At 35.9% G+C, this 230,686-nt stretch carries 194 protein-coding genes and 3 pseudogenes (2 of these 197 only partly in view); 105 read left to right on the top strand and 92 right to left on the bottom strand.

Annotated elements, in window-relative coordinates:
- Positions 1-122, top strand: the end of a protein-coding gene (locus QUE35_RS02530; RefSeq protein WP_031258619.1) for a uracil-DNA glycosylase family protein. The gene continues 469 nt to the left of window position 1, outside the view; only the last 122 of its 591 coding nucleotides appear in the window; its start codon lies off the left edge, out of view; the stop codon is at positions 120-122.
- Here QUE35_RS02530 and QUE35_RS02525 read toward each other — a convergent pair.
- The 5 genes from QUE35_RS02525 to omp85 form a co-directional block, all read right to left on the bottom strand.
- A complete protein-coding gene (locus tag QUE35_RS02525) occupies positions 114-755 on the bottom strand; it encodes an MBL fold metallo-hydrolase (RefSeq protein WP_031258620.1) in 642 nt (213 codons plus the stop codon). The two genes, QUE35_RS02530 and QUE35_RS02525, sit on opposite strands and share 9 nt — an antisense overlap.
- A gap of 14 nt (positions 756-769) precedes the next feature.
- Positions 770-1,396 carry a 16S rRNA (guanine(527)-N(7))-methyltransferase RsmG gene (rsmG, locus tag QUE35_RS02520; protein WP_009317117.1) on the bottom strand — a complete coding sequence of 209 codons (627 nt, stop codon included), beginning with the start codon at positions 1,394-1,396 and terminating at the stop codon, positions 770-772.
- A 258-nt stretch (positions 1,397-1,654) separates the two neighbouring features.
- A complete protein-coding gene (locus tag QUE35_RS02515; RefSeq protein ID WP_081705675.1) occupies positions 1,655-3,793 on the bottom strand; it encodes a S8 family serine peptidase in 2,139 nt (712 codons plus the stop codon).
- Positions 3,794-3,795: 2 nt separating this feature from the next.
- Complete coding sequence (locus QUE35_RS02510) at positions 3,796-4,266, bottom strand: hypothetical protein (RefSeq protein ID WP_022601253.1); 471 nt, start codon at positions 4,264-4,266, stop codon at positions 3,796-3,798.
- A gap of 183 nt (positions 4,267-4,449) precedes the next feature.
- On the bottom strand, positions 4,450-5,751 hold the full coding sequence (gene omp85, locus QUE35_RS02505; RefSeq protein ID WP_169721129.1) for an Omp85 family outer membrane protein: 1,302 nt from the start codon (positions 5,749-5,751) through the stop codon (positions 4,450-4,452).
- A 308-nt stretch (positions 5,752-6,059) separates the two neighbouring features.
- On the opposite strand from omp85, the gene QUE35_RS02500 reads away from it, so the two are divergent.
- From QUE35_RS02500 to QUE35_RS02475, 6 genes are all read left to right on the top strand, one after another.
- Positions 6,060-7,409 (top strand): ammonium transporter, encoded by a 1,350-nt coding sequence (locus tag QUE35_RS02500; protein ID WP_044261686.1) that lies wholly within the window; start codon positions 6,060-6,062, stop codon positions 7,407-7,409.
- A 290-nt stretch (positions 7,410-7,699) separates the two neighbouring features.
- Positions 7,700-8,215, top strand: a complete 516-nt coding sequence (locus QUE35_RS02495) for a GNAT family N-acetyltransferase (RefSeq protein ID WP_022601257.1) — start codon at positions 7,700-7,702, stop codon at positions 8,213-8,215.
- A 21-nt stretch (positions 8,216-8,236) separates the two neighbouring features.
- The gene (locus QUE35_RS02490; protein ID WP_286263075.1) at positions 8,237-9,448 is read left to right on the top strand and encodes an L-serine ammonia-lyase; all 1,212 of its coding nucleotides are present in this window, start codon (positions 8,237-8,239) and stop codon (positions 9,446-9,448) included.
- A gap of 54 nt (positions 9,449-9,502) precedes the next feature.
- Complete coding sequence (locus QUE35_RS02485) at positions 9,503-11,176, top strand: M23 family metallopeptidase (RefSeq protein ID WP_022601259.1); 1,674 nt, start codon at positions 9,503-9,505, stop codon at positions 11,174-11,176.
- A gap of 18 nt (positions 11,177-11,194) precedes the next feature.
- On the top strand, positions 11,195-12,832 hold the full coding sequence (locus QUE35_RS02480; RefSeq protein WP_022601260.1) for a C69 family dipeptidase: 1,638 nt from the start codon (positions 11,195-11,197) through the stop codon (positions 12,830-12,832).
- A gap of 120 nt (positions 12,833-12,952) precedes the next feature.
- Positions 12,953-14,701, top strand: a complete 1,749-nt coding sequence (locus tag QUE35_RS02475) for a phospho-sugar mutase (protein WP_022601262.1) — start codon at positions 12,953-12,955, stop codon at positions 14,699-14,701.
- Positions 14,702-14,765: 64 nt separating this feature from the next.
- Here the strand turns inward: QUE35_RS02475 and QUE35_RS02470 are convergent, their stop codons facing one another.
- Entirely contained in the window at positions 14,766-15,644 is an 879-nt protein-coding gene (locus QUE35_RS02470; RefSeq protein WP_022391150.1) for a helix-turn-helix domain-containing protein, read from the bottom strand.
- Between the two features lie 369 nt (positions 15,645-16,013).
- Between QUE35_RS02470 and QUE35_RS02465 the strand changes: the two genes are divergently transcribed.
- Complete coding sequence (locus tag QUE35_RS02465) at positions 16,014-17,333, top strand: hypothetical protein (RefSeq protein ID WP_022601264.1); 1,320 nt, start codon at positions 16,014-16,016, stop codon at positions 17,331-17,333.
- Between the two features lie 19 nt (positions 17,334-17,352).
- A complete protein-coding gene (locus QUE35_RS02460; RefSeq protein WP_009317100.1) occupies positions 17,353-17,772 on the top strand; it encodes a hypothetical protein in 420 nt (139 codons plus the stop codon).
- A 92-nt stretch (positions 17,773-17,864) separates the two neighbouring features.
- Here the strand turns inward: QUE35_RS02460 and QUE35_RS02455 are convergent, their stop codons facing one another.
- Positions 17,865-19,958: a M3 family metallopeptidase gene (locus tag QUE35_RS02455; protein WP_022602293.1), complete on the bottom strand. Its 2,094-nt coding sequence runs from the start codon at positions 19,956-19,958 to the stop codon at positions 17,865-17,867.
- A gap of 167 nt (positions 19,959-20,125) precedes the next feature.
- Here QUE35_RS02455 and QUE35_RS02450 point away from each other — a divergent pair, with 167 nt between their 5' ends.
- The gene (locus QUE35_RS02450; protein ID WP_022602291.1) at positions 20,126-21,961 is read left to right on the top strand and encodes an LTA synthase family protein; all 1,836 of its coding nucleotides are present in this window, start codon (positions 20,126-20,128) and stop codon (positions 21,959-21,961) included.
- A 16-nt stretch (positions 21,962-21,977) separates the two neighbouring features.
- Here the strand turns inward: QUE35_RS02450 and QUE35_RS02445 are convergent, their stop codons facing one another.
- Both QUE35_RS02445 and dinB read right to left on the bottom strand, forming a co-directional pair.
- On the bottom strand, positions 21,978-24,203 hold the full coding sequence (locus tag QUE35_RS02445) for a tetratricopeptide repeat protein (RefSeq protein ID WP_031258857.1): 2,226 nt from the start codon (positions 24,201-24,203) through the stop codon (positions 21,978-21,980).
- Positions 24,204-24,403: 200 nt separating this feature from the next.
- A complete protein-coding gene (gene dinB, locus QUE35_RS02440; RefSeq protein ID WP_022602288.1) occupies positions 24,404-25,465 on the bottom strand; it encodes a DNA polymerase IV in 1,062 nt (353 codons plus the stop codon).
- A gap of 134 nt (positions 25,466-25,599) precedes the next feature.
- On the opposite strand from dinB, the pseudogene QUE35_RS02435 reads away from it, so the two are divergent.
- The 21 genes and pseudogenes from QUE35_RS02435 to QUE35_RS02335 all read left to right on the top strand — a co-directional run.
- Positions 25,600-25,995: pseudogene (locus QUE35_RS02435) on the top strand (DMT family transporter); the annotation flags it as partial.
- Positions 25,984-26,484 carry a DMT family transporter gene (locus QUE35_RS02430; protein WP_349267065.1) on the top strand — a complete coding sequence of 167 codons (501 nt, stop codon included), beginning with the start codon at positions 25,984-25,986 and terminating at the stop codon, positions 26,482-26,484. The pseudogene QUE35_RS02435 and the gene QUE35_RS02430, both read left to right, overlap by 12 nt.
- A gap of 219 nt (positions 26,485-26,703) precedes the next feature.
- Positions 26,704-27,936, top strand: a complete 1,233-nt coding sequence (locus tag QUE35_RS02425) for a tyrosine-type recombinase/integrase (RefSeq protein WP_022602282.1) — start codon at positions 26,704-26,706, stop codon at positions 27,934-27,936.
- 847 nt (positions 27,937-28,783) lie between these two features.
- A complete protein-coding gene (locus QUE35_RS02420) occupies positions 28,784-29,344 on the top strand; it encodes a UpxY family transcription antiterminator (RefSeq protein WP_022602629.1) in 561 nt (186 codons plus the stop codon).
- Positions 29,345-29,388: 44 nt separating this feature from the next.
- Positions 29,389-30,186, top strand: coding sequence for a polysaccharide biosynthesis/export family protein (locus QUE35_RS02415; protein ID WP_031258893.1), 798 nt, complete (start codon positions 29,389-29,391; stop codon positions 30,184-30,186).
- A gap of 23 nt (positions 30,187-30,209) precedes the next feature.
- Complete coding sequence (locus QUE35_RS02410; RefSeq protein WP_022602631.1) at positions 30,210-32,618, top strand: GumC family protein; 2,409 nt, start codon at positions 30,210-30,212, stop codon at positions 32,616-32,618.
- A gap of 36 nt (positions 32,619-32,654) precedes the next feature.
- Complete coding sequence (gene rfbA / locus QUE35_RS02405; RefSeq protein WP_022602632.1) at positions 32,655-33,542, top strand: glucose-1-phosphate thymidylyltransferase RfbA; 888 nt, start codon at positions 32,655-32,657, stop codon at positions 33,540-33,542.
- The gene (gene rfbC / locus QUE35_RS02400; protein WP_022602634.1) at positions 33,542-34,111 is read left to right on the top strand and encodes a dTDP-4-dehydrorhamnose 3,5-epimerase; all 570 of its coding nucleotides are present in this window, start codon (positions 33,542-33,544) and stop codon (positions 34,109-34,111) included. Before rfbA ends, rfbC begins: the two co-directional genes overlap by 1 nt.
- Before the next feature lie 2 nt (positions 34,112-34,113).
- Positions 34,114-34,971, top strand: a complete 858-nt coding sequence (rfbD, locus tag QUE35_RS02395; RefSeq protein WP_031258894.1) for a dTDP-4-dehydrorhamnose reductase — start codon at positions 34,114-34,116, stop codon at positions 34,969-34,971.
- Positions 34,972-34,977: 6 nt separating this feature from the next.
- Positions 34,978-36,117 (top strand): dTDP-glucose 4,6-dehydratase, encoded by a 1,140-nt coding sequence (locus QUE35_RS02390; protein ID WP_022602636.1) that lies wholly within the window; start codon positions 34,978-34,980, stop codon positions 36,115-36,117.
- A 9-nt stretch (positions 36,118-36,126) separates the two neighbouring features.
- A complete protein-coding gene (locus tag QUE35_RS02385) occupies positions 36,127-37,656 on the top strand; it encodes an MATE family efflux transporter (protein WP_031258895.1) in 1,530 nt (509 codons plus the stop codon).
- A gap of 2 nt (positions 37,657-37,658) precedes the next feature.
- Positions 37,659-38,792: a glycosyltransferase gene (locus QUE35_RS02380; protein WP_022602640.1), complete on the top strand. Its 1,134-nt coding sequence runs from the start codon at positions 37,659-37,661 to the stop codon at positions 38,790-38,792.
- A 4-nt stretch (positions 38,793-38,796) separates the two neighbouring features.
- A complete protein-coding gene (locus QUE35_RS02375) occupies positions 38,797-39,906 on the top strand; it encodes a polysaccharide pyruvyl transferase family protein (protein WP_022602642.1) in 1,110 nt (369 codons plus the stop codon).
- A gap of 10 nt (positions 39,907-39,916) precedes the next feature.
- On the top strand, positions 39,917-41,074 hold the full coding sequence (locus QUE35_RS02370) for a Coenzyme F420 hydrogenase/dehydrogenase, beta subunit C-terminal domain (RefSeq protein WP_022602644.1): 1,158 nt from the start codon (positions 39,917-39,919) through the stop codon (positions 41,072-41,074).
- Positions 41,075-41,078: 4 nt separating this feature from the next.
- Entirely contained in the window at positions 41,079-41,975 is an 897-nt protein-coding gene (locus tag QUE35_RS02365) for a glycosyltransferase family 2 protein (RefSeq protein WP_022602646.1), read from the top strand.
- 203 nt (positions 41,976-42,178) lie between these two features.
- Complete coding sequence (locus tag QUE35_RS02360; protein ID WP_022602648.1) at positions 42,179-42,859, top strand: acyltransferase; 681 nt, start codon at positions 42,179-42,181, stop codon at positions 42,857-42,859.
- Between the two features lie 3 nt (positions 42,860-42,862).
- Positions 42,863-43,855 carry a glycosyltransferase family 4 protein gene (locus tag QUE35_RS02355; protein WP_022602649.1) on the top strand — a complete coding sequence of 331 codons (993 nt, stop codon included), beginning with the start codon at positions 42,863-42,865 and terminating at the stop codon, positions 43,853-43,855.
- A gap of 16 nt (positions 43,856-43,871) precedes the next feature.
- Positions 43,872-45,083: a hypothetical protein gene (locus tag QUE35_RS02350; RefSeq protein WP_022602650.1), complete on the top strand. Its 1,212-nt coding sequence runs from the start codon at positions 43,872-43,874 to the stop codon at positions 45,081-45,083.
- A gap of 11 nt (positions 45,084-45,094) precedes the next feature.
- Positions 45,095-46,363 carry a glycosyltransferase family 4 protein gene (locus QUE35_RS02345; RefSeq protein ID WP_022602651.1) on the top strand — a complete coding sequence of 423 codons (1,269 nt, stop codon included), beginning with the start codon at positions 45,095-45,097 and terminating at the stop codon, positions 46,361-46,363.
- Positions 46,360-47,442 (top strand): glycosyltransferase family 4 protein, encoded by a 1,083-nt coding sequence (locus QUE35_RS02340; RefSeq protein WP_122329705.1) that lies wholly within the window; start codon positions 46,360-46,362, stop codon positions 47,440-47,442. Before QUE35_RS02345 ends, QUE35_RS02340 begins: the two co-directional genes overlap by 4 nt.
- A 360-nt stretch (positions 47,443-47,802) precedes the next feature.
- A complete protein-coding gene (locus QUE35_RS02335) occupies positions 47,803-48,915 on the top strand; it encodes a DUF1972 domain-containing protein (protein WP_022602655.1) in 1,113 nt (370 codons plus the stop codon).
- A gap of 73 nt (positions 48,916-48,988) precedes the next feature.
- On the opposite strand, the gene QUE35_RS02330 is transcribed toward QUE35_RS02335, so the two are convergent.
- On the bottom strand, positions 48,989-50,485 hold the full coding sequence (locus QUE35_RS02330) for a glycoside hydrolase family 10-like protein (protein WP_031258898.1): 1,497 nt from the start codon (positions 50,483-50,485) through the stop codon (positions 48,989-48,991).
- Positions 50,486-50,650: 165 nt separating this feature from the next.
- Between QUE35_RS02330 and QUE35_RS02325 the strand changes: the two genes are divergently transcribed.
- Positions 50,651-53,272 (top strand): valine--tRNA ligase, encoded by a 2,622-nt coding sequence (locus tag QUE35_RS02325; protein WP_022602659.1) that lies wholly within the window; start codon positions 50,651-50,653, stop codon positions 53,270-53,272.
- Between the two features lie 107 nt (positions 53,273-53,379).
- On the opposite strand, the gene QUE35_RS02320 is transcribed toward QUE35_RS02325, so the two are convergent.
- From QUE35_RS02320 to QUE35_RS02310, 3 genes are all read right to left on the bottom strand, one after another.
- Positions 53,380-54,264 carry a DUF3298 and DUF4163 domain-containing protein gene (locus QUE35_RS02320; RefSeq protein WP_009317072.1) on the bottom strand — a complete coding sequence of 295 codons (885 nt, stop codon included), beginning with the start codon at positions 54,262-54,264 and terminating at the stop codon, positions 53,380-53,382.
- Between the two features lie 120 nt (positions 54,265-54,384).
- Positions 54,385-55,149 carry an EFR1 family ferrodoxin gene (locus QUE35_RS02315; protein WP_022602661.1) on the bottom strand — a complete coding sequence of 255 codons (765 nt, stop codon included), beginning with the start codon at positions 55,147-55,149 and terminating at the stop codon, positions 54,385-54,387.
- Between the two features lie 65 nt (positions 55,150-55,214).
- On the bottom strand, positions 55,215-56,810 hold the full coding sequence (locus tag QUE35_RS02310; RefSeq protein ID WP_122329704.1) for an alpha-galactosidase: 1,596 nt from the start codon (positions 56,808-56,810) through the stop codon (positions 55,215-55,217).
- 187 nt (positions 56,811-56,997) lie between these two features.
- Between QUE35_RS02310 and QUE35_RS02305 the strand changes: the two genes are divergently transcribed.
- The 3 genes from QUE35_RS02305 to QUE35_RS02295 all read left to right on the top strand — a co-directional run bounded on the left by QUE35_RS02305 (position 56,998) and on the right by QUE35_RS02295 (position 60,325).
- The gene (locus QUE35_RS02305) at positions 56,998-57,834 is read left to right on the top strand and encodes a CvfB family protein (RefSeq protein WP_031258900.1); all 837 of its coding nucleotides are present in this window, start codon (positions 56,998-57,000) and stop codon (positions 57,832-57,834) included.
- A 134-nt stretch (positions 57,835-57,968) separates the two neighbouring features.
- Entirely contained in the window at positions 57,969-59,027 is a 1,059-nt protein-coding gene (locus QUE35_RS02300) for a leucine-rich repeat domain-containing protein (RefSeq protein ID WP_009317068.1), read from the top strand.
- A gap of 284 nt (positions 59,028-59,311) precedes the next feature.
- Entirely contained in the window at positions 59,312-60,325 is a 1,014-nt protein-coding gene (locus QUE35_RS02295; protein WP_022391116.1) for a DUF6340 family protein, read from the top strand.
- Between the two features lie 215 nt (positions 60,326-60,540).
- Here QUE35_RS02295 and QUE35_RS02290 read toward each other — a convergent pair whose 3' ends face one another.
- From QUE35_RS02290 to lon, 4 genes are all read right to left on the bottom strand, one after another.
- On the bottom strand, positions 60,541-61,803 hold the full coding sequence (locus QUE35_RS02290; RefSeq protein ID WP_009317064.1) for a phosphoglycerate kinase: 1,263 nt from the start codon (positions 61,801-61,803) through the stop codon (positions 60,541-60,543).
- 134 nt (positions 61,804-61,937) lie between these two features.
- The gene (pyrF, locus tag QUE35_RS02285; RefSeq protein WP_022602670.1) at positions 61,938-62,768 is read right to left on the bottom strand and encodes an orotidine-5'-phosphate decarboxylase; all 831 of its coding nucleotides are present in this window, start codon (positions 62,766-62,768) and stop codon (positions 61,938-61,940) included.
- 21 nt (positions 62,769-62,789) lie between these two features.
- Positions 62,790-63,899: a peptide chain release factor 1 gene (gene prfA / locus QUE35_RS02280; RefSeq protein WP_009317062.1), complete on the bottom strand. Its 1,110-nt coding sequence runs from the start codon at positions 63,897-63,899 to the stop codon at positions 62,790-62,792.
- Positions 63,900-64,169: 270 nt separating this feature from the next.
- Positions 64,170-66,623: an endopeptidase La gene (gene lon, locus QUE35_RS02275; RefSeq protein WP_022391114.1), complete on the bottom strand. Its 2,454-nt coding sequence runs from the start codon at positions 66,621-66,623 to the stop codon at positions 64,170-64,172.
- Between the two features lie 167 nt (positions 66,624-66,790).
- Here lon and QUE35_RS02270 point away from each other — a divergent pair, with 167 nt between their 5' ends.
- Positions 66,791-67,510 (top strand): tRNA1(Val) (adenine(37)-N6)-methyltransferase, encoded by a 720-nt coding sequence (locus QUE35_RS02270; protein ID WP_022602672.1) that lies wholly within the window; start codon positions 66,791-66,793, stop codon positions 67,508-67,510.
- A 70-nt stretch (positions 67,511-67,580) separates the two neighbouring features.
- On the opposite strand, the gene QUE35_RS02265 is transcribed toward QUE35_RS02270, so the two are convergent.
- From QUE35_RS02265 to QUE35_RS02250, 4 genes are read right to left on the bottom strand one after another with little or no spacing between them, the layout of a single operon-like run.
- Positions 67,581-68,354: a prephenate dehydrogenase gene (locus tag QUE35_RS02265; RefSeq protein ID WP_022602674.1), complete on the bottom strand. Its 774-nt coding sequence runs from the start codon at positions 68,352-68,354 to the stop codon at positions 67,581-67,583.
- A gap of 4 nt (positions 68,355-68,358) precedes the next feature.
- Positions 68,359-69,432, bottom strand: a complete 1,074-nt coding sequence (locus tag QUE35_RS02260; protein WP_022602676.1) for a bifunctional 3-deoxy-7-phosphoheptulonate synthase/chorismate mutase type II — start codon at positions 69,430-69,432, stop codon at positions 68,359-68,361.
- Between the two features lie 21 nt (positions 69,433-69,453).
- Positions 69,454-70,641 (bottom strand): pyridoxal phosphate-dependent aminotransferase, encoded by a 1,188-nt coding sequence (locus QUE35_RS02255; RefSeq protein WP_022391110.1) that lies wholly within the window; start codon positions 70,639-70,641, stop codon positions 69,454-69,456.
- The gene (locus tag QUE35_RS02250; protein WP_022391109.1) at positions 70,616-71,458 is read right to left on the bottom strand and encodes a prephenate dehydratase; all 843 of its coding nucleotides are present in this window, start codon (positions 71,456-71,458) and stop codon (positions 70,616-70,618) included. The genes QUE35_RS02255 and QUE35_RS02250 overlap by 26 nt, the downstream gene beginning before the upstream one ends.
- Before the next feature lie 788 nt (positions 71,459-72,246).
- Between QUE35_RS02250 and QUE35_RS02245 the strand changes: the two genes are divergently transcribed.
- The 12 genes from QUE35_RS02245 (at position 72,247) to QUE35_RS02190 (ending at position 82,593) form a co-directional block, all read left to right on the top strand.
- Positions 72,247-73,536, top strand: a complete 1,290-nt coding sequence (locus tag QUE35_RS02245) for an inositol-3-phosphate synthase (protein ID WP_022391108.1) — start codon at positions 72,247-72,249, stop codon at positions 73,534-73,536.
- Between the two features lie 37 nt (positions 73,537-73,573).
- Positions 73,574-74,047, top strand: a complete 474-nt coding sequence (locus QUE35_RS02240; RefSeq protein WP_009317054.1) for a phosphatidylglycerophosphatase A family protein — start codon at positions 73,574-73,576, stop codon at positions 74,045-74,047.
- Positions 74,032-74,532, top strand: a complete 501-nt coding sequence (locus QUE35_RS02235; RefSeq protein ID WP_022602678.1) for a GtrA family protein — start codon at positions 74,032-74,034, stop codon at positions 74,530-74,532. Before QUE35_RS02240 ends, QUE35_RS02235 begins: the two co-directional genes overlap by 16 nt.
- A 17-nt stretch (positions 74,533-74,549) precedes the next feature.
- A complete protein-coding gene (locus QUE35_RS02230; RefSeq protein WP_009317052.1) occupies positions 74,550-75,212 on the top strand; it encodes a CDP-alcohol phosphatidyltransferase family protein in 663 nt (220 codons plus the stop codon).
- Positions 75,213-75,216: 4 nt separating this feature from the next.
- Positions 75,217-76,155 (top strand): phosphoinositol dihydroceramide synthase, encoded by a 939-nt coding sequence (locus QUE35_RS02225; RefSeq protein WP_022602680.1) that lies wholly within the window; start codon positions 75,217-75,219, stop codon positions 76,153-76,155.
- Positions 76,156-76,263: 108 nt separating this feature from the next.
- Positions 76,264-76,722, top strand: coding sequence for a hypothetical protein (locus QUE35_RS02220; RefSeq protein WP_009317050.1), 459 nt, complete (start codon positions 76,264-76,266; stop codon positions 76,720-76,722).
- 319 nt (positions 76,723-77,041) lie between these two features.
- Positions 77,042-77,470, top strand: coding sequence for a Fur family transcriptional regulator (locus QUE35_RS02215; protein WP_022602682.1), 429 nt, complete (start codon positions 77,042-77,044; stop codon positions 77,468-77,470).
- A gap of 26 nt (positions 77,471-77,496) precedes the next feature.
- Complete coding sequence (locus tag QUE35_RS02210) at positions 77,497-78,051, top strand: NADH peroxidase (RefSeq protein ID WP_031258901.1); 555 nt, start codon at positions 77,497-77,499, stop codon at positions 78,049-78,051.
- 290 nt (positions 78,052-78,341) lie between these two features.
- Positions 78,342-78,833, top strand: coding sequence for an RNA polymerase sigma factor (locus QUE35_RS02205; protein ID WP_009317047.1), 492 nt, complete (start codon positions 78,342-78,344; stop codon positions 78,831-78,833).
- 132 nt (positions 78,834-78,965) lie between these two features.
- The gene (gene aspS, locus QUE35_RS02200; protein WP_009317046.1) at positions 78,966-80,723 is read left to right on the top strand and encodes an aspartate--tRNA ligase; all 1,758 of its coding nucleotides are present in this window, start codon (positions 78,966-78,968) and stop codon (positions 80,721-80,723) included.
- An 8-nt stretch (positions 80,724-80,731) separates the two neighbouring features.
- A complete protein-coding gene (locus QUE35_RS02195; RefSeq protein ID WP_022602685.1) occupies positions 80,732-81,826 on the top strand; it encodes a Nif3-like dinuclear metal center hexameric protein in 1,095 nt (364 codons plus the stop codon).
- 2 nt (positions 81,827-81,828) lie between these two features.
- On the top strand, positions 81,829-82,593 hold the full coding sequence (locus QUE35_RS02190; RefSeq protein ID WP_009317044.1) for a zinc ribbon domain-containing protein: 765 nt from the start codon (positions 81,829-81,831) through the stop codon (positions 82,591-82,593).
- 296 nt (positions 82,594-82,889) lie between these two features.
- Here the strand turns inward: QUE35_RS02190 and QUE35_RS02185 are convergent, their stop codons facing one another.
- A complete protein-coding gene (locus QUE35_RS02185) occupies positions 82,890-83,366 on the bottom strand; it encodes a type I restriction enzyme HsdR N-terminal domain-containing protein (protein WP_009317041.1) in 477 nt (158 codons plus the stop codon).
- Between the two features lie 61 nt (positions 83,367-83,427).
- Between QUE35_RS02185 and QUE35_RS02180 the strand changes: the two genes are divergently transcribed.
- From QUE35_RS02180 to QUE35_RS02160, 5 genes are all read left to right on the top strand, one after another.
- The gene (locus tag QUE35_RS02180; protein ID WP_009317040.1) at positions 83,428-84,207 is read left to right on the top strand and encodes an AMP nucleosidase; all 780 of its coding nucleotides are present in this window, start codon (positions 83,428-83,430) and stop codon (positions 84,205-84,207) included.
- A gap of 14 nt (positions 84,208-84,221) precedes the next feature.
- Positions 84,222-85,241 (top strand): DNA polymerase III subunit delta, encoded by a 1,020-nt coding sequence (gene holA, locus QUE35_RS02175; protein WP_022602687.1) that lies wholly within the window; start codon positions 84,222-84,224, stop codon positions 85,239-85,241.
- 588 nt (positions 85,242-85,829) lie between these two features.
- Positions 85,830-86,306 (top strand): helix-turn-helix domain-containing protein, encoded by a 477-nt coding sequence (locus QUE35_RS02170; RefSeq protein ID WP_022389512.1) that lies wholly within the window; start codon positions 85,830-85,832, stop codon positions 86,304-86,306.
- Positions 86,307-86,371: 65 nt separating this feature from the next.
- On the top strand, positions 86,372-87,154 hold the full coding sequence (locus tag QUE35_RS02165; RefSeq protein ID WP_031258903.1) for a dihydroorotate dehydrogenase electron transfer subunit: 783 nt from the start codon (positions 86,372-86,374) through the stop codon (positions 87,152-87,154).
- The gene (locus tag QUE35_RS02160) at positions 87,142-88,047 is read left to right on the top strand and encodes a dihydroorotate dehydrogenase (RefSeq protein ID WP_009317036.1); all 906 of its coding nucleotides are present in this window, start codon (positions 87,142-87,144) and stop codon (positions 88,045-88,047) included. The genes QUE35_RS02165 and QUE35_RS02160 overlap by 13 nt, the downstream gene beginning before the upstream one ends.
- A 91-nt stretch (positions 88,048-88,138) precedes the next feature.
- Here QUE35_RS02160 and QUE35_RS02155 read toward each other — a convergent pair whose 3' ends face one another.
- From QUE35_RS02155 to dxs, 7 genes are all read right to left on the bottom strand, one after another.
- Positions 88,139-88,840, bottom strand: coding sequence for a Crp/Fnr family transcriptional regulator (locus QUE35_RS02155; protein ID WP_009317035.1), 702 nt, complete (start codon positions 88,838-88,840; stop codon positions 88,139-88,141).
- 192 nt (positions 88,841-89,032) lie between these two features.
- A complete protein-coding gene (gene trxB / locus QUE35_RS02150) occupies positions 89,033-89,980 on the bottom strand; it encodes a thioredoxin-disulfide reductase (protein ID WP_009317034.1) in 948 nt (315 codons plus the stop codon).
- A gap of 26 nt (positions 89,981-90,006) precedes the next feature.
- A complete protein-coding gene (lolA1, locus tag QUE35_RS02145) occupies positions 90,007-90,633 on the bottom strand; it encodes an outer membrane lipoprotein periplasmic chaperone LolA1 (protein WP_022602691.1) in 627 nt (208 codons plus the stop codon).
- Positions 90,634-90,644: 11 nt separating this feature from the next.
- A complete protein-coding gene (locus QUE35_RS02140; RefSeq protein ID WP_022602692.1) occupies positions 90,645-93,107 on the bottom strand; it encodes an FtsK/SpoIIIE family DNA translocase in 2,463 nt (820 codons plus the stop codon).
- A gap of 71 nt (positions 93,108-93,178) precedes the next feature.
- Positions 93,179-94,645 carry a TrkH family potassium uptake protein gene (locus QUE35_RS02135; protein ID WP_022602693.1) on the bottom strand — a complete coding sequence of 489 codons (1,467 nt, stop codon included), beginning with the start codon at positions 94,643-94,645 and terminating at the stop codon, positions 93,179-93,181.
- Between the two features lie 10 nt (positions 94,646-94,655).
- Entirely contained in the window at positions 94,656-95,990 is a 1,335-nt protein-coding gene (gene trkA / locus QUE35_RS02130; protein ID WP_022389951.1) for a Trk system potassium transporter TrkA, read from the bottom strand.
- A gap of 52 nt (positions 95,991-96,042) precedes the next feature.
- Entirely contained in the window at positions 96,043-97,938 is a 1,896-nt protein-coding gene (gene dxs, locus QUE35_RS02125) for a 1-deoxy-D-xylulose-5-phosphate synthase (protein ID WP_022602694.1), read from the bottom strand.
- Between the two features lie 503 nt (positions 97,939-98,441).
- Here dxs and QUE35_RS02120 point away from each other — a divergent pair.
- Positions 98,442-99,041: a recombinase family protein gene (locus QUE35_RS02120; RefSeq protein WP_009317027.1), complete on the top strand. Its 600-nt coding sequence runs from the start codon at positions 98,442-98,444 to the stop codon at positions 99,039-99,041.
- A gap of 30 nt (positions 99,042-99,071) precedes the next feature.
- On the opposite strand, the gene QUE35_RS02115 is transcribed toward QUE35_RS02120, so the two are convergent.
- Complete coding sequence (locus QUE35_RS02115) at positions 99,072-101,549, bottom strand: endonuclease MutS2 (protein WP_022389948.1); 2,478 nt, start codon at positions 101,547-101,549, stop codon at positions 99,072-99,074.
- A gap of 130 nt (positions 101,550-101,679) precedes the next feature.
- Between QUE35_RS02115 and QUE35_RS02110 the strand changes: the two genes are divergently transcribed.
- From QUE35_RS02110 to QUE35_RS02080, 7 genes are all read left to right on the top strand, one after another.
- Complete coding sequence (locus tag QUE35_RS02110; protein WP_022602696.1) at positions 101,680-102,042, top strand: hypothetical protein; 363 nt, start codon at positions 101,680-101,682, stop codon at positions 102,040-102,042.
- Positions 102,043-102,205: 163 nt separating this feature from the next.
- Positions 102,206-102,538 (top strand): 6-pyruvoyl trahydropterin synthase family protein, encoded by a 333-nt coding sequence (locus tag QUE35_RS02105; protein WP_009317024.1) that lies wholly within the window; start codon positions 102,206-102,208, stop codon positions 102,536-102,538.
- Positions 102,525-103,079: a 7-carboxy-7-deazaguanine synthase QueE gene (locus QUE35_RS02100; RefSeq protein WP_009317023.1), complete on the top strand. Its 555-nt coding sequence runs from the start codon at positions 102,525-102,527 to the stop codon at positions 103,077-103,079. Before QUE35_RS02105 ends, QUE35_RS02100 begins: the two co-directional genes overlap by 14 nt.
- A 131-nt stretch (positions 103,080-103,210) precedes the next feature.
- Positions 103,211-104,911: a glutamine--tRNA ligase/YqeY domain fusion protein gene (locus QUE35_RS02095; protein WP_022602698.1), complete on the top strand. Its 1,701-nt coding sequence runs from the start codon at positions 103,211-103,213 to the stop codon at positions 104,909-104,911.
- A 79-nt stretch (positions 104,912-104,990) separates the two neighbouring features.
- Positions 104,991-106,394: a tetratricopeptide repeat protein gene (locus QUE35_RS02090; RefSeq protein WP_022389944.1), complete on the top strand. Its 1,404-nt coding sequence runs from the start codon at positions 104,991-104,993 to the stop codon at positions 106,392-106,394.
- A gap of 12 nt (positions 106,395-106,406) precedes the next feature.
- A complete protein-coding gene (locus QUE35_RS02085; RefSeq protein WP_009317020.1) occupies positions 106,407-107,315 on the top strand; it encodes a DUF368 domain-containing protein in 909 nt (302 codons plus the stop codon).
- A gap of 186 nt (positions 107,316-107,501) precedes the next feature.
- Positions 107,502-108,707 (top strand): class I SAM-dependent methyltransferase, encoded by a 1,206-nt coding sequence (locus QUE35_RS02080; protein ID WP_022602699.1) that lies wholly within the window; start codon positions 107,502-107,504, stop codon positions 108,705-108,707.
- On the opposite strand, the gene smpB is transcribed toward QUE35_RS02080, so the two are convergent.
- Together smpB and QUE35_RS02070 are read right to left on the bottom strand one after the other, a co-directional pair.
- On the bottom strand, positions 108,697-109,149 hold the full coding sequence (gene smpB / locus QUE35_RS02075; protein WP_009317018.1) for an SsrA-binding protein: 453 nt from the start codon (positions 109,147-109,149) through the stop codon (positions 108,697-108,699). The two genes, QUE35_RS02080 and smpB, sit on opposite strands and share 11 nt — an antisense overlap.
- Positions 109,150-109,161: 12 nt before the next feature.
- Positions 109,162-109,725: a YIP1 family protein gene (locus QUE35_RS02070; protein WP_022602701.1), complete on the bottom strand. Its 564-nt coding sequence runs from the start codon at positions 109,723-109,725 to the stop codon at positions 109,162-109,164.
- Between the two features lie 201 nt (positions 109,726-109,926).
- Between QUE35_RS02070 and QUE35_RS02065 the strand changes: the two genes are divergently transcribed.
- Together QUE35_RS02065 and QUE35_RS02060 are read left to right on the top strand one after the other, a co-directional pair.
- Complete coding sequence (locus tag QUE35_RS02065) at positions 109,927-111,126, top strand: pyridoxal phosphate-dependent aminotransferase (RefSeq protein WP_009317016.1); 1,200 nt, start codon at positions 109,927-109,929, stop codon at positions 111,124-111,126.
- On the top strand, positions 111,123-112,367 hold the full coding sequence (locus QUE35_RS02060; protein WP_009317015.1) for an ABC transporter permease: 1,245 nt from the start codon (positions 111,123-111,125) through the stop codon (positions 112,365-112,367). The genes QUE35_RS02065 and QUE35_RS02060 overlap by 4 nt, the downstream gene beginning before the upstream one ends.
- A 46-nt stretch (positions 112,368-112,413) precedes the next feature.
- Here the strand turns inward: QUE35_RS02060 and QUE35_RS02055 are convergent, their stop codons facing one another.
- The 4 genes from QUE35_RS02055 to QUE35_RS02040 all read right to left on the bottom strand — a co-directional run bounded on the left by QUE35_RS02055 (position 112,414) and on the right by QUE35_RS02040 (position 117,223).
- A complete protein-coding gene (locus QUE35_RS02055) occupies positions 112,414-113,538 on the bottom strand; it encodes a TlpA disulfide reductase family protein (protein ID WP_022602703.1) in 1,125 nt (374 codons plus the stop codon).
- 102 nt (positions 113,539-113,640) lie between these two features.
- Entirely contained in the window at positions 113,641-115,524 is a 1,884-nt protein-coding gene (locus QUE35_RS02050) for a TonB-dependent receptor plug domain-containing protein (RefSeq protein ID WP_022602706.1), read from the bottom strand.
- A 73-nt stretch (positions 115,525-115,597) separates the two neighbouring features.
- A complete protein-coding gene (nikR, locus tag QUE35_RS02045; RefSeq protein ID WP_009317012.1) occupies positions 115,598-115,999 on the bottom strand; it encodes a nickel-responsive transcriptional regulator NikR in 402 nt (133 codons plus the stop codon).
- Between the two features lie 729 nt (positions 116,000-116,728).
- Positions 116,729-117,223 carry a metallophosphoesterase family protein gene (locus tag QUE35_RS02040; protein ID WP_122329703.1) on the bottom strand — a complete coding sequence of 165 codons (495 nt, stop codon included), beginning with the start codon at positions 117,221-117,223 and terminating at the stop codon, positions 116,729-116,731.
- Between the two features lie 191 nt (positions 117,224-117,414).
- On the opposite strand from QUE35_RS02040, the gene QUE35_RS02035 reads away from it, so the two are divergent.
- Entirely contained in the window at positions 117,415-118,737 is a 1,323-nt protein-coding gene (locus QUE35_RS02035; protein WP_022602712.1) for a PhoH family protein, read from the top strand.
- A 110-nt stretch (positions 118,738-118,847) separates the two neighbouring features.
- Here the strand turns inward: QUE35_RS02035 and groL are convergent, their stop codons facing one another.
- Positions 118,848-120,482, bottom strand: a complete 1,635-nt coding sequence (groL, locus tag QUE35_RS02030; protein ID WP_022602714.1) for a chaperonin GroEL — start codon at positions 120,480-120,482, stop codon at positions 118,848-118,850.
- A 31-nt stretch (positions 120,483-120,513) separates the two neighbouring features.
- Positions 120,514-120,783, bottom strand: coding sequence for a co-chaperone GroES (locus QUE35_RS02025; protein WP_022602715.1), 270 nt, complete (start codon positions 120,781-120,783; stop codon positions 120,514-120,516).
- A gap of 336 nt (positions 120,784-121,119) precedes the next feature.
- Here QUE35_RS02025 and QUE35_RS02020 point away from each other — a divergent pair, with 336 nt between their 5' ends.
- From QUE35_RS02020 to QUE35_RS02005, 4 genes are all read left to right on the top strand, one after another.
- Positions 121,120-124,590, top strand: a complete 3,471-nt coding sequence (locus tag QUE35_RS02020; RefSeq protein WP_022602718.1) for a PA14 domain-containing protein — start codon at positions 121,120-121,122, stop codon at positions 124,588-124,590.
- Positions 124,591-124,726: 136 nt separating this feature from the next.
- Positions 124,727-126,625, top strand: coding sequence for a RecQ family ATP-dependent DNA helicase (locus tag QUE35_RS02015; RefSeq protein ID WP_031258904.1), 1,899 nt, complete (start codon positions 124,727-124,729; stop codon positions 126,623-126,625).
- 5 nt (positions 126,626-126,630) lie between these two features.
- Positions 126,631-126,969, top strand: a complete 339-nt coding sequence (locus QUE35_RS02010; protein ID WP_022602722.1) for a CidA/LrgA family protein — start codon at positions 126,631-126,633, stop codon at positions 126,967-126,969.
- An 11-nt stretch (positions 126,970-126,980) separates the two neighbouring features.
- On the top strand, positions 126,981-127,676 hold the full coding sequence (locus QUE35_RS02005; RefSeq protein ID WP_009317003.1) for an LrgB family protein: 696 nt from the start codon (positions 126,981-126,983) through the stop codon (positions 127,674-127,676).
- 299 nt (positions 127,677-127,975) lie between these two features.
- Here QUE35_RS02005 and QUE35_RS02000 read toward each other — a convergent pair whose 3' ends face one another.
- The 4 genes from QUE35_RS02000 to QUE35_RS01985 all read right to left on the bottom strand — a co-directional run bounded on the left by QUE35_RS02000 (position 127,976) and on the right by QUE35_RS01985 (position 131,539).
- A complete protein-coding gene (locus tag QUE35_RS02000; protein WP_022602726.1) occupies positions 127,976-128,737 on the bottom strand; it encodes a CDGSH iron-sulfur domain-containing protein in 762 nt (253 codons plus the stop codon).
- Between the two features lie 63 nt (positions 128,738-128,800).
- Positions 128,801-129,565, bottom strand: a complete 765-nt coding sequence (locus QUE35_RS01995) for an MBL fold metallo-hydrolase (protein WP_022602727.1) — start codon at positions 129,563-129,565, stop codon at positions 128,801-128,803.
- A 16-nt stretch (positions 129,566-129,581) separates the two neighbouring features.
- Positions 129,582-130,592: a UDP-N-acetylmuramate dehydrogenase gene (gene murB, locus QUE35_RS01990; RefSeq protein ID WP_022602728.1), complete on the bottom strand. Its 1,011-nt coding sequence runs from the start codon at positions 130,590-130,592 to the stop codon at positions 129,582-129,584.
- Positions 130,593-130,609: 17 nt separating this feature from the next.
- Positions 130,610-131,539, bottom strand: coding sequence for a hypothetical protein (locus QUE35_RS01985; protein ID WP_147404857.1), 930 nt, complete (start codon positions 131,537-131,539; stop codon positions 130,610-130,612).
- Between the two features lie 137 nt (positions 131,540-131,676).
- Here QUE35_RS01985 and QUE35_RS01980 point away from each other — a divergent pair, with 137 nt between their 5' ends.
- The 6 genes and pseudogenes from QUE35_RS01980 (at position 131,677) to bioD (ending at position 137,469) form a co-directional block, all read left to right on the top strand.
- Positions 131,677-132,057: a hypothetical protein gene (locus tag QUE35_RS01980; protein ID WP_022602730.1), complete on the top strand. Its 381-nt coding sequence runs from the start codon at positions 131,677-131,679 to the stop codon at positions 132,055-132,057.
- A pseudogene (bioA, locus tag QUE35_RS13730) lies at positions 132,054-134,292 on the top strand (adenosylmethionine--8-amino-7-oxononanoate transaminase). The gene QUE35_RS01980 and the pseudogene bioA overlap by 4 nt, the downstream one beginning before the upstream one ends.
- A gap of 4 nt (positions 134,293-134,296) precedes the next feature.
- Positions 134,297-135,463: an 8-amino-7-oxononanoate synthase gene (locus QUE35_RS01970; RefSeq protein ID WP_022602733.1), complete on the top strand. Its 1,167-nt coding sequence runs from the start codon at positions 134,297-134,299 to the stop codon at positions 135,461-135,463.
- The gene (locus tag QUE35_RS01965; protein ID WP_022602734.1) at positions 135,460-136,092 is read left to right on the top strand and encodes a pimeloyl-ACP methyl esterase BioG family protein; all 633 of its coding nucleotides are present in this window, start codon (positions 135,460-135,462) and stop codon (positions 136,090-136,092) included. Before QUE35_RS01970 ends, QUE35_RS01965 begins: the two co-directional genes overlap by 4 nt.
- Positions 136,082-136,831 (top strand): malonyl-ACP O-methyltransferase BioC, encoded by a 750-nt coding sequence (bioC, locus tag QUE35_RS01960; protein WP_022602735.1) that lies wholly within the window; start codon positions 136,082-136,084, stop codon positions 136,829-136,831. The genes QUE35_RS01965 and bioC overlap by 11 nt, the downstream gene beginning before the upstream one ends.
- Complete coding sequence (bioD, locus tag QUE35_RS01955) at positions 136,825-137,469, top strand: dethiobiotin synthase (RefSeq protein ID WP_087879953.1); 645 nt, start codon at positions 136,825-136,827, stop codon at positions 137,467-137,469. Before bioC ends, bioD begins: the two co-directional genes overlap by 7 nt.
- Positions 137,470-137,658: 189 nt before the next feature.
- Here the strand turns inward: bioD and QUE35_RS01950 are convergent, their stop codons facing one another.
- Both QUE35_RS01950 and gyrA read right to left on the bottom strand, forming a co-directional pair.
- Complete coding sequence (locus QUE35_RS01950) at positions 137,659-138,771, bottom strand: tetratricopeptide repeat protein (RefSeq protein ID WP_286261905.1); 1,113 nt, start codon at positions 138,769-138,771, stop codon at positions 137,659-137,661.
- A 36-nt stretch (positions 138,772-138,807) separates the two neighbouring features.
- Positions 138,808-141,339 carry a DNA gyrase subunit A gene (gyrA, locus tag QUE35_RS01945; RefSeq protein WP_009316987.1) on the bottom strand — a complete coding sequence of 844 codons (2,532 nt, stop codon included), beginning with the start codon at positions 141,337-141,339 and terminating at the stop codon, positions 138,808-138,810.
- Between the two features lie 308 nt (positions 141,340-141,647).
- Here gyrA and QUE35_RS01940 point away from each other — a divergent pair, with 308 nt between their 5' ends.
- The 3 genes from QUE35_RS01940 (at position 141,648) to mgrA (ending at position 147,441) form a co-directional block, all read left to right on the top strand.
- On the top strand, positions 141,648-144,173 hold the full coding sequence (locus QUE35_RS01940; RefSeq protein ID WP_022602738.1) for an ATP-dependent Clp protease ATP-binding subunit: 2,526 nt from the start codon (positions 141,648-141,650) through the stop codon (positions 144,171-144,173).
- Between the two features lie 107 nt (positions 144,174-144,280).
- A complete protein-coding gene (htpG, locus tag QUE35_RS01935; protein ID WP_022389634.1) occupies positions 144,281-146,332 on the top strand; it encodes a molecular chaperone HtpG in 2,052 nt (683 codons plus the stop codon).
- 116 nt (positions 146,333-146,448) lie between these two features.
- Positions 146,449-147,441: an L-glyceraldehyde 3-phosphate reductase gene (gene mgrA, locus QUE35_RS01930; RefSeq protein ID WP_022602739.1), complete on the top strand. Its 993-nt coding sequence runs from the start codon at positions 146,449-146,451 to the stop codon at positions 147,439-147,441.
- A gap of 123 nt (positions 147,442-147,564) precedes the next feature.
- On the opposite strand, the gene QUE35_RS01925 is transcribed toward mgrA, so the two are convergent.
- The 5 genes from QUE35_RS01925 to QUE35_RS01905 all read right to left on the bottom strand — a co-directional run bounded on the left by QUE35_RS01925 (position 147,565) and on the right by QUE35_RS01905 (position 153,951).
- On the bottom strand, positions 147,565-148,026 hold the full coding sequence (locus QUE35_RS01925; RefSeq protein WP_169721143.1) for a copper resistance protein NlpE: 462 nt from the start codon (positions 148,024-148,026) through the stop codon (positions 147,565-147,567).
- A 107-nt stretch (positions 148,027-148,133) separates the two neighbouring features.
- A complete protein-coding gene (locus QUE35_RS01920) occupies positions 148,134-149,117 on the bottom strand; it encodes a type I phosphomannose isomerase catalytic subunit (protein ID WP_031258908.1) in 984 nt (327 codons plus the stop codon).
- 8 nt (positions 149,118-149,125) lie between these two features.
- Positions 149,126-150,763, bottom strand: coding sequence for a family 10 glycosylhydrolase (locus tag QUE35_RS01915; RefSeq protein ID WP_169721144.1), 1,638 nt, complete (start codon positions 150,761-150,763; stop codon positions 149,126-149,128).
- Between the two features lie 323 nt (positions 150,764-151,086).
- Positions 151,087-153,702 carry a UvrD-helicase domain-containing protein gene (locus QUE35_RS01910; RefSeq protein WP_022602743.1) on the bottom strand — a complete coding sequence of 872 codons (2,616 nt, stop codon included), beginning with the start codon at positions 153,700-153,702 and terminating at the stop codon, positions 151,087-151,089.
- Positions 153,703-153,717: 15 nt separating this feature from the next.
- On the bottom strand, positions 153,718-153,951 hold the full coding sequence (locus QUE35_RS01905; protein WP_022602745.1) for a hypothetical protein: 234 nt from the start codon (positions 153,949-153,951) through the stop codon (positions 153,718-153,720).
- Positions 153,952-154,842: 891 nt separating this feature from the next.
- Between QUE35_RS01905 and QUE35_RS01900 the strand changes: the two genes are divergently transcribed.
- From QUE35_RS01900 to QUE35_RS01890, 4 genes are all read left to right on the top strand, one after another.
- Positions 154,843-155,469, top strand: coding sequence for a trimeric intracellular cation channel family protein (locus tag QUE35_RS01900; protein ID WP_022602747.1), 627 nt, complete (start codon positions 154,843-154,845; stop codon positions 155,467-155,469).
- A gap of 9 nt (positions 155,470-155,478) precedes the next feature.
- Positions 155,479-155,895 (top strand): GtrA family protein, encoded by a 417-nt coding sequence (locus QUE35_RS13655; protein WP_009316969.1) that lies wholly within the window; start codon positions 155,479-155,481, stop codon positions 155,893-155,895.
- A gap of 23 nt (positions 155,896-155,918) precedes the next feature.
- A complete protein-coding gene (locus tag QUE35_RS01895) occupies positions 155,919-157,631 on the top strand; it encodes an ArnT family glycosyltransferase (RefSeq protein WP_022391178.1) in 1,713 nt (570 codons plus the stop codon).
- A gap of 182 nt (positions 157,632-157,813) precedes the next feature.
- On the top strand, positions 157,814-159,499 hold the full coding sequence (locus QUE35_RS01890; RefSeq protein ID WP_022600587.1) for a hypothetical protein: 1,686 nt from the start codon (positions 157,814-157,816) through the stop codon (positions 159,497-159,499).
- On the opposite strand, the gene QUE35_RS01885 is transcribed toward QUE35_RS01890, so the two are convergent.
- Complete coding sequence (locus QUE35_RS01885) at positions 159,447-161,021, bottom strand: hypothetical protein (protein WP_022600589.1); 1,575 nt, start codon at positions 161,019-161,021, stop codon at positions 159,447-159,449. The genes QUE35_RS01890 and QUE35_RS01885 overlap by 53 nt on opposite strands.
- Before the next feature lie 113 nt (positions 161,022-161,134).
- On the opposite strand from QUE35_RS01885, the gene QUE35_RS01880 reads away from it, so the two are divergent.
- Both QUE35_RS01880 and QUE35_RS01875 read left to right on the top strand, forming a co-directional pair.
- Entirely contained in the window at positions 161,135-163,228 is a 2,094-nt protein-coding gene (locus QUE35_RS01880; RefSeq protein WP_022600591.1) for a DNA topoisomerase 3, read from the top strand.
- A complete protein-coding gene (locus tag QUE35_RS01875) occupies positions 163,218-163,736 on the top strand; it encodes an NUDIX hydrolase (RefSeq protein WP_009316960.1) in 519 nt (172 codons plus the stop codon). Before QUE35_RS01880 ends, QUE35_RS01875 begins: the two co-directional genes overlap by 11 nt.
- Before the next feature lie 5 nt (positions 163,737-163,741).
- On the opposite strand, the gene QUE35_RS01870 is transcribed toward QUE35_RS01875, so the two are convergent.
- Entirely contained in the window at positions 163,742-164,710 is a 969-nt protein-coding gene (locus QUE35_RS01870) for a diacylglycerol/lipid kinase family protein (protein WP_022391174.1), read from the bottom strand.
- Between the two features lie 177 nt (positions 164,711-164,887).
- Between QUE35_RS01870 and QUE35_RS01865 the strand changes: the two genes are divergently transcribed.
- Positions 164,888-165,403: an HdeD family acid-resistance protein gene (locus QUE35_RS01865; protein ID WP_022600593.1), complete on the top strand. Its 516-nt coding sequence runs from the start codon at positions 164,888-164,890 to the stop codon at positions 165,401-165,403.
- Between the two features lie 81 nt (positions 165,404-165,484).
- Here the strand turns inward: QUE35_RS01865 and QUE35_RS01860 are convergent, their stop codons facing one another.
- Complete coding sequence (locus QUE35_RS01860) at positions 165,485-165,952, bottom strand: C40 family peptidase (RefSeq protein ID WP_009316957.1); 468 nt, start codon at positions 165,950-165,952, stop codon at positions 165,485-165,487.
- A 313-nt stretch (positions 165,953-166,265) separates the two neighbouring features.
- The gene (locus QUE35_RS13725; protein ID WP_286261871.1) at positions 166,266-166,454 is read right to left on the bottom strand and encodes a hypothetical protein; all 189 of its coding nucleotides are present in this window, start codon (positions 166,452-166,454) and stop codon (positions 166,266-166,268) included.
- Positions 166,455-166,592: 138 nt separating this feature from the next.
- Here QUE35_RS13725 and QUE35_RS13720 point away from each other — a divergent pair, with 138 nt between their 5' ends.
- Positions 166,593-166,883 carry a site-specific integrase gene (locus QUE35_RS13720; RefSeq protein ID WP_022600600.1) on the top strand — a complete coding sequence of 97 codons (291 nt, stop codon included), beginning with the start codon at positions 166,593-166,595 and terminating at the stop codon, positions 166,881-166,883.
- 315 nt (positions 166,884-167,198) lie between these two features.
- On the top strand, positions 167,199-167,576 hold the full coding sequence (locus QUE35_RS01845; RefSeq protein WP_244925442.1) for an EamA family transporter: 378 nt from the start codon (positions 167,199-167,201) through the stop codon (positions 167,574-167,576).
- 28 nt (positions 167,577-167,604) lie between these two features.
- Here QUE35_RS01845 and QUE35_RS01840 read toward each other — a convergent pair whose 3' ends face one another.
- Complete coding sequence (locus QUE35_RS01840) at positions 167,605-168,501, bottom strand: helix-turn-helix domain-containing protein (protein ID WP_022600604.1); 897 nt, start codon at positions 168,499-168,501, stop codon at positions 167,605-167,607.
- 235 nt (positions 168,502-168,736) lie between these two features.
- On the opposite strand from QUE35_RS01840, the gene QUE35_RS01835 reads away from it, so the two are divergent.
- Genes QUE35_RS01835 through QUE35_RS13715 form a run of 5 tightly spaced genes read left to right on the top strand, consistent with a single transcriptional unit; the run spans position 168,737 to position 172,985 of the window.
- Complete coding sequence (locus QUE35_RS01835; RefSeq protein ID WP_022600606.1) at positions 168,737-170,344, top strand: carboxymuconolactone decarboxylase family protein; 1,608 nt, start codon at positions 168,737-168,739, stop codon at positions 170,342-170,344.
- 14 nt (positions 170,345-170,358) lie between these two features.
- Positions 170,359-171,540 carry an aldo/keto reductase gene (locus QUE35_RS01830; RefSeq protein WP_022600609.1) on the top strand — a complete coding sequence of 394 codons (1,182 nt, stop codon included), beginning with the start codon at positions 170,359-170,361 and terminating at the stop codon, positions 171,538-171,540.
- Between the two features lie 3 nt (positions 171,541-171,543).
- On the top strand, positions 171,544-172,572 hold the full coding sequence (locus tag QUE35_RS01825) for an alpha/beta hydrolase (protein WP_022600610.1): 1,029 nt from the start codon (positions 171,544-171,546) through the stop codon (positions 172,570-172,572).
- 11 nt (positions 172,573-172,583) lie between these two features.
- Positions 172,584-172,760 (top strand): hypothetical protein, encoded by a 177-nt coding sequence (locus tag QUE35_RS01820; RefSeq protein WP_009316951.1) that lies wholly within the window; start codon positions 172,584-172,586, stop codon positions 172,758-172,760.
- Positions 172,761-172,763: 3 nt separating this feature from the next.
- A complete protein-coding gene (locus tag QUE35_RS13715; RefSeq protein ID WP_390886913.1) occupies positions 172,764-172,985 on the top strand; it encodes a flavodoxin in 222 nt (73 codons plus the stop codon).
- Between the two features lie 302 nt (positions 172,986-173,287).
- Here QUE35_RS13715 and rho read toward each other — a convergent pair whose 3' ends face one another.
- On the bottom strand, positions 173,288-175,303 hold the full coding sequence (gene rho, locus QUE35_RS01810) for a transcription termination factor Rho (protein ID WP_009316950.1): 2,016 nt from the start codon (positions 175,301-175,303) through the stop codon (positions 173,288-173,290).
- A 212-nt stretch (positions 175,304-175,515) separates the two neighbouring features.
- Positions 175,516-176,856 (bottom strand): tRNA lysidine(34) synthetase TilS, encoded by a 1,341-nt coding sequence (gene tilS, locus QUE35_RS01805; protein WP_022600612.1) that lies wholly within the window; start codon positions 176,854-176,856, stop codon positions 175,516-175,518.
- Between the two features lie 134 nt (positions 176,857-176,990).
- On the opposite strand from tilS, the gene pheS reads away from it, so the two are divergent.
- Both pheS and nth read left to right on the top strand, forming a co-directional pair.
- Entirely contained in the window at positions 176,991-178,010 is a 1,020-nt protein-coding gene (pheS, locus tag QUE35_RS01800; RefSeq protein ID WP_009316947.1) for a phenylalanine--tRNA ligase subunit alpha, read from the top strand.
- Between the two features lie 68 nt (positions 178,011-178,078).
- Complete coding sequence (gene nth / locus QUE35_RS01795) at positions 178,079-178,720, top strand: endonuclease III (protein ID WP_022390140.1); 642 nt, start codon at positions 178,079-178,081, stop codon at positions 178,718-178,720.
- Positions 178,721-178,741: 21 nt separating this feature from the next.
- On the opposite strand, the gene ybaK is transcribed toward nth, so the two are convergent.
- The 6 genes from ybaK to QUE35_RS01765 form a co-directional block, all read right to left on the bottom strand.
- On the bottom strand, positions 178,742-179,218 hold the full coding sequence (ybaK, locus tag QUE35_RS01790; protein WP_009316945.1) for a Cys-tRNA(Pro) deacylase: 477 nt from the start codon (positions 179,216-179,218) through the stop codon (positions 178,742-178,744).
- A 43-nt stretch (positions 179,219-179,261) separates the two neighbouring features.
- Positions 179,262-179,951, bottom strand: a complete 690-nt coding sequence (gene gpmA, locus QUE35_RS01785; RefSeq protein WP_009316944.1) for a 2,3-diphosphoglycerate-dependent phosphoglycerate mutase — start codon at positions 179,949-179,951, stop codon at positions 179,262-179,264.
- A gap of 239 nt (positions 179,952-180,190) precedes the next feature.
- Positions 180,191-181,546 carry a phosphatase PAP2 family protein gene (locus tag QUE35_RS01780; protein ID WP_031258332.1) on the bottom strand — a complete coding sequence of 452 codons (1,356 nt, stop codon included), beginning with the start codon at positions 181,544-181,546 and terminating at the stop codon, positions 180,191-180,193.
- A gap of 204 nt (positions 181,547-181,750) precedes the next feature.
- A complete protein-coding gene (gene miaA, locus QUE35_RS01775; RefSeq protein WP_009316942.1) occupies positions 181,751-182,671 on the bottom strand; it encodes a tRNA (adenosine(37)-N6)-dimethylallyltransferase MiaA in 921 nt (306 codons plus the stop codon).
- Positions 182,668-183,798 carry a hypothetical protein gene (locus QUE35_RS01770; RefSeq protein WP_022600615.1) on the bottom strand — a complete coding sequence of 377 codons (1,131 nt, stop codon included), beginning with the start codon at positions 183,796-183,798 and terminating at the stop codon, positions 182,668-182,670. Before QUE35_RS01770 ends, miaA begins: the two co-directional genes overlap by 4 nt.
- A 439-nt stretch (positions 183,799-184,237) precedes the next feature.
- On the bottom strand, positions 184,238-186,409 hold the full coding sequence (locus QUE35_RS01765) for a S9 family peptidase (RefSeq protein ID WP_286261846.1): 2,172 nt from the start codon (positions 186,407-186,409) through the stop codon (positions 184,238-184,240).
- 138 nt (positions 186,410-186,547) lie between these two features.
- Between QUE35_RS01765 and QUE35_RS01760 the strand changes: the two genes are divergently transcribed.
- Entirely contained in the window at positions 186,548-188,479 is a 1,932-nt protein-coding gene (locus QUE35_RS01760) for an NAD(+) synthase (protein WP_022600618.1), read from the top strand.
- Positions 188,480-188,523: 44 nt separating this feature from the next.
- Here the strand turns inward: QUE35_RS01760 and QUE35_RS01755 are convergent, their stop codons facing one another.
- Genes QUE35_RS01755 through QUE35_RS01725 form a run of 7 tightly spaced genes read right to left on the bottom strand, consistent with a single transcriptional unit; the run spans position 188,524 to position 195,737 of the window.
- Complete coding sequence (locus tag QUE35_RS01755; RefSeq protein ID WP_147404856.1) at positions 188,524-188,847, bottom strand: STM3941 family protein; 324 nt, start codon at positions 188,845-188,847, stop codon at positions 188,524-188,526.
- On the bottom strand, positions 188,813-189,103 hold the full coding sequence (locus QUE35_RS01750; RefSeq protein ID WP_022600622.1) for a hypothetical protein: 291 nt from the start codon (positions 189,101-189,103) through the stop codon (positions 188,813-188,815). The genes QUE35_RS01755 and QUE35_RS01750 overlap by 35 nt, the downstream gene beginning before the upstream one ends.
- A 7-nt stretch (positions 189,104-189,110) precedes the next feature.
- Entirely contained in the window at positions 189,111-189,404 is a 294-nt protein-coding gene (locus QUE35_RS01745) for a PG0541 family transporter-associated protein (RefSeq protein WP_022600624.1), read from the bottom strand.
- Between the two features lie 60 nt (positions 189,405-189,464).
- Positions 189,465-192,593, bottom strand: a complete 3,129-nt coding sequence (locus QUE35_RS01740) for an efflux RND transporter permease subunit (protein WP_022600626.1) — start codon at positions 192,591-192,593, stop codon at positions 189,465-189,467.
- Between the two features lie 57 nt (positions 192,594-192,650).
- The gene (locus QUE35_RS01735) at positions 192,651-193,670 is read right to left on the bottom strand and encodes an efflux RND transporter periplasmic adaptor subunit (protein ID WP_031258336.1); all 1,020 of its coding nucleotides are present in this window, start codon (positions 193,668-193,670) and stop codon (positions 192,651-192,653) included.
- Positions 193,671-193,714: 44 nt separating this feature from the next.
- Positions 193,715-195,091, bottom strand: coding sequence for a TolC family protein (locus QUE35_RS01730; RefSeq protein ID WP_244925441.1), 1,377 nt, complete (start codon positions 195,089-195,091; stop codon positions 193,715-193,717).
- A 28-nt stretch (positions 195,092-195,119) separates the two neighbouring features.
- Entirely contained in the window at positions 195,120-195,737 is a 618-nt protein-coding gene (locus tag QUE35_RS01725) for a TetR/AcrR family transcriptional regulator (RefSeq protein WP_009316934.1), read from the bottom strand.
- 310 nt (positions 195,738-196,047) lie between these two features.
- Here QUE35_RS01725 and QUE35_RS01720 point away from each other — a divergent pair, with 310 nt between their 5' ends.
- Positions 196,048-198,339: an NADP-dependent malic enzyme gene (locus tag QUE35_RS01720; protein WP_009316933.1), complete on the top strand. Its 2,292-nt coding sequence runs from the start codon at positions 196,048-196,050 to the stop codon at positions 198,337-198,339.
- A 79-nt stretch (positions 198,340-198,418) separates the two neighbouring features.
- On the opposite strand, the gene lysA is transcribed toward QUE35_RS01720, so the two are convergent.
- From lysA to QUE35_RS01620, 20 genes are all read right to left on the bottom strand, one after another.
- On the bottom strand, positions 198,419-199,576 hold the full coding sequence (gene lysA / locus QUE35_RS01715; protein ID WP_022600634.1) for a diaminopimelate decarboxylase: 1,158 nt from the start codon (positions 199,574-199,576) through the stop codon (positions 198,419-198,421).
- A gap of 135 nt (positions 199,577-199,711) precedes the next feature.
- Positions 199,712-201,028: an aspartate kinase gene (locus QUE35_RS01710; protein ID WP_009316931.1), complete on the bottom strand. Its 1,317-nt coding sequence runs from the start codon at positions 201,026-201,028 to the stop codon at positions 199,712-199,714.
- 109 nt (positions 201,029-201,137) lie between these two features.
- A complete protein-coding gene (locus tag QUE35_RS01705; protein ID WP_009316930.1) occupies positions 201,138-201,815 on the bottom strand; it encodes a cell division ATP-binding protein FtsE in 678 nt (225 codons plus the stop codon).
- A gap of 6 nt (positions 201,816-201,821) precedes the next feature.
- Complete coding sequence (gene hisIE / locus QUE35_RS01700; RefSeq protein ID WP_022390778.1) at positions 201,822-202,418, bottom strand: bifunctional phosphoribosyl-AMP cyclohydrolase/phosphoribosyl-ATP diphosphatase HisIE; 597 nt, start codon at positions 202,416-202,418, stop codon at positions 201,822-201,824.
- A 9-nt stretch (positions 202,419-202,427) separates the two neighbouring features.
- A complete protein-coding gene (hisF, locus tag QUE35_RS01695) occupies positions 202,428-203,183 on the bottom strand; it encodes an imidazole glycerol phosphate synthase subunit HisF (RefSeq protein WP_022600637.1) in 756 nt (251 codons plus the stop codon).
- 8 nt (positions 203,184-203,191) lie between these two features.
- Positions 203,192-203,911 carry a 1-(5-phosphoribosyl)-5-[(5-phosphoribosylamino)methylideneamino]imidazole-4-carboxamide isomerase gene (gene hisA, locus QUE35_RS01690; protein ID WP_022600638.1) on the bottom strand — a complete coding sequence of 240 codons (720 nt, stop codon included), beginning with the start codon at positions 203,909-203,911 and terminating at the stop codon, positions 203,192-203,194.
- A 13-nt stretch (positions 203,912-203,924) separates the two neighbouring features.
- The gene (gene hisH, locus QUE35_RS01685) at positions 203,925-204,515 is read right to left on the bottom strand and encodes an imidazole glycerol phosphate synthase subunit HisH (RefSeq protein ID WP_022600639.1); all 591 of its coding nucleotides are present in this window, start codon (positions 204,513-204,515) and stop codon (positions 203,925-203,927) included.
- A 6-nt stretch (positions 204,516-204,521) separates the two neighbouring features.
- Positions 204,522-205,397 carry a formyltetrahydrofolate deformylase gene (purU, locus tag QUE35_RS01680; RefSeq protein WP_022600640.1) on the bottom strand — a complete coding sequence of 292 codons (876 nt, stop codon included), beginning with the start codon at positions 205,395-205,397 and terminating at the stop codon, positions 204,522-204,524.
- A gap of 118 nt (positions 205,398-205,515) precedes the next feature.
- Positions 205,516-206,193: a monofunctional biosynthetic peptidoglycan transglycosylase gene (gene mtgA, locus QUE35_RS01675; protein ID WP_022600641.1), complete on the bottom strand. Its 678-nt coding sequence runs from the start codon at positions 206,191-206,193 to the stop codon at positions 205,516-205,518.
- Between the two features lie 382 nt (positions 206,194-206,575).
- On the bottom strand, positions 206,576-207,817 hold the full coding sequence (locus tag QUE35_RS01670; protein ID WP_022600642.1) for a BT3233 family polysaccharide utilization protein: 1,242 nt from the start codon (positions 207,815-207,817) through the stop codon (positions 206,576-206,578).
- A gap of 84 nt (positions 207,818-207,901) precedes the next feature.
- A complete protein-coding gene (locus tag QUE35_RS01665) occupies positions 207,902-208,696 on the bottom strand; it encodes a gluconate 5-dehydrogenase (protein WP_009316922.1) in 795 nt (264 codons plus the stop codon).
- Positions 208,697-208,723: 27 nt separating this feature from the next.
- Positions 208,724-209,566, bottom strand: a complete 843-nt coding sequence (kduI, locus tag QUE35_RS01660) for a 5-dehydro-4-deoxy-D-glucuronate isomerase (protein ID WP_009316921.1) — start codon at positions 209,564-209,566, stop codon at positions 208,724-208,726.
- A gap of 130 nt (positions 209,567-209,696) precedes the next feature.
- Positions 209,697-210,746 (bottom strand): LacI family DNA-binding transcriptional regulator, encoded by a 1,050-nt coding sequence (locus QUE35_RS01655; protein ID WP_022600643.1) that lies wholly within the window; start codon positions 210,744-210,746, stop codon positions 209,697-209,699.
- On the bottom strand, positions 210,743-211,591 hold the full coding sequence (prmA, locus tag QUE35_RS01650; RefSeq protein ID WP_022600644.1) for a 50S ribosomal protein L11 methyltransferase: 849 nt from the start codon (positions 211,589-211,591) through the stop codon (positions 210,743-210,745). The genes QUE35_RS01655 and prmA overlap by 4 nt, the downstream gene beginning before the upstream one ends.
- Before the next feature lie 35 nt (positions 211,592-211,626).
- Positions 211,627-212,370, bottom strand: coding sequence for a tetratricopeptide repeat protein (locus QUE35_RS01645; RefSeq protein WP_022600645.1), 744 nt, complete (start codon positions 212,368-212,370; stop codon positions 211,627-211,629).
- 78 nt (positions 212,371-212,448) lie between these two features.
- The gene (locus QUE35_RS01640; RefSeq protein WP_031258339.1) at positions 212,449-213,552 is read right to left on the bottom strand and encodes a TlpA disulfide reductase family protein; all 1,104 of its coding nucleotides are present in this window, start codon (positions 213,550-213,552) and stop codon (positions 212,449-212,451) included.
- A gap of 151 nt (positions 213,553-213,703) precedes the next feature.
- Positions 213,704-214,186 (bottom strand): calycin-like domain-containing protein, encoded by a 483-nt coding sequence (locus QUE35_RS01635; RefSeq protein WP_081705607.1) that lies wholly within the window; start codon positions 214,184-214,186, stop codon positions 213,704-213,706.
- Between the two features lie 130 nt (positions 214,187-214,316).
- Positions 214,317-214,559 (bottom strand): hypothetical protein, encoded by a 243-nt coding sequence (locus tag QUE35_RS01630; RefSeq protein WP_022600648.1) that lies wholly within the window; start codon positions 214,557-214,559, stop codon positions 214,317-214,319.
- Positions 214,559-214,912, bottom strand: coding sequence for a phage holin family protein (locus QUE35_RS01625; protein ID WP_022600649.1), 354 nt, complete (start codon positions 214,910-214,912; stop codon positions 214,559-214,561). Before QUE35_RS01625 ends, QUE35_RS01630 begins: the two co-directional genes overlap by 1 nt.
- Positions 214,913-214,973: 61 nt before the next feature.
- Positions 214,974-215,180 (bottom strand): YtxH domain-containing protein, encoded by a 207-nt coding sequence (locus QUE35_RS01620; RefSeq protein ID WP_022390768.1) that lies wholly within the window; start codon positions 215,178-215,180, stop codon positions 214,974-214,976.
- 296 nt (positions 215,181-215,476) lie between these two features.
- Between QUE35_RS01620 and uvrA the strand changes: the two genes are divergently transcribed.
- Positions 215,477-218,257, top strand: a complete 2,781-nt coding sequence (gene uvrA, locus QUE35_RS01615; protein ID WP_022600650.1) for an excinuclease ABC subunit UvrA — start codon at positions 215,477-215,479, stop codon at positions 218,255-218,257.
- 57 nt (positions 218,258-218,314) lie between these two features.
- On the opposite strand, the gene QUE35_RS01610 is transcribed toward uvrA, so the two are convergent.
- Positions 218,315-219,214, bottom strand: coding sequence for a glycosyltransferase family protein (locus QUE35_RS01610; protein ID WP_009316909.1), 900 nt, complete (start codon positions 219,212-219,214; stop codon positions 218,315-218,317).
- 300 nt (positions 219,215-219,514) lie between these two features.
- Here QUE35_RS01610 and QUE35_RS01605 point away from each other — a divergent pair, with 300 nt between their 5' ends.
- From QUE35_RS01605 to QUE35_RS01590, 4 genes are all read left to right on the top strand, one after another.
- Entirely contained in the window at positions 219,515-220,105 is a 591-nt protein-coding gene (locus QUE35_RS01605; RefSeq protein ID WP_009316908.1) for an RNA polymerase sigma factor, read from the top strand.
- A gap of 74 nt (positions 220,106-220,179) precedes the next feature.
- On the top strand, positions 220,180-220,338 hold the full coding sequence (locus QUE35_RS01600) for a hypothetical protein (RefSeq protein ID WP_009316907.1): 159 nt from the start codon (positions 220,180-220,182) through the stop codon (positions 220,336-220,338).
- 430 nt (positions 220,339-220,768) lie between these two features.
- Positions 220,769-221,419, top strand: coding sequence for a ribulose-phosphate 3-epimerase (rpe, locus tag QUE35_RS01595; protein ID WP_022600651.1), 651 nt, complete (start codon positions 220,769-220,771; stop codon positions 221,417-221,419).
- A gap of 157 nt (positions 221,420-221,576) precedes the next feature.
- Complete coding sequence (locus QUE35_RS01590) at positions 221,577-223,703, top strand: ComEC/Rec2 family competence protein (protein WP_022600653.1); 2,127 nt, start codon at positions 221,577-221,579, stop codon at positions 223,701-223,703.
- On the opposite strand, the gene QUE35_RS01585 is transcribed toward QUE35_RS01590, so the two are convergent.
- A complete protein-coding gene (locus QUE35_RS01585; protein WP_122303547.1) occupies positions 223,675-226,086 on the bottom strand; it encodes a TonB-dependent receptor in 2,412 nt (803 codons plus the stop codon). The genes QUE35_RS01590 and QUE35_RS01585 overlap by 29 nt on opposite strands.
- A gap of 157 nt (positions 226,087-226,243) precedes the next feature.
- Between QUE35_RS01585 and QUE35_RS01580 the strand changes: the two genes are divergently transcribed.
- The 5 genes and pseudogenes from QUE35_RS01580 (at position 226,244) to fic (ending at position 229,337) form a co-directional block, all read left to right on the top strand.
- Positions 226,244-226,771 (top strand): nitroreductase family protein, encoded by a 528-nt coding sequence (locus QUE35_RS01580; protein WP_009316903.1) that lies wholly within the window; start codon positions 226,244-226,246, stop codon positions 226,769-226,771.
- A 15-nt stretch (positions 226,772-226,786) separates the two neighbouring features.
- The gene (locus QUE35_RS01575; protein ID WP_009316902.1) at positions 226,787-227,578 is read left to right on the top strand and encodes a Rossmann-like and DUF2520 domain-containing protein; all 792 of its coding nucleotides are present in this window, start codon (positions 226,787-226,789) and stop codon (positions 227,576-227,578) included.
- Positions 227,559-228,080 carry a KdsC family phosphatase gene (locus QUE35_RS01570; protein WP_009316901.1) on the top strand — a complete coding sequence of 174 codons (522 nt, stop codon included), beginning with the start codon at positions 227,559-227,561 and terminating at the stop codon, positions 228,078-228,080. Before QUE35_RS01575 ends, QUE35_RS01570 begins: the two co-directional genes overlap by 20 nt.
- Before the next feature lie 33 nt (positions 228,081-228,113).
- A complete protein-coding gene (locus tag QUE35_RS01565; RefSeq protein ID WP_009316900.1) occupies positions 228,114-228,695 on the top strand; it encodes a Maf-like protein in 582 nt (193 codons plus the stop codon).
- 73 nt (positions 228,696-228,768) lie between these two features.
- Positions 228,769-229,337 (top strand): annotated as a pseudogene (fic, locus tag QUE35_RS01560) (protein adenylyltransferase Fic).
- A 387-nt stretch (positions 229,338-229,724) separates the two neighbouring features.
- Here fic and QUE35_RS01555 read toward each other — a convergent pair.
- On the bottom strand, positions 229,725-230,686 hold the 3' portion of the coding sequence (locus tag QUE35_RS01555; RefSeq protein WP_009316896.1) for a hypothetical protein. Its footprint extends 223 nt past the window's final position; only the last 962 of its 1,185 coding nucleotides appear in the window; its start codon lies off the right edge, out of view; the stop codon is at positions 229,725-229,727.

The raw sequence follows: 230,686 nt of genomic DNA, 5'->3' as shown, positions 1-230,686 counted from the left end.
AATATCAAAGTAGAAAAATGCGTTTTTACAGAATGCCTTCTTCTTCCCGGGCCTATCCTAAACCTTTGTCAGAAAAGGCTGCGGTATATGCCCGGATGTTCGAAGAATTAGGTTTATTGTAAATATGGATTTTGTTTCTTTTCAAAGCCTATTGTTGTGCTAGGACCGTGTCCGGAATAAATAACCGTATCTTCCGGTAGTATAAATAGTTTTTCTCGAATACCGGTAATTAATTGATTATAGTTTCCTCCCGGTAAATCCGTCCGGCCGATACTGCCTCTGAAAAGTACGTCTCCGCCAAACGCTATTTTTTCTTCTTTGCAATAATATATGATACTTCCGGGAGAATGTCCCGGTACGTGTATAGCTCGTAAAGAATATTTCCCGATTTTGAAAATATCGTTTTCATGGACATTATGATCAATGGGAATGGGAGGGTCTTGTAATTGTATGCCGAACATAGAAGCTTGTTCTTTCATGTTATCTAATAGAAAAGCATCATCGGGATGGGCTGTTAATCCGACATTGAAAGTATTATACACATGTCTGTCTCCGAAATTATGATCGAGATGCAAATGTGTTGCCAAAAGATATTTGACTTTCAAATTATTGTCTATAATGTAACCCGATAGAATATCTTGTTCGTCTGCATAATAACACCCTGCGTCTATGATTGCGCATTCACCGGTTTCACTATCCGATATGACATACGTATTTTCTGAAAACGGATTGAAATGGAACTCCTTAATTACCAGCATATATATATTATTTATTTGTGGACAGGTACGTAAACGACCTTTTTGGTATCGAAATACTCTTCTTTGAAATATTCTTTCAAATTGTACACGATCGAAATCTTTTTAAATGGTGCTACTTCGTTTTGAAGTTCTCCTCCTTTTAAGCAAATCAGACCGTTAGGCATTGCATTTTGTTGCTTTTTTCGGATATTTTTGCGAATAAGTTTCATTAGATCATTTAATGGCATGACAGCGCGACTTACGACAAAGTCGAACTCGCTTTTTTCTTCTTCTACTCCACAATGTCTGCATGTCACGTTTTGCAGTCCGATGGATTGTGCTATTTCTGAAGCGACTTTAACCTTTTTTCCGATACGATCTAATAAATGAAATTTGCATTCGGGAAATAAAATAGCCAGAGGTATTCCGGGAAATCCTCCTCCAGTACCTACATCCATTATTGCACTTTCGGGAGTAAATTGTATAATTTTTGCTATTCCTAAAGAATGCAATATATGGTGGGTATATAGATTGTCTATATCTTTACGGGAAATAACGTTGATTTTACTATTCCAGTCTTTATATAGTTCGTCTAAGGTTGCGAATTGGGATTTTTGATTTTCGTTTAGATTCGGAAAATATTTTTCAATAATTTGCATCGGATATTTAGCGTAAATAATAGGTTATTAATAAGATTACTTATTTGGGTATATTGTCTCTCTTACAAAAATAGTGTAAAATGTGAATATCCCAATGATTTATTATTAAATTGTTTATAAAAACGAAGTATCTGTCAAATTAAACTGAAGTACTTTATAAAAGAGGGTGCACTTCACAATTGAGTGCACCCTCTTTTATAAATAATAATTTTATAGTCTTTCTGGATATATAATTTTATCTTTTGACAGGCTCTAATATTATCGGATTATCCTTTGGCTTTTTTGTATGTTATTGCCTTTTATGTGGATAATGTATATTCCCGGTACGAAACCTGATAAATTTAAAATTTCTTCTTGACCTATCGTTATGGAATTTAACCTTGTTGATTTCAGTAATTGCCCGTTTGTATTATATACGGATATGGTTGTTTGGTTATCGGTTTTCCCGAATAATAGATGACATATTCCATTTCCCGGAGTGTAGATTGTCACGTCTGGAATGTTGTTTTTTTCTTCGTATATTCCCGCTGTCATTTTTATACATTCTTTTATGCCATTCCATGCATCTATTTTCCCGAAACCCCAAGTATTATCTCCATTTTCGGAAATAGTTCCTGTATAGTTATCTTGTCGTGCTGTTTTTTTGAAAATGTTTCTGACATCATTCGGGCTAAGAGTCGGGTTTGCCTGAAGCCATGTTGCTAATACTCCTGTAATGAAAGGAGTTGCCATAGAAGTTCCGGACATATATCCGTAATAATATTTTTTCCCGTTTACGGTGGTATTATCACAGATACCGCTATCATAAAATTGTGCACTGGAATATGATGAGATAATTTGATTTCCGGGTGCTGTAATATCCGGTTTTACACGTCCGTCAGCTGTCGGACCTAAACTTGAAAATTCTGCAATCATACCTTCTTCTCGAGCATAACTTCCGGTACGAGTTGCATAAGCTCCTACACTGATTACATTTTTCCCTGTTCCTCCGATTTCACCGACGGTATATTTTGAATTACCATCTGTCCATCCTGATAAACCGTTACCGGTAAGTTGACTATAATAATCATCAGCCCAGATATGTACAGTTCCGCTTGTTGCAGTAATTGTTATTCCTATTGCGTAACCAGAATTCATGCTATTTACCTCAGATACTATAAAAGCGTTCGGTTTGTTGTTATTAGCATTTACTTCATAGTAAATTTCAACATATCCGCTAATCCCGTTTTTTAATGAAATAGTTTTAGAACCATTTCCTGAAATATTGACCGTTTCTGAGTATTCAGACTTGTTTTTTGAGATATTATATCGATCGATAGTAATCTGAAATGTTTCTCCGGGTTCACCCCAGATATCAAGCATCGAATAGCGGTCAGAATTATCCAAGAAATCGATAAATGTTTTTAATGTATTATCAGAAGATGTAAATGTTTTGCTGAGATGCATAGGATCACAACCTTCGTTGCCTGCTGCTCCGGCAAATAGTTTTCCCGGACCTTGCAGATTATCTGCAACTTGGTCAAAAGTGGAAGTTCCGTCGTGGGGGCCGATATGAGAACCCAAACTCATATTAATAACACAAGGTTTTCCCACCGATTCGGCATAATCATATATATATTTCATTGCATCCGAGAGGCTTACCTGATCAGTAGTATTGTCATTCAGATCATAGCTGACCAAAACTATATCTGCTTCTCCGGCTACTCCGTAATAAGATTTTGTGTGGTCTGCTCCTGCGGCTATACCGGTTACATGAGTAGCATGAGTTTCGTCTGTTACATCATATTTTGCTGCAAGAATTTCATCAGTAGTTTTATATTCTGTTCCGTAGGTAAAACCGCTTGGAGCTTTACCGTTTTTATTTTGATTCCACACTCGTTTTACCCGTAGTTGAGTTCCGTCTGTATTGTAAAAATTGATGTGTCCGTATTCAAAACCATTATCGACAATTCCTATAACAACATCTTTTCCTAAAAATGGTGTCGTTAAATCTTTCCCGCTTTGAACGTTATCTACTAGAGTCTCGGTTCTGGCTTTATTCATTTTTTGATATATCGGTGTACTGATTTGTACATATTTGATGTTATTTAGGGAGGATATGGTTTCAATTTTGCTTACAGGAATTTGCGCTGTGATTAAAGAATCTATGCAAGTATTGACTCTTACTCCATAACTTTCTAAAAAATAGGGATCTGTTTGAGCCTTTAAATAAATATAAGCTTTAACATAATCGATTTCGTCAATTTTCTTTACTTTAAATTTAGAAGAAAATGTTTTGTCCGTTTTTATCTGTTCCTTTTCATTTATAAAATGCCGTGTATATGGCGACAATTTTGATTGAGCCATAATGAGTGTGGCAAAGTAGAATAATAATAGAGAGATAATGGTTTTCTTCATAATCAATATTTTTTAGGCAATCTTAAATTAATAGACTTACTTAGTTCTATGGCAGAAATGTCAGGTAGGGTTATTAATTCCGGTAATTGTGAAATCAAGCATGAGAAACTTTTCAGTGTGTCGGTATACGAGACGATCGATATTCCTTGGCTTTCAGCTTTATTTTTATCGAAATCCGGTCGGGTATGTAGATACCCTTTAATATAATATTTTCCATCAAAATATTTCAAATTGTATTTTTCTCGCAGTTGTTCTGACGGAGTGTAATCTTTAGATGATAAATAGCCATTGGCTTCTTTTAGTAAATCGTCCCATAACATTCTGAAATTGTTTGAGAACCGAATTGTATCGGGTAAAACAGATATTTTCATGTACTCGATTTTGTTATTTTTTCCTCCGGGAGCAATTGGGGTATGCCGGAACGAACATGAAATGCTGTATAATAGAATCGATATTAAAATAATCTTTTTCATAAAATCAGCTATTGATTAAAAATGCGATTAAATCATTTTTTTTGTAAAAAAGATTTTATAGAATTTGTTGTTTAAAAACAATATGATACAAATATATGTTATTTAAAATTATCAGCTTGTTGCGAAGCCATTAAATATATCTAAATTCGGATATATTTTTTGTAGGGAATAAGAGATGAAATTCTAAAATAAATAGTTGATTCCGAGGTCTATGCCGTTTGTTCCGTCTTCACGGGAAAAAGCTGCTCCCCATTCTGCCGAAAGAACAAAATTATGGTTCATGACTAGTTTCAGCCCTATTCCTGCGCTTGTGTGGAGACATTCGTTTTTACCGCTGTAAATAATAGGGTCATTGCTTTCTTTTTGCAGTTTCAACCGGTATGGCTGCAGTACAGCCCCTGCGTCGAAAAAAGGGTTCATTCCGATATACCAGTTTTGTTTCAATAGTCTTATCACCCGTGAACGTAATCTTAACTCTATGTTGGTCCAACCGATACCGTTTCCCGTAATTCGGTTACGTAGTACCCCTCTTATATTATTTGTTCCTCCTAATCCTTCAGAATAAGTTTGTCTTATATAGTAAGTATTTATATCTGATAAAAAATAGAACGGAACTCTCCCGACAGGAGTAAGTTGCAATCCGATTCGTCCTGCCAAAGTCAAGTGTTCTTTCCAAAGCGATTGATAATAGCAGACGTTCAAGGTTGTTCTTATAAAGGAGTATCCGTTTTTACTTGTCCAGTCTGGAGAAAAAGCGAAGATAGCTTTTCCATATATACCTTGCGTCGGATCTGCTTCTCTATCACGGGTATCATAAACTATTCCTGCTTTCCATTGCAGAACATTTCCGCCTTTTGCCTCATTCTGATTTATCAGTCCTGCTTTTATATAGCGATTGTAAAGGTTATCTGCTCCGATATATTTTTTCAAGGAAACAGGTTGAATCATCATTTTTTGCCAACTGATGCCTGCCATCCAATTAAGTTGTCCTACAATTTTCCCTTGTAGGCCGAAAATCATACGAATTTGTTTTCGATCTATTTTATAGAAAGAATCGTTGTGTGTATCTGAGTAAGGTGCGCTACGACCGTTATATCCGTAAAAATCACACATATTGTCCGGTAAGTATGCAACATCAAATGAGAATCTGTGGTTTTTCCATAATTGGGGAGAATCATAGAAAAACCAGTAAACTCCAGATCCTTTTGTAAATCGGGCTGCTTCGATACAAAATTTATGTGTATAGTCCGGGTAATTTTCCCCATTTCCAAAATCATATAATTCGCAATATATACCGTATTGAAATCCGAGATCGCTATTGTAGGCAATCTCCGGAAACGGTGTCACATTCCATCCTTTCTTATTTTGAGAATTTATCAATGAATCTTGTGAAATAGCATAAGAAATTTTCGGATATAAAATCGTCACTAACCCGAAAAGAGATATGATAATTAATTTAAAGATACATACGGACGATTCATTCATGCCGCGAAAATACAAATATTTTTTTTCGATCGAATGTCTTTTTTTGAATAAATGAGAAAACATGACATGAAACTGACCGTTACTATTAAAAAGTCGTATTCTTTTTGAAATCAAATTCGTTATAAGTATTATTTTGAAATATATTCGGGTTAATTCGTTAAAAAAATACTGTTTATACGTGTTTTTAATATCAATATGTAGTAATATGTAGTAATATTAAATCATTTTGTTTGTATTTATTAAATATTTGTGTCTAAATGAAATATTTTTGCATAAAAATCTTTCATAATATTTAAAACGAAATGGATATGCAAAAACGTTGGATTATTTTATTTGTAGCTTTATTAAGCATTAGTTTTTTAGGATTATTTTATTCGGGTCATGAAGGGGTGTTTACAGATATAGATTCTAATTTGAATTTTGCTGATATCGCATGGATGATTACTGCAACTATTTTTGTTTTGATGATGACACCGGGGCTCTCTTTCTTTTATGGAGGAATGGTACGGTCTAAGAATGTCATATCTACGATGTTGCAGAGTTTTATTGCTATGGGAGTGATTAGTGTTATCTGGATAGTCGTGGGCTTTAGTTTAGCTTTTGGCGAAGATGTCGGGCACTTTATAGGAAATCCGGGAACATTTTTTATGTTTGTGAATGTTGGTGGAGCTACAGATAAGTTATTGGCGCCGACGATACCGTTAGCATTATATGCTTTGTTTCAAATGAAGTTTGCCATTATTACTCCGTCATTGATAACCGGCTCATTTGCCGAACGTGTCCGTTTTTCTGGCTATCTGGTATTTATGATCTTGTTCTGTATATTCGTGTATTGTCCTTTGGCTCATTGGACTTGGCATCCCGATGGTTTTCTTCGTCAAATGGGGGTTCTTGATTTTGCCGGTGGAATTGTTGTTCATGCCTCTTCTGGAGTTGCAGCTTTGGCCGGAGCTATATTTTTGGGAAGAAGAAAAGAATCGGGACAACCGGCCAATATTCCGTTTGTATTATTGGGTGCGGCTATGCTTTGGTTAGGATGGTTCGGGTTTAATGCCGGATCTTCTTTGGCTGCCAATTCTATAGCTGTAAAAGCTTTTTTAAATACAAATACGGCATCGGCTACCGCAATGATGACCTGGGTAGTATTTGATTGTTTGAGAGGACGTAAGCCTTCTGCAATGGGAGCTGCTATCGGTGCAGTCGTAGGATTGGTCGCCATAACACCTTCGGCTGGGTATGTGACTGTCGGGGAAAGTATATTTATTGCTTTAGTCGTAACGGTTATATGCAATATGGCTGTTTCTTGGAAAAATAAGAAAAATTCTTTTGATGATGCTTTGGATGTATTTCCTACACATGGTGTAGGAGGAATTGTCGGAACTATTATGACCGGAATCTTTGTATATAATGCGACTGAAAATATTACTTATTGGCAAAATCTTTTAAATCATATAATAGCAGTAGTGATAGTTTGCGGATATACATTTATTGTAACATATGCTTTATATTGGATTACGGATAAAATGATCCCTATGCGTGTATCTGAAAAAAGCGAAAAGATCGGATTGGATATGAGTCAACACGATGAGCGATACGGGATTGAAACAAATAGAGAGTTGGCTGAATATTTTGATCATGGTGTAGATACAAAGTCTTGATTGTTCATTAGAAGATTTAGACAGACTTTTAGTAGTTTTGGTTTAAAAAGCGGTTATTTATCAAGAAAACCGCTTTTTTGTTTTTTAGTGACACTTTTGGATAAGAATAGGATGAAAGATAAAATATAAAATTATCGATAATTATTTATGATAGGTCAGGTAACTATTTATAGTTTAATTACTATATCTTTGTTGAGGTAATTTATAATTTGTACCAGATATTAATTGAGTGTAAAATGGCTTTAATAATCATAGCCGGAATAGACAAATAATTCTAATGATTTGAAAATATGATAGTGAAAAAAGAGAATTACATTTTGCGGCCGTGGCGGGAGTCAGACTGTAATTCTTTGGCATATTATGCTAATAATACCAGTATATGGAATAATCTTCGTGATTCATTTCCTCACCCATACACCTCGGACGATGCAGATGCTTTTATCAAGATGGCTTCGGTTGAGCCTTATTCTCAATTTGCAATTGAGGTTTCCGGTCGGGCAGTAGGGGGTATCGGGTTTGTTCGGCAAAATGATATCGAACGACTTAATGCAGAGGTCGGATACTGGATTGGAGAACCTTTTCAAGGGTTGGGTATTGTATCAGATGCTTTATCTGAATTGATAAGTTATATATTTACCGAAACAGACTTGATTCGTTTATATGCGTTAACCTTTGACTTTAATGAAAAGTCGATGCGGGTATTGAGGCGAAATGGTTTTAAGCAGCTTGCTGTTATGCATCGTATGGGAATTAAAAACGGTAAGATTATAGATATGCATTATTATGAATTGTTGAAACCGTATTGAGTTATTGTTTATATGAAAACCATGAATTCGATTAAAGAGATATTCCGGATTGGGGCAGGGCCTTCGAGTAGCCAGACCATGGGGCCTCAAAGGGCTGCGAAAATTTTTTTAGAACGTAACCCCCGAAGTGCATCTTTCAAAGTTTCCCTATTCGGAAGTCTTGCTGCAACAGGCAAAGGCCATTTGACCGACAAGGCGATTTTAGAAGTTTTAGAACCTCATGCTCCTGTACAGATTGAATGGCTGCCGAAAATATTTCTTCCTTTTCATCCGAATGCCATGACTTTTTGTGCTATAAATTCGGAAAACGAAGTTTTGGACACTTGGACTGTATATAGTATCGGCGGAGGTGCATTATCAGAAGAAAATCGGCCGCCTATCGGAGAAATTTCTGATGTTTATGACATGTCTCATTTAAGTGATATTTTAAGATGGTGTGAGCATTCGGGAAGAAGTTATTGGGAATATGTTGAGGAAAGAGAAGGTGTGGATATATGGGAGTATTTATCTGAAGTATGGAAAAATATGAAAGAGTGTATACAGAGAGGATTAGACACGGAAGGTGTTTTGCCCGGGCCGTTAAATCTCCGACGGAAAGCCGCCGATTATTTTATTCAAGCTGGAGGATATAAAGAGGCTTTGAGAGATCGAGGATTGCTTTTTGCTTATGCTTTGGCTGTTAGTGAAGAAAACGCTTCGGGACATACGATCGTGACAGCACCGACTTGCGGAGCATGTGGGGTTTTGCCGGCTGTATTATATCATTTGCAGAAAAACCGAGGTTTTAGCGATATGCGTATTTTCCGGGCTTTAGCTACTGCCGGACTGATCGGAAATATCGTAAAGACAAATGCCTCTATTTCGGGTGCCGAAGTCGGGTGTCAGGGAGAAGTCGGGGTTGCTTGTGCGATGGCTTCGGGTGCTGCTACTCAGTTATTAGGAGGAAGTCCGGCTCAAATAGAATATGCGGCAGAGATGGGGTTGGAACATCATTTGGGGATGACCTGTGATCCGGTTTGCGGATTGGTACAAATTCCTTGTATCGAGAGGAACGCTTATGCTGCGGCGAGAGCTTTAGATTCTCATTTGTATGCATCTTTTTCCGATGGAATACATAGGGTCTCATTTGATAAAGTCGTAGAAGTAATGAAACAGACGGGACATGACCTCCCTTCGCTATATAAGGAGACCGGAGAAGGAGGTTTGGCCAAAGATTATACTCAGACCGATTAAAAAGTTGATGCACCATTATTTTTTGTACATTTGTTAGGTTTTAATTGCTGGGATATGTTGAGTTTGTTATTGATTTTATTGAATATATGCATGGGGATTTCCCCGAATTATAAGCCTGTATCTACTGATTTCAAAATCGATCCGCCTTTGCACCGAACTCTGTATTTAAGCGGAAACTTCGGAGAATTGAGGAATAATCATTTCCATTCGGGTTTAGATATAAAAGCTCAGTCTGGAACACCGGTGTATGCTGTCGAAGACGGTTTTGTTTCCCGGATAAGTGTTTCTCCATACGGATATGGTCTTGCAGTATATATCGATCATCCCCGAATAGGTGTAACCACTGTGTACGGACATTTAGATCGTTTTGCTCCATTTATAGATGATATAGTAAAGATGCGGCAATATGCCCAAGAAAGTTTTTCTGTCAATTTCTTTCTGAAAAAAGATGAAATTAAAGTCAGAAAGGGACAAGTAATCGCATATAGTGGAAATACCGGTAGTTCGGGAGGTCCGCATTTGCATTTTGAAATAAGAGAAACAGAATCGGAATATTTGTTAGATCCTATGCCTTTTCTCAAAACATATTTGAAAGATACTCGTCCGCCTCAAATTCGTTCAATCGCTGTTTATCCAATTGCAGGAATTGTAAATAACGGATATGTTCGCAAGGATTTTTCCGTTATTCGTCAGAAGAACGGAATTGTGACTCTTTCATCTCCGGTAACGGCATGGGGAAAAATCGTTCTTGGAGTGAAAGCCTATGATTATATGAACGAGACTTCCAATATTTACGGAGTTTATTCTATTCGACTATTTGTGGATGATAAAATAGTTTATTCTTCAGCTATTGAACGTTTCCCTTTTGATAAAAGCCGAGCTGTAAACTCATTTATCGATTATGAGGATTGGGTAAAACGTCGGTCTTTTATAATGCGTTCTTATGTGTCTGTGGGGAATTATCTGCCTGTTTATAAGGATGTTGTTGATCAAGGTGTGATTACGATCGATGAGGAACGTGTTTATAAAATCCGTTATGAACTGAGAGACCGACATGGTAATTTGACAATATGTACATTTTCAATAAACGGAAAAAAGAAAAATATTCTGATGGATAATCCCTCCGATAATGCTTGTGTATATAATCAGAATAATTTCATCGATAAACATGGAGTTTCACTATTTATTCCCAAAGGGGCTCTTTACGAAAATATTCAATTGAAGTGTTTCCAGAATAGCGATAATTCTTATGTTGTGGGGCAAGAATGCGTGCCTTTACATTTATATTGTAATTTAAAAATTAAAATACCCTCAGATACTCTTGATAATAAAAAACAATACTATTTAGCTCGAGTATTCGGGAATAAAGAGATTCCTTATACCGGTACATATATGAATGGGTATTTAGAAGTTAAAATAAGAGAATTAGGAACATTTGTTGTTAAATCAGATACCGTAAATCCAGTCATTACTCCTATATCTCCTGCCCAATGGGGAAATACAGGAAAGATTCGTATCAGAATAGGAGATAAGCATACTGGAGTCGAGTCTTACAGAGGTGAAATCGATGGCAAATTTGCACTTCTTGAGATGGATGGCAAGACTGCAATATTGAGCTGCAAGCTCGATCCGGTACGTGTAAAAAGGAATAAAAAGCACCATTTTAGACTTACGGTTACAGATCGTTGCGGAAACCGGGCGGTTTATGAGAATTCATTTTATTGGTAAATACCTAACACATATTTTATGAAAAAATTTATCTTATTATGCACATTTTGTTGGGGAATGCTTGTTCCCGGAGCACGAGCATGTACAAGTTTTTTGGCTGGTAGGAATGCCACAATAGATGGCTCTACATTTATAACATACGCGGCCGATTCCCATACATTGTATGGAGCTTTAAAATTTATTCCGGCAGCAAGACATCCTAAAAACAGCACTATGGAAATCAGAGAGTGGGATACGAATAAATTATTAGGACATATTCCTCAAGTCGAATATACATATAAAGTGGTCGGTAATATGAATGAACATCAATTGTCTATAACCGAATCTACATGGGGAGGGCGTCCTGAACTTGTAGATACTACGGGTATAATTGATTATGGCAGTTTGATGTATATTGCTTTGCAGCGAGCTAAGACAGCGAGAGAAGCGATTACGGTCATGACCGATCTGGTTAACGAATATGGCTATTATAGTTCAGGAGAATCTTTTTCTATTGCTGATCCTGAAGAAGTGTGGATTATGGAGATGATTGGAAAAGGACCTCAAAATCAGGGTGCTGTATGGGTTGCCGTACGCATTCCCGATGATTGCATTGCCGCACATGCCAATCAGTCTCGCATTCATAAGTTCCCGTTAGATGATAAAGAAAATTGTCTATATTCTCCTGATGTCATATCATTTGCTCGGGAACAAGGTTATTTCAATGGACTGAATAAAGATTTCAGTTTTGCCGACGCTTATGCTCCTGCAGATTTTGGAGCATTGAGAGGATGTGAAGCAAGAGTATGGAGTTTTTATAATCGGTTTAATAGTTCTATGGGTAAATATTTATCATATTTGAATGGTAAATCTAAAGAGTATTTGCCGCTTTATATAAAACCGGATAAGAAGTTATCGGTACAGGATATGAAAGATGCCATGCGTGATCATTTTGAAGGTACACCTTTTGACATGACCCAAGATGTAGGTGCAGGACCGTTTAAATGCCCTTATAGATTTCGGCCTATGACCTTTAAAGTGGATAGTGTAGAATATACTAATGAGCGAGCTGTGGCAACACAACAGACTGCTTTTACACTGGTCGCTCAGATGCGGTCGTGGTTGCCGAATGCAATCGGAGGAGTTCTATGGTTTGGGGTAGATGATACGAATACTTGTGTCTATGTGCCCTTATATGCTTGTTTAAATGAAGTTCCGGAGTGTTATAGTGAATTGAACGGGAGCATGTATGACTTATCTTGGACTTCTGCTTTTTGGATTCATAATTGGGTTGCCAATATGGCTTATTCTCGTTATGATCAGATGATAGAGGATATACGTCCCGTTCAGAAAGATATAGAAACGACATTTAATGTACAGCAGCCTGTAATAGAAAAGGTTGCTAATGATTTGTATCGTAACGATCCTGTAGCGGCAATTCGCTTTTTGAATGCTTATAGTGTAGCTCAGGCCCAACAAACGACTGTTCAGTGGAAAAAGTTAGGAGAGTTTTTATTGGTTAAATATTTAGATGGAAATAGGAAAAAAGAAAAAGGCGGGCATTTTTTAGAGAATGGGTACGGTTTGCCTGCTGATCCTGATTTTCCGGGATATTCTGAAGAGTATTATCGGGCAGTCGCTAAAGATGCTGGAGACCGGTTGAAAGTCGCTTTTTGAAAGATAAAAATTTAAACTGGCTTTAAAACTATTTTGCCTTATATCTCTGTATCGATAAAAACTTTTTTGTATATTTGTGTATTATAGATGTTGTGAAATTTTTCTAAAAAAGAGAATTGTATGGAAAATGAGACCTTATTGAAAGAAGTAACTGCAAAAGCACAGACTTGGCTGGGAGACGGTTATGATGAAGCCACTAAAGCCGAAGTGAGAAGGATGCTTGACAATGATGATAAGACAGAGCTGATAGAGTCGTTTTATAAAGATTTGGAATTCGGTACTGGTGGACTGCGTGGGATAATGGGAGCTGGAACAAACCGGATGAATATATATACGGTAGGTGCTGCGACACAGGGATTATCCAATTATTTAAAAAAAGAATTTGCCGATTTATCTGAAATAAAAGTCGTAATCGGACATGATTGTCGTAATAATAGTCGTTTGTTTGCAGAGATTTCTGCAGATATTTTTTCTGCCAACGGAATCAAGGTATACCTTTTTGAATCATTAAGACCTACTCCCGAGATGTCTTTTGCCATAAGAGCATTAGGATGCCAAAGCGGTATTATCCTGACAGCATCTCACAATCCCAAAGAATACAACGGATACAAGGCATACTGGAATGATGGCGCTCAAATGATCTCGCCGCACGATAAGAATACGATTGCTGAAGTAAATAAGATACGTTCTATTGCCGATATCAAGTTTAAAGGAAATCCCGCTTTGATCGAAATAATCGGAGAAGAGGTAGATAAGCTTTTCCTTGATAAAATTAAAACTTTGTCGTTGAGTCCTGATGCTATCGAACGGCATAAAGATATGAAAATTGTTTATACGCCTATACACGGTACAGGTGTAAAATTAGTTCCGGCATCATTGAAAAATTTTGGATTTACGAATATCATTCACGTTCCGGAACAAGATGTTGTCAGCGGGGATTTTCCGACAGTAGTTTCTCCAAATCCCGAAGAGCCGGCAGCTTTGGATATGGCTATACGTAAAGGTATCGAAGTGGATGCCGATATCGTTATGGCTTCAGATCCTGATGCCGATCGTATTGGTATAGCAGTAAAGAATGATAAAGGGGAATTTGTTCTTGTAAATGGAAATCAGATTGTTATGATTTTACTTAATTATTTGATGACCAAATATAAAGAGTTAGGCAGACTTACAGGAAACGAATATATCGTGAAAACTATCGTGACGACTGAGTTGATAAAAACAATTGCTGATCGTAATAATATCACTTGCTATGATTGTTATACCGGGTTTAAATGGATTGCATCTGTAATCCGTGAGTTGGAAGGAAAGAAGAAATATATCGGTGGAGGAGAGGAAAGCTACGGCTTTTTGGCTGAGGATTTTGCTCGGGATAAAGATGCTGTATCTGCAATTTCTTTGATGGCGGAGGTTGCAGCTTGGGCAAAAGATAATGGCAAGACTGTATATGAAATGTTACAAGATATTTATTTGACTTACGGTTTCTCTAAAGAAAAAGGTATTTCTGTAGTTCGTAAGGGAAAATCGGGGGCTGAAGAAATCGAAGCGATGATGAAGAATTTCAGGAATAATCCGATGACGGAGATTGCCGGTTCGAAAGTTATTCTTACAAAAGACTTTTCTCCTTTAGTTGCTAATGATTTGGTGGAGAATGAAAAGTATACTTTAGATATGCCGACTACATCGAATGTGTTACAGTATTTTACAGAAGATGGGACTAAAGTTTCTATACGTCCTTCAGGAACAGAGCCTAAAATAAAATTCTATATAGAAGTAAAAGGTGAATTGAAATCTCGTGAAGATTATGATAAAGTCAATGAATTAGCAAATCAGAAAATAGAAGCCGTAAAAGTTTCTCTTGGAATTTGATATAGGTAAAAAATGATAGTAAGGAGGATTATAGAAAAAACAAAATTTTCTATAATCCTTTTTATTATATCTTTCGATAAGCTTTGGGAGAAATACCAGTATGTTGTTTAAAATATTTCCCGAAAAAAGATTGATTGGCAAAATTTAGTTCTACTGAAATTTCCTGAATTGTCATGTTACTTGATTTAAGCAATGCTTTAGCGGCCAAAATAACTTGTTCATCGATCCACTCTCCAGCAGATTTTCCGCTTATCTCTTTAATTACACAAGAAAGGTATTTAGGAGTCAAATATAGTTTGTCGGCATAAAAGGTTACAGAGCGTTGTTGTTTATAATGCGTGGCGACTGTTTTTAAAAAAGATTCGAATACCTCCGTTTTTCTAGATTTTCGTATCGATTTCTCTGGAATTTTTTTCTTGGTAATATTGGCAATTTCATAAAATAAGGATTTCAATAATATGCGTATGATTTCTTTGCGATAAATATTCTCTGTTTCCTTTACCTTGTTTCGCAAAAAAGAATGATATTCTTTTAAACATTTTATTTCATTCGGGTTAAGTGTAGTTTTAGGGGATTCTTTTGCGTAAAAAAATACAGATAGCATATCTTCTGTGCTGGGAAGAATCTCGTTACTGAAATTTTTTGACACGACTATAAATAATCCCGAAACATCATCGCTTTTCTCGCATAACATGACGATCTGATTTGGCATAAGCAAGATCATATCGTTCGGGCATATATTATATTCATTCAGATTGATTGTTATTTTACAATTTCCTTTCAGGCAAAGTGCGAAAACTGTTGTTTCGATGATCGAAGGATAGTCAAACAGCGGAATATTATTGATGTTATCCAGTATGGCGAAGTCTGTATCTATCAGATCGATCGTGTTGTAGTTTTTTACGGATGATAAATCTATTTTAGGAACTGATATATGTTTCATAATATTTCATTTATGACATAAACGTATATATTTTTTTTAAATAATAGGCTGTTTATTCTTTATTAAATGACTTATAGAACAATTATAACGCGAAATAGAACTTTAGAGGGAAATATTGAACCGGATAAATGTGATAAAATAAAATTGGGAAAAGGGTCGGAAGTAACTTAATTGCTTCTTTTTTGAATAATAATAAAATAATTATGGGCAAAATATAAAGAAAATAATGTTTTTATTTGTATAAAATTTATATAGATAATGTCGTTGCTTAAAATCAAGTGATTATATTGAAAATTTAGTAATAAGATGTAATAGAAATGACGATTTGTTATGCTTGTTCTTTTGAAAAGGATTCGAAAAAGATAATATATGAGAGATTTTTTGTTAATAAGATTATTATTGATTGTGGTTTTCGGAATAGTTCTTATTCCCGAAGCCATAGCTCGAAAAAAGAAGAAAATAGATGCAGAAGCTGTTCCAGTAACGTTATATTTGAACAAAATCGTTTCACAATCGAAAAGTTCGATTGTGAAAGGTTATCTGCGATCGGCAATAGTGAATGATCCGACTTTTTTTGAGGTGAGTGAAACTCCTCAAGGAGAGAGAATCCGGTATATCAGCGAAGATATTGATTCGCTAATAGTTATGGATAAACTTAAATATGTAAAGCGAAAATGTAAAAATATCGGCTTTATGGCAGGAAAACCGAAAATCCGTTGGGTTAGGATTGAATATGATGGAAATGGTATTGATGTATATTCTGCATTTTTTGTTATTCAAAATAGAGTAAATAATATAACTACTGTTAGCAGAGAAATGTATTATTATTTCAGTATTGATAAAGATATTGCAATATTTACATCCCGTCAATATCTATCTGCGCCCTATGTAATTGGCACACCGGCAGTGAATAGAACACAAATGGCATATTATTTCTGCAAAATTTATGATTATCCTGAATTTGCATTGCGTATTAAGGCAAAAGAATTTGAAGATATGATGAGTGTCGTAAAAAGCTGGGAAACGGAATATGGTGACCGCCCGGTAAAAAGAGTAGCTGGAAAAATTGAAAATGATCAGCTTGGCGTTCAAAATTCTATTACAGTTGTTAGCGGAACTGAGTCGGCTTCATGGAAAAGAGTGAAGAATGAAGTCGTGTTTCCCCAATATATGAGAACTATGCAAATAGGAATTGCTCCGGATATCGCTCCTTGGTCGCGAAAAATCAAACATGGAGGAAATGGTTATAAAATAGACATTCCTCCCATCGGTATTTATTCAGATATTTGTTTCCTTGATTTCAGTAAGTTGGGGAGCATCGGGTATTTGTTCGGAGCTACTTATAGCAAATATAGTTATAATTGGGAATGGGATAATGGTTATGGTCCAAAGACAAAGGCAACATCTTGTAATAGATTTGATATTTGTGCCGGATTAAGTTGGCATTTAACTCTTTGTCACAACTTTGAGTTCTATGCACGTTTGATGATGGACTTGAATATGACCGGAAATCGAACAATTGATTGCGAAAGTGATGAAAAAATGATTGCTGAGAGTAATATGGACACGAGTGTCAGCGGCATTGCAATCGCAGGTTTACGTTATTACTTTTGTAAAAAAGTAGGCGTGTATGTAGAGAGTGGCTATGATATCGGCTATGTTTCCGGTGGATTTTCTTTTCGGTTTTAAATAGTAAAAATATCAAATTATGAAAAAGTTTTTTACAGTATTGAGTTGTGTTATAGCTCTTTCTTTTTTGTCAGTTGGTTGTTCGAAAGACGATGATGAAGATGGGGACGGGGATGTTGAGGTTACAACCGGAATGACATGGGAGAAGTTGGTCGAGAAGTATCCGTTTATGGGAAATTTCCCGAAGTATGAAGGTGATATAGAATTGCATCAGTATAATAAAACATTCGGTTTAGAAAGTGTTGCTTTCTTTGATTATAAATGTGATGCATCTATGGCTACGGAATATTATGCAAAACTTGCCTCTGAAAATTTTTTGGTGAATCCTAATGCGGAAGGAATTTATACGAAGACGGTTAATGATTATGAGCTGATTTTTACAGGTTCACATGCTGCCGGCAATTTCGGTATGGTCTTTTCTTGTCAACCGGTAGAGTAATGTTAGGATGATATTAATACAATCCAAAAAGAAATTCCCATCGAATAATATTCGATGGGAATTTCTTTTATTGATAATGCAAAAATGCTGGATTATTCGTTGAGAATACCATCGCGTTGCATCAATGCTTTTATAGAAGGTTCATGTCCGCGAAAACGTTTATACAATTCCATCGGATCTTCTGTACCTCCTTTTTCGAGAATATTTTTTCTAAAGGATTCGGCAATTTCTCGATTGAAGATACCTTTTTCTTTAAATAAAGAAAATGCATCTGCATCAAGAACTTCAGCCCATTTATATCCGTAATATCCGGCAGCATAGCCTCCTGAAAAAATATGTCCGAATTGATTGCTCATTCCGGTTCCGTCGACAATTGGTAATAATTGGGTCGGAGCCATTGCCTTTTGTTCAAATTCAATAACGTTTTCGATGGAATCGGTTTGTGTGTACCAAGCCATATCGAGAAATCCGAAAGATAATTGACGCAAACAGAGATAAGCCGCATTATATTGTCTTGATTTTTTTATCTTTTCGATTAGTTTTGCCGGCATTTTTTTCCCTGTTTCATAATGGGAGGCAAATGTATCGAGAAACTCTTTTTCGGAAAGCCAGTTTTCCATAATCTGAGAAGGCAGTTCTACAAAGTCACGAAATACATTTGTTCCGGAAAGAGATGCATAAGTTGAGTTTGCCAATAAACCGTGTAGAGAATGACCGAATTCATGCAAAAAGGTTTCGACCTCCCCATAAGTCAATAATGCCGGTTTGTCAGCTGTCGGACGAGTGAAATTCATAACGATAGTAATATGGGGGCGACTGTCTTTTCCATTCTCATCTTTCCATTGTCCTTTATATTCGGTCATCCATGCACCGCCTCTTTTGGTTGCTCGAGGATGAAAATCTGTGTATAATACGCCTACATATTTATTATTTGCATCAAAAACTTCAAAAGCTTCTACTTCTGGATGATATACGGGAATTTTATTGTTCTTCTTAAATTTGAGACCGTATAAACGTGTTGCTAAACCGAATACACCTTTTTTTACTCGATTCAATTCGAAATAAGGTTTCAGCATTTCATCGTTAAGATCGTATTTGGCATTTTTTAATTTATCTGAGTAATAAGACCAGTCCCATGGCATCAGATCGAAGTTTTTACCTTCCATACCGATTGCAAAACCTTTTACTTCTCTAACTTCTTGTAAAGCTTCAGGTTTGTATGCTTCTAATAACTGATTTAGCAAGTTATATACATTTCGGCTGTTTTTTGCCATACGGCGTTCCAATGTATACTCTGCATAATTCTCTTTTCCCATCAATTTGGAGATTTCCATCCTGACTTCAGCAATACGTTTTACGATTTGTGTATTGTCGAACTTTCCGGTCTGGCAGCGAGAGTTATATGCCCGATACATTTTTTCTCTCAAATCCCGACGTGCCGAATATTGCATAAACGGGCCATAGCTCGGATAAGAAAGGTCGAAAAGAAATCCTTTTTTCCCTTTGTTTTGAGCCATTAATGCCGCTGCATCTATCGCACTTTGAGGAAGCCCGTCCAATTCTTCAGGCTTAGTCAATAGCATTTCGAAACTGTTTGTCGCTTTAAGCAGATTTTGTCCGAATGTCAAAGTTAATTGATTTAGCTCGGTTGTAAGTTTACGGTATTTTTCCCGATTTTCGCCTTTCAGGTTAGCGCCTTTGCGTACCATGCTTTCATAAGTATCGTTCAATAGAGCCATTTGTTCGGGAGATAAATCCAATTCTCCTTTTTTGTCGTAAACGAATTTGACCCGTTCGAATAATTTTTCGTTCAGATTGATATTGTTGCCGTGTTCTGAAAGGATAGGCGAGATTCTTTGAGAAATAGCCATCATCTCATCGTTGCCTTCGGCTTCGGAAACAGCGAAGAATATGGTTGATACTTTGTTCAGTAAATTTCCTGATCGTTCTAATGCCTCTATTGTGTTCTCAAATGTAGGTGTAGAACGCTGATTGACAATTGCATCTACTTCTTTTTGATGTTGACGAATACCTTCTTGAAATGCCGGTTCGTAATCTGTTATTTTTATCTTGTCGAATGGTGCGGTTTCTCGGGGTGTTTTAAACTTCCCGAAAAAAGGATTTGCAGCTTGAGTCATATATAAAGTTATTGTTAGAAAAACTATAAATATAAATTTTCTTTTCATGAGAAAGGTTTTTATTAGAGTTGACAAAGTTCTCAAATAATTGATACTTTAACATAAAAGAGCTATTAATTTATATTAATTAAAAAGTAAAAACTCTCTTTACAAGTGCGTATTTTTCTCTTTTAGCATACATTTGTGTCGGGTATAATGTAAAAAATAAAAAAATCATGAAACAGCGATTGCTCTTTTTACTCAAAATATATTTGTGGTTTATCTTCATGTTTATGTTGCAAAAGCCACTATTTATGCTTTTCCATTATAATTTATTCGAAAAAGCCTCTCTTATAGACTGGATGCAAGTTATATACCACGGTCTTCCTCTCGATCTTTCGGTTGCAAGCTATATTTTGGCATTGCCGGTATTCGTGGCTTTAGTAACAGTATGGATACAAGGATTATGGGCAGAATGGTTTTATAAAGGATATTTTGCATTGATTATAGCGATTTTATCTCTCATTTTTATTTCCGATATAGAATTATATACTTATTGGGGATTTAGGATGGATGCAACTCCATTGTTTTATTTGAAGTCTCCTGCCGATGCTATGGCGAGTATTCCGTTTTGGGTTTTGGTTTTAGGAATTATAGGTGTCATTTTATATTTTGCGATTTTTTGGTATCCTTTGAATCGCTGGTTTGTGAAAGGTTCTGGGAAATGGAAATTCTGTAAACATCGTATCAAATCGACATGTTGGTTTTTATTGTTACTCGGTTTGCTGTTTATCCCGATCCGAGGAGGTATTTCGGTTTCTACAATTAATGTAGGAAGGGTATATTACAGTGATAATATGTTGTTTAATCATGCAGCAATAAACCCGGCTTTCAGTTTGTTGGCATCTTTGTCTAAAGGACAAGATTTTAAACAGCAGTATCGTTTTATGGATGCAGATAAAGCAGATCAAGAATTTTCAAAGATGACACATAGTCGAGTTTATTTCCCTGAAAATGACTCTGTTCGATGGATTAATCGTGAGCGTCCGGATATTTTACTAATCATATTGGAAAGTTTTTCCGGCACCGCAATGGAGAAATTGGGTGGAGTTCCGGGAGTAATGCCGAATCTTACCCGTTTGGCAGAAGAAGGAATATTTTTTACAAACTTTTATGCGAATAGCTTTAGAACTGATAGAGGACTTGTCTCGATTTTAAGCGGATATCCTGCGCAGCCGACAACATCTATTATGAAATATCCCGTCAAATCTCAATCTTTGCCTGCCATATCTAAATCATTGCGGAAAGAGGGATATGACATTCAATTCCTTTATGGAGGAGATGCGGATTTTACCAATATGCGTTCTTATTTTATTTCTTCAGGATTTCAAAGCATTGTCTCTGACAAAGATTTCCCGGTTAGTGATTTATTATCTAAATGGGGGGCAAATGACGGCACGACTTTTATTCGTTTCAGTGAATTGATACAAAATCAACAGAAGCATCCTTTTATGAAGGTATTTTTGACACTAAGCAGTCATGAACCTTTTGATGTCCCGTATCATCATTTTGATGATCCTTATCTTAATTCGGTGGCTTATACCGATAGTTGCTTGGGTGCATTTGTCGATCGATTCCGTCAAACTCCCCAATGGAATAATACTTTGATTATTTTAGTGCCTGATCACGCTATGCGATATCCTGCCGGAGTTCAAGAGCCTGATATTGTCCGTCATCACATTCCTATGGTTTGGTGTGGAGGAGTGGTAAATGGCTCTAAAGTGATAAATGATTATGGTTCTCAGATCGATATTGCCGCCACTCTTTTAGGACAAATGAATATAGATTATTCAGATTTTAAGTTCAGCAAAAATATTGCCGATACTACTCAATACAAATTTGCTTATTATACCTTCAAGGACGGATTCGGATATCTGGATTCTGATGCTAAAGTCATATATGATAATGAAGCGGGGAAGGCCGTTTTTTCAGAAGGAGATACTACCGGGAGTAAAGAGAACGCAGGTAAGGCATTTCTACAAAAGTTATATGATGATTTAGGTAGCCGATAATCTCCGGCGGGGGAGATTATCGGTTTAAGGAATACATGAGCTGGTCGATTAGCAACGGAATATCATTGGCAGATATGCCTGCTTGTATCAAATATTTGACATCTTGCCTGAAATTATTAAGGAACGATTCCGCATTTCCTTTATCGTTCTCTATGCTTTCTCTGTATAATTCTATCGTCTTATTCAGATTTTTAAGGGCAAATTCTACATGTCCAGCATTCATATAATCGATAGAGGTCGGTTTATTATTCAGTATTTTTTCGTAATAACGCCGGGCTTGTTCTTGTTTTTCCGCCAAAAAAGAACACCATGCTATAGCCCTCCATGCTTTGGTGCTTTTGGGGTCTAAATAATCGACTTTAAAATAATATTTCAAAGCTTCATCATAATTCTCTTGTTCGAAATAGCAATGTCCGATATTCATTTCTATCGATAAATTATCAGGTTTCATTTGTTCTATTCTCAAGTAGTATTCTAATGCAGCTTCCGGTTTTTTCAATGTTCTGTAACAAGACGCAATTCGCCTTAATGTCCACAGACTATCGGGATATATCATTTCTGCTTTCAGATATGCGTCTAAAGCTTTATCATATTCTCCTGACATTTGTAGGCAATATCCTATTTTTTGATATAGTTCACTGTCTGATCGATGGTTTTGTAGTAATTTATTGAACATTGTCAGGGCATCGGCATAATATTCTTTCCGGAAATAAAATTCTCCGATCAACCTTAATGTATTGTCATCCGAAAATATAGATTGCAGGAATGAAACCTGGAATAAGTCTATATGAGATGAAAATGGGTCTGAAAATTCGGATCGGAAAGATGAAAGTTTGAAAAATCTATATAAGTCTTGTAAATATTGGTTTGATATGTTTTTCCCAGCTTCATCTGCATTTAGAGAAAGTTTGTCTTTTTCTATATTTTGCATCTCTATACCTTCGGCATTGAATTGAGACGTCATCATACCTCTTTGGGTTTCCGGTACTTGTGTGAGACTGAGGCAGAAAGAATATTTGTCCGAATTGCACAAAAAGTGGGATAAACTAATGAGTTTCTTGAAATTATTATCTTTATCTCCTTGGGTAAAAACGTTGGTCAATGCTGTATATTCAGTATTAAACGGGCGAAACCAGTTAGCAGCTTCTTTAAAAAACGGGAAACTCTTGAGTCCTGAAAAAGTACTCATAAAAACATCAGCCCCTTCTAATTGTAAATCATTCAGTTCTTTAAGCTTATCGGCAATTCCTGATTGCTCTAAAATTTCCTGCCACTCCGGATTTTTATCCAAAGAGTTCATGTCGTTCATTAGCTCGTCTTGTTTCATCTTTTTATAAATAGACGGGCTTATTTTCATCATTTCAGGAAGCAGCTCTTCTGTAAATTTTCGAGAAATTCGTTCAGTTTCGCGGCTTTTTATTAATTGCAGAAAGATTGTCCGTGTTTCCTTACAAAATCGCTCGTTTTCTTTGCTAGCTTCGATTCTTGCCAGCAAATAGGGCGAAAGTTCTATTCTCGCTTTATATATGTACATAAGAATCAGAACTCCACATAAGGCTCTTTGACGTATTTCTTCATTAGTCGATTGCTCATAGACGTCTAATAGAATTGCCAATTTTTGTTCGTCATACCGATGCAGTAGATTTAAAGTAAGCGCCGAAACGATTAAACAAGTCGTTTCGACAGGGAAATGTTCTGGAGATAATCCTTCACGTAAAGCTGTGTAATCCCATTCGGTTGCCGGATAGTTGCACCAAATTCTGGTTACAAGTTCTTCTTCTGCTTTTTCTACTTGCTTTCTGAGTTCAATTTGCGTCTGGGTATTATTTTCTATATCACTCAATAAACTATTTAAAGACAGGTTGTTAATGGCAGAATCTAATGTGTCTGACTGTTGCTGAATACTCATCTCCGGATGTAGCTGAATATATCTTTTCTTAGAAAAATAAAAACCGGATGATTCTTTTTCGAGTAGTAATTCGGTAACTTTATCGGTTAAAGTGAATAAAGATGAAATTAAATTTCTATATACCTGTTCTCGTTCAGGATCTTCGATACCTTCGAACATATACCGGAGCATATATTTATAAGACGTTTCCAGTTCATTCAGTTTTTCGTTGACAGTCCAATCTTGCAATGCCAAAGACAATTCGGACAACAGTTCAAATACTGTTTTTATCTGTTTTTTTGCAAGCAATCGATAAATTTCTTGTTGGGTATTTATTATTTCTTTTACTGTCATATTTGTCATATTTTCTGAAACCAATAAAGGTAATATCTTATTTTGTAAGTTATCAAATTTTAAAAATAAATATGTTCAAAATGTATGCCAAATTTCTGTTGTAAAGTTTATATCCGTTCAAAATATTGTTCGGGATAATATGAGAGTGATTTTTCAGGGAATATCCATCCGGAATAAAAGATCATTAAGGTCAAGGTTCTTCAGAATTGGATACTGAGCTGTTGAGGATACAATTTTTCTGTCGGATGCGAAACTGACAAACCGAGTAAACGAATCGGATGTTGCGATATGTCTATCTCTTTCAATAGTTTTTTTGCTAAAGGCAGTATTTCATCAAGGTCTGTTAAAGGATGATGATTACTTATACATTTGGTTTTTTGTGAAAAGTCATTGAATTTTATTTTTAGAGTAAGCGTGTTTCCTTGAAATTTTTTGAGAGTGATGCGTTCTGTCAGTTCACAGGCTACATGATAAAGTTCTATGATAACAGCCATGGGACTAGTCAAATCTTTTTCAAAAGTTGTTTCACAGCCGATCGATTGCCTTATTTTTACAGCTTCTACCGCTCTGTTATCTATACCATGAGCAAAATCATAAAATAGATTTCCGTTTTTTCCGAAATGATTGATAAGAAACTCTAAAGAACATTTTTGTAAATCAGCTCCCGAATGAATTCCTAATAAGTGCATTTTCTTTCCGGTCTTTTTTCCTACACCCCAGAATAATTCAATGGGGAGAGAAGCGATGAATTTGATAGCTTTATCGGGATGGATGACGTAGAGTCCGTCGGGTTTTCTGTAATCGGAAGCGATCTTTGCAAGAAATTTATTATAGGAAACTCCTGCAGAGGCAGTAAGCCCCAATGTCTCTTTTATTTGTTGTTTTATGGCTTTTGCTATATCTGTCGCCAATTCGATATTTTTTTTGTTTTCTGTAACATCGAGAAAAGCTTCATCCAAAGATAACGGTTCTATAATATCGGTATATTCTCTGAATATAGCGTGTATTTGTTTAGATACCTCTTTATATACCTCCATTCGTCCCGGTATGAATATTACATCCGGGCAAAGTTTCCGAGCTTTGACAGACGACATGGCTGAACGTATTCCGTATTTCCGGGCTTCATAACTGGCCGCAGAGACAACACCCCTGCTTTCGGGACGGCCTACGACTAATGGCTTCCCGACATATTCCGGATGATCACGCAATTCTATGGAAGCATAAAAAGCATCCATATCTATATGTATTATTTTTTTGTTCAAGTGAAATAAACCCTCTTAAAATCTATCGCAAAAATACGCTTTCTTATCAGATTGTCGTATAATAGGATGTAAAAACAGTCTAATAAAAAAAGATATATAGATTATCTTTGCAGTTTAAAAAAATAAAGAATTACATGAAAACTAAGATATTGGCGATTTTTGCATGTTTACTATGGGGATCGGCCTTTGCAGGAGCTAAAATAGGATTTGAATATACAACTCCGTTACATTTGTCCGGTATGCGCTTTATGCTGGCCGGACTTTTGTTAATACCTTTTTTGATATATCAGAAGATCGATTGGATTTCTAATTTGAAAGAGTAGCGTTATATGCTGTTATTCGGTTTTTTACAGACGTTTATACAGTACGGTTTCTTTTTTATGGGATTAAATAAAGTCCCCGCTGCCATATCTGCAATTATCATCGGAGGCGGCCCGTTCTTCGTTGCAGTTATGGCTCATTTCACTATGGGAAATGATCGAATGTCGTTTCGTAAGATTTTGGCTATTGTTTTAGGTATGGCCGGAATCGTATTTATAAGTTTTGCAAAAGGAGGTTCTATTCATACTGATGCTTCGTTTTATTACGGAGTCATATTGTTGATTATCAGTAATATTGTAGGAGCATCTACTAATATTATAGTTGCCAAGAACAGAAACAAAGTTTCTCCGGTTATGCTCACTGCATTTGCTAATTTTTCTGGCGGATTAATTCTGTATATTGTATCGTTTTTTACAGAAGATTGGTATGTAAAGCCTTATTCATTAGAGTTTTATATTGCATGGATATGGTTGGCGTTGATTCCGGCAGTCGGATTTTCCATTTGGTATTCGCTGCTTAAGAGACCAGAAGTGAAAGTTTCTGAATTGAACATGTGGAAATTTGTCGTACCGGTTGCCGGTGTTGTTTTAAGTTGGTTGCTTGTTCCGGGTGAATATCCCGATTTGTATTCGATATTGGGTATTTTTATTATAACGGTAGCTTTGCTGATTTTACAGAGGCAACCGAATGAAAAATGATGATATTATGCGTCAGTAAATAATTATTCGTTTCTAATTTAAAGACTTGTTTTAGAGTCTATCTAAATTTTTCTTGGGTCGAATTTGAAAAACCCCCTCGAAACAATTTTCAAAAATATCTGTACAAGATTTAGACAGGCTTTGGGTAAAAAATGATTTTTTCTATGATATTTACGCAGCTATATGTTATATATTTTTGGTATATAATATTTAGAAGTTATGGTATCTATAAAAATCAAATTACGTCATTCATCTGTTTCCGGAGTTCCCGGAACAGTGGTTTATGTATTGCATGAAGGCATGAGGTCTGTCCGGATTGCAACAGAGTATAAATTATTTCCTGAAGAATGGGATGAAAAGTCCCAGTCTGTCGTTTTTAGAGAAAAATATCGGTTTTCGTACGTAACGGATATAGACCTCCGAATAAAGAAAGATGTATCTGCTTTACAAAATATAATTAAATCGTTTCCAAATTATTCGGCAAAGGATATCTTACAAGCATTTCATATACATAGACAAGATAAATCTTTTCTTGCTTTTATGGATAAACAGATAAGATCATTGATAAAGAACGGATGTTTGGGAACGGCCCGGAATTATATGTGCACGAGAAATAGCTTTGCTTCGTTTCTTCATAATCAAGACATTGAGTTTTATTTAATGACAGAAGATTTTATTCTTGAATATGATTCATGGTTGAGAAAGAAAGGTATAACCCGTAATTCTGTATCTTTTTATATGCGTATATTGCGATCTGTGTATAATAAAGCTGCTGCAAAAATGTTTTTTAATCCTGAAAATATATTCAGGAAAGTATATACCGGAGTAGATCGCACTCGAAAGAGAGCTGTCAATGAGGAAATCATTGTTCGTTTAAGCAATTTGGATTTATCCGAACATAAGGCTTTGGATTATGCCAGGGATATATTTATTTTTAGTTTTTATACGAGAGGAATGGCTTTTGTCGATATTGCTTATCTCAGAAAAAGCAATATAAGAAATGGGTTCATACAATATATTCGTCGTAAGACCGGACAGATTATCAATATTCGTATCGAATCATGTATGAAAAAGATAATGGACCATTACAAAACAAAAAGTGAATATATATTTCCTATTATTACATCTTCAGACGAAAAAATAGCATATCGGCAATATCAAAATTCACTGAGTTATTATAACAAACAGCTCAAAAAAATTTCCGATTTATTAGGACTGCCTTCTCCTCTTACCTCATACGTTGCACGCCATACATGGGCTACAGCCGCAAGAAATAAAAATATACCTCTTTCTGTTATAAGTGCCGGTATGGGACATACATCCGAAAAAACTACGCAAATTTATTTGGCATCCTTAGACAATTCTATTATAGATGAGGCTAATAAATTTATTATTAGTTCTTTATATTATGAAGGGGATAATTCTAGGAAAAAGAAAAAAAGAAAAGTATAGTCTATATAAAAATATCTGTTTCTATCACAGAAGTAGGACTTAAACGTGTCCAAATTTAGATAAATAAGTTTGTTTATCCAATTAAATAATAAACATTTTTTTGCTATTAAAATCACATATGCTGAAAATCAATATTTTGCAAGTAAGTAATTTAAATTCTAATCAGGTATAAATCATTATTCGAATAGTAAAAATAAAGGTTATTGTATAATGAGTTGTAGCATTTATTGCAAATATTATATTATATAGTCAAATAAAAATATATTAGGAACTATTTTTTTTGCGTTACAATAAATTAATATGCTATTAATCAATTAATTATATACACAAGATAATAAAGTCCTACTTCTGTGATAGAAACAGGATTCAGAGCTGAAGGTGTGTTTTATATTATACAGCCAAACGATTGTTAGTCAGGGATATATATATTTCTGGTGTCCCTAAAGAACATTCTTTTGTAAAAATTAATATTTGGGAAAAGTTGTTGTAGTTATTGATATTATATAGTTATGATTTCAAAGTCTATGAATTTAGAACTTGTTCAAAGTTTTACCGAAGTAGGATAGGAATTTTAAAAGCCGTCTAAATTTTGCCCGAGTCTGTTTTGAGAACTTCTTGATATAGTGATCGGCTTAGTTTTAGAAGGGTCAAAAGATTCAAAAACTATCTTGTCTTAGAAGTACAGGTTCTTGGTGTATTATTTATAAAAATATAATCTCTGGTATATAAATTACACATCTAAGATATTAAGTAAGAGAAGTCTCGATGTGAATCGCGATCATCTTTGGGATATGAGAATATCCTTAAATAATCCCTTTTTATACCGGAGATTATTTTATGAAAAATTTTGGAGCAGAAAGAAAACATAGAATTAAAGAAACAAGGTGATATAGCATGGTATGCTATACGTGTTACTTATAGCCGGGAAATGATATTCAAAGAATATCTCGACGGTCATAATGTTGAAAATTTTATACCGATGCACTATGAAAGCACGGATTTAGGAGCTAAAAAATCACGAAAATTAGTACCGATCATACATAATCTTGTTTTTGTCCATTCGACAAAAACAAGTATAGATACATTCAAGTCTGAACTTGAAGTCCGTTTGCCTATTCGATATATTATGGATAAGGCAACAGGCCGTCCGATTATAATTCCCGATAAGCAAATGCAAGATTTCATTGCAGTGTCGGGTACGTATGACGATCAGCTCGTTTATCTCGATCCTGTTTCGTTAATGTTGAAAAAGGGAGATAAGGTTAGAATTACCGGAGGAATTTTTTCCGGAGTAGAAGGTGTATTTGTACGAGTTAAGGGCGATAGGAGGGTAGTCGTTTCTATTCAAGGGATAATGGCCGTTGCAACCGCATTTATACATCCTTCGTTGATCGAAAAAATAGAATAGTAAGGAATTTAAATAGTATGAATAAAATAATAAAGATTAAGCTTATGCAGATCAAGTATATATTAGGAATTTTACTTGTTATTGTACTTTTCAGTTCATGTGATTCGTCTAAAAAGGTCGTATATTTTCAGGATCTTAAGCCGGGAATATCTGAGCAATTGATAGCATCGACTCAAATTACGTTCCGACCGGAAGATAAGCTTTCTATCGTTGTCAGCAGTAAAGATCCTCAATTAGCAAGTCTGTTCAATTTGCCTATAGCCTCTTTTCGTGCAGGATTAGCATCGGGGGCGCAAAATTCTAATCAAGAAATGTCGGTATATACTGTCGATGCTCAAGGAGATATTGAATTTCCCGTTTTAGGAAAAATTCGTGTGGCAGGAATGACCCGTTCCGAGCTTGCCGGATACATCAAGGACCGGCTTATTAAGGAAAATCTGATAAAAGACCCGGTCGTTACGGTAGAATTTATGAATCTCAGTGTTTTTGTATTAGGAGAGGTCAATAAACCGGGGCGCATTAATATCGATCGGGACAGAATTACCGTTCTTGATGCAATCAGTATGGCCGGGGATCTCTCGATATACGGGAAACGGAATCCCGTATATGTGCTGAGAAAGGAGGGGGATAAAGAGACCGCTTATCAACTCGACTTGTGTTCTGCAAAACAGATTTATTCTTCTCCGGCATATTATCTTCAGCAGAACGATGTAATATATGTCGAACCTAATTCAGTCCGGGCACGTCAATCTACGGTCAACGGTAATAATGTCCGTTCTACATCTTTCTGGATGTCATTGGCCTCATTGCTGACCACTATTACCGTGCTTATTGTTAAATAACTATTTTGATATTAAATAAAAATATGGCTGCTGTTCAAAATAATCCGAAATCGAAGCAATCTGAAGAGTTTATGCGAATACAAGATTTGCTATACCTTTGTGCATCCAATTGGTATTGGTTTGCCCTATCTCTGATGATTACATTAGGAGCTGCTTTCTTGTATATTAAAGTAACGCCTCCGGTGTATACCCGGTCGGCTTCAATACTCATTAAAGAAGACTCAAAAGGGAAGTCCCTCTCCGCAGATGCCGGATCATTTGCCGATTTGGGACTGATTCAAGCAAATACGAATGTAAATAATGAAATTATTTCATTGCAGTCTCCGGCAATCATGACCGATGTCGTAAAGCGTTTGCATCTGAATATGGATTATCATGTTGACGGAGGCTTTTACCGGGAAGTGTTATATGGTCGTACTTTACCGATAAATGTGTCTATAGATACTCCGAACGATAATGAGTCGTCAGCGCTGACCGTAAAAATTTTGGCAGATAGTACCGTAGAACTGTCTGATTTTATACGGAATGGTGAAGAACTGCCCGGGAAATTGGTAAAAGGACAATTGACAGACACGATTATGACTCCTGTTGGAAAAGTAACAGTATGCCCCACGCCTTATTATACTTCTCAATTTTCTCAACCTATATATGTTTCCTGTTCTAGTCTTTATAGTGCTGTCCGTCGTTATGCTCCGAATTTATCTGTCGTGCTAAATGATGAAAAATCTACGGTTGTCGATCTGTCATTCAAAGACGTTTCTATCCAGCGGGCCGAAGATATTCTGAATACGTTGATTGCCGTATATAATGAAAATTGGGTAAAAGATAAAAATCAGATAGCGATCAGCACTTCTATGTTTATCAACGAACGCTTAGGTGTTATTGAAAAAGAATTGGGAAGTGTAGATGAGGACATATCTTCGTATAAGAGCGAACATCTTTTGCCTGATGTGCAAGCGGCATCCAGTATGTATATGGCACAAGTCAACGAAACTGATGCTCAATTATTGGCATTGAACAATCAGCTTTATATGGCTCGCTATATTCGTAATTATTTAGGAGGAGAGTCGAACAAATACCAGCTTTTGCCGGCCAATTCGGGTATAGAAAACTCTAACCTCGGAGATCAGATTACAGAATACAATAACAAATTGCTTCAGCGCAACAGTTTGGTTGCAAACAGCAGTGACCAGAACCCTTTGGTTATCGATCTCGACCATGCATTGGCTGCTATGCGCAAAGCAATTGTCGCGTCTATAGATAATCAGGTTGTCACCTTAAATGCACAAATAAAAAATCTCGAACGCAGCGGACAGCAGACGACTACCCGTATTGCTGAAAGCCCTGCTCAGGCCAAATATCTGCTTTCGGTCGAACGCCAACAGAAAGTAAAAGAATCGCTTTATCTATACTTACTTCAAAAACGTGAAGAGAACGAACTTTCTCAAGCGTTTACGGCATATAATACCCGTATTATCACTCCGGCGGGAGGAAGCATGTTACCTACAGCCCCGCTGAAAAAGAATATCTTGCTGGTTGCCTTTGTAGCAGGTCTGTTGATGCCTGCAATAGTCATATTCATTGCAGAGAATATGAATACAAAAGTCAGGGGACGTAAAGATTTAGAAAATATGACAATTCCTTTTGTCGGAGAAATACCGTTGGCATATCATCAGGGCAAACAGGGCTCGATATTCCGGAAAAAGAAATTACCGGAAACACATACGATTGTAGTTAAAGAAAAAAGCCGAAATCTTGTCAACGAAGCATTTAGAGTTGTACGCACCAATCTTGAGTTCATGTTGGGTAAAGAAGGACAATCCCGGGTTATCATGGTTACGTCTGCAAATCCGGGTAGCGGAAAGACTTTTATTACCATGAATCTGGCAAAAAGTCTTGCAATTAAAGGTAAAAAGATATTGGTTATTGACCTCGATATGAGAAAAGCCTCTTTAAGCTCGTATGTCGATTCTCCCCGAATAGGAATTTCAAATTATTTGAGCGGGCAAGTAGAAAATTTTTCTGAAATTATAGTCAAAGGCAAGGTTTATCCGGGTTTAGATGTAATACCGGTAGGCACGATACCTCCAAATCCGACCGAGCTGTTATTTGATCTGCGCTTAGAACAAATGTTGAGTACATTAAAGACCGAATATGACTGCATCTTTATCGATTGTCCTCCGGTAGAGATAGTTGCAGATGCTTCTATTATCAATAAATTATCGGATATGACACTGTTTATTATCCGGTCAGGCTTATTAGATCGCAGCATGCTTTATGAAATAGAAGGATTTTATACAGATCAAAGATATAAAAACATGGCTGTTATCCTGAACGGCACATCCGAAGCATATGGTCATTATGGATATCGGTATGGGTACAGATACGGTTATAATTATGGATATGGCAAAGGTTATTCTGAAGAAAATTAGACTTCCGGACACCATATTATTGCAACTATATTAAAAATGAAAGGTATTGTATTAGCAGGCGGTTCGGGCACAAGGTTGTATCCGATCACTAAGGGAGTGAGTAAGCAGCTTCTCCCGATTTATGACAAACCGATGATCTATTATCCTATATCGGTGTTGATGTTGGCAGATATCCGGGATATTTTGGTAATATCTACTCCGGTCGATCTGCCCGGATTCAAGAGATTGTTAGGAGACGGTTCTGATTACGGAGTACATTTCGAATATGCCGAACAGCCCAGTCCGGACGGTCTGGCTCAGGCCTTTATTATCGGTGAAAAATTCATAGGAGACGATTCGGTTTGTCTGGTTCTCGGAGATAATATCTTTTATGGACAAAGTTTTACCCGAATGTTGCAAGACGCTGTACGTACGGCAGACGAAGACAAGAAAGCTACGGTTTTCGGCTATTGGGTCGCCGATCCTGAGCGGTATGGTGTTGCAGAGTTTGACAAAGACGGTAATTGTATGTCGATCGAAGAGAAACCGGAAAAGCCTAAATCCAACTACGCAGTTGTAGGACTCTATTTTTATCCTAATCGTGTAGTCGATATTGCCAAAAATATAAAGCCTTCGGCAAGAGGAGAACTGGAAATTACTACGGTAAATCAGGCCTTTTTGAATGATCGGGAATTAAAAGTGCAGACATTAGGACGTGGATTTGCCTGGTTAGACACAGGTACGCACGATTCATTAAGTGAAGCTTCAACCTTTGTCGAAGTCATTGAGAAGCGACAAGGGCTGAAAGTCGCCTGCCTCGAAGGCATAGCTCTTCGCAAAGGTTGGATCACTGCCGATAAAATGCGTGATTTGGCGCAACCGATGCTTAAAAATCAATACGGGCAATATTTGCTGAAAGTTATTAATGAGTTGGGATTGGAATAATGGAAGTAATAAAAACGGACATAGACGGAGTGGTTATCATAGAACCGCGAATTTTCAGCGATGAACGGGGATATTTTTTCGAATCATTCTCTCAGCGCGAATTTGAAGAAAAAGTGTGTAAAACCGTTTTCGTCCAAGATAATGAGTCGAAATCCTCTTACGGAGTTTTGCGCGGATTGCATTTCCAGAAACCGCCATATACCCAAAGCAAACTGGTGCGAGTGATCAAGGGCGCTGTTTTGGATGTCGCCGTCGATATTCGCAAAGGTTCTCCCACATTCGGCAAACATATAGCCGTAGAACTTTCCGGAGAAAACCATCGGCAATTCTTTATCCCGCGCGGATTTGCACACGGATTCAGCGTCCTGACCGATGAAGTCATATTCCAGTATAAATGCGACGCATTTTATGCACCGCAAAGTGAAGGAGCTTTGGCATGGGATGATCCTGATTTGGGGATAGATTGGAAAATACCGTCCGATAAAGTAATACTCTCGGAAAAAGACCGGCATCATTGTCGTTTGCAAGATGCGTCATGGTTGTTCGACTATAACGAAAAATTGTATTGATGATGAATATATTAGTAACAGGCGCAAACGGGCAACTCGGAAATGAAATGCGCCGTGTATCGAAAAGTTCGGGCAACCATTATGTTTTTACAGACGTAGCGGAATTGGATATTACCGATCTGAATGCTATTCGCCGGATAATCGATAAAGAGAATATACAAGTAATTGTAAACTGTGCTGCATATACCAATGTCGATAAAGCAGAAGACGATTATGCAACAGCCGATTTGCTGAACAATAAGGCTGTCGAGAACCTGTCGATGGCAGCCAAGGAGTCGGGTTCGACTCTGATACACATCTCTACCGATTACGTTTTTAAAGGAGACCGGAATATCCCTTGTCACGAAGATTGGACGACCGATCCGTTGGGAGTTTACGGAATCACAAAATTGGCAGGAGAAAAAGCCATATTGGAGTCGGGATGCCGTTATCTGATCTTTCGTACGGCATGGCTCTATTCCCCGTTCGGGAACAATTTTGTAAAGACCATGCAACGTCTTACATCAGAGAGAGAAACCCTGAATGTCGTGTTCGATCAAGTCGGTACACCGACCTATGCCGGTGATTTGGCGGCATTGATCTACAAAATCATAGAAAACAATTTTCTAAATCGGCAAGGTATCTATCATTACAGCAATGAAGGAGTCTGTTCTTGGTATGATTTTGCAAAAGAGATATGCGCACTTTCCGGAAACTGTTGTGATATACAACCTTGTCACAGCGACGAATTTCCAAGTAAAGTAAAACGTCCGCATTTTTCGGTATTGGATAAGACAAAAGTAAAAAAGACATTCGGCATAACAGTTCCGTATTGGAAAGACTCTTTAGTAAAATGCATAGAAGAACTTAAACAAAAATAATCGATCATGAAATTTAAACGCAATATCATCATTACCGGAGGCGCCGGATTTATAGGATCGCATGTCGTTCGCTTGTTTGTCAATAAATATCCCGATTACCACATTATCAATCTCGATAAACTGACCTATGCCGGCAATTTAGCCAATCTTAAAGATATAGAAGACAAGCCGAACTATACTTTTGTAAAAGCCGATATATGCGATTTTCCCGGAATGCAGGAGTTGGTGAAACAGTACGAAGCAGATGGCATTATCCATTTGGCAGCAGAAAGTCACGTAGATCGTAGCATTAAAGACCCTTTCACCTTTGCCCGCACCAATGTTATGGGTACATTGAGCCTGTTGCAGGCAGCAAAAGAATACTGGGAATCTTTACCCGAAAGCTATGCCGGAAAACGGTTTTATCATATCTCTACCGATGAAGTATATGGAGCTTTGGAACTCACACATCCCGAAGGGATAAAACCACCATTCACAACGACAGCATCCTCCATAGAACACCATCTTGCCTATGGCAAAGATTTCTTTTATGAAGATACGAAATACAATCCGCACAGTCCCTATTCAGCATCGAAAGCATCGAGCGACCATTTTGTGCGGGCATTTCACGATACCTACGGTATGCCGACCATCGTTACCAATTGCAGCAACAATTATGGGCCATACCAGTTCCCCGAAAAACTGATACCTCTGTTTATCAATAATATCCGTCACCGTAAACCGTTACCGGTATATGGCAAAGGCGAAAATGTGCGCGACTGGCTCTATGTGGTAGACCATGCTCGAGCCATCGATATGATTTTCCATAATGGCAAGATAGCCGATACTTACAATATCGGAGGATTTAACGAATGGAAAAATATTGACATTATCAAAGTCATCATCAAAACGGTCGATCGTCTGTTAGGCAATCCCGAAGGTTATTCTTTAGACCTGATTACCTACGTTACCGACCGCAAAGGACACGATTTGCGTTATGCCATAGATAGTACCAAACTGAAAAATGAACTCGATTGGGAACCAAGCTTGCAGTTCGAAGAAGGCATTGAGAAAACAGTCCGTTGGTATCTCGATAATCAGGAATGGATAGATAACATCACTTCCGGTGAGTATGAGAAGTATTACGAGGAGATGTATAAAGGGTGATAGTTAGAAATGAGTGATAAAGTAAATCGTCAACGTAATCTTGTTATAAAGAATACGTTGGTTTTATATGTTCGAATGTTTATCACGATGGGAGTTTCTTTGTATACCTCACGCCTTGTACTAAATGCTCTTGGTGTTGTTGATTTTGGTATATACAATGTTGTTGGAGGAGTCGTTGGTATGTTTGGTTTTTTAAATGTTGCGATGGCTTCAAGTACACAGCGATTTCTAAATTATGAGTTAGGCAAGGGAAATATTTCTCAATTAAATAAAGTTTTTAATGCTTCTGTAACCATTCATATAATAATTGCTATTTTTATATTATTACTGGCAGAAACAATTGGTTTATGGTTTTTAAATAATAGACTTGAAATTCCCGATGATAAAATAAATGCAGCAAACTGGGTATTTCAATTTTCTGTATTGTCTTCAATGATTTCTCTCATTCAAGTTCCTTTGTTAGCAACAATAATTGCGTATGAGCGTATGAAAGTCTATGCTTATATAAGTATTGTTGAGGCGATATTAAAACTGTTAATGGCTTTAATACTTACATGGGTCCTTTGGGAAAAGCTTAAGACCTATGCTATCTTAATGTGTTCTGTTGCTTTTATAATATTGTCTATATATTCTATATATTGTAATAGAAGAATTTCTATCTGTAAATTTTATTTAGTTAAAGACATGACTATTTATAAGGAACTTACAGGTTTTACTGGATGGAATATTTTTGGAGGTATAGTCAATATTCTCAATACACAAGGTCAAAATATATTGCTAAATATTTTTGGAGGACCTATCGTAAATGCGGCGAGAGGAATTGCTGTTCAAGTTACTCATGCGTTATATTCATTTATTTCTAGTTTTCAGACATCTGTAAATCCTCAGATTGTAAAATCATACGCTTCAAAAGATTTTATATATTTTCAAGACCTAATATTTGTATCATCTAAAATATCATTTTTTTTATTTTTACTTTTGGTAGTACCTGTTTTCACAGAGATGGAACAAATTCTTTATTTATGGCTGAATGTTGTTCCTGAGCATACTGTAGTTTTTTGTAGATATGTGTTATTGACCGGATTATTGACAACATTTTCATCTCCAATAATCACAGCAGCTTCCTCTTCTGGCAATATCCGTAAATTTCAATTGATAGTCAATAGTGTATTTTTATTAAATATTCCCATATCATATACTTTTTTAAAATTAGGGTATAATTCTGATTCTGTTTTTCAAGTTGCCCTTTTTATGGAAGCTATTGCATTGATATGCCGGCTGCTTGTTGTTAAAACTCTTGTTCCTTTTAATGTGCAAAAATATTTTAAACATGTATTGTTTAAGGCATTGGTTGTTTTTTGTATAGTTATGATTCCTGTATATATCATACATTCTTATTTCCTTCCGACTATACATAGATTGTTTTTTACAATTATTTTTTCCGGGTTGTATTGTGCTATAATAATATTTTTTATAGGATTATCTTCAAAAGAAAAAATATTGCTTCTTAATAAAATCAAGAGAGTTATAAAACGATAAATATGATGAAGATTCTCATAGATTGTTCATTTATGGACAGTACTCAGGTTTCCGGAGTATACAATTGTACGTATAGACTACTGAATGGATTTAAAGATTTGAATGATGTTGCGTTAGAAATACATATAATAATACAACCACAGGAAAAAGAATATTTCACAAAACTATTTCCCTCCTTTACGGTACTGTTATTACCTAAACGTTTATCTATGGTAATAAAGAAAATCCCACATTTAAAGGGGTATATTTACAGCTCTTTTATTGATAAATATATTGTCAAAAAAAATATAGATATATTTTTTTGCCCATATATGAGTATTGATTCATTATTTTGTTCAAAGGCTAAACAAGTAGGAATCCTTCATGATGCACAGACTTATATTTTAAAGAAAAATCAATTTGTGAAAGGAAAGATATATAAGTTCTTTATGGATCGGATTCTTGATAAGAATACATTTATTGTTACAATATCAGAAGAAGCTCGTAAAAATATTCAAAAACAATTACCTTATCTAAAAGCTCCATTATACTTAATACACAACAGTGTGATTGTATCACGGAAAATGATAGGATTAAAGGACATTGAAAATCAAAAGTATATTCTATTTGTAAATACTTTGATGGAATATAAAAATATAGAAACACTTATACGTGCATTCTTTTTGATTAAAGATAAAATACCACACATCCTATTAATAAAAGCTCGTTCAACAGAGTTTTGGCAGAAAAAGATGATTCCACTCATTAGTGATCTGAAATTAATGAATCGAGTAGTATTATATGAGAAAAATTTATCTGATGAGGAAATGGCATTCTTATACAACAAAGCTGAAATATTTGTTTCAACTTCATTGATGGAAGGATTTGGTTATACTCCTATTGAAGCAGCTATTTATAAAACATCTGTAATTACAACCAAAATACCTGTAATTCTTGAAACTTCAAAGGGATTATTCCATTATTATGAACCGGCGAAAGACTATAGGATTCTATCCTCTACCATATATAATCTTTTACAGAATCCAGACAGTCCGGAAACTCTTAGAGATATATCGAAAAAATTAGAATCTTTGTATTTACCGATAGAACAAGCTCGAAAATTCATTTCCTTATTTGCAGAAATTAGAAATATGTAATTATATGAAAAGAATAGGTTTAGTTACTTGGTTTGGAGGAAGTAATTATGGAACATCATTACAGGCATTTGCATTAAATTATGTAATTCTAAAGCTTGGGGCAGAATGCTTTTTGATGAAGAAATGTTTGACATGGCGTAATGTCGCAAGACTAATTTTGATTCGCATAAAAAGAAATAAATTACAAAATATACAGAATGGATTACATCCCCAAAAAGAACGGAAAATAAAACAATTTAAAAAACTTCATTTTAAAAGTTTTCCACAAAGAATAGGGATTATAGGAAGGGCACTTTTTAAAAGAGATGTTTCAACTCTTGATTGTGTCGTTGCCGGAAGTGATCAAATTTGGAATCCTTATTATACAGAGCCCTATTTTTTATTACAAGATATTAATATTTTAAAGTATTCTTATGCCTCAAGTATAGGTGTTGAGGAATTTCCTACAAATAAGATTAAATTATATCAGAATACTTTGTCAAAATACGAAAAAATATCTTCTCGAGAAGAGACAGCTATTAATATTCTTGAAAAATTGTCAGGTAAAAAAGTTTTTAAAGTTCTAGATCCTACATTTTTATTATCTGCTAATGAATGGAATTCTTTTGCTGAGGAAAAAACGTTAGAAAATTTTAATACAAATTCTCCATACATATTATGCTATTTCATAGCAGAAAATTCATCATATCTAAAGAATTTAAAACGAATACAAGAACGTGCAAAAATTCATCGTATTGTTATATTACCAATGAAACCTAGTCATTTTATAATAGATGGAGAGATTATTGAAGATGCAGGTTTACAGGATTTTATCTATCTTATAAATCATGCAAATTTAATTTGTACCGACTCTTTTCATGCTTCAGCCATTAGTATAAACCTAAATAAGAATTTTGTTACGTTTTTACGCTTTAAAAGCAATGATAAATCTTCTCAAAATTCAAGAATTGAGAATCTTCTTTTTCATTATTGTTTACATGATAGACTGTATATAGATGAGAAAGATCTAAATAAAGACTTTATAACGCCAATAGATTATAAAAGAACAAACTTAATATTGCAAAAAGATCGGGAAGATTCGTTTGCGTATTTAAGAGATATTGTAAATAATTGATGTTTTTGATATGGAAACTATTTGCGAGTATGAGAAATGTACAGGTTGTTTTGCATGTCAGAATGTTTGTCCACATAAATGTATAAAACTTGTTTCTGATAAGTTCGGTGAATTACACCCACAAATAAATCAAGATCTTTGTATAGATTGCGGACTGTGTATAAAAAAATGTCCTGTCAGGACAGAACCTCAATGGGAAGTTCCCATAGGTTGTTATGCTGTTTGGAATAAAAATGAAAAAGATCGACGATTAAGTGCTTCAGGTGGTGTTGCTACTTGTTTTTCACAATATATGATAAAAAATAAAAATGGAATCGTATATGGTGTTAAATGGGATAAACAATTACGCCCTGTTTTTGATAAAGTGACTTCAATCTCTGATGTAGAAGATCTGAAAGGGTCTAAATATGTACAAGCATACGTTAATTTCAAATATAAAGAAGTTGATGTTGATTTACAATCTGGGAAAAATGTTTTATTTATTGGAACTCCTTGTCAGATAGCCGGATTAAAAAGCTTTTTAGGAAAAGATTATGATAATTTACTTACTTGTGATCTATTATGTCATGGAGTACCTTCTCCCGATTATTTGTCTGGAGAAATAAAACGTATATTGGGAAGAAAAATAGGACTTGCAACAAATTGTCGTTTTAGAGGGAATGATAAATACAATTACAATTTTTCATTATGGAATAATGGAAAAGTTTTGTATAACAAAAGAGCTTTTTTATCGTATTATTTTACAGCTTTCTTGACATCCATAACTCTTAGAGAGAGCTGTTATTCCTGCAGATATGCTTCAGAACGACGTATATCAGATATAACTTTGGGTGATTTTATAGGATTAGGGAAGTTATACCCTTTTACCGGAAATGCCCATAACGCATCTGTTGTTGTGTTGAATACATCTAAGGGTGAATATTTTTTTTCAGAATTTAGAAATTCTATGCAAAATCTTTATATAGAAAAAAGAGAGTATGAAGAAGCTGTACAAGGTGGAGAAAGTTTTAGAAAGCCTGTAAAGAGAAATATAAAAAGAGATAAATTCCTTGTGTTATATGAAAAATATGGTTGGGAAAAGGCTATTACAAAAGTTTTATGGAAATATATTTTTCGGAATACGTTAATGGCGGAATTAAAAAAATTACTACATAAAAAATCATTTTAATTTTATGGATGTATCTATCATTTTAGTGAATTATAATACTACCCGATTATTGTTACAAGCTATTGATTCTATATATGAAAAAAGTGCGGGATTTACATTTGAGGTAATTGTCGTAGATAATAACTCTTCTGAAAATCCGGAGAAAGAAATTCGAGAAAAATATGGGGATCAAATTACGCTCATTTCGTTATCTGAAAATATAGGATTTGGGAAAGCAAATAATGAAGGTATAAAAATCGCAAAAGGACGATATATTTTTTTACTAAATACCGATACGTATTTAATAAATAATGCCATTTATATACTTATGCAGTATATGGATACTCATCTTGATGTTGGATCTTGTGGAGGAAATTTATATAATGCGCAATTACAGCATACATATTCTTATCATAAAATTCCTTACGGAATAAGATCATATGAAATTTCCGAATTGACATTGGGATTTAGCAGAAGATTTGTAAAATATCCGTTTTATAACACATCTGAAAATGCGATAGAAGTAGGGAATATTTCCGGTGCTGATATGATGCTTAGAAAATCGGTCTTAGATACAGTGGGTACTTTTGATCCTGATTTCTTTATGTATTGTGAAGAGAGTGAATTATCATGGAGAATTAGAAAAGCTGGTTATAAAAACATCAATGTACCTCAAGCTAAGATTGTTCATTTGGAAGGAAAGAGTTCCAAAATTGTAGAACATCGCAAATTGATGGAACTTGACGGACGGAAGAAATATTATATAAAGACCCGTGGTATATTATATTTTAAAATTGCCAACATATTATTATTATGTGGTGTAACACTCAGATGTATACTATATACATTGAATAATAACAGGAAATTAAAAAAAGAATATAAAAAATTTGGGGGATTAATATATAAGGCATATTATAAATGAAACGACCAATAGTAGACATCTGAATTTAGCTGTATATCTTTTTAATTTTATAGTTTTGATCGGAAAGCCTTTATTTGGCAATGAAAATTTGTTCAATAATTATTATGTGAATTTTGCAGTATTTATAATGGTTTCTATTTTGAGTTATTATGTAGGGAACTGGATACAGAAGCATATTTTCAATAAATGGAATATTTAGTAAAATGAAACTAAGAACATTATTGGCACTTGTGCCGTCTTTATTTTTTTGTCTGAAATATCTGCCTTTTAGGCAAGCAATAAAAATCCCCATCATTATATACGATCCCCATTATTATTGTATGAGAGGAAAAGTTATTATAGACTCTCCGGTTATAACATTCGGGATGATACGGTTGGGAATTTTCATAACCAATCAGTATCCCAACAGTGGAATTCGATGGCATAACCAAGGGACAATAGTTTTTAAGGGGAGAGCTGCCATAGGTGCTAACTCTGCAATTACGGTTTTGCGTGAGAACAGTTATCTTGAGTTTGGGGACAACTTTGGAAATGCTGCATCCTTACGTTTAAACTGTGATTATAGAATTATATTTTGTAAAAATGTCAGAATTGGGTGGGATGTTTCGGTTATGGACAGCGCAATGCATCGGATTAAGGATTTAGACGGGAATTTTTTAGGAAAAGGTTATGAAGAAGTGATTATAGAAGAAAATGTCTGGATTGCTTCACAGTGTTTAATTTTACAAGGGACGAGAGTACCTGCCTACTCGATTGTAGCGGCTCGTAGTTTATTAAACAAGTATTATGACATCCCGACTTATAGTTTGTTAGCGGGAATTCCTGCAAGGTTGATAAAGACCGGTGTATATAGAGATATAAATGATGACAAAATATTAATATAAAAAATGGAAATAGCATTTATCTTATCATATCCGAGAATTGTTCCGACAGATGGCGTTGTAAGCCAAGCTAATACATGGAAAAAAGGGCTTGAAAAATTAAGTCATGCAGTGACGCTTATAAATATGTGGGAAGAAAATAATTGGAAACAGTTCGATATAATATTATTTTTCGGATTTAATGAGTATATGCAAGATATAATCAAATGGCTGTATCCCATAAATCCTCATATTGTAGTAGCCCCCATACTTGATCCCAATTATAGCTTAATTGCTTTGAAGTGTTATTCCCGTTGGGGATGTAATAAATTACGACTAAATAATTCCTATCATGCATTGCGTAGTTGTAAAGAGAAAGTAAAACTGTTTCTTGTGCGTTCCCGATATGAAAAATTATATCTTTCACAGGGTTTTGGTATTTCTGCTTCTAAATGCCGGATAATACCATTATCTTATAATGTTAATCCTGAATCATTTGGGAATGAGCGAGAACCTTTTTGTTTACATATTAGTCTGTTATGTGATGCTCGAAAAAATGTAAAGAGGCTAATTGATGCATCTGTAAAGTATAATTTTAAGTTGGTATTAGGAGGAATTTTACGGAACGAACAAGAGAAAAAGCTGCTTGATAGCTGGATAAGAGATAAACCTAATGTCACTTACATGGGATATATTTCTTACGATACGATGTTAGATCTGTATAAGCGTGCTAAAGTATTTGCACTTCCCAGCATTTATGAAGGAGTAGGTATTGTTGCACTTGATGCTGCGGTAATGGGATGCGATATTGTCATTACTCGATTAGGAGGTCCCAAAGAGTATTATAATAATATGGCAGTAGAAGTAGATCCATATAGCATAGATGAAATTGGATTAGCAGTTTCCCAATTGATGCAAGGACAAACTTTTCAACCTGATTTAAGAAAATATATTTTAGAAAATTATTCTCTTAAAAATATTTCCGAACAATTGGAAATGGCCTTTTCTATTGTATTATAATAATTTGATACTAAAAATGGTATTATCATCTGTATCCCCTAATATATCACGGAAAATATTTATTATAGGCACTACATTACTGTTTATATCTCCAGCTTTCGCCTTAGGTGATGGAGCTCGGAATTTATTGCTTATTATTGCAATGGGCATATCTCCAATTCTATTTTTATTCTATCCGATTATTAAAATCAAGACAGATTTACCGCTCATTATATTTATATTGATGAGTATATTTTTCCCGCTTCTTAATCATCCGGAATCAATGAGATGGAGTACTGTTCTGTATGGATGTATGTTTGTTATTTACTTTATGACACTTACAAAGGTTTTATACATTTCGGATATAGATGCTGACGGTTATTTGAGATTTTTAAAAGTTCTAATTTTTGCTTACTTTATAGTATTGGTAATTCAGCAAATATGTGTATTGACAGGACTTCCGATATTGAATGTCAGCAATTATAATCCTGAGACTCCGTGGAAATTAAATTCATTAATGTCTGAACCGGAGCATAGCGGGAGAATGATGGCGATTTTGATGTATTCATATTTAACTATCAAAGAAAACGTAACAAGAAAGGTTTTAATACTTAAAGAGGAATGGAGAGATGATAAAGGGGTCTGGATTGCATTTTTGTGGTCTATGATTACAATGATGAGTGCGGGAGCTTATTTGTTTCTTTTAATAGTTTTGTTTAAGTTTTTTAATCGGAAAACTTTATTCTCGTTACTTATTCTTCTAAGTATTATTATAGTTATAGTCCGAATATTTGAAATAGATTCTTTTATGAGAACATACAGATTAGCGGTTGCCACATTTTCTTTTGATATGAGAGAAATGGTGAGAGCCGATCATAGTGGGGCTTTGAGAATTATCCCGGCGATGGTGTGTTTTGACCAAATAAACTTGGCTAGTTTTGATGGTTGGTTTGGGAAAGGAATAGATTTTATTTCGACAATAATGTCTAAATCTATTTGGGGGGTTCAGCAAGGTTATACAGGAGGAGGATTATTATTGTACGCAGTAGAATATGGTTTTTTACCTTTTATTCTAATTACACTATTCTCATTTAAGATTTGTTATGACACTTCTAATAAAATTGCAAGTATTGCATTCTGGTTTTTTTCTGTTTTCCTAACAGGTATAAATCTACAGATTACATGGGCTGTAATAATGTTATTTTATACAAATAAGGAAATTCTCAAACGCTGCCACTGTTTTAGTTAAAAAATTTATTTATGAAAGATATATTGATTTTGGCATATCAAATTTCACCTACTAAAGGTTCAGAATATTCTGTAGCTTGGAATTATGTAACACGTATGTCGAAGTATAATAGGTTGACAGTTATATATGGAGTGTCAGGCGAACATCTTGGGGATTGTGGTGAAATGAAAGAATATCTGAAAAGGAATTATTTCCCTAACGTAAAATTCATATGTGTAAGTCCGAATCAAAAAACCAATATACTGAATTGGTGTAATCGTCATAACTTCTTTAACTATACATTTTATTGGGCTTATCGATCTTGGCAAAAGCAAGTATATGATGAAGTTAAAAACTTAATGGAAAATAAGCATTTTGATTTGATACATTTTGTCGGACCGATTGGATATCGAGAACCCGGATATTTATGGAAACTTGGAATACCTTATTTGTGGGGGCCAATTGGAGGAAGTAATAAAACGAATGTCATTTTGCAGAAACATACCTCTTTATTGGCACAGTTTAAATTTAGATTAAGAAATGTAATGAATGAAATACAACTCAGGAAGAATAAAAGATTAAAGTTAGCTTTAGAAAATACAGACTTATTGTTGACAGCTACGACAGAAAACCAAAAAAAAATTGAGAGGATATTACATAAGAAAAGTTCTTATTTGCCAGAGAATGCAATTGCAGCAGATATTTCTTTAAATGTTGAGAAATTTAATACCGACAAATACCATTTTGTGATAATAGGGAGCTTAATTGAACGAAAAGCCGTACATATTCTATTAGAGTCTCTTATTTTTGTTAAACATAAAGATTTACTGATTATTGATATTATCGGGGATGGTCCTACGAGATCTTTATTAGAGGAATTTTCAAGAAAACAAAATATAGACTACATAATTAGATGGCATGGTCATTTATCAAGAATAGAGGCCATAAAAATATTCAATTCTGCTCATTTTCATGTAATAACTAGTTTAAGTGAAGGAAATCCGACTACTATTTGGGAAGCTATGAGTCATGGCGTCCCGACCATGAGTTTTGATCATTGTGGTATGCATGATACAATTTGTGAGCGTTGCGGTGTAAAAATACCAATTCGTTCTTATGAGCAGTGTGTTTCTGATTTAGCGAAAAATATCGATTATTTATTGGAACATCCGGAAAAATTCGAACAATTAGCGTATGGAGTTTTAGAATGTGCAAAAAAATATACTTGGGACGATAGAGAACTCTTTTTACAGAAATGTTATGATCAAGCGATAGAAAATTTTAAGAATAGAATCGTATGAAACACATTATCTGTTTCCACCTTTTCAATGATTATAGCGGCAGCCCTAAAGTGCTGAAGATGGTATTACAGGGAATACTGGATAAAGGGTATGAAGTAGATCTGATAACCTCAAAGGGGGGAGTTTTGGATGAACTTACCGGACATGCAAATTTGAAAAGAATGTCGTATGGTTATCATTTTTCTGCTAATCCGGTAGTAACTATGTTTCGGTATTTGGGTGTTCAGTTATATACTTTTCTTATAGCTTTTCGTTATTTATTTCAAAAACAGACCGTATTTTATATTAACACATTGCTTCCGGTAGGTCCTGCATTGGCAGGGCGCATGATGGGGAAAAAAGTGATATACCATTATCATGAAAACGCTTTCGTCAAGGGGGCTTTTTATAAGATTTTGGCAACTCTGATGCAAAAGCTGGCACATAAAATTATTTGTGTGTCGCAATATCAAAGATCATTTTTGGGTAGAAAAAGAGGGGTATGTGTTATTCCGAATGCTTTGCCTAAGGAGTTTACAAACCGATTGCATCCGGATACGGAAGCTGCATTCGGACGACAAACTGTCTTAATGCTTTCATCATTAAAAGAATATAAAGGTACACGGGAATTTATCGAATTGGCTAACAGGTTGCCACAATATAAATTTGTATTAGTTATTAATGATGTCCAAGAAAATATTGATTCTTTTTTGTATAAATATAATATTTTTTGTTCCCAAAATTTAATTATATATCCACGTCAAAATAATGTAGTTCCATTTTATAATGAGGCTTCGATAGTAATTAATTTGACTGATAAAAAATTGGCTGTCGAGACATTTGGTTTGACTGCATTAGAGGCCATGAGTGCCGGACTTCCCGTGATTGTACCGACAGAAGGCGGAATTGCCGAAATGGTAACGGATGGAGAGAATGGGTATAAAATAGATGTGCAGGATTTGAATAAAATTGTCGAATATATTCATCTGCTTTTATCCGATCAAGAGTTATATAATAAACTGTCGAATAATGCTTCTGCCTATTCTCGAAATTTCAATATCGATAAAATGACCGAATCTATTTTATCATTATTCGACTAATTTCTTTACAGATACTTTTTCTATATACGGGGTATGGCAAGGTCTTATTCTCGTGTTTCTGACGTCTTTTTGAGAGTGTTATCAAATGCTCCGAATCACCATATTACCCTACCACACTGACGTATGAAACAGTGAAGAGAAACTTGCCATTATTCCCCGAAAAATGGATACGCTTGAAAGCCTGTTTAAAATAAAATATTTAGAGCTATTTTTTTGAACTTGCTTTTCGTTTCTTGCGTGTCATTGTACTCTGTCATACTCCTTATCGGAACAAAAAATATTCTCGAAAGCTTCTTAAAAAGAGGCTGTTCAAAATTTAAACAGAATAGAATCTTATAGATTTTCAACACTTTACGTTTTATGAAAAATGTTGCAATCGTGGGCACTCAGGGTGTTCCCGCGAGATATGGCGGTTTTGAGACTTTGGTAGAGAACATCATTGGGAAAAATTGTCCTCTTGAAGTGCAATATACGGTATTTTGCAGTAGTAAAGACTTTAAAAAAGAAGAGCGTTTATTGTCTTATAAAGGTGCTTTTTTGAAATATGTCCCGTTACATGCGAATGGTTTCCAGAGTACTCCGTACGATATTTGGTCTTTGTTGAAAGTGATGCGGGGATATGACGTGATTGTCATATTAGGTGTATCGGGGTGTATATTTTTACCGGTATTTCGCTTGTTTTGCCGAAAACGCTTGGTTATAAATATTGACGGATTAGAGCACCGACGGGCGAAATGGGGAAGATTTGCCCGTTGGTTTTTGAGATTTTCCGAGGCTATGGCTGTTCGTTTTGCGGATGTGATCGTTGCGGATAATAAAGGTATTCAAGATTATGTTCTTGATGTCTACGGAAAAGATTCTGCATTGATCGCTTACGGAGGGGATCATGTGAAACGGTCGGTCGGAGAGGAGAGACAACGTGCGATATTGGACCTTTATGGGTTGAAAAGAAAAGAGTATTCGTTCACGGTGTGCCGTATCGAGCCGGAAAACAATTGCCATATTACTTTGGAAGCTTTTGCGAAAAGCGGTGATGTGTTGGTTTTTATCGGTAACTGGGATAAGAGTGCATACGGGCAAGAACTGAAACGAAAATATAGCGGGGTCGGGAATATTCAATTGATCGATCCGGTCTATGATCTTGATGTTTTGTATGTATTGAGGAATAATTGCCGCTTTTATATTCATGGACATAGTGCCGGAGGTACAAATCCTTCATTAGTGGAGGCTATGTTTTTTAATTGTCCGATTTTGGCTTATGATGTCATATATAATCGAGAAACGACCGAAAATAAAGCTTTTTATTTTCGGGATGCAGAGCAACTGATTGCTCTTTTAAGAAACGACAATGCTTCATTGTTAGAGAAGTCTGCAAAAGATATGTCTGAAATTGCAAATCGCCGTTATCTGTGGGAAGTGGTATCGAGGCAATATCTGGAACAGTTTGATCTTGTATCGGTTAAGGCCGACTGATAAATTAGGCAGGCTTGAAAAACAGGGGAGGGAAACATATAGTTTCTCTGCCCTGTTTTTCAAGCTTTGTTTTTTATAATTTTACGGTTACTTTTTTGCCCTTTTTACTTTCATTGTGCATTCTGTCTACTGCGGTTATAACGTAAGTATATTTTTCTGTTCCTTTTTGATAGGGTAGTAAATATCCGGTTTCTCGTGTTGTCGTAACAAGATTTTTTCCGTTCGACAAATCAATAGGTTCACCTTCAGCGAATCGGTAGATACAGAAATAAACCTGCTTCTGCATTTCATCTTTTGTGTTTTTACGTTTCCATTCCAAGACATAGCCTTGCGGTATCCAACGGGCTTTCAAGCTTTTCACTTCTGCCGGACATTTATCATCGATAAATGTGTATGCCGGTATTATTGCGGGAAAAGCGAAGTGGTCGTATTTCAGGGCGTTGCCTACATTTCCGTAATTTTCTAACAGAGGATGCGCCGGCCAGAAACAATTACCGGAGATGTTGTCCAGATAACGGCTCAATTGTATTTTATGATTTAGTTGCGAATATTTCGGATTTACGTCCGCTGCGTTCATCGTTCGTTTTACGTCTTGTCCGATATAGAGATGCCGTCCGTTACTATGACGATTCCACCAATAAATAAGGGTTTCGTAACAAGCTGCTTTATGTCCTATTTCCCAGTATAATTGAGGCATCATATAATCGACCCATCCGTTACGAGTCCACATCAGTACATCCGCATACAAGTCGTCATAATTTTGTAAACCGTTCGTATCGCTACCGTTCGTGTCATTTTTTTTATTTCGATATATTCCGAACGGACTGATTCCGAACCGGACCCAAGGTTTCCGTTGCGAAATGGTCTGATGAAGTTCTTGAATCAAAAAATTTACGTTATTCCGACGCCAATCAGATAGGCTCAGTCCGTTTCCGTATCGAGCGAAACTCTTTTGGTCGGGAAATTCTTTTCCTGCAATGGGATAGGGGTAGAAGTAATCATCCATGTGTATTGCATCTATATCATAACGAGATACGATATCATCTACTACTTGACAGATAAATTTACGGGATTCGGGCAATCCCGGATCGAAATAAAGCTGATTACCATAAGTTACGAACCATTCGGGGTGTTTATGATAAATGTGTCCGGGCGCTAATTGTTCGTTTAGATTACTTTTTACGCGATACGGATTGAGCCATGCGTGAAATTCCATATTCCGTTCATGACAAGCTTCGATGAGATATTGCATCGGATCCCATACCGGAGTCGGTGCTATGCCTTGTGTCCCGGTAAAAAAACGACTCCATGGCTCTAACGATGATTGATAAAACGCGTCTGCTTGAGGTCTTACTTGAAAAATGACGGCATTTATACCCATTTGTTGCAAGCCGTCAAGCATTGCTGTAAGATATGTCTGCATGGTAGCTTTATCCATGTTTTGGTATTGAGACTGATGAACAGTTTGTATCCATGCACCCCGGAATTCCCGTTTGGGAGACTGTTGGCTTTTTAATGGAAAAGCAAATAGTAAAATTGCTAATGTGATAAAGTAGAACCGAGATTTCATAGTGAGTATCTTATTAATGTTCGACAAAAATAGAAAAACTTCTTGTGAAATTTGCTCTTTTGTCTCTTTCTGTCTCGAATATTTTGTACTTTTGTGTCGCATTTTGGAGATTTTTGTCTCTTTTGTTCTGTATAAAAATAAAAAAACAAGAAATTACGAAATAGAATGGAAATTGCAACGAAGTACAATCCTGCCGAAGTTGAAGAAAAGTGGTATGAGTATTGGCTTAAAAACGGATATTTCAAGTCGAAACCCGATGGCCGTGAACCTTATACGATAGTCATACCTCCGCCAAATGTTACGGGTGTGTTGCACATGGGGCACATGCTGAATAATACGATTCAGGATATTTTGATTCGTCGTGCCCGTATGACCGGAAAGAATGCTTGTTGGGTTCCGGGTACCGATCATGCTTCTATCGCAACCGAAGCGAAGGTCGTGAACAAATTGGCAGCTCAGGGAATTAAGAAAACCGATCTTACACGAGAAGAATTTCTGAAACATGCATGGGAATGGACAGAAACTCACGGAGGAATTATCTTGCAGCAACTCCGCAAGTTAGGGGCTTCTTGTGATTGGGACAGAACGGCTTTTACTATGGATGAGCTTCGTAGCGAAAGTGTCTTGAAAGTTTTTGTCGATTTATATAATAAAGGACTTATCTATCGGGGTGTCCGTATGGTAAATTGGGATCCGAAAGCTTTGACTGCTCTATCCGATGAAGAAGTCGTTTATAAAGAAGAACACGGAAAGTTGTATTATTTGCGTTATAAGATTGAGGGTGAGGACGGATATGCCGTAGTCGCAACGACCCGCCCTGAGACGATTATGGGAGATACGGCTATGTGTATCAATCCGAATGATCCCAAAAATCAGCATTTAAAAGGGAAGAAAGTTATTGTTCCGTTGGTAAACCGGGTAATTCCGGTCATCGAAGATGATTATGTCGATATCGAATTCGGTACGGGTTGCCTGAAAGTCACTCCGGCACATGATGTTAACGACTATATGCTGGGCGAAAAGTATAATCTGCCGAGTATCGATATTTTTAACGATAACGGTACGATAAGCGATGCTGCCGGAATGTATGTCGGTATGGACAGATTCGATGTCCGTGTTCAAATAGAAAAAGATCTGGAAGCTGCGGGCCTGTTGGAAAAAACGGAGGCTTATACTAATAAAGTCGGGCATTCGGAACGTACGAATGTTGTGATAGAGCCTAAACTTTCTATGCAATGGTTTTTAAAAATGACCGATCTTGCTAAACCGGCGTTAGAGGCTGTAATGAATGACGATATAAAGTTTTATCCGGCAAAATACAAAAATACATACCGCTATTGGATGGAAAATGTTAAGGACTGGTGTATTTCCCGTCAGCTTTGGTGGGGACATCAAATCCCTGCATATTATCTTCCCGAAGGTGGGTATGTCGTAGCGGCAACTAAAGAGGAAGCTTTGGAACTGGCTCGTAATAAGACGGGTAATTCTACCTTACAAACGGAAGATTTACGACAAGATGAAGATTGTCTCGATACATGGTTTTCTTCTTGGTTGTGGCCTATATCGCTGTTCGACGGTATTAATCATCCTGGAAATGAAGAACTGAATTACTATTATCCAACCAGTGACTTGGTTACAGCTCCCGATATTATTTTCTTTTGGGTAGCCCGTATGATTATCGCCGGCTATGAATATCAGAAAGAGATGCCGTTTAAGAATGTCTATTTTACCGGAATTGTCCGTGATAAATTAGGCCGTAAAATGTCTAAGTCGTTAGGTAATTCCCCCGATCCGTTAGAATTGATCGATAGGTACGGGGCTGACGGGGTTCGTATGGGAATGATGCTTTCTGCTCCGGCCGGAAATGATATTTTATTTGATGATACATTGTGTGAACAAGGACGTAATTTCAATAATAAGATATGGAACGCATTTCGGTTGGTAAAAGGATGGTCGGTAGATTCGTCTATAGATCAGCCTGAATCAGCCAAGATTGCAGTAAGGTGGTTTGATGCTATGCTGAAAAAAGCAAGTATCGAGATTGCAGACTTGTTCTCTAAATATCGTCTTTCGGAAGCGTTGATGGTGGTATATAAATTGTTTTGGGATGAATTTTCTTCATGGTATTTGGAGATGATCAAACCCGGATATCAACAGCCGATAGATGCTACGACATACGAAAAGACTTTGTCGTTTTTTGATGATCTATTGAAACTTCTGCATCCGTTTATGCCTTTTATTACGGAAGAACTTTGGCAGCACATCTGTGACCGTAAAGAGGGGGAAAGTATCATGATCGCTCAATTACCGGGAGTAGAGACTTATGATGAAGCTCTATTGGCACAAATCGAGACGGCAAAAGAGATTATTTCAGGAGTGCGTTCGATTCGTCTTCAAAAGAATATCCCGAATAAGGATACGTTAGAATTACAAGTTATCGGACAGCACAATTCGGGGAATGATGCGGTAATTTCTAAACTTGCTAATTTGTCGGCTATTTTGTCGGTTAATGAAAAAGATGCTACAGCAGCTTCATTTTTGGTGGGCACAACCGAGTATGCCGTTCCGTTAGGAAATAATATCGATGTAGAAGCCGAATTGAAAAAGCAAGAAGAGGAACTGAAATATTTACGAGGTTTTCTAAAATCGGTCATTGCTAAATTAAGTAACGAGCGTTTTGTGAATAATGCTCCGGCACAGGTTGTTGAAATGGAGCGGAAAAAACAGTCCGATGCAGAAAGTAAAATAAAATCTTTAGAGGAAAGTATTGCCGCACTGAAGAAATAAAGAGGTCTAATACTTATATAATTGATTATATAAAAAACGCCAATAATTTTTTAATAAATCATTGGCGTTTTTTATTGCTTCATAAAATAATTATTGTGAAGACTGTGTTATTCAAAAATACGTTTCACGGGACATTCTGGTAAAAGGTAAGGACGCAATACGGAGTATGGTAGGGTAATTCGTGTTTGACCTAAATAATAAGGTGCGATATCATACGGATTATATAACCACGTGATTCCATTTTTTCCCGCATAGAAATTATCGGTAGCGACAATGTTTTCAGGACTATAATCTTTCTTGCTTAATTCATTGATATTTGTTAATTTAAGATCGATTGCCAATTGTTTTCGTAATAACTCATCTATTGTTGCTCTATTTTTTTCACTAATAAGATCATTCAAAAGAAGGCTCTTTCCTTTTTGTAAATCAAAGGTTTGATATGTAGTTGTATAAATGCCGTGTGCCCCACCGGTAAACATATAAGTCGATAATTCGTAGCTCCATATATCGTGATTATTATAAAGAGAGCGGCTACCTACAGATAATTCATAATTCATCCATACACCGATGTCTTTTTTAGAATGGCTATATTGAGACATATCTTTTTTATAAGTGTCTATATAATTCTGCATGTATTTTTCTGCAGCTAATTTAGGAGCGAAACTCTCATATTCTTCTCCGAAAATACTCTTCACAAAATATTTTTGTATCTGTTTTAATTTTATATTGTTAGGATAATTATCCGGATAAATCATGTCGATAGAAAACGTGCAGGCCGGCATTGCCGTGTCATTATTGATATGATATTTTTTCTCGTTTTCATAAAGAGCAAAAGACAACGTATCTATTTCCTCTATAGAAATAGCGGTATCGGTCAATTCTGTTTGCTGATCCGAATCTGTTTTGTCTGGATGATTTTTTTTCTGCTTACAAGAGTTTATACATAAAAGGAGAAGGCAGAATCCGGATAAAAGAATAAATCTATTTTTCATATTTGGATGATTTAGTTGACATATTTACAAATATATAAAAACTTCTGATTTATATTTTGTTTGAAATAAAAAGTTTTGTGCCTACGCTATAAAGAAAAACCGTTTAATTTCGTTATTAGTTCATTTTTTCCCTTTGTAATAGCGGCCTTTTTTCTGTGTTTTCTTCCCATATTGAATTGCCGTTTGCGGGCATCTGTGAATACATGCCAGACAAAGAATACAATGGTGCTGCCACTTCGGTTTTTTATCGACTTTTATATTTCCAACAGGGCATTTTTGTTCACACAACCTGCAACCGTTACATAAGTCTGTGGCATAAAAATCTTTATCCGATATTTGATATTTATTGAATAATGGCCATATAATTCGAGTTTTAAAGATAGGGAAATGCCCTTGTTTACAATCGAATAAGCCTGATCTGTTATTACTTATCCATGAATTTATCTGTTCCATTCTGGGTATAGCTTCTCTTAATTTTTTGTCTGTCAAAACTGGAGAATCTACATCAAACCCTTTCATTAATATATAATTATTTGGCATTATAACAGAGAATCCACTGTTACAAGTAATTCCTTTGGCCAATAATGCTTTCACAAAGATGTTTTTGCTTAGCCCGATATCATCACCACAAGTACAAACAAAAAAAACATAGTTATTATACTTTATTTCTAATTGTATGAGCTTAATGAAATCGAGAATGAGTTTAGGCGGCCCCCAAGAATATATGGGAAATACGAACCCTATTTTTTCTTTTTCCGAGACTCGATAATAAAATTCTTTTTTTTGCATAACTTCGGGAATAAAACATATTGTTTCATTTTGTGCTTTTGCTACTTCTTTTGCAACCCATTCAGAATTTCCCGTTCCCGAAAAATAAAATATCATATTGAAAATTTTTGTGATCACAAAGGTAAGTTATTCTTTCATTTGCTGAAATCAGAAACGGTGAATTATCGTCTTTTTAATGTAAAACAGTCTATATCTGGAGCCCAGCAATAGGGACTGCCTATGCGAATTGTATTTTCCCCACGATTTAATTGTACAGAAAGAGTAATAGTCATAATTCCCTTTGAGCTATCGGTTTCTAAATTTTTAAAGAAATAAGACTTTCCGTTTATATTGACTTCTAATTTGCGGTTCTTTTCAGGCAAATAAAAAATCTTCATTTCATATGCACCCCCTTTTTTACTGTAAACATTATCCCATTCAGCATAATTTTCAGAGCTCCCGCCAATAAAGCTAACGGTCATTTTTCCGGATGCCTTTTCACATGGAGCATAGCGGATACTTTTAGAACGAGTACCCAGATCATCATAACATGGAAGATAAGCCCATTCAGCTTCGTAAAGCGATGATTCCAGACGCTTTTCCGCCTCTATACGAAAAAATTTTGCACTATGAGGAGGTAACTCATATTCTAAATATTCTTTATTTGTATCAATAGTCTTATGTTCTATTAAATCTCGGACTTTTATTGTTCCACCTAACTCCAAACATGCAGTGGGTACAGAAAACGAACAAATCGAGTCTGATGGATTATATAAAGCCATAGCTCTGGCTTTACCTCGTTTTTGTTCAATATCTTTGACTAATACATATCCATTTTTTTCGTGTTGAACTACATAAGCTTGAAGACCTAACGAATCTTGATTGATAGCTATTAGTTCTTTGTTTTTCAGTAATTCTAAAGATTTATCCGGAATAGTAGTTAAATCGCAACCGATAAGTAAGGGCGAACTCATGATACACCACATACCGAAATGAACTTCTTCCTCTTCAGGTTTTAGACCTCTTCCTATTTCCAGCATATCCATATCATTATAATGACCATTTCGTGCATAGGCTGATAAATAAAGGTTCTTATTTATTATATGTTTGATAGATGCCCACTCTGGAGTAATATCGGCACTTATTCTCCATGAAGTTGCGATATCTTCAGCCCATGTGCCGGGGAAAGCCCAACGGCAAATATTCAATGATATTTTATGGTTACAAACATCATTGAAAGCTCGATAAATTTCAGTATATCTCTTTTGTTCATCTAATGCTAATTCCTGTCCGGCACCACAATAGTCTATTTTGATAAAATCAACCCCCCATTTGTTAAAAAAGAGGTCTGCATCTTGTTTCTCGTGCCCATATAGCCCGACTCCTATTCCATTTGGATCGTTGTCCCAAATCGAACCGCAAGTATTACTTCCTGCATCAGAATAAATGCCAGCTTTTAGACCTTTATCATGTATATATTTAACGATGTTTTCCAATCCGTTGGGAAAACGCTTGGGATGAGTATGAAGTATTCCCGATTCATCACGCCATCCGAAAAAACCGTCATCGATATTTATATATCGATATCCAACGGTTTTCAGACCTCTATCAATAATTGCATCAGCTTGTTTTTTTATAAGTTGTTCATTGATGTTTATACGATAAGTATTCCAAGAACTCCATCCCATAATAGGAGGTGTAAATCTATTATTTTGAGCTTTACCTGTCATTGCAACATAGCATAAAACTATGATGAATAAGTATTGTGCATTCTTCATCTTACTAAATATTTAAGGTTTATATACAAAAGTAAAAATAAATGCTGAAAGATCATATTGTACGGCGTGATTTTAGAAAAATTTGATGATTCTGAAAAACTTCATAAAAATATATTCTCCATATTCCTATGAAGGAGCTTTTATAATATCTGAAGTTTATTTACTTTTGTTCCAAAAGAAACAAATTATGGTAAAAGTAGGAAGGTATAATGCCTTAAAGGTTATAAAAACAGTAGATTTCGGTGTGTATTTAGATGGAGAAGATAAAGGCGAGATATTACTTCCTGCTCGATATATACCTGAAAATTGTCGTATAGGAGACATAATAGATGTTTTTATCTATTTTGATTCAGAAGATCGAATTATTGCTACTACAGAAAAACCTTATATTCAAGTTGGAGAGTTTGCATATTTAAAAGTGAAATCGACAAATAGGGTCGGTGCATTTTTGGATTGGGGGTTAATGAAAGATCTGTTAGTTCCTTTCCGTGAACAACGAGTCGATATGAAACAGGGATATTATTATACTGTTTATGCTTATCTTGATCATGAGAGTGGACGTATCGTTGCTTCAGCTAAACTGAATAAATTTTTGAATAATCTTCCGATCGATTATGAAATAAATCAGGAAGTTGATTTATTGGTAGTACAAGAAACCGAGATAGGATATAAGGTTATTATCAATAATACGCATTGGGGCATGGTTTATTACAATGAGATATTTTGCAATATAGAAAAGGGAGATCATATAAAAGGGTATATAAAACATATCCGTAAAGATGAAAAAATCGATGTTGTTTTACAACCGGTAGGATATGAAAAGATAGATACGTTATCTTCTGAAATTCTTCGATCTTTATACGAAAATGAAGGTTATATGCCTCTTTCTGATAAATCTTCTGCCGAGCAGATTGCCGAGCACTTTTCTTGTAGCAAGAAAAATTTCAAAAAAGCGATAGGTGCATTATACAAGCAAAGATTGATTCTGATTCTTGAGAATGGAATAAGACTGAATGAAAAGTAGTCTTTCCTCTTTTCATTTTTTTGTAAAATTCGTTCTTCAAAACTTTTTTTCGACTATATTGTTTTAATGAGTGTAAAGTTAATATCGGGAAGAGGATATTAACCGACAATAAGTCTAATAAAATAAAAGAAGTTATGAAGCGAGTTTTATTAATTGTGGCACTAGTCCTGGGAAGCACAGTGCTATTTGCTCAGAAGTATAACAAAAATGAAGTGAAACAACTGCAAAGTTTTTTGCAGCAGAAATCTGCTAAAGGAGATTCCAATGCCGATCGGTTGGAAATCGTAAGTATTAATACTCCGGCAGCATGGAAAGGTGTTACTTGGAATAACGGTAGAGTGGTTTCTATAGATTGGCAAGATAAAGATTTAGCGGGAGACATAAATTTGAATGGTTTTTCAGCTATGCAGAAAGTGAACCTTTCTCGAAATAAGATTACGGTAGTCGATGCTACGAACTGTTCAGCTCTTACAGATATGAATGTCAGCCGTAATAAATTGTCAGAACTTGATTTAACCGGTTGTATTGCGTTGGTCAAGCTTGATTGTTATAAAAATCGTCTCACAGAAATCGACCTTTCTACATCTCCGCAATTGAAAAATTTAAATTGTTCTAATAATCTTTTTGTTGAATTCAATATTCAGGGTTCATCTGCTTTAGAATCCCTTAATGTTCAAGGGTGTCACTTAGAATCTCTTAATGTTGATAGTTGTGCTAATTTGAAAAATCTCTATTGCGGATATAATCGCTTGACGAATTTAAATCTGTTCGGGACAGTTAATTTGCAAAACTTGAATATGGATGATAATAATATCCGTACAATGATTATGTCAAAACAACCGAATCTTTTTACTCTATTTTGTAGTGATAACAATATGGTAACACTTGATGTTCTGAATTGTGATGCTCTTACTGATTTGGTTTGTTCATATAATAACCTTACCCGGTTAAATCTTAACGGAACGGACAAACTTACTTTTGTCGATTGTTCTTATAATGATTTGACAACACTTGATTTAAGCAATCGCTATCTGTTACAACGGGTATTATGTAATCAAAATCAGTTGACCATGCTGGATGTTTCATTTTGCCCGAATTTGGTATATATTAATTGCCGATTTAACCAACTCATAGATTTGCGTACGATAGGGGATAACAATCTACGTATGATCGCTTGTCAATGGAATTACTAATAATTGTGGTTATATTTGTTTCGGAAACACCTATAAGTAAATCTACTTACAGGTGTTTCCGATTTTTTATTAATCGTATTTTTTCTTTAGCTTTTCTTTCGGTAAGCAAAGATGTATTAAATACTTTATTCACAATACAATAAAATAGGATAATCCGATGAGATATTTTTATAAAATTTAATCAGGCTCGAAAAGACTCTTAGTTTTTTTATAAGAAATGAATATTCCTCACATGAAATAAATTTGTATGTTTGTAGAAAAGCTATTCATAAACCTTGATATTTATGCATTATTGGTTAAATACTATAAGTTTACTTTTTATTTTATTGTTTACTTCATGTGCGACAGCTGTTTATGTCCCACTTGAAATATTACGTCCATCGGAAACGATATTGCCAGATTCTCTTCGGACATTAGCCATAGTAATCAATACCCCCGAACGTACACCGGTAGAAGATGAAGGTGAAATTATTGACGCTTATAATGAGCGTCAACGGTTGCAGATAAAAAGAGGAAATCTTATTCCGCATTTTGTAAAAAGCGTATCATCTTCTTTAAAGCAAGCTTCTGGTAAGACTCTATCTGTAGTTTCGATGCAGAATGATCCTATGACAGAATATATTTTGCCAGAAGACAAAGTACGACTTATCAAGGATAGTTTAAATGCAGATGCCATTTTGTCTTTAGATAGATTATCTGTTATTCCGTCTATTCACTTGACTCAGGTAGACGAAGCTCTATTTTTTGGAGATTTGGATATTGCTGTTTATGCTGATCTCAAACTTTATATGGGAGAAAAATATTTACCGAGCGTTTTTTCCTGTAAAGATACTATATCGTGGCAATCGTATGGAGAAACAGAAAATCGAACTTTAGACAGGTTTCCATCATTTCAAAATTGTTTGATCGATGCAACAAATCATTCCGGGTATCAGGTCAGTAAAAAGTTTTATCCGTATATTGATAATGCAGATCGTTTTTATTTTGTTACTCCGTACCCTTTGATGAAAGAAGCAAATTCTTACTGGAATAGAGGAAATTATGAAGAAGCTTCTTATTTATGGGAGTATGTTTACGAAAATGCGGAGAAAATGGGTCGGAAGGCTAAAGCCGCCGCTAATATGGCATTATATGAAGAACTTAACGATCGATATGATTCTGCATTGGACTGGGTAAAAAAATCTTTAAATATATTTTTGGAATCTCCTGAGAAATATTCTAATTATATAGAATATCTTTTGGAATACCAACAACAGTTGAATGTCCGTATTCAGGAAAATAGGCAAATGGCTTTCTGAAATATTTTATTCATTTTCATACTAGAATCTTTAATTTATTTTTTATCTTTAGTAGAATAGGAGGAGGGCGAGAAGATCAAATGGGGTCACAGTATTTTGCATATCCTTTTTTATCATTTGTGTAAATTACAATAAAGTAATCGATATTAATAAGAAAAGCCTGTTTAAATCTTTTCTTAAACAGGCTTTCTATAATAGAAGAATTTTATTATTGTTTATCCTTGGATCGCTTTAATACCCGGAAGAATTTTTCCTTCGATTGCTTCAAGTAACGCACCGCCACCTGTAGATACATACGATACTCCGTTTGCTAAACCAAATTTATTAACACAAGCAACAGAATCTCCTCCACCAACAAGAGAGAATGCTCCGTTTTTGGTAGCTTCCACAATAGCTTCCCCTACAGAGCGTGAACCATGGGTAAAGTTTTCAAATTCAAATACACCCGTAGGACCGTTCCAAAGAATTGTTTTAGATTTTTTGATAACATCTGCGAATATTTTCTCAGATTCCGGGCCAATATCCAAACCTTCCCAACCATCAGGAATTTGATTTACAGGAACTATTTTAGTATTTGCATCATTACTGAATGCATCTGCAATTTTAGCATCTACAGCTAATACTAAATTTACACCTTTTTCTTTTGCTTTTTTCATTAGATCAAGAGCTAAATCCAATTTGTCATCTTCACAAATAGAATTACCGATTTTACCGCCTTGAGCTTTTGTAAAAGTATAAGTCATACCTCCTGTAATGATCAGATTATCCACTTTGTTAAGCAGATTTTCAATAATTTCAATTTTTGAGGAAACTTTAGATCCGCCCATAATTGCTGTAAAAGGACGATTAATATCTTTCATTACCTTTTCTACAGCTTTTACCTCTTTTTCCATCAGGTAACCGAACATTTTATTCTCCGGGGTAAAATAGTCAGCAATTAAAGCGGTAGAAGCGTGTGCACGGTGAGCTGTACCAAATGCGTCATTTACATAAACATCAGCAAGACTTGCCAATTCCTTTGTGAATTCTTTTTGACTGGCTTTGACGGCCTTTTTTGCAGCAGCTTTTTCTTCATCGCTGGCATCTTCAGCAAGTCCTCTGGGTTTGCCTTCCTCTTCAGCATAAAAACGAAGATTTTCAAGAACAAGCACTTCTCCCGGTTTCAATTCTGCAACAGCAGCTTTTACTTTTTCACCTATTGAGTCATCAACAAATTTTACAGGTTGTCCTAATAATTCAGACAAATGTGCAACTACATGCTTCAATGAAAATTTGTCTTCCGGACCTTTTTTCGGACGACCCAGATGTGATCCGATAATCACGCTACCGCCATCAGCAATAATTTTTTTCAAAGTAGGCAACGCTGCGCGCATACGAGTGTCGTCTGTAATATTCAGATTTTCATCCAAAGGTACGTTAAAATCAACACGTACAAATGCCTTTTTACCGGCAAAATTGAAATTGTCAAGTGTTTGCATATTACAATAATTTTAAAACATGTATTTGTTTTCTGTCTGTCTGCAAATTTACAAAATAAATCGGTATATTTTTTATAAAATACGAGAGTTTACAGTAAATATTTATGCTTATATTATATGATTCTAAGAAAAATTCAAATTAGAGATCTTTCTTGCAAAAGGGCTTCCATTTGTTCTTGAATTTTCTTCGATTCAGCACGTGCTGCAATTCCAAAATTCTCACTCTTATCGGCATATATAATTCCTCGTGAGGAATTTACCAAAAGACCGCATTGCTTATTCATTCCATATTTAGCAACATCTTGCAAACTTCCGCCTTGAGCGCCTACTCCCGGAACTAATAAAAAGTGATCTGGTGCTATTTTGCGTACGTCCGTAAATAATTTCCCTTGGGTTGCCCCTACAACAAACATCATTTGATCATCGGTTGCCCAAGTTTGGGAAATACGCATTACTTTTTCAAAAAGTCGTTCTCCTGAAGCATCTGCCGTAAATTGAAAATCTTGAGATCCTTTATTAGACGTTAATCCCAAAACAATGACCCATTTACCTGGATATACGAGAAAAGGTTTTACGCTATCTTCTCCCATATAAGGAGCAACTGTTACCGAGTCGATATCGAGATGTTCAAAAAAACTGCGAGCGTACATTTCTGAAGTATTCCCTATATCTCCGCGTTTTGCATCGGCAATAATAAATTGATCCGGATAATTTTCTTTTATATATCGTACTGTTTTTTCAAAGGCACTCCAACCTTGAATGCCCAAACTCTCATAAAAAGCGAGATTGGGCTTATAAGCGACACAAAGATCTGCTGTCGAATCGACAATAATTTTATTAAATGCAAAAATAGGATCTTCTTCATTAAGCAAATGTGTCGGAATTTTTTTAATATCGATATCTAAACCTACGCAAAGAAATGATTTTTTACGTTTTATGTTCTCAAAGAGTTGTTGTTTGTTCATAAGATAGGTACAAAAAATTTTCTATAATTCGCTTTCTTTCATTCTTTCGGCATTTTCGGCAATAATTAGGTGATCTATGCAGTCTTGTATATCGCCATCCATGAATGCTGAAAGATTATATATAGTATAGTTGATTCTATGGTCGGTAATGCGCCCTTGAGGATAATTGTATGTACGTATCTTAGCGGAACGATCTCCTGTAGAGACCATTGTCTTTCTTTTGGCTGCAATATCGTCAAGGTATTTTTGATGCTCTTTATCATAAATAAAAGAACGTAAACGGGTAAGTGCACGTTCTTTATTTTTGGGTTGATCACGGGTTTCAGTACATTCGATAAGAATCTCTTCTGAAACTCCTGTATTGGGATTTTTCCATACGTACCTGAGACGGACACCAGATTCCACTTTATTAACGTTTTGTCCTCCAGCACCACCGGAGCGGAAAGTATCCCATTTGATTTCACCTTCATTAATCTCAACATCAAATTCTTCTGCCTCCGGAAGAACTGCCACAGATGCGGCCGAAGTATGTACTCTGCCTTGTGTCTCAGTTGCTGGGACACGCTGCACCCGATGTACACCGGATTCGTATTTTAATGTGCCATAAACATTTTCTCCGCTTACTGTAAAAATAATTTCTTTATATCCACCCGAAGAGCCTTCACTATAACTGGATATACTTAATTGCCACCCTTTGGTCTCACAATATTTAGAATACATACGAAACAGATCCCCTGCAAAAATAGCGGCTTCATCACCCCCTGTGCCTCCTCGAATTTCTACTATGGCATTTTTACTATCTTGGGGATCGGTGGGAACGAGTAGTAGTTTTATCTCTTCTTCCAATACCGGAAGTTTTTCTTGAGACTCATCCAATTCTTCTTTTGCCATTTCCCTTATTTCCAGGTCGTTTTCCGATTCTAATATTGATCTTGCTTCAGAGATATTGTTTAGTAATTTCTCATATTGATTTTTAGCTTTAACAATTTTCTCGAGATCACTATATTCCTTGGTAAGTTTAACAAAACGCTTCATATCAGATATAACAGCCGGATCGGTAATAAGAGTCCCGACCTCTTCGAAACGGATTGAAAGGCCTTCTAATTTATCCAATAAAGTATTTTCACTCATTATTTTACTATTTTCAGACTACAAAGATATAAAATGTGTGTCAATAAATCTAATGGATATTTATAATAAAATAGCCGGACATTTTCTTGAATAATGATGCCTTCAAGTATGTTGTCCGACTATTTATAGAGTAGTAGTAATAAGGAAACAATCCTTTTGAATATTTTGTTGTAAAAATCGAATTAAAATCTGTTAAGCAGATAACATATAAGATAAGGAGGAATTTTTTCAATAAATTTCCTCCTTATCTGTATTTACCTATTATTATTTCTATAATTGTATGGGGTGTTCTACCTTTTCATTCAATAATGCAAAATCGAGAACTTCTTTAATGTTCCGTACGTAGTGGAATGTAAGCCCCTTAATATAATTTTCTTTGATCTCATCTATGTCTTTTTTATTTTCTTCCGATAAGATAATATCTTTTATATTAGCGCGTTTTGCAGCCAATATTTTTTCTTTTATGCCTCCGACGGGAAGTACACGTCCTCTTAATGTAATTTCTCCGGTCATGGCCAGGTTCGGACGTACTTTGCGTTGGGTAAATGAGGATGCAATAGAAGTTACCATCGTGATACCTGCAGAAGGACCATCTTTAGGAATAGCGCCTTCTGGCACATGAATATGTACGTTCCATTTATCGAACACGTCATCACTGATATTTAACATTTCGGCATGGGCTTTTATGTATTGCATGGCTATTATTGCCGACTCTTTCATGACATCACCTAAATTTCCTGTTAATGTCAGTTTTTCGCCTTTGCTTTTACTCAGGCTTGATTCTACGAATAATATTTCTCCACCTACGGCAGTCCATGCCAAACCTGTAACGACACCGGCATATTCATTTCCTTCGTATTTATCTCGTGAATACTCTTTTATTCCTAAATATTCATGTAAGTCATTTACTGTAATCGTATGTGGGTATTCTTCTTCCAATGCTTTTTTTCGGGCAATTTTCCGCATAATTTTGGCAATTTTCTTATCCAATTCCCGAACACCCGATTCCCGAGTATAAGAGTCTACTATGACCTCCATCGTCTTTTTAGGAATGTCTACATCACCTTTTACGAGCCCATGATTCTCGAGCTGTTTCGGGACAAGGTGTCTTCGACCGATCTCTACTTTTTCTTCCAAAATATATCCGGTTATATCGATAAGCTCCATTCGATCTAATAAAGGTTGGGAGATCGTATTCAAATTATTGGCAGTCGCTATAAATAAAATATTTGACAGATCATAGTCGATATCCAAATAATTATCATGAAAAGCGTTGTTCTGTTCCGGATCGAGAACCTCTAACAAAGCTGATGCCGGATCTCCTTTAAAATCATTTCCGATTTTATCTATTTCATCTAAAACGAACACAGGATTAGACGAACCGGCTTTCAATAAACCCTGTATAATACGACCAGGCATAGCTCCGATGTAGGTGCGTCGGTGACCTCTGATTTCCGCTTCATCGTGCAATCCCCCTAAAGAAATACGCACATATTTTCTTTTCAGAGCTTCCGCTATTGACTTTCCCAAAGATGTTTTTCCGACACCCGGAGGTCCGTAAAGGCATATAATCGGAGATTTTAAATCCCCTCGCAGTTTTAATACCGCCAGATGTTCTAAAATACGGTCTTTCACTTTTTCAAGCCCGTAATGGTCTTTATCTAATTGCTTCTGTGCATGTTTCAGATTAAAATTATCCTTTGTAAATTCATTCCAAGGTAAATCGGTCAATGTTTCCAAGTAATTATATTGCACCGAAAAGTCTGGAGATTGAGGATAAAGACGTTCTAATTTACGTAGTTCTTTTTCAAATATGGCAGCTACTGAAGCATCCCATTTCTTTTTAGAAGCTTTTTCCTTCAGTTCCTGTATATCTTGTTCCTGAACGCTTCCACCCAATTCATCTTGTATAGTTTTTATCTGTTGTTGTAAAAAGTGCTCTCTTTGTTGTTGGTTCAAGTCTTCTCTCGTACGAGATTGAATACTTGCTTTTATTTCAATAAGTTGGGCTTCCTTACTCAGTGCGGTATATAAACTGAATGCTCGTTGCTTGACCGAGTCGATATTAAGCAGATCCTGTTTCTGTTGGGTATTTAAAGGAATATTGGAACATAAAAAATTAATCAGATAGTGAGAATTTTCAATATTCCTTAATGCAAACATTAGCTCTCGTGAAGGTTCACCCAAAGTTTTCAGAATATTGAATGTCATGTCCTTTATTGCAGATATGAGCGCTTCGAATTCTTTGTCATTCGATTTGGGCATTTTTTCTTCCAATAGAGAGATATTGCCTCTTAAATAAGGAGTGAATGTTGTCAGATTATCTAAATGAAAACGTCGTTTGCCTTGTAAAATAACAGTAGTGCTTCCGTCTGGCATTTCCAGTATTTTTACGATTTCCGCAATAGTACCTATTTCATACAAATCTTTGTATTCAGGTTCATCTACGTACATATCTTTTTGACATGTTACACCGATATATTGTTTTTGAGCGTATGCTTCTTTAATAAGTTGAAGAGATTTGGCCCTTCCAACTGATACAGGGAGAGCTACTCCCGGATACATCACCATATTGCGCAATGGCAGTATGGGCAGATCGACTTCTGCCACCCCCGGACATTCTATATCCGGATTACCCTCTACTTCAGCGAAAATCGGCATAATTGTAGTGGCATTGTCATTAGCATCATCAAGCAGATTATTATCAGAAAAAATTTTTTTCATATGTTAATTGTCATTTTGTCAGTAATTAGGATTAAATACATTGTCAGCACTCCTGAAAAATCAATGTTATATTATAGTACAATGAGTGTGCCAAAAAATAAACAATACTTAGATCCCCATAAAATTGTTATTATTTTTTGTTTATTTGTATTCTAAAATTTTTATTTATGGGAACTCATTATTTTCAGTTTAAACAATTTACCATATATCATGACCGCTGTGCAATGAAGGTAGGTACAGATGGAGTGCTGCTTGGAGCTTGGTGTAATATCCCGAAAAATGGGAATATATTGGATATAGGAACCGGAACAGGAATAATCGCATTAATGGCGGCGCAAAGATCTTCGTTTTCTCAAGTATCTATCGATGCAATCGAGATCGATAGAGATGCGTACTTACAAGCTAAAGAAAATATATCATCTTCTCCATGGAGCAATAAAATACAAGTAATTAATTGTTCTTTACAAGAGTATGCGGAAATGTCAGAAACTCTCTATGATCATATTGTGTCTAATCCTCCTTATTTTGATAATACTCTGCCTCCCAAAAGTCTCTCTCGGCAAATGGCACGACATACAGCTTCACTAACTTATGAAGAATTTGTATCCAATGCAGTAAAGTTATTGAAGCCTGAAGGTCACATTTCCGTTATATACCCTGCAGACCAAGACAGACAGTTGACCGGTATAGCTGTCTCCAACAAATTGTGGGTGTCTCGAAAAGTTTGGGTAAAAGGACGTCCGAATGTCTCCCCTAAAAGAGTTTTAGTAGAGTGGGGGAAGTCCCCCGTAAGCTATATAGAAGAAGAGCTTGTTATAGAGACAGCACCTTTGACATATACACCGGAATATATAGCTTTAACTAAAGACTTTTATTTAAAAATGTAAGAGCCTGCCCAAAACAGACCCGATAAAATTTAAATATCCGGTAAAAAACGCGGTGTAATACCGCGTTTTTTTATCGAATATTTTCTCGTAAGCGAGTCAAATATGCCTTCATTTTGTCAGTATCCTTACGTTTTATAATGTCGAGCAGTATATCCAGTTGTTCTTGAATTTGCGACACTTGTTCGGGCGTGTGCGGGTTAAATAGAATCTCCGTGAGGAGATAATCATCTTCGGAAAGAAGTCCGTGAGCAATATCCATGTGCTTTTTGAATGTTGTACCCGGAGCGTCCTGAGGTTTCATTACAGCAGCAAAAACAAGAGTAGATGCAAATGGAATCGATAACGAATAGGCGATTGTTTCATCATGCTCCTTAAATGAATATTCAAATATTCTTAACCTTAAATTACTGTATAGATCTTTAAAAAAAACTTTTCCTAAATGGTCGGACTCGGAAATGATAATCGTATTTTGAGTACTTAAGTCACTGAGATTTGCAAATGTAGGCCCGAACATCGGATGAGTCGAGACAAACGGATGTCCGGTCTTTTGGTAAAATTCCGGAAGTCCTGTTTTTACAGAGGCAATGTCAGATATAATGCAATTAGCAGGGATATGAGGTAATATCATTTCGAATGCAGCGATTGTATATTTTACGGTTGCTGCATTAATGACCAATTCCGGTTGAAACTCTTTTACCTCCTCTAACGCTGTCATTCGGTAAGTATTGAACACAAATCTCAACCGTTTGGGATCAGTATCAAAAAGTGCTACTTCGTGTTGAAAACTTAGTACATCCGCAAAAAAAGAGCCCATTTTCCCAGCTCCGAGAATAAGTATTTTCATCGTTTTATTTATTCAAAATATTCATTTGTTGCCTTACTGACTCTTCGTGAATTGCCTGTAAAACCGATTTCATAAATTCTCCGTCCATATCTAGATCTATTGCCTGGTTGATCCGTTTACTTAAAATCTCATCATAACGGGTCGGTTGTAAGACTGTCATATCGTGTTCTTTTTTATATTGCCCGATTTCTCGAGATATACGCATCCGTTTGGCCAATAATTCCAGCAATTGATTATCCAATTCGTCGATCTGCCTTCTAAGTTCCGATAAATTTTCTGTAGTTTGGGTCGTTTCCCGGATAACTAACATATTTAAAATAAAATTGAGAACATCCGGTGTTATTTGCTGATTTTTATCACTCCATGCACAATCGGGATTACAATGAGATTCTATAATTAACCCGTCAAATCCCATATCCATAGCTTGCTGGCATAAAGGCGCCACGAGATCGCGTTTTCCCCCTATATGACTCGGATCGCAAATTATCGGTAAATTCGGAAGACGTCGACGAAGTTCGATAGGAATATGCCACTGTGGCAAATTTCGGTAAAGTCTCTTATCATAAGAGCTGAATCCTCGATGTATTGCTCCGATTCGATGGAGTCCGGCATTATAGATTCTTTCTATTGCCCCAATCCAAAGTTCGAGATCTGGATTGACCGGATTTTTAATTAAAATGGGAATATCCACCCCCTTAAGAGCGTCGGCAATTTCTTGCACAGCAAAAGGATTTGCCGTAGTACGTGCCCCGACCCAAAGGATATCAATACCATGTTTTAAGGCTTCAAATACATGATGCTGATTAGCAACTTCGGTTGCTGTATACATTCCAGTAGTTTCTTTTACTTTCTTTAACCAAGCCAGTCCTTCTGTACCGACACCTTCAAAACCTCCCGGTTTTGTTCTAGGTTTCCATATTCCAGCTCGAAATATCTTGATTCCTTGAGTTGCCAGACCTTTTGCTGTTTCTAACACCTGTTCTTCCGTTTCAGCACTACAAGGTCCTGCCATTATAAGAGGACGTTTAGCTTCTATGCCGGGTAATAAAATTGATTCGAAGTTTAATGTTTCTGTCATGACTGTGTTTTTATTATTAATTTATTTATTAAGACGATTTTTGATTCTGTCGAGAGCTTCTAATAGGGCCGCTTCATTAGCACAAAGCGAGAGCCGTATGTATCGGTCTCCCAAACTTCCGAAAACTATTCCCGGTGTTATAAAAACTTGGGCTTCATATAATACTTTATCTGCAAGTTCTGCACTGCTGGTTATATGATCGGGAATTTTTGCCCAAAGGAACATTCCTGTTTGTTTCGAGTTGAAAGAACAGCCTAATTCTTCTGCAATTTTTTCTGCAATCTTTCTGCGTTTTCTATATACCGCATTCATACTCTCATACCATTCCGGACCAGAAGACAAAGCTATAACCGCAGCCTTTTGCATGGGTCGGAATGTTCCGGAATCGATATTGCTTTTTACACGGAGAATCCATTCGACAAATTGGGGATTCGATGCTAACATTCCGATACGCCATCCCGGCATATTATGAGCTTTACTCATCGAATTCATTTCTATGCAAATATCTTTAGCTCCGGGGACAGAAAGAATGCTTAAAGGCTTTTCATTAAGTATGAAGCTATAAGGATTATCATTTATAATAATGATATTATGCTTTTTCCCGAATGCAACTAACCTTTCAAACAAATTTATGGATGCAGGAGTTCCTGTCGGCATATGAGGATAGTTGACCCACATCAGTTTTACATTTGACAAATCATTCTTTTCGATCGCTTCAAAATCAGGTAACCATCCGTTTTTTTCAGTCAATTCGTAATTGATAATATGTGCCTCGGCCAATTTACTGACAGAGGTATATGTCGGATATCCGGGATTAGGAACTAAAACACCGTCTCCGGGATTTAAAAAGGCCAATGATATATGTAAAATTCCTTCTTTAGAACCGATAAGAGGCTGTATCTCGGTCTTAGGGTTCAATTCTACACCGTACCATCGTTTATACCAATCAGAAAATGCTTCTCGTAAAGCTGGAATACCGATGTAAGGCTGATATCCGTGGGCATCTTCTTTCCGGCTATCCTCGCACAATGCATCTATTGTTCGGATATGAGGTGGACGGTCTGGGCTACCAATTCCAAGACTAATAACATCCAACCCTTTTGCATTCATGTCGGCCACTTCTTTTAACTTCTTTGAGAAGTAGTATTCTTTGATTTGGCTTACTCTGTTAGCCGGGCATATATCAGAGTGTTTCTGTAAATTCAGCATATTCTCCTTGTATTTTAAAATCTTTAGTTAGTGGTTTGATTGCTTCTAACGATTGTTTATACCGAGTATAATCAGAAAATGTTATATCGACATAAAATCTGTATTCCCACTCTCTCCCGATTATTGGAAGAGACTGTATCTTTGTAAGATTTATATCATAGAACGATAATATTGTCAAGACTTTTGATAAACTTCCGTTGGTATGAGGGAGAGTAAAAATAAGAGATGCTTTGTTTATACTTTGACGATTAATAAGATCATCTCTTTGCCAACTGTCTGCTAATACCAAAAAACGGGTAAAATTCCGCTTATTTGTCTCTATACCGGACTCTAATATGTTAAGCCCGTACATTTCTGCTGCCAGACGGCTACAAATTGCAGCATGGCCTTTGAGACCTTTTTCTTGTATTTCACGGGCACTGGCTGCAGTATCGTCTTTTTCTACAATTTTAATATTAGGTAATTGATTCAGAAATTCTTCGCATTGCATTAAAGCGATCGGGTGAGAGTTTATCTCGGATATATTTTCGAGAGTTTCACCAGGAAGGGCAGCGAGCACATGTGAAATTCTCAACTTATATTCTCCGATGATACTCAAATCGCTTTTGCGTAATAGTTCGTGATTCTGTAATAAAGATCCGGCAATTGTATTTTCTATTGCCATTATTCCGAGAAGAGAATCATCTTTGCTCATTTTCTCGAATAAATTAGGAAATGTCAAACAGGGTTCAACCTCTACTTCTTCATTGGTAAAATAAGATCGGGCAGCCATTTCGTGATAACAACCCGGTATTCCTTGTATAGCAACTTTTTTCATTTATAAGAGTTTTCTAATTAAAAAAATCCCACACTTTCATTGAAAGGTGGGATACTTTATTTATTGTATATCGGATATGTAAAATCCCACCTTATGTGCTCATAAAGTAATAAAAATAATAAAAGTAAAATCGTTGAAAGGTTTTCATAATCAATTATTCTAAAACTTGAGAATCCCGCTCATTCGAACGGGATTCTCAATATATTATTTATTTTTGTTTTATAATAAAAATCCCGTTTTACTTTCTTTTAAAGTAAAAATAGAAATAAAAATATGTAAAACTAAAAGTGTTCATCATGCAACTATGTTATTTTTATGGCTACAAAAGTAATGATTTGTTTTTTCAATCAAAATATTTTTGTCTTTTTTTTGCATTATGGATAAAAATATTTTTATTTGCTATCCGAAAATACTCATTGATTTAATATGTCAGGTTGATATGCGGTAAAACCGATGTTCTTTTTAGAACATTTTTTCTACCAAATAGACCTTTTTTTATACATTGTAGAATCCGTACCTTCGTAGTCAATTTTGATTAGAAGAATTTAGGGTAGGGACAATAAAAAAGAGGTTTTTCCCTGATTTTGGTATAATCTTATTTATGGGTTTGAATTTCTCCTCGGAAATCGTAATTTATAATTAATGAGTGATTTTGTTAATTTATTGATTTCTAAGGAGATTTAAGAGTGTGTATAAATGGAATTTAATTAACTGATAATAATATCTAAACTGGCGGATATTCAGGGGAAATCTCGGAAAATTCGCATAATTTTATAAACTTGGAAGAAATGAAACAGGAAATTAAGCCGGCAAACGGTCGTTTGGGTGTCTTGGTTGTGGGAGTAGGTGGTGCTGTCTCAACCACAATGATTACAGGAACATTAGCTGCCCGTAAAGGATTGACAAAAGCTATCGGCTCAATCACACAGATGGCTACAATGCGTATGCAAGACGGTAACGAAAAACTTATCAAGGATATTGTTCCTTTGGTTGACCTGAACGATATCGTATTCGGAGGTTGGGATATTTTTCCGGATAATACATACGATGCAGCCTTATATGCAGAGGTTCTGAAAGAAAAAGATTTGAATCTTGTAAAAGACGAATTGCAGGCGATCAAACCGATGCCTGCCGCATTCGACCATAATTTTGCAAAACGGTTGAATGGTACTCATATTAAAAATGCTGCTACACGTTGGGATATGGTAAAGCAGTTACGGGAAGATATTCGTAATTTTAAAGCTGCAAATAACTGTGATCGTATTGTTGTATTATGGGCTGCAAGTACCGAAATTTATATTCCGATGAGTGAAGAACACAAGTCTCTTGCTTCTCTGGAAAAAGCGATGAAAGACAATAATACGGAAGTTATATCTCCAAGTATGTGCTATGCTTATGCTGCTATTGCAGAAGGTGCTCCATTTATTATGGGTGCTCCGAATCTGTGTGTAGATATTCCGGCTATGTGGGAATTCTCGAAAAAACAAAATATTCCTATTGCAGGTAAGGACTTCAAGAGTGGTCAGACATTGATGAAGACGGTTCTTGCTCCGATGTTCAAGACTCGAATGTTAGGTGTTAGTGGGTGGTTCTCTACAAATATTTTAGGAAATAGAGACGGAGAAGTCCTTGATCAGCCTGAAAATTTCAAAACAAAGGAAGTCAGCAAATTATCTGTTATTGATAATATTTTTGAGCCTGAAAAGTTCCCTGATTTGTATGGTGATGTATATCATAAAGTTCGTATCAATTATTATCCTCCACGTAAAGATAATAAAGAAGCTTGGGATAATATCGATATTTTCGGCTGGATGGGATATCCTATGGAAATCAAAGTCAACTTCCTTTGTCGGGACTCTATTCTTGCCGCACCTATAGCTCTTGATTTGGTTATTTTCAGTGATCTTGCGATGCGTGCAGGAATGTGTGGTATCCAAACATGGTTGTCATTCTTCTGTAAAAGCCCGATGCATGATTTCGAACATCAACCGGTGCATGACCTGTTCCAACAATGGCGAATGGTAAAAGAAACTCTTCGAAATATGGTAGGAGAGACTGCTCCAAGTTATTTGGATTAATTAGTGCAACTATCGCATAATTTTGTCGGATCGATTTATGAAGAGAGCTAAATTATTCCATATAATTATCGCATCCGGTTTCGGATCAGGATTTTCTCCATTTGCTCCTGGAACGGCAGGAGCTCTTGTTGCTGTTATTATTTGGACGGTATTATTCTATGTAATACCGTTCAATATCTTATTAGTCGTAACAAGTTTGCTTATAGTTCTTTTTACTGCAGCCGGAATTTGGTCGGCCGATAAGTTAGAATCAGAGTGGGGAAAAGATCCGTCAAAAGTGGTTGTTGATGAAATGGTGGGAGTTTGGATTGCTCTACTTGCTGTACCGGTAGGGAATGTCTGGTATATTTTGTTTGCTTTTTTATTGTTTCGCTTTTTTGATATCTTTAAGCCACTGGGTATTCGTAAAATGGAACAGTTGGAAGGGGGAATCGGTGTAATGGCAGATGATATTTTAGCCGGAATATACAGTTTTCTTTTGCTGATGGGAGTAAGATGGTTGATCGGATAAAAAAATATGCAAAAATAGTTTCGGAAAGAGACGGTTTCTTTATGTTTTTGAGAGCACAATTGTCCTCTCAATTAGCGACAATAATAGATTTCATTATTACTATAGGACTCGCAAAGTTGTTTAGCGTTTATTATGTCTATGCAACTTTTGCGGGTTCTTTTTTCGGAGGAATTGTTAATTGTATCGTTAATTATAAGTGGACATTCCGGCCAGAAAATTGTAAAAAGATAAATATAGTGATTAAATATATTTTGGTTTGGTGTGGAAGCCTTTTTCTCAATGTCGGGGGAACATTTCTTATAACAGAAGCTATTACTAAAGTGATATATATTCAGAATATTTTTGGTCATTATTTAGACAATCTGTTTATATTTTCTAAAATATTGGTTTCTTTAGCTGTCGCTTTTTTTTGGAATTATAATATGCAGCGTATTTTTGTTTATAGAAATCACGAACTGAAATTTTTTTTTAAACGTAGAAATTAAATTTAAAGTACATAAGAATGAAATTCAGAGATTGGGCTCAGCAGATAATCTATAGAATCATTGATCCAGTGGTACATAAGTTAGTAAAGGTTGGGATAACTCCTAATATTGTAACTACCACAGGGCTATTTTTTAATATTGTATCAGCCGTCATTTTAATTTATGGAGGAATATATGGAGAAAAAAATGATTTCTCTTATATAGGTTGGGCTGGCGGGGTTATTTTATTTGCCGGATTATTCGATATGTTGGACGGACAAGTTGCACGTATTGGAAAAATGAGTTCTTCTTTTGGCGCATTATATGATTCGGTACTTGACAGGTACAGTGAATTGATCGTGTTTTTAGGGATCTGTTCCTATATGATGGCACAAGGTTATGTTGTCGGGTTTATAATTGCATTTATTGCATTAGTCGGATCATTGATGGTCAGTTATGTTAGGGCTAGAGCAGAAGGTCTCGGCATAGAATGTAAAGTAGGGTTTATGCAGCGTCCAGAACGGGTTGTATTAACAGCTATTGGAGCATTAGGATGTGGGGTGTCTTCTTTTTTTATACATGAAGAATCTGTGTTAAATCCTATTTACATATTTGAGGCAGCACTGCTCATTATTGCTATTTTTTCTAACATTACGGCATTTACTCGCTTAGCTCATTGTCGTAAAGTAATGAATTTGTAGATTTATGAAAATATTAAACTCTCTACCTTCAAGAAACGAAATCTTAACCGTAGTTGTTATTGCAATTATATTTATTGCAATAACAACTGTTTTTGTTGGATTGCGTCCGGAACATTTATTAATAGTATCTATTTTCTTAATCTTGTTTTTTGCAGGAAAGTCAACAAGAAAGTTAGCTGTAGGATTATTGCCGTTTTTTATTTTTGGAATTTCATATGACTGGATGCGTGTATATCCTAACTATGAAGTCAACCCTATTGATGTGCGGAATTTATATGATCTTGAAAAGTTTTTATTTGGAATAGAAGAAAATGGAACTTTACTCATTCCTTGTGAATATTTTGCTTTGCATCATTCCGTAATATCGGATATTCTTGCAGGCTTTTTTTATTTATGTTGGGTTCCTGTTCCTATCGCTTTCGGTCTTTGGCTATATCTGAAAAAAGACAGGCGTTTGTATCTTCGGTTTTCAATAGTTTTTTTATTGGTAAATCTAATAGGATTCGCGGGCTATTATATTCACCCTGCAGCACCTCCTTGGTATGCAATAAATTACGGTTTTGAAGCAATACTTAATACACCGGGTAATACTGCTGCACTTGGTCGCTTTGACGAATTGGTCGGATTGCCGATTTTCGATTCGCTGTATAGTCGTAATTCGAATGTTTTTGCAGCAATACCATCTTTACATGCAGCATATATGGTTGTAGCCTTTTATTATGCATTAGTAAAAAAATGTCATCCGGCTATTATCACGATCTTTGCAGTTCTTATGTGTGGTATTTGGTTTACTGCGGTTTATTCTTCTCATCATTATATTATTGACGTACTACTCGGTATTACATGTGCATTGTTAGGAATCCTCTTTTTTGAAAAAGGATTGATGAAAATTCCTGGATTCATAAAATTTTTCAACCGATATCAGCATTATATAGAGGCTTAATATTATTTAGATTGTGAAATTTCAGAAATAAAGTAAGAAATAAGTGGGCTTTGATCTTTGATTCTTTATTTTTATGTATCTTTGGATTCAAATATGGGAGGATAAAAAATGGAAGCTACAAAAGAAAGGCTTTATAATGACATTTCATCGGTATTTACAAATGCTATAGAAACGGTAAGAACAAAAGATGATTGCACATTGACAGATATGTATGTATGTGTAAAATATGATGACTTGCTGGTTGTGATTTATGATGATTCCGAAAATATCCTTCTTCAGGAAACCATTGATGGTTGGGATGATTTGAAAGAGAATTCTGAAAATTTTGAAGAGGCCGTAATTGATTCTTTGAAATATGTTCTGAATACTGATAGTATTAAACAAAAATTTGAATCCCTTGATTTTGTCGGTCCGTTTTCTGTAATATTGGTTGATGATAATTTTGAGCAAATATGTGAATTAGTGACATACGACAAAGATATGATTTATCTAGAAGATGATTTTTTAGATAAGATAGATAAAGAATTGGATGAGTTTTTCGAAAAATTAATGTCGGATGTAGAATAGTAAAGCTTATAAATGCAATATTGATCATTCCCCAATATGGAGTTAGTTTCATGTTGGGGAATGTTTTATATAATAATGGAATTGCCATAATTTTCTTTATTTTTTGAAATCGAGATGATTGGTTACCAAGCGATTCTGAGTTATTAAAAATGAAAAGTTAATAAGCTGATTTTAGTTTAATTATAGTCAGAACAAATAGTAAAGAATTGAATGTCTCTTATATTTTCTTTTATGTTAATCTTTGTAAATGTAATTATGAAATTAAAAATCTATTTTATATTTGCATCAAATTAAAATTTGTAATTATTACAAATATAAAATGAGTCAAGAAAAAGGATATACAAGATTAGTTTCTCATGGGATAAAACCTTCTCTTCAAAGAATTGCTATTATGAATTATTTGATAGAGAATAGAATCCATCCGACTGTAGATATGATATTCAGCGATTTATATCCTGATATTCCGACATTATCCCGTACAACTGTATATAATACATTGAAAATACTTGTAGAGCAGGGTGCGGTACAAATGCTGACAATAGATGATAAAAACAGTAGATATGATGCAGACATAACTCCTCATGCTCATTTTAGATGTAGTAAATGCGGTTGTATAAAAGATTTACCGATAAAGGAAGACATTATCTTCAAAGAAGATTCGGAAAAAATAAAAATTACCGAAGTTCAACTATATTGTAAAGGTTATTGTGCTCAATGCCTAAAGGATATAGAAACAAAAAACACATAAATTATTTAAATTCAAATTCTTACATTATGAAAAAGAAATTTATTTGTACAGTATGCGGTTATGTTCATGAAGGAGAAGAAGCTCCGGAATTTTGTCCTCAATGTAAACAACCGAAGAGTAAATTCAAAGAACTTGTAGAAACAGAAGGTGCATTACAATTTGTTGATGAGCACGTATTAGGCATTGCAAAAGGTGTTGACCCGGAAATTTTAGAAGGATTAAATGCTCATTTTATGGGAGAGTGTACCGAAGTTGGTATGTATTTGGCAATGAGTCGTCAGGCTGACCGTGAAGGCTATCCTGAAGTAGCGGAAGCATTTAAACGTTATGCCTGGGAAGAAGCTGAACATGCGGCTAAGTTTGCAGAATTGCTTGGCGATGTAGTTTGGGATACTAAGACAAATTTAAAAAAACGGATGGAAGCTGAAGCTGGGGCTTGTGAAGATAAAAAACGAATTGCAACTCTGGCAAAACAACAAAACTTAGATGCAATTCATGATACAGTTCATGAAATGTGCAAAGATGAAGCACGTCATGGTAAAGGTTTTGAAGGTTTATACAATCGTTATTTTAAGAAATAAGAAAGATCTGAATAGTGTATTAGAGTCCGCTTGTTAACCGCAAGCGGACTCTTTTATTATTTGAACTATTATTCCCTTTTTTGAAAGTAATATTTTACGAGAAATCATGAATTATTAAAAATTATCCTTATTTTTGCGCATCTCACTTACAAAATGGAAATATCGAATGGCGTGCAGTAGAAGCATTATAAGCCTCCGCTGAACACGTCATATCGTGTTTTTCCAAAAAAAGTAGGTGAGATCACTTTTTGTCAGCGGAGGCTTTTTACATAAATATCGAATGATCTATTATGAAATTTGTAAATTTCGTTGACGAGTTAACCAGATTACAGCCATTCTTATACCGATTTGCTTATTCTCTAACCAAGAATCATGAAGCGGCAAAAGATTTATTGCAAGAGACTTTACTTAAAACATTAGAAAACAGGGAAAAGTTCATTGAAGATACCAATTTAAGAGCGTGGATGTGTGCTATTATGAAAAATACCTTCATTAATGATTATCGAAAACTTTTATTGGCACATGAGTCGGTTTGTCGTATAGATGATTTGAAGTCAGAACCTTGTATGATCGATGGAACAGATGCGAATTACGACTTAGAATGGATAAATAAGGTTATTGCAGGGATGAGTAAGAAAAATCGTATAATTTTTGGTTTATATTTATCAAGTTATCAATACGACGAAATTGCTGAAAAATTGGATATTCCTCTCGGTACGGTAAAAAGTCAGATTCATAATATAAAAATATCGTTGAAGAAACAATTAAAAGAACTGATATAAGATTCGGTAATAACAATAAAACTTTCCCTCACCTTTACTTGCACAAACAATGTTTTGTCGTAATTTTGCATAAATATTTTTTGGCATATAGCTGCCGAAAAGAGATAGGTTATAAATTAAAAATCTATAAATATGTACAGAACGCATACATGTGGAGAGTTGCGATTATCCGATACAGACAAGAATGTTACATTGGCTGGTTGGGTACAACGAACGCGGAAAATGGGAGGAATGACATTTATTGACATTCGTGACCGTTACGGGATTACTCAATTAGTATTTAATCATGAAAATAATCCGGAACTTTGTGATCAAGCAAACAAATTAGGCCGTGAATTTGTGATTCAAGTTTCAGGGATCGTTAAAGAAAGATCAAATAAAAACAAAAATATACCAACAGGAGATATCGAACTTATCGTATCTAATTTAGTAATATTGCATGCGTCTGACGTTCCTCCTTTTACAATTGAAGACGACAGTGATGGAGGTGATGATCTGCGGATGCAATATCGTTATTTAGATTTAAGGCGGAATTGTGTTCGGAAAAACTTAGAGTTACGTCATAAAATGACATTTGAAGTTCGTAGATATCTTGATCAGCAAAATTTTCTTGAAATAGAAACACCGATGTTGATTAAATCTACTCCGGAGGGAGCTCGAGACTTTGTCGTGCCGTCGAGAATGAATCCCGGAGAGTTTTATGCGCTACCTCAATCACCACAAACGTTTAAACAGTTATTAATGGTCTCCGGTTTTGATCGTTATTTTCAAGTTGTAAAATGTTTTAGAGATGAAGACTTGCGGGCAGACCGTCAACCCGAATTTACCCAAATCGACTGTGAAATGTCTTTTGTTGAACAAGAAGATGTCTTAAATACTTTTGAGGGAATGATAAAGCATCTTTTTAAAGAAATAAAAAAGATTGACTTTACTGAGCCATTTCCCAGAATGACGTGGGCTGACGCGATGAAATATTATGGTAGTGACAAACCAGATTTGCGTTTTGGAATGCGTTTTGTCGAATTAAAAGATTTGACTATCGGGAAAGATTTCGGAGTATTCGACAATGCTGAATATGTTGCCGGAATCTGCGCTGAAGGATGTGCGACATATACAAGAAAACAATTGGATGAACTAACGGAATTTGTTAAACGACCTCAGATTGGGGCTAAAGGGTTGGTATATGTCCGTTATGATGAAAACGGGGCGTTTAAATCTTCTGTGGATAAATTTTATAGTACAGAAGATCTTCTGAAATGGGCAGAGAGATTTAATGCTAAACCTGGAGACTTGATTTTAATTCTTGCTGGTGATAGAATAAAGACACAGAAGGCTCTTTGTGAATTACGTCTTGAAATGGGCAACCGATTAGGCCTTCGCAACAAAGATAAATTTGCACCGTTATGGGTTATCGATTTCCCGTTATTGGAATGGGACGAGGAAACTCAACGTTATTATGCAATGCATCACCCGTTCACTTCGCCCAAACCTGAAGATATTGCTTTATTGGATACCGATCCCGGGAAAGTAAGAGCCAATGCCTATGACATGGTTTTTAATGGAGTCGAGTTGGGTGGAGGGTCAATCCGGATACATGATAGTGAATTACAAGATAAAATGTTTAAAGTCCTCGGATTTACCGAAGAGAAGGCTCAATATCAATTTGGATTTTTAATAAATGCATTTAAGTATGGTGCTCCACCTCACGGAGGATTGGCATTTGGTTTGGACCGGTTAGTCTCCTTATTTGCCGGCTTAGATTCTATTCGGGACTGTATAGCTTTCCCTAAGAATAATTCTGGGCGTGATACTATGAGTGGAGCTCCGTCTGTATTGGATGAATCTCAATTAGAGGAATTGCAATTAAAATTAGATATTCACGACAAATAATCGTATGTATGAAAGTCAGTGATATAGCAACGTGTATAGAAGAAATAGCTCCCTTGTCTTTGCAAGAGGATTACGATAATGCCGGTTGGCAGGTGGGAGATAAGTATTCTGAAGCTACGGGGGCATTATTATGCATAGATGTCACTGAAGAAGTCGTTGACGAAGCTATAAGTTTGGGGGTTAATTTAATTATATCACACCATCCTTTACTTTTTAAAGGCGTAAAGTCGCTTACAGGCAAGAACTATGTGGAAAGAACAGTTATAAAAGCAATACAACATAATATATCCATTTATGCTTCACATACCAATTTGGACAATGCTTGGTCTGGAGTCAATTTTAAAATGGCAGAAAAGCTTGGATTGACTAATCTTTCTATTTTGATGCCTCAAGGTGGAAAGTTGCTTAAGCTTGTTACTTATGTGCCGGTTTCTCATGCCGATATTGTACGAAATGCTTTATTTACCGCAGGATGTGGAAATATCGGTGATTATGACTTGTGCAGCTACAATAGCAATGGATTCGGAACTTTTCGTGCAGGATTAGATTCGCATCCTTATTGTGGGACTATCGGGAATTTACATCAAGAAGAAGAAATTCGGATCGAAACGGTTCTCCCTGAATATTTAAAAGAGGTAGCGACTCAGGCACTCTTAAAAACTCATCCTTATGAAGAACCGGTATTTGATTTTATAAAAATTGAAAACCAATGGGTTAAAGCTGGATCAGGAGTAGTAGGGGAACTTTTGTGTCCTATGGATGAAATGGACTTTTTACAACGTACTAAAACAGTGTTTCATGCTGGATGTATAAAATATTCCAATCTCCGAAATCGCAGAATTCGTAGGGTTGCATTGTGTGGAGGTGCTGGAGCTTTTTTGATTTCTCAAGCGATAGCATCAGATGCAGATGTATTTATTACTGGAGAAATTAAATATCATGATTATTTTGGATATGACGAACATATATTATTGGCAGAAGTAGGACATTACGAAACCGAACAATACACAAAAGATATATTTTGTGATATTATTACAAAAAAATTCCCTAACTTTGCAGTTCATTATACAAAGGTAGAAACAAATCCGATAAATTATTTGTAAGCATGGCTACTGATAAGACAAAAGTTGAAAAAGAATATACAGTGGAAGATCGATTGAAAGCACTGTACGAATTGCAAACAATGCTTTCTGAGATCGATAGAATCAAAACTCTAAGAGGAGAGCTTCCTTTGGAGGTACAAGATCTTGAAGATGAGATTGCAGGTCTCGAAACTCGTGTTCAGAACTTTCATACAGAAATAGGAGAGTTACAATCTGCTATTGCTGCGAAGAAAGTAGAAATACAGAATGCGCAAACCTTAATTGATAAATATACTGCACAACAGAACAATGTAAGAAACAATCGAGAATTTGATTTTTTAACTAAAGAAATTGAATTCCAAACTTTGGAAATCGAACTTTGTGAAAAACGTATCAAAGAGTTTTCAGCACAGGAAAAAGCAAAAAAAGAAGAAGTAGAAAACTGTCGAGTTACTCTTGAAGAAAGAAAAGCCGATTTACAAGAAAAGAAAGGTGAATTGGATGAAATTGTTGCAGAGACAAGACAAGACGAGGAAAAACTGCGTGAAAAAGCGAAAAAACTCGAACAACATATAGAGCCCCGTTTATTAGCCGCATTTAAGAGAATCAGAAAAAATGCGAGAAACGGATTGGCTGTTGTTTATATTCAACGTGACGCTTGCGGCGGTTGTTTCAATAAGATTCCGCCACAAAGACAACTTGATATTAAACTTCGAAAAAAAATCATCGTTTGTGAATATTGCGGGCGTATTATGATAGATCCGGAATTAGCAGGAGTTAATGAATAAAGTAGATTCAACAAAGTATAAGCCAGATAATTTCAAAAAATTGTCTGGCTTTTTTATTTTAGTTATATAATGGCTCGATAATTGCAAATAGTTAACCGATATTAACAAACAAACAACAGTTAAAACTTTAATGCCTTGAATAGTCATAGAGATATAAGCAATCCTTCAAGGCATATTTGATGTGGAATAGGCTCACCTTTCCAGTATTCAGTATCGGAGTTTGTCGGTCTAAAGCCTCCGCTCAAAAAAATTGTTACTTTTCTTTGCAAACATTCTTTTTATTTCGTCAATTCCCCTCATTCCGTTTTCTCATTTGTATGTGATAATATAGAGTCATAATCAGGAATATCTTCTAGAAATAAATAAGACTGGTCTTTATAGTTTACATGACAGCAATAATGCATCTTTCCATTCGATACTATTAAATATTCTACTTTTAATGCGATGTTATATCTGACGATTTGATCAAAAACTGCCTGCGTAATAGGAATATGTGGAGCTTTATATTCAATAATTACGAAGGGTGTTCCGTTTTGACGATATATTACAGTATCACATCTGCGTTTTCGGCCGTTTAAATCAAGCGATATTTCATTTCCGATTCTTCCTCCCGGATATCCTTTGTATGTGATGAGATAATTCACGAAATGTTGCCGAACCCACTCTTCTGGAGTAAGCGCAATATATCTTTTTCTCAAAATGTCGAAAATAAGATATCTGCCGTTATCCTCTTTTAATTTGTACTCAAAAGTTGGCAAATTTAGAGTTATCATAAGAAAGATTATTTGTTCCGAAAATTATTATTCCGTATTTTTACTTCAAAATTACAGAAAAATGAAGACAAAACAAGAGATTGTCCAAAATTGGCTACCACGTTATACGAAGCGCAATGTAAAAGAATTTACTAAGCATATTTTATTGACGAATTTCTCAAAGTATGTTGAAATATTTGCCAACCATTTTAATGTTCCTATTTTAGGAGAGGACGGAAATATGCCCAATGCATCGGCTGAAGGTGTTACAATCATCAATTTCGGAATGGGAAGTGCCAATGCAGCGACAGTTATGGATTTATTGAGTGCTGTAGCTCCAAAAGCTGTTTTATTCCTTGGAAAATGTGGAGGTCTGAAAAAAGTGAATAAATTAGGTGATTTTATTCTTCCGATAGCGGCAATACGAGGAGAAGGTGCATCAAATGATTATTTCCCTCCAGAAGTCCCGGCTTTACCAGCTTTCAGTCTGCAACGGGCTGTATCTACAACCGTGCGAAATCATGGGAAAGACTATTGGACGGGAACGGTATATACGACTAATAGAAGAGTTTGGGAATATGATGATTCGTTTAAAGAATATTTGAGAAGAACCCGCAGTATGGCCATTGACATGGAAACAGCAACTTTATTTACGGTAGGGTTTGCAAATCAAATTCCGACAGGAGCTCTTCTGTTAGTAACAGATCAACCAATGATTTCCACAGGTGTTAAAACTGAAGAAAGTGATAAAAAGGTAACTCAAAACTTTGTAGATGAACATGTAATGATCGGATTTGAATCACTAAAGATGCTTATTGATAAACGTACAACTGTAAAGCATCTCCGATTCGAGGAAGAATAAAAACTTTTTAGGCTATGGCAAAAAAGGAGCAAAATGTACATTTACAGATAATATCGGATATAAGAAAGAAGAATTTTAAGCCGGTCTACTTCTTAATGGGAGACGAACCTTATTATATCGATCTTATTACGGATACTATTATAGACAATGCTTTAGATGATGCTGACAGAGATTTCAACCAGACGATAGTTTATGGTGCTGATGTAGAGATTTCGACTGTAATCAATGCTGCAAAACGTTATCCGATGATGGCTTCCAGGCAATTGGTCATCGTAAAAGAAGCTCAAATGCTGAAAGGATTGGACGATTTACAATTTTACTTACAGAAGCCGTTGACGAGTACGGTTTTGGTTTTTAATTATAAAAACGGGAGTTTAAAAAATAAGAAACTACTTGCTGAATTAAATTCTGTAGGTATCGTCTATGAATCGAAAAAATTATATGATTATCAATTACCTCCTTTTATAAACAGTTATGTGACAGAAAAGGGATTTACCATTGAACAGAAAGCTATTGCCATGCTCGGAGACGCTATTGGTAATGACTTAAGTCGATTAACTGGAGAATTAGACAAACTTTCAATAATTCTACAAGGAAATACTCGAATAACAGCTGCATTAATAGAACATAATATTGGGATAAGTAAAGATTTCAATAACTTTGAGTTACTCAATGCTTTTATTACCAAGAACATATATAAAGTTAATCAAATCATTGCATATTTTGAGAAAAATCCGAAATCTAATCCTTTAATCGTAACAATAAGCGTTTTGTTTAATTTCTATGCCAATCTAATGCTTTTATATTTTATACAAGATAAATCGGAATCTAATATCATGGCTGAGTTAAAATTACGAAATATTTTTCAGGCAAGGGATTATTTGGCAGCAATGCAGAATTATAATGCTTATAAATGTATGGATATAATATCTTATATACGAGAATACGATGCCCGTTCTAAAGGGGTAGAGAATGCATCTGGAACAACCGAAGCGTCTTTACTAAAAGAACTTGCCTATAAAATCCTTCACTAAATAAGCTTTTAGATTTTCAATATATTATACAGCTTTGATTACTGTTAGATAAGTAATCAAAGCTTTTTTATTTCGATTATTTATTACAATTATCTATTTACAAATGGATATTATATATAGATATATTCAGATATTGTTATATCCGAATATATATTTTTGCAATTATATATCATAATATACAATATAATATATAAACAAATGAATTTCTGAAATACATTTATATATTAGTATACAGAAAGCTATATCACGATCTATTATAACATATAAATCACATACAATCAATTATTAATATAGCTATATTAAAGTATTGCTTTATATATAGTTTATTAATCGTTTCGATGTTTCTAAAAAATTAATCGAATACAATATATTATGAATATTATTAATTAATAATCAGATATATAGAATACTTTATTTAAGTAATACTTTATATATATCTTTCATTTATATTTTTGTACACGAATATTGATATATAATTGTATACAATCATATTTACAATTATAATTTGCAAAAGTATTTATTTGTAATTACATTTGTAGAATACAAAAAATTTATATTTGTAAATTACTTAATGATAATTTTAGAGGAATGAATACTCGTATAAAGCAAATTATCGAACACGAAGGACTGACAGATGCTGAGTTTGCAGACCGTGCAGGAATAAAACGTGCTACATTGTCTCATTGCTTAAATGGTCGCAATGACGTAAGTAAAGATATTATATTGAAGATACATAATGCATATCCTCAGGTATCGGTAAATTGGTTGATGTTTGGGGAAGGAGAACCCTATATAAAAGAAAAACTTAAAACTCCGACATCTTTATTCGATGAGATTTGGGCAAAACCAGAAGATTCTCCTGAGGATGCTAAATATATAAAGGATTTTCAATCAAACGAATTAAGAAATACATCTGACAATGTTGATAGTAAACTAAATAAGGAAGAAAATCTGAATTCGAATATAGAAACTCAAAAGGTTCAAGATAATAGAAAGGTTATTAAAATCATGGTTTTTTATTCGGATAATACGTTTGAAACATTTTCCTCCGACTTTTTCAAATAGATAATAATTTTAGTATATCAAGTAACTGTTATATCTTTGCATAAACAATGAAAAACAGCTATCGGATGAAAAAATACATCTTGGATCTGAAAGTAACTGAAAATTTGAGATTACACACAAATTATGTTTTGCTGAAATTTACGACAGTTGACGGATCATCCCTTCCACCAATGGCTCCCGGACAGTTCGCAGAGGTTCGGGTTGATGGGTCTCCTACTACTTTTCTAAGACGTCCTATATCGATAAACTACATTGATATGGATAACAATGAACTTTGGCTGCTAATCCAATTAGTTGGGGATGGAACAAAAAAATTATCGACCGTTTCTCCCGGACAAACGGTTAATATGGTTTTACCATTAGGTAATACTTTTACTATTCCCGAAGATAAAGCTTCACAACTAATACTCATAGGAGGCGGAGTCGGAACAGCCCCTATGCTTTATTTAGGATATGAGTTAAAGCAACAGGGATATAATCCCATTTTTCTATTGGGTGCACGTTCTGCTACAGATATTTTACAATTAAAAGAATTCAAGACATTAGGTGATGTCTTTATAACGACAGAAGACGGAACTTTAGGAGAAAAGGGGTATGTAACACAACACTCCGTTTTAATAGAAAATAAGTTTGATAAAATATATACATGTGGACCGAAGCCGATGATGATGGCAATTGCAAAATATGCAAAAACACATAATATAGATTGTGAGGTATCTTTAGAGAACAATATGGCATGCGGTGTAGGAGCATGTTTATGTTGTGTAGAAAAAACGACAGAAGGTCATATCTGTGTGTGTAAAGAAGGTCCTATATTTAATATAAATAAACTCTTATGGCAGATTTAAATGTAAAAATAGGCTCACTGACGTTGAAAAATCCTGTCATGACTGCCTCTGGTACTTTCGGCTACGGTTTAGAATTTGCTGATTTCATAGACTTGTCTCGCTTAGGTGCTATAATAGTAAAAGGAACGACTTTACACCATAGAGAAGGAAATCCGTATCCCAGAATGGCCGAAACTCCTTCGGGCATGCTAAATGCTGTCGGTCTGCAGAATAAAGGTGTCGAGTATTTCATTCAGAAAATCTATCCTGAAATAAAAAATATCGATACAAATATGATCGTAAATGTTTCTGGTTCTACAATTGACGATTATGTAGCGACATCTGCCAAGATAGCGGCATTAGAAAAGATACCGGCTATAGAATTGAATATTTCTTGTCCGAATGTTAAAGAAGGTGGTATGGCGTTCGGAACTTCGTGTAAAAGCGCTGGAAACGTAGTGAAAGCAGTCCGGCAAGTCTATCCGGGAACTTTGATTGTTAAGTTGTCTCCCAATGTAACTGATATTGCGGAGATTGCTAGAGCTGTTGAAGCTGAAGGTGCGGATAGCGTGTCTCTCATCAATACATTGTTAGGAATGGCAATTGATGCAGAACGACGTAAGCCTATTTTATCGACTGTTACTGGAGGATTATCTGGGGCTTGTGTGAAGCCTATTGCTTTGCGAATGGTATGGCAAGTAGCAAAAGCTGTCAAAGTTCCGATAATCGGATTGGGTGGTATTATGAATGCGACAGATGCTGTTGAATTTTTATTGGCTGGCGCAACTGCCGTACAGATCGGAACTGCAAATTTCATTGATCCGCAAATTACAATTAAAGTTATCGACGGTATTAATGGCTATCTTAAACGGCACGGTTATAATTCTGTACAGGAAATTATAGGGCTTGTATAAAACTTTCTAGCCTTATAAAAATCGGAGTATTTGTTTAAATACAAAAATATTCCGATTTTTTTATCTCTCTAAAAATGAAATGTACTGAATTTTATCCGAATCTGCTTATCTTACGCAATTTTGCTTCATCTATGATCTTTATTTTCCGCCCATCCACTATGATGATTTTTTCATTGGAAAAACAAGACAAAGTTCTTATTGCATTAGAGGTCGTCATATTGGATAAATTTGCTAAGTCTTCTCTTGCCATGTAAATACTAAGCGTTGCTCCGTCCTCTTCAAGTCCGTAGTTATCTTTCAACATAAGTAAAGATTCCGCCAATCTTCCCCGAATATGCTTTTGTGTCAAATTTACGGTTCTCGTGTCTGATATGCCTAAATCCATTGCCAATTCCTTTATGAAGAAATAAGCTAATTGATTATTTTTTCTAATCTGAGTTTCAATGATATTCATCGGTAAAAAACCGATTGTTGCTGTTTCGAATGCTGATGCAGCAGTCACGTAATTTTCTCCGGCAAAATAGGCCCTATATCCAAAATATTGAACAGGACGTATCAAACGAATTATCTGACTTCTGCCTCCGACACCTTCTTTGAATATTTTCACCTTTCCTTTAATGAGACACATCAACTGAGTAGCTTTTTCACCCTCACTATAAATCATCTCGTTTTTTTTAAATGTCTGAATATGAAAGTTATCGGTTATAATACGTTTTTCATCCGGATTAAGCAATGCCCACATATCGGCCATATCTTCACGGATAATCGACTCTATTGTGCTTTTTTTGACCATATTTGCTGAATAACACTGTTGTATAGCACAAATGTAAATAAAAAAAATAAAAAGGTGTCTTTAAATCTGAAAAAAATGGCAAAAAAATAGTTTGTTTTGACAATTTTGATGCGAGTAAAATTTCAAAAGAAAAAAAGGAAAAGATTACATTTTCTGTATATCTGTAATCTTTTCCTCTATTTTGTAGAAATATTATAATTCGTTCTCTATTAGATATTTTTCAGCATCGATTGCAGCCTTACAACCAGAAGCTGCGGCTGTAACAGCTTGCCTGTAACGAGGATCAGCCACATCTCCAGCTGCAAATACTCCTGGAATATTCGTTGCAGTTGTATTTTCTATAGTTTTTATGTATCCATTTTCATCTACGTGAAGTGCCGGAAGAAATATGTCGGTATTTGGTTTGTGTCCTATTGCTAAGAAAAATCCGTCTATAGCAATATCCATATATTCTTCTCTGTCTGTGTCTTTTGCTTTGACAAGATGCGCTCCTTCTAAACTATTTTCACCGAATAATCCGATTGTTTGAGTCTCGAAAAGGACATCTATATTGGGAGTGTCCATTACCCGTTTTTGCATAATCTTAGATGCTCTCAGATAATCTTTCCGGACAATTAAATATACTTTATTGGCCAAATGTGCCAAATATACAGCTTCTTCACATGCGGTATCGCCTCCTCCAACGACAGCGACAACTTTTTTACGGTAAAAAAAACCATCACATGTAGCACAAGCCGATACTCCTAAACCCGCATATTTTGTCTCATCCGGAAGTCCTAAATATTTTGCAGAAGCTCCGGTTGCAATGATAATGGTATCAGCTTCTATTTTATTTGAACCATCTATCGTCAATTGATATGGAGTTTTGTTGAAATCAACGGCTGTAACAGTTCCGTACCGAATATCCGCGCCAAAACGGGATGCTTGTTTTTTCAAATCTTCCATCATCTCCGTTCCTGAGATACCCTCGGGGTATCCCGGAAAATTTTCTATATCAGTTGTGGTTGTCAATTGTCCTCCGGGTTGTATTCCTTCATAAAGTACCGGGGCAAGATTTGCCCTTCCGGCATAAACGGCTGCCGTATATCCGGCCGGGCCAGATCCAATAATGAGGCAACGTACTCTTTCGTTTGTTTCCATATTTAATTATTTGATTGATTTGATCTTTATCTCAAGTCTATCAGCTCGGCTTGGGGATATTTTTTCTTATCAAAAACAAAGAGCGAGTTTTGATAGTTCATTCCTGTCTGATACTTAGACAAAATAACAGATGTAATTGTTTTATTCTTATTATAAATTATTATTTCGGTAGGGTAAAACTTATCAGCTTGAATTGATAAACTTATTTTTTTTATATCAGATTCTGTTCCGATAGGAGATAGCTCGATAATATCATTTCCCGATTGTTTACCTTTATAACTATACTTGAATTCTTTTTTATAATTCGACAATATCTGATACGGATTTATACTTTGTAATTCTGATTCATCAGGATTGCTAAGATTCACTTCTTGCGTCGATTTTACATATGACCACTGATTTTTACCATCGAACCAAGTTATTATTTCCGGAGTAATGATTTTAAATTTATTATTCATGAGTTTCATTTCCCCGCTTGTTTTATCTATTGTTCTTTGATTCTGGTCTTTATTTTCAACATGAAAATTTATCGATATACCTTTAGAACTTTTGTATTGAGCGATAACTTTATCCAATAATGTACCAGCTTTATTTTGAGCAAAAGAGGCATTGTAGATTGTCAAACAAATAAAAAGAAGAAGTAATCTTTTCATATTATCTTTATTTATTTTAAAGATTCAAATATTTGTTCTAAGTGAATATCGTCTATAACCAGAACTTGCCGAGCCTTACTACCTTCAAACGGACCAACGATTCCTGCAGCCTCTAACTGATCCATAATACGTCCTGCACGATTATATCCAATAGAGAATTTTCTTTGAATTAGCGATGTTGATCCTTGTTGATTAGCCACGATAAGTCGAGCAGCTTCTTCAAACATAGGATCTCGGTCTTTCAAATTGACATCTGTTAATCCGGATTCTCCGTTTTCCCCCACATATTCCGGTAACAAATAAGCTGTAGGATATGATTCTTGATCTCCTATATATTCACAAATTTTTTCTACTTCTGGAGTATCGACAAATGCAGATTGTACACGAATCAGATCACTGCCTTGTGAAAACAATAAGTCTCCACGCCCGATTAGCTGATTTGCTCCGGGACAATCGAGAATCGTTCTCGAGTCAATCATAGAAGAAACTTTAAATGCTATACGAGCCGGGAAATTTGCCTTAATCACTCCTGTAATAATATTAGTTGAAGGGCGCTGAGTCGCAATAATCATGTGAATACCGACGGCTCGTGCCAATTGTGCTATACGGGCGATCGGGAGTTCAACCTCTTTTCCTGCTGTCATTATCAAATCCCCAAATTCGTCAACAATTACTACAATATAAGGCATATACCGATGTCCGTTATTGGGATTTAATCTCCGTGCGATAAATTTAGAGTTATACTCTTTTATGTTACGGGTATGGGCCTTTTTCAATAGATCGTATCGGTCATCCATTTCTTTTGTAATAGAATTCAACGTTTGAACGACCTTTGTCACATCCGTGATAATAGCCTCGTCACCATCTGGTAATTTTGCCAAAAAATGTCTTTCTATGTTTGCATAGATATTGAATTCTACTTTTTTAGGGTCTATCAACACAAACTTTAGTTGTGCAGGATGTTTTTTGTATAGCAAAGACGTAATAATAGCATTTAATCCTACAGATTTCCCCTGTCCCGTAGCACCTGCAACAAGGATATGAGGCATTTTGGCAAGATCTACCATAAAAATCTCATTGGTAATAGTCTTTCCTAAAGCAACAGGAAGATCAAATTTACATTCTTGAAATTTTTTCGAGGCAATAACAGAATACATCGAAACTATTTGCGGATCCTTATTGGGCACTTCAATACCGATAGTTCCTTTCCCCGGGATAGGAGCGATAATTCGAATTCCTAAAGCTGCCAGGCTTAGAGCTATATCATCTTCCAAATTTCGTATTTTTGAAATCCGAACACCCGGCTCTGGAACAATCTCATAAAGAGTGATAGTCGGACCGACTGTCGCTTTAATCGAACTAATGCGGATTCCGTAATTTTCAAGGGTTTCGATAATTCGATTTTTATTCGCGTTTTGTTCATCCATATCGATCTGACGATCATTCCCTTCATACTTATTTAAAAGATCGAAAGATGGGGCTTTATAACGTGAAAGGTCTAAAGTAGGATCGTATTCTCCCAATTCTTCACTGTTCGATATTTCTTCCTCCTCTTGAACATTTTCCTCTATCACAAATTCCGGTTCTCCCGATCTATCTTCCTGAATTGTATCTTCTTTAACTAATGTCTCTTCTTGTTTTGGTACAATCTCAAAAAAGTTTTCTTCATGATGATCTGTTTTGTCGGTACAACCTTCAGATTCAACCATATCAGGTTCATCTTCAATATCAGAATTTAATACTTCAGAAATTGAAATTGGTTTATTTACTAAATTTTTATTCTCCAAAGATGTTTGATAGATTTTATTATCCTCTGATTCTGAAACTTCAATATCCTTTTTTCGTTTAATATCTAATAAAAATATTTTACGTAAGAATGGTACGGTTTTGGCACTTATTGCGACCAAAAATATCAATACACCCGTAAGGATGAACAATAAAGTTCCTGTCCATCCGATATTTGCTTGTAATAACAGTGTCATGTAATAACCATGATACCCCCCTAAAAAAAGATATGAATCTTTATAATTATCAATAAAAAAGAATCCGCAAATCAAAGAGCCTAAGATAATAAGAGAACAAGTATAAACTAATGATTTTGTAATTGAAAAATTTTTAACTTTCATCAGTTTTAAACCGACTTTAGCAATAAAAAAAGAAATAAAGAATGCGGATATTCCGACCCATTGGTTAATAAGCAAGTCGGATAAATATGCACCAAAAGCTCCTGTCCAATTACGTATTTCATTCTTTATACTGCTCAATTCGCTTAATGGTAAATTCTCTAATTTACTTTGATCCGCATTTCCTGTATAAAAAAATGAAAGAAAGGCAATAAACAGATATACTCCGAACATTACACAGAGAATACCTATCACAAAATGAGTTCTTTCACTTTTTAGGAAGACCGATATTTTTTTTGAAATAGAATCTTCTTTGTTAGAAGATACTTTTTCTGTTTTTTTCTTAATCATGCTTTTTATCAACGTGTATTTATCTCAGACAAAAATACGAAAAAGTTTTAATTATATTTCCTCGTTGGTGTTTATGATTTTTTCCAAAAATACGGACTAAAAAGAATCAATACCGTAAATAATTCTAATCGTCCGATCAGCATATCAAAAGACAGTACCCATTTACCTAACGTAGGGATAATTTCAAAAGAAAAGTCAGAACTCATTCTTCCGAATCCAGGACCTACATTACTAAGACAAGAAAGTGTACATCCGAAAGATTCTTCAAACGACAGTCCTAAAGACGATAATACAAGGGCACTTATTGCCACAACCAGCACATATACGAAAAGAAATGCCAATATTTTAGACACAAGATCATAAGATATAACACGCCGGTTAATTCGAACAGGAACAACTGCATTAGGATGGAGATGCCGATAAAATTCATTTGCTGTATTTTTTAACACAACAACCATTCGTATAGTTTTAGCTCCACCACTCGTAGATCCGGCACAAGCTCCAAAAAACATAACACAAAATATAACAACATTAAAGAATGGTCCCCACTTAGCAAAATCGGCTGTAGCAAATCCCGTAGTCGTAATACATGTCGATACCTGAAAAAGTGCTGTACGAATTGTTTTTTCGGCATTCCCGTATATTTGTCCGCTAATAAATAATCCTGCAGCAATAGCGGCTGTGGCTAATAAAACAACAAATAAAAACCATTTGGTTTCTTCATCTTGCAATAACTTTTTATAATCGCCCAGAGCGGCATGATAAACTAACGAAAAATTTATTCCTGAGATTAACATGAATATGATAATGACATATTCGATATATGCAGAATCCCAATAGGCGATACTATTCTGTTTTGTCGAATATCCACCGGTTGCAGTAGTTGTCAGGGCATGACATACCGCATCAAAGAAATTCATTGGCCCTAATACCAGCAAAACGATCAATAAAACCGTAATACTTAAATATACTATCCACAGACGTTTTGCCGTTTCGCTGATTCTCGGTCTAAGTTTATCGTGAGTTATACCCGGAACTTCTGCATTAAATAGTTGAATTCCTCCTCCAGAATTTAACATGGGAAGAACTGCTAATGTAAATAAAATAATACCCATACCTCCGAGCCATTGCATTAAGCTTCTCCAAAACAAAATCCCATGCGGTAAACTTTCTATATCATCCAGTATCGTAGCTCCGGTAGTCGTACATCCAGACATAGTTTCAAAAAAAGCGTCCGTAATATTATCGATATCTCCATGAATAAGAAACGGTAACATTCCAAATAAAGAAAAGAAAATCCAAGAGGTAGAAACAATTAAGAATCCCTCTCTTTTGCCCATTTGCTTGCTATGTCTTTTAAAAATAAATGTAGAGCATAGTCCGACAATCGCCGTAATGCCGATGGTCAGTAAGAATGCATATATATCACTTTCATTATAGTATATTGCAACACTTAACGGCAATAGCATAAAAAGTGCTTCAAAACATAATAATATGCCTATTACTCGTGCTACTATTCGAAAATTTATTTCTGACATATTAAAATTATTAATTGAAAAGCTTTTCTATTTTACGGATAGCTGTATCCAGACAAAATACGACAACATGATCATTTGCCTGAATTTGTGTATTTCCATTCACAATAATACCCTTTCCATCCCTGATCAATCCTCCCAATGTGAGATCTTTGGGTAATGTAAGATCTTTGACTGGTGCTTTTGTTATTTTTGACCCTTCTTTCGCAACTAATTCGGCGACTTCAGCATCAGCCAAAGCCAAACATTTCACGTTCGAAGAATCCGAATCAAGTAATAGCTGAAAAATCCTACTGGCGGCAATCAATTTTTTATTTATAATTGAACCGATATTCAATCCCTCTGCGGTAGAAATAAACGGAATGTTTTCTACTTCTGCTATGGTTTTTGCTACACCCAGCCTTTTAGCTGTTAAACAAGCCAAAATATTCGTTTCAGAGCTATCTGTAAGAGCAATAAAAGCATCGGTGTCTCTTATGCCTTCTTCTTTCAACAAATCAATATCTCTTGCATCTCCGTGAATAATAACGGTATCATGCATTTTTTCTACTAATTTGAAACTTTTTTCCCGATCACATTCAATTAATTTCATTTTTATGTATTCTGGAGCAATATGGATAAGTCGTATTGCAATACGGCTGCCACCCATAATCATTACCTTTCGTACATCTACTTCAGTTTTTCCTGTCAGTTCACGAATATCCTGAATATGATCTGGAGTTGTAGTAAAATAAACAATGTCATTAAGTTGCAACTCATCATTACCACGTGGAATAATAGTTTCTTCATTCCTTTTTATGGCAGCGATATGGTAGTAATTGTTCTGTCGGGTAAGATCGCATAATTTGTGATTGAGTATTTGTGCTTTCTCTCGTAATTTAACACCTATCAAAATAAGTTCTCCGTTGCATAATTCAAACCAATTTCTTACCCATGTTCTTTTCAACGCCGTGACAATTTCCTCTGCTGCCAGCATTTCGGGATATATGAGTTCATCGACTCCTAACTCCCGAAAAAAAGCTCTATTTTCAGGTAACAGGTATTCGTAATTATCAATACGGGCAACCGTTTTTTTTGCTCCTAATTTAGTAGCCAATGTACATGCCGTAATATTTCGAGATTCGAATGGCATAACGGCAATAAATAAATCTGCGTTGTTAACCCCAGCCTTTTTTAAAACCTTGAATGAAGTAGGAGACCCGGCAACGGTCATCAAATTATAATTAGAATCGATCCATTGTAGTTTTTCTATATCTGCATCAATCAAAATGATATCTTGTTCTTCCTTAGAAAGCAACTTTGCTAAATGAGTACCGACTTCACCTGCACCCGCAATTATTATTTTCATAGAGGATATTAAGTCTTTAAAAGTATATTTTAATTTTACGATTCTTGATTTCTTACCATACAGATGTCAAAAGAGAAACGATATTATCTTCATCCATACCGCATAATTTATAGAGTTCAGGAATAGTTCCATGCTCAATAAACTGATCGGGAATACCTATTCGTTTTATTCTGGGAACATACCCGTTATCAGCCATAAATTCAATAACAGCCATACCCAGTCCGCCTTTTATACTTCCATCTTCTACCGTAACAATCCGTGAATATTTCTTTCCGATCTCATGTAATAATTCTTCATCTATCGGTTTTAAAAATATCATGTCGTAATGGGCTACAGAAACACCCTGTTGTCTTGCCCTTATTATGGCCTTCTGCGCCGATACTCCTATAGGACCTATACTGATGAGAGCAATATCCTCTCCATCAGAAAGTTTCCGGCCTTTCCCTATTTCCAGTATCATTGGTGTACAGTGCCAATTTACGAGAGATCCCCGCCCTCGAGGATAACGGATAGCAAAAACTCCTGTTTCTTTAGCCTGAGCCGTGTACATTAAATGTCTAAGGTAATGCTCATTCATAGGAGATGCAATAGTCATATTAGGAATACATCTTAAATAAGACAAATCAAAAGCTCCGTGATGTGTCACACCATCTTCACCTACAAGTCCGGCTCTGTCAAGACAAAAAACTACATGAAGATTTTGGATAGCAACATCATGTATTATTTCGTCAAAAGCACGTTGCATAAAAGTAGAATAGATGTTACAAAAAGGGATCAAACCTTCCTTAGCCAATCCTCCGGAGAAAGTAACGGCATGTTCTTCAGCTATACCCACATCAAAAGTGCGATCAGGAAATTCTGACATCATATAGGTCATTGAACACCCTGTAGGCATAGCAGGGGTAATACCGACAATTTTTTTATTCTCTCTTGCTAATTCTACCAATGTACGTCCGAAGACTTCTTGAAAGAGAGGAGGCAGATTATTATCTTTAACAATAAATCTTTCACCCGTTATTTTATTAAATTTGCCCGGAGCGTGCCATACCGTCGCAGCTTTTTCTGCAGGAGCATATCCTTTCCCTTTAATGGTTTTCAGATGCAATAGTTTAGGTCCTGACATTTCTTTTATATCATTCAGTACACGAATGATATAATTTACGTCGTGCCCATCAATCGGTCCGAAATAACGGATATTCAACCCTTCAAAAATATTTTGGTGTTTACTGATCAAAGCCTTGATACTGTTATTGAAACGTAAAATCGCGCCCCGATGTTCTGCCGAAATAAGTTTGAGTCTCACCAATGTGCGATATATATCATACCGTAGCTTATTATAACTTGGGGAAGTTGTTATATTTACCAAATATTGATTTAATGCACCAACGTTATGATCTATTGCCATATCATTATCGTTCAATATAATCAATAAATTATTCGGATTAATAGATGCATTATTCAATCCTTCAAAAGCTAATCCTCCGGATATTGCTGCATCTCCGATAACAGCAATGACTTTTCTATCATTTTCACCTTTTAAATTAGCCGCAACAGACATTCCTAAAGCTGCTGATATTGAATTAGACGCATGTCCAGCCGTAAAAGTATCATACTTGCTTTCAAAAGGAGAAGGGAATCCGCTTAGTCCCTTAAACTTTCTATTGGTAAAAAATTTGTCTCTACGTTCGGTAAGAATCTTATGGCTATATGCCTGATGACCGACATCCCACACAATTCGATCATAAGGAGTCTTAAATACATAATGCAATGCAACGGTAAGTTCTACAGTGCCTAAACTCGAAGCGAAATGTCCCGGATTACAAGATAGTTCGTCTATAAGAAATTGTCTTAATTCTGTACAGATCTGCGGTAGTTGCTCAGGAGAAAGTTTCCGTAAATCATCCGGATTATATATTGTCGAGAGTAATTGCTCTTTTATGATCGCCATATTTAAATAAACTTTTGCAGTTGCAAATGTAGCTTTTTATTAGATGAAACGATAATATTTCTTAGGGATTCTTATGTCCTGTTTTTGCAATTATTTTCGATTGCGTTTATATATAGGAACAAAAATAATGATTCCTGAAGCGATAATGACTAAAAAAACTCGTAAATTGACTTCTCCGTATCCCTTGATTAATAAATAGCAAAGGTATATCCATAATAAAACAATACAAGCTATTCTAAATGGTGTGAACTTGCGCATAAATCAGATTTTATTTCTCTTGTTTATACAAACATACAGAAAGTTTTTATTCTGGCAAAAAGTATTCATGTGTGAAAAATCTTATAATATTAAGCACTTTCTTATGTTTTCATCAAATAAATACTATTTTTGTAAAATGTGACCGACAAATTGTCGGTCTTTATTCTACAGATAGAACATATTATCTCTAAATCACACATGTTTATAGCTTATTTTAAAGTGCGTATAGTGAAAAGTATAGAAAAATGGTAGTGGCATATTTACGAGTTAGTACCGGAAAACAACATCTGAAAAATCAATGCGAAGAAATTAAGAAATACGCCATAAAAAAGAATTTGTCGGTAGACAAATGGTACACAGAGGTCGCCAGTGGGAAAAAAAAGGGTAGTGATCGAAAATTAGGGACCTTATTAAGACGATTAACCAAAGGAGATATTCTGATCGTCACAGAGTTATCCCGGCTAAGCCGGACTCTGCTGGAGATCATGTCTATCTTAAATCAATGTATTCGCAAAGAAGTTGTTGTTTATAGTGTAAAAGATGGTTATGCTTTTGATAACAATATCAATAGCAAAGTGTTGGGTTTTGCATTTGGCCTTGTTGCAGAAATAGAGCATAATTTGATTTCTGCTCGAACGAGAGAAGCTTTAGCGTTACGGAAATCAGAAGGTGTTGTGTTAGGACGCAGACAAGGATGCTCTCCCAAGATGAAATTATTGAAACACAAACGGGATGAAATTGTCGATCTGAGAGCTCAAGGGGTATCTGTCAGGAAAATAGCTGAAAAATATGGAGTATCCAGATCTACATTATATGTTTTTGTGAAAGACGAAGGCATTTATTAAATGCCCTAATAAACCGGTTGTCATCTGGATTTATTCCAGATCGACAACTGTTATTCCTGCACCGCCGAATTGTACATGTTCGTCTTGAAAATGTTTCACACCCGGAACAGTTCTAAGATATTGGCGTACAAGTTGGCGTAATATTCCTGTACCTGTACCATGCAAAATCCTGACTTTAGAACATCCGACAAGAATGGCATCATCGATAAAATAGGTAACCGCTTGTATTGCTTCATCACCGCGCAATCCTCGAATATCTATATCTTGCTTAAAATTTAATTTTTTCTCCCGCATATCATCTGCGGTCTGTTCACTGACAAATGTCGCTTTTATATTTTTCTCCCTCTTTATCTGATTTTTACTTATTTTTTCGAGTTGATCGATTTTAACAGTCGATTTCAACATTCCGAATGCGATCACTACATTTTTTCCTTGAATCTCCATTACCTCACCAATAGAAGCTTGACCTTTTACTTTGACCGCATCTCCGACTGCTATCACATTGGAATCGAATGCAATATTCTCACTATTAGTAAATATTTTATTTCTTTTATGCTTTTCTCTTTCTTTTATTTTCTGTATTTTCCGACTGATTTTATCATCTATTATCGCCTCTGTCGTTATAGATTCTTTGAATTTTTCCAGATCTTTCCGAATCTTTTTTGTTTTTTCCTTTTCAGCCTGAGCTTCTTTGATAGAACGTATTGTGTTTTCAATACGTGCATTTGCTTCGGATAAAATATTCTCTGCATTTTTTCTTGCCTCGGCTAATATCTCTTTTCTTTGCTTTTCTATAGCCTTTATATCATTCTCATAATGAGATGTAATTTCTTCTAAGCGCTTCTCTTGTAACCGAACGTTTTGTCTTTTATTTTCCCAGTACCGTTTATCTCGAACTATATCTTGCAAATACTTATCCATATTAATATAATCAGAACCGACTTTAGAGGATGCATCAGCAATTACATCTTCCGGCAACCCGATTTTCCGAGCAATTTCTACAGCAAAAGAACTTCCGGGATTTCCTATTGACAACTTAAATAGCGGTTGCATTAAATGCCGATCATAAAGCATAGCTCCATTTATTATACCTGGAGTATCTTCAGCAAAATGCTTCAAGTTCTGATAATGAGTCGTAATAACACCGAATGAATTTTTCTTATTGAATCGATCTAATAAGGCTTCTGCTATTGCTCCTCCGATTTGAGGTTCTGTACCGCCCCCAAATTCATCAATCAACAATATTGTACGGTCATCACAATTTCGGACAAAAAATTTCATATTTGTCAAATGAGAACTATAAGTACTTAAATCATTCTCTATCGACTGTTCATCTCCAATATCAATAAATATACTATCAAAGATTCCTGTTCGTGAATTTTCATAAACCGGAATCAGAAGTCCGCATTGTAACATATACTGCAGTAATCCCACAGTTTTTAAACAGACTGACTTTCCTCCAGCATTAGGTCCTGAGATCAAGAGAATTTTGTTTTTATGATCTAAAGTTATATCTAATGGAACGACTTGTTTTTGTTGCTTTTGAAGTGACAAAAATAATAAAGGATGTATAGCATGATACCAATCTACCTGCTGACAATCTTCAAATGTAGGCAATAATCCGTTGATTTGAATTGAAAATAATGCCTTCGCCCGAATAAAATCAATATCAGCAAGAAATTCGTAAGAATGGAATATCTCTTCAGTGTAAGGACGTAATTCATTGGCAAAGGAGGTTAAAATGCGAATAATTTCTCTCCGTTCATCACTTTCAAGCTCACGAATGCGATTATTTGCCTCAACCACTTCTGCTGGCTCTATAAATACTGTCTTTCCGCTTGCTGATTCATCATGGACAATACCCTTAATCTTTCTTTTATAGGCAGGAATAACAGGAATAACCAGTCGTCCGTCCCTCATTGTTGGTGTTACATCTTTATCAACTACACCTTCGCTTTGAGCGATCCTCAAAATAGAATTAAGACTTTTAGATATTCCGGATAAAGTTGCCGTTATCTCACGACGAATACGTTGTAGGTCAGGGGAAGCATTATCTTTTATATGTCCGAATTTATCCAATATCTGATCGGTTTTTATGATAATTTGCGGGAAAACCGTTACATCTCCCGCCAATTTCTGAAGATATGGATAAGGTGTATTTTCTTCAGTCTCTTTGTTCAGAAAGAAATAAACAATCCCCTTTATAGTCTCAAGTGATCGACGTAAATCGAATAACTCAGATTCATCCAAAAAAGTTCCTTCCACCCGTATTCTTTTAAGTGCCGGACGTACATCAAAAAAATAATTTGCAGGAAATTCGTCTTCTTCTTGGAGAATATGAACAAACTCTTCAGTTTCGTGAAGTTTTCTGGCAATAGTATCATAATCACTTATAAATACCATTTTTTTTGCACGATCTATACCGAGCGTACTTAAGCATTTATTTTCTATATGTTGGCGGATCTTGTCGAATCCTATTTTTTGCTCAAAATTATGTGGATATATCACTTGAAAAATTCATTAAAATTAGTAGCCCTGCAAAGATATAAAATATGCTCGGGATTATAAAATGAGTAATTATTGAACAAAAAGCGTGTTGGACTGTATTATAATAAATATGAAATAAAAATCGATAATTATGGAAGTTGTAAATGACGCATTCAGCACAGCACGACAATTATTAAAATCTACAGTTCCTCCCTGCACTGAAACAATGGATAATCCTGAGTACTATGAAGTTCGGTCAATAAATCCGGAACGGTCTGAAGATATATTGTTCGGTTATGTAATCAAACACACAGACAGTATAACCATAGGATTTAACGATAAATTGGGGGAAAATAATATGGAGCAACTTTTTTCAAAATACTTGTTACAAAAAATGAATGAACATAAACGCATTCATATACATGAAATGAATCATCAATTACGTGAAGACTTACAAGAAGCCATCAATCACCTAATGCGTTATTATAATGAAAAAAATTGGAATCTACCGTAATAATGGTTCTGAATCTTTAAGACTAAAAATACAGACTATTTTGATATTTATTTAAGCCCAATATTAAGCTGGGCTTTTTTAATTTTTCAAGGTTTTTATATTTCCGATTTATCTGTTATTTTTGGCACGGATTTTAGAAAAAGAAACTTTGAAAAAGAAAACTATGTATATAGTCAAAAAAACATTAGAAATATCGGCATCTCATCATTTAAATCTGTCTTATGAAAGTAAATGTTCTTCTTTACATGGACATAATTGGATAATTTCGATTTTCTGTCGTGCAGAAACATTGAACCAAGATGGAATGGTTACGGATTTTTCGCTAATCAAAAAACTCATACACGAAAAATTAGACCATAAAAATCTGAATGAAATTTTACCATTTAATCCTACTGCCGAGAATATTGCTCGTTGGGTATGTGATCAAATTCCTTTTTGCTTTCGGGTAGAGGTACAAGAATCTGAAGGAAATATTGCTATTTATGAAAAAGATTAATGAAATATTTTACAGTATTCAAGGAGAAGGATACTATACGGGAGTTCCAGCTATTTTTATTCGTTTTTCCGGATGTAATTTAAATTGTGAATTTTGTGATACGGATCATTCTTTGGGCAAGATCATGTCTGATGAAGAAATTCTCGATATTATACGAAAATTTCCTGCAAAGCATGTTGTTTTAACAGGAGGAGAGCCATCAATGCAATTAGATGACTGTTTCCTATCACTTTTAAAAGCTCAAGGATTTTATTTGCAAATAGAAACAAACGGAACTTTGACCAAAGGATTCGATGCTGTTACACGTTGGTGTGATTGGATCACTTGCAGCCCTAAGAAAGATTGTGTCCGTAAACAAATGGATGAACTAAAAGTTGTTTATTTAAGCCAAGATATGAGCGTTTATAAACAATATTCATGCAAACATAAAATGCTGCAACCTTGTTCTATGCAAAACACAAAAGAAGTTATCGAATTTATCAAAAAAAATCCAGAATGGCGATTGAGCCTACAAACACACAAATATTTACATATTCGATAAAAATATATTTATAGAAAAATCAATAATGGCAGATATTATTACACTTAATTAATTATATTTGCATTTTATAAAAGCCTGTTTAGGATCTTATGCAGGTCAAACACAGCAATATTCAGTAATCTAGTAAGAATATGACACAGATAGAGAATAATGAGGAGGAAAAGAAAAGCCTGAATTTTATTGAAGCTGCAATTGAAGCAGACTTGGCGGCAGGGAAAAATGGGGGACGATTAAATACTCGTTTTCCACCGGAGCCTAACGGCTATTTGCATATAGGTCATGCAAAAGCCATTTGTATGGATTTCGGTGTCGCTGAAAAATTTGGGGGAACTTGTAATCTTCGTTTTGATGATACTAACCCCGTTAAAGAAGATGTCGAATATGTAGATTCAATCAAAGAAGATATACATTGGTTAGGATTTGATTGGGGGGATCGACTTTATTACGCATCAGATTATTTTCCGAAATTATGGGATTTGGCACTTCGTCTGATTAAGGAAGGGAAAGCTTATGTCGATGAACAATCTGCCGAAGAAATAGCGAAACAAAAGGGTACCCCTACACAACCGGGGACTCCAAGCCCTTACAGAAACCGTCCTATTGAGGAAAATATAGATTTGTTTGAACGAATGAATAGAGGCGAATTTGAGGAAGGCGCTATGGTATTACGGGCAAAAATAGATATGGCCTCGCCCAATATGCACATGAGAGATCCTATTATGTACAGGATAATTAAACATCCACATCATCGTACGGGAAATACTTGGAATGCATATCCGATGTATGATTTTGCTCATGGTCAATCAGACTATTTCGAAGGTGTGACGCACTCTATCTGTACATTGGAATTTGAGGTTCACAGGCCGTTATACGATTGGTTCGTAGATCAATTGGCCGATGAGACATATCGTCCCAGGCAAATGGAATTCAATCGGCTTAATTTGACATATACCGTAATGAGTAAACGTAAATTATTGCAATTAGTGCAAGAAAAGCTTGTATCAGGATGGGATGATCCCCGAATGCCGACTATTTGTGGTCTACGCCGTCGTGGATATACCCCTCGATCAATACGAAATTTCATCGATAGAATAGGATATACCAAATACGATGGACTGATAAGTGTTTCTTTGCTTGAACATAGTATCCGCGAAGATTTAAATAAAACGGCTAATCGTGTATCTGCTGTTTTAAATCCGGTAAAACTCATCATTACCAATTATCCGGAGAATCAGGTAGAATATATGAAGGCGGAGAATAATCCGGAAGATGAATCTGCAGGTTTTCATGAAATTCCGTTTACTCGTGAATTATATATTGAACGAGACGATTTTATGGAAAATCCTCCGAAAAAATTTTTCCGCATGACACCGGGACAAGAAGTTAGGTTAAAATCAGCCTACATTGTAAAATGCACAGGCTGTAAAAAAGGTGAAAATGGGGAAATTGAAGAGATATATTGTGAATATGATCCATTGACCAAAAGCGGAATGCCCGAAAGCGGACGAAAAGTCAAAGGCACTCTGCATTGGGTTTCTGTAGAATACAGTAAGTCTGCAGAAATAAGACTTTATGATCGCTTATTTTGTGTAGAAAATCCGTCAGAAGAGAAAGAAAAAGATTTCAGAGAATTGCTAAATCCTGAATCTTTAAAAATCTTGAATAATTGCCGGATAGAGCCTTACTTATTTGAAAATGCAAAACCAGGAGACAGATTTCAATTTCAACGTACAGGATATTTTTGTGTGGACAAAGATTCTAAACCGGATAAACTGGTTTTTAACCGTACTGTATCGTTAAAAGATAGTTGGGAAAAAATAAAAGGAAAGTAATATAAAAATAATAAATACTGAGGCTGTTGAATTTCTTTTATCAGAGAAATTCAACAGCCTGATTTTTAAAAACAAATACATGTCTGAAGATAAACGTCCTGAGTTATTGATCCGATATGAACAGATGATAAAAGATCATGCGAACTACTATTTTGATGCAGATGATCTGGAAGAGATAGCATATCAGTATGAAATACGAGATCTTTATCAAAAAGCATTGGAAGTAATAGAGCGTGGTTTGTCCATGCATCCAGGAAGCATGAGTTTAGGAATTAAAAGAGCCAAATATCTTTTATGTCTTGATTGCGTAGAGGAAGCTGAAAAACAAATTTATTCTATACCTCACGACTCGGTAGATGCTGTTTTGATTTGTGCAGAATTGAGTTTTATTCAAGCAAATGGAGAACAAGCTATTTCATTGTTGAGCAGCTTGTTGTCCTCAGATGAAATGTCTGTCGATCTTTGCTTTGACATTATAGATATGTATTTAGATTTCGGATATATAGATGAACTGAAAGATTTTATTTTTGCGGCAGATAAAGTATTGGCAAATGGAAGTGAAGTGTTAAGAGAACTAGCTCTCATTTACGAAGATCGTCAAGAATATGACCTTGCATTATCTGTATATGATATTTTGCTTGATAGAGATCCTTATTCTTATGTCGATTGGTTTAACACGGCCAAAATACATGCCTTAAAAAAAGACTATGACAAAGCTGTTGATGCTTGTGATTTTGCCCTAACGGCCAAAGAAGGGGATGAAACCATTCTTTCCTTTAAAGGATATTGTCTATATGACAATGAAAATTACGCTCAGGCAATAGAAGTATTTAAAGAGTTATTAGATGTAATTGAAGACAAGTCTATGATTTATGAATTAATTGCAGAATGTTTTACTAAACTAGAAAAAAATGAAGATGCTATCCGATATTTGGATAAAGCATTATCATATACTCCTGATAATGCTAATTTATATTATCAACAGGCATCTAATTACTATGATTTAGGTGATATTTCTAACGCAATTCAACGCTTACGAAAAAGTATTGAACTAGAGCCTAAAGATGCTGATGCATTAGCTTTTCTCGGAGAAATATATGTCGAAATAAAAGAGTTTACAGAAGGTAAAAAATTTTTAGAACAATCTGCAAAATTGAATCCAGAAAATCAAGATGTACTTGTTCTTTTAGGAGATTTAGCCTCTCAAAATTCTGATTATAATACAGCAATATCGTATTATGAACAGGCTTTATCTACTGATATTTATAATGTAAAATTAACTTTTAAGCTGATTCTTGCTCATTTTAATTCAGGTGATCAAGAAAAGGCTGTAAATATGATCGGACAATTAGATGAAACAACATTACAAATCGATAACGTTGAAGATATATCTGAAGAAAACCGTAAAGAACTAGAACAAACTAAGGAAATAATCGATAAATTAAAAAAGATTCTAAAAGAAGGTTTAAACGAAGACTTATAACTTATAACAAAAATGAAAAGAAATATTAAAGATTATACGATACTGACTTTAAAAGGAATGGGAATGGGTGCTGCAGATGTCGTACCCGGAGTATCAGGGGGAACTATTGCTTTTATTGTGGGGATATACGAAGAATTGATTAATTCCATAAAAAGCGTTGATCTTAAAACTTTAAAACTTCTTTTTACATTTAAATTGAAAAGCTTTTGGAATAATATTAATGGAAACTTTTTACTTTCTGTAATATTAGGCATTCTCATAAGTGTTTTCTCTTTGGCTAAACTTATAACTTTTCTGTTAGATGACTATCCGGTATTAGTATGGGCTTTCTTTTTCGGTTTAGTTATTGCATCGACATATTTTGTTTCCAAAAGAATTCAAGTTTGGGATTGGAAACGTTGGTTCTCTTTTATTATAGGAGTAGGGATCGCGTACTATATAACAATCGCAACTCCATCTCAAACACCAGAAAATCTGTCATTCATATTTTTATGTGGAGCTATTGCTATATGTGCAATGATATTGCCCGGAATCTCGGGTAGTTTTATTCTATTATTATTAGGTAAATATGAGTTTATCATGAATGCCGTAAAATCATTAGATATTACAATTATCATTGTCTTTGCCTGTGGTGCAGCCATAGGATTAGTACTGTTTTCCAATGTTTTATCTTATTTGTTACGTAAATTTCATGATATAACAATTGCCACTTTGACAGGTTTTATGCTGGGATCGTTAAATAAAGTCTGGCCGTGGAAAAAGACATTAGAAACATTTGTAGATAGTCATGGCGCTATTAAACCTTTAGTCGAACAAAATATTTTACCGAATGTATATGTCTGGCAGGCAATAATTCTTATGATTGCAGGTTTTTTACTCGTTTATATTATCGAAAGAATGTCAGGAAGCACAAACTCTTAAATATAGATTTAAACGATCTAATAGTTTTTTTTATTTACCTAATAACTTTGGAATAATTCTTCAAGATCGTACAGAGGTAAAGTTAGCTTTTCTATTTAACATAATACAAATTATATAACAATAGAAGATTTGTATCTAAAGCAATAAAAACGTATCTTTGATAAAAAATTTGTTGCTTAAAAATACATGGATATTGTAAATAATTTATTTGACTTTATAGAAAAGTACTCACAAGAAAATCCGATGAAGCTTCGATTAAAGAGATTTGAAAATCTGAATTTTAATCTCTCTTTTGCTATTGATCAAATAGAATCCAGACAAAAAATTAAAAGTAAATTACCTCTTTGGAATCAAAACAAGAAGTTATTATTTCCATCTGTTTTATCTGCCGAACAAGCATCATCTGAAATTACTGCCCAATATAAACAGTGTATTATAGGATCAAAATATAAATCAATATGTGATTTGACTGGCGGATTAGGTATAGATTCCTATTATTTTGCTGATTCAGCAGAAACAGTTACTTATATAGAACGTTATCCATTATATTGTGATGTGGCCAAATATAACTTCAATGTATTGCAAAAAAACAATATCCGAGTAATTTGTTCAGATAGTCTAAAATTTGTTTTCGAGTGCAATGTGAAATTTGATGCGTTTTATATCGATCCGGCTAGACGTAATTCGGAAAACAAACGATTATATGATTTGCGAGACTGTGAACCTGACATAATAGAATTGCAGAGCATATTATTGAAAAAAGCTCCAGTAATTTTATTGAAGGCATCTCCTATGATTGATATTAGTCGAGCTATACAAGATTTGAAATTTGTTAAGGAGGTACATGTTATCTCTGTAAAAAATGAATGTAAAGAACTATTTTTTATCATTAACAACCATTTCTCAGAAGATGAGATCTCTATTAATTGTGTCAACTTGAGTCCTGTACAACAACCGGAAAATTACATTTTCACATTAGAAAATGAGAAAAATCTTCCTTTATTACAATCTGTAACTTCGATTCAGTCTTACTTATATGAACCTAATTCTTCTATTTTGAAAGCTGGGGCATTCAAATCGGTAGCTATTTCTTTTTCTATATCTAAAATACATAAAAACAGCCACTTATATACATCTAATAAGCTTATAACTGACTTCCCCGGTCGTATTTTTACTGTAAAGGAAGTTATACCTTTTTCGGGCAAAGTCTTAAAGAAACTTTCCATGCAATATCCTTCAGCTAACATTACAGTCCGAAATTTCCCAATAACAACAGAAGAATTACGAAAAAAGTCAAAAATAAAAGACGGAGGAAACGTCTATATATTCGCTACAACGTTATATCCAGACAAAAAGATTTTTATTATTTGTGAGAAAATTATTAACGCTTAAATGCCCGATCCATTTGGCGTTTATCTTCCCTTTCCTTTATCGACTCTCGCTTATCATATACTTTTTTACCTTTCGCAACAGCAACAATGATTTTTGCCAGACCTTTATCACTAATGTATATTTTCGTAGGAATTACAGAAAAACCGGACTCCTTAGATAGACGTTGTATCTTTTGCAATTCTTTTTTTGTCAATAATAACTTTCTGTCTCTTCTCGCTTGATGATTGTTATAGGTTCCGTAAAAATATTCTGCAATATACATATTCTTAACCCATAACTCTCCGTTATTGAAAAAACAAAACGTATCTACCAAACTGGCTTTTCCAAGACGAATCGATTTTATTTCTGTTCCGGTAAGAACTATTCCTGCTTGATATGTATCGAGCAGCTCATAATCAAAAGATGCTCTTTTATTTTTTATATTGACCTGTGGTAACTTCATATTTTTACACATTTAATTTCCTAATCCCGGCATTAAAATGAACATAAAACGTTCAATGATATCCGGAGAAAATATAAGAATCAATGATGATAAAACGACAAATATCAGACGCTTATTTTCATTGATATCCATATAGTATTTAGATCCCTCCCATATAACATAGATGATGTATAAAGGAGCAAATCGTAAAAAAGAAAACATTCCCATAAATAAATTGAGAAAAATCGTTATCAACATATATACACTTAAAGTGTAACCGACAAATAACTGTACTTGTTTGGGATTCTTTTCTCTATCAAAAAATTTTTGTAGCAATTCATCTATTAAAAAAGATGCAATATAAAATCCTACAAAAAATTTGACAAAATCAATTGTCATCAGTTTTAATGCTTTCTCCAATGTAAACTGATCGTTGAACAAATTCACAAAAACTGAAAGAGCCGTTATTCCCATAATCGGATACAAATATCCGTTTAAAAACGTTGCCTGACTTTCTTCTTTTGAAGATATGCTCTGCCATGCCTTACCAGGGGCAGCAACCAAAGCGAACAAACTGGATACGATATTCTTAAACATTATTCTTCCTCTTCGTTAAGTAGACACAAAAATAATAATAATGCCAATACTTATTGCTGAATTGTTTGAAAGATTTATTGTGAAACGTCAATTTGCCGCATTATCCTTCGCTTTTGTTTGCTTAATAACACAAAGAATAATAAATTTGTAGCGAGAATAAAACGATAAGTTATAGAATATACGAGATTATACTACTAAAGTATGCCGAAAATATCTAATCGCGGTGAAATAATGCCCGCTTCCCCAATTCGAAAATTAGTCCCGTTAGCAAATAAAGCTAAACAAAAAGGAATAAAAGTATATCACTTGAACATAGGACAACCGGATTTACCGACTCCGGAAATAGGACTGGATGCTGCCCGGCATTTAGATCGCAAAATTTTAGAATATAGCCCAAGCGAAGGAATTCTAAGTTTTCGTGAGAAACTTGTCGAATACTACGCCAAATTTAATATTCAGGTAAATGCTGATGATATTATCATTACTACGGGAGGTTCAGAAGCAGTCTTGTTTTCTTTTTTAGCATGCCTTGATCCGGGAGATGAAATAATCGTTCCCGAACCCGCATATGCAAATTATATGGCGTTTGCAATTTCAGCAGGGGCAACAATTAAGACACTCCCCTCTTCTATCAATGAAGGTTTTGCATTACCTGCAATAGATAAATTTGAAGCCTTGATTACAGAACGAACCCGTGGAATACTGATTTGCAATCCTAATAATCCGACAGGTTACCTATATACCCAAAAAGAGATGAACCAAATAAGGGATTTGGTAAAAAAATATGATTTGTTTCTCTTTTCTGACGAAGTATATAGAGAGTTTTGTTATACCGGAGCTCCTTACATTTCGGCTTTTCATTTAAAAGGAATAGAAGATCATGTTGTATTAATTGACTCTGTATCAAAACGATATAGTGAATGTGGAATTCGTATTGGAGCTTTGATAACAAAACATAAAGAGTTGAAAAAAAATGTGATGAAATTTTGTCAGGCACGTTTAAGTCCGCCTCTTATCGGACAATTAATTGCCGAAGCATCTCTCGGTGCACCATCAGACTATTTGCTGGATACATATAATGAATATGTAGAACGTCGTAAATTCCTCATAGACGGAATTAATCGTATTCCCGGTTGTTATTCACCGATTCCCATGGGTGCATTTTACACAATGGCAAAGCTACCGGTTGATGATGCGGATAAATTTTGTGCTTGGTGTCTTGAACATTTCGAGTATGAAGGGCAAACCGTATTTATGGCTCCCGGATCTGGATTTTATACGACTCCGGGATTAGGTAAAAATGAGGTCCGGTTAGCATATGTCCTAAAAAAAGAAGATTTAGCGAATGCTTTGATTGTATTAAGTAAAGCATTGGAATCTTATCCCGGTAGAACTATATGAACTTAGAGCTATTTATAGCAAAAAAAATACATTTCAATAAAGACGGAAGAAAAAAAGTTTCTCCTCCAGCTATTCGTATCGCAACCTTAGGAGTAGCTTTAGGATTAGCTATAATGATTATATCCGTAGCTATTGTTGTCGGATTTAAGCATGAGGTCAGCGGTAAAGTAATAGGGTTCAGTTCACATATCCAAATCAGCGGTTTCTCAAACAATTCATCTTTTGAAACATTGCCTATCGGAGTTTCCGATAGTTTACAAGCCGCATTAAAACAAAATCCTGAAATTTTATACATTGAAAATTTCGCAACTAAGCCGGGTATATTGAAGACCGATAATGAATTTTTAGGAATAGCTCTTAAGGGTGTAGATAAAAATTATGATTGGTCTTTTTTTGAAAAGAATCTTTTGGCAGGTGTTCCTCCTCACCTCTCCGATTCGGCTATTTCAAATGAAATATTAATATCTCATTATATTGCAAACAAACTACATTTAGAAGCCGGAGATCAAATACTTTGTTATTTTATAGATGACAATATCAGAGCTAGAAAATTTGAGATTACAGGAATATATCAGACCAATTTTACCGAATACGATAAGCTCTTTATTATCGGAGATGTTCGTCATGTTCAAAAACTTAATAGATGGGGAACTGATCAATTTAGTGGTATTGAAGTGAAATTACGAGATTTTTCAAAATTGGACGAAGTAACAGAAAATCTCTATTTCGATTTAATGAATTGTACAGACCGATATGGAGAACATTATTTTGTTCGTTCTGTCCGAGAATTGAATCCACAGTTATTTAATTGGCTGGATTTGTTGGATATGAATGTATGGGTAATTCTTATTTTGATGGCCGTTGTTGCCGGTTTTACGATGATTTCGGGCTTATTAATTATTATTTTGGAACGGACCAACATGATTGGCATATTAAAAGCCTTAGGGGCAACCAACTACTCTATTCGCAAAATCTTTATTTATATTTCGATCTTCTTAGTCGGAAAAGGTATGATATGGGGTAATATAATAGGAATACTATTATGCCTGCTACAAGCCCATTTTAAACTTATCAAATTAGATCCTGATGTGTATTATATTCCGGCAGTTCCTATCGAATTGAATTTCGGGTATATACTCATCTTGAATATCAGTTGTCTGGTGATTTCTTTATTAATGCTTATCGGACCTTCTTATTTGGTCTCTCTCATACGACCAGCAAAATCGATTAAATTCGAATAAGATAATCTGCTTGAATTTGCTTAAAGAATTATTTGTGAGGCTTTTGTCAATCAAATAATTCTTTCAATTTCTCTTTTAAGCAATTAGTATCTGTTTCTTTTGCTGCAATACTTCCATCTGGGTTTAATAGGAGGATATAAGGTATTTTATTAATTTCATAAGCTTTGACGGCATCACTCTCCCATCCTTTAAAATCCGATAAATGTGGACAAGTTAAATTATATCGTTCTATATTTTCTATCCAAGATAAAGAATCCGTATCTAAAGATACACTAATAATGTCAATACCCTTGTATTTATATTTTTTGTGTATCTCTATTAGATTTTTCATTTCTATTCGGCTTGAAGGAGATATAGATGCCCAAAAACCTACAATCAAAAATTTTCCTCGTCCAGCATATTCAGATAAAGATTTTCTTCTTCCTTGAATATCCTGAGAATCAAAATTTTTGAACATTTTCCCTACAGATATATTATTCAATCGTCTGATTCTTTCGGAAATAAGTCTTATATCCGGTTGATTTTTAAATGTAGATCCGGCTTTTTGCAAAATAATTTCAATATCCTTGTCCGCTAATCTATTTCGATTTAAATTAAAAATATAAGCACCTAATATATTATTCAGATTCTGTCCTATAACCTTCTTAATAAACTCCAGATTTGCTTTTTCCTCAGAATTATACTCTTCGTATATTTGCTTCTCGGTCTCTTTATTTATCGTACTGTCAGCTATCATCTTTTTATATCGAGCTTCTATACGAGTAAGCTGCTTTTCATACTTATCCATAGACTTTTGAAATGAAAAAAGAGAATCATTCAATACCGTTCCTGTTGCTTTAGAATCTGATTTTGTAATTTGAACATTTATTGTTCCGTTTTCTAATATAAACGTTACTGGTACATATTCCGGTAACAAGTGATCTTCCCTAAAACGTAAATAACAAACTGTCGGAACATCTTGAACGCCCTTTAAACAGAACTTATTCACCTCGACTAAGGTACTATCTATATTCGTAAGCTCATCTCCGTCCACTTTAGAAAGATATATAGTCTTTCCATTAAATCGAGAATTATAAACTTCACCGTTCAATTCATAAGAGCTCGGAATATTACTACTGCATCCACATAAAATAAGACCAATGCCAATTATAGATAATATAATTCTGTACATTATTCAGAGATTCATTTAAACGTACAAAAATAATCAATTAATTAAAAATGGCATGATAATAATTTCTTATCATGCCATCGATATTGAGTTCCGGTAAAAAATTTAAAATTTAAAATCAAATCCTCCCATTGCTATAGCACCCGGCATCGGATATCCTTCATTAATGGTATATTTCGTATTTGTCAAATTTTCCCCTTTTACAAACAACGTAATATTCTGTTTTTTATTTCCTATTTTATAGGCAATACGTCCATTCAGAAGAGTATAATCTTCGCTCTTCATTAAATTACTGACATATAAACCGAATATCGACTGCATATTTAATGTTATACTTAAATTTTTCCACGTATATAAGCCTTCTAAAAACCATTTATGTTTAGGAGCAGCAACAATTTCCTTATTGGTATGTAAAAAACTATAATTTGTAGAAAAGCGTAAATTTCGTAAAACCTGAATATCTGCGTCCAATTCAATACCCTTATTATAAAACTTTCCGACATTCTCAAGCTGTCCCGACTGTGGATCAACTTGAATCATATTTTTACCATCGATATAAAATGCCGTTACTTCTGCATGTATCCGATTGTTCCAAAAATATTGTCCGATAGACACCTCGTAATTCAACATGCTCTCTGGATTCAAATCCGCATTCGCTTTATTTCCAGGTCCGAATGTAATATAAAGTTCTCGCATATTAGGACTACGAAACCCTTTCGAAAAAGAAGCTTTAATAGAATTTCCCCAAAAAGGTCTCCATGTAAATCCTGCTTGCGGCACCCACTCACTGCCGTATGTACTGTTATGTTCATAACGGACTCCTGCATTTAGAGTGAACTGATTCCAAAATTCTTGTTGCATTATCGCATATCCGGCCAATTCATGTACACTTTTATCCGTAATAATGTCTTTTCTTTCTCCTGAAAAAAAGGCATTCCACGCATTTCCACCCCAATTCTTATAATCGACCCCTAATGTAAATTGATTATTCGGAATAATAAAAAATGATTCATACGCCTGTACACCGTAATTGAAGTCCGTTGAACGAAACAAATAATCTTTTGCTGCTTCATCGGCTTCATGTCCATCATTGATCTTATGATTTCCCCAACTATAAAAAGCCCTTATTGCTCCGGAATATTTCTGATATTTATTTTCAACTCCCACAGATGCGATTCCACGCCATATATGCATCCAACCGTCTAATAACGGATCGGTATCCTTTCCGGGATTCCTTAAATCGTAATATGCGGCACTAATATCTCCGACAACACTATAATGAGAAGAAATATCATAACCAATTTTTACAAATCCGTTCGTAATATTAAATTTCGAATTATCACGATGTCCGTCCGTACGATCATGATTCAGGGAAATAAAACTATTAAATTTTCCCGACCTCACGCCATTATTGATCATGTATTTCTGAGTATTATAAGAGCCGTACATTGCTCTCGCATGAGTACTGACTCCCTCTTCATGTTGACTTCGGGTGATTATATTCACAACCCCTCCCATCGCATTAGATCCATATAGAAGCGATCCCGGCCCACGTATCACCTCTACTTTATCTACATCAGATGCAACATAAGTGTCAGGAAGACTATGTCCATAAATTCCTGCCCATTGAGGTTGCCCGTCGAATAGCATAAGCACCTTGTTACCACTTCCTACACCTCTTATATTTACTGTTCCAGCAGACCCGGTAGATACCCCGAAGCCGGTAATTCCCCGCTGAGTAACAAATAGTCCGGGTACTCTTTGAGATAAAACCGGAAGTAAAGCAGATTCACTACTGCGCTCAATCTCTTGACGAGTGACTACAGAAATAGACAAAGGTGTATTGTTTTTGTTCACTCTCGTTTTTGTCGCGGTGACAACAACTTCTTGTATATCCAATGTATCCTTTAACGATGATCCTGCATGAACAGAAAAAACGATACAAAATAAAAATACAACTGAATAAATGTGTTGAATAACTTTTCTCATTTTTATCCTTTTTAGTTTTATTACTTAAGTGACACGTTTTTCTATTATCGTGTTACCATAAATTCAAAAAAAATTAATCTGCTCTACTCATCACAAGCTTTCCATGCTTTATGCCTTTTATTGCAATCAGTTTGTCCGAAAGTTCTGTCAACTTATAAGCTTCTCCGGTTACCGTCGCAATATGAAGGCAAAAATTGCTATTGAGGTAATATTGAGAAGATGATAAAATAACCTGCTGATACGCTTGCTGTATTTCCTCAATTTTTACGGAAATATCTTTCTTACTCTGATCATACATGATAATGATTGTTCCGGCTACGACATGATTACATAGCCATTTAGTCTCTGCAATATTTTTTTCAACCAAAAATCTGATTGCCTGAGATCTATTTGTAAAACCGTTATTAACGACAAATAAATCAAGAGACTCTAATAAACTTTCATCCAAAGAAACTCCGAAACGTTTTAATCCCATATCATCCTCCGTTATTTAGGCAAAAATACACTCATTTATTGAATTTAAAACATAAAACAGCTTCATAATAAAAAGTGTTCACATAAATTAGAAAAACTTTTTTACTGTTTTTGTTCCTAAAGTATGCACAGAAACTTAATATATGAATAAACATTTCTTTATTTATTTCATATCGACAGCAACATCCGGAACAAGCGACAACCAACCAAAATTACAGTAATGAATTTCTCGGCTTAGACTTCAAAGAAATTTGTGTTTATTTACAGAGAATTGAGCATGATACGTTTCCTTTGAATTCATTTCAGAATGAATTTTATTGTATATCTTGGAGTTATAATCCTGAAAAATTACAGTTAACCGATCTTATTAGCAATTTAGAAGATATAAAAAAAACAAGCTTTTCACAATTCTCAAGAAATAGAAAATCAAGTAAAAGTCCATGACTTCGTTTTAGACGATATAATTCGGAATATCGATAAAATAATACTGAATATAAAGGAAAACGGCATTGACAAAACATTCGATAAATATAGCAAAGAAATAGACTTTATTCTAAAAACCGGTGAAAATACAATCATACAAAACAATGTAAATATGCAAACCTTTGCTCTATCGTTTATCGATATACAAGAGATCTTGCAAAAAATTTATAATCAAATTTTTCCGGGAATAAAAAAAGAATTTACTTATCGTATAGATTTTATGCGTTTGACATGTACGAAAAATAAATTATTTTTCTCCTAATTCTATCACCTCCAAATCTTTAAACATTTTATTATCAATTGTGAAACGCACCAATGTCCTTTTTTTATGGAAACCATATTTACCGGCAGCTCCCGGATTTATATGTAAAAGCTTTAAAGTTTTATCATATAAAACCTTTAGTATGTGAGAATGTCCGGATATAAATAAATCCGGAGGATTTCTATAAATTTCGGGGATAACTTCTCTGTCATATTTACCGGGATATCCCCCAATATGAGTCATCCATATATCTGCACCTTCTACGGTAAAACGAAGATGTTTCGAATATATAGCCCGTATATCTTGTCCGTCAATATTACCGTAAACCGCACGGAATGGCTTAAATGATTGAAACTTATCGACAATTTCCATAGACCCTATATCTCCGGCATGCCATATCTCATCACATTCCGAAAAATATTTAATATATCTCTCATCCCAATAAGCATGTGTATCAGACAATAATCCTATCCTTTTCATATTTTCCGATATAATTCGGTACAAACATACATAAACTTTTCCTTATTTCACATTTTCTGTTCTAAAAGCAGATTTCACAATAATGTTAAGCTATTTTAATCTAAAAGAGAAGTCTTTTTCTGAATGAATGATTATATTTGAGAAAGACAAAATGTCTTTATTCAAAATATTAACTATTAAAACATGCTATTATGAGTGCCAAAAAAAATTTTGTGTTAGATACGAATGTTATTCTGCACGACTACAAATGCTTGTTTAATTTTCAAGATAATGACATTTTCATTCCCATAGTTGTTTTAGAAGAATTAGACAAATTCAAAAAAGGAAATGACCAAATTAACTTCAATGCTCGGGAATTTGTCCGAGAGCTGGACGAAATTACAGATAACCATTTGTTTACAGAAGGTGCATTATTAGGCCCTGATTTAGGACGATTATCCATTGTTGTCAATAGTACATATCCTGAAAAAGTAAAATCGGTATTTCCGGAAAAGAAACCCGATCATCTTATTTTAGCAGCAACATTAATAGTAAGAGAAAATCATCCTGACAGAAAAACGATTCTGGTAACTAAAGACATAAATTTACGGATGAAAGCCCGAGCTATAGGTATCGAAACTGAAGACTATATAAATGATAAAGTCAAAAATATCGATATTTTCGAATCAGAACATCGGGTATTGGACAATGTCTCTCCAGAAATTATCAATGCCATTTATAAATCTAAAGACGGCATTCCGGCCACAGAAATATCGAATGATCCGTTTAAATCGAACGAATGCTTTGTTTTGGAAAGTGGAACTTCTTCTGTCCTTGCCCGCTATGTCTCCGAAACGGGTAAAGTCCGGAAAGTTATTAAAGAAAAGAATTTCGGCATAGAACCGCGTAATGCAGAACAGACCTTTGCTTTTGATTTGTTAAATGATCCTGAAGTCAAACTCCTTGCTTTAACAGGGAAAGCCGGAACTGGGAAAACACTATTAGCTTTGGCCGGAGCTTTACGACAAAACAAATTGTATAAACAAATTTTATTAGCTCGTCCTATCGTGGCTTTGGCTAATAAAGATTTGGGATACTTACCCGGAGATGAAAAGCAAAAGATAGCCCCTTATATGCAACCTCTATTCGATAATTTAAATGTCATTAAACACCAATTTTCTCTTGAAAGCAGCGATTACAGAATTTTACAAGATATGCAGGAAAAAGGAACATTGGTTATCGAAGCTTTGGCTTATATCCGAGGCCGAAGCCTTTCCGAGACATTTTGTATTATCGACGAAGCTCAAAATTTAACTCCTCATGAAATAAAAACCATTATAACTCGAGCCGGAGAAGGGACAAAAATGGTGTTTACCGGAGATATACAACAGATCGATTCACCTTATTTAGACTCTCAGTCTAACGGATTAGTTTATATGATAGATAAGATGCAAGGACAAGCTTTATTCGGTCATGTAAACTTAATTAAAGGAGAAAGAAGCCGTCTCTCTGAATTGGCTAGTAATTTGCTTTAATTATTCCCATTCTTTCAAATTTAAACAGACACTCTTATAAATAATAAAGACAGGCCGAAAAATTTACTTTTCGGCCTGTCTTTATTTAGATATTATATTCTAAGCAAGAATTACATCATGCCTCCCATTCCGCCCATTCCCGGAGCAGGCATAGGTGCAGGATTTTCCTCCTTCTTATCAGCAATAACACATTCTGTAGTTAAGAACATTCCGGCAATCGATGCGGCATTCTCAAGAGCTACACGCGTAACCTTAGCCGGGTCAATAACACCAGCAGCAAAGAAGTTTTCATATGTGTTCGTACGAGCATTATACCCGAAATCACCCTTACCGTCTTTTACTTTCTGAAGTACGACAGCTCCTTCTACACCTGCATTATCGACGATCTGACGAAGCGGTTCTTCAATTGCCCGTTTAACAATCTCGATACCTGTAGTTTCATCATCATTATCGCCCTTCAAGCCTTCAAGAGAAGGAATTGCACGAATATAGGCAACTCCACCACCGGGAACAATACCTTCAGCAATTGCAGCACGAGTGGCGCTTAAAGCATCATCTACACGGTCTTTTTTCTCTTTCATTTCAACTTCTGAAGCCGCACCGATATACAAAACAGCAACACCGCCCGCAAGTTTTGCCAAACGTTCTTGTAGTTTTTCCCGATCATAATCCGAAGTTGTTTTTTCGATCTGAGCCTTGATCTGAGCTACCCGAGAAGCGATAGTATCTTTATTTCCCAAACCGTTTACAATAGTAGTATTTTCTTTATCAACTGTTACTTTTTCCGCACGACCTAACATATCGATCGTCGCACCATCCAGTTTTAAGCCTTTTTCTTCGGATATAACAACTCCACCAGTCAGTACGGCAATATCTTCAAGCATTTCTTTACGACGGTCTCCAAATCCCGGAGCTTTAACGGCACATATCTTCAAAGAACCACGTAAACGGTTTACAACCAAAGTTGCCAGAGCTTCGCTATCAACATCTTCAGCAATGATTAATAAAGGACGTCCCGATTGTGCAGTCGCTTCCAGAATAGGCAGCATTTCTTTTAAAGAAGAAATTTTCTTATCGAAAATCAGGATATAAGGATTTTCCATTTCACACTCCATTTTTTCTGTATTCGTTACAAAATATGGAGAAATATATCCACGATCAAACTGCATACCTTCTACGATTTCTACCGTAGTATCAGTGCCTTTAGCCTCTTCGACCGTAATTACACCTTCTTTTTTTACTTTCTTCATCGCTTCTGCAATCAACTGACCGATTTCACTGTCATTATTAGCAGAAATACGAGCTACCGATTCGATCTTTTCGAAATCATCGCCCACTTCCTCTGATTGAGCTTTAATACTTTCTACAACTTTAGCAACAGCTTTATCTATTCCTCGTTTCAAATCCATGGGATTAGCTCCTGCTGTTACGTTTTTCAAACCTACATTAACAATAGATTGTGCTAAAACTGTTGCAGTAGTAGTACCGTCACCTGCATCGTCTCCGGTTTTTGATGCTACTTCTTTCACCAACTGAGCTCCCATATTTTGAAATGAATCTTCCAATTCAATTTCTTTAGCTACTGATACACCGTCTTTAGTAATGTGGGGAACACCGAATTTTTTTTCAATAATCACATTACGACCTTTCGGGCCTAAAGTTACTTTTACCGCATTTGCCAAAGCGTCAACACCCTTTTTCAATTCATCGCGGGCATCGATATTGAATTTAATTTCTTTTGCCATGATTTAATTTCTTAAAATGAAACAATTTTAATTAGAGAATAGCTAAAATGTCAGATTGACGCATAATGAGGAATTTGTCATTATCCAGTTCGATCTCCGTACCGGCATACTTGCCATATAGGACACGATCACCCGGTTTAACAACCATTTCTTCATCTTTAGTACCGTTACCGACAGCGATAACTTCGCCTTTCAAGGGTTTTTCTTTCGCTGAATCAGGAATAATAATACCACCCACGGTTTTTTCTTCTGCAGGCGCTGGTTTAATCAAAACTCTGTCTGCTAAAGGTCTAATGTTCATTGTTATTATATTTTAGTTGTTAATAATTATCTTTCCGCTCCCCATTCATTGCTTGAGAAGCAATAATCTTATAGCTAATTTTATGCCAAATATATTTTTTACTAAAAATCTGCCAAAAAGACAGCGACTATAATTAACTTAAAAATAATACTGACAGCTTTTACACTTCTCGACTCTGGATATTAATAACATTTTTGTCAGTAAACAGTTCATATTACCGAATAATATAATTTTTAATAGGATATTATGCGCCTTTTAATACATATCTCGATAAAATATTAATAGGAGAAACCTTATTTTGTAACATAAAAACTTTATCTAAAAATCAGAATAAACATGAAAAAAATTCATTTATTGAGCTATTTACTCCTGCTCAATACTCTTTTAGGGATTGCATCCACAAGAAATCAATCCCGTGTTATTATTCCTCTATCCGGATCGGAATGGTATTTATGGCGTGACACGAAAGCTGAATGGAAAAATGACAAACTTTATCTTCCAAGCGAAGTGGCGAGATTATCAACATTATCGGCAAATTCTCCTGCCGGCTGGAATAATGACCGGTTATATCTGCCGACAGAAGTGTCAGATCTATCCAAACTGCCGGTTAATCCGCCCACCGGAGGCTGGGAATCATTAAATGCAAACACCGCAAAAAAAGTAAGTGTGCCGGGGACTGTCGAAGAATACATGACCGTATCGGACTGGCCTCAGCCTACAGATTTTTCCGGTGTCAGCTGGTGGTTTAGAACTCTCGATATCCCTAAAGATCTGAAAGACGCGACATTTATTTTAGAGTTTGGAGCTGTAAGAATGAAAGCAGAAGTCTATCTTGACGGACAACTCGTAGCATATGATATTGTTGGAGAAACTCCATTCGAAGCAAATGTGACTAAAGCTATACGTCCGGGAGAAAAGCAACTTCTTGCTGTCCGTGTTACCAATCCCGGAGGAAATTTTCACTGGCAAGATTTCGACGTCATGAATTGGGGAAAATATTTGATCCCACCGGGACGCGGTTTTGGAGGCATACTTGGAGATGTGAACTTGAAAGCATTAAATCCGGTATATATATCTGACATTTACATGCAAAATACACCGCAAAAGACAAAAGTAAATGCAATTATCTCTATACGAAATCTGACAGATAGAAAATTAAAGCAAAATATCAATCTCGATATTGTTGAAAAAAATAATCCATCGATAAAAATATTTTCAAAGCAAATAAAAAATCACCAAATTCCTCAAGGCGATAGCCAGGTAACAATAGAAGTAGATGCTCCGAATGCAAAAATTTGGGATATAGAATCTCCCAATTTATATGTGAGCAAAGTATCTCTTTCCAATAAAGATAATGATGAACGAACTTTCGGTTTTCGATGGTTCGCACCAGAAAATATTGGAGAAGAAGCTACATTAAAATTGAACGGCCGTCGTATTATGCTGAGAAGTGCTATTTCTTGGGGATATTGGCCAGTAACGGGATTAATCGCAACTCCAGAAATGGCCGAGAAACAAATAACTACAGCAAAACAGTTAGGTCTCAATATGCTGAACTTTCATAGAAACATAGGAACTCCCGTTGTATTGGACAAAGCTGACGAAATGGGACTGTTATATTATGAAGAACCCGGCTCTTTTCATTCGGGCACTCATGATCCTTTTATCCGGACTATTTTACGTGAAAAAGTATTCCGTATGATTAAACGGGACAGAAGTCATCCCAGTCTGATTATTTATAATATGATTAATGAATTCGGTGGTCGTTTATCCAAAGATAAAGAATTGGTAGCAAAACGATTCGAGGATATGCGGGATGCACATGCCATCGATCCGAGTCGAACAATTACATTCACCTCTGGATGGGCTAACAAAAAAGATGCTTTAGAAGATTCAAAAGCCCACTTCCGTCCGTTTGATACAAAACTATACATGAACGGCTGGTTTGATAACCATAGGGCCGGAGGTCCAGAAACTTGGAGAGAAGATTTTTATAAATCACCGACTGACAATCTTATGTACACCAATAATAACACCGAAATATATATGCGTGGAGAAGAAGCTGCAATTTCTACACCTCCTCGTATCAAAGAAATAGACGATTATCTCTCCAAAACCGGGAAAACCGGATGGGACGGAAAATTTTGGCAAAAACAATATAAAGAGTTTTGTAAATTTTTCGCAGATAAAAATTTAGAGCCATATTTCAAAACTGTCGATATGCTCACCGAAAAAATGGGAGACATATCATTCGAACACCAAGGTCGTAGAATTCAAGGCATGAGAATGCAGAACTTAGGAGACTGCTATGTAATTAACGGGTGGGAATCCATGCCCTATGACAACCATTCCGGAGTAGTGGATCTTTATAGGAATGCAAAAGGAGACTCTAAAATTTTGGCATATTATAACCAGCCGCTTTATGTGGCAATTAGCCCGAGAAAACAAATTATCCATACTCCGAATCCTGTTCCAGTAGATTTTTATATCGTCAATGAAAAAAATCTGAAAGGAAAACATATTTTATCTATCAATGTAAAAGACCCGAATGGTAAAAATATATATCAAGAAAATAAGAATGTTCAGCTTTCTGGAGGAGAAATGTTCGGAGAATTACTAATCGAAAATATGCTACTTCCTTTAAACAATCAATCCGGAATGTTTTCAATAGAAGCGAATTTATACAATCTGAATAAAGAAAAACAGGCTTCGGGGAAAGACCAAGTATTAGGAGTAAATTGGGATTCCCAAAAATTATCGGGCACTGGGGCTATTTATAAAAATGACACAAAAAATACGTTTGTAAGTTTTTATAAACAAGAAACCGGAAATATACTTACCGATTTTTCTGAAAATGCAGGCAAATTGGACTGGGTTGTCATTACACGTCCTCCATTAGATGCCCCACAAAAAATACAACCCGAAGCATACATAACCAATGATGATAAACCGGGAATTGTTGCAACCTTCTTTAAAGACGACGATTTAAGAGAAGCCGCAGGAACTCGTACAGACACGCACATTGATTTCCAATTCGCAGACGGTGCGCAACCAGATGCTTCTGTATCAGCAAATCAACCGTTTTCTGCAATATGGAAAGGAAAACTCATGCCTTCTGTTTCCGGACAATATCTTATAGCGGTCAATACAGATGGGGGCTTACGCCTTTCTATTAATGGACAACGGGTAATTGATGAGTGGGGTAACAAAAAAATGTACACTTACCAACGACCTGTTACTCTTGAAGCAGGAAAAGCCATAAATATCCAAGTAGAATACCGACAACAAAAACAAACCGGAACAATTCAATTGCAATGGTCTACACCTGGAAATGCGACTCTTGATCCTAAATCATTAATAGATCGTTGCAAAAATGACGGCACCACCCTTATTTTATTAGAATCAGCAGAAACATGGATGGATGTCATCTCTAAATACACAAATCTTAAAAATAAAGGTAATTTTGCAATGGGAAGAAATTGGGTCGGTGGAGTTCATTTCGTAAAAGCACATCCCCTATTTAAAGATCTGCCTGGCAATGTCGGTATGAGCTGGCCTTATCAAGCATTAGTTCATGACGGAGATCATAGGTTAGGGCTAAAACTTGAAGGGGAAGAATTGGTTGCAGGAGTATATAGAAGTCATGGCTTTAATCTTGGAACAGCCGTAGGAATTATCCCTTGCGGTAAAGGTAAAATAATCTTCTCCACATTAGATATTATGCCGAATCTAAACCTGACCTCTGGATCTTCTGATGTAGCTAAAAAATTGATATACAATTTTATTGAATATTCTCAAACTCGATAATATAACATATAAAATTGAAATTTTTCAACCGGCTTTGATAATATATATTCGAAGCCGGTTTTATTATACACAAAATAATCGTCAAAAAGAAAAATATGCCATTACAATTTGTAATTTTGCAACCTCGAACATAGGTATGGGACAAAACATCTACGAAATATTAAAACGATATTGGGGATATGATACATTCAGACCTTTACAAGAAGATATTATCAATTCCGTACTGACAGGAAATGATACCTTGGGCTTGATGCCGACAGGAGGAGGGAAATCCTTAACATTTCAAGTTCCTGTCCTAGCTATGGATGGAATTTGTTTAGTTATAACACCTCTGATCGCATTAATGAAAGATCAGGTGGATAATCTTAGAGCCAGAGATATTAAAGCGGCTTATCTATATTCCGGATTAACTCGTCACGAAACGATCGTTACATTAGAAAATTGCATATTCGGTAAATATAAGTTTTTATACATTTCTCCGGAACGTCTTTCAAACGATCTTTTCCTATCCAAAGTAAAAGCAATGAAAGTCTCTCTATTAGTGGTGGATGAAGCCCATTGCATCTCCCAATGGGGGTATGATTTCAGACCTTCATATATAAAAATTGCCGACATAAGGACTTTATTCCCCGATGTTCCCGTATTAGCCTTGACTGCAACTGCAACTCCCCAAGTCGTAGAAGATATACAAGAAAAACTCCATTTCAAAAAAGGAAAAGTCTTTCAAAAAAGTTTTTTCCGCCCTAATCTTTCTTATGTAGTACGCTACGGAGAAAATAAAATTCAACAATTAATACATATTCTCAATCGTGTTCCGGGAAGTGCCATAATCTATGTCCGCAGCAGACAAAAAACAAAAGAGATTGCGGAAGAATTAAGAAGATTCAAAATCAGTGCGGATTTTTATCATGCAGGTTTAAAATCAGAAGATAAAAACCGTAAGCAACAATCCTGGAAAGAAGATCATTGTCGGGTAATTGTCGCCACAAATGCTTTTGGAATGGGCATAGATAAACCGGATGTACGACTCGTTATTCATTTGGATTTACCTAACTCTCCGGAAGAGTACTATCAAGAAGCCGGACGCGCAGGAAGAGATGGGCTCCAGGCATATGCTGTTATTTTATATGCAAATGCCGATAAGGTAAAATTAGAAAAGAGAATCCGTGATATGTTTCCCGAACGAGAATTTATATCTCGTGTATATGAAGCATTAGGAAACTTTTTGCAAGTAGCAGTCGGATCGGGAATGAATTCTGTTTTTGATTTCAATTTAAACACATTCTGCAAAACGTTTAAATTTCCCATATTACCGACATTTAACGCACTAAAAATATTAGAACAAGCTCAATATATAGAGTTTACGGAAGAAGTAGAATCTCTGTCGAGAGTAATGATAACCGTACAACGTGATGAATTGTACAAATTGCAAACGGACGATTATGAAAAAGAAGAATTATTACAATGTTTACTTCGTTCCTATACAGGTTTATTCGCCGATTACGTTTTTATTCAGGAAGATCTCTTGTCAAGACGAAGCGGGCTCTCCCCTCAAGAGGTATACGAAAACTTAATCTATTTTTCAAAACAGCATATTTTACACTACATACCGCAAAAAAGGACACCTTTTATTATATATACCACACCTCGAGAGGATCTGAAATATTTATCAATACCCCGAAATGTTTATGAAGAACGCAAAGAACGTTTTTCTCATCGCATTCATAGTATGTTGGAATATGTACTTCACGATAAAAAATGCAGAACACAAATATTATTAAACTATTTTGGCGAGACATTTAACAGAGAATGCGGATTATGCGATATTTGTTTGCAACAAAAATCCGGAGAATTAACTTCTGGAGATTTCTCCCGAATAGAAAAAGAAATCTACAAACTATTGCAAGCTGATAAATGTAGTCTCGACACAATTATAGCACGTATTCCTTTTTCACAGGAAAAAATAGTAGAAACATTACGTTTCTTATGTGATGAACAATTTGTTCAAGTTAAAGACGGACTTTATTATATATAAAAATTATGGTTAAAGGTGCATCTATTATTATGTTATTCTATTTTTTAGGAGAATGCTTAAGTTTTTTAATTAATGGAATTGTCCCGGGCAGTGTTTACGGAATGGTTCTGTTATTTTTGTCTCTTTTACTGAAATTCGTAAAACCTCGAGATGTAAGAAGTGTATCGAACGCATTGACACAGAATATGGCACTTTTTTTTGTTCCTGCAGGAGTCGGTCTTATGGCATCTTTCGATCTCATTTCTCGCTATTGGGCAGCATTATTAATCGTATCTGTCGTAACGACAGCTGTTATTATCGCTGTTGTCGGATATATGCAAGATAAATTAGAAAAAAAGCTATAAACTGTATTTATATGAACGAAATATTATCTTCTACCCCATTTTTGTTATTTCTCGTATTAGCAAGTTATTTATCAGGAACATATATTTATACCAAAAGTAAAATTGCGCTGCTCCATCCCATTATTATCAGTATAGCGATTATTATTGGAGTATTAAAATGGGCAGGAATCGATTACGAGACTTTTTCCAAAGGCAGTTACATGATACATTTCATGTTAGGACCTTCTGTCGTAGCATTGGGTTATGTTTTATACGAACAAATCGGATATTTAAAAGGAAAAGTTCTATCCATCACTTCTTCTATTATTGTCGGAAGTTTAGTAGGGATCGTAAGCGTAATTTGGATTTGCAAACTAATGGGAGTAGAACATAGTGTCATTGTCTCATTAGAGCCTAAATCCGTTACTACCCCCATAGCATTAAGCCTTTCTGCAAAAAGTGGAGGAATTCCGTCATTAACAGCTATTACTGTCGTTATATGCGGTATATTAGGTGGAATTATCGGGCCGTTTATTCTTCGTAAATTACATATAAAAAGCCGGGTTGCCAAAGGTCTTGCTCTTGGCGCGGCTGCGCACGGTTTAGGTACAGCTAAGGCAATAGAACTCGGTGCGGTAGAAGGAGCTATTAGCGGACTTGCAATAGGACTGATGGGAATTATGACATCTTTGTTGATTCCATTGGTCGAAAATCTGTTTTATAAATAAGAACTGGCCTAAATTTTTGAGTAAAAGTATATACTCAGACTTTTAGAGCCAGTCTTAATTTTCCAATAAGAAAATATTATCAGATCATTTTTTCATTTTCTTTTGGTCTTTTTCCCCGTTTTTAATCATCAAATAGCCCGTTATCATCTTTGCAAAAACAGAAAAATATCCTCGAAAGAGTATCCTCAAAACAGCCACAAACAAAACTTTAATAAGTTCTTATACCCCTACTTTAGAGCTGTTTATCCATCCCTACACGTCTCATAGTCCGGAACGGAAAAACATACTTGAAAATAGAACTACCATTCTTCTTTACCGGCTTCTAAAGGCAAATTATCTCTAAAATGCATAGAAGCGTGAGTCCCGTCACAAAAAGGTTTATTGGAAGATTGACCACAACGGCACAAAGTAACTCTATTTCTAATCTCATAGCTACTTCCGTCAGCACTCTCAACACGAATTCCACCTTTCACCCATATAGGACCACTTACCTTGATTCCGGGATCCTCTATAATCCCAATTGAAGGATCAAACGACGGTTCAAAAACTTTTTTTGTTTTTTTATCCCATACAACCAAGCGTCCAGCTGGACAATGACCAGCCTCATGTTTGACAAGGTCTATTTCATCTTGAGTTTTCGCAATCTGTACAATATTCCAGATACGACCGTATGCATCACAAAAACGAGCAAAAGCACAATATTTCTCATTATCGGCCAATACCATTGCCGGACCTTCGAACAGTTCGGCATCTTCCAATAAAGGACGTTTGTCGCTTGTTTCTTCCGGATTCCAGTCCGCTTTAGAATGAGAACCATCGCAAAAAGGTTTTTTACAAGATTCACCACAACGACAAAGTGCCGTATATTCACCTTCGGTCTTGTAATGACGTCCTTTTTTATAAACCCAAGAAGCTCCATCTTCATTAGGCATAATAATTTCTTGATCAATAGGGGGATTTCCATATACTAAATATGGTCCGTCTGCTAAAATTTTAATGTAAAACATCTCTGGAGCAGCAGAAGTTCCTATCTCCACGTTCGGTTCAGTTGTCTTTTTCATAAAAAACTTTTTAGAATTGAATTACTTTAATAAAACAACTGAAGTTATAGATTAGTTGTTCGTTTATATATATTCCGTGTCGATTAGTAATCCGTCATGGGCGAAATATACATTCTCAGGTAATTTTTTCGATTCCACTTCATGTAATCCCATATGGTGGCTCATATGAATAAGATAAGCTCTTTCGGGCTTTACACGTTTTATGAGACTCAATGCCATGTCTAATGTCTGATGAGATATATGTTCTGTATGACGCAATGCATTAATAATTAATATTTTAACATCTTTTATTTTCTCCATCTCTTCCTCCGAGATATATAACATATCCGTAATATAGGCCACATCTTCAATACGATAACCTAATATGGGAAGTTTATAATGCATTACTCGAATCGGTATTACAGAGATATCCTGTACGCAAAACGGATCTGTGCCAATCTCATTTAGATTAAGACTTGCAACACCCGGATAAGGATGTTCGACAAAACAATAAGGTATTCTTGCCCTTATCGCATCTGCAACCCAAGGCTCTAAAAAGACATCCACAGAATGCTCTTTACAAAAAACTCGCAACTCATCTAAACCACTCGTATGATCATAATGTACATGGGTTAATAAAACCGCATCGATCTTTTCTGTATGACTGCATAACATCTGTTGCCGAAAATCCGGACCACAATCTATTAAAATATTTTTACTCTTTATTGTAAACAACGCCGATGTCCTTAATCTTCGGTCTCTCGGATCGTTCGAAGAACAAACTTCACAATGGCATGCAATTTCAGGTACTCCGGTCGATGTCCCTGTTCCTAAAAATTTAATTTGCATAATATTTCGGCAGAAACTATATATAATTTACTTCAGGTTTAATTGTTATTCCATAAAGAGATTTTACAGAATCAACTATATTTTGAGCCAAATCTATAATATCCTTTGCTACAGCATTATCTTTATTTATTAATACTAAACACTGTTTATCATGTACTGCTGCTCCTCCCAACATTTTATTTTTCCACCCGGCTTTATCAATAAGCCATGCTGCCGGGACTTTCACAGACTGGGTATCAACTGGATAAAACGGTATTTCCGGATATTTTTCTTTTAACAGATTGTATTGAGAAACAGGAATGACCGGATTCATAAAAAAACTACCGGCATTTCCATAATCGTCAGGATCGGGAAGTTTCGATTTTCTAATTTCTATCACAGTATCCCTTATAGTTTGCAAATTAATATTTTTATTGCCGATAGCATGACGAAGATTCCCATAATCAAGATGATAAACCGGATTTTTTCGGAGCAAATATATCACCGATGTTATAATATATTTACCTTTCATTTCTTTCTTGAATATGCTGTCTCTATATCCATACATACACTCTGCCGTCGTAAAAGTCCGTTCTTGGCCTGTTGCCACCTCAATCGCCTCTACTTGCAGAATAATATCTTTCACTTCAACACCATAAGCTCCGATATTCTGGACGGCACTTGCTCCGACTTCTCCGGGAATTAATGATAAGTTTTCTACTCCACCCCATCCATTACTTACCGAATATTTAACAAAATCGTCCCAAACCACTCCTGAACCGGCTTTTACAGTTACATATTCAGAAGTTTCCGATACCACTTCGATGAATTTTATTTTCGAATGTAATATTACTCCTTCATAATCGGATGTAAACAATAAATTACTACCTCCCCCGATTTGCAAGAATGGATTCTCTCTCAATAAATCGGTTTTTAATAAGTCTATCAACTCTTCTATTGATTGATATTCGGCAAACCACCGGGCTAAAACAGATAAATGAAAAGTATGTAATTGTTGCAGAGATTTATTCTCTTCTATTGTTATCATAAGGTAAATTTTAAAATTTATAATCTGAAGTCTGTCAAAATCCCGTCTTCAAAAAAAAGATAACTCCCTGTATTATAAAACCATTGTTCTTTCAATCCCCCATAAGTCGGTATTCTTCTCACATCATTAGGCCGGCCTAATGACAAACGACACTCATCCTTTGTCATCCCTTTCATTACTTTAGACTTAGTTATAAGATCCCAATTTACATCAGAGATTGTTTTATACAGATTCCTCGGGTTATCAAAACTAAAAAGTCTGTCAAACGTCGTATATTGTGTCGCTAATGTTTCCGGGAATAAAGTACCTAATACATTTGCCGTATTTCCGACATTATCCTCAAAAACAAACTTTATCGGTAATACCTTATCTCCGGGCAATATATCTTTGATCACCACCGGGACGAATTTATGACCTCCTATTTCCACACCGTTCTCATCATACCAAATAGATGTTTTGATATATAAAGTCTTTCCTATCAACATTTTCCGGGCTTTCAGTACATCCTCTTCAGCAACCATGTCAGGCAGTAAAGGTTTATAATCGCTATCCTTTATCTCTTTTATAGTCTTTTCGGTTCTATACTGGTATTTTATCCCCTCACAATCAAAAATCAATACAGCATACTGCGCCTGTCCGAGTATGGATTTTTCAATCATACCTTCGAATGTGAAAATCTTATTTTTAAACGAGACATGTATCGGAACTGTATCCTGTTCCGGCTTTAATAAAAGAGAAAGGTCATTGCTAACATAAATAAATCGTCGTCCTTTAGTCCATTCGGCACACCTTTTTTCTTCAAAATTATTTTTAACGAACAATTCCTCAGCACTCGGTTTTGCCTCTTCTATTTTATCTTTTTTCCGTTTAGCAAAAAGAGGTTCACCACAAAAGGACTCTATTACTCCCAATAAAACAACAATATATATACAAGTTCTCAATTTCATTGAATATTCAAATATCAATTTATGCATCAAATATAAGAAGAATGTAATAAAATCACATGCAAAGTTTTATTAAATCCTGCAATTAAAAGAAAGACAAAATACTCTTTTTATAGTTATTTCTATTACATTTGCAACTGATGACTTTAAGCATAAAAAATATTTCGAAAACCATTCGTTTCCGTCGTTGGAGTCGATATCAATTTGCAGCATTTCAAAGTATCGGGAAATGTGTAAATATCGGATGTGTATGTAAATCAATCATCGATATTTCCTTGAAAAAACAAAAAGGTATTCTCTATACACCAGAAAAAAGCGGCTTTACTTGCCACTCGGAAGTTGATGAAAATGATGAAGATACCCCTCCAAATACTTCATTTTTATTCAAAAAATCAGAGATATTACCTGTTATCCCATCAAACGATATTCCTTATTGTATTTATTTTCTATTATACCAAATAGAGACCGAAGACTACTGTCTATCACGTAGTTTCCGGTCTTTTTTTTATAAAAAAATATGATCAAAAAATTAAAAGACAAAGTCCTATCAGGGGGACATTTATCGGAAAGAGAAGCATTCTCTTTGCTTAAAACCACAGATAAAGAAGCTTTATATAAAGCCTCAGGAGAAATTACAAAACATTTTTGTAAGAACAAATTCGATATGTGTTCCATTATAAACGCTCGCTCCGGAAAATGTCCGGAAGATTGTAAATGGTGTGCACAATCCGGGCATTACAAAACCCAGATCAATACATATTCCCTTATTGATCGAGAAGAGTGTAAGAAACAAGCTTCTCAGGTATTCCAACAGAAAATACATCATTTAGGATTAGTCACAAGCGGACGTAAAGTTCAAGGAGAACTATTAACTCGGGTATGCGACTTATACAAACATATATCAAGCATTAATACAAATACTCGTTTTTGCGCATCATTAGGCCTTTTGGATAAACAAGAATTATCATTACTCTTGGCCGCTGGGGTAAAACGGTATCACTGCAACTTAGAGACTGCTCCCTCCTATTTTCCGGCTTTGTGTTCTACCCATACTCAAGAAGAAAAAATAAAAACAATTCGTACTGCACAAGAAATTGGAATGGAAGTTTGTTCCGGGGGAATAATAGGCATGGGAGAAACAGCAGAACAAAGGATAGAATTGGCTTTTACTTTGAAACAACTGAACATACATTCAATACCTATCAATATATTACAGCCCATACCCGGTACACCATTAGAACAAACCGCACCATTATCTCCAGACGAGATACTCACGACTATCGCTCTCTTTCGCTTTATTAATCCCGACGCATATTTACGTTTAGCCGGAGGAAGGGCGCAGTTGTCTCAAGATACACTGAAAAAAGCGCTAATGATCGGTATCAATTCTTCTATCGTCGGAGATATGTTGACGACTGTGGGTTCTAAAGTAGCCGAAGATAAAAAACTATTTACCAATTGCGGATATTCTATTGACAATGAATATGAAAACGAATAATTTTGACAGAGAACATTTATGGCATCCTTATACATCTGCATCAAATCCCATACCTACGTATGAAGTAGAGCGGGCAGACGGGGTATATATTCAACTAAAAAACGGGAAAAAGCTAATTGACGGAATGTCTTCTTGGTGGGCTGCCGTACACGGATACAATCATCCAGTCCTAAATCGAGCAGCACAAGAACAATTGTCTAAAATGTCCCATATCATGTTCGGAGGATTAACTCATAGTCCGGCAATAGAATTGGGGAAAAAGCTATTGACGTTAGTCCCTGAAGGACTCCAGAAGATATTCTATTGTGATTCAGGATCTGTGGCTGTAGAAGTAGCTCTTAAAATGGCTGTGCAATATTGGTATGCTCAAGGGAAAAATAAAAAAACAAATTTTGTTACTATTCGGTCGGGATATCACGGTGATACATGGAATGCCATGTCGGTTTGTGATCCTGTGACAGGCATGCACTCTATTTTCGGGAGTTCACTTCCCCACCGATATTTCGTACCTTCACCAAGCTGTCGTTTTTACGATGATTGGGATGAAAATTGTATTGTGCCATTAAAAGAATGTATAAAAGCTCATCATGAAAATATTGCAGCATTGATTTTAGAACCGATAGTACAAGGTGCTGGAGGAATGAAATTTTATCATCCTCAATATCTAAAAGCGGCAAAAAAACTCTGTGAGGAATATCACCTTTTATTAATATTCGATGAGATAGCTACCGGATTCGGTCGTACAGGAAAGCTTTTTGCTTGCGAACACGCTAATGTCTCTCCAGATATTATGTGCATCGGTAAAGCCTTAACCGGCGGATATCTTACAATGGCTGCCGTATTATCGACAAATCACGTAGCTGATGTAATCTCTTCCAGATTCCCCGGTGTCTTTATGCACGGACCAACTTTTATGGGAAATCCTTTAGCTTGTGCAATATCTCTTTCTTCTGTCAACCTATTATTAGAAAACAACTGGGAAATGCAGGTTAAAAATATTGAAGCTCAATTAAAAGAATTTCTTTCTCCTGCCAAAGAATATCCACAAGTCGCAGATGTCCGTATATTAGGTACTATCGGAGTCATTGAAATGAAAGAGGTTGTAGACATGACCAAAATACAATGTCAGTTTGTCGAACATGGTGTATGGGTAAGACCTTTTGGTAAATTAGTATATATTATGCCTCCATACATCATCAATCCAGATCAATTAACTCAACTGACATCAGCGTTATTAAGTGTAGTAAGCAAACAATAAAACGATGAAAGACAAATATTTTAAGGACAGGCTAAAAGAAATAGAAAGTTCCGGAAACCTAAGGAGGTTGCAAATAATAACCAATAGTGAAAAAGGTGTTATTGTAGGAAATAAAGAGTTTACCAATCTTACTTCCAATGATTATTTGGGTATCGCAACAGACCGCCATTTATATTCCGAGTTTTTAGAAAACTTAAAAGAATCCGATTTACAGTTTTCCGCATCTTCGTCCCGATTACAAACCGGTAATTACGAAGATCATATTGTTTTAGAAAAACGTTTGGCTGAATTATTTCATTCAGAGTCAGCATTAGTATTCAACAGCGGTTATCATGCAAATACGGGAATCCTTCCGGCAGTAACAACATCCCGCTCAATGATACTTGCCGACAAGTTAGTACACGCAAGTATTATTGACGGCATCCGTCTTAGTCAAGCAAAATGTATTCGTTTCAAGCACAATGATTATCGACAGCTTGAACGCCTCATACAACAAGCCGGAGAGCACCATGACCGCATAATTATTGTTACGGAAAGCATTTTCAGTATGGACGGAGATGAATCGGATTTACGAACATTGGTCCGATTTAAACAAAAATATCCGGCAATTATGCTTTATATAGACGAAGCGCATGCAATCGGTGTACGGGGAAACAACGGACTGGGTTGTTGTGAAGAACACAATATTATCGAACATATCGATTTTTTAATCGGTACATTCGGAAAGGCGCTGGGATCTTGCGGAGCATTCTTGATTTGCAATAGGACAATGCGAGAATATCTTATTAATACAATGAGGACACTTATTTTTACAACAGCACTACCTCCGATCAATCTCAAATGGACTCTTTTTACACTGAATAAAGCCGTTGGCATGAATAGCCGACGAGAACATATAAAAAAAATCTCAAACTTGTTAAAAAAAGAACTCAGTTCGGAAAACCAGGAAATACAAAGTAGCAGCCATATTATACCTTATATCACAGGTTCTTCAGAGTCGGCACATAATGCGGCAAAAGAACTCCAAAAACAAGGATTTTATGTCCTTCCGGTACGTCCTCCGACAGTCCCTGATGGAACAGCAAGAATACGGCTCTCTCTAACTGCAAATTGTACAGAAGAAGAAATAAATCGATTAATATACTGTATCAGGAATTTATCAAAATCATGAAACAATACTTTACAAAACAAGAAAATAATAAGTCTCTGATTTTATTCTTCACAGGTTGGGGCATGGATCAAAATACCTTATCTATCAATAAGAAGGATTTCGACACTTGCATCTGTTTCGATTATACGGATATAGATTTCGAAAAATCTCATTATAAAAATTATCAAGCAATCGATGTGTATGGATGGTCGATGGGGGTATGGGCCGCATCTTATACTTTACAGAATTGTAACTTACCTATTCGGAAAAGTGTCGCAATAAACGGAACGATTTTTCCGATAGAAAAAGAAAGAGGCATAGATCCGATAATTTTCCAAAAAACAATAGATTTATTGAACGAACAGAGCTTACTAAAGTTTAATAAACGAATGTGTGGAAGTAAAGAGAATTTTCAGTTTTTTATAAAGCACTCTTCCCTCAGATCTATTGAAAGCCTAAAACAAGAATTAATCTCTATACAATCAATGGTTAAAAAAGATATGACATCAACCTTCCAATGGGATAAAGCGATAATAGGAACGCGTGATTTTATTTTTCCAACAAAGAATCAACTAAAAGCATGGGGAAAAATAAAATACGAAATTATAGATGAAGCCCATTTTTTAGATTTTAATAAATATGTCGATTAATAAACAACAAATAAGAAAATCATTTACAAAGGCTATCTCCACATATGAACAAGAAGCCTTTGTACAATATCAAATAGCGACGGAATTATGCCGATTGTTATCTGTATATTCAGACCATCCTATATCTTCAATTTTAGAAATCGGATGCGGAACAGGCTTCTTCACACGATTATTACGTACCAGTTTCCCTTCTGCAACTATTACTGCAAACGATCTTTGTTCTGAAGTTGTCAATTATATTCCCGATGACATAAAATTTATTTCCGGAGATATGGAAACAATTAATTTTCCGGATAAATACGATCTGATAGCCGGATCATCTGCTATACAATGGCTGGAGAATCTTCCATTATTTTCAGAAAAAATGAACCGTACTCTTTCAGAGAAAGGGCTTGTAGCGATTTCGACATTCGGAGAGAAAAACCTCACAGAAATAAAACAAATTACCGACATCGGCTTATCTTACTTTACAGAACCAGATTTAGAGCATATTATTTCTTCTTCATTTCAGATTATCAAAATGAAAGAAGAGATCAAAACTGTTTATTTTCCATCACCTAAAGATGTACTATTGCATTTAAAACGTTCAGGCGTCAATGGTATCACCTCAGAAAAATGGACAAAATCTGATTTATTGTATTTTACGAATCAATACAATAAGCTGTTCAAATCAGACTACGGAGTTTCGTTAACATATCACCCGATCTATATAATTGCATCAAAAAAACAGAAATCATGAAAGGAATTTATTTTATTAGCGGTATCGATACGAACATCGGAAAATCAATAGCAACCGGATGGCTTGCCGGACAACTGCTAAACCAGAATGTAAAAGTCATCACACAAAAATTGGTACAAACAGGAAACAAAGAATACTCAGAGGATATTGAACTTCATAGAAAAATAATGAAAATCAATATGTTTCCGGAAGATATTTCAAAATTGACAGCACCAGTAATCTTCAGTTATCCTTCATCGCCCCATCTTGCAGCAAAGATTGACAAAAAAGAATTGGATATTGATGCAATAACCTTGTCAAGTAAAATTTTAAAGGAAAGATATGATGTAGTTCTGTTAGAAGGTGCAGGAGGGCTCATGGTCCCCCTTACTCCCGATTTACTGACGATCGATTACATATCCCAACAAAATTATCCCATAATATTAGTGACTTCCGGTAGATTAGGAAGCATAAACCATACACTCTTAAGTCTTGAAGCTATTAAAAATAGAAATTTGAAATTATATTCTGTTATATACAACCTCTCTCCCTATACGGATGAAGTCATTGTTCAAGACTCTTTAAAAATAATAGATCAATATATACGCAAAAATTTTCCCGAAGCTTTTCTAATACAAATGCCGGAGGTTACTATATAATAAAAGAGCGGGGACAGATCACATTCTGTCTCCGCTCTTTTGTCAATGACTTATTATTTTTATTCAGATGCATTCATTTCAGCTTCTATTTTCTTTAAATTAGCTTCATCACCCAAATTATAATATATGCCTCTTAATGCAATCATATATTCGTTTTCATCAGGTTTCATCGAATGAGCTTTTTCATGATCATGGAAGAGCTTTTTTATATGCAACCAGCACAACTTCATCCCTTACTTTCTGATATTCTGCATCATTTTTAATCAAGCTGGCTTCATTACTTGCCGTTACAGCCTTATTAAAATAAATACGTCCCATCTCTCCATAAGCCTCGGCATAATCTGGTTTTACAGATATTGCTTTTTCTAAACATTGCACTGCATTTGCTTCATCTTTCTTATTTTCATAATATAGAACAGCCAAAACTTTCCAATACTCAGCAATGTTAGGATCAGCTTCCAACGCTTTTTTCAAATAAGCTATCGCATCATCACCTTTTCCCGTATAAATACATAAGTTAATCAATTGAGACATAAACTGATATTTAGGATCATTTGCCTTCTCACCTAAAACCTCGACAGCCTCCTTCAATGTATTAAACTGGTTTACAGTATCTTTTTCTTGACTATATGCATAAACTAAATAATAATAAATATCCTGAATTTCATAGTTGTCTTTTTTAGCTTCATTCAATGCTTTAATCGCCAACTTATTATCTTTTGTTTGAAAAGCTGCTAAAGCAGCATAGTATCTGATCTGCATATAGGAACTGTCCGTTGCATTCAGAGTTTCTTTGGCCATGAAATTCAACTTGGGAATATCTTGATATATCTCCCACATTTTATAAGCCTTTTTATAATCTTTTTCATTATAAAAATAAGCTCCGGCACTCCAGAAATGAGGTTGATTGTTCTTAATCGTATTCTTGATATCTTTCAGATATTTAGATTTCACTTTCCCTTTTTCATTCGGCATCGTATCCAACTTTGCCGCTACCAAATATTTTTCATAAGAATCCAACAAAGCGTTATACATATTTTTCTCATTTACACTTTGTTTTATAAGAGTCTTATTGTAATCGCTTTCAAAACTCTTATTTTCAATAAAACCTGCCACATACCAAGTCTTTGCAAGATCCTTAGTATCCGGATTCTTTAAAGCTTCATTAATGGACTTACGAGCCTCGCCAAAATTAGGTTTTGGCATCTTTGCTTCATTAAATGCCGCATTCACATTCTTCATTTGAGCAAAAACGCTTCCGGCAAATAGACATATACCTGCTGTCAATAGAACCTTTTTCATTTTTTTCACGTTTTAGGATTAGAAGTATAAATTAATTTATTCTGTTGTTTCCGAAGCCTCAGCTTCATTTATTTCAGATGCCGAATCTATATTTTCTGAATTAGAAGAATCCGATTCAGTTTCTGACAAAACTTTACATACAGATGCAATTTCATCATTTCGCTTTTCAAGATTAATCAGCCGAACTCCTTGCGTTGCACGCCCCATAATCCTGACATCAGCAACTTTCATTCGTAAAGTAATCCCCGATTTATTGATAATAACCAAGTCATTTTCATCGGTAACACTCTTGATCGCAACCAAATTCCCGGTTTTTTCTGTAATATTCAAAGTCTTCACGCCTTTACCGCCACGGTTAGTAATACGATAATCTTCTATTTCAGAGCGTTTACCATATCCTTGTTCGGAAACGACCATTACAGTTTCTTTTTCCGGATCTTTGATACAAATCATTCCGATTACTTCGTCATCTCCTGTTTCGTCAAGCGTCATACCACGAACCCCGGTTGCTGTACGCCCCATTTCTCTAACCGTACTTTCATGGAAACGAATGGCACGACCATGTTTATTCGCCATAATAATTTGGCTGTCACCTGTCGTTAGACGAACTTGGATTACTTGATCATCTTCCCGTATGGTAATTGCATTCACACCATTTTGACGAGGCCGAGAATATGCTTCAAGCTTCGTTTTCTTGATCACACCTTTACGTGTGCAGAACAATAAATTATGAGACATATTGTATTCGGGATCTTGCAATTGCTTAACCCGTATAAAGGCATTAACTTTATCATCGGCATCAATATTCAACATATTTTGAATAGCACGGCCTTTAGAATTCTTAGCGCCCTCCGGAATCTCATATACTTTTAACCAATAACACTTCCCTTTCTGTGTAAAGAAAAGCATATAGTTATGCATCGAAGCCGGATAAATATATTCTATAAAGTCTTCTTCCCTCGTTTCACTTCCTTTTGCTCCGACTCCTCCCCTATTTTGAGCACGAAACTCCGAAAGAGGAGTCCGCTTAATATACCCTAAGTGAGAAATGGTAATAATCATTTCGTCATCGGCATAGAAATCTTCTGCATTAAATTCTTCCGAAGCATAGATGATTTCCGTTTTCCGGTCATCCCCATATTTTTCTTTAATCTCTACCAATTCATCTTTTACAACCTGCATACAGACAGAATCATCAGACAAGATACGATTGTAATAGGCTATTAACTCCATAAGAGCTTTATATTCTTCACGAAGTTTATCTTGTTCCAAACCTGTCAATTGGCGCAAGCGCATATCCACGATAGCTCTTGACTGCGCATCCGTAAGACCAAAACGTTCGATTAAACGTTCGCGAGCTTCATCCGGACTTTTTGAAGAACGTATAATTTGAATTACTTCGTCTATATGATCACAAGCAATAATGAGTCCTTCAAGAATATGAGCTTTTTTCTCGGCTTCTCTCAATTCGAACTGCGTACGACGAACAACAACTTCATGACGATGATCGATGAACGCTTCTATCAACTGCTTCAAATTAAGCACTTGTGGACGTCCGTTTACCAATGCGATATTATTGACACTGAACGAAGATTGTAATGCAGTAAGCTTATACAATTTGTTAAGTACAACGCTCGAATTAGCATCTTTCTTGATATCGATGACGATACGCATTCCTGCTCGGTCAGACTCGTCATTAATATTAGATATGCCATCCAATCGTTTTTCTTCTACGAGATCGGCAATATTCTTAATTAACTCCGCTTTATTGACCAAATAAGGAATTTCGGTAACAACAATTTTCTCTTTATTTCCCTCCGTTTCAATCTCTGCCTTGGCACGGATAACGATACGCCCCCGTCCGGTCTCAAAGGCTTCTTTTACTCCAGAATAACCATATATATATCCGCCAGTAGGGAAATCGGGAGCTTTGATATAGTGCATCAAATCTGCAATTTCCATTTCCCGATTGTCTATTAATGCGATAGTCGCATTAATGGCTTCTGTCAGATTATGCGGAGGCATATTGGTAGCCATACCTACTGCAATACCGGATGCTCCATTTATCAACAAATTAGGAATCCGCGTCGGCAAAACCTGAGGTTCTTTTAATGTATCATCAAAATTGTTTTGGAAATCAACGGTTTCTTTATCTATATCACGCAACATTTCTTCGGCTAATCTTGATAATCGGGCCTCCGTGTAACGCATGGCAGCCGGGCTATCTCCATCTACCGATCCGAAGTTACCCTGCCCATCCACCAATGGATAACGTAAAGACCATTCCTGAGCCATACGTACCATTGCAAAATATACAGAAGAATCGCCATGAGGGTGGTATTTCCCTAATACTTCACCAACGATTCTGGCAGATTTCTTATACGGTTTATTAGATGTATTCCCGAGTTCGTTCATTCCGAACAGTACACGACGGTGTACAGGTTTGAAACCATCTCTCACATCGGGAAGAGCACGAGCGACAATCACAGACATCGAATAATCGATATATGATTTTTTCATCTCGTTCTCAATGTTAATTTTTAAAATTCTATCCTCCTGGTCAATCATTTTTAAAAGATTGGTTAATACATTTACTTGTTTTGAAAAAACTGCACTAAATTACAACATTCTTCCCGATTAGAAAAATTTTTTCAACCGGAAATAATACAAGAAGATTTCTAATTTCACAATTTTAGGACAGATCTTTTCGTTCATGATTTCCTCGATAATTTCAAGCGTATCAAAAATCAAAAATAATGGCATACTATTTGTATTAAATACCTATAATATATGTTGTACGAAAACAAGGTTTACACATATTCATTTTATATTTGTATTGTAAATTACCGAATAAAGAAGAAAGGAAGATCAACTACATGGAAAGAAACTTTTCACAAAGAGTTAAAGATGTTCTTGGATATAGCCGAGAAGAAGCCGAACGCTTACAAAACTCATATATCGGTCCGGAACACCTTTTGCTGGGAATCCTGAGAGACGGTTCTGGAAAAGCCATAGAGGCTTTGCGGCATCTCGGAGTCCAATTGACCGAGCTGAAAGCTTCCGTTGAAAAAGATTTAAGATTATCAAACGATCATATTAATGCCGGAGATGAGATTACAATCAGCAAAAGCACGGACAAAGTATTAAAAATGAGCATCTTGGAGGCTCGAATTTTAAAGAGTGACACAACGGATACCGAACACCTTTTATTAGCAATACTAAAAGATCCCGATACGCCGGCTACACGTTCCCTAAAAGATTGTGATGTGACATATCAGGAAGTTATGGAATATTTTAAAATGGCCAAGCCTTTATCTGACACGCCATTAATGGGAGCTGAATTTGCAGATGATGACGATGATGAATTCGAAGAAGAAAAACGATATAAAAACGAACAGCAAAAAGCGACAACTTCTCCCGGAAAAACATCTGCTGATACACCGGTTCTCGATAATTTCGGTACTGACATGACAAAAGCAGCAGAAGAAAACCGATTAGATCCGGTTGTCGGCCGTGAGAAGGAAATCGAAAGGTTAGCTCAGGTCTTAAGTCGGCGCAAAAAAAATAATCCTGTATTGATAGGAGAACCGGGGGTCGGCAAATCTGCTATCGTAGAAGGTTTGGCTTTACGTATTATCCAAAGAAAAGTATCTCGTGTTTTATTCGATAAACGGGTTATATCTTTGGACATGGCCTCTATTGTTGCAGGGACTAAATATCGCGGACAATTTGAAGAACGTATTAAAGCTATATTGAACGAACTGACAAAGAATCCGGATATAATACTTTTTATAGACGAAATTCATACTATTGTAGGTGCTGGTGGCGCAACCGGAACTTTGGATGCGGCAAATATGTTAAAACCGGCTTTAGCTCGGGGCGAAATTCAATGCATAGGAGCTACGACATTAGATGAATACCGAAAAAGTATAGAAAAAGACGGTGCATTGGAACGGAGATTCCAAAAGATAATGGTAGATCCGACGACGCCAGAAGAGACATTACAAATATTAAATAACATTAAAGGCCGTTATGAAGACCACCATAATGTCTCCTACACACCGGAAGCATTAAAAGCTTGCGTAAAACTGACCGAACGTTATATCAGTGATCGTAATTTTCCGGATAAGGCCATAGATGCAATGGATGAAGCGGGTTCGCGTGTACATATATCAAATATCGTAGTACCTAAAGAAATAGAGACACTCGAAGCTCAAATAGAAACGATACGGGAAGAAAAAATAAAAGCCGTAAAATCCCAAAATTATGAATTAGCGGCAAGTTTTAGGGACAAAGAAAAAGATATTCAGGCTCAACTGGAAACTGCCAAGCAAAAATGGGAAGAAGAACTCCAAGAGCATCGAGAAATCGTAGACGAAGAAAAAATAGCAGAAGTAGTTGCAATGATGTCAGGAATACCGGTACAGCGAATTGCCAGTGCAGAAAGCACCAAGTTATTACACATGGGTGATACTTTACGCCAAGCTATCATAGGACAGGACAATGCTGTAGATAAAATAGTAAAAGCTATCCGAAGAAACCGAGTTGGACTGAAAGATCCCAATAAACCGATCGGGACATTCATGTTCTTAGGTCCTACGGGTGTAGGGAAAACTCATCTGGCAAAAATACTGGCAGAATATCTGTTCGACTCTAAAGATGCTCTGATTCGAGTAGACATGAGCGAATACATGGAAAAATTCAGTGTATCCAGATTAATAGGCGCACCTCCCGGATATGTAGGATACGAAGAAGGAGGACAATTAACAGAGAAAGTCAGACGGAAACCTTATTCTGTAATTTTATTAGACGAGTTAGAAAAAGCTCATCCCGACGTATTCAATTTACTGCTGCAAGTAATGGATGAAGGACGATTGACAGATAGTTTAGGAAGGAAAGTCGATTTCAAAAATACGATTCTTATCATGACTTCCAACATAGGAACTCGTCAACTGAAGGACTTCGGACGAGGTGTCGGTTTCTCTACATCTGCTTCATTAGAGGATAAAGAATTTTCGAGAAGTATTATACAAAAAGCTTTGAACAAGGCGTTTTCTCCGGAATTTCTGAACCGTGTCGATGATATAATCATGTTTGACCAACTCGACAAAGAAGCAATCTATAAGATCATCGATCTCGAATTAAAAGGATTTTATCAAAGAATGCAAGCATTGGGCTATAAATTCACGTTGACCGATGCGGCAAAAGAATTCGTAGCCTCTAAGGGGTATGATATTCAGTTTGGAGCTCGCCCTTTAAAAAGAGCGATACAAAAATACTTGGAAGATGAGATTGCAGAGTTGATAATACGAGATTCAATAAAAGAAGGAGACACAATAATCATCGATTATGATAAGCAAGAAGAAAAGATCGTTTCTTCTGTACATAGCGACAAAGAATGACAAAATAATAATGAATAAGTCAAAATGTCAGACCGGTTGGTCTGGCATTTTTTTTGTTTTTCTACAAACGATTGTGATAAAATTTAACTTTAAAAAATAATATAGCTATGCAAAAAGGAACTATCGGGGTCACAACGGATAATATCTTCCCCATTATTAAAAAGTTCTTGTACAGTGATCACGAGATTTTTTTACGTGAACTCGTTTCGAATGCAGTAGATGCAACTCAAAAATTAAAGACCTTATCTTCTTTCGGAGATTTTAAAGGAGAATTAGGCGAAATGAACGTGAAAGTATCTATCGACAAAAAAGAAGGTACTCTTACAATATCGGATCATGGAATCGGAATGACAGCAGAAGAGATCGACAAATACATCAATCAAATTGCATTTTCCGGAGCTGAAGAATTTCTGAACAAGTATAAAAATGATGCCAATGCTATTATCGGGCATTTCGGTTTAGGATTTTATTCTTCTTTCATGGTCGCTAAGAAAGTAGAAATCAGAACTCTTTCTTATCAAGAAAACGCCAAACCGGTAATGTGGAGCTGCGATGGTTCTCCGGAATATACAATGTCTGAAATTGACAAAAAAGAACGCGGCACAGACATCGTGTTATATATTGATGATGAGAACAAAGAATTTCTCGAAGACTCAAAAATTGAGTCTTTATTGAAGAAATACTGCCGATTCCTTCCTGTTCCGGTCATTTTCGGTAAAGAACAAGAGTGGAAAGACGGTAAATATGTTGATACGGATAAGGATAAAATCATAAACGATACGACACCTGCATGGACAAAGAAACCGACAGAACTGACAGAAGAAGACTATCGTAAATTCTATCATGATTTATATCCCTCGTTAGATGAGCCTTTGTTTTGGATACATCTAAACGTTGATTATCCGTTCAAGCTGACAGGTATTCTTTATTTCCCCAAAATAAAGAATAACCTCGATATAAATAAAAACCGAATACAGCTTTACTCCAACCAAGTATTTGTTACCGACTCTGTAGAGGGAATCGTTCCTGATTTTTTAATGTTGTTGCAAGGGGTCATCGATTCACCTGATATTCCACTAAATGTTTCCAGGTCTTACCTGCAAAGCGATTCTAATGTCAAGAAGATTTCCACTTACATCACGAAAAAAGTTGCAGACAGACTTCAAGAAATATTCAATAACGAACGAAAACAATTCGAAGAAAAATGGGATGATATCAAGCTCTTCATCGAATACGGAATGCTGTCTGATGAAAAATTTTATGATCGGGCACAAAAATTCGCTTTATTAAAAGACACGGACAAAAAATATTATACGCTCGAAGAATATAAAACTCTGATCGAGGCGAATCAGACGGATAAAGACAAGAATTTGATATATATTTACGCTACAGATGCCGTTGCACAATACAGCTATATCGAGATAGCCAAATCTAAAGGCTATGATGTTTTATTGATGGATGGTCAACTGGACATTCATTTTATCGGACTACTTGAACAAAAATTGGAAAAAAGCCGTTTTGTGAGAGTTGATAGTGACATCATAGACAATCTTGTCCGGAAAAATGACAAAACCGAAGTTTCTTTAGATGCCGCTCAAAGAAATATGATGACCACAGTATTCAAATCTCAAATACCGACTTTGGAAAAAGCCGAATTTATGGTGATGTTTGAAGCTTTGGGAGAACAATCTCAGCCAGTCATTATAACCCAAAACGAGTTTATGCGCCGAATGAAAGACATGTCGGCCATGCAACCGGGAATGAATTTCTACGGAGAGATGCCTGACAGTTTCAATTTAATAATAAATACAGAACATCCTTTGTCTAAAAAAGTAATAGAAGAAACAGAAAAGGACTGTCATGCAGAAATAGAACCTATACAAAAAGAAATTAATGAACTGAATGATGCTATCGCCAAACTTCAGGAAGCATCGAAAGGGAAAAAAGACGAAGAGATTCCCGTTACTGAAAAAGAAGAACTTCGAAATAAAGAAAAAGAAGTCGACTCTTTACGGAAAAAAGAATCCGAACTACTTACACAGTATGCCAACAAACATAAGTTGGTTCGTCAATTAGTTGATTTGGCACTGTTATCCAACAATATGTTAAAAGGTGAAGCTTTAAGTCAGTTTATTAAACGATCCGTTGAAATGTTATAATATTTTTTTTAACAGAGAAAGAGATTTCAGGAAAACTTGGAATCTCTTTTTTTATTAATATCACATCTTTACAAAAAAACACATATCTTTGTTCATTAACCTTCAAAATAACAATAATGGAAAATTACAAAGCATCCGATAACAGGTACGATACAATGACTTATCGCCGCTGTGGTAAAAGCGGACTATTGTTGCCTGCTATTTCTTTAGGATTATGGCATAATTTCGGAAGTGTAGATGTATTCAATAATTTCGTTCAAATTGCATATACAGCTTTCGATAACGGAATAACACATTTCGATCTGGCAAATAATTATGGCCCTACATACGGTTCGGCAGAAGAAAATTTCGGACAAATATTAAAAAAAGGATTAGGATTGTATAGAGACGAACTGATTATCTCTTCCAAAGCCGGATATGATATGTGGCCAGGACCTTATGGAAATTGGGGAAGCCGTAAATATTTGATGGCAAGTCTGGATCAAAGCTTGAAAAGAATGGGAATCGATTACGTCGATATATTTTATTCTCATCGCCCTGATCCGGAAACTCCGATAGAAGAAACTATGTGTGCCTTAGCTGACATGGTGCATCAAGGGAAAGCCCTATATGTAGGCATTTCGAATTATAATGCAGAGCAAACCCGAACAGCCATATCTGTTCTTAAAGAAATGAAAGTACCATGTCTGATACATCAAGCCCGGTATTCGATGTTCGATAGATGGGTAGAACCCGAGCTGCTACAACTCTTAGATGAAAACGGAGTAGGCATGATCGCATTTTCGCCATTAGCTCAAGGTCTACTGACAAATAAATATCTACATGGGATTCCTGAAAATTCAAGAGCGGCAAAATCTACCGGACATTTACGATCAGATCAAGTTACAGAAGATAAAATTGCTAAAATAAAATTGCTAAACGATTTAGCGGAACAAAGAGGACAAACTCTCGCAGAAATGGCATTAGCATGGCTATTAAAAGACAATCGGGTAACCAGTGTCATCATCGGGGCAAGCTCAGTAACTCAATTAAAAGATAATCTAAAAGCCCTAGATAACGCGGAGTTTACTCCTGACGAATTATGCGAAATAGAAAATATTCTAAAATAAACTGTAAATCGAGAACAGAAACAACGGACTTATTCAATTGCTTATACCAAGATACAACATTTATTCTACTAGAATTAGAGGGAGACAATAAAAAAGCCAGTCCTTTTTCGAACTGGCTTTTTACTATTTAACTAAGCGAAGAGAATAATTTAATTCAGAATCACTTTTTTCAAAATTCTCATTTAATAATATCAAAGTCGAGTCATTCTCATACAAGAAATTGAATATCTCATTTCCATTATCAGATTTCAATTGCCAGACTGTTGCGTTTATATCATTTGCGTCTCCCCTATGGGTATAACGTCTTCCCGTAGTTGTAAATATTGTATCTTTTTCCCCTGTTCCTAAATAAGCTTGTTGTAGGACAAATGTACCGTCTCCGCTATTTTGAGGAGCTGAAATCGTCAACGTGTAACGTATTCCGGCAGCATCGGCTGCAGGCAAAATACCCTCATAAATATACTTTACAGAATCTTCAGATACAGACGACTCCTGGACGACAGGACTTTTTTGTTTTGTATGTTTGCAGGCATCCAAAGAAAAGCCTAATATCAAAACAAAAATAATTATAACATACCTATTCATATCATACATTTTTTGTAAATAAACAAATAGCGGAAGATTTTGTTCATTATAACAAAAGAATCTTCCACTACAATACTAATCAATCTCTTTTATAAGGAATTCTATTATTATCGAGGAATATAACATTCCAACAACTTAACCGATTGTGTCGTCGATAAATCTATGAAGCTTGTGGATGCTGGAACTAAAACCGTCTCTCCCCGATGGAGCTCTGTCTTACATCCGTTATTATCAACCATAACAGCCTCTCCTTCCATACAAATATAAATAACGAAAGAATCTTTATCTGCAATTTCTCTCTTTACAGTCTTTTCACTATTTATCTCCAACAAATTCGTCGTAAAATAAGGACAATTGGCCAACAATACCGGTTCATTTTCTTGATGAGTATATTCTGTTTTCAGATCAGAATACATTTTATAATCAATCGCATCTTTTGCTAAGGCCGTATGCAATTCTCGCCCTTTTCCATTGGCATCTTTTCGATTATAATCATAAATCCGGTATGTAATATCAGAAGTTTGCTGTATCTCAGCAATAAATATCCCTTTCCCGATCGCATGAATTCTTCCTGCAGGCAAGAAAAATACGTCTCCACTCTTAACCGGATGGAATTGAAGGACATCCATAATCGTATTATTTTCTACCCGTTCGACATATTCATCCGGAGTAATTTGCTTAGAAAAACCTGAATACAACCCAGCTCCTTCTTGTGCAGAAATAACATACCACATTTCTGTTTTACCAAATGAATTATGGCGCTCTTTAGCCAACTTATCATTCGGATGAACCTGAATCGACAAATTATCCCTAGCATCGATAAACTTAATTAATAAAGGAAATTTATCTCCAAACCTATCCAAAACATGCTGACCGAGTAATTCAGCGCCTTTTTCTTGTATAAGTTCTGTCAGATTTTTCCCTTTATACTCTCCATTTGCAATAACTGAGACATTGTCCTTTACTTGAGAAATTTCCCAACTCTCACCGATTCCATTAAGCTTTGTGCTTAAATTTTTAAACTTGCAAATCTCACTTCCTCCCCATAAAATACTTTTGAGGATAACTTCAAATTTTAATGGATACATCATATTATTTTTCAGTTGACAATTAATATTTTTTCTTCCTTACCTCGATTATTATATAGTTCGACTCGATAAACGCCTGAAAATAGGCCATCTGTTTTTATTGAAATTTTAAACTTTCCTTCATAGATCTTTTTTCCAAAAATATTAAAAATAGCAATTCTATCAAAGTTTTTCAATGTATTCGACAAAACGACTTCATTATCTGCACCTTTATAATAAATCTCAGGAAACGACATTTGCACAGGAATACTCTCCTGATGATACATATCTACAGCCGTCACTGCATAAAAACGTTTTTTCAGAGAAGTTTCAAAAGAGCATCCACGTATTCCTGAAGCAATAATATTTGCCGGATCATTTGTATTTACCGGATAACTATCACTTCCATATAAAACATATTCCCGCACATTTGTTACAGAATCCCAATATAGAAAAGTCGATAGCGTTTTATATTCTACACACAAAGAATCAGGCGCACAAGGCAATGTTTTCCCCATATAATTCATCGGAGGATATAATGCCGGATAGCGATATGCTTGTAAAATTGCTGTATATACAAACTTCTCGTTATTTATCAAATTTTCTAAACGATAGTAAGCTTGTCCCCCTACTCCATACTTGCGACCGTCATAAACTTGACGCATAAAATCTTGCAGTCGCCAATCTCCGTCATCCGCACAAAGCCTATATGCTCCTAATCCGGAAACTATCGGATGTCCCGCACAATGTTTTACCCAATCTATCAAAAAAGGATAAAAAGAACGCTCGGAAAAATACATCATCGGAACAATAAAGTCATGCTTATTCTGTTTCAGCCATTCTACCGGGTCTTGATGAACACTCTCTATTCCGCTCCACCCTAAAGAAGAAAATACCGGAAGCGTATTATATTTTCCGATGACAGCACTGCTTAATTTCACTGCCGGATCAATTTTCTTTATAGAATCATAAACCGTATATACGATTTTATTGATATTCTCTCTACGCCACTGATTCAAAGTCTTATCGGAAGAACCGTACTTCAGATATGTCTTCCTATCAGGAAAACCGGCTTTATCAGGATACCGAATATAATCGAGATGTATTCCATCCACACCATAATTCGAGACAATCTCTCCAGCAATAGATGCAAGGTATAAAGCAGTCTTCGGATTTCCGGGATCAAGATACCATTCTCTGTCCCAATATTTACACATATCCGGATATTTTGATACCACAGAACTTTTACCTTGATTTTTTATTTGACGGGAAGTCCCCAATGGCATGCAAACAAGCCAAGCATGACATTGAAGTCCTCTTCTATGACATTCTTCGACAACAAAACGGAGAGGATCATATCCGGGATTTTTCCCCGATATACCCGTAAGAACAGAACTCCATGGTTCATACCGAGAAGAATATAAAACATCGCCCCGCAATCGAGTCTGAAAAAAGACGACATTCATATTCATTTTTTGGACTTGATCCAGCAAATAACATAATTCTTCTTGTTGCCTTTTTATATCTTTTTCCGTTTTTATAATCTTTTTCGGCCAGTCCAAGCCCCAATTAGTAGTCAACCAAACCCCTCTTATCTCGTATTTAGGGGATGTCGCTTCTATACTTAAAAAAGAAAATAGGAAAAAGAAAAGCAATATATATTTCTTCAAACTAAAATACATCGTACAGTTATAAAATAGCAAACGAAGATACAGCATTTTACCTAAAACGAAAACTCCATATTTGAATTATTTCGGGAAAATATAAATTATGACACTTATTCCCGTTTTAGCTTTTCAAGGAATATTTTTTTTGTATTTCTGCAAGAAAGATAACTTATTTAGAACAAATATGTTGATTAGATTGCTTAAAAATTGGGGAATGATATAGCAACTGTTCATATTTCTGAATTCTTCATTGTTAACCTTTTAATACCACAAAGGTTATAGAATAATCCGATACATATACTGTATCATTGAAAAAATAAAATATCCTATTGGTTTAGCTTGTTCAATCGCATTACGATTGAAGTTTGGCTTCTGCCCATTTTAGCTGCAATATACTTCACACTCTTGCCCTCACTATGTAGTTTTAATAGAAATTGGTCTGCACTTCTTGTCCATCTCTTATTGGCATTGGGATGTTTTACATAACTTTCTTCTGAAAGTTTTTCAGGATGCAAGAATTCATCCACAAATACAGAGGGAAAACGTTTGTCATATAATACAAGAGTTTTCATCTTTGCCCTTGTTATTGCTACATAAAACAATCTACGCTCTTCTCCATATGGGAATTGGTCGCTTTTAGTGAGTACGTAGTTAAGCACAGGGTCATCACTCACAAGAGAAGGGAAACCATATGTATCTTTGTTACATTGTAAGAGTATTACATAATCCGCTTCAAGACCTTTTGATTTATGTATGGTCAAAAACTCGATTTTTCGTCCTCCTATCACATAAAAGAACCTATTGCCCTCTTTAATGGATTGATACATAAAAGAGAGGTAATAATCGTCAAAGGAATAACGTCCCAATAAAAATATTGATTTATCTGATGGAATAGAAGCAACAAGTTGCCCTATCATATTGCAATAATCTCGCCTATCATAAGAATAGAACTCCAATTCTGTTTTCATTTCAGAATCGAATGAGTGTATATCCTTTTGTATTTGGGCTTTATTGCGCTGTATAAAGTAAGAGGACAACGAAACCAAAGGCTCTCCAAATCTATATGTAGTTTCAATTTTATTTATTTCTGTTGCTCCAAAATATTCAGGAAATTGATTAAAAAGAGCCATATCACTTCCCGAAAAACGATATATGGACTGCCAGTCATCGCCCACACAATACAACTTTGCAGGCGGATTTCCCTCTCGCAATACTTTTAAGAAATTGTAACGGTCAACCGATATATCTTGAAACTCGTCCACAATGATATAATCATACTCAACAGGGTGTGAAGCACGACATATTTCTGTAGCTTGAAGAATCGCATCGGTAAAATCAATTTGGTTACTATCGCTTAATGCACTTATATAACGTTCATATACAGGTTGAAATATATTTTTGATAATAAAAACACTTCGTTCATCATCTGCATTCTTTGCTTGCTTCAGAACTTCTTTAACAGATTTACAACTTGATTTTACCAATGTTACAAAAGTAGCTACAAGCCGTATAAACGCCTTTTCTTGCTTACTACCTTTGGGCAAAATCAAACCATACAATTCTTCATTTGTTTTCTCTTGAATTGGTACACCCACATCCTCTAATATTTTTTTGAGTTTATTCCTTATATCAGAATAATGGAAATCAGCACTTGATGTTACTAAAAGCTGAGTGCCAAATTTCTCATGAGCAGCCTTCTTCCAAGTTATACCATCATCATATTTTTGATTGGCTTCTTCGTATGTTATGTTCTTGTCTTTTGCAAACCAAGCAGGGACAAGACTATGTTCATCAACTCCAAAATGTTCCAAATAAATCCGTTTGGTTACTCCCTTCTGCTCGAAGTATATAGAAAAATCGGGACGATATTGAGAGTGCATTTCATCTGCTAATTGATGTTCGTATGGTTCTTCATATCTAAATTTTACTCCAAGTGATGATAAAACAAAGCATATCTTTTGCTCCTGTTCACTTCTCACATATATGGCTCTACCATCCATATCGGGAAACATCGCTTTTAGCTGTACATTTTTTTGTTCTGATAGTTGCTCTTGTCTTTCGTTTTTGCGCTTTTCCCAATCCGTCTCATTAGTTTGGTAATCAATAAAATATTCTACTACACTATTCTTAAAAGCCTTATTTCCTAATAAAGTGTGATAAATATCTATGAATAAGGCATCAGTATTGTCGCAAATAGAGGGTTTTATACCTGTTGCTCTTCCGATAATATCAATGGCTAATTTATGAAATGTATAACCTTTCAAACCATCAGTAGCCATTCTTTCCGTAAGTTCGGCTGCTGCTTTGTTCGTGTAACTAATTAATAAGATTCTATGAGGTGCAATACCTTTTACATCTGTTAGATACTTGACTTTTCCAATAATAGAAGAGGTCTTCCCGCTACCTGCACTACTAACGACCAAGCAATTATCTTCCTCTGAAACGATTGAACGTCTTTGTTGCTGGTCTAATGGATATTTTAGACAATGGTCGAAAAAATCTTTATGAGTGTCAAGCAAAAATGTAATAACGCCCTCATTATGCTGTTTTACAAGTTTATTGATGACTCCAAAATCATTGATGAATTTGGAAATGGTTTCAGATAGAGTGATATTGAAAGCTTCAAGTTTCTTAACGAGTGAATATGCTTCTTGAAAATGTGGTTTGTAATGATTGATAAAATCTTTTTCCTGCGTTGCAGTGATTATTTTACCACAAAAAGTGTTGTTCAGGTCGGTGGGAATATCAATAAATGTTTCTTTATTGAATGCTGATAATCTCTCTTTTGCTTGCTCATAATTAGATCTATCGCTATATGAAATTAATCCTTTTATCTGCTCTAATAACTCGTTGGACTTAACTTTAAGTCGTTTTCTGATCGTTGCTATAATTACAACAGAAATAACAACAGCACTCACAATTATGGCAAGTAAAAGATTCATATGCCAATTCACTTACTAATTCCGATGAAGTTCTTCGATTATATCTTTTCGAATTTTCTGTTTGCTATCACCTAAAACATGTAACACAATTATTCCCCAGAGTGGAGAAATAATCCCAAAGAGCACAACCCAACCAAACGCACTACGCCCCCTCTTCCTTGCCATTTTAATAGGAAGGAAAATGTAAAGCCACAGAATCAATATTAAAGCAATTACCATAGCTATTATATCAACTAATTCTTCAATCATTACAATATTGTTCAATTATAACAATGATTACAATCATCCATAGCGCCGAACGAACGATATAGGAGTTTATTTTATCATAATATTTCAGCAACAAGAATATTGTCTATATCCATCTTTCTGCAATAACACCTTTGAAAGTTAGATGCTCTGAATTACTGTGAACAAATAATATGATACCAATGAACATTGATACACAAAATAATATAAACTTTTTCATATTCAGTGTATTTAATGATGTATATAACTCAATCAATGCTTATTATTTACTCTTCTTATCCGTATTCATATAATACCATTTATAGGAATGTTTATTATTAGATCACATAGATGCAGTGTAACAATAGCACCTCATGCTATATGCATGAGAGCCAATATACTATCCTTGCGTCTAATTGAAAATTTATTACGTTTTCAAGTACAAGATAAGCATAACGCTTTTTCTTTTGTCCCATCATATGTATTGAAAAAAATAATCCATACCCAACTGTAAAATTAGTAAAAAGTTGCAACAATAAGCACTCTACGAGTGAATTATTACGACTTAGGAGTATGTTTTAGAGTTTCAACCCTCAATTTTTTGTTCATTTAGAACAACACCTTAAACAAACTTCACAAAATCCAATATTTTCATACTACGAAATTCGTTATCATAAAAATATTACAGAACTATAAAATGTGACGATACAAAGAAAAATCTTACTCCATTATTGGGCAATAATTAGACAACCGTTCTATTCCATTACCTTATGATTCTTTGCAGAATTACCATTTTTCACATTTCCAAGACTTTATCATAATAAACTCATAATCAGATAAATAGATACTATTATTCCGATTTCAGTTGATTATTCCAACGTTTTTTGTATTTTTGTACGATCTAACTCAAAAATCATGGGGAATACATTCGTTTCCATTATCGAAATCATTGGAACATTGGCTTTTGCAATAAGCGGCATACGTTTAGCTTCCGCAAAACAGTTTGATTGGTTCGGAGCCTATGTCGTAGGATTAGTGACAGCGATCGGAGGCGGAACTTTACGTGATTTATTATTAAACCTTCCCCCTTTCTGGATGCAGAACAGTATCTATCTGACAGTAACAGGTATTGCTCTTGTCGCCGTCATCGTTTTCGGAAAATTTTTAATCCGTCTGCAAAATACATTTTTCGTTTTCGACTCTATCGGGCTGGCACTGTTTGTCGTTGTTGGTATTCAAAAATCATTAGCTGTAGGATATCCGTTTTGGGTGGCAATAGTTATGGGTACTATAACCGGTGCTTTCGGTGGAATAATTCGTGATATACTCATCAACGAAGAACCTCTGATTTTTAGGAAAGACATTTATGCGTTAGCCTGCATTGTTGGCGGAATATTTTATTGGGGGTGCTATACCTTGCAACTGCCGGACGAAATAACCCAATCTATTGCCGCAGCAAGTGTTATACTCACACGTTTTGCTGCAGTTAAATATCACTGGGGACTTCCTGTTCTACATGGGAATGATGATGAATCTAATTAGCAGAATTTCATGGAACGATACAAATCCAACATTTTTAAAGATAAGACATTTATCCAGTTAATAAAATTTGCAATTGTCGGATGCATAAATACAGGATTATCTCTGGCGATTTTTTACATATTGTATAATTGGATAGATATAAACGAGTATATATCTAATCTTATCGCTTATATAGCGGGACTTATCAACAGTTTTTTTTGGAACAAATTATGGGTGTTCCGAAAAAACGGAGGGAATATTATCCGTGAAGCAATCTATTTTTTTCTTATTTTCGTACTCTGTTACGGAATCCAGTTCGTATGCTTTCGAACATTAGTTGAATATTGCAAAATCAATGCAAATTGGGCTCAAATTCCGGCAATGATAGTTTATACAATATCCAATTATATATTGAATAAGTTTATTACATTTAAAACTAAACAATAAGAGTTTAAATAAAAATATATAACATGAAACTTGACTCTAAATCGACACTCGGAATACTATTGATAACAATCAGTATTTTAACTCTTATCCCTTTTATCGGTCTGACAGATTTTCATACAAAAGGAGAACCCCGAGAAGCCATTGTTGCTGTTTCAATGTTAGATAGTGGAAATTGGATATTACCCGAAAATAATGGCGGAGATATGGCTTACAAACCACCCATGTTCCATTGGGCAATTGCCGTAACGTCATTTTTGGCAGGAGAAGTGACAGAATTTACCTCCAGATTTCCGTCAGCTTTATCAGCAATTATTATTGCATTGTTTACATTCTTATTTTATGCCAAAAGGACGAATAACAACCTTGCATTTTTGACTTCTTTGCTATTCTTGTCTGCATTTGAGATTCATCGGGCAGCTATGGCTTCTCGTGTTGATATGGTACTGGCCTTGTTTATCATATTAGCACTATTCCAACTATATCAATGGACAGAGAAAAATCTAAAAGGAATTCCTCTAATTGCAACGTTGTTTATGGGTGCTGCAACCTTGACCAAAGGGCCTGTAGGAATTATTCTTCCGTGTGCCGTTACCGGAGCATATTTGTTGCTACGAAACGAAAATTTCTGGAAGCTTTTCTATAAACTGTTGATTACAGCCTTAATATCATGCATATTACCTGCTATTTGGTATTATTTAGCTTATCAACAAGGTGGCAGTGAATTTATAAATTTGGTTATGGAAGAAAATTTCGGAAGATTTTTAGGCAAGATGTCATACGAATCCCATGAACAACCTATTATTTATTACATTTATACAACTATTGCAGGTTTTATTCCTTGGTCGATATTAGTACTATTCTCTCTTTTTGCTCTAAAATATTCTTCCCCCAATCTTTCTGTTAAGACATGGTGGAACAAATTAAAATCTGCCGTCAAAAACACAGACCCCATAAGGCTTTTTACATTTCTTGCTTTCGCGGTAATTTTCGTTTTCTATTGTATTCCTAAAAGTAAACGGTCTGTATATTTATTGCCGATTTATCCTTTCCTTGCATTCTTTCTCGCAGAATATATGCTTTACCTACTAAAAAAGCATCAAAAAGTTTGGAGAGCATTCGGCATATTCTTATCTATCTTGACGGGTCTGGTACTTATCATATTCATAGTTCTTAAATCCGGATGGGTATTACCGTATCTGACAAACTCGGGTAACTTTCCAGAAGATATAATCTACTACATTGACGCATTCCATTCCTCATGGGATTTCGTCAGTGTCGGATGTGTAATAATTTTAATAATAGTTCTTTATCAAGTATATAAGAACAAACGAGAATTATCTTTAAATAACCGCTATCTATATTCGGTAGTAGCACTATTCTTTTGGTTGCAAATCCTTTTAGATGCCACGATTTTACCGACAATACTTAATGCCAAATCAATGCGTCCTTTTGCACAACAAGTAGAAGAGCTTATTCCTGAAGGGAAAATATATTCCTATGTCGGAGCTCCGATGATGCGTTTCTTCATTATCAATTTCTACAATGACAACAGAGTTGTCGAATTTGAAAAAGAACAACCGGAAGAAGGATATTTGTTGGTGGGAGAAAAAGACTATCCTCATATTGCCGGTAAATATTCCGACAAATATAAATTTACCGATATATTAAAAAGTCCCCGTAAAGGGAATGATGTAAAAGACATTATTCATATATACCAATTTGAGAAAATAAAATAATCTGTCTAATAGCCAGTTAGAATATATTATCAGGTTATCTTCGCATTTTCTTCCGGCCTATTTTCCCAAAAGAAACTCTCAGATCTGACCCAAGCGAAATTTAGGCAAGCTCTTAGAATGAACCATCATGAAATATTATTGTTAGTAATAAATAGCTTTTATTTATTACTAACATTGTTTTTATGCGCATCACCATTATTACACTTCTGTTTTTATTTATCCAATTTGTTCCCGGTATAGCAAAAATTATTCGAAAACCGTCTTTTGAAGCGAGGAATACGACAACTTTCAACATAGACAGCATAGAAATAAGAGATGATTTAACTCGTATTTATGCCACGTGCAATCACATTCCCGGCCAATGGATGATCATTCATTCCGACTTATATATTATCTCTCCGACAGATAAGCAAGAGTGGAAAGCTATCGAGATAGACGGAACTGACTTTAATCGCAAATTTCAAGTATCGGAACAAGGAAAAGCCAATATCAGCATAGATTTCCCTGCTCTGTCAAAAGAAATAAAAACAATAGATTTATGTGAAAGATCGGGAGACTCCCCAATACGAATCATCAATATAAACTTACAAGACGCTTCTGTATCTTCCGGTAAAGATACAATCCAAACGGCATTATTTCATAAAAATATTTCACAGCAAGATACAGTAAAACTCAATAATATCTTAAAAAAGAATATTGCGGTATTAAAAGGCCATATCAACGGCTATCATCCAAGACTTCGATTCGGAAACGGATCGATTTATTTAGATAACGTAATAACTAAAGAGCAGAGAACAATTCCCGTAAATATCGATAGTCTTGGAAACTTTACAACAACATTACAACTATATTACCCTGTACAACAAACTTTATTTTTCCAAAAAGGATATATCAATTTTTATATAGAACCGGGAGATACTCTCTTAGTCGAGACAGAAATGGATCGTCTTACTACACCTGTTAGAAATATAGAAGACCTCGAAAAACAAGATAATTATGCAAAATATTACGGTAACTTAGCTCAAACGAACTATGAGCTTAGGAATATCCGTGTATCATTTCATAATGATATACAAGAGTTAGCAACAGATATATTAACGTTATCTCCTATCCTTTTCAAAGAAAAATATACAAGAGAATATCATCAACAACGAGAGAAACTAAAAGTGTGGTTGAAAAAAAATAATATCTCAAGCAAGACTGCGGAAATAGCTTTACTAAATTCAGATTACGCCTATGCCCGTATGCTGCTTGATTATGAGACTTATCATACTCGTAAGTTTCCAAATCAAGAAATTCCGCAAGAGTATTATCAATTTCTTAAAACTCTACCCCTAAATAACGAAAATTCTCTTCTCGCTGCCGACTACAAATTATTTATCAACAGATTAGAGCTGTCGAATCCTCTTCTTGCCACTCGAAAGATTTCATCTTCAGACCTCATCGATTCTTTTGCGAATATCGGAGTAAAATTAACGACGGAAGAAAAAGAGTTAATCGTCTTTTCTATGAATTTAAAGAACCTAAGCGATACTGTAAACTTTAAAAATTTTGCATCCAGAATGTATGAATTCAACCATAAATACGCATCAGAACAAATATTAATAAGAGAAAAACTGAATACACAAAAAACATACGACATATATACGAGTCAATTAGGTCTGAATCCGGGAATCACTCTCGATTTATTATATACCAGAAAATTTATTCCTCGTTTGAATACAATGAAAAGGAAATTAACATCGAAAGAATTCGACACATATACATTCTACATAGGACAACCTTTCTTAAAGCAATTCATGAACGAAATCAACATCAATTTCGTACCTGACACGGTATCCAACGATAAACGGTGTAATTTGGAGTAGTTCCGGCCTTCAGTGAAACGGAGTCTGTTATGCAATATCCGGCCTGTTTTAAAAAAGAAGAGGTCAAAAACGAAAGATTATCTGTAATAATGACAGGTATTTGAAAAGTCGAAATTTGTTGATGGAGTTGCAGTTGCCAGTCTCTATTCTTTAACGCTATTTTATTCGCTTCCGGGAAAATATGACTTATAACACTACTATTTTGTAAAGTAGAAATATATTCCGTCTGTCCGTTGTTCCAAACAGGGAGTTGATTATCCCACGCATATTTTGCTAATAACGGGGAATATATCTGTACACCTTTAGTTTTGTCTGCATCTAAAATCTTATAAAGACTTTCCCATTCAGATTTTTCCCGATCATTCATCTCTCTCGGAATATTAATAAAAAGACCGATATGGTATAACGAAAATAAAACAGTTCCTATAAGAACAACATTCTTTAATTTATCTTTTTTCAATATATCAATACTGGATAGCGTGTAAATAGCTAAAACCGGTATAAACAATTGGTAGATATAAGTCATATATGCTCCCTCATGCATTCCCAATCGAAGTATAACGATAAAATATACACAAACGGATATAGCATAAATATCGGGCATTTCGGACAACTTTATTAATGGACTATTCCGATCTTTCCCTAAATTAAAAGATATTATGATCTTCCCGGATATATTCTTATACCGATTATACACTACCAGCAAAAAAAGTAAAAGCAACGGAAAATAAAACAATCCGGTTACAGCCAATTGCTTTATCAAATGAGACAAACTATGTGATGCGATAGCTAAATGATGAACAATAGCTATCGAAAAAAAAGCAGGATATAAATAGTTTATAAAACTTGCCGCACAAATGAAGCAAAAAATCGAAAACAAGACATAATATAAAGCCTGTTTTTTAGATCGGAATAACAACCATATAAATACAGGCACACAGACAATTACAAAATACTGTTTTATAAAAAATGACAATATGGTTAGAAATGATACCCCGCAAATATCTGTGATAGTTTTTATTCTTTTAGCTTTGTATAAGGTCAATAACATAACAAAAACTCCTAACGTATTAGGTAAGGCTACACAGAGTCCCATGCTCCATCCGACAATCAAAGTTATCGAAAATGCAAGAAAGGCATACACAATCGAGTTTGTCTGATTTTTTACCTCCTTCGCTGATATCCAACCGCATAGTATAGTGCCGGATAAAGCGATAAGACGTTGAAACAACAACATATCTATATGAATAAAACTAATAAGGGAATATAACCAAGATGTCAATAACGGCACGACAAATCCATAGACATAAAAAAAAGGAGGTATATTAACCGTATCATACGGATTCTTTCCCTCGAGGAACATACGGGTAATATCAATATTAGCAAACTCCCGATATTCGTTCGGATAAGGAGAAATCAACCAATAAAACGAATAAATGATAAATATCAGGCAATAAACTGCTGATGCCCCTAAACAAAAATAACCGACCGAATTAAATTTCTTGAAGTTTATTCTTTGCATAATCATTCTTCATCAAATGATTTACAAATATAATATAAGATTATCGACGAAAGCTCTTTTCTGCATTAAAATTAAAATCTTACATTTGTAAAGAAAATCGAATCAGTAAACGAATGAAAGTTTGTATTGCCGAGAAACCGAGTGTCGCAAAAGAAATTGCCGACATCGTAGGAGCAAAAACCAGACATGACGGATATTATGAAGGGAACGGATATCAGGTTACGTGGACATTCGGTCATCTTTGTACATTGAAAGAGCCTCACGAATATGCTCCACAATGGAAATCGTGGTCTTTATGGAGTCTTCCGATGATACCTCAACGATTCGGTATAAAGCTGATTCAGGATAAAGGCATTGAGAAACAATTCGGTATTATCGAAACTCTCATGTCCAAAGCTGAGGCTGTTATCAATTGCGGTGATGCAGGACAAGAAGGGGAACTTATACAACGTTGGGTAATGCAAAAAGCCGGCTGCAAATGTCCGGTATATAGACTATGGATATCCTCTCTTACCGAAGAGTCTATACGGGAAGGTTTTGAAAATTTGAAAAAACAAGAAGATTTCAATACTTTATATGAAGCCGGATTATCAAGAGCTATCGGAGACTGGTTATTGGGAATGAACGCTACCCGTTTATATACATTAAAATATGGCCAAAATAAACAAGTTTTATCAATAGGGCGTGTACAGACTCCTACTTTAGCTTTGATCGTCAACCGTCAGCTCGAAATTGATAATTTCGTGTCGCAACCCTATTGGGAACTCAAAACAATATATAGAGAAACCGTCTTTTCTGTTACGAAAGGCCGTTTTCAGACGGTAGAAGAAGGAGAGTCTTTTTTGCAAGAAGTTCTGGGAATCCCGTTTGAAGTAACCGATGTTTCCAAGAAACAAGGGAAAGAAGCTCCTCCCCGACTTTTTGATTTGACATCTCTACAAGTAGAATGCAATAAGAAATTTGCATTTTCGGCAGAAGATACACTCAAATTGATACAATCTTTGTATGAAAAGAAAGTAACGACCTATCCTCGTGTAGATACCACATTTTTAAGTGACGATATTTATCCTAAAGTTCCCGGAATACTGCAAGCCATAGCCTTTAATTCGATTTATGAACCGTTAATAACCCCTTTACAAAAAGGGAAACTGCCCAAACCTAAAAAAGTTTTTGACAATTCAAAAGTAACAGATCATCACGCAATTATCCCGACAAACGTACGACCAAATAATCTTACGGATAATGAACGGAAGGTATATGATTTAGTTGCTCGTCGTTTTATCGCAGTATTTTATCCGGATTGTAAAATCGCAACAACAACTGTTTTGGGAAAAGTCAATAATGTCGAATTCAAAACAACAGGGAAACAAGTTATAGAACCCGGCTGGAGGACCGTTTTCGAAAAAGATAAAGACCCGGAAAAAGAAAATGAAGAAGAAAAAGTTCTGCCTGACTTTATAAAAGGAGAAAACGGGCCGCATGAACCATCTTTAACAGAGAAATGGACGCAGCCACCCAAGTTATATACCGAAGCTACCTTGCTGAGAGCAATGGAAACTGCCGGGAAATTAGTAGATGACGATGAATTACGCGATGCTCTGAAAGAAAACGGCATAGGACGTCCATCCACTCGTGCTGCAATAATAGAGACCCTTTTTAAACGGAATTATATCCGAAAAGAGCGTAAAAATCTCATTCCGACATCCACCGGTATAGAATTGATACAAACAATACAGGACGAACTGCTAAAATCAGCTGAATTGACGGGTATATGGGAAAATAAACTAAGAAAAATAGAGCATAGTGAATATAATGCCCGAAATTTTTTAGATGAACTTAAAATAATGGTTACTCAAATCGTTAACCATGTCAGAAATGATTCTGTCAATAGAAGCATTACTATTCAAGATACGGAAAAAATAGAAACGAATAAAACAAAAAAAACAGATACGAAAAAGAAAAGCAAAAATGCGAATCCGGGGAAAAAAGAAATAAAGAATCAAAGACTTGAATCGGAAATAAATGAAATAACTTGTCCAATATGCAAGCAAGGGAAAATATTGAAAGGCAAATCTGCATATGGATGTTCTAACTGGAAAAACGGCTGTACATTCAGAATTAATTTTTCTGATTGCCCACCGGATATTTCGACTGAGGAACTTCAAAAGGTTGTAGAAAAATATAATACAGAACGAAATGAAGAATAATTCTACGGAACTATTTCCGATAATAGACGAACAAGGCCATACAATAGGGAAAGCGACTCGTAAAGAATGTCATAACGGAAGTAAACTCTTACATCCGGTAATTCATCTACAAATTTTTAATAAATACGGAAATTTATACCTCCAGAAAAGAGCTATGAACAAAGATATTCAACCGGGAAAATGGGATACGGCAGTCGGAGGACACGTTGATTACGGTGAGAGTGTTGAAGACGCTTTGTTTCGCGAGACTCGGGAAGAACTGGGCATTACGGACTTCTCTCCGACTTTTTCGTTTTCATATATCTTTGAATCTGAGATAGAAAAGGAAATGGTATATTCTTACTACACTATATATGACGGACTGATAGTTCCCGATAAAGATGAAGTAGAAACCGGTCGTTTTTGGAGCATTGACGAAATTGAACAAAATATAGGGAAGCAAATATTTACACCCAATTTTGAAATCGAATTTCAACGATTACAAAGCTATTTAAAAGGTCTCTTATAACGGAATTAAATATTCAACTCCGTTTTTATCGTATCGACAACATCCCAGAATACAGATTGTATAGGCTCTATCAGTGATTTTTTATTATTCTCCTCAGGAACAAGGGCTTTCAATCCCCCCGGAATACAGCTCACATCTATACGGGCATCCATCATTATCGGTTCTCCATCTATATGCATGATTCCCGGTTTTTCCCGAATGATAGATATAGACTCTGTTTCGAATGTTTTAATATTACTATTCCGGTCTATAAGTTTAGTAAACAATTGAACTGCTAACGGCCCTATATCAAACGGAGTAAAAGGTCGTATGATCGTAACATCCAACTTTCCATCCTGCATATTGGCACGTGGAGCAATATATGCGTTATTCCCATATTGGGAAGCATTACCACATGCTATCAAAAATGCTTTTTCTTTAACCGATCCGTCTTTACTTTCCAAACGATAAGTCTCGGTTTTATATTTCATATACTCAGTAACAGCTTTTCTCAAATAGGTAAGTCCTCCCCTATGCTTATCTTCCGCAAACTTCATACTTACCCAAGCATCGAAACCGACACCACAAGTACAGAAAAATACTTTATCATTAGCTTTGCAGTAGTCCAAAGCTACAGTTCTATTCTCATTGACGATCTTTAATGCGCGGACGACATCGATAGGAATTCCCAAATGACGAGCCAAACCGTTACCCGATCCGATAGGAATAATTCCTAAAGCCGTATCGGAATGGATAAGAGCCTTTGCTATTTCGTTACACGTACCGTCTCCACCTACAGAAAGTACATAATCTGTTTTTTCAGCTACGGCCTCTTTCGTCAAAATAGTGGCATGCCCGGCATATTCAGTAAATTTGATCTGAATATCAAATATACTATCATCCAATGTCGCTTTTATAGTTTCAGGAATATTTACTTTTGAGTGAGTTCCTGATATCGGATTTATAATAGCCAACAGACGTTTTCGAGTGCCCATAGATAAAAATTATACTATTTACTATACAAATGTAACCATTTAAATCCAATCTGTAAAAACTATAATTCCCAACAAGGGTTTTAAATACTAAAAAATCTGTTATTTTAGACCAAAACAAATAGAATATAGAACAAATTTTATGTTATCTTTGTCTGAATAATAAAAGATATTCAAGCTATGTACAAATTAAAAAATACAATTGTCAGAAGTATTGTTGCTATCATAATAGGAATCGTACTAATCAAATGGCCGAGACTTGCCCCGAACATGATTATCATAATTATCGGTATCCTTTTTATCATACCGGGAATTGTCACATTAATCAATTATTGGATACGCAAGTCTAAGGAAGGGATGAAATTACCTTCTTATATTTTGATAGAAAGTACCGGTAGTATATTATTAGGCTTATGTATGGCATTGATTCCGGAATTTTTCACGGCATTTTTTATGTACTGTCTCGGATTCCTTCTCGTTTTAGGAGGCATAACTCAAATTATATCATTGGTTAATATACAACGTAACATCCCGATAAGTTTATACTATTATATCACCCCTATATTAATTCTTATTGCCGGAATTATAACCGTCTTGAATCCTTTCGAAACTCAAGATACGATCTTGATCATGTTCGGTATATGTGCAATTATTTATGGTATAACAGAACTGGTCAATTATTATAAACTTAAATAATTTAAAGGACATAATAAACTTGCGAAACGTAAGTACGAAAACCGATTTAAAAGATAATGTCTCTCTTCAAAAAGATGGACATTATTTTTTTATCCTTCCTCCACCCTTCCAATTATCGGCATAATAGGACTCTTTCAAGTGACTGATCACAACACCTTTAGATGTTGAAGAGTGAATAAAATATCCATTTTTCAAATAAATACCAACATGATTTATCTTTTGTTTTTTTCCTGTAGAGAAAAAGACCAAATCACCTTCTTTCAAGTGCTTCTTAGAAATATGAGTACAATTTTTATAAATATTTTCGGATGATCGGTCTAACAAGATACCATAAACCGTACGATAAATAATACAAGTAAGGCCCGAACAATCAACCCCTGAACGCGTATTTCCACTATATTTATACGGTGTTCCTATCCATGAAGCCGCTTCTTTGTATAGTGGAATAAAATCATTCCTATTAAGTTCTACCCCCAACGATTTGAATATAGACAAATCGGAAGTAGTTGTCGTCCGGTTTATTGTATGGCAACTACTCAATAAAATCATAGACAACACAATAAAATATGAATATTTTTTTCTCATCATGCTCAAAGATAGCGATAAAAAACGAGAAATAGGGCAGATAAGAGCAAGAAGGTTGAAAATAAAGGATTTAGAGAAAATTTTGACTACAAGTATGAAGCCACACGCCCTCCCTCTCAAAGCCAATTGAAACCGGCGTTGCGTTACTATTCCATTACTTTTTTCGAGATCGCCGCCCAAGATAACTATGTCGCCGCCGAAAAAATGCGCAATACCTATTTAGGTTTGAGTATGAACCACGAAAAGCTGCTAGCGGTATTCGGCAACACAACGAGAATTACAAGAAACAAGTGGACAAGCTCAAAAGCCTGCGTTTATCACCGATTTCGAGCTGTTCCTCAAAATCGAAAAGAACTACTGCAACAACACAGTGTAGTCGTACATGATACTGCTGCGGAAGATTATCTTCATAGCCGTCAATAACGGCTTGCTGCAGCGCGACCCGTTCTTCGCATACAAGTATCACGAAGGAGGAGACCAAACGGAGCTTTCTGACCAAAGAGAAAATCAAACTACTGATCAACCGCACATTCAAAAAGAAAAGCTATGAACCGATCCGCAACCTATTCATTTTCTGCACCTTTACGGGATTGAGTGGACGGATATGGCGAACCTGACGAAAGCCAACCTGCGCACCTCGTTCGACGGTCATCTGTGGATTGATACGAACCGACAGAAAACGGGTATCGAAACCAATATCTGGTTATTAGATGTCGCCAAACATATCATTGAGAAATACGACAGCATGGCCGAAAGGAATAAATTACTGCCCGTTTCGTGCTACGTCAACTGCAAAAACAGCATCAAGGCAATAGCGAAGAAGTGCGGTATCGAAAAGAACGTCACGTGGCATCAAAGAAGACATTTAATGTACCTATCGGCAAATCTCTCCTGACAAGGTGATTAACGCCGATTGAACTTGTCGTTTCACGTATTTTGTTTGCTACTTTGATGTTTTGGATAATCGGTCTTTTTTTCAAAAAGAGAAAAAGTCAATACTAAAGATTTGGCGATTATTGCTCTTGGTGGCATTTCGGTGCTTGTACCTATCTTTCTTTTGCGTGGAGGTTGAATTATAATTTTGCACTTATTGTAGCTCTAAAATCCTATTGTAGTCATGCTTCTTTCTGTATTATTTTTAAGAGAAGTTACCAATAAAAAAACAATAAGAGTTTTGTTGGGAATTATTTTTGCTATTACTAATACTGTTATGCTTGGTTTTTATTTAATCATTATACGAAAAGTCGCAGTAAAATATTCTCCTGTCACACTTCAAAAATGGATGTTTCTGTTTGCCGCACTATTTGTAATCCCGTTCTGTATAAATGATCTGCAAATGCAATCATTTAATCCGTCCGCATTTCGATTACAGCCGTTGTTTCAACTTGGATTTGTATTATTGTTCGCAACAGTACTCAATAATCTATTATATCCTGTTGCACTTAAACGCATACAACCCACCATTGCCAGCATTTACATCAATCTACAACCAATTATAGTTTCTATCGTTGTGATTTTGATTGGGCAAGATATTTTTAGCTGGGACGCACCGATTGCAGCTATACTTGTTTATCCGGTGTTTTGCTGATCAATCATTCACGAAACAAGAAGCAAAACTAATTTGCTGTTCTATATTCATTCGGCGTACATCCTGTTATTTTCTTGAACCAACGGCTGAAATGCTGTGGATATTGAAAACCTAATTCGTATGCAATCTCGCTGATAGATCTTGATGTATCAAATACCCGTTCTTTTGCCACATCGAGCATCTTTTGCTGGATATGCTTCAATGCAGATACTCCGGTTTCCTTTTTCAACAAATCACCTAAATAACTGGCAGAAAGGCAGAGCTTGTCAGCGCAATATTGCACGGAAAGCATACCCTTTTCGGCAGAAATATTCGATGCTAAATAATCATCCACCAGATTCTCAAAACGTATCAGAATATCTTTATTGGCATTTTCACGGGTGATGAACTGACGGTCATAAAAACGGATGCAGTAGTCAAGCAATAGTTTGATATTATCCACAATCAGCGATTTGCTGTGCTTGTCAATGGGATATTGCAATTCGATCTGTATCTTCTCCATACACTCCGTAATCGTCCGGCGTTCGTGTTCCGACAGATGCAGAGCTTCGTTGGCATTGTATGAGAAATAGGTATAATCTTTCATCATGCTTGCCAACGGAGTTCCCCGTAACAGTTCGGGGTGGAATACCAATGCCCAACCTGCCGGTTGATGAAGTTTGCCGTCATCATCAGCACCCATGACTTGTCCCGGAGCTGCAAAAAGAACAGTTCCCTTTTCATAATCGTATATGCTTCTTCCGTAACTCATAGTTCCACAATCCGTATCTTTCAGCAAGATCGCATAGAGATTGTAGAGTCTTCGTCCATGACGAATGGGGGGCATCTTGTCACAATCAACGATACTTATCAGCGGATGTAACGCTTCAATACCGAAAAGGTCACAATAGTGCTGCACTGTATCGAGTTTTGTTATTTCATTCATAACCTATCATTTACTGAATACAAAATTACTTCTTTCCCGGCAAAGATAAGCCGTTCTGATAACATTATATGTTTCAATTTTATCTGAAATATGACCAATTTTATAGATATATAGATAACAGCCTGCGTTACACACCCCGACCTATAAAATTGGTTTTTCTATCCGCAAAATTGATACATTACAGGTTGATTATTCCCCCTACCTTTGTACCATAATTTATTAAAACACAACGGATATGAAAAAGTTATTGGTATGTATCGCTTGTGCTTTATTCTGCATAAGCAGCAATTATGCCCAAAATAAAGAAAGTATGTTGAATCTGAAAGAAAGACAAATCGCCGCTATCAGTGGCAGCGCAGCAAAGGGAGATAAGCCGGGACTGACTACGGCTCTGACTGCCGGACTGGATGCCGGACTATCTGTAAATGAAATAAAGGAAGTGCTTGTTCAACTCTATGCCTATTGCGGTTTTCCCCGTAGCATGGGTGCATTAAACACATTTATAGGTGTATTGCAAGAACGCAAGGCACGGGGCATCAACGATGCCGAAGGAGCATTGCCGACCTTGCAAGAAGTAAGCAGAAGTGTGGAATACGGGGCTGCCAATCAACGCAAACTGTTCGGACGGGACGCGCAGGGTGCGGTATTGGCTTTTGCTCCGGCAATCGACCAATACCTCAAAGCACATCTTTTTGGCGATATTTTCGGACGTGATAATCTGGATTGGAAGACAAGGGAATTGGCAACTATCGCCATGCTTGCCGCAATGGAGGGTGTAGAAAACGAGTTAAAAGTACATATCGCTCATGGAAAATACAATGGTCTGACAGATACGCAGGTCGATGAAATCGTTACGCTTGTCCGTGCTTCCGAATGGAAACCGGAACCTCCAAAGACATTCATAGCAGACGATAAGGTAACGGTAAGAAAAGTATTCTACAAAAACCGCTATGACATTATGCTGGCAGCCGACCTTTATATGCCGACAGACACGGATATAAATATCAAATACCCAGCTCTGATTATCGGGCATCCGTTTGGAGCAGTAAAAGAACAGTGTGCCGGATTGTACGCACAGGAAATGGCTAAACATGGTTTTGTCACACTGGCTTTCGATGCGTCCTATCAAGGAGAAAGCGGCGGTATGCCCCGCCATACGGTATCGCCCGATGCCTTGATGGAAGATTTCAGTGCTTCGGTAGATTGGCTCGGCATACAGCCATTTGTCGATAGGGAACGTATCGGTGTAATAGGAATTTGCGGAAGCGGCGGCTTTTCCGTATGCGCTGCATCCATAGACCCTCGTATCCGTGCATTAGCTACGGTAAGCATGTACGATATGGGACGTGCCACACGTAATGGGTTGGGCGATGCAATGACCGATGAGCAACGCAAGGCGATGTTTTCCGAAGTTGCCCGACAGCGTTGGCGTGAAGCGGAAGGTGAAGAACCACGCATCCGTTTCGGTACACCTGAACAACTGCCGAATAATGTCAATGAAGTGCAAAAAGAGTTCTACGACTACTACCGCAATCCCAAGCGCGGGCTGCATCCCCGCTATCTCGGTACACGCTTTACAAGCATGGCGGCACTGACCAATTTCTATCCTTTTGCTCAAATCAAAGATATTTCGCCTCGCCCGGTATTGTTTATAGCCGGCGAAAACGCCCATTCACGTTATTTCAGCGAAGATGCTTACAAACAGGCTGACGAGCCGAAAGAGTTATATATTGTTCCCAATGCCAGCCATGTGGACTTATACGATCAAACGGACAAAATTCCCTTTGACAAACTGACGGACTTCTTTATGGAATCCTTGGAGATGACTAATATTAATAAATAAAAAATGTAATAGATATGAAAACGGAACAGAACAACGAAATGAGCCGCCGCAGTTTTCTGAAACGAACGATATTGACTGGTACGGCAATCTGTGTCACACCCACATTGGAGAAAGTAACGGCAGCAGAAAGAGCCATTGCAGGCAAGTCATCTACATCGGTAACAACCTTTCCGGCAAGTATGGCGGCTGTCCGCATGCAACGCACATTGGGCAGCGGAAAGGCAGCATTTACCGTATCCGCAATGGGATATGGTTGCATGGGACTGAACCACAACCGCAGCCAATATCCAAGTAAGGATAAGGAAATAGCATTAGTTCGTGAAGCCGTGGAACGTGGTGTCACCCTTTTCGATACGGCAGAAAGCTATGGCTATCATATCAATGAAAAGTTGGTTGGTGAAGCCCTGAAAGGCTATACCGACCGGGTATTTGTATCATCGAAATTCGGGCATAAGTTCGTGAACGGCGTACAAGTAAAAACCGAAGAAGACAGTACCCCTGCAAACATTCGCCATGTGTGCGAAAACTCCCTGCGCAATCTCGGAGTGGAAACACTCGGTATGTTCTACCAACACCGCATAGACCCGAACACGCCTATCGAAATAGTGGCGGAAACGTGCAGTGAGCTTATCAAAGAGGGTAAAATCCTGCATTGGGGAATGTGCGAAGTCAATACGGAAACAATCCGCCGTGCGCACAAGGTCTGTCCTGTTACAGCTATCCAAAGCGAATATCATTTCATGCACCGTGCGGTCGAAGAAAACGGCATACTGGCTCTTTGCGAGGAATTGGGTATCGGTTTCGTACCTTATAGTCCGCTAAACAGAGGTTTTCTCGGTGGTATGATTAACGAATACACACAATTCGACACTACCAATGACAACCGACAAACCCTGCCACGTTTCCAGCCCGAAGCCATTCGTGCCAACTATCGCATCGTGGAAGTGCTGAACGCTTTCGGACGAACAAGAGGGATTACCCCTGCACAGGTAACATTGGCTTGGCTGATGAACAAGAAACCGTTTATAGTCCCTATTCCCGGTACAACCAAACTCTCGCATTTGGAAGAAAACCTGCGGACTTGCGATATTGTGTTCTCGGCAGAAGAAATGACAGAATTGGAAAAGGCGGTAGCCGCAATTCCGGTTATCGGTAGCCGTTACGATGCCTTGCAGGAATCGAAAATACAGAAATAACGCATGAGAAAGATAATCTTCTATATGGCTGTCGTTGCTTTATTATTAAGTTGCAACACCCACAACGGAAATGTCTTGCAAATAGCCGAACAAGGCAGTTTCGCCGTAGGCGGCACGGTATTGACCGATTCATTGGGGCGTAACTATCACGGCGACCATGCCTATGTATTCTATCAAAAGCCTGTTGATGCACGGAAATACCCACTTGTTTTTGCACACGGTGTAGGTCAGTTCTCCAAAACGTGGGAAACCACACCGGACGGACGGGAGGGATTTCAGAATATCTTCTTGCGGCGTGGCTTTTCCACCTACCTTGTTGACCAACCTCGGCGTGGTAATGCAGGGCGTGGTACGGAAACTGTTACTATATCTCCTGCCTTTGATGAAGAAGAGTGGTTCAACCGTTTTCGTGTGGGGATATATCCCGATTATTTCGAGGGTGTGCAATTCAGCCGCAGCAAGGAAGCCCTTGACCAGTTTTTCCGCCAAATGACACCCAACATTGGCACCGTGGATTTCGAGGTCTATTCCGATGCCTACGCCGCTTTGTTCGACAAGATAGGTCCGGCGATATTCGTCACTCACTCGCAAGGCGGCCCGGTAGGTTGGCGTACGTTGCTTAAAACCGACAATATTAAGGCGATTGTTTCCTACGAGCCGGGTGGTGGTATTCCATTCCCGGAAGGACAAGTACCCGAGGAAGGAAAGATACTGACCTTATCGAAGAAAACGGAAGGAGTAGAAGTCCCGATGTCCGACTTTATGAAGTACACAGAAATTCCGATTATCGTCTATTATGGCGACAATCTGCCTGAAACGGACGAACGACCGGAACTATACGAATGGACACGCCGTCTGCATTTGATGCGCCAATGGGCAAAGATGCTCAATGAGTTGGGCGGTGATGTGACGGTTATCCATCTGCCGGAAACCGGTCTGCACGGCAATACCCACTTCCCAATGTCGGACTTGAATAATATTGAAGTGGCGGATTTATTATCAAAGTGGCTATACGAAAAGAATTTAGACTAAGAATTATAAGTATGAAAATGTTTAATTATTTATTTACGGCTTTATTATTCTGCATCGTATCATGCAGTAGCGGAACATCAGCAGAAGAAATACCGATGCCTGACCGCCCAACAACGGAAGCAAGCAAAATGTTGATTGTCTATTTCTCGTGGAGTGGAAATACTTGTGCCGTAGCAAATACTATTTAAGAACTGACGGGCTGCGACATTGTAGAAATAGAAGTCGAAGAACCTTATTCTTCGGTATATAATGAAGTTACAGCACGTGCCCGGCAAGAATTGGATAATGATATTCGTCCGGCATTGGTTACACAAGTCGAAAATATCGATGAATACGATACACTGATTGTCGAAACTCCTATTTGGAGCAGTCGGCTTGCTCCTCCTGTAAAAAGTTTCTTGGTTATAAAATGAAACAACAACGATGAGTAATACGGACAAAAAAATTCTGTCCGCATTTTCTACAAAATTCAGATTGTTTATTTTGTAGTTTCCGGGGTATTCACTACACTTGCATAGAGTTGTTCGACGAGTTGTAAAGCGCAGCAGTTCAACACAGTTACATGATCGCTAAATCGTTACCGACAACTTTCTTATTTTCTGCTTTACTCTGTCATTCAGGCAGATATGCATTTTTTATCCTTCCTAAAGATATAAAAATAACCTGTGAAGAACGAACAACACAGGTCATTTCTTATTTTTTTACAGAAAGGACATTAGTCATTCATAGACAATAATAATTCTTCATTAGAAGATGTCTTTTCCATTCTGTCCTTAATGAATTCCATTGCTTCTATAGAATTCATATCCGACAAATATTTTCTTAATATCCACATCCTATTCAATGTATCTTTATCGAGAAGCAAATCATCTCTACGAGTACTCGAAGCTGTAATATCGACAGCAGGGAAAATCCGCTTATTAGAGAGCTTACGATCTAACTGTAACTCCATATTCCCTGTCCCTTTAAACTCTTCAAAAATCACATCATCCATTTTAGAGCCGGTATCGGTAAGAGCTGTCGCTATAATCGTGAGACTTCCCCCGTTCTCTATGTTACGAGCTGCTCCGAAAAATCTTTTCGGTTTATGTAGCGCATTTGCATCCACACCACCGGAGAGGACTTTCCCGGACGCAGGAGAGACCGTATTATAAGCACGAGCAAGACGAGTAATAGAATCTAAAAGAATAACGACATCATGGCCACACTCTACCATCCGTTTTGCTTTTTCTAAAACTATACTAGCAACTTTTACATGTCTCTCAGCCGGTTCGTCAAATGTCGAAGATATTACTTCTGCTTTTACACTACGAGCCATATCGGTCACTTCTTCAGGACGTTCATCAATCAACAGTATAATCATAAACACTTCCGGATGATTTTCGGCAATAGCATTGGCAATGTCTTTCAGAAGCATGGTCTTTCCTGTTTTCGGCTGAGCGACAATTAGCCCGCGTTGTCCCTTACCTATCGGAGAGAACATATCTACGACTCTTGCTGAAATATCATTTGCACGACCGGTGGTCAGCTTAAATTTTTCTTCAGGGAACAAAGGTGTCAAATGGTCAAACGGTACTCGATCACGAACATATTCCGGAGTACGTCCATTAATTTTTTCTACTTTAACCAGTGGGAAATATTTTTCTCCTTCTTTCGGTGGGCGAATTGGTCCTTCTACCACATCTCCTGTTTTCAGGCCAAAAAGCTTAATTTGGGATTGAGAAACATATATATCATCGGGAGATGTCAAATAATTATAATCAGAAGAGCGCAAAAAGCCGTAGCCGTCGGGCATCATTTCAAGAACTCCGTTTCCTGTAAGTATACCTTCAAATTCATAGGGCTTTTCTGCAACCTTAGTTTCGTTATTAACACGTTCTGGCTGCTGCACAGTTTGCTGTATGTCTTTACTCTGATTATTTAAATTATTATTTGAGTAGCGTTGTTGTTGATTGCGCGGTACAAAACGTTGCCGTTCGCTTCGAGGGAAAAATGTTTCCAAATGAGTTTCGGATTGCATCGGCAGAGGCATCTCATACTGAATTTTTTCTTTTACCGGGACTTCTGCTGCCGGTTTGTCTGTAAGTTTTGAAATTTCAGAAGCAGATTCTTTTTTCTCATCTTTCAAAACATTTTCTTGCTGTTGCTCGGATGTCTCTTTCTTAAAAACTTTTCGTGCCTTAGGTTTCTCAATGCTTTCCGTTTCAGCAGTTTTCTCTATAACTGCGACTTCATCATTTTCGGGGACAGGCAGTTCCACCTGCTCTTTCAAAGCCGGATGTGAAAATTTCGCTTTTTTCGTTTTGAGAGGTTCAGGTTCTTTTTGTATTGTTTCTTCTACTGCAATTGGCTCTGAAATATCCGACTTATTATTTTCGACAGTAGACTCAACTGTTTTCTCAGCTTTTGGCTTACGTCCTTTCGTCGTCTTTTTTTCTACGATAGGTTCTTGTTCGGCAGAGACCGTTACCGCTACAATCGTTTCTGTCTCTGTTTTTTTGACAGGGGTTTTAGACTTTGCAGCCTTAGTTGTTGACTTTTTTTTCTTCGCAGCATTTGTTTCTGCTTGAGCCGCAACTTTTTTACCTGCTATATCAATTGCTTGCTGATCTAATATCTTATATACTAAATCATCTTTTTCAGAAGCATCAATTTTTTTTATACCCATTTCTTGGGCTATTACTTTCAAGTCTTCCAAAGACTTATCTTTTAGTTCCAGAATGTTATACATGAATCTATATTGGTGTGATAGAGTTAACTACATTAATCAAAATCATTGCCTTAAAAAAGTAAGGCAAAAACTATAATAAAATAATATTAATTGGAATTTGTTCAGAAATAATTTGAGATAGAGAGCCTATAACCCTCTTTTATTTCGCTACAAATGTACACTTGTTTTTTGGAAATACAACAAAAATGGTTAACAATAAGTTTTTGTATTAATTATTTTTCACATTTTATTTCCAAAATATGAGTTGTTTTTCCGTCAACTCTGAATTTATCGGAAGTTCTTTCCCCTATTACCCAAATAATTTCATTTTTCGAAAGCAGGACATAGGCTTTTTGCTTTTGGTATAATGTAAATTTCTTATCTCTGAAATAATCACTCAGTTTACGGCTACCCTTCATTCCGAACGGAATAAAACGATCTCCGTCTTTCCAACATCTGATCATTAACGGAAAACTGACCTTATCCGCATCAAATACCGCAATACATGCATCTTTAGGAATTTCATATTCAGAAGTTCTATTGATCCGGGAAAACTCTAATTTTACCGGATAAGATATTTTCAAAACATTTTCAGAAATAACGACAACATCATTTTTGCAAACGTCTTTTTCTTTTACAATAAAAAATCCCCGATCCTTTAATAAAATATGAGTTCCCGATAAAATATATTTTCCAGATATGGCTGAAGCCATTCTCAAAATCTCATCTAATTGAACAGGCAAAAATCCAAAAGGTCTTAAAATCTCAAACAATAATGTACGTGGAGACGGAGAAGCAAATAGTCTTGATATTTCGATATGTAATTCGTTGTCTTTATGTTCTGTTATTTCATCTATAATTGAACTTATGACAAAACGATATAACTGTTCTGTCTCGTATAAATTAGATGCCGTGCGTTCTATTGTTGCATAAACAGACGGATTTATACTTTCCAATAAAGGTAAAACTTGTAAACGAATTTTATTTCGCACATAAATATCTTCCTTATTTGTCCGATCCGTAATATAAGGTAATCCACGCAACGACAAATATGACTCAATATCCTTTCGGCTTAAACACAACAACGGTCTCACAATATACCCGTTGACAGGATGAATTCCTGTAAGTCCGGATATTCCCGTACCTCTAATTAAATTTAAAAGAACAGTTTCGACCGAATCATCCCTATGATGAGCAATAGCTATCGCTCCAGCACCGATTTTCTTACGCTGTTCCTCAAACCATTCATAACGTAACTCACGACAAGCCATTTCGATAGATATATGTTTTTGGGAAGCATACATTTCTGTGTCGAAACGTACACTGCGAAAAGGAATATTCAATGTCTGTGCCATATCCCGGGCAAACACCATATCTCTTTCCGCCTCATCTCCCCGTAACTGAAAATTACAATGGCAAGCAATACATCGATAGCCTAATGTAACTAAAATATCCGATAAAGCAACAGAATCAGCCCCTCCGCTAAGACCAATAAGAACAGGCATAGTTTTATCAAGATGTATTCTTGAATCGATAAATTGCTTCACACGAAGCGTTATTTCTGATAAATCCATATAACCGAATTTCGAAATGCAATGTACAAACGTAACTGTTTTTTTTGATTTATAAAATATTTACCTCCCAAACGACTTTTTAAGTCACTATTAATTATTAAATTTGCAGCTAAAAACAGGAAAATAGCAAAATCATGATTGATAAAATAAACCGACTTAAAGCAGAAATAGACGCATTAAAAGCATCTAAGGCAGACGAAATAGAGGCTTTACGTATAAAATATTTAAGTAAAAAAGGAGAAATATCTCTTCTTTTTAATGATTTCAGGAATGTTGCTGCCGAAAACAAAAAAGAAGTCGGCAAACTTTTAAACGAACTGAAAGAGAAAGCACTCAATCGCATTAATGAATTAAAAGAAAACCTTGATAGCAATTCTCAAGAAAACAACCTGATAGATCTCACGCGAACAGCTTATCCTGTTAATGTAGGAACTCGTCATCCTATTTCGCTTGTAAAAAACGAAATATGCGAAATTTTCGGACGTTTAGGCTTTTCTATAGCAGAAGGTCCTGAGATTGAAGATGACTGGCATGTATTCTCATCATTGAATTTTGCAGAAGATCATCCGGCAAGAGACATGCAAGATACGTTTTTTATTCAACGTAGTCCGGATATTTTACTTCGTACCCACACATCTTCCGTACAGACTCGGGTAATGGAACATTCGCAACCACCGATTCGTATTATCTGTCCGGGACGTGTATATCGAAATGAAGCGATCTCCGCCAGAGCTCATTGTTTCTTTCATCAAGTAGAAGCCCTTTATGTAGATAAGAACGTTTCTTTTGCAGATTTGAAACAGGCATTGCTGTTTTTTGCAAAAGAAATGTTCGGTCCTGACACAAAGATTCGTCTGCGTCCTTCATACTTTCCTTTTACCGAACCGTCTGCAGAAATGGACATATCTTGTAACTTATGTGGAGGAAAAGGGTGTTCGTTCTGTAAACATACCGGATGGGTTGAGATATTAGGTTGCGGAATGGTAGATCCGAATGTATTGGAAGCCTGTGGCATAGATAGTAAAATTTATACCGGATATGCACTTGGAATGGGAATAGAGCGCATTACAAATTTAAAATACCAAGTAAAAGACCTTCGAATGTTTTCAGAGAACGATCAACGTTTTTTGGAAGAATTCGAATCTGCTCATTAAAATCGATAATAACTCTAAAACAAGGTACAAAGTTAAAAAACTTTGTACCTTTTATATTTTAATATAAAATGAGAAAACAAGAACGTTACGACAAAATTATCGAGTGGTTCTCAAAAAATGTTCCCGTTGCCGAAACGGAACTTCATTATAAAGATCCGTTTCAATTACTAATCGCCGTTATATTATCTGCTCAATGCACCGATAAACGGGTAAATATAATCACTCCACCTTTATTCCGGGATTTTCCCACTCCTGAAGCATTAGCTGCGACAACCCCAGAAGTCGTATATGAATATATCAAGAGCGTATCATATCCCAATAATAAGGCAAAACACTTAGTCGGAATGGCAAAAAAATTACTTAGTGAATTTAATGGAATTATTCCTTCTGACGTAGATGAATTACAGAAATTGCCGGGAGTAGGCCGAAAAACCGCAAATGTAATTGCATCGGTTGTATTCAATAAAGAAGCTATGGCCGTAGATACACATGTCTTTCGTGTTTCAAACCGAATAGGCCTTACAGATAATTCCAAAACGCCTCTTGAAACCGAAAGGACATTGGTAAAACATATTCCGGGACATTTACTACCAATCGCTCATCATTGGCTCATATTGCATGGTAGATATATTTGTACTGCCAGAAAGCCGAAATGTCTTGAATGTGGAATAAGAGAATACTGTAAATATTACAGTAAAAAGCCGGAATAAATCCCGGCTTTTTATTACACTTTATATTGCGATCTCCCCGACTTCTGCAGAAACAAATTTTATCAAATCTGCGGGATCGATTTTAATCTGTATTCCTCTCACTCCGGCACTTACATATATATAATGGAAATCAAGGCATGTTTTATGAAAATATGTCGGAAAATGCTTCTTCATCCCTATCGGCGAACAACCGCCTCTGATATATCCGGTAACAGGCAGGAGTTCTTTCATAGCGATCATTTCGGCACTTTTATTTCCTGATATTTTCGCCACAGCTTTCAAATCCACCTCCATATTACCCGGAATGACACAAACAAATATGCCTGTTTTATCCCCTCGCAAAACCAATGTTTTAAAAACCTGTTCTATGTTCTCGCCCAACTGTTCGGCAACATGTGTAGCCGCCAAATCAGACTCATCTACTTGATAGGGAATCAACTCATAAACGATATTTGCCTTATCCAGCAAACGGGCTGCATTAGTCTTATTTACCTTCATAATCTTTCTTGTTACTACCAAACAAAGGTAGAAAGATTATCGCTCATTCCAAATAATAATGAGTAACAGGTTTTAACTGCTTGTCCAATTCATATATTAACGGCGTTCCGGTAGGGATTTCTACTCCTATGATCTTCTCCGGGCTCAACTCTTCAAGATGCATAATCAAAGCCCTTAAACTATTACCATGTGCTGCTATCAATACAGTTTTTCTTTCTGCTATCTGCGGTGCAATCTCAACTTGCCAATAAGGGAGAACTCTTGCAACAGTATCTTCTAATGACTCTCCTTGCGGTAAAATTGCCGTATCTAACTGAGCATATCGAGGATCAAAACCTGGGAAACGAGGATCTTCTAAACTGATTTGCGGAGGACGCACATCGAAACTTCTTCTCCATGTCTTTACTTGTTCATCCCCATATTCCAGAGCAGTCTCCTTTTTATTCAATCCCTGTAAAGCACCATAATGTCGCTCATTCAATCGCCATGATTTAACAACCGGAATCCACAATCGATCAACCTTCTCTGCAACAATAAATTGAGTTTTGATAGCTCGTTTTAGAAAAGATGTATAACACAAATCATACAAAATATTATATCTCTTCAATAAAGTACCTGCCATTTCTGCTTCTTTTTCTCCTTTAGGGGATAAATCAACATCCATCCATCCGGTAAATCGGTTCTCACTATTCCAGACACTTTCTCCGTGCCGTAATAATATAAGTTTATACATAATCTTCTATTTTTCTTATTAAACAAGAAAAACAGAAAAAACGTTCGGTTGATTTTATTTTTTGAATAAAAAAATATCCAGCATGTAATATCTCATACACACCGGACATTCTAATTGGCATAAGATGTATAATGATTGAAATTATCTAAAAGCCTGTCTAAATTTCTCCTGGTAATCAATTCTTTTTAATCCGAATAATTCGGATAAACTTCACTCCATCAATAATAGGCAAGACCTCCTTACCATACAATATTTACAGAAGCTCCCAAAGTAAGAGAATGCAACGTTTGACGAGATTCCTGATAAGACTGAGACCCCGACGCTTCATAATATTGAATATTTACCGGTGCAACTTTATAATCCAAGAAACCTTTGGCTAAAAGGTTCTTTTTAGCCCAGAACGACAAAGAAATGCCCGTTCCCGCATTAAAAAAATTAGCATGTTTCATTTTCAAAAAATCCGATCTTACCTCCTCTCTTGTTTCCGAATCATTCCATACTACATCGACTCCATTTCCCTGAAAATTTCCATACCCGGCCAGTAATTTACTTCCTAAATACCAGCGTTTGGAAATCGGTAACGAAAAATATGCGCCCAAAGATGTCGTAATCGTATTGAATGCTCCAGATTCTAAATGAGCATTAGAAGGCACAGACAATCCGCTCTGTATTTTCATAGGGATACTACTTGCCAATAATTCAGCTCCGACTCCCACATACGGTGTTATATAATAAGCACCTTCCACACCTACGGTACTTCCCGTTGAGGTATTGAAATTTATCTCCGGAGAAAGAGATATATGGTGCGGCATCATTGTAAAACCCATATATAATCCTAAAAAAGAGGACATATCGGAATATGTAACATCAAAATCATATTGAGGGTGTCTAAGTCCTTTCTTGCCAAATATTAAATCAGCGAAATAATAACCTAATTCAGTAGATAGAATTCCGATTCCCGCACCTACCATTACATCAGATACCCAATGTCTATTATTCAATAATCGGGAAACTGAGGTTGCTGTAGCCACCGTATATGCTCCTATGCTGTACCACGGGCTACGCACGCCATATTCTTTATGAAACATTGTCGCAGCCATAAATGCCGTTGCTGAATGCCCAGAAGGGAAAGAATTTAAAGCCGTTCCGTCAGGCCTCCGAGAATCTATAACAAGTTTCATAACATTCACAGTCGTAGCCATAAGAGCTGCAGAGAAAGCGTCTGAAGTCAACATTCTTCCCCATGAGCTGCGACTTTCAACTCCAGCAGCTTTCATTCCGACCAATGCAAATATAGGAACATACTGCAAATAATCATCATATCCATGATGAAATGACGGGACATATTCATTTCTTAAACTCCTAAAAGGCTCTTTTTTCATTTCTACCAAAGAGCCGGTAACAATTAAAGGAACAGAAATATAGGTCATCTGAAACCATTTGGCATCTGTTATACGATTTATCTTTTCTGGTGTTTTCCTTGAAATCAAATATCTGACGGGAACATTTTGTGCACTGTCTGTAATCAAAAAATTTGTAGTATAAGCACTTGTGAAACTACTCAAAAAAATCACAAACAAAAATACCTTCTTCATGCAATTTTCCATTTGTATTTTATTTATATCCAAACGGATGCAAAAATAATATTTTTTACTACAAAAACTGCCCTATACAGACGAACATATTTATAAATAGGAATGTTTTACAGCCATAAATACTATATATAAAGGTACAGGGACATCTTAAACATTTGATTGACTTTCCATTCTCTTTACTGAATAGCCCGGATATCCCTGTATCTATTTTTTCAGTTGTTCTTTAATTTTCATGATTTTTTCGTCCAAAGGTAAAAATGCATCTAACCAAAAAATAGAAAAACCCCTCCGTTCCATTCCCCGAAACCATGTCATTTGTCTTTTCGCAAATTGATGAATTGCTATTTCTAGTTTACTCACCATTTCGACATAAGAAAGTCTTCCTATCAAATATTCTGTCAGATATTTATATTCAAGGCCATAATAAATAAGATCATCCGGAGAAATTCCTTCTTTTAATAAAGCTCTCACTTCATCCACCATTCCCGAATCAAGTCTCATCTGTAAACGTTCAGAAATTTTTCTCCGGCGGGCTTCCCTTTCTATATCGACTCCTACGATAAAGCTGTTCAATGGCTTGTTTTTTCTCTCCTCCGGTTGCTGATTCCTATAAAATTCGGCTATTTCTATAGCTCTTACGGCCCGCTTACAACTATCTACATCCGTAGTATTATGCAAAGTTTTATAAGTTTTCAATATGGACGTCAACTCTGTCAATGTCTTGTCCTTCAATTTTTCACGAAGTTCTTTATTTTCAGGAACCTGAGGCATACTATAACCTTTCAAGACAGTCTCTATATAAAGGCCTGTTCCCCCACATAAAATAGGGAATTTTTCTCTCGTCCTCAAATCCTGAAAAACTACATTAAAGTCTCTTTGATATTCATAAAGGTTATATTTATATCCCGGTTCACAAATATCAATCAAATGATACGGGATTTCTTTATCTTCATACTTATACTCTTCCAAATCTTTTCCCGTACCGATGTCCATACGCTTATAAATCTGGCGGGAATCTGCACTTATAATTTCCGTATTTAAATCAGCAGCCAAAGCAACAGCCAAAGACGTCTTTCCAGAAGCCGTAGGTCCTAATATCGTTATTAAATCAAACATATACTTCATTTTTCCTTCTCAGTATATTCCCATGCGAGCAAAATCGTATTCTTCAAAAACTCATACTCTTGTTCAAAACAGGTACTAAACACACCTTTTCCCAATTCCGCATCAATCTGATCGGATGTCCAAAACTTTCCTCCACGAGGTTTATTAATGACATACGACTCATCGGAGACATTCAAAACATATAACATAATTACACGGTTCATGATATCAGTTTTAAACTTCGATGTCAATATTCTTCGCGGAGAATTTCGATTTTCTACAGAAATATATTTTTCCATAGCTATTTTCAACACTTTATCAGGCGTCTCTCCATAACGCAAATCTTCAGATACCGGAGTATCCAAATGAAGTCCCGATAAACTTCCCTTTATTTGACCCGGTTGCAAATATATTCTATTACCACACATAATGATGACACGCAAATGCGGATGGAGATAACGATTCCCACGACGGAAACTCTCGTGCTTTTCTACTCTTCCGATAACAGATAAAGATTCATTAATAATCGGTAACCACGTTTCTTTTGAAAGCATTTTATTCAACAAAATAATCCGGATACATTCGTAAACAAAATAAAGCATCATCAAAATAAGGTTCAAACGGTAATTCAAAAAAACGTATATATCCGGATACATATTACGAGAATAAGTATTGAACATAATCGTAACAGCCAAATAAAAACTCAATACATATAGCAATAATCGTGACATATACATAAATTCATGCATTATATTGGCCATCACCATACGATCTTTACGTGAATAATCACGAGAATGCCTATGAAATAAAATCCTGTGTAATCCTCGAACGATCAAAATATTAATAAAAAGCAATATGCCTAAAAAAACAGTATTGGAAATAAGGAATAAAGAATTGTAAAAAAGCAATTTCAAAGAAGCAAATTGGATCAACGTAAGAGTTGAAACTCCGAACATGAACAAAAATCGACGATAAAATATCCGGTAAAATATTTCGACACATAAACAAATCAAACCTATAAACAATGCCAGTTTTACCGTATGAATCTCTGTCAAATAATTATTGGTTAACGATACCAGAAAAAGAGGTAAAAGACCTGCCGACTGCAAATAAAAATATCTATGCTTAAACAATTTTTCTTGTTTCATATTTCAACTATCAGAGAGCTCAAAAAAAATTTATATTCCCGGTAATACAGACGAAACTTTAAATATTCAAGTATTGTCCTTCAATTTACTCTGGTAATAAAATTATTTATTAAACAACCTTTCTCTAAATCATTCTTATCAAGTTAACATATAGAATAGCACTTTTACAGCGAATGAAGAATTTTATTTCTCCTAACCTAATCAAGGAAGAAGAAGCATAATTGTTATACATCCTTATAGGCTAAACTCGAAGCTAAGATGCAGTATTTTTATGTAATATGCAACATAATCCGGCAGATTAACATTTGATCTCCTAAAATACTAATATCCAGATTTAAACAAAATAGCGAACAATTTTATTTTTTGTATAATATAATAACAAAAAAACAGACTGGATAATTATGCATCCAGTCTGTTTTTTTAATTTAGAACTCTACTCTTATTTCAAATTTCTTTGCAAAAAATCATATACTCGAGTATAAAGATGATATCGGGTATTGCACCCGTAAATACTATGATTACGGTTTGTATAAATCTGCATTTCGAACTGTTTATTCGCTTGTACCAAAGCTTCGCTATATTGCAATGTATTAAGATAATGAACATTATCATCCGCAGTACCGGAAATAATCAATAACTTTCCATCAAGATCTGCGGCCTTTTTTAATGGAGAAGTCTGTATATAACCATCGTTATTCTCTTGAGGAGTACGCATATAACGTTCAGTATATACCGTATCATAATAACGCCAATCGGTTACCGGAGCAATAGCTACTCCCGACTTAAACACTCCTGAACTCATTGACATCGACATCAATGTCGTATATCCACCGAAGCTCCAGCCCCAGATAGCAATATTACTTGAGTCTACATATCCCAACGATCCCAAATAACGGGCTGCTGCTATCTGATCTTGAGCTTCTAAAATTCCCATTTTACAATATATAGAACGAGAAAAAGCTGTACCTCTACCCCCTGTACCTCTACCGTCCACACACGCAACAATATAACCGTTATCCGTCAAATATTGAGTCCAGTCTATTGCAGCCCATTTATCCAAAACCATTTGAGAACCCGGTCCGCTATATTGCACCATCACAACAGGATATTTTTTCCCGGAGATAAAATTTTCCGGTTTCATTATATAGCCATTTAATATTTCTCCTGACTCATTCTTAAAAGTAAAAAATTCTTTCCGAGAAAACGGCAGATTTTTCAATTTCGAATTTTCTTCGATAATACGCAATTGTTTACCTTGAGAATTATGTACTGTCACAACCGGCGGAGTTACCGCATTGCTATATTCATTTACAAAATAGGTGCAGGCCGGATTAAAATGGGCTTGATTATACCCCTTTTGTGTCGATATTTTTACAATATTTCCTTTGTTGTCAACACGATAAACAGCTCTACATAAAGGACTCTCAGCAGCAGATTCATAATAATAATACCCCTTGGCATCTTGTCCGTAATACGCTGTCACGTCCCAATTTCCCCGGGTAATTTGTCGAATAAGAGTACCAGACATATTGTAATGATAAAGATGTCTGAATCCGCTTTTTTCTGATGCAAAAATAAAACCGGAAGGATAAAAAGTAATGTAATCCATAATATCCGGATCTATCCATGTTTCATTTTTATCCTGAATCAATAATTTACTCACTCCTGATTTCGGATTTGTCAGAAACATTCTAAAGTCATTTTGATTCCTATTAAGGGTCATCACGGCCAATTGATCCGGATTTTGCGTAAACCGAATACGCGGTATATAACTGTCTCCATCAACAGGTACATTCATTTTTTTTACTGCACGAGTCTCTACTGTATAAGTAAAAACAGCGACTTTACTATTCTTTGTTCCGGCAACCGGGTATTTATACACAAATTCTCCGGGATAATACGCATAAGGAGTCAGACTCGGACATTCCCCTTCAAACATCTGTATTGAATATTCCGGAACATCCGTTTCATCCGTCTTTACAAATGCTAATGTAGTGTTATCGGGAGACCATGACAAAGTGCTGACAACAGAAAACTCTTCTTCATAAACCCAATCAGGAATTCCGTTCAATATTTTATTCTTTACTCCGTCAGAAGTAATTGCAGACTCAGTTCCATAATCCAACTTTTTCAAATAAATATTATTATCTCTCACAAATGCAACCATTCTTCCATTAGGTGAGAATGTCGCAATCTGTTGTTTTCCCGGTTTATCAGAAAGAGGCTTTACCAAATTCCTTCTTATTTCAAAGGTATAATATACAGCCTTGAAAGAACGACGATAAACAGGCTCTGCATCGGCATATAACAATATTTTTTTTTCATCTGCACTCATTGAATAGCCGTCGAAAGTTTTAAAAGGACATTCTCTTGCCGAAGCTACATTAAATAATGTGTCCACAGCCTGTCCGGTTTTATAACTATACTTTATAATCATGGTTTTATCTTTCAATCTTTGAGTATAGTGTTCTCCGTCATTCATAGGTAAAAATGCAGGAACTCGCTTCGTTTGATATTCTCCGGATACGATAGACTTTAAATCAAACGTATGTGCTGAAAAGCCTGATTGAGCACAAAAGCACAGAAGTGCTACATAAATGACTTTTTTCATTTGTATATATTTTGTTTTTTACAAAAGTACATATTCATATTTCAAGATAAAAATCTACGAAATATTTTTTTATTCCAAACCGCCATAGGCTACATAAAATTCATACTTTTGCAAAAATAACCCTAATTCGAGTAAATCATGACCTACGGATTCGTAAAAGTTGCAGCAGCTATTCCAAAAACAAAAGTTGCCGACTGCATTTACAATACAATTGAAATTGAAAAATTAATACGAGAAGCCGGACAAAAACATATAGAAATAATCGTTTTCCCGGAATTATGTATTACTTCTTACACCTGTGGAGATTTATTCACTCAACAGTTATTAATAGAAAGCGCAGAAAAAGCTTTAAAGAAATTAATCGACAAAACAAGTGATGAAAAACTTCTGTGCGTCGTCGGCGCTCCTGTTACCAATGGTAATCAAATATTCAATGCCGCTATTGCATTCCAAGGAGGAAAAATATTGGGGGTCATTCCGAAAACATTTTTACCTAATTACAAAGAGTTTTATGAGAAGCGATGGTTTTCTTCTTCTATGGATAACCGACAAACCTCAATAAATTTTTGTGGACAAGAAGTTCCGTTCGGTACGGATTTACTGTTCCGGTCAGGAGAAGTCGTTATCGGTACAGAAATTTGTGAGGATTTGTGGGTTACTGTTCCTCCCAGTTCATTACAGGCTTTAAATGGAGCTAATATATTGTTAAACTTATCGGCCAGCAATGAATTAATCGGGAAACAAATTTACAGAGAAGAACTTATACGACAGCAATCAGCTCGTTGTAATGCTGCTTATATATACGCATCTGCCGGAAGCGGAGAGTCATCGACTGATCTCGTTTTTGCAGGAAATGGAATAATTGCAGAAAACGGAACAATTCTCGCTGAAGGTCAGAGGTTTATTTCTGAAAAACAGTTAATTATTTCAGAAATCGATATAGACCGTTTACTTTTTGACCGAAGAATAAATTCAGGGTATAATAGTTGCTCGATGTATTCTACAGAAAAATACCGGAATATAGATTTCCATCTTCCGGCATACGAATTAACAGAATTGAAAAGAACCATAACACCTCATCCATTCATCCCGTCCGAAAATAAACTTTTATTTGATCGGTGCGAAGAAATTTTCAATATACAAATAACCGGTTTAGCAAAACGTATTATCCATACACACGCACAATCTGTAGTTATCGGTATATCGGGAGGACTTGATTCGACACTCGCACTTTTAGTTTGTGTAAAAACATTCGATCGACTAAAACTAAACCGCGAACAAATCGTCGGTGTTACCATGCCCGGCTTCGGTACTACCGACCGAACCTACCATAATGCTAAAGAACTAATGAAACTGCTCGGCGTGACAATACGGGAAATCAGCATCAAAGAGGCATGTACACAACATTTTAAAGATATAAATCATGATATCAATATTCATGATATTACTTATGAAAACTCTCAAGCAAGAGAAAGGACTCAAATTCTTATGGATATCGCCAATCAAAATAACGGATTGGTTATCGGCACGGGAGATTTATCCGAATTGGCTTTAGGATGGGCTACATATAATGGAGACCACATGTCGATGTATGGAGTAAATGGAAGTATTCCTAAAACTCTTGTGCGTTATCTTGTCGAATGGGCTGCATCTCAAGAAATATCTGCCGAAACGAAACATACATTATTAGACATCGTCAATACTCCTATCAGTCCGGAATTAATTCCGGGAGATGAGCACGGTAATATCAAACAAAAAACCGAAGATTTGGTAGGACCTTATGAATTGCATGATTTCTTTTTATATTATTTTTTACGGTTCGGATTCCGTCCCGCCAAAATTTACTTCTTAGCCCGACAAGCTTTCAAAGGAAAGTATGATACAAGTACGATACAAAAATGGTTAACGATCTTTTTTAAACGCTTTTTCAACCAACAGTTTAAACGCTCATGCCTTCCCGACGGTCCAAAAGTCGGTTCGGTGAGTCTTTCGCCCAGAGGTGACTGGAAAATGCCGAGTGATGCAAACAGTACAATATGGATAAAAGAATGTGAAGAACTTCCTTTATAAAAAAGGCAGGATTTAAAATCCTGCCTTTTTTATTTGATTTGTAATCAATCCGATACAATGACCGCATTCACTCCTCTTATAGCCTGATATCGAGATATTATTACCGCATACAATTCCTTAAAAGAACAATCCAATGCCCGTATCGAAAAACATATAGGAAAGCCATATTGATGTAGCTTCAGCATTAAAGATCGTTTTTTTATTGCTGTGGGTTCTTGCATTATATATTGATTGGGATTTTTTACTACCAAAACGACATATTTATAATTCAGATTCTCAAGATCGTCCATAACCTTAATTTTCGTCACATCATTCCAGAGTACCGTACCAATCCTATAAACCGGTAGAAAGATCAGTAATTCCCTCATCCGATATAATCATCCCTACATATCCATCTTTCCGTAAATTATAAATAGCCCACAAAGAAAAAAAGAATAGCAAGATTCCCATCAATGCGAATAGTAACGCCAAACGACGTCCCGGCAAATGCTGTCCATATAAAATAACAGATAAGAAAAATAAAAATATTGTAATAATAAATATAGTGGCCGAAAAAAAATAGATACCTCTCCTTTTTCGAGCACTCAACATAAATTTGATAATAACATTTGCTTTTTCGGCCATAACTTGTTTATATACTTTGTTCTATATTCCAGACAAAAGCTCTAAGCCCTAAAGCTTCCTTTTGTTTATCTAAGTTATTGAGAAGTTTCAATAATCCGTCGACTTGCTGGTCTTCGACCATGGTCAATATCGCCGAATTCATACTCGGCCAAGCATGACTACCATAATGTGGTTCACCTTTTACAGAGCCTCTCCCTTGAATATTTTCCCAATATGAAAACCCTCGACAATTATGATGATCTAAAATACTCTGAATCATCTCTAAATGAGCCTGATCAAAGGCTATAAATACTGCTTTCATAAGTTAGCTATTTACATTTTAAACTTCAGGAAATAACAGATTTCCTGAAAGAATATATAATTACAATTTCTCTAACCCTTTCAATTCTGCCGCTAATTTACGTCGTTTTCGCAATACTCCGTTTTTAGCAAATATGCAATATACAACAGGTACGATCACCAGCGTAATCAACGTTGACACAGATAATCCCCAAGCAACTGTCATACCCATAGAACGCCACATCTCTGAGCCTTCGCCAGTTCCCACAGCCATGGGAATCATACCGAACACAGTCGTCAAAGTCGTCATCAACACGGGACGTAAACGAGACTTGCCGGCATGTATTACAGCATGAGTAATAGACAGTCCCCTTTCCCGATTCAGAATAGTATAATCAATTAATACGATACCGTTTTTCACTACGATACCGGCTAACATAATGACACCGATCATCGCCATAACTCCCAACGGCGTTCCCGTCACGGCTAATCCTATAAATACACCGGTAAAAGCAAATGGTAAGGAAAACATAATAATGAAAGGATCGGTAAGAGATTCGAATTGTGCCGCCAATACAATAAACACAAGTATTATGATCATAATTCCTAAAATAGTCAAATCTTTAAATGTATCTTGTTGATCTTCAAAAGCCCCACCGATACTCAGACTTATGTCAGACGGAATATCCATTTTGGAAATTATATTCTGCGTCTCAGAAACCAAATCTCCTAAAGCAGCACCCGGAGCAACAACTCCTTTTACCGTTACGACTCGCTCCCTGTTTTTTCGTTCTATCGTCGGAGGTGTCATACGTTCTACGACTTTTCCCAAATCACGAATCCGGACACCGTGTCCCTGAGAATTATATACCATTATATTTTCAATGTCTTCTACAGATTGGCGATATTCCGGTGCATAACGAACGGTAATATCATATTCATCACCATCCTCTCTGTAATAAGACGCTGTCGATCCATTGATACGATTACGTAAATATGAAGATGCCGTAGCTACGTTCAGTCCATTCAAAGCTAACTTTTCTCTGTCAAAGTCAACCTGATACTCAGGAATGTAATCTTCCCGACTGATATGTACTCCTGAACAAATTTTTAAATCTTTCATTTTATTCGAAAGCTCAGAAGCTATTTTATCGGTCATACTAAAATCATAACCATAAATTTCGACATCTACTGTACTTTGACCACCCATCGACTCAGAACTTCCTCCGGCATTTACCTCAAAAGTTTTAATTTCCGGATACTTTTTCAGATCTTGACGCATCAATTCACAAATTTCTACTAAGCCTCGTTCACGATCACCGACACTCGACAAATTAATATTATATGAAATAATGTGAGTTCCGTTGGTCTGTATCGATCCGAATGTATTGTCCGTATCTGCTTGTCCCACCGTAAAATTCGAAATTAAAATTTCCGGATATTTTTCTCTGAATTCTTTATCTATTTTCAAGGCTAGTTCTCTTGAAATTTCCGTACGTGTACCGACCGGTAATTCTATTGTCACACCAATACGAGCATTATCTTGCGTCGGGAAAAATTCGGTAGAAATGAATTTTGTGAGAAACAAACTTCCAACAAAAATTACTGCAGCACCACATACGACAATCGTACGATGACCGACTGCCCAAGTAATTAATTTTGCATACCCGGTATCCAGCAAATCCAAAACTTTTTCTATCGGTGTAAAAAAAAGCATAAACAGCTTTCCTTTTTTAGGATCGAGACGCAACCACTGCGAACAAAGCATTGGTGTTAAAGACAGGGCACAAACTGTAGAAACAATCATTATTATACTCACGATCCATCCTAACTGACGAAACAAAATACCGGCCATTCCGGTAATCATCGTCAACGGCAAAAATACAGCCAACATAGTAAGAGTAGAAGCAATAACCGATATTGCAACTTCATTCGTACCATGTATTGCCGCCTGTTTCGGAGCACTTCCCCGTTCAATATGATTAGTCACATTTTCCAATACTACGATAGCATCATCTACAACCATACCAATAGCAATACTTAACGAACTCAACGATATAATATTTAACGTATTTCCGGATATCAACAAATAAGCGAACGAAGCTATTAAAGAAATCGGTATCGTAATAACAATAATAAATGTCGCTCTCCAACGCCCCAGAAAAACCAAAACGACCAGCATTACAATAACAAACGTAACGGCCACAGTCTCTACTAAGCTGCCGATCGTATTTTCGATATTCGTAGATGTATTTATAATAATGTCCAACTTCACATCAGAAGGAAGGTCTTTTTGAATAGCAGGCAACCGTTTTAAAACAGCATTAGAAATATTTACGGAATTTGCACCAGACTGTTTTTGAATAATAACCATTCCTCCCTGAAGTCCATTATTATATGCTTCCTGAGCCCTCTCCTTAACACTATCTTCTATGCGCGCTACATTTTTCAAAAAAATAGTTTTATCGCCATACGTGCCGACAACAATGTCCTCCATCTGTTTTGCATCTGTAAACTCCCCCTGAACTCGCAAAGAATAGGTATTAGAACCTATATCGATACTACCTCCCGGAGTATTAAGATTTTCTTGAGCGATGATTCCTGATATACCTTCAACAGTAAGGTTATATGCTTCTAATTTCTGCGGATCACAATATACTTGTATCTCTCGTTCCGGAGCTCCGGTCACAGATACCGACCCCACTCCACCGATACGTTTTAACGGGTTAGCGACCTTATCATCCAAAATTTTATAAAGAGCAGGCATACTCTCTTCTGCCGTAACCGAAAGAATCAGAATCGGTATATCATCTGTTCCGAATTTAAAAATAATGGGATTTTCGACATTATCCGGAAGGGAGGTCTCGACAATATCCAGTTTATCCCGAACATCATTTGTTGCGACATCTATATCCGTACCATATTCAAACTCCAAAGTAACAATAGATAAATTTTCTTTTGACTGAGATGTTATATGTTTTAAATTGGTTACTGTATTCAACGTATTCTCCATAACTTTCGTTACATTTGTTTCTATATCTGAAGCACTAGCTCCCGGATATGCAGTCATCACCATGATAGTATTAGTCTCAATATCCGGTAACAGGTCAATAGATAATCTACTCAACGAAAAAAGACCGATAATTACAATAGCGACAAAACAGAGAGCTGTTGTTATCGGTTTCTTTACTGCGGATGAATATAAACTCATAACTTTTTCTTTTTACATTTAAATGAAATACGGAAAGAGGAACTCTTATTGGTTTTGCTACTCTGCATTCTCAACAGAAACCTCTGCCCCATTCGTCAAACGGCTCTGCCCGGCAACAACGACTTGATCCCCATCGGACACTCCGGAAATAATTTCATATTTATCATCCATCCGACGACCTAATAAAACTTTATTATAGGAGACCTTTCCATCTTTATATACATAGATATAACGGTCTCCAGATCCTGCTTGCTTGATTATAGACAAATCTGGCGCAACTACATGATTTTGTGTTCCGAAATTCATCGTAACACGAGCAAACATTCCGGGACGAACTTTCAGATCTTTATTTGGCAACTTGATTTCTACCGGAAATGTCCTTGTCTGCGGATCGACTGTCGGATAAATCAAACTAACTTTTCCATGAAATATCTCATCTCCATAAACTTCGACTTTTACATTAACATCCATTCCTTTTCTTACTCGAGTATAAAAATTTTCCGAAACATTTACCAAAAGTTTGACCGGTGACATTTGCTCAATAGTCACGACCGGCTCACCCCCGATCATATCTCCACTATCATAATTTCGTGCCGTAACAATTCCATTTATCGGACTAACCAATCTCGTGTTTTCTTTCAAATTCTCATAGGCAGTTTTTGCTACGTCCAGTTGTGTTTTTTGAGCATCTAAACTTTGTTTGGATGCTCCGCCGACTTTATATAATTCAAATGCACGGTCATATTCTAACTGAATATTTTCCAATTGAGTCTGCGATTGGAGCAAGTTTGTCTTATCCATCTGGGCCAAAACTTGCCCTTTACGGACATGATCACCGACTTCAACCAAAATATCATTGATACGCAATGACATTGACGGAACTATGTTATTTACGACATTGGCTTCGACCGTCGCTGTGAATTCTTGTATCTGTTCTACCTCTTGTGTCTTTACAGTTTCGAGTCGGACAAGAGGTTTTTCATCAACCTTAACTTCTTGTTTTTTTTCTGAAGTACAAGAGAACATCACAACCGAAGCGGCTAATGACATAATGCAGAATTTCTTATTTCTTACCATATTTACTGTTTTTTATTTCCTTGACTTTTTGAGAATTACAAATATTAATTTTGTTGGTCCTTCATATATTTACTCAAATCAACATTACCTGTAACTTGTTCCAAATCCGATTTGGCAGCCAGATAATCATGGATAGCTTGGTAATACGATAATCGGGCATTCGTAAGCGCAACATTAGCATCATTTACTTCGATAAAAGTTGCAGCTCCGATCTCAAATTTTTTCTGCATGATTGAATATGCTTTTTCGGCTTGTCTTACCCCTTCTTTATTAGAGGCTATTTGTTTAATAGATTTTTGAATATTATCTATATATGAGATAGATTGCATCTGTAAATTCCTAACTAAATCTTGCCGGCGGAATTTCATCTGATTAACCGTTAATTGCGCATCCTTTACCTTATAATAACGGCTGCCTCCTTGAAAAATCGGGATTGATAAGGTTAAACCGATCATTGAATACGGATTCCAACGAAAATCTTTAAATATAGGCCCATTACTCATAGAAGTCCAATTATATAAACCGGTCGCTGTTAAAGTCGGATACCATGACATCTTCTGTACAACCAATGCTTTCTTTAAATAATCCGCTTGCAAATCGAGTTGTTTTAAATTTGTGTTATTTTGTAAAGAGGTATCGATATTCAACGCTTGTTCATACATATCAGCCTCATAATCTGACAGCTTATTTGCAGGAGTAACCTCAATATTCATGTCCAATCCCAAAAGAACCTTCAAGTTTACCTTAGATAATTTCACCCCATTCTCGGCTTGTAATAATCCGGGTTCTAAAGTCCGTACCTGAACCTCAGCGCGCAAAACATCGTATTCCGAAGCGACACCATGTTCATATTTATTTCTAAAATCCTTTGCATTTAGGCAGGCATTATCATAACTCTCTTTCAAAACTTGATATGAATCTTCACTCATCATAACATTATAGTATGCCTTCTTTACCTGATCTACTAAAGATAACCGCGAAGCCCGAGCACTTTCTAAAGTCTGTTCTATATCAGCTTTCGAGAGTTGTATATTTTTCCAAAACGTAGGAGCAACAATCGGTAACTGAAAATTAAATCCCATAGAATAAGAGTTATCCTGCCCGACTTTCATACCATTATCCATTCCCGGAATATCCATGTCCATATACATAACTTGTTTTTTCAATGTTCGAGAATAGTCTCCGGATGCCGTAATCGTAGGAAATAAGTTTCCGATAGCCCCCTTACGAGAATAATCTTTTCTGGTGATCTCTATATCGGCTACTTTTATTGTCGGGTTTTCGCTTAAAGCAATTTCGATAGCCTTATCCAAATCTAAAGTCAAAGACCGAGACTGCTCCTGAGCTCCGGCTTTATATACAATCGCAAATGTTAACAACAAAGTCATCCCGACCTGTCTTAAATATATATCTTTTTTCATACTTATTCGGGTTCTAATAAATTTATCTTTATGCATTCTCTGTTCTATCGACAAACTCATCGATAAACATAATTCCTTTTGAAGTCGCAATACCACGAATAAAGTTCATGAAAATCGTTTCATAAACATCTATAAACGAATAATGCGAGGCAAATACTTCATCTGAATTAAAAAGAAAATCAAATTGCGCCATCAATAAAAAAGAAGCTATTTGCGACTTCAAATTTTCACGAATCAAACCTTCTCGTTTGCCTTGTTCCATTAATGAAGCCATATATCCGGCTCTTTGATCTCTATTATTATCCAGAACTTGTGCGATAGACGGATGATAGCGCTTTACATCACTAAAATAATTTCTATTCACATTTTGCATTTTACGCCATGTGCTTTGAAAAACCTTTAACAACAGATCTAACGAATTTTCGGCAGTTTTATAAATCTCTTCAGCCTCATCTTCTGTCTCTTTCTGAATATACAAAATACATTCTAACAATAACTGATCCTTATCTTTAAAGTTTTCATAAAGCGTACGTTTCGAGATTCCCATCTGACTGGCGATATAATCCATAGTCACAGATTTAATCCCATGTCTGGTGAACAAAACCGCAGCTTTATCAATAATTCTGTTTCTCAATTCTTTATTCATACGGCCTTTTTCTTTTAGAGTCTACTTAATAGCTTGTCTAAATTTTTTGAATAAAAAGCTTAATCACTCTTTTATATTTGACAAAGATAAAAGAAAACTTATAAAACACATAAAGTTTTCTAAATAATCCATTTTTCAATACAGTTAATTAATGTAAATAAGGCGATCTCAAAATGAACACATTATTTAACAATGTTATAGTTTGTATTTTTTATTTTCGGGATAAATATAAATTATTAGATTTGCATGGAAAATTTTGATAAATATTGAATTAATATTCTATTTACATTACATATATAATTTACAGCATATGTCAAAAGTAACGAAAGAAGCAGCCCTTTTATATCATAGTCAGGGCAAACCCGGGAAAATAGAAGTTGTTCCCACTAAACCATACAGCACACAAATGGATTTATCACTCGCTTATTCTCCCGGTGTGGCCGAACCATGCCTCGAAATAGAGAAAGATCCACAAAAAGCATACGAATATACATCTAAAGGCAATTTGGTCGCTGTTATATCAAACGGAACGGCAGTGTTAGGATTAGGTGATATCGGTGCATTAGCAGGAAAACCGGTAATGGAAGGAAAAGGTCTTCTGTTCAAAATATTTGCCGGGATAGATGTTTTTGACATCGAAGTAAACGAAAAAGATCCTGAAAAATTTATCCAAGCCGTAAAAGCCATTGCCCCAACATTCGGAGGAATTAATCTTGAAGACATAAAAGCTCCCGAATGTTTCGAGATCGAAAATCGGTTGAAAGCTGAACTATCCATACCCGTAATGCATGATGATCAACACGGTACAGCTATTATATCCGGAGCTGGATTGTTAAATGCACTCGAAATACAGGGTAAAAAAATCGAAAACGTAAAGATCGTCGTTAACGGAGCCGGAGCTTCAGCCAGTTCATGTACAAAATTATACATGATGTTGGGTGCGAAAAAAGAAAATATCGTAATGGTTGACAGTCGTGGAGTGATAAACCAAAAGCGTACCGACCTGAACGAATCGAAAAAACAATTTATCACAGATCGGGATATTGATACCTTAGAAGAAGCTATGCGGGGTGCGGACGTGTTCCTCGGACTTTCTAAAGCAGACGTATTAAGCGTTGAAATGATTCGTTCCATGAACGAGAAACCAATCGTTTTTGCATTAGCCAATCCAAATCCGGAAATTGCATATGATAAAGCCAAATCTTCTCGTCCTGATTTAATTTTTGCGACAGGTCGATCAGACTATCCAAATCAAATCAACAACGTTCTCGGATTCCCCTACATATTCAGAGGAGCTCTCGATGTAAGAGCAACTTGTATTAATGAAGCAATGAAATTAGCGGCAGTTTATGCCATTGCAGGATTAGCCAAAAAACCTGTTCCTGATGTCGTTAATGCAGCATATAATCTGAAACGAATAAGTTTCGGCCCGGAATATATTATTCCCAAACCTCTCGATCCCCGTTTACTCACGACCGTTGCTCCGGCAGTTGCAAAAGCAGCAATCGAATCTGGCGCTGCAGCTCCAATAATAACCGATTGGGATGCTTATGAAAGTAAATTGAGAGCTCTAATGGGATATGATAATAAAATGATACGTCGGTTCACCGAAATGGCTGTTCAGAATCCAAAACGTGTCGTATTTGCCGAAGCCAATCACGCCAATATGCTTTCGGCTGCCGTTACTGCTTATCAAGAAGGCATCTGTTTCCCGATCTTACTGGGGAATACCGACTATATACATAGTGTAGCCGAACAAAACGGTTTAAATCTCGATGGCCTTGAAATCGTAAATTTACGAAGTGGCGAAGAAACGGAACGTCGTGAAAAATATGCAAAAATATTAGCACAGAAACGTCAAAGAGAGGGTATCACTTTAGACGAAGCTCGAGAAAAAATGTTCGACCGCAACTATTTTGGAATGATGATGGTAGAAGTAGGCGATGCCGATGCATTTATTACCGGAACTTATACCAAATATACCGAAACCATACAAATTGCAAAAGATGTTATCGGTATTCGGGAAGGTCATAAACATTTCGGAGCAATGCATATCATGAATACCAAAAAAGGAACTTATTTCCTTGCCGATACACTCATCAACCGCCATCCCGACTCAGAGACATTAGTAGATATTGCCCGCTTAGCCCGTCATGCCGTAAAATTCTTTGCCCACGAGCCTGTTATGGCAATGGTATCTTATTCTAATTTCGGCGCTGACAATACCGGTAGTCCGGTACAAGTGCATGAAGCGGTCAGAGAAATGCAGGAAAATTATCCTGAATTGGCAATTGACGGAGAAATGCAAATCAATTTTGCTCTTAATACAACCCTGCGAGATAAAACATTCCCGTTCAACAAATTGGCAGGAAAAGAAGTAAATACACTCATTTTCCCGAATTTAAGCTCAGCCAATTCGGCATATAAGATGTTATTGGAAATGGGATTAGCAGAGTCTATCGGACCGATTCAAATGGGATTAAACAAACCTATACATTTTACGGATATCGAAAGTTCTTCAAGAGATATTGTAAACTTGACGACTGTTGCCGTTTTGGACGCCATAGTACAAGAAGAAATCAGCAAATCAAAACAAAAATAAAAATATCCGATAATAAAATAGAGAGGGCTTGTTTACACAAGCCCTCTCTATTTTATTTGTCAAGAGACCTACGAAAGTATCATATTTTATCTTGATAATAAGCTTTAGGCAATTTTCTACAATTATATTGTGAAGCCATAATTTCACCATATGCACCTGCCGAACGGATAGCCAATAAATCTCCTCGTTGAGTTTTATTTAATGAGACCATTTTTCCAAAACAATCAGACGATTCACAAATAGGACCTACGACATCATACTCTTCCGGCAACTGATCTGAAGTAATATTTTCTATTTTATGATAAGCTTGATATAAGGCGGGACGAATCAAATCCGTCATCCCGGCATCAGTTATTACAAATTTTTTGTTTACTCCCTCTTTCACATACAGGACTTTTGTAATCAAAGAACCACATTGACACACGACAGATCGTCCTAATTCAAAATGGACTTCCTGTTTAGGCCTCAATTTGAGATGTTTATGAAAAACCTCAAAATAACTTTTAAAATCCGGAACAGACTGTTTGTCCGGTTCTTCATAATTGACTCCTAAACCGCCACCGACATTTATGGAATCTACGATAATCATCCGTTGGTACAGATGTTCTTGTATTTCATTAATTCGAATACAAAGCCCCTTGAATGAATCCATATCGGTAATCTGCGAACCAATGTGAAAATGCAATCCGATAAGTCGGACATTTTTCAATGTCTCTAAATGATCAAGTACCGAATCTAAATGAACCAAACTTATTCCGAACTTATTTTCACTCAGCCCTGTAGTAATATAATGATGCGTATGTGCATCTATATTGGGATTGATACGTAACGCTATCGATGCTGTTTTGCCGTATGAGGCAGCCAATGCATCAATATTATCCAACTCCGGAACAGATTCTACGTTAAAACAATATATATCGGACTCCAGTCCCAACTTAATCTCCCAATCAGCTTTACCAACCCCTGCAAAAACGATTTTATGAGCTGGGAATCCAGCTTCCAAAGCAGCCTTTATTTCTCCTCCACTCACACAATCCGCACCGAATCCGGTTTCTCTGATAATAGAAAGTATGCGATTATTAGCATTTGCCTTTACAGCATAATGAACATGGTAATTTGAATACAGAGATGTTTCCTGTTTTATTTTATCTAATGTCTTTCTCAGTAAAGATGTATCATAATAGTAAAAAGGGGTCTCTATATTTCTAAACTTATCGATTGGGAAAACACCTTTCATATATTTATCTTTAATATTTGATGATTTTAAGAATTTGTAAAAATATCTCTAAACCTGTTTTCTACTATAATAAACACAAATGTTTTTTAAAAGAACACGGACTATTTATAAAAAGTAGTCCGTGTTCTTCTCTTATTATTTATCAAACAAATATTTACTTAAAGATTGCAATGCAGCAGTCTTATCTTTTGATTTTATCAAAAACGAAATATTGTAATTGCTGCCTCCATAAGATACCATTCTTACCGGAATATCTTTCATTGCCTGCATCGTATTTGACTCGAAACCGATATTATTCCATTCCAAATCTCCGACTACACAAATAATGACCATATCTTCATCAACTGTGACAGTCCCGAATTTTTTAAGATCATCCAGAATTTCGGTTAAATGTTTTGTATTATCGATAGTCACAGAAACACCTACCTCTGAAGTAGTCACCATATCTATGGCTGTCTGATAACTTTCGAAAATTTCAAAGACTTTACGTAAAAATCCGTAAGCTAAAAGCATACGCCCCGATTTGATCTTAATGGCTGTAATACCGTCTTTTGCCGCTACAGCTTTTATTTTCCCCGGCTCTGATTGATTGTAAATCAAAGTTCCCGGAGCTTCAGGTTCCATCGTATTCAACAGACGAACAGGAATGTTATTAAGCTTAGCAGGAAGAATACATGTAGGATGCAATATCTTCGCCCCGAAATATGCTAATTCCGCAGCTTCCTCAAAATGTAAATATCTTACCGGAGAAGTATTTTTAACGAATCGAGGATCATTATTGTGCATGCCATCAATATCCGTCCATATTTGTATTTCGTCAGCCTGAATAGCAGCACCGATTAATGAAGCGGAATAGTCACTTCCTCCCCGCTGTAAATTATCTATTTCACCATAAGCGTTCCGACAAATATAGCCTTGTGTTATATAAATAGGTGCATCAGGATTTACAGATAATAAATCTTTCAGTTTTGTCTTAATATATACGGGATCCGGTTCAGCATTTTTATCTGTCCGCATATAATCCAAAGCAGGAATCAGTACAGATTTTACACCAGTCTCATTCAAGTATAAATTCACCATAGCCGTTGACATCAGCTCACCTTGAGCCAAAATCACTTTTTCTTCAAAAAGAGTAAAAAGATCTTTTGTAAAAGAACGGATATAATCGAAGTGAGATTTTACAATTTCAGTAGCCCTCTGTTTATACTCGTCTGTGCTATACAACTCATCAATTACCTGCATATATTTATGCTCAAGGCCATTAATAATTTCGTTAGCACCGTCCGGATTTTTTTTGTATAAATAATCCGAAATTTCTACAAGCGTATTTGTTGTACCGGACATAGCAGACAAAACAACAATCTTTTGCTCTCCGTCACAAATCAATTTGGCAACATCTTTCATTCTTTGTGCTGAGCCCACAGAAGTTCCACCAAACTTTAAGACTTTCATTTTTTATTCTTTCAATTAATAGTTCGTATATTTAAATACCTGTATTTTCAATATATATAGTTTCTGAAATGCAAAGATAAGATATTATCTATAATAAGCAATTCTATACTTAAAGAGAGACTTCGGATAAACATTTATTCTCACATTTCAATAAACGTCCGGGAAATTCTTCTACCAATCGATGATTATGGGTCGTCATAATAACAGCCGTACCCGTCTCACAAATAGAATGCAATAACGATACAATTTGTTGTCCGGTCTGAGGGTCGAGGTTTCCGGTCGGTTCATCCGCCAAAATAATCTGCGGAGAATTCAACAATGCTCTGGCTATAACAATTCTCTGTTGTTCCCCTCCGGATAGTTCATGCGGCATTTTGTACGCTTTATTTTGCATACCGACTTGTACCAAAACTTGCTCAACTCTCTCTGTTATCTCTGCTTTATTTTTCCAGCCTGTCGCTTGAAGGACGAAATTAAGATTATCTTTTACCGACCTGTCCGTCAATAACTGAAAATCCTGAAATACAATACCTATTTTTCTTCTTAACTGAGGTATATCCTTCTTTCGGAGAGACTTCATATTAAATCCGAGGACAGAAGCTTCTCCTTCAACCACCGGAATTTCAGCATACATCGTTTTCAGTAAGCTACTTTTCCCTGTACCTACCCGACCGATGAAATAGACAAACTCACCTGAATACAATTTAAAATTTACATCTTTCAGAACAACAAGCTCCTTACGACAAATTTCGACATGATCATATTGTATCAATAATCCATCTTCCATATAGTTCTATTCTTTATGCCGTTTTTTCAATTCTCTGGCAAGATCTTCTATCCTATATCCTTTTGAAGTCAATAATACAATCAAATGATAAATTAGATCAGAAGCCTCATAAATAAGTCGGTCATCTGTTCCGTTCGTTGCCTCGATTACCGTCTCCACAGCCTCTTCTCCGACTTTTTGCGCCATTCTGTTTATTCCTTTGTTAAACAGAGACGTCGTGTACGAACCTTCCGGCATCTCTTTTTTCCGGCGATCTATAAAATCCTGAAGATACTTAATAAACATAATATCTTCCTCGTTTTTTTCATCAAAACATGTATCGCTACCAGTATGGCAGACCGGACCTATCGGACGGACTTTGATAAGAAGCGTGTCTTTATCGCAATCTTCTTTTATCGAATCGACTAATAAAAAATTACCGCTTTCTTCCCCTTTTGTCCACAAACGGTTCTTAGTACGACTGAAAAATGTCACTTTACCTAATTCCTTGGTCTTTGCTAACGCTTCCTCATTCATAAAGCCCAGCATTAGAACTTTAGAAGTATAACTATCCTGTATAATTGCAGGAACCAGACCTCCCATTTTTGCAAAATCTATATTCATTTCAATACGTTATTTTCTTACACAAATATTTTCTCGATCTAAATAATCTTTAAGTTCAGAAATAGAAATCTCTCCAAAATGAAATACACTTGCTGCAAGAGCAGCATCGGCCTTTCCTATCTGAAAAACATCCTTAAAGTGCTCTTTCTTCCCTGCCCCTCCTGAAGCTATCACCGGGATACTCAATACCGAATTTAACATGGCTAACGCATCGTTTGCATATCCCTCTTTTACACCATCATGAGTCATACTGGTAAACAGTATCTCTCCTGCACCTCTTTCCTGTGCTTCTCTTGCCCAAGAAAAAAGCTCTTTATCTGTCGGAACTCTTCCTCCATTTAAATAACAACGCCATAAATTATTGTCAAAGTTAGCATCTATAGCAACAACACAAACTTGCGAACCGAAATTTTTTGCAATTTCTTCAATTAATTTCGGATTCTTCAATGCAGAAGAGTTTATTGAAACTTTATCTGCACCGGCACTCAGTAAACGGTCAACATCATTTATTTCATTTATCCCGCCTCCAACAGTGAAAGGAATAGATACCTTAGCTGCAACCTTCTTGACAATTTCCGTAAATGTCTTGCGTCCTTCATAAGAAGCGGTTATATCTAAATAAACCAACTCGTCTGCACCTTGTCGGCTATATGCGTGCCCCAATTCAACCGGATCTCCTGCATCTCTGAAATTTATAAAATTTACCCCCTTTACAGTTTTACCGTCTTTTACATCCAAACATGGAATTATTCGCTTTGCTAACATATCTATTTTTATAAAAAACGTAACAGTTCCTTCAACGTTATACGGCCTTCATAAAGGGCTTTCCCGAATATAACGGAAGGAACTCCGGCCAACTCTAATTTCTCAATATCTTCGATAGAGGCAACTCCACCACTTGCTATCAAATAAATCTCAGGAATTACAGACATCATCTTTTTATATAAATCGATAGACGGCCCGTTCAGCATTCCATCTTTACAAATATCCGTAGTAATTACTTTTTTTACTCCGGATTCTACATACGTTTTTACAAACGGGATAAGTTCTTTATCTGACGATTCCTTCCATCCTCCGACTGCAATTTTCCCTTTTTTAGCATCAGCTCCAAGAATTATCTTATCCGAACCGAATTTCTCAAGCCATGACAAAAATACCTCCGGATTTTTTACAGCAATACTGCCTCCGGTTACCATCTGAGCACCTGATTCGAAAGCAATTTCCAAGTCTCCGTCAGATTTAATACCACCACCAAAATCAATTATCAACGACGTACGAGAAGCAATGCGTTCTAAAGCTTTATAATTCACGATATGATGGGCCTTAGCTCCATCCAAATCGACGACATGCAATCGTCTTATTCCATGATCCTGAAATTCTTTTGCAACCTCCAACGGATCATGATTATATGTGGTCATACGCTCATAATCACCTTGCGACAAGCGTACGCACTTACCATCTATTATATCTATGGCCGGTATTAATTCAATCATATCATTCTATAATTTATAATGACAAAAAATGATTAAATATATCCTCTCCGACAGCTCCGCTTTTTTCTATATGAAACTGAGAAGCATAAAAATTATCTTTATGCAAAGCCGCACTAAAAGGCAAAATATATTCTGTCTCGGCAGTGGTATATTCACATACTGGAACATAATAGCTATGAACAAAATATACATATTGGTTTTCAATATGTTGCGGAAACATATGCATATCAACGTTTCTCACCGTATTCCAGCCCATGTGTGGTATTTTATATTCTGTGCTTTCAGTATGAAAACGCTTTACTTCAACATCAAATATATTCAGGCAGTCGACATCTCCTTCTTCCGAATGCCGACACATCAATTGCATTCCTATACAAATGCCTAATACCGGCTGCTTCAGATCTTTAATTAAAGAATCCAGATTATTTTTTTTCAAATAATGCATCGTTGACGCCGCCTCTCCTACTCCCGGAAATATTACTTTATCAGCAGACATCAATATTTCCTTATTATCAGTAATTTCTGCTTCTACCCCGACCCTTCTTAAAGCACAATCTACTGAATAAATATTACCGGCATTATATTTTACAATTGCCACTTTCATTTTCCCTTAATTGAAAACAACGGTTTTGTTGCGATAAGTCAATATTTTCCGATCGATATGCTTTTCTACAGCTCGAGATAATACTATTTTTTCGAGATCCTGACCTTTATAGACCAGATCAGCAATAGAATCCTTGTGAGAAATACGAACGATATCTTGTTCGATAATAGGGCCTGCATCAAGATCTGTCGTTACGTAATGACTCGTAGCTCCGATCAACTTCACTCCCCGCTCAAAAGCCGCATGATAAGGCTTAGCTCCCATAAATGCCGGGAGAAACGAATGATGAATATTTATGATCTTATCGGGATAATGCATTATAAAATCAGAAGAAACGACCTGCATATATCGTGCCAATACGATAAAATCTATATCATATTTTTCCAATAATTCCAACTCCTTAGCTTCTTGCTCCGCTTTATTGTCCTTATTGATTGGAAATACATGATAATCTATATCGAACCTTTTAGCTACACTTTCCAAATCAGGATGATTACTGATAATAACAGGAATCTCTACATTCCACTCTCCGGCTGTATATCGCGCCAATATATCATATAGACAATGGGACATCTTCGATACAAATATAGCCATACGCGGCTTACGATCACTAAAATAGAGATTAAAACTCATATCATATTTTTGCCCGTATAATGTATTGAAATAATCTTCTATTTTATTCTGAGGAATAATAAAGTTTGTCAGATCCCATTCCACCCGCATAAAAAATGCATGATTTTCCCGATCTACATATTGGTCAAGATACAAGATATTTCCTCCGTTTACATTAATAAAATCTGTTACAACCGCTAATATACCCGGCTGGTCTGGACAATGCATCAGTAATATTGCATTTGTACTGTTATTTTTTTGTTTTGACATATCTCATCTATTTTGAAGCGCAAATATAACAAAATAAAAGCGAACAATCCTATTATTTTACAAATTTGAACAAAAATAATCTTACAAAATAGCTATTTGCAAGAAATAAAAATTTACATCAGAATTTCACAGGATCTATTTGATCCATTAGCCACAAGATTTTACGTTTTCTTTTCTGCATATATAAAGATGGAGCAGATGAGTTAAAATGTAACGGATTAGGTAATGATGCCGCAATAAGAGCACACTGTGATCGGGTCAATTTTCGGGCTGTAGTTCCAAAATGATATTTTGCGACAGCTTCCGCACCATATATATTTTTGCCCATTTCGATAGAATTCAGATACACTTCCATAATCCGTTTCTTTCCCCATAACTGTTCTATCAAAAACGTAAAATAAGCCTCCAAACCTTTACGTACAAAAGAATGCCCCGGCCATAGAAATACATTTTTAGCGGTTTGTTGAGATATCGTACTTGCCCCTCTGGCTCTTTTTCGAGTTTTATTTTCTTCTATCGCCTTCTTTATCTGCTGAAAATCAAACCCTGAATGTTCTAAAAAAAGATTATCTTCTGAGGCGACTACCGCTTGAGGCAACCATCTGCTCATATCCTCTAAAGAAACCCATCGATGGTATAAACGGGGTTTTTCTCCGGCCATAATACCTTGTGCATAACGGATCAACATAAGAGGCGTTATATATACTGGAACAAAACGGTATAAAAGAACCGAAAGAATCGTCGAAATAAAAAAGAATGCGATAATATTTCTTATAATACGCCGGACACGCTTCATATATTACATTGTTTAAATATAGCTGCAAACGTAAAAATATTTTTTGACTAAATAAGAGCCAGTCCAAATTTTCCAACAAAAAATATTATCAGGTCATTTTTGCGTTTTCGTCAGGTCTTTTCTTCTGTTTTCACTCGTCGGATATCCAGTTATCTTCCTTGTAAAAACAGGAAAATATCCTCAAACGAAACTCTAAAATCTGACCCGAGCAAAATTCGGATTGGTTCTTAGAGCCTATCTGAATAAAAAGCCGGCCCAATAACGTAAATATTGGCCGGCTCTCGCAAAGTAAAGTATAGATATATACTAATTTCGCATCTGCTTAAATTCTATTAAAATAGAGAATCGAACATAGTCGTTATTTCTATTCTCGACTAGCATTTTACTTTATGATAGATACTGTCAACGGTTCACTCTTTAGTGAAGCCTCTTCATCAATGTATGCATTCCAATCTTCAATTGTATCGAATCCATACTTGCTCCATCCTGCTCCCCAATAATAGACTAATTCCGAACCAGGGGTATAATCTGCAATAGCAAGCACGTGACCGTCAGCTCCACCTCTCAAATCGTTTTTCTCTTTTTCTTCAAAATAGACGGCTTTTGCATCTTTGGCCGTTGGCAAAATAGCTCCGACAAATATTGTTCCGTTATTATTATTCGGATTATCGGTCGGATCAGCATAAGTAACATATCCTTTTTCTGCCGAGACTTTATATTGAGCCGAAGATTCAGGATCATGCAATACTATTCCGGCGACTACGGGAGTAGTTTCTTTCAGATTATCATAAGTCACTACAGTTTTGTTTAACTGAGAGCCGGCATCCAATGAAATTAGACGAGTTTCTACTACTGAATCTCCATTTACGATCAACGGATTATATATCAGTTTTACCGTAAAACGCAAAGGACCGTTATCTAATACTTCAAACGTTTTATAGCAATACGGATACACAATCGTATCGTTTACCATCAACGCAGCAGTTCCACCACCCAAAGTAGGACCTACTTTATAACAATCCAATCCGTTTCCATGATCTACATGATATGATACAGATTTATACAATTCATCAGCAGCTTTGGGATCTGTTTTCTTCAATTCCGAGATACGGGCTTTTGTTTCAGGATTCAATTCTCCTTCATATCGTTTTTCAACAACCGGTTCTGCAACCGATTTTACCCAAATGTCATAACCGAATGCTCTTTCTCCAGTAGCTTGAAGAGCCGGTCCGTAAGTACGGAAAGCGATTTTATCATTTTCCCAAGCAATATCATCTACACGTTCGGGATACTGTCTTCCGCAAGTTATAGTATCAAATTTTTCAGGGATTCCGGCTTGTACAGTATATTCAACAGATGAATTAGCTTTTACCGTAACCGGAAAGATCAATTTACCGTCATAAGTCAATTGGTAAGGCAGTTGCTCTCCTTGTGCATCCAAAATAACGAACTGTGCCGTATCGGATAATCCGAGCATCTCAGTCACGCTACTCATAGAAATTTCAGCTATTTCATTTTCCCGATCTATCGCCGAGTCATTCTTTACAGAAATTTTGACACTCTTACCTCCACTGCAAGAGAATCCGATAATTGCAATAAACAGTAATAAAATAATCTTTTTCATATCTTAATTTATTGGTTATTATATATACAAAGCAACCCTCTGTCTCAAAATAGAGATAGAGGGTATAATCTTATTCCCCGCTTTTTATTGGGGTTGCTTTCCGATATAAGCCAAAATACCACCATCTACATAAAGGATATGGCCATTAACGAAATTAGATGCATCAGAAGCTAAAAATACAGCCGGACCCATCAAATCTTCTGGAGTACCCCAACGGGCAGCTGGTGTTTTTGCGACAATGAAAGAATCAAACGGATGTCTTGAACCGTCAGGCTGTTTTTCCCGTAACGGAGCTGTTTGGGGAGTTGCAATATATCCCGGACCTATGCCGTTGCACTGAATATTATATTCACCGTATTCTGAGGCAATATTCTTCGTCAACATTTTGAGACCACCTTTTGCTGCAGCATAAGCAGATACGGTTTCGCGTCCCAATTCGCTCATCATCGAACAAATATTGATAATTTTACCATGTCCTTTCTTTATCATAGAAGGAATCACTGCTTTAGATACGATAAACGGACCATTCAAGTCGATATCAATCACCTGGCGAAAATCCGCTGCAGACATTTCGTGCATAGGAATACGTTTGATAATACCGGCATTATTTACCAAGATATCGATAACCCCGACTTCTTTTTCTATTTGAGCAACTAAAGCATTAACCTGATCTTCATTTGTTACATCACAAACATAACCATGTGCTTTAATTCCTTCAGCTTCATAAGCTGCCAATCCTTTTTCAACCAACTCAGGTTTAATATCGTTAAAAACGATTTTTGCACCGGCTTGTGCAAATGCAGTAGCCAAAGCGAAACCGATACCGTAAGAAGCGCCTGTTACAAGTGCAACCTTACCTTCTAATGAGAAATTTACCATATTTAATAAAGTTAGTGTGTTTAAGTTTTATCTAAGATCTGTATTTTTATAGAAATCCTGATCACCATAATCCAGATTTTCACCACCCATACCCCAAATGAAAGTATAATTACTAGTCGCAGCAGCAGAGTGTATCGACCATTCGGGCGACAATACAGCTTCATCTCCTTTCATCCAAATATGACGAGTTTCGGTCGGTTCTCCCATAAAATGGCAAACCGCATTTCCTTCAGGAACTTCAAAATAGAAATATGCTTCCATCCGGCGACTATGAGTATGTGCAGGCATAGTATTCCAGACACTACCCGGTTGCAATTCTGTCATACCCATTTGCAACTGGCATGTTTCCAATACTTGAGATACCAGCATCTTATTGATGTTACGATGATTAGACCCTTCTAATGAGCCCATTTCCGCAACTACGGCATCAGCTTTCGTTACTTTTTTATCCGGATAAGTTTTATGTGCCGGAGCAGAATTGAAATAAAATTTTGCAGGATTCTTATCATCCAAACTTTCAAATGTAACAGTCCGTTCACCTGCTCCGAGATATAATGCCTCTTTGTAATTCAAATCAAAAGCCGTATCTCCCACCTTTACACAGCCCGGGCCTCCGACATTGAATATTCCCAATTCACGACGAGAAAGAAAATGTGTCGCTTTTAACGGATCTATTGCTTCTAATGTAAGTACTTCACCTACTGGTTTAGCTCCTCCTACAATCAAACGATCATACATAGAGTAAACCATATTTACTTCATTATTTACAAACAGGTTCTGAATCAAGAAATCTTCACGCAAACGAGTCGTATCATAGCTTTTCGCATCTCGAGGATTGCTCGCATAGCGAAGTTCATAATTTGTTTTCATAACTATCTAATTTATATACTTGATTATTAAATTATTATCTTCAATTACCAATACCCTCAACTCAAACTTTACATTTAGATTGTGTAATCGATTGCACAAATGTATAAAAAAATAATCTTCAAACAATACCTTAAATATCTTTTTTTGATAAATTATCTTTTTTAATCGATGACTCTCTTATAATCAAAGAGGAGTCCAATACCTTATCGACCCATTTCCGGTTTTCCGGATCAACAGACATTTCTTCTAATAAAACTTCAGCTACTGTCTCACCCATTTTTTTATTTACCTGATCAACAGAACTTAAAGGAGGCTCTACAAAAGAATCAAAAGGTTCATTAGCAAATCCGACAATAGCAATGTCTTCAGGAACTTTCACGCCATTTTTTTTCAAAACATGCATAACCCCCATTGCCGAATAATCTCCGGCGGAAAAAATCGCATCCGGAAGAACAGGCATTGCAAGTATCTTTTTTCCAGCTTCTTCACCTGTCGCTAAAGTGATACTGTTTTCAAAAATTAAAGATGAATCTACCCGAATATCCGAATCCATCAAAGCTTGAACATATCCATCTTGTCGGTCTTTATAAACACTAATAGCCTGAGGTCCTGATAAATGAACTATGCGAGTACAACCCTGCTTTATTAAATGCATTACTGCATTATAGGCCGCTGTCCGATTATCTATTCTCACACAACTGCTCCTCTTGTCTAACGGAACTCTATCAAAAAAAACAACCGGTACTCCTCTGCTAATAACAGCATCAAAATGTTTATAATCTGTAGTTTCTGAAGCTAAAGATATTGCCAAACCATCGATTTTCTTCGCAAGCATAGTTTTCACGATATTCTTTTCTTCTTCCCAACGTTCGTTCGACTGAGAAACTAAAACACTATAACCAGCAGCATGAGCAACACTCTCGATTCCTCCGATGACCGAAGCGAAAAAATGACGGTCGATCCTCGGAACAATAACTCCGATAACCGATCCTTTTCCCGTTCTTAAATGATGGGCTACCGGATCGGGATGATAATTCATCTTCTCTGCGAGCTCCGACACCGCTTTTTTCATCTTTTCACTAATTCTCGGATGATTTTGCAAAGCTCGTGAAACGGTTGAAGCCGAAGTATTCAGTTCTTTGGCTAAATCATATATCGTGACCTTTTGCAATGGTTTCATATATTACCTTTCTTTACGAATTTAGTACCCACCCATCGGTTTTTCTCGGTATAAGTTTCCAATACTAACCCGCAATGATTTGCCTCTTCGCATATCACAGGAATATCCTCTTTATAAAATCCACTCATATAAAGTTCAGAATTTTCATTCATGCAAGCACTATAAATTTTCATATTCTCCAACAAAACATTCCGGTTTATATTCGCCAATATAATATCATATTTTTTACCGGCAATTTGTTCCGATCCTCCTAACAAAATATCTATATTCGAAATATGATTCAACTGAATGTTTTCAAGAGCATTTTCATAGGCCCACTCATCGATATCAACTCCCGTGACAGATTTCGCACCTCTCATACTCGCCAAAATAGACAATATGGCCGTTCCGCATCCCATATCCAACACAACCTTGTTCTCAAATGAAGTTTTAAGCATCATTTCCATCATAGTACTTGTTGTCTCATGATGTCCCGTACCAAACGACATTTTCGGATCTATCAAAATGTCATATTTTACCTCGGGTATATCGGTATGAAAAGAGCTGTGAACCACACATTCATTTCCAATTACAATAGGTGTAAAATAGTTTTTTTCCCACTCTTCATTCCAATTACGGTCTGGAATTTCGATTACAGAATAATCGATTGCACAATCGACCGGAACTAAAGCGAACGATCGTTTCATACGATCTTCATCGAATAAAGATGACGGAATATACGCAAAAAGTCCTTCTTCAAAAGAAACAAAGCTATCGAATCCGATTTCCCCTAAAAATGCAGAAAGCAAATCTGTACTTACTTCGGAACAGGGGGTTATTTGTATTTTAACTTCAATATAATTCATCCTTTTATAAGCTAATGAGATAAACTAAAATCGTATCAACCTTTCATTTTTTCCAATAAACGAGGATAAGAAACATTTTTCACATGTGCATATTCCGGATATAACTCTAAAACTTTACGATACATTTTCTGAGCTTCCACATAATTCTCTCGTTTTTCTTCTACGACCCCGATTGTTACCATTAATTGAATGTACATCCAATTATTTTTTTTCAACTCGGGATCAGCTTCCATTGTTTGTAAAGCTTTTTTATAACCTTGTAACGCTTTCTCCGTATCTCCTCCAAAGATTCCCGGCATATAGAACAAGATATTCGAATATAAAATATTTACATGCGGATCATTCGGCCCTTTAGCAATAGATTTTTTAGCTTTATTCATCATACCTTTAGCTAAGGTTGTAGCTTTCAAAGGGGATAGGGCTATTTGAAAACCTGTCAAATTAGACATGAGACCAAGTAAAAGAGGATTGTCCGGATTTGTTTTATACAGCTTCATCGCAAGCTCATTAGCCTTCCGCAAATTCTCCGATGCCTGTTTTTTCTGCCCGACATCCATCAAATGACCGACCAAACCATAATAATATGTTAAAATTTCCAACTGTCCTTCTGTATCTTGCAATTTAGGATCAGCAACCATCTTATTAATGACCCACGGCCACTGGGAAATTTTTCCATTCAAAAATAAGTTAAATGCTGTAGCTTTATAATCAATCTGCTGGGCTTTACCCCCCGACACTATACACAAAGACAAAATAGTAAAAATAAATATTCGTTTCATTTCTTCTTAATTAATGCCAAAAGAGAGGCCTACACCTCTCTTTTGTATGACAATGCAAAGATAGTCTTATTATTCAAATTATTTCAGGACTTCTTCTAATTTCTTCACCAAAGCTGAACCTTTCAAATCTTTTGCTACAATTTTTCCTTGCGGATCTACTAATATCGTATGCGGTATGCCTTGTATCGCATAAAGTAATACTGCTTCAGACTCCCATCCGTTCAAATCACTCATCTGAGGCCACGGAAGTTTTGCATTCTGAATGTATTGAATCCACTCATTTTTATTATTGTCAAACGAAACACCGATAATTTCAAAGTTCTTATTTTTAAACCGATCATATAAACTGATTAATGTCGGCATCTGTTTTCGGCAAGGAGCGCACCATGAAGCCCAAAAATCGACCAACACATATTTCCCTTTTCCAACGTAATCAGATAATGAGACCTCTTTTCCTTTCGGATCTTGCATTTTTAAATCAACATATGGCATTCCGACAGCAATATTTCGGGTATGTTCTAAAATATCCGAAAACGTCTGTATCATACGATCTTCTTTAAAAAACTGCTTTGCATCCTGGATTATCGCAGCTTGCTCCTCAGGTGAGAATAAATAACTGTTTTGGAGAAATACGTAAATTCCTGAAACGTTGTCGGTATTATTTTGTATATATTTTTGAGTCAAGATTTTCAAATTCACTTCTTCATCTGAAAATTGTTTTTTCAATTTTGTCAAGATGCTATCCGTCAATGTCCCCGTAAGGTAATCCGTCACATATTCCCGACTTAGTTGTTCCATTTTTTTATCCGTACTAAATCGAGATTCCATATAACTTTGAAATACATCATTCAACTTCGTACCTGAAACTGATGAAACTGTATCTACTTTAACTTTCAGATTTCCATTTTCCAAAATAAACAGAACCGGCATATAAGGCAATTTCTCTCTACTCTCGACTGTCAATAACGCCATAGCCGCAGTATCTTGCTTTCCTCGAAATACAAACTTTCCATTTTTTACAAAAGTACTGTCCAAGTCGACAAACGATTCATTTACTTGTTTTCGGAGTAGTACTTTTGCTCCATCTGCCATCTTATCCACAGTTCCTTCGATTGTATAGTTATTAGTACACGAAGACAGGAGCAATAAAACTCCGACAAAAAATAATAATTTCTTATACATAACAATATTTTTATACATTATGTATAAAAAACAATAGATTTCAAGGTAAAGTTCTCATGATGCTGCAAATTAACTTCTTCAAAAAGAATAAAGGGTAAAGATTTGGTCAAATCTTCACCCTTATTTTATCCTGATTTATTGAATAAAATTCTTACTTTTTCGTCCCAGTAACAGTTATATAGACTTTTTCTACCAACTCTTGTTCTGCAACAATTTTAAAAGCAACTTCATTCCCTTGAAAATTTCCTACCATAGACTTTATATATGCATCTAAACCGCCTAATACTTTCAAGGGAATATTAAGATCTGTCGAATTCAAAATAACTTTTTCACCATCTACAGAAAAAGGCACATTAGGTGCACTAATATCCATAGGGGCAGTACCTTCTGCTAATACAAGTCCAGAAATAGACAAATTAATAGATTCTTGTCCATTCTGAGTTACGGTGAATTCCTGATTTTCTAATTTTATCGGATTCTCAGATTCTTCATCGGTAATATTAACAATAATCGTACCGGTATATGATCCGGCAACATTAATACCTGTATCTTTATCATCATCGTCATCACCACATGCAGTCATAGATGTAACAGCAAACAATGCTATAAACAAATAAAATAAATTCTTTTTCATACTTACTTTTTTTACTTTTTACTCTTCTCGATTAATTTGATTTTAAAATTTGAACACAAAAATAGAGGAATTAAACTATATTTCCAAGAAAATTCTTATTTATTTACAACATCCATGCTCTATTTAAAAATTATCGAAACAGATTTTTTATTTTACGGATAATTTTTAGCCCTATCATAAAACCGTCAAATATGGCAAATCCCGTCGTTAATTTCTTCATCAATGACGAATGCATCGGATTAAAAGAAAACGGCTCTGTCAATAAATAATAAGATTCAACAAGCTTCTGCTGCTGACTTTCAATTTGTTTCTTCAGCTCTTGCTTTTGAACTAATAAATCCTCTAATGTTACCTTTTTTTCCCGGACATTCATCACATATCTTTTAAAAATAATTTGTATAGAAACCGAACTATCGGATTAATTATGAGTTGCTTCCTCAACAAAACAACGACAACTAATATCGATAAGCAAACGCAACCTATAATACCGAATGCTCCTATCAAACCAATAGCCGGCTCCAATAAATAGGCCAAAGCAAAAAGCAAATAAAAAAGAGCTCCTCCCCCAAGAATAATACTTATCATCAAAACAAGAAAAGCGGAAATAAGAATTGTAAGTTTCTCAACTCCTTCAACTTTCAATAAATCTCGTTGTAATTCAAGATACTCTTTTATTTCAGCAATCAATTGATGCACAGATACAGGTTTTGGATCATTATTTATCATAAAACACATAAACTTAAAGGACAAGTATAACACAAATAGCCATACTTGTCCTAAGAATCTTCTACTCTTTATCCGAACTTAATTCTGAAGTGATCTGATCTACCAATTCATCCATCTCATGATGGTTCAATTTAATTCCTTTTTCACGAAGGAGCTGGCAAATTCGTTTACGAGTATCCTCTCCTTTTTCCGGAGCGAACAGGACTCCCAGTGCAGCACCAACGGCTGCACCACCCAAAAAGGCAAATAATGCTGATAAATTTTTCATAATCATTTATTTTTTAGTGCTATTACAAAGTTAACAAAAATCAGATGGGTTTTATTTTTTTCCACATAAAATATTCCACTTTTTTGAGATTATTTTATTTTTTCCTTATTAAATCCCCAAAGAGAAAAAATTATATATAATGTATCTGAAAGAGACGAACCTTTTTTTATATCCACTTTAATATATTATCTTCGACTGTGTCTTAGATACTCCCGCTCGACAAAATCAAATTTTATTTGTTTTTGCGCTTGACTTATTCGTATCTTTGTAAGTTAATTTTGATTTGACCAGCCAATATGACCGATAACTCAATATTTATAAAAGGCGCTCGGGTGAATAATCTCAAAAACATCGACATTGAGATACCCCGGGATAAACTAATTGTAATAACAGGACTCTCCGGTTCAGGAAAGTCGTCTTTGGCATTCGATACTTTATATGCAGAAGGACAACGCCGGTATGTCGAAAGCCTTTCTGCCTATGCACGGCAATTTTTAGGACGCATGAGCAAACCTGAGTGTGATTTCATAAAAGGAATCCCTCCGGCAATCGCAATAGAACAAAAAGTCAATACTCGAAATCCCCGTTCCACGGTAGGCACTTCCACCGAAATTTACGATTACCTACGGCTATTATATGCTCGTATAGGAAAAACAATTTCTCCAATATCTGGGAAAGAGGTCAAAAAACATCAGACAGAAGATATAATCAGATGTATGTCTAATTATTCGGAAGGAACACGGTTCTCCGTTCTCACGATATTGCATATTCCCAAAGGCCGAACCTTGGAAACGCAACTTGAGATTTTATTAAAAGAGGGATATAATCGTGTTGAATATAAGGGAAAAACCATTCGGATAGAAGAATTAGAACATACATCTAACATAGACACGTCATCTCTTTTCTTAATAATAGACAGAATGACTGTTTCCTCTGAAAAAAATACAATAAGCCGATTGACAGACTCTGCAGAAACCGCATTTTTTGAAGGAGGAGGTGAATGTATTCTTAAATTTTATACTGAAAAAGGTATAGAAGAACATACATTCTCAAAACGATTTGAAGCCGACGGTATCACTTTTGAAGAGCCGAACGATCTCATGTTCAGTTTCAACAGCCCTGTAGGAGCATGCCCGACTTGTGAAGGCTTCGGTAAGGTTATCGGCATCGACGAAAATTTAGTTATTCCCAATAAAGCGTTATCGGTATTTGACGATGCCGTCATGTGCTGGAAAGGAGAAAAAATGAGCGAATGGAAAAAGAATTTGATTCGTGTAGCCGAAGCTTCTCATTTTCCCATACATCGCCCTTATTATCAACTTACCGAACGAGAAAAGGAACTTTTGTGGAACGGGAATCATCTTTTCGGGGGAATTCACGATTTTTTCAAAATGCTTGAAGAAAATCAATACAAAATCCAATACAGAGTCATGCTCGCTCGATATCGAGGTAAAACTGTTTGTCCCGATTGCAAAGGGGGTCGGCTAAAACCTCAAGCACAATATGTAAAAATCGGAGGAAAATCTATTTCGGAATTGGTCGCTTTACCAATCACAGATCTAAAAATCTTTTTCGACACTTTGGCATTAGATGAACATGATAGCATTGTCGCCAAAAGATTGCTGACAGAAATAAAGAACAGAATAGGTTTTCTTGTAAATGTCGGACTGGGTTATCTGACATTGAATCGTCTATCTTCCACTCTTTCAGGAGGAGAAAGTCAACGGATCAATCTTGCAACATCTTTAGGAAGCAGTCTTGTCGGATCTCTATATATTCTGGATGAACCCAGTATCGGATTACATTCCCGTGATACAACTTTACTTATAAAAGTATTAAGAGAACTGCAAGCTTTGGGAAATACCGTAATAGTCGTAGAACATGACGAAGAAATAATTCGTGCAGCAGATTATATCATCGACATAGGACCTAAAGCAGGACGTCTCGGCGGAGAGGTCGTTTATCAAGGAGACCTGTCGAAACTTGAAAAAGCTACAAAAAGCTATACGGTTCGGTATCTTACCGGTGAAGAAAAAATCGAAACGCCCGCCCACCGAAGGAAATGGAATAACTATATAAAAATAGAAGGAGCTGCACATAATAATCTCAAAGGGATAGATGTCATATTTCCTTTACATATAATGACAGTAGTTACCGGAGTCAGCGGTTCAGGAAAATCATCACTGGTCAGAGACGTATTTTTTAAATCTCTTTCCAGATTTTATGAAGAAGACGGGGAACAACCCGGTATATTCAACCGACTTTCCGGAGACATGCATTTGGTAAAACATATCGAATTTGTCGATCAAAATCCGATCGGTAAATCATCAAGATCTAATCCGGCAACATACCTGAAAGCTTTTGATGAAATCAGAAAATTATATGCCGACCAGCAGGCTGCTAAACAAATGGGATTTACCCCGGCATACTTTTCGTTCAACGTAGAAGGCGGACGCTGTGAAGAGTGTAAAGGCGACGGAACTATCACTGTTGAAATGCAATTTATGGCAGATATTACTCTTACATGTGAAAGTTGCCACGGGAAAAGATTTAAACAAGATATACTTGAAATCGAATATCGAGGAAAGAATATCAATGATGTATTGGAAATGACTATCAATCAGGCTATCGAATTTTTTTCGGAACAGCAAGGAAGCGCCGAGAAAAAAATCATCAAAAGACTGAAACCTCTACAAGATGTAGGATTAGGATATATTAAGCTCGGACAGGCTTCTTCGACCCTTTCGGGTGGAGAAAATCAACGGGTAAAGCTCGCTTATTTTTTGAGCAATGAAAAGCAAGAGCCTACGATATTCGTTTTTGACGAACCGACAACAGGATTACATTTTCATGATATAAAAACATTACTAAAAGCATTCGATTCTTTAATAGAAAAAGGGCATACGGTCGTAATTATCGAACACAATATGGACGTAATTAAATGTGCTGATTATGTCATAGACATGGGTCCTGAAGGAGGAGACAAAGGCGGTTTTCTTGTTTGTGCAGGAACTCCAGAAGATATTGCGTCTTGTGAAAAATCTTACACCGGGAAGTACTTAAAAGATAAATTATGATGATAAAGAAAATGCACTTGAAATTTCAAGTGCATTTTCTTTATCATCATAAATATTTTAAAATAACTTAGCAGGGTACTCTCCGGCAGCAACCAAAGCATTGATCTTATCTACAACAACCGGACGATCTAAAGCATAAGTTACACCAAACCATTTAGAAGGCGTATCCAAAACTTTAACTGTTGCGATTTTATTTTGAATCAAATGATTTACCATCAACGGAATAAAGTATTCAGCCTTAAGATTTTCTGCATTTTCTTTTAAGAACTGAACAAAATAATCTTCTGAATATTTAAAGTAATCGGGCGTAAATCCCCACATATTCATTGATACGGGAGCATTCTCGTCAACTTCTGTCCAGACATCTCCCTCTTTAAACATTACCTTTCCGTCACGCCGTTCTATTTGAGTCCGCTCTACAACAGAGGTCAGCTCATTTTTATCATTCATTTCGCAAACTCCCCGAGCAACAGAGCCACTTTCGGACAGAGTATTTCCGACACGATATCCTACCATACAATATTCATTCTGTTTTCCGTCCAATTTAGACAAATAATCTGCAAGAATGGCAAAACTTTCACGGCCATAAAAATCATCTGCATTAATGACAGCAAATGGCTCTTTAATCACATCTTTCCCCATTAATACAGCATGATTAGTTCCCCACGGCTTCTCCCGGCCTTCAGGAAGAGAGAACCCATCAGGTAAATAATCTAATTCTTGAAATACTACCTCAACAGGTATTATATTCTCATATTTCTTTAAAATTTTTGTCCTGAAATCTTCTTCAAAAGAATGTCTGATTACAAAAACAACTTTCCCGAAGCCACCACGCACTGCATCAAAAATAGAATAATCCATGATAGTTTCGCCATTAGGACCAAGCCCGTCTAACTGCTTCAATCCGCCATAACGGCTACCCATTCCGGCAGCCAAAACAAATAGTGTAGGTTTCATAATTCACGTTAATTTAGTTGGTAAACGAATTACAAAAGTAATAATAATGCGTAAGAAATACACTTTTTTTTATCAAATCTTTTATATTCCCCTATCGTAGCTTCAATTCTTAAACAGTTAACATTTTACGTGTTAAAGCTGTTAAATATGAACTTTTAAGTAGTAAAAATAACAAGAATGCTTTTTTTTGTATAGAAAATATATTTTATTTGCAACAAATCATCAACTAATTCATTCACATAAATAAAAAACAAGAGCCTATAGAAAAACATTACTCTTAAACCAACATACTACAAGGTAATGAATAATTTAGCATCACGAACAGACGAAGAACTGGTCGTACTTTATTCGAAGGGTAATAACGAGGCTTTTGACATTCTTCTGAACAGATACAAAAACCGTATTTATTCTTATATATATTATATAGTCAAAGACAGAGAATTGACCGAGGACATTTTTCAGGAAACCTTCGTAAAAGTAATCACGACTATCAAACAAGGACGCTATGTCGAAACCGGAAAATTTCCATCTTGGATTTCCCGCATAGCTCACAATTTAATTATTGATTATTATCGTCAGGAGAAAAGTGAAAATCATTTATCTAATGACGAAATGAATCCTGATGTATTCAATCGAAAAGAATTAAGTGAAGGAACGATAGAAGACTCACTGGTACAGACTCAAATTCGAGCCGATATTCGCAAACTGGTAGCTGCGCTTCCCGATAACCAGAAAGAGGTTCTCATCATGCGCTATTATAAAAACATGAGTTTTAAAGAGATTGCTGACGCTACAAATGTAAGTATCAATACTGCTTTGGGACGTATGAGGTATGCTATCTTAAATATGAGAAAAATGGCCGAAGATCACCATATAGAACTTTCTTTATAAAAAAATAGCATATAAAGATAATAAAAAACAGAGTAGGCACGTTTTAATAATAAACAAAATAAAAAACAGTGCCTATGAAAAAAAGCTCTACTCCTCGACTGCTTTCAGAGAAAGCTATTGCTCCGATATTAACACCTAAAAGTTCTACAGTCGAACTTCTTAAGCAATTTGCACGGTCATATACCTACGAAAGCAAATTGCCTCAAAATCTCGGAGGATATATTCTAAACTAAGGACCTGTCTAAATTTTTCAACAAAAAAATATTATCAGGTCATCTTTATGTTTTCTTTCGGTCTTTTTTCTCGTTTTCTCTCATCAGATAGCCCGCTATCATCTTCGTAAAAACAGAAAATATCCTCGAAAGAAATGTCCAAACCTGACCCGAATAAAATTGAGACAGGCTCTTAACCTTTATCCTGTTTTTTGAAAAGGAATATTTCAAAAAACAGGATTTTAAGTTCTGATGATTGTCTGTTCATTCCTAAAGAAGCTTTAATGCTTGTTTAAATAGTTGTGTATCCAAAGTTTCCAAGTTTGTTTTTCCGCTCCTGCACATCACTTAACTCGCTACATTCCTCAAGCTTTTAGAGAAAATCTTTTATTTTTTGTTCATAAATCCAAATCCTATCTGTATCTTTGTATATAATCTGATTTTACAAGATATGACACATAAAATAGCACCGTCCCTCTTATCCGCTGATTTCGGTAATCTGCAGGCAGCTATAGAGATGGTAAACCAAAGTGAAGCAGATTGGTTACATCTGGATATAATGGACGGCGTATTCGTCCCGAATATTTCTTTCGGGTTTCCGGTTTTGAAATATGTAAAAGAAATCAGTACAAAACCTTTAGATGTTCATCTTATGATCACCGATCCTATTAAATTCATCAAGGAGATCAAAGGGATTGGCGCTTATATGATGAATGTGCATTATGAGACTTGCGTACACTTGCACCGTACTGTAGAACAGATAAGAGAAAACGGTATGAAAGCCGGTGTTACATTAAATCCACACACACCTGTTTCTTTATTGGAAGATATTGTTTCGGATGTTGATATGGTACTTATCATGTCTGTAAATCCGGGATTCGGAGGACAGAAATTTATAGAACATTCCACTGAAAAAATCTCAGTTTTAAAAGAGATGATTTTACGGAAGAATGCCAATACGCTCATTGAGGTTGACGGCGGTATTAATTTAGACACCGGTAAAAAAGTTTTGACAGCCGGAGCAGATATTCTTGTTGCAGGAAATGCAATATTCAGTACTCCAGATCCTATGCAAATGATAGCAAAACTTAAAACATTATAAAAATCGATATAATACCGGAGACAGGAACTCTGATAAATTACCTCAACAACATTCTTTGTTAATCTCATTCTAATCCATATTTGAAACACACAATTCTTTATTTGTCATTTCCTGTACTCCCGTATATATCGTAAAAACAGCCCGATATAAAAATAGCATGAAAAATTCCTTTCTCCCAATCGAAGAAGCTCCGTTTTTACGCATACTGCTTCCGTTCATAGCAGGAATTTTATTACAACATTTTTTACCCTTCCTCCATGCAATCTATATATCTTCGTTTTTAGGAATCATATTTATCATTAAATACTACAATTCGTCAAAGTTTCCGTCAAAAAGATTTATAAACCGGCACTATTTCGGTATTGCCATATCTTTTTTCCTCATATCCATAGGAATTGCAACATTATTTATAAAACAAAAAAGCGAAACGGGACATTATTCACCCAATTATAAATATGCTATTGCAACCATCACAAATTGTAAAGAGACACAACGTTCGATCTGTTGCGAAACTGAGATAAAAGAATGGATTCAGCAAGACGAACAAATAATACGCGACAATCAAAAAGTCATTCTATATTTTAAGCCGGATGACCTTTCCCGATCCTTAATAAAAGATAATGTAATCATATTCAAACCGAAGCTCATACCCATTGTCAATTCTAAAAATCCCGAAAGTTTCGATTATGCATCTTATATGAAATACAAGGGAGTCTTATATACACAATATTTAGACGCACAAGATTGGAAACGATTAGGTTATAAACAAGATAAATCTATCAAAGGTATTGCTCAAAGATTGCAAGATTCAGCATTAGAAAAACTGAAAAAAGATAATTTTTCGGAAACATCTTATGCAATACTGAGTGCTCTATTATTGGGAAATATAAAAGAAATCACTCCAGAAATCCGTAATGCGTTTTCTACAAGCGGACTTGCTCATATACTGGCTGTCAGCGGACTACATACCGGTATTATATGGTCATTGCTATACGTACTTCTTACCCCACTCGTATGGATAAAGATGTCAAAATTACGACCGATTCTTATAATTATTTTTTTATGGGCATACGCATTTCTAACCGGATTATCTCCCTCTGCTGTCAGAGCAACAATCATGATCAGCTTCATATTATTCGGACAAATTCTCGACCGTAAGGGAACAACCATGAACAATCTTTTTGCAGCAGCATTTTTCATGTTGTTATACAATCCGTATTATCTATTTAATGTCAGTTTTCAACTAAGTTTCATCTCGGTATTCTCAATTCTTTATATTTATCCGGTCCTTTATGATCTGATAAACCCTTCCTCGAAATGGGGATCATACATAATATCGATATTTTGTGTCTCTGCCGCAGCGCAAATAGGGACATTACCGTTAACCGTATACTATTTTCACGAGTTACCTTTACTTTCCCTGCCGGCAAATCTGATCATTATTCCTGTCCTCCCTTTTATCTTAGGAGGCGGGATGCTTGTCTTAATATTGAATTATTTACAAATACCTGCGACTTTTTTGGTAAATGGATTAGACCAAATTCTCATATATATAGAACACCTGACTAAAATAATTTCTACACTTAATTTCTCTTCTATCAAGAATATCTGGATAGAATCTCATTATGTTCTGTTTCTGTTTGTCATTATTTTTGCTCTTTTCTGGTCTTACCGAACACGACGCAGCGACATTCTGATTTTTACTCTTTCATTCGCAGTATTGTTCCTAACAGCAGACACTTTTTACAAGGGTCATCCTATTCAAAACGCATGGGTCGTTTACCATGATAATCACAGCACTACGATCAATTTCATCGACAACGGGACTAATTATATTCTTCATTCAAATCCTGAAAAACAAGATTCGACGATAGAAAAAAAAGCCCTCAATTTCTGGATGAAAAACAGAATAGGGAATATTATACACATAAAAGACAGTAGCGATCTTCAAAATCTGATAATCTGTCAGCCCTTCATATATTTTAAAGGCAGCAAAATACTATTACTAAACTCCGGATATTGGAAAAACAAAAAAAGCACTTATCTTCTCCCTATCGATTATGCTATTGTCTGTAAAGGTTTTTCAGGAAAGCTGTCGGATATTACTGAGTTATTCAGCATACAGACCGTAATACTTTGTTCAGATCTCAATTACTTCAAACATCAAGCATTACAAAAAGAAGCAGATCAATTAGGCATATATTGTTATTCGATAAAAAAATCCGGAGCATGGATATTCAATACGGATACACAACTTAGAATTCCATCGATAACCTCAGATTGAACTGCCTCATAGTAAGATAATTAGGAACAGCACTTTGATGATTATAAATGTCAGTCACCCAATAATAAGAATTTACATTACTTATATCCAACAAGTTAAAGACATCCAATCCGATCCAAATGCTCTTAAAATAACGAAAAAATCCGCGTTTCATTAGTCGGTCTTCTCCTCCGACCAATAAACGGGAAGCTCCTATATCCACCCTACGATAGGGTGTCGTACGAAAGTACCCAGCCTGACGTCCCAACCGAGGAGCACCGACAGGTAATCCGTCCGACCAAATTGCGCGCAAGCTAAATTTATATTTAGGGAAACGGGGTACATAATCTTGAAAAAACAGTGCTATGCTATACCTCTGTTCCGTCGGACGAGGAACTTTTATCCCTCCTATCGTCTCTTGCGTCCTCATCAATGAGAAACTTAACCAAGAATCCGTTCCGGGAACAAATTGTCCGAAAAGCTTCAAATCCAATCCGGCAGCGTACCCTTTCGATTCATTCCGTCCCGAATACCAAATACGGACATTATCTACTTCGTAAGGTATTAAATTATCCAGTTTTTTATAATATAGCTCCGCTGTAAACTTAAATGGTCTGTTCACCGCCCTAAAGGAATAATCGCTACCTAATACAAAATGAATAGATCTTTGAGATTTAATAGAACGGTTCAAACGCACTACATAATTTTCTCCGGTACGCACCGTATCTCTCAACTCTTTATAAAAAGGAGCCTGATAATAAAGACCGGTCGCAAACCTGAATGTCAACCGATCATTAAAATTCGGAATGTAACCGACCGAAGCTCTCGGACTCAGAATAAACTCTTTATTAAATCCCCAATAAGAGCCGCGTATACCTCCGGTAAATGTATAAAAGCCAGACTTAGCCCGTAATTTATAAGTATCCTGTGCATAAAAAGAGAAACGATTGCTTTGCATATTCTGGTAAGAACTAAGGCTGGAAACAAGATCTATTCCGTTACCCGTATGCGGTAAAGAATACCCGGCAGAGTCACGAAGTTCCCATTCACGTACCCTGTCCTTAATTATTTCACGTTGAAAATTAACGCCATATTTCAATTCATTCTTACCGAAACGAGTAGCTCCTTTAGCAGCTATTGCAAAAACCGAAGCGTTCAAGCGATTTCGAGCATGCTCATGATAAGTTCCATATCCCAATGTTCCGGAAGTTTGCGGAACTCCACCATTATTCGCCATATCCAATTCATCAAGCCAATATTCTCCAGTAATATCATAAGTTACGATCTCATTTGTTGCAAAAGCCGAAGCCAGCAACGATAACGCAGTATATTTCGACACACCGTAATTTAAAGAAAGAGCACCGAAAAATGTCTGAAACTTATCTTTCTCCTGCCCGTCAAAATAGACCTTAAACTGTGATGCTGAAGTATAAGTTCCGTATTTTGTCGTACGCTCTTGCGGAGTAAAGTTATAGATATTGTTAGATATATTTCCCAAGAGAGAGATATTCCAATTCGGAGAGAACTTATATGTCAAATAAGTCTGGTAATCAAAAAATGAAGGATCATACTCACCTTTCGTATCTAAAGAGCTCAATAATGTTGAATTAGTTTTATACCGGAAACCATGTAACTGGGAAAATCTTTTCGTACTATGTCCGATCATAGCGCTAGCACCTAAAAAACTGGCAGATACAGCACCCTCAAAAGCTTCAGGCTGTTTATAGGTAATATCCAATACTGATGACATTTTATCACCATATTCTGCAGAATACCCTCCAGAAGAAAAACCTATACTACCGACCATATCCGGATTAATAAAACTTAACCCTTCTTGCTGCCCTGAACGCACGAGCAAAGGCCTATATATCTCTATTCCATTTACATAAACGATATTTTCATCGAAATTTCCTCCACGTACCGAATATTGGGAACTAAGCTCATTACTGGAATTAACCCCGGCTAAGGTCGAAAGCATACTCTCAATGCTTCCTCCCGATGCATCCGGCATCAACCTTAAATCTTTGGCATCTATTTTCTGGAGGGTACTAGTCTGTTTTCTTATTTCCGTCACAACCACCTCTCCCAATTTTTTATCCTTAGTATAAAGCCTCATATTTAACACCACATTACCTTGCGGTGCTGCCAAAACCCTTTTTTCGGTTCGATAACCTAAACAAGAAAAAATAATCTCTATCGAATCTTGAGAAGCGACCGTCAACTCATATTCTCCTTTTAAATCGGTTAATGTTCCCTGTGTAGTTCCCCCTATACGCACATTGACTAACTCTAACCCTTGATTATCTGCATCGATCACTTTCCCGGAAATTTTTATACGAGATTGTGCTAATACAGTAGATCCGATAAAAAGAAATATAAAGAATATATATAACTTTATTTTCATGAATTTCATTTTCAAAAGAATCTTTCTTTTCAGATATATAACGTAAAAAACATGATTTACGTATATTTACGTTTTCAAGATGTGCAAATTTACATCTTTTTATGGGGCTTTTACCACAATATAGTATCTTTGTACAGAAACATTCAACATTTACTTTATGGAAAATCTGAAAGAACTGCTTAAAAACAGACGCAGTATTCGCAAATATACCGAAGATTCCATTTCTCCGGAAAATGTAAAAGAAATACTTGAAGCAGCTTTAATGTCGCCGACGTCTAAACGGTCTCTTTGTTGGGAATTCGTCGTGATCGAGAATCCTGAACAATTAGAAAAACTTTCTCACTGTAAAGCTCAAGGAGCAAAACCTATTGCCGGCGCAAAATTGGCTATTGTTATTCTTGCTGATCCGTCAAAAAGCGATGTATGGATCGAAGATGCATCCATTGCGGCAATCCTAATCCAACTACAAGCTGAAGATCTCGGTCTAGGCAGTTGTTGGATACAAATACGAAACCGACTGACAGAAAACGGACAATCTGCTGAAGATTATGTCCGTGAAATGTTGGGAATCCCATACGGAATGGAAGTTTTGTCCATTATCACTCTGGGTCACAAAAATGAAGAAAAAAAGCCTTTTGATCCGGATAAGGCTCAATGGGAAAAGGTTCACATAGAACATTGGTAACATAAAAAGATAAATATGAAAAAAATAATATTTATCGGAGCTGGTAACCTCGCTACACAATTGTCGTCAGCAATGAAAGAACAAGGTTACGATATAATCCAGATATATAGTAAAAGCCTCAAAAATGCAAAAATATTGGGGTCATCCTTATCTTGTGACTACACCGATGACCTCAATCAAATAAAAGATACGGCAGATCTTTATATTTTTTCAATAAAAGATACAGCATTACAGGAATGCATCCGATCTGTCAAACCGAATAAAGCTCTTTGGGTACATACAGCCGGAAGCATACCGATGTCCGTATTCGAGCCACATGCAAAAAGGTATGGAGTATTCTACCCGCTACAAACTTTCAGTAAAAATAAAAAGGTAAATTTCTCAAATATTCCGTTTTTTGTCGAAGCTAATTCAGAGAAAGATGCTACGTTATTAACCGATATGGCTTTAAAAATTTCACAAGATGTAAGAGTCATATCTTCAGAGCAGCGAAAATACATTCACCTAGCTGCCGTATTTGCATGTAATTTCACAAACCACATGTATGCAATATCCGAGAAATTACTAAAAGAGCACGGATTACCTTTTGACATTCTGCAACCGCTTATCCAAGAAACATCTGATAAAATAAAAAAAATATCTCCAGTAACAGCTCAAACCGGTCCTGCTGTAAGATACGACGAGAATGTAATGAACAAACAATTATCGCTATTAAAAGACGACCAATTAAAAGAAATCTACCGATTATTGAGTAAAAATATTCACGCTTTTGCAATAAACATTTCTCATGAGCAAAATAAATTATGACTTATCTCGAATAAAAGCATTCGCATTTGATGTAGATGGTGTTCTTTCTTCAGATATGGTGCCTCTGCATCCCAACGGAGAACCGATGCGTATGGTAAATATAAAAGACGGATATGCTATACAATTGGCCGTCCGTTTAGGTTACAATATAGCAATTATCACAGGAGGACGTACCCAAGCCGTTCATGAACGGTTCTCCGCATTGGGAGTCAAACATATCTTTATGGGTGCAAAAATCAAAACCGAAGCATACTATCAATGGATTGAATCTTCAAACCTAAAACCGGAAGAGATACTGTATATGGGTGACGATATTCCGGATTATGAAGTCATGCAACTGGTAGGCCTACCTACTTGCCCCGCTGACGCTGCACCTGAAATTAAAGCGATATCAACTTATATATCCCCCAAAAAAGGAGGATGCGGATGTGGACGGGATGTCATAGAAGAGGTACTGAAAGCACAGGGAAAATGGATGGCTGATGAAGCTTTCGGTTGGTAAATACAAAACAAAATAAATAAAAAGTTTTATAAAATGCTGAGTCATATACAAAAGTACGATATTCTGCTGGCAAGCAATTCACCAAGACGTCGGGAATTACTGAGCGGATTAGGAATCGAATACCAAGTAACCGCCCTCCCCAATATAGACGAATCATATCCGGAAACATTACAAGGTGAAGAAATTCCCCAATATATTGCTACGGTAAAAGCCGAAGCTTACAAACCGGAAATGTCCGATAAAACCCTATTGATCACCGCAGATACAATCGTATGGTTGAACGGTAAGGTTTTCGGGAAACCGAAAGACAAAGACGATGCGAAAAATATGCTACGTACTTTATCGGGAAATATTCACACGGTGATTACCGGTGTTTGCATCACTACACAGGAAAAACAAATTTCTTTTGCTGTTTCTACCGATGTATCATTTGCAACTCTCGATGAAGAAGAAATCGATTTTTATGTAGAAAATTATGCTCCGCTCGATAAAGCCGGTGCATACGGAATACAGGAGTGGATCGGATTTGTAGGAGTAAACGGCATTAACGGTTCTTATTTTAACGTTATGGGATTACCCATACATCGACTATATCAAGAACTCAAACATTTTTAATTGCAAAATATCTTGTAATTAAAAATCCGTATTATTCTTATACCAAAAAGATCCGCTTTACAAATTTTCGGTTATGGAACAAAAGAAACAACAATATATAATAGATGAACAAAGCCTGGAGAAAGCCAAAGCCTTGTTTGAAACAAGTGATATAAATAACATTGAGGTAGGTACAAACTAAAGGATTATGCCAGATACATGAGTATTTATTCTGCGATCTATACAACTTTGCCGGAAAGGTACGTACTCAAAACATTACTAAAGGAGGCTTTCGTTTTGCAAATTCAATGTTTCTCGACGTAATACTTCCTGTAATAGAAAAATGCCGGAAACAACTTTTGAGGAAATCATAGCTAAGTATGTAGAAATGAATATTGCTCATCCATTTATGAAAAGCAACGGACGCTCTACAAGAATATGGCTTGATCTAATTCTGAAAAAAATCTTGGAAAAGTTGTTGATTGGCGCATGGTTGATAAAGATCTATATCTGCAAGCAATGGAACACAGCCCAATCAATGATCTGGAACTCCGTTTTCTTTTGTAACCGGCACTAACCGAAAAAGTCGATGATAGAGAAGTGATATTTAAAGGGATAGAACAATCGTATTATTACGAAGGATATAGCAAGGACAAAATTTAAATTTTAAAATAAACATGGAAATACTTTTCATCTCTTCTATTGTATTTACAATTAATGAATTAAACACCTAAATTCTCATTTAATCATGAAAAAATTATTATTACTATTATTTCTTGTTTTTCCGTTGATTAGTACAGATATCAAGACAGAAACAACGCAACCAAATGAAGCGGTTTATATTTGTACAAAATCCAAATTGAAAATTTATCATCGTAATCCCAAATGTCGAGAATTGAGAAAGCAGTGTAATGCTTCTTCAATAAGAAGGATTACATTGAAACAAGCTGAACAAATGAAGCAAAAAGCTTGTAAAATATGTTTCCGACTTCAAAATAATTAGGATATGTAACTTTCTCGTACCAATCGAGTTATACATATTATTATTCGTTAATAGATTTCTACTCGTGCCCGATAGTGAGATTCCGGAGTTAGTGGAGATAAAGATAAATATCCTTTGATGATTTTCCCGTCATGGATAATTAACGGATTATCTTTTGTCCGAGTTAAATGATCTGTATATAAAGCTGCAGAATCAGGATTATAATCGACAACATATATTCCTTTCGATCCGGGTGCTGTATAACGATCATAAAAAATGCGGGATACTACACCCATATTCATTCTCAGATTCAATTCGATACAAGGATTCAGACGATACTTACCGTTTTCTTTATAAATCATCATATCGATACCGAAATATCCTTTATAATAAGGTGCAACTTTTACCGACAATAATTCTTGTAACGCTATCTTTACAGATTCTATACGTTCCGTAGCCACATAAATTGACAAACAAGATAATATATCATCGTCTCCAGTCAAAATATTTCCGGTATATACCCCCTTTTTGTTTGTATCAAACAGCGAATATCCGGCAAAAACTACGGACGAGACTCCATCTGAATGAAACTCCATGGCAAAATCCTGCACTTTTTCATAAAACGGTTCTCCCATTATACTTCCTTGCCGACGTAATATTCCTCTACTCCAGCGCTCAAGTGTCGTATCATATACACCACGTCCCCAACTCAATCCTTTACCACTTCCTGACCATGGAGCTTTAAGAACTGTCAACGGAGCAGATTGTATATAGCGGCACACAGACTCAGTCGTATATAATTCTTCCGGTAACAAATCTGGGATATCCCCTATTCCATAATCTCTTAGTCCTTTTAATATTTCAAGTGTTTGATTTCTATGATATAAGCGTTTCTGTTCTTTTAGAAGAACATTTCCCGGTAATAAACGATCCGATACCCCCATACGTAAAAAACGTCTGGCAATTTCAGGACTCCACCCCCAAGGAATGCAAGCTGTCCAATTCTTATCGGGTAAACGACCCTTTAGCA

Source organism: Coprobacter fastidiosus (assembly GCF_030296935.1).
In the GTDB taxonomy this organism is placed as follows: domain Bacteria; phylum Bacteroidota; class Bacteroidia; order Bacteroidales; family Coprobacteraceae; genus Coprobacter; species Coprobacter fastidiosus.
This window is presented reverse-complemented; position numbering and strand designations above follow the sequence as displayed.

Excerpts from the sequence above, each read along its gene's own strand:
- rsmG (WP_009317117.1), bottom strand. The coding sequence starts at position 1,396 with ATGCAAATTATTGAAAAATATTTTCCGAATCTAAACGAAAATCAAAAA.
- QUE35_RS02515 (WP_081705675.1), bottom strand. The coding sequence starts at position 3,793 with ATGAAGAAAACCATTATCTCTCTATTATTATTCTACTTTGCCACACTC.
- QUE35_RS02510 (WP_022601253.1), bottom strand. The coding sequence starts at position 4,266 with ATGAAAAAGATTATTTTAATATCGATTCTATTATACAGCATTTCATGT.
- omp85 (WP_169721129.1), bottom strand. The coding sequence starts at position 5,751 with ATGAATGAATCGTCCGTATGTATCTTTAAATTAATTATCATATCTCTT.
- QUE35_RS02500 (WP_044261686.1), top strand. The coding sequence starts at position 6,060 with ATGCAAAAACGTTGGATTATTTTATTTGTAGCTTTATTAAGCATTAGT.
- QUE35_RS02495 (WP_022601257.1), top strand. The coding sequence starts at position 7,700 with ATGATAGTGAAAAAAGAGAATTACATTTTGCGGCCGTGGCGGGAGTCA.
- QUE35_RS02490 (WP_286263075.1), top strand. The coding sequence starts at position 8,237 with ATGAATTCGATTAAAGAGATATTCCGGATTGGGGCAGGGCCTTCGAGT.
- QUE35_RS02485 (WP_022601259.1), top strand. The coding sequence starts at position 9,503 with ATGTTGAGTTTGTTATTGATTTTATTGAATATATGCATGGGGATTTCC.
- QUE35_RS02480 (WP_022601260.1), top strand. The coding sequence starts at position 11,195 with ATGAAAAAATTTATCTTATTATGCACATTTTGTTGGGGAATGCTTGTT.
- QUE35_RS02475 (WP_022601262.1), top strand. The coding sequence starts at position 12,953 with ATGGAAAATGAGACCTTATTGAAAGAAGTAACTGCAAAAGCACAGACT.
- QUE35_RS02470 (WP_022391150.1), bottom strand. The coding sequence starts at position 15,644 with ATGAAACATATATCAGTTCCTAAAATAGATTTATCATCCGTAAAAAAC.
- QUE35_RS02465 (WP_022601264.1), top strand. The coding sequence starts at position 16,014 with ATGAGAGATTTTTTGTTAATAAGATTATTATTGATTGTGGTTTTCGGA.
- QUE35_RS02460 (WP_009317100.1), top strand. The coding sequence starts at position 17,353 with ATGAAAAAGTTTTTTACAGTATTGAGTTGTGTTATAGCTCTTTCTTTT.
- QUE35_RS02455 (WP_022602293.1), bottom strand. The coding sequence starts at position 19,958 with ATGAAAAGAAAATTTATATTTATAGTTTTTCTAACAATAACTTTATAT.
- QUE35_RS02450 (WP_022602291.1), top strand. The coding sequence starts at position 20,126 with ATGAAACAGCGATTGCTCTTTTTACTCAAAATATATTTGTGGTTTATC.
- QUE35_RS02445 (WP_031258857.1), bottom strand. The coding sequence starts at position 24,203 with ATGACAGTAAAAGAAATAATAAATACCCAACAAGAAATTTATCGATTG.
- QUE35_RS02430 (WP_349267065.1), top strand. The coding sequence starts at position 25,984 with ATGGCCGGAATCGTATTTATAAGTTTTGCAAAAGGAGGTTCTATTCAT.
- QUE35_RS02425 (WP_022602282.1), top strand. The coding sequence starts at position 26,704 with ATGGTATCTATAAAAATCAAATTACGTCATTCATCTGTTTCCGGAGTT.
- QUE35_RS02415 (WP_031258893.1), top strand. The coding sequence starts at position 29,389 with ATGCAGATCAAGTATATATTAGGAATTTTACTTGTTATTGTACTTTTC.
- QUE35_RS02410 (WP_022602631.1), top strand. The coding sequence starts at position 30,210 with ATGGCTGCTGTTCAAAATAATCCGAAATCGAAGCAATCTGAAGAGTTT.
- rfbA (WP_022602632.1), top strand. The coding sequence starts at position 32,655 with ATGAAAGGTATTGTATTAGCAGGCGGTTCGGGCACAAGGTTGTATCCG.
- rfbC (WP_022602634.1), top strand. The coding sequence starts at position 33,542 with ATGGAAGTAATAAAAACGGACATAGACGGAGTGGTTATCATAGAACCG.
- rfbD (WP_031258894.1), top strand. The coding sequence starts at position 34,114 with ATGAATATATTAGTAACAGGCGCAAACGGGCAACTCGGAAATGAAATG.
- QUE35_RS02390 (WP_022602636.1), top strand. The coding sequence starts at position 34,978 with ATGAAATTTAAACGCAATATCATCATTACCGGAGGCGCCGGATTTATA.
- QUE35_RS02385 (WP_031258895.1), top strand. The coding sequence starts at position 36,127 with ATGAGTGATAAAGTAAATCGTCAACGTAATCTTGTTATAAAGAATACG.
- QUE35_RS02380 (WP_022602640.1), top strand. The coding sequence starts at position 37,659 with ATGATGAAGATTCTCATAGATTGTTCATTTATGGACAGTACTCAGGTT.
- QUE35_RS02375 (WP_022602642.1), top strand. The coding sequence starts at position 38,797 with ATGAAAAGAATAGGTTTAGTTACTTGGTTTGGAGGAAGTAATTATGGA.
- QUE35_RS02370 (WP_022602644.1), top strand. The coding sequence starts at position 39,917 with ATGGAAACTATTTGCGAGTATGAGAAATGTACAGGTTGTTTTGCATGT.
- QUE35_RS02365 (WP_022602646.1), top strand. The coding sequence starts at position 41,079 with ATGGATGTATCTATCATTTTAGTGAATTATAATACTACCCGATTATTG.
- QUE35_RS02360 (WP_022602648.1), top strand. The coding sequence starts at position 42,179 with ATGAAACTAAGAACATTATTGGCACTTGTGCCGTCTTTATTTTTTTGT.
- QUE35_RS02355 (WP_022602649.1), top strand. The coding sequence starts at position 42,863 with ATGGAAATAGCATTTATCTTATCATATCCGAGAATTGTTCCGACAGAT.
- QUE35_RS02350 (WP_022602650.1), top strand. The coding sequence starts at position 43,872 with ATGGTATTATCATCTGTATCCCCTAATATATCACGGAAAATATTTATT.
- QUE35_RS02345 (WP_022602651.1), top strand. The coding sequence starts at position 45,095 with ATGAAAGATATATTGATTTTGGCATATCAAATTTCACCTACTAAAGGT.
- QUE35_RS02340 (WP_122329705.1), top strand. The coding sequence starts at position 46,360 with ATGAAACACATTATCTGTTTCCACCTTTTCAATGATTATAGCGGCAGC.
- QUE35_RS02335 (WP_022602655.1), top strand. The coding sequence starts at position 47,803 with ATGAAAAATGTTGCAATCGTGGGCACTCAGGGTGTTCCCGCGAGATAT.
- QUE35_RS02330 (WP_031258898.1), bottom strand. The coding sequence starts at position 50,485 with ATGAAATCTCGGTTCTACTTTATCACATTAGCAATTTTACTATTTGCT.
- QUE35_RS02325 (WP_022602659.1), top strand. The coding sequence starts at position 50,651 with ATGGAAATTGCAACGAAGTACAATCCTGCCGAAGTTGAAGAAAAGTGG.
- QUE35_RS02320 (WP_009317072.1), bottom strand. The coding sequence starts at position 54,264 with ATGAAAAATAGATTTATTCTTTTATCCGGATTCTGCCTTCTCCTTTTA.
- QUE35_RS02315 (WP_022602661.1), bottom strand. The coding sequence starts at position 55,149 with ATGATATTTTATTTTTCGGGAACGGGAAATTCTGAATGGGTTGCAAAA.
- QUE35_RS02310 (WP_122329704.1), bottom strand. The coding sequence starts at position 56,810 with ATGAAGAATGCACAATACTTATTCATCATAGTTTTATGCTATGTTGCA.
- QUE35_RS02305 (WP_031258900.1), top strand. The coding sequence starts at position 56,998 with ATGGTAAAAGTAGGAAGGTATAATGCCTTAAAGGTTATAAAAACAGTA.
- QUE35_RS02300 (WP_009317068.1), top strand. The coding sequence starts at position 57,969 with ATGAAGCGAGTTTTATTAATTGTGGCACTAGTCCTGGGAAGCACAGTG.
- QUE35_RS02295 (WP_022391116.1), top strand. The coding sequence starts at position 59,312 with ATGCATTATTGGTTAAATACTATAAGTTTACTTTTTATTTTATTGTTT.
- QUE35_RS02290 (WP_009317064.1), bottom strand. The coding sequence starts at position 61,803 with ATGCAAACACTTGACAATTTCAATTTTGCCGGTAAAAAGGCATTTGTA.
- pyrF (WP_022602670.1), bottom strand. The coding sequence starts at position 62,768 with ATGAACAAACAACAACTCTTTGAGAACATAAAACGTAAAAAATCATTT.
- prfA (WP_009317062.1), bottom strand. The coding sequence starts at position 63,899 with ATGAGTGAAAATACTTTATTGGATAAATTAGAAGGCCTTTCAATCCGT.
- lon (WP_022391114.1), bottom strand. The coding sequence starts at position 66,623 with ATGAAAAAAATTTTTTCTGATAATAATCTGCTTGATGATGCTAATGAC.
- QUE35_RS02270 (WP_022602672.1), top strand. The coding sequence starts at position 66,791 with ATGGGAACTCATTATTTTCAGTTTAAACAATTTACCATATATCATGAC.
- QUE35_RS02265 (WP_022602674.1), bottom strand. The coding sequence starts at position 68,354 with ATGAAAATACTTATTCTCGGAGCTGGGAAAATGGGCTCTTTTTTTGCG.
- QUE35_RS02260 (WP_022602676.1), bottom strand. The coding sequence starts at position 69,432 with ATGACAGAAACATTAAACTTCGAATCAATTTTATTACCCGGCATAGAA.
- QUE35_RS02255 (WP_022391110.1), bottom strand. The coding sequence starts at position 70,641 with ATGCTGAATTTACAGAAACACTCTGATATATGCCCGGCTAACAGAGTA.
- QUE35_RS02250 (WP_022391109.1), bottom strand. The coding sequence starts at position 71,458 with ATGAAAAAAGTTGCTATACAAGGAATACCGGGTTGTTATCACGAAATG.
- QUE35_RS02245 (WP_022391108.1), top strand. The coding sequence starts at position 72,247 with ATGAAACAGGAAATTAAGCCGGCAAACGGTCGTTTGGGTGTCTTGGTT.
- QUE35_RS02240 (WP_009317054.1), top strand. The coding sequence starts at position 73,574 with ATGAAGAGAGCTAAATTATTCCATATAATTATCGCATCCGGTTTCGGA.
- QUE35_RS02235 (WP_022602678.1), top strand. The coding sequence starts at position 74,032 with ATGGTTGATCGGATAAAAAAATATGCAAAAATAGTTTCGGAAAGAGAC.
- QUE35_RS02230 (WP_009317052.1), top strand. The coding sequence starts at position 74,550 with ATGAAATTCAGAGATTGGGCTCAGCAGATAATCTATAGAATCATTGAT.
- QUE35_RS02225 (WP_022602680.1), top strand. The coding sequence starts at position 75,217 with ATGAAAATATTAAACTCTCTACCTTCAAGAAACGAAATCTTAACCGTA.
- QUE35_RS02220 (WP_009317050.1), top strand. The coding sequence starts at position 76,264 with ATGGAAGCTACAAAAGAAAGGCTTTATAATGACATTTCATCGGTATTT.
- QUE35_RS02215 (WP_022602682.1), top strand. The coding sequence starts at position 77,042 with ATGAGTCAAGAAAAAGGATATACAAGATTAGTTTCTCATGGGATAAAA.
- QUE35_RS02210 (WP_031258901.1), top strand. The coding sequence starts at position 77,497 with ATGAAAAAGAAATTTATTTGTACAGTATGCGGTTATGTTCATGAAGGA.
- QUE35_RS02205 (WP_009317047.1), top strand. The coding sequence starts at position 78,342 with ATGAAATTTGTAAATTTCGTTGACGAGTTAACCAGATTACAGCCATTC.
- aspS (WP_009317046.1), top strand. The coding sequence starts at position 78,966 with ATGTACAGAACGCATACATGTGGAGAGTTGCGATTATCCGATACAGAC.
- QUE35_RS02195 (WP_022602685.1), top strand. The coding sequence starts at position 80,732 with ATGAAAGTCAGTGATATAGCAACGTGTATAGAAGAAATAGCTCCCTTG.
- QUE35_RS02190 (WP_009317044.1), top strand. The coding sequence starts at position 81,829 with ATGGCTACTGATAAGACAAAAGTTGAAAAAGAATATACAGTGGAAGAT.
- QUE35_RS02185 (WP_009317041.1), bottom strand. The coding sequence starts at position 83,366 with ATGATAACTCTAAATTTGCCAACTTTTGAGTACAAATTAAAAGAGGAT.
- QUE35_RS02180 (WP_009317040.1), top strand. The coding sequence starts at position 83,428 with ATGAAGACAAAACAAGAGATTGTCCAAAATTGGCTACCACGTTATACG.
- holA (WP_022602687.1), top strand. The coding sequence starts at position 84,222 with ATGGCAAAAAAGGAGCAAAATGTACATTTACAGATAATATCGGATATA.
- QUE35_RS02170 (WP_022389512.1), top strand. The coding sequence starts at position 85,830 with ATGAATACTCGTATAAAGCAAATTATCGAACACGAAGGACTGACAGAT.
- QUE35_RS02165 (WP_031258903.1), top strand. The coding sequence starts at position 86,372 with ATGAAAAAATACATCTTGGATCTGAAAGTAACTGAAAATTTGAGATTA.
- QUE35_RS02160 (WP_009317036.1), top strand. The coding sequence starts at position 87,142 with ATGGCAGATTTAAATGTAAAAATAGGCTCACTGACGTTGAAAAATCCT.
- QUE35_RS02155 (WP_009317035.1), bottom strand. The coding sequence starts at position 88,840 with ATGGTCAAAAAAAGCACAATAGAGTCGATTATCCGTGAAGATATGGCC.
- trxB (WP_009317034.1), bottom strand. The coding sequence starts at position 89,980 with ATGGAAACAAACGAAAGAGTACGTTGCCTCATTATTGGATCTGGCCCG.
- lolA1 (WP_022602691.1), bottom strand. The coding sequence starts at position 90,633 with ATGAAAAGATTACTTCTTCTTTTTATTTGTTTGACAATCTACAATGCC.
- QUE35_RS02140 (WP_022602692.1), bottom strand. The coding sequence starts at position 93,107 with ATGATTAAGAAAAAAACAGAAAAAGTATCTTCTAACAAAGAAGATTCT.
- QUE35_RS02135 (WP_022602693.1), bottom strand. The coding sequence starts at position 94,645 with ATGTCAGAAATAAATTTTCGAATAGTAGCACGAGTAATAGGCATATTA.
- trkA (WP_022389951.1), bottom strand. The coding sequence starts at position 95,990 with ATGAAAATAATAATTGCGGGTGCAGGTGAAGTCGGTACTCATTTAGCA.
- dxs (WP_022602694.1), bottom strand. The coding sequence starts at position 97,938 with ATGGCGATCATAAAAGAGCAATTACTCTCGACAATATATAATCCGGAT.
- QUE35_RS02120 (WP_009317027.1), top strand. The coding sequence starts at position 98,442 with ATGGTAGTGGCATATTTACGAGTTAGTACCGGAAAACAACATCTGAAA.
- QUE35_RS02110 (WP_022602696.1), top strand. The coding sequence starts at position 101,680 with ATGGAAGTTGTAAATGACGCATTCAGCACAGCACGACAATTATTAAAA.
- QUE35_RS02105 (WP_009317024.1), top strand. The coding sequence starts at position 102,206 with ATGTATATAGTCAAAAAAACATTAGAAATATCGGCATCTCATCATTTA.
- QUE35_RS02100 (WP_009317023.1), top strand. The coding sequence starts at position 102,525 with ATGAAAAAGATTAATGAAATATTTTACAGTATTCAAGGAGAAGGATAC.
- QUE35_RS02095 (WP_022602698.1), top strand. The coding sequence starts at position 103,211 with ATGACACAGATAGAGAATAATGAGGAGGAAAAGAAAAGCCTGAATTTT.
- QUE35_RS02090 (WP_022389944.1), top strand. The coding sequence starts at position 104,991 with ATGTCTGAAGATAAACGTCCTGAGTTATTGATCCGATATGAACAGATG.
- QUE35_RS02085 (WP_009317020.1), top strand. The coding sequence starts at position 106,407 with ATGAAAAGAAATATTAAAGATTATACGATACTGACTTTAAAAGGAATG.
- QUE35_RS02080 (WP_022602699.1), top strand. The coding sequence starts at position 107,502 with ATGGATATTGTAAATAATTTATTTGACTTTATAGAAAAGTACTCACAA.
- smpB (WP_009317018.1), bottom strand. The coding sequence starts at position 109,149 with ATGAAGTTACCACAGGTCAATATAAAAAATAAAAGAGCATCTTTTGAT.
- QUE35_RS02070 (WP_022602701.1), bottom strand. The coding sequence starts at position 109,725 with ATGTTTAAGAATATCGTATCCAGTTTGTTCGCTTTGGTTGCTGCCCCT.
- QUE35_RS02065 (WP_009317016.1), top strand. The coding sequence starts at position 109,927 with ATGCCGAAAATATCTAATCGCGGTGAAATAATGCCCGCTTCCCCAATT.
- QUE35_RS02060 (WP_009317015.1), top strand. The coding sequence starts at position 111,123 with ATGAACTTAGAGCTATTTATAGCAAAAAAAATACATTTCAATAAAGAC.
- QUE35_RS02055 (WP_022602703.1), bottom strand. The coding sequence starts at position 113,538 with ATGTACAGAATTATATTATCTATAATTGGCATTGGTCTTATTTTATGT.
- QUE35_RS02050 (WP_022602706.1), bottom strand. The coding sequence starts at position 115,524 with ATGAGAAAAGTTATTCAACACATTTATTCAGTTGTATTTTTATTTTGT.
- nikR (WP_009317012.1), bottom strand. The coding sequence starts at position 115,999 with ATGGGATTAAAACGTTTCGGAGTTTCTTTGGATGAAAGTTTATTAGAG.
- QUE35_RS02040 (WP_122329703.1), bottom strand. The coding sequence starts at position 117,223 with ATGAAAAGGATAGGATTATTGTCTGATACACATGCTTATTGGGATGAG.
- QUE35_RS02035 (WP_022602712.1), top strand. The coding sequence starts at position 117,415 with ATGAGTGCCAAAAAAAATTTTGTGTTAGATACGAATGTTATTCTGCAC.
- groL (WP_022602714.1), bottom strand. The coding sequence starts at position 120,482 with ATGGCAAAAGAAATTAAATTCAATATCGATGCCCGCGATGAATTGAAA.
- QUE35_RS02025 (WP_022602715.1), bottom strand. The coding sequence starts at position 120,783 with ATGAACATTAGACCTTTAGCAGACAGAGTTTTGATTAAACCAGCGCCT.
- QUE35_RS02020 (WP_022602718.1), top strand. The coding sequence starts at position 121,120 with ATGAAAAAAATTCATTTATTGAGCTATTTACTCCTGCTCAATACTCTT.
- QUE35_RS02015 (WP_031258904.1), top strand. The coding sequence starts at position 124,727 with ATGGGACAAAACATCTACGAAATATTAAAACGATATTGGGGATATGAT.
- QUE35_RS02010 (WP_022602722.1), top strand. The coding sequence starts at position 126,631 with ATGGTTAAAGGTGCATCTATTATTATGTTATTCTATTTTTTAGGAGAA.
- QUE35_RS02005 (WP_009317003.1), top strand. The coding sequence starts at position 126,981 with ATGAACGAAATATTATCTTCTACCCCATTTTTGTTATTTCTCGTATTA.
- QUE35_RS02000 (WP_022602726.1), bottom strand. The coding sequence starts at position 128,737 with ATGAAAAAGACAACTGAACCGAACGTGGAGATAGGAACTTCTGCTGCT.
- QUE35_RS01995 (WP_022602727.1), bottom strand. The coding sequence starts at position 129,565 with ATGCAAATTAAATTTTTAGGAACAGGGACATCGACCGGAGTACCTGAA.
- murB (WP_022602728.1), bottom strand. The coding sequence starts at position 130,592 with ATGATAACAATAGAAGAGAATAAATCTCTGCAACAATTACATACTTTT.
- QUE35_RS01985 (WP_147404857.1), bottom strand. The coding sequence starts at position 131,539 with ATGAAATTGAGAACTTGTATATATATTGTTGTTTTATTGGGAGTAATA.
- QUE35_RS01980 (WP_022602730.1), top strand. The coding sequence starts at position 131,677 with ATGACTTTAAGCATAAAAAATATTTCGAAAACCATTCGTTTCCGTCGT.
- QUE35_RS01970 (WP_022602733.1), top strand. The coding sequence starts at position 134,297 with ATGAAAGACAAATATTTTAAGGACAGGCTAAAAGAAATAGAAAGTTCC.
- QUE35_RS01965 (WP_022602734.1), top strand. The coding sequence starts at position 135,460 with ATGAAACAATACTTTACAAAACAAGAAAATAATAAGTCTCTGATTTTA.
- bioC (WP_022602735.1), top strand. The coding sequence starts at position 136,082 with ATGTCGATTAATAAACAACAAATAAGAAAATCATTTACAAAGGCTATC.
- QUE35_RS01950 (WP_286261905.1), bottom strand. The coding sequence starts at position 138,771 with ATGAAAAAGGTTCTATTGACAGCAGGTATATGTCTATTTGCCGGAAGC.
- gyrA (WP_009316987.1), bottom strand. The coding sequence starts at position 141,339 with ATGATTGACCAGGAGGATAGAATTTTAAAAATTAACATTGAGAACGAG.
- QUE35_RS01940 (WP_022602738.1), top strand. The coding sequence starts at position 141,648 with ATGGAAAGAAACTTTTCACAAAGAGTTAAAGATGTTCTTGGATATAGC.
- htpG (WP_022389634.1), top strand. The coding sequence starts at position 144,281 with ATGCAAAAAGGAACTATCGGGGTCACAACGGATAATATCTTCCCCATT.
- mgrA (WP_022602739.1), top strand. The coding sequence starts at position 146,449 with ATGGAAAATTACAAAGCATCCGATAACAGGTACGATACAATGACTTAT.
- QUE35_RS01925 (WP_169721143.1), bottom strand. The coding sequence starts at position 148,026 with ATGAATAGGTATGTTATAATTATTTTTGTTTTGATATTAGGCTTTTCT.
- QUE35_RS01920 (WP_031258908.1), bottom strand. The coding sequence starts at position 149,117 with ATGATGTATCCATTAAAATTTGAAGTTATCCTCAAAAGTATTTTATGG.
- QUE35_RS01910 (WP_022602743.1), bottom strand. The coding sequence starts at position 153,702 with ATGAATCTTTTACTTGCCATAATTGTGAGTGCTGTTGTTATTTCTGTT.
- QUE35_RS01905 (WP_022602745.1), bottom strand. The coding sequence starts at position 153,951 with ATGATTGAAGAATTAGTTGATATAATAGCTATGGTAATTGCTTTAATA.
- QUE35_RS01900 (WP_022602747.1), top strand. The coding sequence starts at position 154,843 with ATGGGGAATACATTCGTTTCCATTATCGAAATCATTGGAACATTGGCT.
- QUE35_RS13655 (WP_009316969.1), top strand. The coding sequence starts at position 155,479 with ATGGAACGATACAAATCCAACATTTTTAAAGATAAGACATTTATCCAG.
- QUE35_RS01895 (WP_022391178.1), top strand. The coding sequence starts at position 155,919 with ATGAAACTTGACTCTAAATCGACACTCGGAATACTATTGATAACAATC.
- QUE35_RS01890 (WP_022600587.1), top strand. The coding sequence starts at position 157,814 with ATGCGCATCACCATTATTACACTTCTGTTTTTATTTATCCAATTTGTT.
- QUE35_RS01885 (WP_022600589.1), bottom strand. The coding sequence starts at position 161,021 with ATGCAAAGAATAAACTTCAAGAAATTTAATTCGGTCGGTTATTTTTGT.
- QUE35_RS01880 (WP_022600591.1), top strand. The coding sequence starts at position 161,135 with ATGAAAGTTTGTATTGCCGAGAAACCGAGTGTCGCAAAAGAAATTGCC.
- QUE35_RS01875 (WP_009316960.1), top strand. The coding sequence starts at position 163,218 with ATGAAGAATAATTCTACGGAACTATTTCCGATAATAGACGAACAAGGC.
- QUE35_RS01870 (WP_022391174.1), bottom strand. The coding sequence starts at position 164,710 with ATGGGCACTCGAAAACGTCTGTTGGCTATTATAAATCCGATATCAGGA.
- QUE35_RS01865 (WP_022600593.1), top strand. The coding sequence starts at position 164,888 with ATGTACAAATTAAAAAATACAATTGTCAGAAGTATTGTTGCTATCATA.
- QUE35_RS01860 (WP_009316957.1), bottom strand. The coding sequence starts at position 165,952 with ATGATTTTATTGAGTAGTTGCCATACAATAAACCGGACGACAACTACT.
- QUE35_RS13720 (WP_022600600.1), top strand. The coding sequence starts at position 166,593 with ATGGCGAACCTGACGAAAGCCAACCTGCGCACCTCGTTCGACGGTCAT.
- QUE35_RS01845 (WP_244925442.1), top strand. The coding sequence starts at position 167,199 with ATGCTTGGTTTTTATTTAATCATTATACGAAAAGTCGCAGTAAAATAT.
- QUE35_RS01840 (WP_022600604.1), bottom strand. The coding sequence starts at position 168,501 with ATGAATGAAATAACAAAACTCGATACAGTGCAGCACTATTGTGACCTT.
- QUE35_RS01835 (WP_022600606.1), top strand. The coding sequence starts at position 168,737 with ATGAAAAAGTTATTGGTATGTATCGCTTGTGCTTTATTCTGCATAAGC.
- QUE35_RS01830 (WP_022600609.1), top strand. The coding sequence starts at position 170,359 with ATGAAAACGGAACAGAACAACGAAATGAGCCGCCGCAGTTTTCTGAAA.
- QUE35_RS01825 (WP_022600610.1), top strand. The coding sequence starts at position 171,544 with ATGAGAAAGATAATCTTCTATATGGCTGTCGTTGCTTTATTATTAAGT.
- QUE35_RS01820 (WP_009316951.1), top strand. The coding sequence starts at position 172,584 with ATGAAAATGTTTAATTATTTATTTACGGCTTTATTATTCTGCATCGTA.
- rho (WP_009316950.1), bottom strand. The coding sequence starts at position 175,303 with ATGTATAACATTCTGGAACTAAAAGATAAGTCTTTGGAAGACTTGAAA.
- tilS (WP_022600612.1), bottom strand. The coding sequence starts at position 176,856 with ATGGATTTATCAGAAATAACGCTTCGTGTGAAGCAATTTATCGATTCA.
- pheS (WP_009316947.1), top strand. The coding sequence starts at position 176,991 with ATGATTGATAAAATAAACCGACTTAAAGCAGAAATAGACGCATTAAAA.
- nth (WP_022390140.1), top strand. The coding sequence starts at position 178,079 with ATGAGAAAACAAGAACGTTACGACAAAATTATCGAGTGGTTCTCAAAA.
- ybaK (WP_009316945.1), bottom strand. The coding sequence starts at position 179,218 with ATGAAGGTAAATAAGACTAATGCAGCCCGTTTGCTGGATAAGGCAAAT.
- gpmA (WP_009316944.1), bottom strand. The coding sequence starts at position 179,951 with ATGTATAAACTTATATTATTACGGCACGGAGAAAGTGTCTGGAATAGT.
- QUE35_RS01780 (WP_031258332.1), bottom strand. The coding sequence starts at position 181,546 with ATGAAGAAGGTATTTTTGTTTGTGATTTTTTTGAGTAGTTTCACAAGT.
- miaA (WP_009316942.1), bottom strand. The coding sequence starts at position 182,671 with ATGAAGTATATGTTTGATTTAATAACGATATTAGGACCTACGGCTTCT.
- QUE35_RS01770 (WP_022600615.1), bottom strand. The coding sequence starts at position 183,798 with ATGAAACAAGAAAAATTGTTTAAGCATAGATATTTTTATTTGCAGTCG.
- QUE35_RS01765 (WP_286261846.1), bottom strand. The coding sequence starts at position 186,409 with ATGAAAAAAGTCATTTATGTAGCACTTCTGTGCTTTTGTGCTCAATCA.
- QUE35_RS01760 (WP_022600618.1), top strand. The coding sequence starts at position 186,548 with ATGACCTACGGATTCGTAAAAGTTGCAGCAGCTATTCCAAAAACAAAA.
- QUE35_RS01755 (WP_147404856.1), bottom strand. The coding sequence starts at position 188,847 with ATGAGGGAATTACTGATCTTTCTACCGGTTTATAGGATTGGTACGGTA.
- QUE35_RS01750 (WP_022600622.1), bottom strand. The coding sequence starts at position 189,103 with ATGGCCGAAAAAGCAAATGTTATTATCAAATTTATGTTGAGTGCTCGA.
- QUE35_RS01745 (WP_022600624.1), bottom strand. The coding sequence starts at position 189,404 with ATGAAAGCAGTATTTATAGCCTTTGATCAGGCTCATTTAGAGATGATT.
- QUE35_RS01740 (WP_022600626.1), bottom strand. The coding sequence starts at position 192,593 with ATGAGTTTATATTCATCCGCAGTAAAGAAACCGATAACAACAGCTCTC.
- QUE35_RS01735 (WP_031258336.1), bottom strand. The coding sequence starts at position 193,670 with ATGGTAAGAAATAAGAAATTCTGCATTATGTCATTAGCCGCTTCGGTT.
- QUE35_RS01730 (WP_244925441.1), bottom strand. The coding sequence starts at position 195,091 with ATGAAAAAAGATATATATTTAAGACAGGTCGGGATGACTTTGTTGTTA.
- QUE35_RS01725 (WP_009316934.1), bottom strand. The coding sequence starts at position 195,737 with ATGAATAAAGAATTGAGAAACAGAATTATTGATAAAGCTGCGGTTTTG.
- QUE35_RS01720 (WP_009316933.1), top strand. The coding sequence starts at position 196,048 with ATGTCAAAAGTAACGAAAGAAGCAGCCCTTTTATATCATAGTCAGGGC.
- lysA (WP_022600634.1), bottom strand. The coding sequence starts at position 199,576 with ATGAAAGGTGTTTTCCCAATCGATAAGTTTAGAAATATAGAGACCCCT.
- QUE35_RS01710 (WP_009316931.1), bottom strand. The coding sequence starts at position 201,028 with ATGAAAGTCTTAAAGTTTGGTGGAACTTCTGTGGGCTCAGCACAAAGA.
- QUE35_RS01705 (WP_009316930.1), bottom strand. The coding sequence starts at position 201,815 with ATGGAAGATGGATTATTGATACAATATGATCATGTCGAAATTTGTCGT.
- hisIE (WP_022390778.1), bottom strand. The coding sequence starts at position 202,418 with ATGAATATAGATTTTGCAAAAATGGGAGGTCTGGTTCCTGCAATTATA.
- hisF (WP_022600637.1), bottom strand. The coding sequence starts at position 203,183 with ATGTTAGCAAAGCGAATAATTCCATGTTTGGATGTAAAAGACGGTAAA.
- hisA (WP_022600638.1), bottom strand. The coding sequence starts at position 203,911 with ATGATTGAATTAATACCGGCCATAGATATAATAGATGGTAAGTGCGTA.
- hisH (WP_022600639.1), bottom strand. The coding sequence starts at position 204,515 with ATGAAAGTGGCAATTGTAAAATATAATGCCGGTAATATTTATTCAGTA.
- purU (WP_022600640.1), bottom strand. The coding sequence starts at position 205,397 with ATGTCAAAACAAAAAAATAACAGTACAAATGCAATATTACTGATGCAT.
- mtgA (WP_022600641.1), bottom strand. The coding sequence starts at position 206,193 with ATGAAGCGTGTCCGGCGTATTATAAGAAATATTATCGCATTCTTTTTT.
- QUE35_RS01670 (WP_022600642.1), bottom strand. The coding sequence starts at position 207,817 with ATGAAAAAGATTATTTTATTACTGTTTATTGCAATTATCGGATTCTCT.
- QUE35_RS01665 (WP_009316922.1), bottom strand. The coding sequence starts at position 208,696 with ATGGTAAATTTCTCATTAGAAGGTAAGGTTGCACTTGTAACAGGCGCT.
- kduI (WP_009316921.1), bottom strand. The coding sequence starts at position 209,566 with ATGAAAACAAATTATGAACTTCGCTATGCGAGCAATCCTCGAGATGCG.
- QUE35_RS01655 (WP_022600643.1), bottom strand. The coding sequence starts at position 210,746 with ATGAAACCATTGCAAAAGGTCACGATATATGATTTAGCCAAAGAACTG.
- prmA (WP_022600644.1), bottom strand. The coding sequence starts at position 211,591 with ATGAATTATATTGAAGTTAAAATACAAATAACCCCCTGTTCCGAAGTA.
- QUE35_RS01645 (WP_022600645.1), bottom strand. The coding sequence starts at position 212,370 with ATGAAACGAATATTTATTTTTACTATTTTGTCTTTGTGTATAGTGTCG.
- QUE35_RS01640 (WP_031258339.1), bottom strand. The coding sequence starts at position 213,552 with ATGTATAAGAAATTATTATTTTTTGTCGGAGTTTTATTGCTCCTGTCT.
- QUE35_RS01635 (WP_081705607.1), bottom strand. The coding sequence starts at position 214,186 with ATGAAAAAGAATTTATTTTATTTGTTTATAGCATTGTTTGCTGTTACA.
- QUE35_RS01630 (WP_022600648.1), bottom strand. The coding sequence starts at position 214,559 with ATGAATGTCCGGGAAAAAAAGGTAACATTAGAGGATTTATTAGTTCAA.
- QUE35_RS01625 (WP_022600649.1), bottom strand. The coding sequence starts at position 214,912 with ATGATAAATAATGATCCAAAACCTGTATCTGTGCATCAATTGATTGCT.
- QUE35_RS01620 (WP_022390768.1), bottom strand. The coding sequence starts at position 215,180 with ATGAAAAATTTATCAGCATTATTTGCCTTTTTGGGTGGTGCAGCCGTT.
- uvrA (WP_022600650.1), top strand. The coding sequence starts at position 215,477 with ATGACCGATAACTCAATATTTATAAAAGGCGCTCGGGTGAATAATCTC.
- QUE35_RS01610 (WP_009316909.1), bottom strand. The coding sequence starts at position 219,214 with ATGAAACCTACACTATTTGTTTTGGCTGCCGGAATGGGTAGCCGTTAT.
- QUE35_RS01605 (WP_009316908.1), top strand. The coding sequence starts at position 219,515 with ATGAATAATTTAGCATCACGAACAGACGAAGAACTGGTCGTACTTTAT.
- QUE35_RS01600 (WP_009316907.1), top strand. The coding sequence starts at position 220,180 with ATGAAAAAAAGCTCTACTCCTCGACTGCTTTCAGAGAAAGCTATTGCT.
- rpe (WP_022600651.1), top strand. The coding sequence starts at position 220,769 with ATGACACATAAAATAGCACCGTCCCTCTTATCCGCTGATTTCGGTAAT.
- QUE35_RS01590 (WP_022600653.1), top strand. The coding sequence starts at position 221,577 with ATGAAAAATTCCTTTCTCCCAATCGAAGAAGCTCCGTTTTTACGCATA.
- QUE35_RS01585 (WP_122303547.1), bottom strand. The coding sequence starts at position 226,086 with ATGAAAATAAAGTTATATATATTCTTTATATTTCTTTTTATCGGATCT.
- QUE35_RS01580 (WP_009316903.1), top strand. The coding sequence starts at position 226,244 with ATGGAAAATCTGAAAGAACTGCTTAAAAACAGACGCAGTATTCGCAAA.
- QUE35_RS01575 (WP_009316902.1), top strand. The coding sequence starts at position 226,787 with ATGAAAAAAATAATATTTATCGGAGCTGGTAACCTCGCTACACAATTG.
- QUE35_RS01570 (WP_009316901.1), top strand. The coding sequence starts at position 227,559 with ATGAGCAAAATAAATTATGACTTATCTCGAATAAAAGCATTCGCATTT.
- QUE35_RS01565 (WP_009316900.1), top strand. The coding sequence starts at position 228,114 with ATGCTGAGTCATATACAAAAGTACGATATTCTGCTGGCAAGCAATTCA.